Here is a 230,686-nt window from a genome sequence, read left to right as displayed (position 1 = left end):
ATAATCGCCCTTAAGCGGGCACGGTGCGGCCACAGGCCGTAACCGGAAACCAGCACGGGCGTCGAGGCAACTCTACGCCCGTGCACGCATGTTAAGGGTAAGAGAAATAATGGCGAAGAGAGATTATTACGAGGTGCTCGGCGTTGCCAAGACGGCAGACGAGCGCGAAATCAAAAAGGCGTATAAGCGCCTGGCGATGAAGTATCACCCTGATCGTAATCAGGAAAAAGACGCCGAAAGCCAGTTTAAAGAGGTCAAGGAAGCCTACGAGATCCTGACCGACGATCAAAAACGTGCTGCCTACGATCAATACGGCCATGCGGCCTTTGAGCAAGGTGGTATGGGCGGTGGTGGTGGCTTTGGTGGCGGCGGTGCCGACTTCAGCGATATCTTTGGCGACGTGTTTGGCGATATCTTTGGCGGCGGACGCCGTCAACGTGCCAGCCGTGGATCCGATTTGCGTTACAACATGGATCTGACGCTCGAAGAAGCCGTGCGTGGCGTGACCAAAGAGATCCGTATTCCAACGCTGGAAGAGTGTGATGTCTGCCATGGCAACGGTGCCAAGCCGGGCAGTTCGCCGGCAACCTGTCCGACCTGTCATGGTCAGGGCCAGGTGCAGATGCGCCAAGGGTTCTTCACCGTGCAGCAGGCTTGTCCGCACTGCCACGGGCGTGGTCAGATCATCAAGGATCCGTGCAACAAATGTCACGGCCACGGTCGCGTAGAGAAATCCAAAACCCTGTCGGTGAAAATTCCGGCGGGCGTAGATACTGGCGACCGCATCCGCCTGGCGGGTGAAGGTGAAGCCGGTGAACACGGCGCGCCGGCAGGCGATCTGTACGTTCAGGTTCAGGTGAGTGCTCACCCGATCTTCGAACGTGAAGGCAATAACCTCTACTGTGAAGTGCCGATCAACTTTGCTATGGCTGCCTTGGGTGGCGAGATTGAAGTGCCAACGCTGGATGGCCGCGTCAAGCTGAAAGTCCCGGCGGAAACTCAGACCGGTAAACTGTTCCGTATGCGTGGCAAAGGGGTGAAATCGGTACGGGGTGGCAGCCAGGGTGACCTGCTGTGCCGTGTGGTGGTAGAAACGCCGGTGAGTCTGAACGAGAAGCAGAAGCAGCTGCTCAAAGAGCTGGAAGAGAGCCTGGGTGGCCCTTCTGGGGATAAAAACAGCCCGCGTTCGAAAAGCTTCTTCGACGGCGTGAAAAAGTTTTTTGACGACCTGACTCGTTAATCAGCGTTTCCCCGCGCGTTCATCCTCAAACCCCGGTTTAAGCAAACCGGGGTTTTTCTTTGCTACAAAACTCAATATCGATATCCCTATAAAAAATGTGACATATGACCTTTATTGATCGGTTTTTTCGAGTTTTTTTGCATTTATAAACTGCTTTTTTCGATGTTACTCCTCGCCTATACTCTGCGAATTATCTGGAAACCTATTACCTGGAGTGACGTACTGTGACTACTATTATTCGTCAATTTCTGCGTCAAGAAGCCGCTGGTGGCATTATTCTGATCGCTGCCGCCGTGGTGGCTTTGATCATGGCTAATACCCCCGTACAGGGGCTGTATCAGGCCTTCCTTAACTTACCCGTGGCGGTCAGCATCGCCTCGCTGGAAATTGCCAAACCGCTGCTGCTGTGGATTAACGACGGTTTAATGGCCATCTTCTTCCTGGTGGTGGGGCTTGAGGTCAAACGTGAACTGCTGCAAGGTTCCCTGGCTGGGCGTGAGAAGGCCATCTTCCCGGCGATTGCCGCGTTAGGCGGCATGCTGGCCCCGGCACTGATCTATCTGCTGTTCAACGGTGCCGATGAAGTGACCCGCCAGGGTTGGGCGATCCCGGCAGCAACGGATATTGCCTTTGCCTTGGGCGTGATGGCCTTACTGGGCAACCGGGTGCCGACCAGCCTGAAAGTGTTCCTGCTGGCCCTGGCGATTATCGATGACCTTGGGGTCATCGTCATTATCGCGTTGTTCTACACCCATCAGGTCTCGATGGTGGCACTGGGCGTTGCAGCTGCCGCGATTGCGGTATTGGCAGTGATGAACTGGCGCGGAGTGGGTAAAACCTCGCTGTATATGATAGTCGGATTGGTGCTGTGGGTAGCGATCCTCAAATCAGGCGTTCACGCTACGCTAGCGGGGGTGATTGTCGGCTTTATGATCCCGCTGAACGCCAAGAGTGAGCCTTCGCCCTCTGAAACCCTGGAGCATGAGCTGCACCCTTGGGTCGCCTTCCTGATCCTGCCGCTGTTTGCCTTTGCCAACGCGGGTGTATCGTTGCAAGGGGTGTCCTTGAGCGGGTTGACTTCACTGCTGCCGCTGGGGATTGCAGCCGGGCTGTTTATCGGCAAGCCGCTGGGGATTTTCGTCTTCTGCTGGCTGGCGGTGAAGTTGGGGATTGCCCGTTTGCCGCAGGGTATCGGCTTTAAACAGGTGTTTGCCGTAGCCGTGCTCTGTGGTATTGGTTTCACCATGTCGATTTTTATTGCCTCATTGGCCTTCGCCGATGCGGATGTGGCTCTCAGTACCTATGCCAAATTAGGCATACTATTGGGATCGACCAGTGCTGCGGTAGTGGGTTACGGCCTGCTGCGTTTGAGTTTGCCCCGCAGCCGATGACCTTTGTGTTTACCCCTCGTTGCTGAAGGGCTATTACAATAGTAGCAGCAGCGTGGCTTCGTCAGCCGCGCTGCACTTGGGATTAAAGATAACTTTGCGTTGTCCGAAATTAACGATAGGGAGTTTGTCGCTCATCACGGCAGACCGTTTGCCGATGAGAAACCTAAGGAGAGAACGTTTTGAGAATGTCTCATATCAACTTTAACCATCTGTATTACTTCTGGCAGGTCTGCAAGGAGGGGTCGGTCGTGGGAGCGGCGGAAGCCCTGTTCCTCACGCCGCAGACCATCACCGGCCAAATCAAGGCACTGGAAGAACGGCTCAACGGTAAGCTGTTTAAACGCCAGGGGCGTGGGCTGGTCCCCTCCGAGCTAGGCCAACTGGTGTTCCGCTATGCCGACAAGATGTTTATGCTCAGCCAGGAAATGCTGGATATCGTCAACTACCGCAAGGAGTCCAACCTGCTGTTTGACGTGGGCGTAGCGGATGCGCTATCCAAACGTCTGGTCAGCCAGGTCTTGGAAACTGCGGTGGTAGTGGACAATGAGCAAATCCACCTGCGCTGCTTTGAATCAACCCATGAGATGCTGCTTGAGCAACTGAGCCAGCATAAGCTGGATATGATCCTGTCGGATTGCCCGGTCGACTCCAGCCAGCAGGAAGGCTTGTTTTCGCTCAAGCTGGGCGAGTGTGGGGTCAGTTTCTTCTGTCGTCAGCCGATACCCGATTTACCGTTTCCGGCCTGTCTGGAACAGCGCCGCTTGCTGATCCCGGGAAGGCGTTCAATGTTGGGACGCAAGCTGCTCAACTGGTTCAACACGCAAGGTATCAAGGTTGAGATACTGGGTGAGTTTGACGATGCGGCCCTGATGAAAGCTTTCGGCCTGTACCACAACGCGATCTTCGTGGCGCCAACGCTGTATGCGCTGGATACCTATAGCGATGATGACGTGGTGGAGATCGGGCGTGTCGATAGCGTGCAGGAAGAGTATTACATCATTTTTGCCGAGCGAATGATCCAGCATCCGGCGGTACAGCGGGTATGCAACAAGGACTTCTCGGCGCTGTTCGCGCTGTAGGCTTGAACGCCAGGCGTAAAAAAACCGGCCGAAGCCGGTTTTTTTAACAAGCACACAACGTAATGCTTATTGCATTGCGTTGATACGCGCCGTCAGGTTTGACTTATGACGCGCTGCTTTGTTTTTGTGGATCAGGCCTTTAGCAGCCTGGCGATCCACAAGTGGTTGCATTACGAGGAATGCTTTTTGTGCTGCGTCTTTGTCGCCAGCTGCGATAGCTGCGTCAACCTTCTTAATGAAGGTACGCACCATTGAGCGACGGCTAGCGTTATGCTTGCGACGTTTCTCAGACTGTATGGCGCGTTTCTTAGCTGATTTGATATTAGCCAAGGTCCAACTCCCAAATATATATATTGAGGACAATTCAAAGGCCGAGGAATATGCCCTTTTAGCCTTCGTTTGTCAATGGATTTGTGCAAATAAGCGCCGTTTGTACGGGCGGCACTTGCTACGTTGTGATGGCGCAGGATTTTACCAGCTTCAGCCATGGGAATACAGTGTTTCACGAGAAAAATCGCCATGTGATTTGCATCACAGTCTGCAAGCTGTTGGTCCTGGTGGGTTATCCCCCGTCTTTCAAGCGTCGGCCAGAAGCCACGCTCGCTATCAGCGCGCTAATATAGCACGCATTGGGCCAGATAAACGGTGGTTAAGGCGATTATCCTCCGGTATGGTATGACTATTACATCAAAGGAACCAATCGCGGGTTAACCTTGACCGCTGTACAAGGTATAATCCGCCGATTTCCACTGTGTTGGGCCAGCTATGCAGCTAATTCGCGGCATCCATAATATCCGGGCACGCCACCGTGGCTGTGTGCTCACCATCGGCAACTTTGACGGCGTCCATCGCGGTCACAAGGCGCTGTTGGGGCAGTTGAAGCAGGAAGGGCGGCGCCTGGGGTTACCGGTCATCGTCATGATCTTTGAGCCACAGCCGCTGGAACTGTTTGCCGCGGATAAGGCTCCGGCCCGCCTCACGCGTTTGCGTGACAAAGCCAAATACCTGGCGCAGGCCGGGGTTGATTACCTGTTGTGCGTCAAGTTTGATCCCCGTTTTGCCGCCCATACCGCTCAGTCATTCGTTGCCGAGCTGCTGGTTGAAAAGCTGGGGGTAAAATTCCTGATGGTGGGGGATGATTTCCGCTTTGGTGCTGGTCGCCAGGGGGACTTCCCGCTGTTAGAGCTTGCCGGGCAAGAATTCGGCTTTGAGGTGGTCAGCACGCCAAGCTTCCGTGAAGGCGACCTGCGCATCAGCAGCACCGCCATCCGCAATGCGCTGCGTGATGATGATTTGCCGCTGGCAGAAACCCTGCTGGGGCATCCTTACAGTATTTCCGGGCGCGTTGTGCATGGCGATGAACTGGGGCGAACCATTGGTTTCCCAACCGCCAACCTGCCGCTCAAACGCCTGGTTGCCCCGGTGAAAGGGGTATATGCCGTCGATGTTTATGGCCTGGGCCCCGAGCCTTTGCCGGGCGTGGCCAATATTGGCACTCGCCCAACGGTGGCAGGTGTACGTCAGCAGTTGGAAGTGCATCTGCTGGATGTAACCATGGATCTTTACGGGCGCCACCTTGATGTGGTGCTGCGCGCAAAATTGCGCAATGAACAGCGTTTTGCTTCGCTCGATGCGCTAAAGCAGCAAATCGCCAATGATGTGGTGACGGCCCGGACGTTCTTCGGGCTACAGACACCGGCTTAATCTACGAACCGAAACGAGATCGAGAATCTAATGAGTGACTACAAGAATACCCTGAACTTGCCGGAAACAGGGTTCCCGATGCGTGGCGATCTCGCCAAGCGTGAACCTGGCATGCTCGCACGTTGGTATGAACAGGATCTGTACGGGATCATTCGTGCCGCCAAAAAGGGCAAGAAATCCTTCATTCTGCATGACGGCCCTCCGTATGCGAATGGCAGCATTCACATTGGTCACTCGGTAAACAAGATCCTCAAAGACATTATTATCAAGTCAAAAGGGATGGCTGGCTTTGATTCGCCTTATGTTCCAGGCTGGGACTGCCACGGTCTGCCTATCGAACTGAAGGTTGAGCAACTGTATGGCAAACCGGGTGAGAAACTGACACCGGCAGAGTTCCGCCAGAAATGCCGTGAATATGCTGCCGAGCAGGTAGAAGGCCAGAAGAAAGACTTTATCCGTCTGGGGGTGCTGGGTGACTGGGATCATCCGTACCTGACCATGAATTTTAAAACCGAAGCCAACATCATCCGTGCGTTGGGCAAGATCATCAGCAATGGTCATCTGCTCAAAGGCGCCAAGCCGGTGCACTGGTGTACGGACTGCGGTTCTTCCCTGGCGGAAGCGGAAGTTGAATATTACGACAAAACCTCGCCATCCATCGACGTCGCGTTCCACGCGGTTGATGCGGCGGCGGTGGCCAGCAAGTTTGGCGTAACCAACGTGAATGGCCCGGTGTCACTGGTGATCTGGACGACCACTCCGTGGACGCTGCCTGCCAACCGTGCGATCTCACTGAATGCAGAGTTCAGCTACCATCTGGTACAGGTTGAAGGCCAATGCCTGATCCTGGCAGCGGACTTGGTAGAAAGCGTGATGAAGCGTGCAGGCATCACCCATTGGGAAGTGCTGGGCAGCTGCAAGGGCAGCGATCTGGAACTGATGCGCTTTACCCATCCGTTTATGGGCTTTGACGTGCCGGCGATCCTGGGCGATCACGTTACGCTGGATGCCGGTACCGGTGCCGTACATACCGCTCCTGGTCACGGCCCGGATGACTTCATCATCGGCCAGAAATACGGCCTGGAAGTCGCCAACCCGGTTGGCCCGAACGGCTGCTACCTGACCGGCACCTATCCAACGCTGGACGGTAAATTCGTGTTCAAGGCCAACGATCTGATCGTTGAGCTGCTGCGTGAGAAAGGCGCTCTGCTGCACGTAGAAAAACTGCAACACAGCTACCCGTGCTGCTGGCGCCACAAAACGCCGATCATTTTCCGTGCCACGCCGCAATGGTTTATCAGCATGGATCAAAAGGGTCTGCGCAAGCAGTCACTGGAAGAGATCAAAGGCGTGCAGTGGATCCCGGATTGGGGCCAGGCGCGTATCGAAACCATGGTGGCTAACCGTCCAGACTGGTGTATCTCACGTCAGCGTACCTGGGGCGTTCCAATGTCCCTGTTCGTGCATAAAGACACCGAGCAGCTTCACCCACGCAGCGTAGAGCTGATGGAAGAAGTGGCCAAGCGTGTTGAGCAAGACGGGATCCAGGCCTGGTGGGATCTGGACGCTGCCGATATCCTCGGTGCCGAAGCGGCCGATTATGTGAAAGTGCCAGATACGCTGGACGTTTGGTTTGACTCGGGTTCAACCCATTCTTCCGTGGTTGACGTGCGTCCAGAATTCAACGGCCACTCTGCCGACATGTATCTGGAAGGTTCCGACCAACATCGTGGCTGGTTCATGTCATCGCTGATGATTTCGACCGCCATGAAGGGTAAGGCGCCTTACAAAGAAGTGCTGACCCACGGCTTTACCGTCGATGGTCAGGGCCGCAAAATGTCCAAGTCAATCGGCAACACCGTCAGCCCACAGGACGTGATGAACAAACTGGGTGGCGACATTCTGCGCCTGTGGGTCGCTTCTACCGACTACACCGGCGAGATTGCGGTTTCCGACGAAATTCTCAAGCGTGCTGCCGATTCTTATCGCCGCATCCGTAACACCGCGCGTTTCCTGCTGGCCAACCTCAACGGGTTTGATCCAAGCACTGACTGCGTGGCACCGGAAGAGATGGTGGTACTGGATCGCTGGGCTGTAGGCCGTGCAATGGCCGCACAGCAGGATATCGAGCAGGCCTATGCCAACTACGATTTCCACGAAGTGGTGCAGCGCCTGATGCAGTTCTGCTCGGTAGAAATGGGGTCCTTCTATCTGGACATCATTAAAGACCGTCAGTACACCGCGAAAAGCGACAGCGTTGCCCGCCGCAGCTGCCAGACTGCTCTGTTCCACATTGCAGAAGCGCTGGTACGTTGGATGGCGCCGATCATGTCGTTTACCGCCGATGAAATTTGGGCCTTCCTGCCAGGTGAGCGCACGCAGTACGTGTTTACCGAAGAGTGGTACGACGGTCTGTTCGGGCTGGCGGCAGGCGAAGGCATGAACGATGCGTTCTGGGCCGATCTGCTGAAAGTGCGTGGTGAAGTAAACAAGGTGCTGGAACAGGCGCGTGCGGACAAGCACATTGGCGGTTCGTTGGAGGCGGCGGTTACGCTGTACGCCGATAGCGATCTGGCAGCGCGTCTGAACAGCCTGCAGGACGAACTGCGCTTTGTGTTGCTGACCTCATCGGCCAGCGTGGCGCCGCTTACGGATGCTCCGGCAGATGCGCAGCAAAGCGAACTGTTGAAAGGGCTGAAAATCGCGTTCAGCAAAGCGGATGGTGAGAAGTGCCCGCGCTGCTGGCATTACACCACCGATGTCGGCCAGGTGGCGGAGCACGCAGAACTCTGCGGCCGCTGTGTGACCAACGTAGCCGGTGACGGCGAAAAACGTAACTTTGCCTGAGATCAAGCGCCTGATGAGTAGACCGATAAGTTCGACCGGCTTGCGCTGGCTATGGCTGGTAGTGGTGGTGCTGGCGCTGGATTTTTTCAGCAAACAGTGGATCCTGAGTAACTTCGTGCTGGGCCAGACCCAGCCGTTGTTCCCGTCAATCAACCTGTACTATGCCCGTAACTACGGCGCGGCGTTCAGTTTCCTGGCGGATCACGGTGGCTGGCAGCGCTGGTTCTTTGCCGGTATTGCGGTCGCCATTGTGGCGGTGCTGCTGGTGATGATGTATCGCAGCAGTGCCCAGCAGAAGCTGAACAATATCGCCTATGCCTTTATTATCGGCGGTGCGCTCGGCAACCTGTTTGATCGTCTGTGGCATGGCTTTGTGGTCGATTTCATCGACTTTTATATCGGCAACTGGCATTACCCGACCTTCAATCTGGCGGACAGCTTTATCTGCGTCGGTGCCGCCATGATCGTGCTGGAAGGGTTCTTGCCAGCGAAGAAAAGCGTCAACAGCGAAGGTAAGTGATATGACGGCTCAGGTTAACGGCAACAGCGCAGTGCTGGTGCATTTCACGCTGAAACTGGCAGATGGAACGACCGCGGAATCCACCCAGGGCAACGGCAAACCAGCGCTGTTCCGCCTGGGCGATGGCAGCCTGTCTGCTCCGCTGGAACAGCAGCTGATCGGTCTACGGGCAGGGGACAAATGTGCGTTTACCCTGCAACCGGAAGCCGCGTTCGGTGCGGAGAACCCGGATCTGATCCAGTTCTTCTCACGCCGCGACTTCAACGAAACCGGCGTGCCGGATGTCGGTACCATCATGTTGTTTACCGCCATCGACGGCAGCGAAATGCCTGGTGTGGTGCGTGAAGTGGCGGAAGATTCGATCACCGTTGATTTCAACCATCCGTTGGCGGGGCATCCGGTGACCTTCGATATCGAAGTGCTGGAGATCGACCCGCAGCAGGAGGAAGCGCATGCAAATATTGCTGGCTAATCCGCGTGGCTTCTGCGCCGGAGTTGATCGTGCGATCAGCATCGTAGAACGTGCGCTGGAGATTTATGGCGCGCCGATTTACGTGCGTCACGAAGTGGTGCATAACCGCTACGTGGTCGAAAGCCTGCGCGAGCGCGGGGCGGTATTTATCGAAGAGATCGCGGAAGTGCCGGACGGCTCGATCCTGATCTTCTCTGCCCATGGCGTTTCACAGGCAGTTCGGGCCGAGGCCAAGGCCCGCGATCTGACCATGCTGTTTGATGCTACCTGTCCGTTGGTGACCAAGGTGCATATGGAAGTGGCTCGGGCCAGCCGTAAGGGCACCGAAGCAATCCTGATTGGCCACGCCGGGCATCCGGAAGTGGAAGGCACCATGGGCCAGTACAGCAACCCTGAGGGGGGCATGTACCTGGTTGAGTCGCCGGAAGATGTCTGGCAATTGCAGGTGAAGAACGAACATAACCTGTGCTTTATGACCCAGACCACCTTATCGGTGGACGATACTTCCGACGTGATCGATGCGTTGCGTAAGCGCTTCCCGGATATTATCGGGCCGCGCAAGGACGATATCTGCTATGCCACCACCAACCGTCAGGAAGCGGTGCGCAGCTTGGCAGGTGATGCCGACGTGGTGCTGGTGGTGGGGTCGAAGAACTCGTCCAACTCCAACCGCCTGGCGGAACTTGCCCAGCGGGTGGGTAAACCGGCCTATCTGATCGACTCGGCGGCGGACATTCAGGAATCCTGGTTGAAAGACGCCAGCAACATTGGTGTCACCGCCGGAGCCTCTGCGCCGGACGTGCTGGTTCAGGACGTCATCAGCCGCTTGAAAGCCTTGGGCGGCAAGGACGTGCATGAACTTAGCGGCCGTGAAGAGAACATCGTGTTTGAAGTGCCGAAAGAACTGCGCATGGACATCAAGCAGATCGACTAATGACCCCTCACCCTAACCCTCTCCCACAGGGAGAGGGGACTGCCCGTGCCACATCTTAGCTACAGCATTCGCCTCATTACAGACTAACTTCTGCACCTGAACACTGCTTCGGATCATCTCTGAATGAGGGGACGGGAAGTGCAAGAAGAGTGACATCTGTACCTAACCACGATGCCATACTGGCCCCCTCTCCCTGTGGGAGAGACTAATTCCCGCACCTATCCACCTTTGAACGAGGGGACGGGAAGTGCAAGAAGAATGACACCTGTACCTAACCACGATGCCATACTGGCCCCCTCTCCCTGTGGGAGAGACTAATTCCCGCACCTATCCACCTTTGAACGAGGGGACGGGAAGTGCAAGAAGAATGACACCTGTACCTAACCACGATGCCATACTGGCCCCCTCTCCCTGTGGGAGAGACTAATTCCCGCACCTATCCACCTTTGAACGAGGGGACGGGAAGTGCAAGAAGAATGACACCTGTACCTAACCACGATGCCATACTGGCTCCCTCTCCCTGTGGGAGAGGGTTGGGGTGAGGGGCAACAGCTCGCAGAAACAGAAAAAAACCACCTTTTCGCCATTCATCGTAATGCATAAATAGTGCATGATTATGTAGCACCAGAAGGTTGACGCTAATCGGGTAATTGTTAATCAATTGACAGCGTTACTGATAACATACCGGGCATATCATAATTTTCTAATCCGTAAGCAAATCCTCTGGTAGTGATAAGGTTGGGCAGTTACCCTGAATCCATAGCCGAGGAGTGGCTTTTGACCATAAAAGAGAGCGAAGTATGACTGATTCACAAATCCGCATCGCGATTGCGGGTTCCGGTGGCCGCATGGGGCGCCAATTAATCCAGGCAGTCCAGCAGGCACAGGGCGTGGTATTGGGGGCAGCACTGGAACGCCCGGGTTCTAGCCTGGTTGGCACAGATGCCGGTGAGCTGGCTGGCGTTGGCGCAGTGGGGGTCACCGTCAGCGATAACCTGGAAAAGGTGGTCAACGATTTCGATATCCTGATCGACTTCACCCGCCCGGAAGGCACCCTGGCCCATTTGGCGTTTTGCGTGGCCCACGGCAAAGCCATGGTGATCGGTACCACCGGTTTTGATGATGCGGGTAAAGCGGCGATCCAGGCTGCGGCACAACAGATTGGTATCGTGTTTGCCGCCAACTTCAGCGTGGGTGTCAACGTGGTGCTCAAGCTGTTGGAAAAAGCGGCCAAGGTGATGGGCGATTATACCGATATCGAAATTGTGGAAGCTCATCACCGCCACAAGGTAGATGCCCCTTCAGGAACGGCGTTAGCCATGGGCGAGGCGATTGCCGGTGCCTTGGGACGGGATCTGAAAGAGTGCGCGGTTTACGAGCGCGTAGGTTATACCGGCGAGCGCGATCCAAAGAGCATCGGCTTTGCCACCATTCGCGCCGGGGATATTGTGGGTGAACATACCGCCATGTTTGCCGATATTGGCGAGCGGGTAGAGATCACCCATAAAGCCTCAAGCCGGATGACGTTTGCCAATGGCGCGGTGCGTGCCGCTTCCTGGATCTCAAATCAGCATAATGGGCTGTTTGATATGCGAGACGTGCTTGGTTTAGACCAGTTATAATTTATTGAACACCATCGTGATGTGGTTGTGTTGATCATAATGATATGATAATCGGACAATAATTTTATTGTCCTTTTTTTTAACATTAAAAATTAAGCTTACGATTGATTTTAATGGTGTAAGTGTTTTTTTAATGACTTATCTAGTCTATTTCCCGTTTTTTACTTCATCTTTATTGCTCCCTACACCGATTTTAGCTGTTTTAAGCTATTTTTTCTGTCACTGTGTCTCGCAACCGTTTACTCGGCCTAGTTTGCTAGTGTTTTTGTGCCTGTGACCCCCTTTAAACCCTGAGGTCAGCAAAAATAATGGAAAAAATGGCGCTTTATCTAGACAAGCGGGACGCTCATCATTAAAATGCGCCCAATTTGCCAAAAATTGGCCTTGAGGGCGGTTTTTGCATTGATTTAGGGCGTGAAATCTGAATTAATATGCAAATATTGTGATTGATTATTCCTCGGAGGGTGTTTTGATTAAGTCAGCGCTATTGGTTCTGGAAGACGGAACCCAATTCCACGGTCGGGCCATCGGGGCAGAAGGTACGGCAGTGGGGGAAGTGGTCTTCAATACCTCGATGACCGGTTATCAAGAAATCCTCACTGATCCTTCCTACTCCCGCCAGATCGTTACTCTTACTTATCCTCATATCGGCAATGTCGGCACCAATGATTCCGACGCAGAATCCTCCGCTGTTCATGCTCAAGGCCTAGTCATCCGCGACCTGCCACTGATTGCCAGCAACTACCGCAACGAAATGGGCCTGGCCGATTACCTCAAGCGTCACAATATCGTGGCGATTGCCGATATCGATACCCGTAAGCTGACCCGCCTGCTGCGTGAGAAAGGCGCACAGAACGGCTGCATCATCGCGGGCGACCTCACCGATGCCGAACTGGCGCTGCAAAAAGCCAAGGCTTTCCCTGGCCTGAAAGGCATGGATCTGGCGAAAGAGGTCACCACCAAAGAAGCTTACGCCTGGCAGCAGGGGAGCTGGACGCTGGAAGGCGATTTGCCGGAGGCCAAACCTGCGGGCGAACTGCCTTATCATGTGGTGGCCTACGATTACGGTGCCAAGCGCAACATCCTGCGCATGTTGGTAGATCGCGGCTGCCGCCTCACCGTGGTGCCAGCGCAAACCCCTGCGGAAGAGGTGCTGAAAATGGCTCCGGACGGCATCTTCCTGTCCAACGGTCCTGGTGATCCAGAGCCCTGTGATTACGCCATCACCGCCATCAAACGCTTCCTGGAAACCGATATCCCGGTATTTGGTATCTGCCTGGGCCACCAACTGTTGGCGCTGGCCAGCGGTGCCAAAACCATGAAGATGAAGCTTGGCCACCACGGCGGTAACCATCCTGTGAAGGATCTGGATAACAACACCGTGATGATCACCGCGCAGAACCATGGCTTTGCCGTTGATGAAAATAATCTGCCGAGCACGCTGCGGGTCACGCATAAATCCCTGTTCGACCACACGGTGCAGGGCATCCATCGTACCGATAAAGCCGCGTTCAGCTTCCAGGGCCACCCAGAAGCCAGCCCAGGCCCGCACGATGCCGCGCCGCTGTTCGATCACTTTATCGAACTGATTGAGACTTACCGTACCAACGCCAAATAATCAGGAGCCAGAAAAGCCATGCCAAAACGTACAGATATAAAAAGCATCCTGATCCTCGGCGCTGGCCCGATCGTTATCGGCCAGGCGTGTGAATTTGACTACTCTGGTGCCCAGGCGTGTAAGGCGCTACGTGAAGAAGGTTACCGCGTCGTACTGGTCAACTCGAACCCGGCCACCATCATGACCGACCCGGAAATGGCCGATGCCACCTACATCGAGCCGATCCACTGGGAAGTGGTGCGTAAAATCATCGAGAAAGAGCGCCCGGATGCGGTGCTGCCAACCATGGGTGGGCAAACTGCGCTGAACTGTGCGTTGGAGCTGGAACGTCAGGGCGTACTGGCCGAGTTCGGCGTCACCATGATCGGCGCTACCGCCGATGCCATCGACAAAGCCGAAGACCGCCGCCGTTTCGATATCGCCATGAAGAAAATTGGCCTGGACACGGCGCGTTCCGGCATCGCCCATAATATGGAAGAAGCGTTGGCGGTGGCTGCCGATGTGGGCTTCCCATGCATTATCCGCCCGTCATTCACCATGGGCGGCACCGGTGGCGGTATCGCCTATAACCGCGAAGAGTTCGAAGAGATTTGCGAACGCGGTCTGGATCTGTCCCCGACCAAAGAGCTGCTGATTGACGAATCGCTGATCGGCTGGAAAGAGTACGAGATGGAGGTGGTGCGCGATAAGAATGACAACTGCATCATCGTCTGCTCGATCGAAAACATCGATGCCATGGGGATCCATACCGGTGACTCCATCACGGTGGCTCCAGCGCAAACGCTGACCGACAAAGAATACCAAATCATGCGTAACGCCTCGATGGCGGTACTGCGTGAGATCGGCGTGGAAACCGGCGGCTCCAACGTGCAGTTCTCGGTGAACCCGAAAACCGGCCGCCTGATCGTGATTGAAATGAACCCACGCGTATCCCGTTCTTCAGCGCTGGCCTCGAAAGCCACCGGCTTCCCGATTGCCAAGATCGCCGCCAAGCTGGCGGTGGGTTACACCCTCGATGAGCTGATGAATGACATCACCGGTGGCCGTACGCCAGCCTCCTTTGAGCCTTCCATCGACTACGTCGTCACCAAGATCCCGCGCTTCAACTTCGAGAAGTTTGCCGGAGCCAACGATCGCCTGACCACCCAGATGAAGTCGGTCGGCGAAGTGATGGCGATTGGCCGCACCCAGCAAGAGTCGTTGCAGAAAGCGCTGCGCGGCCTGGAAGTAGGCGCGACCGGATTTGATCCGAAAGTGAGCCTGGACGATCCGGAAGCCTTGACCAAGATCCGCCGTGAACTGAAAGATGCCGGTTCAGATCGCATCTGGTACATCGCCGATGCTTTCCGTGCCGGTCTGTCCGTCGATGGCGTGTTCAACCTGACCAACATCGACCGCTGGTTCCTGGTGCAGATTGAAGAGCTGGTGCGTCTGGAAGAGCAGGTTGCCGAAGCGGGCATCAACGGCCTGAACGCTGATTTCCTGCGTACGCTCAAGCGCAAAGGCTTTGCCGATGCGCGCCTGGCCAAGCTGGCTGGCGTAGCGGAAAGCGAAATCCGCAAGCTGCGCCACAGCTTCAACATGCACCCGGTCTACAAGCGTGTGGACACCTGTGCGGCAGAGTTTGCGACCGACACCGCCTACATGTATTCCACCTACGAAGACGAGTGTGAATCCAACCCGACCAACGATCGTCCGAAAATCATGATCCTGGGTGGTGGCCCGAACCGTATCGGCCAGGGCATCGAGTTCGACTATTGCTGCGTACACGCCTCGCTGGCGCTGCGCGAAGACGGCTACGAGACCATCATGGTCAACTGTAACCCGGAAACCGTCTCTACCGACTACGACACCTCGGATCGCTTGTACTTCGAACCGGTGACGCTGGAAGACGTGCTGGAAATCGTACGTATCGAGAAGCCAAAAGGTGTGATCGTGCAGTACGGCGGGCAAACCCCGTTGAAACTGGCGCGTGAGCTGGAAGCCGCAGGCGTGCCGATTATCGGCACCAGCCCGGATGCAATTGACCGTGCCGAAGACCGTGAACGCTTCCAGCAGGCGGTTAACCGCTTGGGCCTGAAGCAGCCGGCCAACGCCACCGTGGCAACCATTGAGCAGGCGGTTGAGAAAGCAGCCGGTATCGGTTATCCGCTGGTGGTGCGCCCATCCTACGTACTGGGTGGCCGTGCGATGGAAATCGTTTACGACGACATCGACCTGCGTCGCTACTTCCAGAACGCGGTCAGCGTGTCCAACGATGCACCAGTGCTGCTGGACCGCTTCCTGGATGATGCGGTAGAAGTGGATGTGGATGCCATCTGCGACGGTGAGCGCGTGCTGATCGGTGGCATCATGGAGCATATCGAACAGGCTGGCGTCCACTCCGGTGACTCCGCTTGTTCACTGCCAGCCTACACGCTGAGCAAAGAGATCCAGGACGTGATGCGCCAGCAGGTAGAAAAACTGGCGTTTGAACTGCAGGTTCGTGGTCTGATGAACGTGCAGTTTGCGGTGAAGAACAACGAAGTCTACCTGATCGAAGTGAACCCACGCGCCGCGCGTACCGTGCCGTTCGTTTCCAAGGCTACTGGCGTAGCACTGGCGAAAGTGGCGGCGCGCGTGATGGCTGGTAAATCACTGGCCGAACAGGGCGTGACCGAAGAGGTTATCCCGCCGTACTACTCGGTCAAGGAAGTGGTGCTGCCATTCAACAAGTTCCCAGGCGTTGACCCGATCCTCGGGCCAGAAATGCGCTCGACCGGTGAAGTGATGGGCGTTGGCCGCACCTTCGCCGAAGCCTTCTCCAAGGCGATGTTGGGCAGTAACTCCGGCATGAAGAAAGGCCGTGCGCTGCTGTCGGTACGCAGTGGGGACAAGGCTCGCGTAGTGGATTTGGCTGCCAGCCTGCTCAAGCAGGGCTTTGAACTGGATGCCACCCACGGCACCGCAGTGGTGCTGGGCGAAGCGGGAATTAACCCACGCCTGGTCAACAAGGTGCATGAGGGGCGTCCGCACATTCAGGATCGCATCAAGAACGGCGAGTATACCTACATCGTGAATACCACGGCGGGGCGTCAGGCGATTGAAGACTCCAAGCTGATCCGCCGCAGTGCGCTGCAGTATAAGGTGCACTACGACACCACGATGAACGGCGGTTTTGCCACCTCGATGGCGATGAAGGCCGATCCAACCGAGCAGGTGACTTCGGTGCAGGAACTGCACGCACGTATCACCAAGTAAGTTAATAACTTGGCTATCACTGAGGCGCTGCTTTTGCAGCGCCTTTTTTATTGCTGGAGCAACCCAATAGTGATGATTTGCGGCTTGTGCTGATTTTATGGGGGTAGGTCATATTTTTGGGATGACAAATTTGATATCCCATTATCTTTATCTATTTTTAATGGTGATTACTGTTATTTTCTGTTGTAAAACGGACCTGTTCAATAAGGTGTCATCATGCTAAACAAACACGAGAACATCCTGCAGATCACCCATCTTAGCCGGGAAGGGATTGCTCAACTGGCTCCTTCATTCAACACGCTTCCCCACACCCAGCATGCGGATGGCAAGTACCGCCTGCGGCGTTATTCCGTCATGCGTTTTCAGCATGGTTTGGTGGTAGAGACGGGCAAACATGAGTTTGTACAGTCTGAGGATATCAACCATTTTCAGGGCAATATCGTCCGCCAATTCGAACCGCTCTTGACCACAACCTGGCAAAATGAGGGGATGCGCGAAATGTGCGAGGTCTTTGTGAATAGCAATGATCTACCGGACAACCAGGAGATAGAGATCCACCAAATCCGCATTACCAGCACCTATGATGAAACTCAGGTGGCACCGGAAGGTATCCATCGCGATGGTTTTGACCATATCGCGATAGTCGGTATCGACAGGCATAACATTGTCGGGGGGGATATCCTGCTCTATAACAGCAATCGCGAAGCGCCATTTTTCCGTAAGGTGTTGGAAAATGGCGAAGTTGCCATGATTGCTGACAGTAAGCTGTGGCATAACGCCTGCCCAATCCGTGCCGTCGAGACAGATAAAGAAGGGCATATGGATGTTTTTGTTCTGACTGCGAGGGTGGCATGAAATTTACGCCTGAACAAAGCCGGGCGCAATTTAGCGCTCTGAATCAGCTGTATCAAGGGAAAAGCGTGGTGTTCTTTGATGGCCCCGGTGGCTCACAGGTCCCGCGCACGGTGTTAGACAAGATGGTCGATTATTTGGGCCACCATAATGCCAATCTGGGGGGACACTATTTTTCCAGCAAAGCCACTGAGCAAGTGATGTTACAAGCCAGAGAGTCTGTTCGGGCCTTCTTGAATGCCAGCTCGTCCGACAATATTGTCTTTGGCGCCAACATGACCTCACTGACTTTTCAGCTGAGCCGCGCTATCAGCCGGGATTGGCAAGCTGGGGACGAGGTGATCGTCACCGCTCTGGATCACTATGCGAACGTTTCGAGCTGGCAACAGGCCGCTGCCGATAAACAGGTCGTTGTTCATCAGGCTCCGGTTAATGAGCAGGATTGTACGTTAGACGTCAGTAAACTTTGTGCGCTCATTAACGCCAAAACCCGGTTGGTGGCCGTTACCTATGCGTCAAATACCACAGGTTCGATCGTGGATATAAAGCGTATCGTCGAGGCGGCGCACCAGGTTGGCGCTTTGGTGTATGTAGATGCCGTGCACTATGCCCCACACCGTCTGATTGATGTTCAGGCGCTGGGTTGCGACATACTCCTGTGTTCCGCGTATAAATATTTTGGCCCCCACGTCGGGATTGCCTATCTGGCAGCTCCATGGTTGCAAACGTTACGTCCATACAAGGTCGAGCCGGCCACCGATGTTGGCCCTGGGCGTTTCGAGACGGGAACTCAGAGTTTTGAAGGGCTTGCTGGAGTGACTGCTGCGATCGAATACCTGGCTCAGTGGGGAGAACCCGGTGCGCCTTTGCGCCAGCGCTTGCAAGACAGCTTTAGCCAACTCAGCCAGCATGAAGAAGCGCTCAGCGCTTATTTCCTGGAAAAACTTCGGCAAGTGAAGGGCGCGCGCTTGTACGGTATCGATCGGCCCGATGCCAACAGCCGGACCCCGACTTTCGCCGTGACGTTTGCGCATGGGCAGCCGGAATCGGTTGCCAGGGCGCTGGGAGAGCACAATATTTGTGTCGGCAACGGGCATTTTTATGCGCTGGGGTTGGTCCGCCAACTGGGTCTGGATCAACGTGGCGGTGTCATGCGGATCGGATTGATGCACTACAATACCCGCCAGGAAATTGACCGTTTGTTTGAGATCCTCAATACCTTGAATCAATAATTGCCGTAAGCCGGTAATGCCATATCGCCCCCATATTCCTGATGATCAGGGGATGGGGGCATCGTGGGCCAACAAGTTTACATGTCAGTCATGGCGGCACGGTGGCTGGTATATACTCGTTGTATGAAAAGCTGCAACGAGAAGCGCATGATCCTGATTATTTACGCCCATCCCTATCCCCGGCATTCCCATGCCAACCAAAGGTTGCTACAGGCAGTAAAAGACATTCCCGGCGTGGAGGTCCGTGCGCTGTACGAACTGTATCCGGATTTTAATATCGATATCAACGCCGAGCAGCGGGCGCTGGAACGGGCTGATATGGTGGTTTTACAGCATCCGATGCAGTGGTACAGCCTGCCACCGTTGCTGAAACTGTGGATCGACAAAGTGCTGGAGCATGGCTGGGCCTATGGTCATGAGGGCGACGCCCTGGTGGGGAAAGATTGCCTGTGGGCGGTCACCAGCGGCGGAGATGAGCAGCATTTCGCTTTGGGCGATTACCCCAACTTTGCCGCGCTGGGCCAGCCGCTACAGGCCACGGCGATCTACTGTGGTATGAAGTGGCAACCGTTTTTTGCCGTGCACAACACCTTTACCTGTAACGAACCGGCCTTGATCGCCGCCGGGGAAGCCTATCGCCAGCGGCTGGTGCAGTATCTGATGGAGCACGGTGAGCCAGCAGCAGAGCAGGAGCCCGTGCATGGATAACCACTCGATGATGATTGAAGGGCTGATCTATCTGGGATCGGCCGGGCTTTTGGTGCCGATTGCCGTACGCCTGGGATTGGGATCGGTACTTGGCTACCTGATTGCGGGCTGTGTCATTGGCCCTTGGGGGTTGAAACTGGTTTCCGATCCCGAGTCGATACTGACCTTTGCCGAAATCGGCGTGGTATTGATGCTGTTTATCATCGGGCTGGAGCTGGATCCCCGGCGGTTGTGGACGCTGCGAGCAGCGGTCTTTGGCGGTGGGAGCATCCAGATGGTGGGATGTGGTCTGGTGCTGAGCGCCTTCTGCTATTTCCTCGGCCTGAATTGGCAGGTCGCCTTGCTGATTGGCTTGACGTTGGCACTCTCCTCGACGGCGATTGCCATGCAGGCGATGAGTGAGCGTAACCTGACGCCTTCGCCCATTGGTCGTAGCTCGTTTGCGGTGCTGTTGTTCCAGGATATTGCTGCCATTCCCTTGGTGGCGATGATCCCACTGTTAGCCAGCAGCGGCGCGGCTACCACGCTGGGTGCCTTTGTATTTTCTGCCGCCAAGGTGGTAGGAGCGCTGGCGGTCGTGGTGTTACTGGGGCGCTATGTGACCCGGCCCTTGCTGCACTTTGTGGCGCGTTCCGGCATGCGTGAAGTCTTTAGCGCCGTGGCGCTGTTCCTGGTGTTTGGCTTTGGCATTCTGCTGGAGATGGCTGGGCTATCGATGGCGATGGGAGCCTTTCTGGCTGGCGTGTTGCTGGCCAGTTCCGAATACCGCCATGCGCTGGAAAGCGATATTCAACCTTTTAAAGGCCTGCTGCTTGGGCTGTTCTTTATCGGCGTGGGGATGTCGATCGACTTTGGCACGCTGTTCCATCACCCGTTGCTGATTGCCTCGCTGTTGCTGGGCTTTATGTTGCTGAAGGCGGCACTGCTGTGGCTGGTTGCGCCGATGCTTGGGGTACCCAAGCGTCAGCGCGGGCTGTTCGCCATTTTGCTGGGGCAGGGTAGTGAGTTTGCCTTTGTGATCTTTGCTGCGGCGCAGATGGCCGGAGTATTACCGCTCGAATGGGCTAAATCGCTGACGTTGGCCGTTGCTCTTTCGATGGCCGCCACGCCGCTGCTGCTGGTGGTTGCCGCTCGCCTGGCCAAGAATGCCCCGCAGGACGAACGCCCGGCAGACGTGATCGACGAAGAGAATGCCAGCGTGATCATCGCCGGCTTTGGCCGTTTTGGCCAGATCGCGGGCCGTATGCTGCTGGCTAACGGCGTGCATACCGTGGTATTGGATCACGATCCGGACCATATCGAAACGCTGCGCAAATTTGGCACCAAGGTGTTCTATGGTGATGCGACGCGAGCCGATCTGTTGGAAGCAGCGGGAGCGGAACATGCCAAAATCCTGATTAACGCCATCGACGATGTGGAAGCCAACCTGCAACTGACGGCGCTGGTCAAACGCCATTTTCCGCACCTGAAAGTGGTAGCGCGTGCCCGTGATGTAGATCACTGGTATCAACTGCGGCAGTTGGGGGTGGAGAAACCTGCACGGGAAACCTTTGAAAGCTCGTTACTGATCGGCAGAGAAACTCTCGAGCTGCTGGGGCTGGACGCCTACGAAGCCCGTGAAAAGGCGGATACCTTCCGGCGTTATAACCTGAAGATGCTGGAGGATACGCTAGAGAACTACGAAGATACCGAGTTCCGTGTCGCCAGCCTGCAGCGGGCCAAAGAAATGCTGTCGTCGGCCATCGAGCAAGATCAGACGCGCTTATCTCACGTGCAGCAAAACGGCTGGCGCGGCAGTATTGATGGTAAAGCGCCGGAGGAAGAGGTCGTAGAGGCGAAAGGGTAATAGCCTGGCGAGGGTTTTACCCTCGCCGGTTTTTCAGCTCAGCGCGACCTTGATGCCCAAGGCGATTAACATCCCACCCAGCAGCTTATCGACCACCTTCTGGGTTTTTTCCAGCCCACGGCGCACCGGACCGCTTTGGATCAAAAACACCAGCACCGGCCACCAAACGGCGGAAAGGCCGAAAATAATTCCGGCGTACCACAGCTTTTCACCCAGGCCGGAGTTGATTTGCAGTACCTGGGTAAACACCGCCAGGAAGAACAGCGTGGCTTTCGGGTTGAGCAGATTACACAGGTACCCTTGTACAAAGGCGCTTTTCAGGCTGACCTGTTGTTGAGGCAGGCTGCTGACGTTCATCTTGCTGCCCCCGCGAGACAACAGGGCTTGAATGCCGACCCAAATCAGGTACACCGCACCAGCGTATTTCAGCACGTTGAACAACCACGGCGTGGTGGTGATGACCACTGCCAGGCCTGCGACACAGTAAGACATATGAGTTGCCACGCCGCAGATCACGCCGAACGCGGTCATCATGGCCGCCAGGCGCGGATAGCGCGCCGCATTTTTAATCACCAGAAAAAAGTCTGGCCCGGGGGAAAGCATGCCGAGCGTGGCAATACCAGCGACAAACAATGAGGTTTCAAGCATGAGCGACTCTCTGAAAAAGGCCTAATTCTGCTGATAATAACGCCACTCCTCCTGACGTGCATCAACCTATTACACTAATCTCTGGTTATATGATGGGTCTTCATTAAGAGGAAGTGATTGAGCAACATGAAAAAGGAATTAACCGCAGAGATACCCGGTGTAAACCAACAGCAGCGTGAAATCACCCGTCTGTGTATTCAGTGTGCGTTGCTGCTGCTACAGCACGGGGCTGAAAGCATGGTGGTGGAACAACTCTCGACTCGCTTGGGCCTGGCGCTTGGCATGGATAGTGTAGAAAGCTCCATCTCGGCCAACGCCGTGGTGCTGACCACCATCAGCAATGATGCCTGCCTGACCACCACACGCAAGAACGTCGATCGCGGGATCAACATGCAAATGGTGACCGAGGTGCAGCACATTGTGATCCTGGCGGAACACCATTTGGCCGACGTCCATGACGTGGCTCGGCGCTTTGAAAAGATCCGTCCGCTGCGCTATCCGCGTTGGCTGGTGGTGCTGATGGTGGGATTGTCCTGTGGCTGTTTCAGCATGCTCAACGGCGGCGGGCCAGATGCTTTTGCGGTTACCTTTATGGCCAGCGGCCTGGCGATGTTTGTTCGCCAGATGCTGACCGCTCGCCATATGAATCCACTGATCAACTTTTGCCTGACGGCCTTTGTGGCCACGTCGGTCTCCGGCCTGCTGTTACGCGTGCCGTTTTTCCAGCAAACCTCCAGCGTGGCGATGGCGGCCAGCGTGCTGTTGCTGGTGCCCGGTTTCCCGCTGATCAACGCGGTAGCCGATATGTTTAAAGGCCACGTGAATACCGGCCTGGCCCGCTGGGCAATGGCCAGTTTGCTGACGTTGGCAACCTGCATCGGCGTGGTGATGGCGATGTCACTGTGGGATTTGCGGGGGTGGTCATGAGCCTGCTGTGGGCGTTGTTACAGGACATGCTGCTGGCGGCGGTACCCGCGCTCGGCTTTGCCATGGTGTTCAACGTGCCGGTACGAGCGCTGCGCTATTGTGCCTTGCTCGGGGCGCTGGGGCATGGATCGCGGATGTTGCTGATGCATTTCGGCATGAATATCGAGTGGGGCTCGTTCCTGGCCGCCATTCTGATCGGCATCATCGGCATTTACTGGTCACGCTGGCTGCTGGCGCATCCCAAGGTGTTTACCGTCGCGGCGGTGATCCCGATGTTCCCCGGCATTTCAGCCTATACCGCGATGATCAGCGTGGTGGAGATTTCGCATTTGGGCTACAGCGAAGCCCTGATGTCGGTGATGATCTCCAACTTCCTCAAAGCCTGTTTTATCGTGGGAGCCTTGTCGATCGGCCTGTCGGTACCGGGTCTGTGGCTGTATCGTAAACGTCCCGGCGTTTAAGGCTTTTGGCTAAGGATCTGGGATTATTGGAGTTTATCTTCAGAGCCGTCCGATATATGACTATCGCTCGATTCGTCTATCGACGGTTGACGGGGCTTTACGTATAGTGTGAACAATTTTGCTGCCTATACAGGGTTAAACAATGATTATCAGCCTGATTGCTGCTTTGGCGGCGGATCGCGTTATTGGTATGGAAAATGCCATGCCGTGGCACCTGCCGGAGGATTTGGCGTGGTTTAAACGTAACACGTTAAATAAACCGGTGATTATGGGCCGTAAGACCTTTGAGTCGATTGGCCGCCCCTTGCCGGGCCGCCATAATATCGTGTTAAGCAGCCAGCCGGGTAAAGAACCTGGCGTGACCTGGGTGACTTCGCTGGAGGAGGCCTTGGCTGCGGCTGGCGAGGTGGAAGAAGTGATGGTGATGGGCGGTGGCAGCATTTATAGCCAGTTCCTGCCACGGGCTTCCCGAATGTATCTGACGCATATCGATGCCGAAGTGGGCGGAGATACCTACTTCCCGGATTACGAGCCGGATGAATGGGAAACCTCATTCAGCGCCTTCCACGATGCGGACGCGCTGAACTCGCACGGCTACTGTTTTGAGATTTTGGAACGCCGCTAAGGCGGGTTAGCTATCAAATGGGCACCCTTGGGTGCCCATTGTCGTTTTAAGAAGCTGCCAGCGCATCCGCGCCGTCTATCGCATCACGGCGGTTGCTTGGCTGGGTAAAGTAGCGCTTGTCTTCCCAACGTAGCAGGGTCAAATCCCCACCCCAACAGCAGCCGGTATCCAGACCGATGATGCCTTCCGGCGTGCCTCTGCCCTCTAGTGAAGCCCAGTGACCGAAGATGATACTGTACTCGGGATCGACCAGACGCGGCAGATCAAACCAGGGTTTCAGCGGAGCGGGAGCGCTGCCCGGCGCGTCTTTGCAGATCATGTCCAACTGGCCGTTAGGGAAGCAATAGCGCATGCGGGTCAACGCATTGGTGCTAAAGCGCAGGCGTGCAAGCCCGCTCAGCTCTGGGCTCCAGTTGTTGGGCATATCGCCGTACATCGCATCCAGGAACAAGGGATAGCTGTCGCTGCTGAGCACCGCTTCCACTTCACGGGCACACATTTGTGCGGTCTCGATATCCCACTGTGGGGTAATGCCAGCGTGGCCCATGATCAGTTTGCGTTCATCGTCCACCTGCAGCACCGGTTGGCGACGCAGCCAGTTGATCAACTCGTCAGCATCAGGTGCTTCGAGCAAGGGGGTAATGCGGTCTTTGGGTTTGTTACGGCTGATACCGGCGTACACCGCCAGCAGGTGCAGGTCGTGGTTACCCAGAACCATGCGCAATGCCGGGCCGAGAGAGCGGGCGTAACGTAGCACTTCGAGCGAGCCGGGGCCACGGGCGACCAGGTCGCCGGTCAGCCACAGTTGGTCTTGCAGGGGATCGAAATCAACCTGAGCTAATAGCGACTGCAGTTCATCGAAACAGCCATGAACGTCGCCGATAAGATATGTCGACATATTAGTGGATCAGCGTAGGGATGGCTAAACGGAACACCGGAATAGCGGTACGGAATGGCTGACCCTGTTGATCAACCATTTCATAGTGGCCTTCCATGGTGCCCAGCGGCGTTTCGAGTATCGCACCACTGGTATATTGGAACTCGCTGCCGGGCTGGATAATAGGCTGTTCGCCGATCACTCCCTCGCCCTGAACCTCGGTTTGGCGACCGTTGCTGTTGGTGATCAGCCAGTAACGGCCCAGCAGTTGCACGTCAAAGCGCCCCAGATTACGGATGGTAACGGTATACGCGAAGACGTAACGTTCTTCCTCAGGTATCGATTGTGATTCTACATACACACTCTGTACCTGCACACATACACGGGGCGAATCAATCATGACAACTGCTCCTTTATTGCTGCTGCGCCTGCTGTTGTGAAAGCCAGTTTGCCAGCTTACAGTACTGCGCTACAGAAATATTCTCTGCTCTGAGCGTCGGATCGACGCCGAGTTCCGTCAACTGTTCCGGGGTGAAAAGATCGCCCAGGCTGTTGCGGATGGTTTTTCTGCGTTGGTTAAACGCCTGGGTAGTCACGCGGCTGAGCATGCGCACATCGCCGACAATATTTGGCATCACCAGATGCGGTACCAGACGAACCACGGCAGAATCGACTTTAGGCGGTGGCGCGAACGCAGTCGGCGGCACTTCCAACACCGGGATCACGTTGCAGTAATACTGCGCCATCACGGTCAAGCGCCCGTATGCCTTGCTGTTGGGGCCGGCAACCAGACGGTTGACCACCTCTTTTTGCAGCATAAAGTGCATGTCGCGGATAGCGGAAGTATAGCTGAAAAGGTGGAACATCAGCGGCGTCGAGATGTTATACGGCAGGTTGCCGAACACGCGCAACGATTGGCCTTCCGCGGCTGCCAGCTCGGCGAAGTTCACCGTCATGGCATCTTGCTGATGAATGGTCAGCTTGTCTTTCAGCTGTGGGTGATTGGCCAGGCGGGCCGCCAGATCGCGGTCAAGTTCAATCACCGTCATGCGATCCATACGCACGCCAACCGGCTCGGTCAAGGCTCCCAGGCCAGGGCCGATTTCGACCACCGCTTCGCCCGGCTGCGGGTGAATGGCTGAGACAATGCTATCGATGACAAACTGATCGGTTAAAAAGTTCTGTCCAAAACGTTTGCGGGCAAAGTGCCCTTGGTGGACTCTATTATTCATTGCTGTTAATTATCATTTTAATGGCGAGAGCCAAGGCCGTTTTGAAGCTGCCTGCATCGGCAGTGCCGCTGCCAGCCAGTTCCAACGCGGTACCATGGTCGACCGAGGTACGGATAAAAGGCAAACCGAGGGTAATATTCACCGCTCGACCAAACCCCTGGTATTTTAGTACAGGCAAGCCCTGATCGTGATACATCGCCAGCACCGCATCTGCATATTGCAGATATTTGGGTTGGAACAGGGTATCCGCCGGGAGCGGGCCAATCAGCTGGATGCCGCGGCTACGCAGCACGTCCAAAGCCGGAATAATCACATCCAGCTCTTCACGCCCCATATGGCCACCTTCCCCCGCGTGCGGGTTTAGCCCACAGACGTAAATCAGAGGCTGCGGGATGCCAAACTGATTTTTCAGATCCCGATCGAGAATGGTGATCACCTCGAACAGGCTCTGTTGGGTGATAGCGCCCGGGACTGCCAGTAACGGCAGATGGGTCGTTGCCAGAGCGACGCGAAGCTCCTCGGTAGCCAGCATCATCACCACGCGTTCACAATGGCTGCGATCGGCAAAGAACTCGGTGTGGCCGGTAAAGGCGACGCCAGCGTCGTTGATGATGCTTTTATTGACCGGGCCAGTGACCAATGCGGCGAATTCACCGTTCAGACAACCGTCACAGGCACGTGCCAGAGTCTCTACCACATAGGCACTGTTAGCGACGTTAAGTTCGCCAGCAACCACGGCCGCCGGGGCTGCAACGGGCAATACTGTTAATGTCCCGGCACGCTGTGGCTGTGCAGGCTGGCCTGGCTGGTAGTCGCGCAGCGTGAGCGGTAACGCCAACTGGCGGGCGCGCTCAAGCAACAAGGCCGGATCGGCGCACACCACCAGCTCAACAGGCCAATCCTGTTGTGCCAGTACGGTGACCAAATCCGGCCCAACCCCGGCAGGCTCGCCGGGGGTAATGACGATACGATTATTGCGGTGCATTGCTTCCATCGAGGATCTTCACGTAAGCAGCGGCACGTTGTTCCTGCATCCAGGTTTGCGCTTCTTCGGCAAACTTGCGGTTAAACAGCATGCGGTAGGCACGATCTTTCTGCGCCGCATCGGTTTTATCCACCTGGCGGGTATCCATCAACTGGATCAGATGCCAGCCAAAGGAAGAGTGTACCGGTTCGCTGAGCTGGCCTTTTTGCAGCTTCAGCAGCGCATCGCGGAAGGCAGGATCGTACATGTCTGGCGAAGCCCAACCCAGATCGCCGCCCTGCAGGGCAGAGCCTGGATCTTGTGACAGCTGCTTGGCCTCGTCTTCAAACTTCGCTTTGCCGCTCTTGATGGCCGCAGCCACTTCTTGCAGCTTGGCGCGTGCCTGATCGTCAGTCATCACTACTGAAGGTTTCAGCAGGATATGACGGGCATGTACTTCGGTCACGGAAATCGACTGGCTACCGCCACGGATATCGTTGACCTTCAGGATATGGAAGCCGACGCCGGAGCGGATCGGGCCAACCACGTCGCCTTTTTTGGCGCTGGACAGACGTTCTGCGAACAGCGTTGGCATTTCCTGCAGTTTACCCCAACCCATCTGGCCGCCTTTCAGCGCCTGTGAGTCGGCAGAGTAGGTGATCGCCAGCTTGCCGAAATCGGCACCGCCGGTCGCTTCACCCGCCAAGCGTTTCGCCAGCGCTTCGGCTTCATCAACCTGCTTCTGCGATGGGTTTTCTGGCAGCGGGATCAGGATGTGGCTGATGTTGACGTCGGTTTCACCGCCGTTTTGCGCGCCGACCTGCTTGGCTAACGCGTCAACTTCCTGTGGCAGGATGGTGACACGGCGACGCACTTCGTTGTTGCGCACTTCCGAGGTCAGCATTTCCTTGCGGATCTGCGCACGGTAAGTGTTGTAGTTCAGACCTTCATACGCCAAGCGGCTACGCAGTTGATCCAGACTCATCTTGTTCTGGGCGGCGATGTTGCCGATCGCCTTGTCCAGATCGGCATCGCTGACGGTGATCCCCATTTTTTGCGCCATCTGCAGCAGGATATTATCCATAATCAGACGTTCAATGATCTGGTGACGCAACGTATTGTCGTCTGGCAATTGCTGGCCAGCCTGTTGTGCGTTGAGTTTCACCGATTGCATCAGGCCGTTCACGTCGCTCTCGAGTACTACGCCGTTATCGACGACGGCGGCGACTTTATCCATTTGTTGCGGTGCTGCGAACGCGGTATTGGCACAAACCACCAATCCGAGAAGAAGCGTTCTCCAGTTCTTCATACATTTCCCGTTATCTGTTTCCGCAAATGCGGGTGAAAGTTGTTTTTTTTCAATTCGTTAATCAATATCAGAATGCGCGTTGGTAAGGCAGAATACCCGCGCGCAGCATCTCATTGGTGCCAAGGCTGTGATCGTTGCTCAAGCCGCGCAGCTCGACGTTGAATGAAACTTTGTTATCGTACTTGCTGACCTGATTGCCGTTGTCCCAATCGGTGATCTTGCGCTCATAACCCACGTTAACCGCCCAGCAGCAGGTGTTATAGCGCAGGCCGACCAACTGGTTAGCAGTTTGTTTCGCACGGGTATCGTAGTAATACGCCCCGACGACTGCCCAACGATCGGCAATCGGCCAACTGGCCACCATACCGACCTGTGAAATACCGTCCTGATAGCCTGGGTTGCTGATATCCGGCAGGGTTGCCGAAATATATTCCGGGCTGGCATAACGGTAGTTCAACTGCACCATACGATTCTGATCCTGACGATATTCCACTACCGCGTCGCCTAACGCGAAGCTGTCAAGACGGGTGTCGTATTGCACACCACCGCGCAGGCCCCAGCGATCGTCAACCTTCCAATAGGTGTCACCAGCCCAGACGACGCTGCCGGTATCATCGCTATTATCAAAGTTGCTACTTTGATCCCCGGTCCGCGAGCGGGTGAGGTAGTAGATTTGACCTACGGAAACGTTAAAACGTTCAACCAGCGCCTCATCATAAATACGCGAGGTGACACCGGCTGCCACACGGTTCTGCGAGGCGATACGATCCAGGCCGCTGTAGGAGCGGTCGCGGAACAGGCCCGAGTAGTCGGTTTGCAGCAGGGTTGAGTCATAAGTATAGATATTGCTTTGATCGCGATAAGGCACGTACAGGTACTGCATACGTGGCTCAATGGTTTGAGTAAAACCTTCTGACCAATCCATTGGGCGATCGAACACCACTTTGCCATCGGTCTTGAACTGCGGCAGTACGCGGTTGACCGAATCTTCCAGATCGGGAACCGGGCTCCCTGGGTTACGGCTGGCATAGTCGGTGGCAAAACCGTTAGGGATGGTCTGCTGGAAATGCGTCGCCATCAGTTTGGCTTCGGTATTCAGGCTACCCCAACTGTTGGCCAACGGCAGATTGATCGCCGGTGCTACATGCCAACGAGTGGCTTTCGGGTTATTCGGGTTGACGCTGGTAAAGTTGGCAAACTGGCCGTAGGTGTGGAAATCAAACGGACCGATATCCGATTTATAGTAGTTGAGATCCAACTGCGGCTGTGCACGGTAGGCGTTTTGGTTACCCGCACCGCTGAAGATCTGGAACTGCTTGGAGGCCAGCGTGGCATCCCAGTTCTCATCGGCATAACCGACGCTGAATTTCTGCGTGGCGTAGCCATCGGTGGTGGAACCGTATTTGGAATCCAGATCGGTGAAGTAATAAGGGTCGCTGACCTTGGTGTAGTCGACGTTGAAACGCCACACCTGATTCATTACGCCGTTATGACCCCAGTAGAACAGCCAACGCTTGCTGTCGTCGACATCCCCGTGGTCTTTTTCGAACTGCCTATCGCTTGGCAGCCAGTCGAAGGCCATGGTGCCCAGACCCGGTTGCAGCAGATAACGGAATTCGTTCTGCCACTGCAGGCCACGATTCGTCATGTAATGCGGCGTGATGGTGGCATCAAAGTTTGGCGCAATGTTCCAGTAATACGGCAACATGAACTCGAAGCCGTTATTACTGCCATATTTGGCGTTGGGGATCAGGAAGCCGGAGCGGCGTTTATTACCCACTGGCAATTGCAAATAGGGGCTGTAGAACACCGGCACCTTGCCAATCTTGAAGCGGGCGTTCCACACTTCGGCCACTTCTTCTTCGCGATCGAGGATCACTTCGGAGCCCACTACGCTCCAACTGTTATCACCAGGCAGGCACGAGGTGAAGGTACCGTTTTCCAGGATGGTGTAGCGGTTTTGGCCGCGCATCTTCATCTTGTCGGCGTCACCACGCCCTTGGCGGCCTACCATCTGATAGTCGCCCTGGTAGACGTCGGTATCTTTGGTATTCAGGTTTGACCAGGCTTTAGGGCCTTTCAGTTTGATCTGATTGTCCGCGTAGTTCACGTCACCGGTGGCGGTAACGGTACGGATCGGATCCGGCAGCCCATCTTTTTGCGTCTGCTTCAGCTCAACCTGCTTCGCCGTCAGGGTGCTGTTGCCCTGTTCGACGTTGACGTTGCCAGTGAACAGCGCGTTGTTCGGATAGTTGGCTTCTGAATCATCGGAAATGATGGTGACCGGCAGGCTGTTAGGGTCGCCGGTGATCAACGGTTTATCGTAAACAGGCACACCGAGCATACATTGCTCGGCCAGATCTGCCAGCGCGTGCTGACTATAAATTGCCGTCCAAATCAACGTGGCCAGCAGGGTTGGGAAACTTTTTTTCATACGCGGTTTTGGTGTTCCGTCATCAGAGGCGTCATGTCCGGCAAACGGTCAGAGACTATATCACTCATCAGCGTTGCGCTAGTGTTAAATCCTGCCGTTCTATTGCGTCGTCGTTAGGCGCAGAGATAAATGACAGGTATGATAATCGAATTCTTGGAAAAAATCGCCTTAACCCTTGCTCGTACCGATAGGGATACACGGCTTATTACGGTTTGATAGTTGGGGAGTATATGCAGTATTGGGGAAAACTGCTCGGAGTGATTGTCGCCATTTGGGCTGGCGGCGGATTCTGGGGTGTCGTGCTGGGGTTGATCGTTGGCCATATGATCGATACCGCACGCAATAACAAGCGCAGCCGGGGCTTCTTTACCGATCAGCAAACGCGGCAGACGTTATTTTTCCGCACGACCTTTCAGGTTATGGGTCATCTGACCAAATCGAAAGGGCGGGTGACCGAAGCCGATATCCAGATAGCCAGCCTGTTTATGGACCGTCTGCAACTGCATGGTGAGGCGCGTACCGCGGCGCAGCAGGCGTTTCGCGAAGGCAAGCACAGCCAGTTCCCGCTGCGTGAAACCTTGCAGCAGTTACGTAGCATCTGTTTTGGCCGCTTTGATCTGATTCGGATGTTTCTGGAAATTCAGATCCAGGCCGCGTTTGCCGACGGCTCGCTGCATCCGAACGAACGCCAGGTGCTGTATGTGATCGCCGAAGAGTTAGGGATCTCCCGCGCTCAATTCGATCAGTTTCTCAGCATGATTGAAGGCGGCCGTCAGTTCGGCGGCGGCAGTTGGCAGGGGCAGCAAGGGGGATACTCCCAGGGCGGCTACCAGCAGGCGCAACGTGGCCCGACGCTGGAAGATGCCTGCAAGGTGCTGGGCGTGAACAGCAGCGACGATGCTACCACCATCAAGCGTGCTTACCGTAAGCTGATGGGCGAGCATCACCCGGATAAGCTGGTTGCCAAGGGATTACCGCCGGAAATGATGGAGATGGCGAAACAGAAAGCGCAGGAGATCCAGGCAGCCTACGACCTGATCAAACGCGAGAAGGGCTTCAAGTAGTTGTCGTTAAGGGCGCCGCATGCGGCGCCCCAAACTCAGAAATCCGGTTCTACGCGAAAATGCATCGGGGTCTGGAACGCGGGATGGGTGATACGCAACTCTTGTGCGTGCAGTTGCAGGCGCGGTGCCATCGCCTTGGCCTCTGGCGGGGCGTAGAAGCCATCGCCGAGAATGGGGTGACCCAATGCCAGCATATGCACGCGCAATTGGTGTGAGCGCCCGGTGATGGGCAGCAGCTTGACCCTTGTGCTGCCATCCGCGTCCCGGGAAAGCACCACATATTCGGTCTGCGCAGCCTTGCCGGTTTCGAAACAGACTTTCTGCAAGGGCCGGTTCGGCCAGTCGCAAATCAGCGGTAAATCCACCAACCCTTCATCCTGTGCCATATGTCCCCATACGCGGGCGATATAGCATTTTTTCGGCTCGCGCTCGCGGAACTGGCGTTTTAGCTCACGCTCGGCGGCCTTGTTCAATGCCACCACGATCACCCCGCTGGTAGCCATATCCAGGCGATGCACGGACTCTGCCGCCGGAAAGTCTGCCTGGATACGCGTCATCAGGCTGTCCTTGTTCTCCGGAGCACGGCCAGGCACGGAAAGCAGTCCGCTAGGTTTGTTGACCACGATGATGTGCTCATCCTGATACAGCACGTGCATCGGATCTTGCGGGGGATTGTAAGGTTCCATGTTAGCTCCGCTGAGAAGGCAAACCGGGGAGCCATGGCTCCCCGTTGTGTGGATCACTGGTGCGTCACTACTACCAGGCGAATAGCATCCAGCCGCCATCCCGCTTCGTTGAGGTTAATCAGCACCTGCTTGCGGTTGAACTCCAGCGCTTCGACTTCGTCATCACGGATATTCGGGTTAACCGCTTTCAGGGCTTCCAGACGTGCCAGCTCGGTGCTCAGCTTGTCATCGGCCTCTTGCTTGGCCTGTTCGATCAGGGCGCGCGCCTGTTCTTCCACCAGGCTTTCTGCCTGTTGCAGCATCACGTGCACTTCTTGCTGCACCGCATTGACCAGCTTGCTGGACGTGTGGCGATTGACCGCGTTCAGTTGGCGGTTAAAGCTTTCAAACTCGACCTGTGCCGCCAGGTTGGTTCCCTTGCGATCCATCAACATGCGGATCGGCGTTGGCGGCAGGAAGCGGGTCAACTGGAGGTGTTTAGGGGCCTGGGCCTCAACCACATACACCAGTTCGACCAGCAGGGTGCCCACCGGCAGTGCCTTGTTTTTCAACAGGGAAACCGCACAGCTCCCGGTGTCGCCGGAGAGGATAAGATCCAGCCCGTTGCGGATAATCGGGTGTTCCCAACTGACAAACTGGGCATCTTCACGCGACAGCGCCTGCTCGCGATCAAACGTCACGGTGCAGCCATCCTGTGGGAGTCCAGGGAAATCCGGTACCAGCATATGGTCGGACGGGGTCAGGACGATCAGGTTGTCGCTGCGGTCTTCCTGGTTGATGCCGACGATATCGAACAGGTTGAGCGCAAAGCTCACCAGGTTAACGTCGTTGTCCTGCGCCGCAATGGCTTCCGCCAGCGCCTGCGCTTTGTCACCGCCGTTGGAGTGCATTTCCAGCAGACGGTCACGGCCCTGTTCCAGCTGCGTTTTCAACTGTTTGTGCTGCTGGTTACAGGCATGGATAAACTCGTCCAGACCTTCCTGCTCGGTAGGGGCGGCCAGGTAGCCAATCAGTTGCTCATAGCAGCTGTCATAAATCGGCCGGCCGGTTGGGCAGGTGTGCTCGAAGGCATCCAGCCCTTCATGGAACCAGCGGCCCAGCACGGCCTGAGCGGTGTTTTCCAGGTACGGCACCATGATCTGGATGTCGTGCATCTGGCCAATACGATCCAGACGGCCAATACGCTGTTCCAGCAGATCCGGGTTGAACGGCAGATCGAACATCACCATCTGGCTGGCAAACTGGAAGTTACGCCCTTCCGAACCGATTTCGGAGCACAGCAGTACCTGCGCGCCTTCTTCCTGTGAAGCGAAGTAGGCGGCGGCGCGATCGCGTTCGATAATGCTCAGCCCTTCGTGGAACACGGCGGCGCGGATCGCTTCGCGCTCGCGCAGCACCTGCTCCAGTTGCAGAGCGGTCGCGGCCTGGGCGCAAATCACCAGCACTTTCTCATGACGGTTGGCGACCAGATAATCCAGCAGCCACTCAACGCGCGGATCGAAGTTCCACCAGGTCGCATTCTCCCCTTCGAACTCCTGATAAATCTGTTCTGGGTAGAGCATGTCGCGGGCGCGGGCTTCGACGGTTTTCTTGGCGCTCATGATGCCGGACACCTTGATCGCCGTCTGATATTGCGTTGGCAATGGCAGTTTGATCTGGTGCAGGTGACGGCGTGGGAAACCTTTTACGCCGTTACGGGTATTACGGAACAGCACGCGGCTGGTGCCGTGGCGATCCATCAGCATGGTAACCAGTTCCTGGCGCGCCTGTTCGCTGTTGTCGCTATCACTGTTGGCCGCTTTCAGCAGTGGCTCAATGTCCTGCTCGTCGATCAGCTCACCCAGCAGGTTCAGCTTGTCATCTGCCAGACGCTCGCCGCTCAGCAGCAGCGTCACCGCATCGGCTACTGGACGGTATTTCTGCTGGTCGGTGACAAACTCCTGGTAGTCATGGAAACGGCTGGGATCCAGCAGGCGCAAGCGGGCAAAGTGGCTTTGCTGGCCAAGCTGCTCCGGAGTTGCCGTCAGCAGCAGTACGCCCGGGATGTGCTCCGCCAACTGTTCAATCACCTGATATTCACGGCTCGGCGCTTCTTCGCTCCAGGCCAGATGGTGAGCTTCGTCTACCACCAGCAGATCCCAGTGGGCATCAGCCAACTGCTCAAGGCGCTGCTTGTTGCGACGCACGAAATCCAGCGAGCAGATCACCAACTGTTCGGTTTCGAACGGGTTGCTGCTGTCGAGCATCGCTTCGGAATAGCGGCTATCGTCAAACAGTGAGAAATAGAGGTTGAAGCGACGCATCATTTCAACCAGCCACTGGTGTTGCAGGGTTTCCGGCACCACGATCAGCACGCGTTCGGCACGGCCAGCCAGCAGTTGCTGATGAATAATCATCCCGGCTTCGATGGTTTTACCCAGTCCCACCTCATCGGCCAACAGAACGCGCGGTGCATGGCGCTGGCCGACTTCGTAGGCGATATGCAATTGGTGCGGGATCAGGCTGGCGCGCATGCCGCGCAGGCCAGCGAACGGCAGGCGATACTGCTCGCTCTGGTATTTGCGGGCGCGGAAACGCAGCGCAAAGCGATCCATGCGGTCAATCTGACCGGCAAACAGGCGGTCTTGCGGTTTACTGAAGGTCAGCTTGCTGTCCAGCAGCACTTCACGCATAGCGACGCCGCTTTCCTGGGTATCCAGGCGCGTGCCGATATAGGTCAACAGGCCGTTATCCTCTTTGACTTCCTCCACCTGCAACTGCCAGCCTTCGTGGTTGCTGATGGTGTCGCCCGGGTTAAACATCACGCGGGTGATTGGCGAGTCGTTTCTGGCATAGAGGCGGTTTTCACCGGTTGCGGGGAAAAGCAGGGTGACCATGCGCACGTCCAGTGCTACCACGGTTCCCAGTCCCAATTCGCTTTCCGTATCGCTGATCCAGCGTTGACCAAGTGTAAAAGGCATAGTTTGTCGGCTCGATTCTTATTAAGTAAGTCTTGCTACCCGGCAGATAAGCCCTGGGTAACCTGTTTCAACTGCTTGCTATTCCCGGCATCTTGCCTGCCACCGCGTTGTTACCGGTTGGCGAGCTTTATTTTCATTTAGCGGGTAATAGCCTGTTACGCCAGACGTCTGGTGACGGCATGGCGACAACGATGTTGTGAATAGTGGTTCAGAATTTGGGAAGGGCGCTATGGTAATGGAAGGCGGCGCATTCGTCACCTGTAAAACCCGATGATTTTTTCTTCCCAAATGCCGACTAACACCAGTAAAAAGAATGGGTTTCCCCATGGGGTGGTATTACCCCCAGCTTTGACCGCTCAGAACAGGCCTATCTGCCTGGTTACCAACGCCGAAAAATCGTCGTACAGGAAGGGTAGTATAGCGTCTGCCACCGGTTGCAGCTGGCGTTCGAGATAATGATCGTAATCGATCGCGGATTGCCGGGTTTCCAGCGGCTCTGGCCCGGCTAGCGTCATTACATAGCTGATCCAGCCACCGTTCTGATATTGCAGCGGCCGCCCCTGTTGACGATTATAGTCATCGGCCAGCCGGGCTGCTCGGGCGTGAGGCGGGACATTGCGTTGATAGTCGTCCAGCTTGCGACGCAGGCGTTTGCGGTACACCAGCCGGTCGTCAAATTCGCCGTTCAGCGTTTTGGCTACATAATCGCGCACAAAGTCCTGATAGGGCTGGCGCTTGAAGATACGTTGATAGAGCTGCTGCTGAAACTGCTGCGCCAGCGGGGTCCAGTCTGTGCGTACCGTTTCCAACCCTTTATACACCATCTCTTCACTGCCGTCCGGTTTGCTGATCAACCCGGCGTAGCGTTTTTTGCTGCCCTGCTCGGCACCGCGGATGGTGGGCATTAAAAAGCGGGAATAGTGGGTTTCAAACTCCAGCTCCAGCGCATTTTCCAGCCCATATTGCTGTTGTAGATGCTGCTGCCACCATTGATTGACGTGATCGAGCAGCTCGCGGCCAATCTCGGCGGCCTGCTGTTCACTGTGGGCCTTTTTCAGCCAGACAAAGGTCGAGTCCGTATCGCCGTAGATCACCTGGTAACCTTTCGCTTCGATCAACTCTCGCGTCTGGCGCATGATCTCGTGGCCGCGCAGGGTGATCGAAGAAGCCAGCCGGGGATCGAAGAAGCGACAGCCGCTCGATCCCAGCACGCCGTAGAAGGCATTCATGATGATCTTGAGCGCCTGCGACAGCGGTTTGTTGTTGTGGCGTTTGGCCGCTTCGCGCCCCTGCCAGATCTGGCGAACAATCTCGGGAAGGCAGTGTTTGGTGCGGGAAAAGCGAGCCTGGCGAAAACCCGGCACCGAGTTTTCATCACCCGGGTGCTGCATGCCTTCTACCAGCCCGACGGGATCGATCAGGAAGGTGCGGATGATCGACGGATACAGGCTTTTGTAATCCAGTACCAGCACCGAATCATACAGGCCGGGCTGTGAATCCATCACAAAACCGCCGGGGCTGTGCTCTTCCGGCAACTCCCCAAGGTTGGGGGCCACATAGCCCTGACGATGCATGCGCGGGATATAAAGGTGGTTGAAGGCCGCCACCGAACCGCCGCTGCGATCGGCCGCCAGGCCGGTCACGGTGGCGCGCTCAAGCAGGAAGGTTAACAGTTCGGTTTTGGCGAAAATGCGCGTCACCAGCTCGCAGTCTTTCAGGTTATAGCGGGCCAGAGCGGGTTTATCTTCGGCAAAACGGCGGTCTATTTCCGCCATCCGCTGGTAAGGGTTGTCGATCGATTTCCCTTCCCCAAGCAGCGTTTGCGCCACATATTCCAGGCTGAAGGACGGGAAGTTCCAGGTGGCCGATTTCAGCGCCTCGATACCGTCGATAATCAATCGCCCGGAGGCCGAGGCGAAGAAGTGGTTTTGCTTAAAGCCGTGCTCGCGCCATTCCAACAGGTTACCGCCACGGCCAAAGCGCAGGGGGATCTGATAACGCTCGGCGTGTTTTTGCAGTACCCGCAGATCGAACTGCACCAGGTTCCAGCCGATAATGGCGTCGGGATCGTGTTGCTCCAGCCATTGGTTCAGGCGTTCCAGCAGCTGTGGGCGGCTGTTGCAGTATTCCAGCTCGAAATCCAGCGCCTCAGTGCCGCCGTTGGCAGGGCCGAGCATATACACTTGGCGCTGGCCACAGCCTTCCAACGCGATGGAGTAAAGCTCGCCATGGGCGGTGGTTTCGATATCCAGTGATACCAGCTTTAGAGTGGGGCGGTAGTCTGGGGCTGGCTTCATCTGGCCGTTGAGCCACAGGCCATGACCGTCGGGTTGGCCGTTGAACCACACCGGGGCGGTGATAAAGCGCTCCATCAGATAGCGTTCCGGCGGGCGGATATCGGCCTCAAACACGTTGACGCCGCCCTCCTTGAGCAGCTTTTCCAGCTTGATCAACTGACGGTGCTGGCGGCAATAAAGGCCCATCACCGGACGGGAATGGAAATCCTGCAGCGGCAAGGGTTTCAGCTCGACATGACGCTCTTCACGCAGCAGCAACTCGGCCCGCTGACGCTGTTCGGCGGGAATGAATGCCACGGAGGTCTGTGGGGCCAGCCGTAGCCGTTGTGGCCCGCTATCGGTTGCCAGCCAGAACTCAACTTCGGTACCGGCGGGCGTATCACGCCAATGGCGAGTGAGTAAGAAACCCTGCTGTAGAGATGTCATATGCCCTTGTCTTTCAAACCGAATTCTTGTTTGCTGACTGCGTGTGGTGAAAACCTGGGTAATAAAAATCATATACCCTATGGATTTCAAGTTGCAGCTAGGCGCCAAGCTAGCTCATCCCCAGGAGCTTACTTTTGTAAGTGACTGGGGGGAGATAGTGCAGGTAACAACGCTGCAGCTTGAAAGACGACGGGTATAGTATGGGTTTTTATACAGTAATTGTCTATTATTGGCCGGATTGGCTAAATCTACATACAATTCAACGATTGACTCCCCCTGGCCCGCGCCGGACAATCCTTCGCCCAAACGTTTAGCTTACCAACAGAGGTTTAATGGAAGCCTATTTACAGCAGTTGATCACCCAGTCATTGGCTTTCACCCTGGTGGTGGTCATGTTGGTGGCGTTCCTGGAGTCGCTGGCGTTGGTCGGTTTGCTATTGCCGGGCACGGTGATGATGGCCAGCATTGGCGCACTGATCGGCAGCGGGCAGGTGGACTTTTATATGGCCTGGGGGGCGGGTATTGTCGGTTGTCTGCTGGGGGATTGGATCTCCTACTTTATCGGCCGGGCCTTCAAGGGGCCGCTGCACCGCTGGTCGTTCCTGAAAAAGAACAAGGCGATGTTGGATAAAACCGAGCATGCGCTGCATCAGCACAGTATCGTTACCATTTTGATCGGCCGCTTTGTTGGCCCGACGCGCCCGCTGGTGCCGATGGTGGCCGGCATGCTCGATCTGCCTCCCTACAAATTTGCCCTGCCGAATATCATCGGTTGCCTGACCTGGCCGCCGGTCTATTTCTTCCCTGGTATTCTGGCGGGAGTCGCGATCGATATTCCTGCTAGCGCCAACAGCGCGTTGTTCAAATGGCTGTTGTTTGGCGTGGTGGTGCTGGTCTGGCTGGCGGCCTGGCTGAGTTGGCGCTGGTGGCGTGAAGGAAAGCGCAGTGCCGATAAGCTGACGCGCTGGCTAACGCCGAAGCGGCTGCGGTTGGCCTGTATTGCGAGCTGGGTAGGGGCGCTGGTGTGTTTCTATTATATGCATCAGCAGGCGTTGATGCCGGTATATCGACACCTGCTGTGGAAGGTGCTGGCGGGCTGATGTCAGGCGTAAAAAAACCGACTGGTGAGGTCGGTTTTTTTATTTTCCGGGCTGGAGTTGGTCACTCTGACCGGATGAGACAGCACCCATCTAACGTAGTTGATTTTATCGTCGAACGCCCTCAATGTCAAAAACGCAGAAATCGGAAATCTGTTATGTCGCGCCCTGAATTGGTTAAGATATAATCAGCGGGTTAGCTCTGCTGTTGTCTTTACTTCGGTATGCGCATGTACACATTCAAGTCCTGGTCGGGTGTACGGATGGTGCCGTTATCCGGCGCTCTGGCCGGAGTGAGACTGCACCCATCTAACAACTGAGTGCTGCGCTGTGACAGGCAATGTAAGGGTAAGCGGCGGTGGCTCACTCCATGTTATGGAGAAAACGGGTGATTGATATTGATAAGGCAATCATCGTTCTTGGGGCGCTGATCGCGTTACTGGAACTGATCCGTTATGTGCTTCAGTTACTGAACTGATAACGGAAACGTAGCTAAGGCCGGGGGCTAACCACTTCCCGGCCTTTAACATTCAGCCGCGAAAGCTTATTGGAAGAACGCCTCCAACTGCTCAAACACCCGCATATCTTCGTTATGGCGTTTCACCTGTAATACATCCTCCAGCTTTTCAACCTGGCTGATCATCTGCACCAGGCGCTGATCGTCGGCTACCAGTAGCCAAATGCGGCTCTGGGTCCCATCTTTCAGCGGCATACACAAAATACCTTCCACGTTAAAGGCACGGCGGGCAAACAGGCCGCAAACGTGGGTCATTACGCCCGGATGGTTCCGTACCGCCAACTCCAGGATCACCTGTGGATTCTTTTGTAGTGATTGCATGGCTTATTCTCCAATCATTTCGATGTTGGCGGCACCTGGTGGCACCATTGGGTAGACTTTTTCGTTGATATCGATCAGCGCGTGGATCAGGCAAGGGCCAGGGCGTTGGATTGCTGCCAGCAGCGCAGCCTGTGGATCTGCCTCGGCATTCAAATCGCAGGTGTCCAGGCCAAAACCGGCGGCAATTTTCAGGAAATCGGTACGTTTTGGATAGGTGGCGGCAAAGATATGCTGTTGATAGAACAGCGTCTGCTGCTGGTGTACCAATCCCAAGGCCTGGTTGTTCATCAGGATGATTTTCACGTCCAGATTATGCTCAACGGCGGTCGCCATCTCCTGAATATTCATCATCAGGCTGCCGTCACCGGAGAAACACAGCACCTTGCGCTGAGGCTCTGCCAGGGCTGCGCCAATCGCAGCAGGCAAACCAAAGCCCATGGTGCCCAAACCGCCGGAGGTCAGCCACTGGCGCGGGCGGCTCAGTGGATAAGCCTGGGCTACCCACATCTGGTGCTGGCCTACATCGGTGGTGATAATGGCGCTTTCGTCCACACAGCGTGCTGCGGCTTTAACCAGCCCGTAATGGCTCAATGGGTCTGCCACATTTGGCATGTTGATCGGGAATTCACGCTTCAGATCGTTAACGGTGTTCATCCATTCGGTACGCGGCTGTGCTTCGATCATCGGTAACAGTTGTTGCAGCACCTGGCCGACGTCGGCATGGATGGCAATATTGGCCTGTTTTACCTTGCCCAGTTCTGCACGGTCGATGTCCACGTGGATAATTTTGGCGTTCGGGCAGAATTGCTCGGTTTTACCTATTGCCCGGTCGTCGAAGCGGGCGCCCAACACGATCAGCAGATCGGCTTCTTGCAGGATAAAGTTGGTGCTGCGCGCGGCATGCATCCCCAACATGCCTAATGACAGCGGGTGTTCTACCGGCATTGCGCCCAATGCCATCAGCGTCATGGTGGTTGGCAGGTTGGAACGCTCAGCCATTTCCAGCGCCGGTTTATGGGCTTCTGCGCAGATAATGCCGCCGCCCAGATACAGAATAGGCCGCTTGGCCTGATTGATCATGGCTGCCGCCTGTTCAACCTGCTTGCTGTCAAAGGCCGGTGGGGCGTCTGGTACGGCCATTGGCGGTAATGAATCCCACTCAATTTCGGCGGTTTGCACGTCTTTCGGGATGTCGATCCACACTGGGCCTGGGCGGCCGGATTCGGCAATGCGGAACGCGTCACAGATCACCTGCGGCAGATCGCTGACATCGCGGACCAGGTGGTTGTATTTGGTGATAGGGATGGAAATGCCGTAAGTATCCACTTCCTGGAAGGCATCGGTGCCGATCATCGAGGAAGAGACCTGGCCGGTGATGCACACCAGCGGGATCGAATCTAGCTTGGCGTCGGCAATGGCGGTCACCAGATTGGTGGCTCCCGGGCCGCTGGAAGCGATACAGACCGCCGCCTTGCCGTTGGTACGTGCCATGCCCTGCGCCATAAAACCGGCCCCTTGCTCGTGGCGGGCCAGCACGTGCTGGATGACGGTGCTTTGGCTCAGAGCATCGTACAGCGGCAGCGCTGCGCCACCGGGAATGCCTGCAATAGTGGTGATACCCTGACGCTCCAGCAGATGCACGATCAGCTGTGCGCCGGTAATACGTTGGCCTTGGTGTGGCGTGCCCGAAGTTGCCATGTGCCTATCCTTTTCTCTGGGCCGGTTAGCTTTTCTGGGCAGGGGGACTAAAACAAGAAACCCCGCCCGGTTTGCGCCGGCGGGGTTTGGGAATCGATGCGTTGATTCGGACCCTACGGCGCGTTGCCGACGACCACCACCACACGCACGACGACCACCGCGGCTGGTAGCGCGGTTGTTAGTAGGGTCGAGGTCAGCGAGGATGCGATCACAGGGAGCCTTATCATCAGTAGTAAAAAACAGAATTTTATAAAACCACAGGTGCAAAATTCGCACAACAGGTTTATTGGTTCAGCATAAAAAACGCGTGGTAGATCACGGTTTAACCTGAATACCCAGCACCTTGGCCTCCGGTGCGCTGCCGCTTACCAATGCCTGCGTCGGGCCGTCGTAATAAATCCGCCCATCCACGACCAGCAAGGTACGCGGCGCGATGCGGGCAGCATCCTCAAGATTGTGTGAAACCATCAGCAGCGTGAGTTGGCGCTGGTCGCAGACGTTTTGCAGCAGTTGCAGCATCTCACTGCGCAGTGCCGGATCGAGTGCAGAGAAAGGCTCGTCGAGCAGCAGGATCGGCTGCTGGCGGATCAGGCAACGCGCCAAGGCTGCCCGCTGCCGCTGCCCGCCGGAAAGCTGTGACGGCAGGCGTTGCAGATGTTCTTCCAGCCCGACTTGCTGGGCAATCTGAGCCAACTGCTCCTGCTGTGCGGCGGTCAATCTCAGGCCAGGATCCAGGCCCAGGCCGATGTTTTGCCTGACCGTCAGGTGGGCAAACAGGTTGTTTTCCTGAAACAGCATCGACACCGGGCGTTTGGCAGGTGGCGAAGTGGTATGATCGCTCCCGTTGAGCCACAGCTTGCCGCTGGCCGCTGGCAGAAAACCGGCGATCAGGCTGAGCAAGGTACTTTTGCCTGCGCCGCTAGGGCCCAGTACCGCGACGTGTTCTCCCGGCTGAATGCGCAGGTCAAAACGCATCGGCAGGTGTTCGTACAGATAGGTCAGTTTTTCAAGCGTCAGCATGGCGGCCCGGTAAACGTTCAATCAGGGTAAACAGCAGGAAACAGAGCAACAGCAGCAGCAGGGCGGTCACGGCCCCATCGTTGCTGCGATATGCGCCAATCTGCTGATAGAGATAAAAAGGCAGGGTACGGAACTGCTCGTTGCCGAACAGTGCTACCACGCCGAAATCGCCAATCGACAGCACACAGGCAAAGGCCAAAGCCTGCGCTAGCGGGCGTTGCAACGCTTTCAGCTCGATCCAGCGCAGCCGCTGCCAGCCGTGGATATCCAGCGACAAGCATAGCGGATTATAACGCTCGGCCAGATCGCGCATCGGGTTTTCCAGCACTTTCAGCGCGTAGGGCACCGCCATCAACGCATTGGTGAGGATCACCAGCGCATACGGCGACTGCGGCAGCCCAGTGGTATCGCTCAGCAACAGGAAGAAACCGGTAGCCAGCACAATGCCTGGCATCGCCAGGATCACCATGCCGCTCAGTTCCAGCGTTTGGCCCCAGGCGGCCCGTTGCCGCAGTTTCAGTTCACGGCTGCTCCATAGCAGCATCATGGTCAATACTACACATAAAATACCCGCCCCAAGTGCGATACGCAGTGAGGTGAACAGGGCCTGCCAGAGAATTGGCTGTTGCAGCACGGTGATCAGCGTTTGGTTGGCACCGTCGATGATCACCGCCAGCAACGGAGGCAACAGCAACAATAGCGCTGCGGCAATCAATAGCGTATCGCTAATGCGCCGCCCCAGGCTGTCCTGCGGATCGCGCCAGCGCTGGGCGTGGGTATGGCCAACCGGCAGAGCCTGGCTCAAACGCTGGCTGAGCACCACCAGCCCCAGGCAGCAAGCCAGTTGGATCAGCGCCAGCAGCGCAGCGCGGCTGAGATCGTAGTCGTAACTCAAGGCCTGATAGATCGCCAGCTCTATGGTGGTGGCCTGCGGCCCGCCACCCAACGACAGCACGGTTGCAAAACTGGCAAAACACAGCATAAACACCAGTGCACCGCTGGGTAAGATCTGGCGGCGTAAAGCAGGCCATTCCACAAAGCGGAACTGCTGCCAGCCGTTCATCCCCAGCTGTGCGGCCAGTTGTCGCTGCTCGGTGGGAATGTTCTCCAGCGCCTGTAGCAGCAGGCGGGTGGCCAGTGGCATATTAAAGAACAGATGCGCCAGCAGAATACCTTGCAGGCCATAAGGCGAAAAACCGTAGTTCACGCCCAGCCAACCACACAGCGTTGCCAGCCAGCCTTGCCTGCCGTAGACGCTCAGCATGCCAAACACCGCCACCAGCACCGGCAGCACCAGCGTCATGGCGCACAGGCGCAGCAGCAGGTTGCGGCCAGGGAAGCGCCGCCGGTACAGCGCCCGGGCCAGCCAGATGGCAGGCACTACCGAGATCACGGCAGAGAGTAGCGCCTGCCAAAAGGTAAAGCGCACCACATGCCAGAGGTAGCTGTCTTGCCACAGGTTACGCCAATCGCTTTCTGGCGCATGACGCCACAGCGAGCCCATGGCCGCCAACGCGATCAGCAGGATCAGACCGGCGGCCATCAGCCCCGGCCATAACCAGTGGGGGATCAGTGGCTGACGGCGGTTTGCCATGCTCGGATCCAGTTACCACGCTGTTGTGCCACTTCCTCGGCGCTGAATTGTAATGCCGTTTGCGGCACGGTCATCTGTTCGAAACCGGCGGGCAGTTCCGTCTTGATCACCGGGTACATCCAGTTGCCGGTAGGAATGGTGTTCTGGAAGGCCGGGGAGACCATAAACTGCATGAAGCGCTCGGCCAGCTCTGGCTGTTTGCTGGCCTTTAGCTTGCCAGCGACTTCGATTTGCAGGTAGTGGCCTTCACTGAAGCTGGCCGCCGCATAGAGGTCTTTTTTCTCTTCGATCAGATGGTAGGCGGGGGAGGTGGTGTAGCTCAGTACCATGTCGCCTTCCCCTTTCAGGAACAGGCCGTAGGCTTCACTCCAGCCTTTGGTCACGGTGACGGTTTTCTTCGCCAACTGTTGCCAGGCGAGCGGTGCTTCGTCGCCATACACTTTCTGCATCCAGAGCAGCAGGCCAAGGCCAGGTGTGCTGGTGCGCGGATCCTGATAGATGATCTTGAGAGGACGATCGCTGCTCACCAACTCTTTCAGGCTGGTCGGCGGGTTCTTCAGCTTGTCTTTGTTGTAGACGAAAGCAAAGTAGCCATAGTCGTAGGGAACGAAGGTCTGGTTGTGCCAGCCACCGGGAACCGTGAGCTTGCTAGTATCGACTTGGCTGGCGGTGAACAGATCGGTTTGCTGCGCGGCTTGCAGCAGGTTGTTGTCCAGACCCAAAACCACGTCGGCGGCGCTGTTCTTGCCTTCCATTCTCAGGCGGTTGAGTAACGAAACGCCGTCTTCCAGCGCCACGAATTTCAATTCGCAGTCACATTCGGCCTCAAAGGCTTTTTTTACCGCCGGGCCTGGGCCCCAGTCGGCAGCGAAAGAGTCGTAGGTGTAGACCGTCAGCGTTGGCTTGGCCAGGACCGGCATCGCCGCTAGCAGTAATAAACAGGGCAGGTATTTTTTGACCACTTTGCACTCCTAATAATAAAGGGGCAAAGGTATCTGAGGGCGTTCCCCATCATCTTTCAAGCCGCAGCGTTGTTGACTGCACGCCCTTACCCCAGTCACTTATCAATATAAGCTCCTGGGGATAAGGGCGCTTGCCGCCTAGCTGCGACTTGAAATCTATTGGGGATAAGCAACAAAGCAGCGCCATGCTCAAATCCCTCCGCCGGTATTGACCGGATCAGGTTCGACGGGTGTGCTCTCAGCGGAAAACCGTTGGCCAAAATTGGCGGGTTCTCCGCACCCCGTTGAGTCGGCGCTATTGTAGAGGCTTAGCGGCGTGGGTGAAAGGCGATTATGCTTCCGGCGGCGCAAACCAGGCAGATTTAAAATCGAACCAGCCGAGGGTGTTCATCCGTACCCCACGCATGCTGCGTTGACCATGCAGTTGCAGCCAGTGGTGGAATAACGGATGCAACTGATGGCTGCTGACCAGGCGCTGGCAAAACTCGGCCATGGACAGGCGATTTTCCCGCCACTGGGCGGCATCCTGCGCGATATCCTCCGTCAGACAATGTTGGATCAACGGTAGTTCGTACAGCGTGGCAAACAGCGAAAACTCCAGCGGCAGGGTGAAGTTGGCGCTGCCTAACCACAGATCGCTTTGCGCCTTGCCCTTATGCCAGGCTTCATAATCCACGACCTGCACATTGAGCTTGATGCCCTGCTCGGCCAGCAGAGAGGCGATGGCCTGCTTGATGGCGTGGAACTCGGAGTGTTCGCTGTAGAAGGTCAGGGTCAATTCGGTTAAGCCCACAGGCTTGGGTTGCTGCCCTAGGACGCGGTTATGCAACCAGCGCGGGAGAATGCCATAGGCCGGAGCCCAGTAACGCTGGTAGAGCGGCCCGGCGTGGCTCAGCAGCGCGATTGGGTTGATCAGTTCGCTTAGCCAACTGCGGATTTCCGGATCGGCCGCCAGTGCCGAACGCTGGTCGAACAGCAGAAAATAACAGCCTTCTTCGAGGCGACTTTCCAGCTCGTTCCTTCCGGTATCATCCCCCTGCAACTGGACGCCGGAGTGTGCCAGCTCTTCGGTGATTTCGGGTAATACCCAAATGTTGACCTCATCGATCAGGGCACGATAGCCAAAGTAGTCGTCAAAGGCATGAATTTTCATCTGGCTTTGGTTGTTGTGTATCACGCGATAGGGGCCGGTGCCGATCGGGTGGCGGGCAAAATCCGGCAGGCTCTGCCATTCGCGCGGCAGGATCATGGCATGTACGCTGCTCAGCAGCCAGGGCAGCCAGTAGTCCGGCGTGTGCAGATGTACATCGATGACATAAGGCGTAGGCGAGTCGATCCTGTCGATATGTGAAAATAGCGGCTGTGGGATCAGGCGGTTGAGCGAATGGATCACGTCTTCCATTTCCAGCTCACGGCCATGGTGAAAATGGATCGCCGGGCGTAGATAAAAGCGCCAGTGCAAAGGGGTGATCGTTTGCCAATGATGTGAAAGATCGGGATCCAGTTCCCCGTTTTCCTCATTTACCCGCGTCAGGCCGTTGAAAATCTGTCTTGCCAGGTGGGTTTCTGAACGACGCAGCGCCGAACCGGGCAACAGGTTGTAAAGCTGACGATAGTAGAGCACGCGCAGGATATGTTTCCCCTGGCGGAAGCTGCGCCCCAGTTGGGAAAGCAGCATTTGGCGTACTACGTCTTTATCGCCCACCAGTTGGACCAGTTGGTCGATGCGATCCTGTTCCAGCAGTTCCTCGGCGCGTTGTTGTTGCAGTGCCAATCCGGTGTAGTGAAAGCTGAGTTGCGAACGTTTACCCCGGCCGGATTCGGCCTGCCAGGTCAGCCAGCCCTCGTGCTGCATGGCTCCCAGAAGCGAGCGAACATGGCGGCGGGAACAACTGAGTACCTCAGCCAGCTCTTGCAGCGTGGTTTCGGTGGTTTGGCCATGGCAGCGTTGCCACAGGCGGATGAACTGTTGTTGCAGGCGTGAGGTGGACATAAAAGAGGAACTCTCTGGCATCAAGTCGTCAATTTATCTTTCCCTATATTACTCCGATAATGAGGGCAGTTGAATCAGCGGAGGGATAACAAATGACGGTTCTGTTAACTAAACAGTTTTATCAGCGTTATTTCACCGCGATCCGCCGCCAGCAGGCCGATTGGCTGCAGGTGGTACCTGAACAGGCGCGGCTGGAGATGCTGGCCCACTTGACCCAGTGGGACATCGCCACGCTAAGCGACAAGCAATACCGTGAGCGTATCTGACGTTCACCGCAAAAGTGTTTCTGAGTAATGGTGCTTTTCACCAGCCAGTGGGGTAACCCACTGGCATTTTTATCTGCCGTCTTTACTTCCTTCGGCAATTTTCCTTCTGTAGCATAGCCTTCTTTATTTCTGGATAGGGATATCGCCATGAGTTTCAGACGCTGGTTGCCGCGCCGTTTTAATCCCGTTTTTGCCGCCTTCCTGCTGATAGCCTTCCTTACCGGCATTGCCGGAGCGCTGCAAGCCCCCACGCTAAGCCTGTTTCTGACCACCGAGGTAAAGGTGCGCCCGCTATGGGTAGGCATGTTCTATACCGTGAATGCCATCGCCGGGATCATCGTCAGCTTTCTGTTGGCCAAGCGTTCGGATACCCGTGGCGATCGGCGCAAGCTGATCCTGGTGTGCTGTGCCATGGCGCTGGCCAATAGCCTGTTGTTTGCGTTCAACCGTGATTATCTGACGTTGATCACCGTAGGCGTGCTGCTGGCCGCGATTGCCAATACCGCCATGCCGCAGATTTTTGCCCTGGCGCGTGAGTATGCGGACAGCTCGGCACGTGAAGTGGTGATGTTCAGTTCGGTGATGCGTGCTCAGCTTTCACTGGCTTGGGTGATCGGCCCGCCGCTGTCATTTATGTTGGCACTGAACTACGGTTTTACCTGGATGTTTATGATTGCGGCGCTGATTTTTGCCATCAGCGTGCTGCTGGTGTGGCTGATATTGCCTTCGGTGCCCCGTGCCAACGTTGAGATCAGCGTAGATTCTCCGCCTATTGCACCAATCAGCGCCTGGCGCGATCCCGATGTGCGCCTGCTGTTTGTGGCTTCGATGCTGATGTGGACCTGCAACACCATGTATATCATCGACATGCCGCTGTACATCACTGCCGATCTGGGCTTGCCAGAACGGCTGGCTGGTTGGCTGATGGGCACCGCCGCCGGGCTGGAAATCCCCGCTATGCTGCTGGCGGGTTATTACGTCAAACGCTTTGGCAAACGCAATATGATGCTATTTGCGGTGGCGGCAGGCGTGCTGTTTTATGCCGGGCTGGTGCTGTTCAAGTTCCAGTCGGCCCTGATGGTATTGCAGCTGTTCAACGCGGTGTTTATCGGCATTATTGCCGGGATCGGCATGTTGTATTTTCAGGATCTGATGCCGGGGCGGCCCGGTGCCGCGACCACCATGTTTACCAACAGCATTTCGACCGGGGTGATCCTGGCCGGTGTACTGCAAGGCGCGCTGGTGGAAAACTTTGGTCACTATGCGGTTTACTACCTGATTACTCTGCTGGCCATCCTGGCGCTGTGGATGTGTGCCAAAGTTCGTGAAGTGTGAACTGTAACATCCTGTAAGTTGATACATGTCATTGAGAAAACCGCTTCATTCTCACTAAGATAAACGGACTCAGAGCGTGAGCTTCGCGCTCTTATCCATCTTGCTGTCGAGATGCCGATCCCGTTGATAAAAGTGGGTATGTTATGGATAAACTAACACCGCTCAAACCTGTTCCCTCCCTCTGTGCCGTTATCGTTGCTCTACTGATCTGGTTTGTGGTCCCTGTTCCCGAAGGGGTGGCACCGAATGCCTGGCATTTGCTGGCGCTGTTTATCGGGACCATCATTGCCATTATCGGTAAGGCGATGCCTATCGGTGCCGTTTCTATCATCGCTATTGCACTGGTTGCCCTGACCGGCGTGACCAACCCAGGCAAGCCTGGAGCGGCATTGGACGATGCACTGAGTGGTTTCTCTAATCAGCTTATCTGGCTGATCGGCTTCTCGATCATGATCTCTCTGAGCCTGAATAAAACCGGCCTGGGATCGCGCATTGGCTACTACTTTATCTCGCTGTTTGGCAAAAAAACGCTGGGGATCGCCTATGCGTTAACCCTGGCGGAAACCGTGCTGGCCCCGGTTACGCCGAGTAATACCGCCCGTGGCGGCGGGATCATCCACCCGATAATGAAATCGATAGCGGACAGCTTTGGCTCCAAGCCCGAGCTGAATACCTCCGGCAAGATTGGCCGCTATCTCTCGCTGGTGAACTACAACATCAACCCGATCACCTCGGCGATGTTTATCACCGCTACTGCGCCTAACCCACTGATTGTCAATCTGATCGCCAAAGGCGCCGGTTCCGAGTTTGAACTGACCTGGGCCATGTGGGCGGTCGCGGCGCTGGTACCGGCGATCTGTTCGCTGATCGTCATGCCGCTGGTGGTTTATTGGCTGTATCCGCCGGAAATCAAAAGCACCCCGGATGCGCCACTGTTTGCACAGGATAAACTGCAAACTCTGGGGCGGATAACCCTGCCAGAGAAAATCACGCTGGGCGTGTTTGCCCTGTTGCTGGTGCTGTGGGCCGGGGTTCCGGCGATGATTTTTGGCCCCGCACTGGCGGTTAACCCAACGACGGCTGCGGTGATTGGCCTGGCGATCCTGCTGGCAACTGGCGTACTGAGCTGGGACGACGTGCTGAAGCACAAAGGGGCCTGGGATACCGTGGTCTGGTTTGCCGCTTTGGTGATGATGGCGACCTATCTCGGCAAACTGGGTCTGATTGGCTGGCTGTCACAAACGGTAGGTTCGGGTATCGATCATATGGGGATGAGCTGGGTCGGGGGGACCATTCTGTTAACGCTCGTCTATCTCTATTCGCATTACTTCTTTGCCAGCACCACCGCGCACGTGACCGCCATGTTCGCTGCGTTCTTTGCCGCAGGTATTGCCCTTGGCGCGCCACCGGCACTGCTTGGCCTGATCCTGGCCTTCTCGTCTTCACTGATGATGTCGTTAACCCATTATGGTACCGGCACCGCGCCAATTATCTTTGGATCGGGCTATGCCACCCTGGGGGAATGGTGGAAAACCGGTTTTATCATGAGCGTGGTCAACCTGCTGATCTGGGCACTGATCGGGGGAATATGGTGGAAGTGGCTGGGTTATTGGTGATTTTGATGAAAGCCTCACCCGCCGGGCGGCGGGTGAGGCTGAGGTTTAGTTCAGAAACGCCGGTTGCTGCGCCTCGTAGCGGGAAATCTCCGCTTCGTGCTGCAACGTCAGGCCAATGCTGTCCAAACCGTTAATCATGCAGTGGCGGCGGAAGCTGTCGATCTCAAACGGGTAGCTTTTGCCCCCGGCATTCACCGTCTGGTTTTCTAGATCGACCACGAACTCCGTGCCTTCGTGCTCTGCCACCAGCTTAAACAGCGTATCCACATCCTGCTCGCTCAGCGTGACCGGCAGCAGTTGGTTGTTGAACGAGTTGCCGTAGAAGATATCCGCAAAGCTTGGTGCAATCACCACCTTGAAGCCGTAATCGGTCAGTGCCCATGGCGCGTGCTCACGGGATGAGCCACAGCCAAAGTTTTCCCGGGCTAACAGGATGCTGGCTCCTTTATAGCGTGGAAGGTTCAGCACAAACTCAGGATTTGGCTGCTGACCCGCATCGTCCAGGAAGCGCCAGTCGTTGAACAGGTGCTGGCCGAAACCGGTGCGGGTGACTTTCTGCAGAAACTGCTTCGGGATAATGGCGTCGGTATCGACGTTGGCCGCGTCCAGAGGCACCACTAAGCCGGTATGTTGAGTAAATTTAGCCACGCTGGTGCTCCTTAGTGCAATTCACGGATGTCGGCAAAATGGCCGGTAACGGCGGCGGCGGCAGCCATCGCCGGGCTGACCAGATGGGTACGCCCACCGCGGCCCTGACGCCCTTCGAAGTTACGGTTGCTGGTTGAGGCACAGCGCTCGCCTGGGTTCAGACGATCGTTGTTCATCGCCAGACACATGGAGCAGCCAGGCAGGCGCCATTCGAAACCGGCTTCGATAAAGATCTTGTCCAGACCTTCCTCTTCCGCCTGCGCTTTGACCGGGCCGGAGCCAGGCACCACAATCGCCTGCACGCCTGCGGCTACTTTACGGCCTTTGGCAATGGCGGCTGCGGCACGCAGATCTTCGATACGTGAATTGGTGCAGGAACCGATAAACACTTTGTCGATTGCGACGTCGGTCAGCTTGATGCCGGGTTTCAGATCCATATAGGCCAACGCTTTTTCAGCCGAGGCACGTTCCACCGGATCGCTAAAGGAATCGGGGGTTGGGATCGCCTGATCGACCGCGATAACCTGCCCAGGGTTGGTACCCCAGGTTACCTGTGGTGCGATATCTTCTGCGCGCAGGGTGATGGTGGTATCGAATTTGGCTTCGGCGTCGGACTTCATGGTGCGCCAGTAGGCCACGGCCTGCTCCCAGTTTTCCCCGGTAGGAGCGAACTGGCGGCCTTTCAGGTAATTGAAGGTGGTGTCGTCTGGCGCCACCAGGCCCGCTTTGGCGCCCATCTCAATTGCCATGTTGCACAGCGTCATGCGGCCTTCCATGCTCAACGCTTCGATAGCTTTGCCACAGAATTCAACGACGTGGCCAGTACCGCCAGCGCTGCCGGTTTTGCCGATCACGGCCAGCACGATATCTTTGGCGGTGATACCTTCTGCGGCATCGCCAGTGACTTCAATCTTCATCGTCTTGGCGCGGCCCTGCTTCAGGGTTTGGGTTGCCAGCACGTGTTCCACTTCCGAAGTACCGATACCGAACGCCAGCGAGCCAAAGGCACCGTGCGTGGCGGTATGGGAGTCGCCACAGACGATGGTCATGCCCGGCAGCGTCATGCCTTGCTCAGGGCCGATAACGTGCACAATGCCCTGGAAGGGGTGGTTCAGGTCATACAGTGAGACGCCGAACTCTGCGCAGTTCTTGATCAGCTCCTGCATCTGAATGCGGGCCATCTCGCCGCTGGCGTTGATGTCTTTGGTCTGGGTCGAAACGTTGTGATCCATGGTGGCAAAGGTTTTGCCCGGCTGACGCACTTTGCGCCCCATGGCCCGCAGGCCGTCGAAGGCCTGTGGGGAGGTCACTTCATGCACCAGATGACGATCGATGTACAGCAGCGGCGTCTCGTTTGGCGCTTCATGCACTACGTGGGCATCATATAATTTCTGATATAAGGTCTTGGCCATGATTTATGCCCCCTCAGCCACGAAGCGGGCAATGATATCGCCCATTTCATTGGTGCCGATGGCTTTGCCAGCACCGGCCAGATCGGCGGTACGGTAGCCCTGTTCCAACGCCTGATTAATGGCGCGTTCGATCGCATCTGCGGCTTCATCGGCACCCAGGCTATAACGCAGCAGCAGGGTGGCAGACAGAATTTGCGCGATCGGGTTGGCAATGTTTTTGCCCGCGATGTCAGGTGCGGAACCACCGGCTGGTTCGTACAGGCCAAAGCCCTGTTCGTTCAGGCTGGCGGAAGGCAGCATGCCCATCGAGCCGGTGATCATGGCGCATTCGTCCGACAGGATATCGCCGAACAGGTTGGAGCACAGCAACACGTCGAACTGGGACGGGTCTTTGATTAACTGCATGGTGGCGTTGTCGATATACATGTGCGACAGCGACACATCTGGGTAATCCTTGGCGACCTGAGTCACCACTTCACGCCACAGGATGGAGCTTTGCAACACGTTGGCTTTATCAATCGAGGTGACGATATTACGGCGTTTGCGGGCGGACTCGAAGGCGATACGGGCGATGCGTTCGATCTCAAAGCGGTGGTAGACCTCGGTATCAAAGGCGCGCTCATGCATGCCCTGGCCTTCACGGCCTTTGGGTTGGCCGAAGTAGATGCCGCCGGTTAACTCACGTACGCACAGAATGTCGAAGCCACGCGCGGCAATATCGGCACGCAGCGGGCAGAAATCTTCCAGCCCTTGGTACAGGCGGGCAGGGCGCAGGTTGCTGAACAGTTTGAAGTGTTTACGCAGCGGCAGCAGCGCACCGCGCTCCGGCTGCTCTGCCGGTGGCAGGTGTTCCCATTTAGGGCCGCCCACCGAGCCGAACAGGATGGCATCGGCCTGCTCGCAGCCGGCAACGGTCGCTGCGGGTAATGGGGTGCTGTGGCGATCGATGGCAATACCACCGACGTCATATTCGCTGGTAGTGATGCGGATACCAAAGCGTTGGCGCACGGCATCTAACACTTTATGGGCCTGAGCCATTACTTCTGGGCCGATTCCGTCTCCGGGTAAGACGGCAATGTGGTAAGTCTTGGTCATGTTCACACCGTTTCCTGATTATTTTGATGTTTGGTTTGCTGCAAGCGCTGCTTTTCTTTTTCTACTTGCTGAGAGCGCCAGATATTATTCAATACGTGGATCATCGCCTTGGCAGAAGATTCCACAATATCGGTAGCCAGGCCCACGCCATGGAAGCGGCGGCCATTGTAAGACACTACGATATCAACCTGGCCCAGCGCGTCGCGGCCCTGGCCTTTGGCGGTCAGTTGATATTTCACCAGCTCAATCGGGTAGTCGGTAATACGGTTGATGGCTTGGTAAACCGCATCGACCGGACCGTTGCCCGTGGCGGCTTCGGACTTCTCTTCGTCGCCACATTTCAGTTTGACCGAGGCGGTAGCCATAATGCTGCTGCCAGACTGCACGCTGAAGTATTCCAGGCTGAAATGCTCAGGCTCTTCCTGCTGCTTGTTGATAAATGCCAGGGCTTCCAGATCGTAGTCAAACACCTGGCCTTTCTTGTCGGCCAGCTTCAGGAAAGCCGCATACAGCACGTCCAGATTGTAATCCTGCTCCTTGTAGCCCATCTCTTCCATGCGGTGTTTTACCGCCGCGCGGCCGGAACGGGAGGTCAGGTTCAACTGGACATCTTTCAGACCGATGGTCTGCGGGGTCATGATTTCGTAGTTCTCGCGGTTTTTCAGCACGCCGTCCTGGTGGATACCGGAGGAGTGGGCGAAGGCGTTGGAACCGACGATGGCCTTGTTGGCCGGGATGGGCATATTGCACAGCTGGCTGACCAACTGGCTGGTACGGTAGATTTCCTGATGATTGATATTGGTATGCACCTGCATAAAGTCCTGGCGCACCTTGATGGCCATGATCACTTCTTCCAGTGAACAGTTACCGGCACGTTCGCCGATGCCGTTCAAGGTGCCTTCTACCTGGCGGGCACCGGCCTGGACGGCAGCGATAGAGTTACCCACGGCCATGCCCAAATCGTCGTGACAGTGGACGGAGATAATCGCCTTATCAATATTAGGCACGCGGTCGTACAGCGTAGTGATGATGCCGCCGAACTGGTTTGGCGTGGTATAGCCAACGGTATCAGGGATATTAATGGTAGTGGCACCGGCGTTGATGGCGGCTTCTACCACGCGGCACAGGTTATCAATCGGGGTACGGCCAGCGTCTTCACAGGAGAACTCTACGTCATCGGTATAGTTACGGGCGCGTTTCACGGAGCGCACCGCCATTTCCAGCACCTGGTCGAAAGAGCGCTTCAGTTTGGATTCGATATGCAGGGTGGAGGTGGCCAGGAAGACGTGAATACGGAAGGCCTCGGCCACGCGTAATGCTTCGGCAGCGACGTCAATGTCGTTATCAACACAGCGTGCCAGACCACAAACGCGGCTGTTTTTGATCTGGCGGGCAATGGTTTGTACCGACTCGAAGTCCCCAGGGGAGGAGACTGGGAAGCCGACTTCCATTACATCGACACCCATTCTTTCCAGCGCCATGGCGATCTGGATTTTTTCTTTAACGCTCAGGCTCGCCTGCAGCGCCTGTTCACCATCACGCAATGTGGTATCGAAAATAATGACTTGTTGGCTCATCGTGTTGTTCCTTGTCGTGTTTGTTTCACGCTAAGCGGGTAAAAAAAAACCCGCGCAGTAGCGCGGGTTTTGCAGATGATGGGCTGAATCAGCTTTGAACCCCGTCCACCAGCGTACCGCGCACATAAGATGCGTTTAGTAGTAGGCCTAGTAGACGGTGGGTACGGATCATGGCGGTCAGCTTCTCTAAAATTGTTTCGTTGCCTAATTTGATACTTTATTGGCCGGGGCATGTCAACACCTGATTAAAACAGGGGTATTGAAAAGCCTGATGCCAGCGGGGATGGCGCCAGTTGGAAACTCGGTAAAACCTCCTAGGGCCAGCGCTAAATCCGCAGGTGATCGGGGGTTTATTAGCATAAATGGTTTGAAAGTGGCGCTGTCGCATTGATTAACAACACTACTCGGTTAAAATTTTTCGTTGGCGCAAAAAACCAGCAAGCGGGGTTTGATGGGCTGCTGATGTTGTGGGCTTGGCATTCATGTTGTCAATTTATCGTCTCGCATTCATTCGTAATTCGTATTCTTAGCGCTGAACTGAGCGGTTACAATCAATTAAGTGATGCTAAAGAGACCTATTTTGCTCTGGTATGATTGTCCATTAACGCATTTTATGGTCTGATCCAGAGGTTGACGGTACCAAACAGGTATCCCTAACTCAGGTGTTTTGCCTGCCAATTTTGTTTGTATGCCATCGGCGAGTTGCGAACCGATGTGCCAAGGCAACCTAACGACGAACAATGCCTAATATGCACCGCTGTGACATATTTTTATAGGATGATGCCCGATTGCTATCTGACAAGGGTAGTCAAAAAGGATAACTAATTTCGCTGTGTGGGAATAACGTAGCGTGCCTTTTCCCGTTATTCCCCTGCGCGCTAGCGGGATTATCTACATGGGACTTAGTGGAGTTTGGATATGTCCGAATATAATTCAGGAACTGTCTTGAGGAAAGAAAACGGTGATATTCATTTGCGCAGTGTGGATCTTAATTTACTCACTGTTTTTGATGCAGTTATGCAGATGCAGAATATTACCAAGGCGGCAAATTCCTTAGGGATGTCGCAGCCGGCGGTCAGCAATGCCGTGTCGCGTTTGAAGATCATGTTCAACGACGAGCTGTTTGTCCGCTTCGGCCGTGGCATTCAGCCTACCATGCGCGCCCGCCAACTTTTTGGCCCGGTACGCCAGGCACTGCAACTGGTACAAAATGAGCTGCCAGGCGCTGGCTTTGATGCCCTGAGCAGCGAACGCCTCTTTGTGCTTTCTATCTGCAGCCCGCTAGATATTCGTCTGACAGCCAAAATAATCAACAACGTCAAGAGCATGGCTCCCAACGTGCAGATACAGACCAAGTCTTACATGAGCACTAACATCGAGCATCAGTTACGCTATCAGGAGACCGAGTTTGTTATTGGCTATAGCCGCCTCGAACATCCCGAGTTTCAGGATATTGCCTTATTCGATGATGAATTGACCCTGGTTGCCGCGCAGTCTCACCCGCGCCTGGTGGGCACCATTAGCCAGAAACAGATGCTGGCGGAGCAGCATGCCGTTATCGCATTAGAGCGTTTTTGTTCCTTTAGCAAACCCTACTATGTTGACGAAACCCTACAACGCAGTGTCACCCAGCAATGTACCGACCTGTACAGCGTATTGAATCTGGTCGCCATGACCGAGATGGTGGCAATCGCACCTCGTTGGTTTGCCCAGCAGCACGCACAAGCCTTGCAGCTAAAATTAATTCCGCTGCCTTGGGAGAGAAAAACAACCACCTGTTATCTCTCCTGGCATGAGTCCGCCGAACGAGATGAAGGCCATCAGTGGATGAAGTCCGTACTTAGCCAAGCCGGTGTATTGCGTTAATTAGTGATTTATTGGCCCAGCGCGCTTTCGAGTGCGTCGGGTTGATAATGGATAGCGCGAAACAATAATAAGAATAGACTTAAGATAAACTAAGATTATTCCGTGTAATGACGCCGTGGGAAATATCATTTACCCCGAGGGTTAATTAATTTGAGTGACTGAAACGCTATTCTGCCCCAAACGATACTGCCGCTATTTTAACCTGCCACTTCTCCCTTCTTGTCGTCGATCCCACTTTGTCTGTTTGGCGTAAACCTTTTGCACTCCCTTTTGTCCAAGATCAAGAGAAATGAGCACAAGCGCGTTTTGGCTCACACTTCTACGCTGAAATCCCTTTTCCCACAGCCGGAGACTAGGTAGACTGCGCAAAAAAAGTAAACACGTGTAAGCTGAGATGTGAGAGCTTCCGCTCCAATCGCGGTTAACTGGTTGATTAATTTCAGGCATAGGGCGCTATGACCAATACCTTGCAGCATTACCATCAGGTTGAACGTATACAGCATCAAATTACTAACCGTGCAGAACATACGGCTTTCCGTCAGTGGTCCCCGCAGGGAGAAACACGGCTGACCTGGTCGCAGGTCGGGGCGCATATGCAACATATTGCCTGCGCCTTGTTGGCATTGGGCGTTGAGGTACAGGAACGTATCGCGATTTTTGCCAACAACAGCATGGCCTGGTCGTTGGCCGATTTGGCGATCCTCGAACTGCGGGCGGTCAGCGTGCCGCTTTATGCCACCAACACCCCGGCTCAGGCGGCATTTATCATTAACGATGCCGATATCCGCATTCTGTTTGTCGGCGAGCAAGAACAACTGGATGCCGCGATTGCGCTGTGTGGCGTATGCCCACAGCTGACCCACATTATTGTCTTTGATGCTTCAGCCGATTTGCGCGGCTGTGAGATTGCCCAACACCTGCATCATTTCGAACGTCTTGCGGATATCGAGCGCTTCGATGCCCTTCGTCAGCAAAGAATTGCCGAGCGCGATTTACAGGATTTGTTCACCCTTATCTACACCTCCGGCACCACCGGGGAGCCGAAAGGCGTAATGCTTGACTACCGCAATATGGCCGCACAGTTGCAACTGCATGACGATCGCCTGACGGTGACGGCGGATGACGTTTCCCTCAGTTTCCTGCCATTGTCACACGTGTTTGAACGTGCCTGGAGCTTCTTTATCATGCATTCGGGCGCGCAGAACGTTTATCTGCCCAATACCGACTGGGTGCGGGAAGCGATGGCCGATGTCAAACCGACCCTGATGTGCGCAGTGCCACGCTTTTATGAAAAAATCTTCAGTGCGGTGCATGAAAAGGTCGCACGTGCGCCTTGGTTGCGGCGTGCCTTGTTCCACTGGGCCATCGTCTGTGGTGAACGCAAGTTCCTTCAGGAAAGGGCAGGGAAACCGTTAGGCAAGCTGTTCGATCTCTCTCACCGCTGGGCTGACAAGCTGGTGTTAAGCAAGCTGCGGGGGATCCTGGGAGGGCGGGTGCGCTTCTTGCCAGCGGCGGGTGCCAAGCTTGATGACAACGTGATTCTGTTCTTCCAGGCGATGGGCATTAACATCAAATACGGCTACGGCATGACGGAAACCTGTGCCACGGTCTCCTGCTGGGAAGAGAATAACTTCCGCTTTGGTTCGATCGGCAAGCCGCTGCCCGGCGTGGAAGTGCGCATTGGCGATGAAAATGAAATCCAGGTGCGTGGGCCAATCGTGATGCGCGGCTATTACAATAAACCGCTGGAGACGGCCGATAGCTTTACCGCTGACGGCTGGCTGAAAACCGGCGATGCCGGCATGATCGACGATGGCGGCAACCTGTTTATTACCGAGCGGCTGAAGGATCTGATGAAGACCTCCGGCGGCAAATACATTGCGCCACAGATGCTGGAAGGTACCCTGGCGCAGGATCGCTTTATTGAACAGGTCGCGATCGTTGCCGATGCACGTAAATTTGTCTCGGCGTTGATCGTTCCGAGCTTCGAGTCGTTGGAAGAGTATGCCAAATCGGTCAATCTGAAATATCAGGATCGGCTCGAGCTGCTGCGCAACGGCCATATCATCGAAATGTTCGAAAAGCGTTTGCGGGAGATGCAAAAAGAGTTGGCCCTGTTTGAGCAGGTGAAGAAATTTACCCTGCTGCCAGCGGCTTTCTCGATGGAGTTGGGGGAGCTGACCCCGACGCTGAAGCTGCGTCGCAAGGTGATCCTACAGCGTTACCAGCATGAAATTGAGTCCATGTATCAGGAAAAATAATGATAGGGGCGGCAGGTGGACGAAAAATCCGCAGTCGCCCTTGCCTGATATAGTTCTGTAATTATCCCCACCCTCAAAATAATGCCTAGCTGAATAACCACTCAGCTAGTGCATAGTTTTGCCAAGCCGCGCATCTCCAGCCTGATGGCAATACCCTTGCCCACGATAAGCCATTTTGCCGTTTGCCTGCCCCATATTCTGACGCTATGTTAAGAGTCCAAAACGTCCATAAGATTTTTGGGGCCATGCCCCAGACAGGACAGGCGCTACGTTCCGGCGTCAGACAAGAACAAGCTATGTAAGCCTGGAGGCAAACCCATGGAAATATTGTCAGGAGCCGAGATGGTCGTCCGATCGCTGATCGATCAGGGCGTTAAGCATGTATTCGGCTATCCGGGCGGGGCGGTACTCGATATCTATGATGCCCTGCACACGGTGGGGGGCATCGATCATATTCTGGTGCGTCACGAGCAAGGGGCGGTGCATATGGCCGATGGCTATGCACGAGCGACCGGTGAAGTGGGCGTAGTGCTGGTCACTTCCGGCCCAGGGGCCACCAACGCCATTACCGGCATCGCCACCGCCTATATGGATTCCATCCCGATGGTGGTGCTATCTGGCCAGGTGCCGAGCTCGCTGATTGGTTACGATGCCTTCCAGGAGTGCGACATGGTGGGTATCTCCCGCCCGGTGGTAAAACACAGCTTCCTGGTCAAGCGTACCGAAGACATTCCTTCCGTGCTGAAAAAGGCGTTTTACCTGGCTTCTACCGGCCGCCCTGGCCCAGTGGTGGTCGATCTGCCGAAGGATATCGTCGGCCCGACGGTAAGAATGCCTTACGCGTATCCGCAGGACGTCAGCATGCGTTCCTACAACCCGACGGTGCAAGGCCACCGCGGGCAGATCAAACGTGCCCTACAGACCATTCTGGCGGCAAAAAAGCCGATCATGTACGTGGGCGGCGGTGCCATCAATTCGGAGTGCCATGAAGAGTTGCTGCAACTGGCGGAAAAGCTGAACCTGCCGGTCACCTGTACGTTGATGGGGCTGGGGGCGTTCCCAGGGACTCACCGCCAAAGCGTCGGTATGCTGGGCATGCACGGCACCTATGAAGCCAACAAGACCATGCATCATTCCGACGTGATTTTTGCCGTTGGGGTGCGCTTTGACGATCGCACCACCAACAACCTGGCCAAATACTGCCCGGATGCCACGGTGCTGCATATCGATATCGACCCAACCTCCATTTCCAAAACGGTGGATGCCGATATTCCTATCGTTGGCGATGCCAAACAGGTGCTGACGCAGATGCTGGAACTGCTGGCGCATGAGGACAAAGCGCAGGATTTCGATGCGCTGCGTGACTGGTGGCAATCCATTGAACAGTGGCGCGCGCGTGACTGCCTGGGTTACAGCAAAGACAGTGGCACCATCAAACCCCAGGCGGTGATCGAAACGCTGCACCGCCTGACCAAGGGCGATGCCTATGTCACCTCCGACGTTGGCCAGCACCAGATGTTTGCCGCGCTCTATTACCCGTTCGATAAGCCGCGTCGTTGGATCAACTCTGGTGGCTTGGGCACCATGGGCTTTGGCCTGCCAGCCGCCCTCGGGGTGAAACTGGCACTGCCAGACGAAACGGTGGTGTGCGTCACCGGTGATGGCAGCATCCAGATGAATATCCAGGAGCTGTCCACGGCTCTGCAATACAATCTGCCGGTGGTGGTGGTCAACCTCAATAACCGCTACCTGGGTATGGTGAAGCAGTGGCAGGACATGATCTATTCTGGCCGCCATTCGCAGTCCTATATGGATTCCTTACCGGACTTCGTCAAGCTGGCCGAAGCCTATGGCCATGTCGGCATCGCCATTCGTACCCCGGATGAGCTGGAAAGCAAGCTGGCGCAGGCGCTGGCGGAAAAAGAACGTCTGGTGTTTGTCGATGTGACCGTCGACGAGACAGAACATGTTTATCCAATGCAGATCCGCGGTGGAAGCATGGACGAAATGTGGCTAAGCAAAACGGAGAGAACCTGATGAAGCGCCGTATCTTATCGGTATTACTGGAAAACGAATCCGGTGCGTTGTCGCGCGTCGTAGGGCTGTTCTCTCAGCGTGGCTACAACATCGAAAGCCTGACGGTTGCTCCTACCGATGATCCAACCTTGTCGCGCATGACGATCCAGACGGTGGGTGATGAAAAGGTACTGGAGCAGATAGAGAAGCAACTGCATAAGCTGGTTGACGTTCTCCGCGTCAGTGAGCTGGTGCAGGGGGCTCACGTTGAGCGTGAAATCATGCTGGTGAAGCTGCAGGCCAGCGGCTACGGTCGTGAAGAGGTGAAACGCAGCACGGATATCTTCCGTGGCCAGATTGTGGATGTCACCTCGTCGCTTTACACCGTGCAGTTGGCGGGGACCAGCGACAAGCTGGACGCCTTCCTCAACGCCGTACGTGAAGTGGCGGAAATCGTCGAAGTGGCCCGCTCGGGGATTGTTGGCGTGTCGCGCGGCGACAAGATTATGCGCTGATAGCGGGTTTTCTGCACTGTATCGAGGGCGTGGCAGGTTTGCTGCGCCCTTTCTTTTTTATTTTTTGCCCTTTTGCTGGCACCTTTGGGCGAAAGCGGTTGCTCGGCCGTGTTTTCTGCGGTTAGATCGCCATTACGGGTTGAATAACCATAGTGACTATCATGGTTACTCATTACCCTTCCGCTTTCGGTTCGCTGCATACTTGGCCATACATTGAAAGCGTGGGGTAAACAACGCCACAGGATCCATTGTCATTTTGAGAGTCATTTAAAGGGGTTAACGTGAAACTGGATGAAATCGCGCGTCTCGCAGGCGTTTCGCGTACTACGGCCAGTTATGTCATCAACGGCAAGGCGAAGCAGTATCGTGTCAGCGATAAAACCGTCGAAAAAGTGATGGCCGTGGTCAGGGAGCACAATTATCACCCGAATGCCGTAGCGGCAGGGCTGCGTGCAGGCCGCACTCGTTCTATCGGCCTGGTGATCCCGGATCTGGAAAATACCAGCTATACCCGCATCGCCAACTACCTGGAACGCCAGGCGCGTCAGCGCGGTTATCAACTGTTGATCGCCTGCTCGGAAGATCAGCCGGATAATGAAATGCGCTGCATTGAGCACCTGCTGCAACGCCAGGTCGATGCGATCATCGTCTCCACGGCGTTACCGCCGGAGCATCCTTTCTATCAACGCTGGGCTAACGATCCTTTCCCGATTATTGCGTTGGATCGCGCTCTGGATCGTGAACACTTTATCAGCGTGGTGGGGGCCGATCAGGAAGACGCCTTTGCCCTGGCGCAGGAGTTACGCACTTTCCCCGCCAAGTCGGTGTTGTATCTGGGGGCTTTGCCTGAGCTTTCGGTCAGCTTCTTGCGTGAGCAGGGTTTCCGTCAGGCCTGGCAGGATGATGAGCGGCAGGTGGATTATCTGTATGCCAACAGTTATGAACGTGAAGCGGCCGGCGTGCTGTTTGCGGAATGGCTGAAAACCCATCCGATGCCACAGGCGCTGTTTACCACCTCATTCTCGCTGTTGCAGGGTGTGATGGACGTAACGCTGAAACAGTGTGGGCGTTTACCGGCGGATCTGGCGATTGCCACCTTTGGTGATCATGAGCTACTGGATTTCCTGGAGTGTCCGGTGCTTGCCGTGGCCCAGCGCCACCGTGATGTTGCCGAGCGGGTGCTGGAACTGGTGCTTGCCAGCCTGGATGAACCGCGCAAACCTAAACCAGGTATGACGCGCATTCGCCGTAACCTGTTCCGCCGCGGTAGCCTGAGCCGCAAATAATCTTCAAGGGGCCGTAATTCGGCCCCTAAACGTAACCCACCACGCGAAACAGCCTGCGGCAATACTCCAGAAAATAGCCGTACACCACGCCCATCGCCATTGAGATCACCGCATTACTGGTCACCGCGGCCAGGATCTGCTGGCCGTCTGCACCCACGCTCCACAGAATGGCAGCGTAAACCGGTGATTGAAAACTGACATAAGCCAACAGATCGGCCAGATTTCGCAGCAAGAATTGCCCGCGTGGGCTGCGGCGTGCGGTGGCGATAAAGAAATCACGGTAGCGGCCATAGGGCCAGGCGATCAGGATATTGACGGGGATCGACACCACCCGGGAGGAGAGCGATTGGCTAAAGCTCATGCCCGAAATCAGTATTTCAATCGCCATCCCGACGATAAAACAGTACACCACCAGCGCAAAAGTATCGGCGGCAGCGCTGCGCCATGGTGAAACGGCTCTAGACATGACACGATCCCTGAATTTATCGGTTAATATGTTGTTTGTTAATGTTAATTAGGTGTTATTAACTGACCTTTATGCTATTTAGTAGTCTACTTGACTGCGTTGGCTGTTATAAGTGGCTTAAAATTTTTATTTTTAACATTTGGATGATTTTTATCCTGACAACAGGAGGAAAAGCGCGTAAAGCAGGGATTTAACATGGTGAGTTTGAGAATTTTTATTATAAACAGTGTGTTATGATTATCTTGCCACGGTGAGATGACGGCTTTGCGGCTGATTTAGCGATAGGCTCACTAAATTTACGTATATTCCTAAAGTCGCTAAAAAATCCGAATGAATTGTAAATAGGTGTTTTGAGAATAATCTTACCATTTTGATTTGAATCATAATTAGCGGCTTGAGCCAGTGCTTCGCCATTTATTTTATCGTTGGGTTGTTCTTTGGCGGAATAATTGAAGTAAAATAGCGCGCCGCTGGCAGCGAAATACTCGCTGAGTGTTATTAAGTCAAGGGTTTATGGCATTTCCCTGCTGGCAGGCGGTTTGCGGCCAAGCCTTGACCGATGCGGGATGCGGTGGGGTTTCCCCCGCCGAGAGCGATGTTGAAAAGTGAGACCTGGATTGCAGAAGGACATAATGAGTTATTTAATCGTCAATTTGTGTTTATTTTAATCACACTCTTTCCGCTTAGAAAATTCTCCTCTTTAATCATGATGTTAATTTATATTCATGCAATAAATAGCGTTCCTTTCGTGAGCCAGCCTCCAGAATATGCCTATAAATATTGCCAAACCGCTCTTGCTCTGGCTTGACAAGGTTTTCATACCCTCCGTAAACTCCCTTATGTGGGAATTTGTGGTGTAAAGTGGTGAAAAGGGTCGCGAGGGGGTAGCTCAGGTATGTTTCGTGGGGCAACGATGGTCAACCTCGACAGTAAAGGACGGCTCGCCGTACCAACCCGTTATCGGGATTTACTGAATGAGGAATCGCAAGGCCAAATGGTTTGCACCATTGACCTCCATCAGCCCTGCCTGCTGCTTTATCCATTACCTCAATGGGAAATCATCGAGCAAAAGTTGTCCCGTCTGTCGAGCATGAATCCCGCCGAGCGCCGCGTCCAGCGCTTGCTGTTGGGCCATGCCAGCGAGTGTCAGATGGATAATGCCGGCCGGTTGCTGTTAGCCAATACGCTACGTCAACATGCCGGGCTTACTAAAGAAGTGATGCTGGTCGGGCAGTTCAACAAGTTTGAACTGTGGGATGAACAGACCTGGTATCAACAAGTCAAGGATGATATTGACGCGGAACAATCCACTCAGGAACCGTTGTCTGAGCGGCTACAGGATTTGTCACTATAAGCATGCTGGAAAATTATAAACATACGACCGTACTGCTGGATGAGGCCGTGAAGGGTCTCAATATTCGCAGTAACGGCATCTACATCGACGGTACTTTTGGTCGCGGCGGTCATTCTCGTCTGATCTTGTCCCAACTGGGGCCGGAAGGGCGCTTGTTGGCTATCGATCGCGATCCGCAGGCAATTGCCGCAGCTCAATCTATTGCAGACCCACGTTTTACTATCATCCACGGCCCGTTTTCTGATTTGGCTGACTATGTGCAGCAACGGGAACTGGTGGGCAAGATCGACGGCGTGTTGCTCGACTTGGGTGTTTCTTCCCCGCAGTTGGATGACGCAGAACGCGGATTTTCCTTTATGCGTGACGGCCCGCTGGATATGCGTATGGACCCTTCAAGCGGCCAATCCGCCGCCGAATGGTTGATAAAAGCGGAAGCCGACGATATTGCCTGGGTGCTGAAAACCTTCGGTGAAGAGCGCTTCGCCAAACGCATCGCCCGCGCCATCGTAGAAAGAAACCGCGTAGAGCCGATGACCCGTACCAAGGAACTGGCCGAGCTGATCGCCCATGCCAGCCCGTTCCGTGATAAGCATAAACACCCGGCAACCCGCAGCTTCCAGGCGATCCGTATCTACATCAACAGCGAGCTGGAAGAGATCGAGCGTGCGCTGGACGGTGCATTAGCCGTGTTGGCACCAGAAGGCCGCCTGTCGATCATCAGCTTCCATTCGTTGGAAGACCGTATCGTCAAAAGCTTTATGCGCCACCACAGCCGTGGTGCCCAGGTTCCGGCAGGAATTCCGCTAACCGAAGCGCAGTTGCGTGAAATGGGCGGCCGCACGCTGAAAGCCTTGGGCAAAATGAAGCCAGGTGATGTTGAAGTGGCGGAAAACCCACGGGCGCGCAGTTCGGTGCTGCGTATTGCCGAGAGGATGCCTGCGTGATTGGTAATGAACGCCACGGTTTAGTTGGCGTCATTGGTGGCGATCTGCTGCGTAACGCCAAGATCCCGCTGATTCTGATGATTGCCGCGCTGGTTTCCGCCGTGTTTGTGGTGACCACCGCGCACCGTACTCGCCTGCTGACCGCCGAGCGCGAACAGCTGGTGCTGGAGAGAGATGCGCTGGATATCGAATGGCGCAACCTGATCCTGGAAGAGAATGCCCTTGGCGATCACAGCCGCGTAGAGCGTATCGCCACCGAAAAATTGCAGATGCAACACGTTGATCCATCGCAGGAAATTATCATTGTCAAGCCATGAGTGGTTTAGCCGAAGTCACGATACGGAGCAAGTAGCTAACGCATGAAAGCAGTACGTCCCGGTAAGAAGTTGAAACGCCAGGAAGATCAGGCCAGCTTTGTGAGCTGGCGTTTTGCGTTGCTGTGCGGCTGTATTCTGTTGGCGCTGGTTGGGCTGATGCTGCGTGTGGCTTATTTGCAGGTGATCAATCCGGATCGGTTGGTGAAAGAAGGCGATATGCGTTCGCTACGCGTGCAGTCGGTTCCCACCGCTCGCGGCATGATCAGTGACCGCTCTGGCCGCCCGCTGGCGGTGAGCGTACCGGTAAACGCCGTGTGGGCCGATCCGAAAGAGTTGAACGAACGCGGGGGTATTACGCTGGATTCGCGCTGGAAAGCGCTGTCCGACGCGTTGCAAATTCCGCTCGATCAGCTCTCCAATCGTATTAATGCCAATCCAAAGGGGCGCTTTGTCTATCTGGCCCGGCAGGTTAACCCGGCGATTGGTGATTACATCCACAAGCTGAAATTGCCTGGCATCTACCTGCGTCAGGAATCGCGCCGCTACTACCCGTCTGGTCAGGTTACCTCTCACATCATCGGCGTGACCAACATAGACGGCGAAGGGATCGAAGGGGTCGAAAAGAGCTTTGATCGCTGGCTGACTGGCCAACCGGGCGAAAGAACCGTACGTAAAGACCGCTATGGCCGAGTGATCGAGGATATCTCCTCGGTAGACAGCCAGGCGGCGCACAATCTGGCGCTGAGCATCGATGAGCGCCTGCAGGCGCTGGTTTATCGTGAACTGAACAACGCCGTCGCCTTCAACAAGGCGGAGTCTGGTACCGCAGTGCTGGTGGATGTGAACACCGGCGAAGTGTTGGCGATGGCCAACAGCCCATCGTACAACCCGAACAATATGGCCGATACGCCGAAAGACACCATGCGTAACCGTGCCATCACCGATATTTTTGAACCTGGTTCTACCGTGAAACCGATGGTGGTAATGACGGCGTTGCAGCGCGGCGTAGTGAAAGAAAATAGCGTGCTCAATACCATTCCTTACCGCATTAACGGCCATGAAATCAAAGATGTGGCGCGTTATTCGGAACTGACCATGACCGGGATCTTGCAGAAGTCGAGTAACGTCGGTGTTTCAAAGCTGGCGTTAGCGATGCCGTCCTCAGCGTTAGTAGATACTTACTCACGTTTTGGGCTGGGAAAAGCGACCAATTTGGGGCTGGTCGGAGAAAGCAGTGGCTTATACCCAAAAAAACAACGGTGGTCTGACATAGAGAGGGCCACCTTCTCTTTCGGCTATGGGCTAATGGTAACCCCGTTACAGTTAGCGCGAGTCTATGCCACGATCGGCAGCCTGGGCGTTTATCGCCCGCTGTCGATCACCAGGGTTGACCCTCCGGTTGCCGGTGAACGTGTCTTCCCTGAGGCTACCGTGCGTACGGTAGTGCACATGATGGAAAGCGTTGCCTTGCCGGGCGGTGGTGGGGTGAAAGCCGCTATCAAGGGTTATCGTATCGCCATTAAAACCGGTACCGCCAAAAAGGTCGGGCCGGATGGTAAATACGTCAACCGATATATCGCTTATACCGCGGGGGTGGCACCAGCTAGCCAGCCTCGTTTTGCTCTGGTGGTGGTCATCAACGATCCACAGGGTGGGAAATACTACGGTGGTGCGATTTCCGCACCGGTGTTTGGTGCCATCATGGGGGGCGCGCTGCGGATAATGAACGTTCAGCCAGATGCGTTGCCCACCGGTGACAAAAGCGAATTAGTGATTAATAACAAAGAGGGTTAAGGTGGCCGATCGTAATTTGCGCGATTTACTCGCTCCGTGGGTGCCAACGGCACCCGAGCGCGCGCTGCGGGAAATGATATTAGACAGCCGTATTGCGGCTGCCGGGGATCTGTTTGTCGCCGTAGTTGGCCATCAAACGGATGGACGCCGCTATATTCCGCAAGCCATCGCCCAAGGGGTTGCCGCCGTTATCGCTGAAGCGGAAGGCGAAGCTGAAGACGGTAAAATTTGCGAAATGCACGGCGTGCCGGTGATTTACCTGAGCCAACTTGGCCAGCGCCTGTCCGCATTAGCCGGGCGTTTCTACCATCAGCCTGCCGAACGTCTTCGTCTGATTGGCGTGACCGGGACTAATGGCAAAACCACCACCACCCAACTGTTAGCCCAGTGGAGCCAACTGTTGGGTGAAACTGCCGCCGTGATGGGCACCGTGGGCAACGGTTTGTTAGACCAGGTTTGCCCAACGGAAAATACCACCGGTTCTGCCGTCGATGTGCAGCACGTGCTTAACGATCTGGCGCAGCAAGGGGCCACCTTGGCCGCGATGGAAGTCTCCTCTCACGGCCTGGTGCAACACCGCGTGGCGGCTTTACCCTTTGCCGCAGCCGTATTCACCAACCTGAGCCGCGATCACCTTGATTACCACGGTGATATGGCCAGTTACGAAGCGGCCAAATGGTCACTGTTTGCCAACCACGACGTTGGTCAGGCAATCATCAACGCCGACGATGAAGTCGGGCAGCGCTGGCTGGCAAAATTGCCGGATGCTGTGGCCGTCACCATGCAGAACAATTTACAGCCAGGCTGTCATGGCCGCTGGCTGAAAACCACCGCGGTGGATTATCACGATAACGGTGCCACCATCCACTTCAGCTCAAGCTGGGGCAACGGCGAGATCGAAAGCCGCCTGATGGGGGCCTTCAACGTCAGTAACCTGATCCTGGCATTGGCGACGCTGCTGTCACTCGGTTACCCGTTTGAGAAGCTGGTTAACACGGCCAATCAACTGCAGCCGGTCTGTGGCCGGATGGAAGTCTTCAATGCGCCAGGCAAGCCGACGGTGGTGGTGGATTATGCCCACACTCCGGATGCGCTGGAAAAAGCGCTGGAAGCCGCTCGCCTGCATTGCCAAGGGCAACTGTGGTGCGTGTTTGGCTGCGGTGGCGATCGTGATAGAGGTAAGCGCCCACTTATGGGTGGCATTGCCGAGCAGTTTGCCGACCGGGTGGTGGTCACGGATGATAATCCGCGCACCGAAGAACCGCAGACGATCATCAAGGATATTCTGGCCGGGCTGCTGGATGCCGGGCATGTGCAGGTGATCCACGGGCGCGCCGAAGCCGTGACCAGCGCCATCATGCAGGCTAAAGAGCAGGATGTGGTACTGGTGGCGGGTAAAGGCCACGAGGATTACCAACTGGTGGGCAACCGCCGTCTGGATTACTCCGATCGCACCACCGTCGCACGTTTGTTGGGGGTGTTGGCATGATCCCGGTCTCGCTTCAGACGCTGGCAGCGGTATTGAATGCCGAGCTGATCGGCACCGACTGCATCATTACCGAAGTGACGAGGGATACTCGTCAGGTCACTGCGGGTTGCCTGTTTGTGGCCCTGAAAGGCGAGCGTTTCGATGCTCACGACTTTGCCGCCGATGCTGTCGCCGCTGGCGCAGGTGCTTTGCTGGTAAGTAAGCGCTTATTGGTGGAGGCTCCGCAACTGGTGGTGAAAGATACCAGTCTGGCACTGGGGCAGTTTGCTGCCTGGGTACGTCAGCAGGTGCCAGCCAAAGTGGTGGCGCTGACCGGTTCATCGGGCAAGACCTCGGTGAAAGAGATGACCGCGGCCATTTTACGTGAATGTGGCGAAGTGCTGCATACCGCCGGGAATTACAATAACGAGATCGGCGTGCCGCTAACGCTGCTGCGTTTAGAGCCGCAGCATGATTTTGCGGTGGTGGAGCTGGGTGCCAACCATATCGGTGAGATTGCCTATACCACCGCCTTGGCGCAACCGCAGAGCGCGCTGGTGAATAATCTGGCCGCTGCCCATCTGGAAGGTTTTGGCTCACTGGCAGGCGTTGCGCAGGCCAAGGGCGAAATCTTTGCCGGTTTACCGGCGGATGGCGTTGCGATCCTCAACGCTGATAGCAACGACTGGCCGCATTGGCAGGCGCAGTTACAGGGCAAGACAGTCTGGCGTTTTTCTCCCCAGGCTGCGGAATCAGTGGATTTCTTTGCCAGCGATATCCAGGTGAAAGGGAGCGTGACTCACTTCACCCTGCACAGCCCGTTTGGCACGGTGGCGATTGAGTTGCCATTGCCGGGCCGCCATAACGTGGCCAATGCGTTGGCAGCAGCAGCACTGGCGATGTCGGTTGGCGCTACGCTGGCCGCCGTGAGTGCAGGCTTGCAACAGCTTCAGGCAGTGCCAGGGCGTTTGTTCCCGATCGCCTTGGCGCAAGGCAAGCTGTTGCTCGATGACAGCTATAACGCCAACGTCGGCTCCATGACGGCAGCAGCGCAGGTGCTGGCAGAAATGCCGGGTTATCGCGTGATGGTCGTTGGCGATATGGCCGAATTGGGCGCCGAGGCCGAAGAGTGTCATCGTCAGGTGGGTGAGGCTGCCCGTCTGGCCGGTATTGATAAAGTCATCAGCGTGGGTGGGCTGAGCCAGGTCTTGAGCTCCGCCGCCGGTAACGGTGAACATTATCAGGATAAAACAGCAGTGACCGCGCGCGTAGCGGAACTACTCTCAGCACATGCGGTAATTACCGTGTTAATCAAAGGGTCACGTAGTGCCGCAATGGAGCAGGTAGTACGCGCGTTACAGGAGAAAGCACCATGTTAGTTTGGCTGGCCGAACATTTGGTCAAATATTACTCAGGCTTCAACGTCTTTTCCTATCTGACGTTCCGGGCCATTGTCAGCCTGCTGACCGCGCTGTTCCTTTCCCTGTGGATGGGGCCGAAGGTGATCAAACGCCTGCAGGAAATGTCCTTTGGTCAGGTAGTGCGTAATGACGGGCCAGAATCGCACTTTAGCAAGCGCGGCACGCCGACCATGGGCGGCATCATGATCCTGACCTCCATCACCATTTCGGTGCTGATGTGGGCCTATCCGTCCAACCCTTACGTGTGGTGCGTGCTGTTTGTACTGGTGGGTTACGGCATCGTCGGCTTTGTCGATGACTATCGCAAAGTGGTGCGCAAAGATACTCGGGGGTTGATCGCACGCTGGAAATATTTCTGGCAATCGGTGATTGCTCTGGTTGTGGCCTTTGCCATGTATGCCGTAGGAAAAGACACGCCAGCCACCGAGCTGGTTGTGCCGTTCTTTAAGGACATCATGCCGCAGTTGGGCTTGCTGTACGTGGCGTTGGCATACTTCGTGATTGTTGGCACCAGCAACGCGGTCAACCTGACCGATGGGCTGGATGGCCTGGCAATCATGCCAACCGTGTTTGTGGCGGCGGGTTTCGCGCTGGTGGCCTGGGCGACTGGTAACATGAACTTCGCCAACTACCTGCATATTCCGTATCTGCGTCATGCCGGTGAGTTGGTCATCGTTTGCACCGCGATTGTCGGGGCCGGTTTAGGTTTCTTGTGGTTTAACACCTACCCGGCTCAGGTGTTTATGGGCGATGTGGGTTCACTGGCACTGGGCGGCGCGTTGGGCACCATCGCCGTGCTGCTGCGCCAGGAGTTCTTGTTGCTGATCATGGGCGGCGTGTTCGTGGTTGAAACGCTGTCGGTGATCCTGCAGGTGGGATCGTTCAAGCTGCGCGGGCAACGTATTTTCCGCATGGCGCCGATCCACCATCACTATGAATTGAAAGGCTGGCCAGAACCACGGGTGATCGTGCGCTTCTGGATTATTTCGCTGATGCTGGTGCTGATTGGCCTGGCGACGCTGAAGGTGCGCTGATTATGGTGGATTATCAGGGTAAAAAAGTGGTCATCATCGGGTTGGGCCTTACCGGCCTTTCCTGCGTTGATTTCTTTATGACCCGTGGCGTGACGCCGCGGGTTATGGATACCCGTATTTCGCCGCCGGGCCTGGATCAACTGCCCGAGAGCGTTGAACGTCATCTGGGTTCTCTGAACCAGGAATGGTTACTGTCTGCGGATTTGATTGTGGCTAGCCCAGGAATGGCATTAGCGACTCCGGCTTTGAGCGCTGCCGCCGATGCCGGGGTTGAGATCGTCGGTGACGTTGAGCTGTTCTGCCGTGAAGCCCAGGCGCCAATCGTGGCGATCACCGGTTCCAACGGCAAGAGCACCGTCACCACGCTGGTGGGCGAAATGGCCAAGGCCGCCGGTTGGGCCGTGGGCGTTGGGGGCAATATCGGCCTGCCAGCGCTGAGCCTGCTGCGCCAGGAGTGCCAGCTGTACGTGCTGGAGCTGTCGAGCTTCCAATTGGAAACCACTCACAGCCTGCATGCCGCCGCGGCCACCATTTTGAACGTGACCGAAGATCATATGGATCGCTATCCATTTGGCTTGCAGCAATACCGTGCCGCCAAATTGCGCGTCTATGAAAATGCCCAAGTCTGCGTAGTGAATGCGGACGACGCGCTGACCATGCCGGTGCGCGGTGCCGATGAGCGCTGCGTCAGCTTTGGTGCCGACGTGGGGGACTACCATCTCACCCGCCAGCAGGGTGAAATCTGGCTGCGGGTGAACGGTGAGAAAGTCCTCAACACCAGCGAGATGAAGCTCACCGGTCGCCATAACTTTACCAATGCGTTGGCCGCCCTGGCCCTGGCAGATGCAGTCAAGCTGCCGCGTGCGTCCAGCCTGAAAGCGCTGACGACTTTTACCGGCCTGGAGCACCGTTTCCAACTGGTGTGGGAACACAACGGCGTGCGCTGGATTAACGATTCCAAAGCCACCAACGTCGGCAGCACCGAGGCGGCGCTGAACGGCCTGCAGGTTAAGGGCACGCTGCATCTGCTGTTGGGCGGTGATGGCAAGTCTGCGGACTTCTCGCCGCTGGCGCGCTATCTGCAAGGTGACAACGTTCGCTTGTACTGCTTTGGCCGCGATGGCGCACAGCTGGCACAGCTGCGTCCGGAAGTCGCCACGCAGACAGAAACGATGGAGCAGGCGATGCAGGCCATTGCCCGCCAGGTGACATCAGGCGATATGGTGCTGTTGTCACCGGCCTGCGCCAGCCTGGATCAGTTCCGTAATTTTGAAGTGCGTGGCAACGAGTTTGCCCGTCTGGCACAGGAGTTGGGCGGATGAGACTCCGGGTGCCGACGTTCGGCCTGACCAACAAGCTGAAAGACTGGGTGATGGGATCGCGTGAAAGCGATACGAGCAGCATGGTGCTGTATGACCGTACCCTGCTGTGGCTGACCTTCGGTCTGGCGATTGTTGGTTTCGTGATGGTGACGTCGGCCTCGATGCCTATCGGCCAGCGCCTGGCAGAGGATCCGTTCCTGTTTGCCAAGCGTGATGCACTTTACCTTGGTCTGGCATTCGGCCTGTCGCTGGTGACACTGCGTATCCCGATGGCCGTTTGGCAGCGCTATAGCAACGTTATGCTGCTGTTATCGATAGTCTTGTTACTGGTGGTGCTGGTGGTTGGCAGCTCGGTAAACGGGGCTTCACGCTGGATTTCTCTGGGCCCGTTGCGTATCCAGCCCGCTGAGTTATCCAAGCTGTCGCTGTTTTGCTACCTGGCAAGCTATCTGGTGCGCAAGGTGGAGGAAGTCCGCAGCAACTTCTGGGGCTTCTGTAAGCCAATGGGCGTGATGGTGGTGCTGGCGGTGCTGCTGCTGGCCCAGCCGGATTTGGGGACGGTGGTGGTGCTGTTTATCACCACGCTGGCGATGCTGTTCCTGGCCGGGGCAAAGATGTGGCAGTTCCTGGCGATCATCGGATCGGGCGTGTTTGCCGTGGGGCTGCTTATCATCGCAGAACCTTACCGTATGCGCCGCGTGACTTCGTTCTGGAACCCATGGGCCGATCCGTTTGGCAGTGGTTACCAGCTAACCCAGTCGCTGATGGCGTTTGGCCGCGGCGAGTTCTGGGGGCAAGGGCTGGGCAACTCGGTACAGAAACTCGAGTATTTACCCGAGGCGCATACCGACTTTATCTTCTCCATTTTGGGCGAAGAACTGGGCTATATCGGTGTGGTTTTCGCCCTGTTAATGGTATTCTTCGTCGCTTTTCGCGCCATGTCGATCGGCCGCAGGGCGTTGGAGATAGACCAGCGATTTTCCGGTTTTCTGGCGTGTTCGATCGGTGTCTGGTTCAGTTTCCAGGCATTGGTGAACGTCGGTGCGGCAGCGGGGATGTTGCCAACCAAAGGCTTGACCTTGCCACTGATAAGTTACGGTGGCTCGAGCCTGATCATTATGTCGACGGCGATCGTGCTGTTGCTGCGAATTGATTATGAAACGCGCCTGACCAAAGCGCAGGCGTTTGTGAAGAGGTAGCGGATGAGCGGTAAAGCTAAGCGTTTAATGGTGATGGCAGGCGGTACCGGCGGGCACGTGTTTCCGGGGCTGGCGGTCGCGCATCATCTGATGGCGCAGGGCTGGCAGGTTCGCTGGCTCGGCACCGCAGACCGAATGGAAGCCGATCTGGTGCCAAAGCACGGGATCGAGATTGATTTTATCCGTATCTCCGGGCTGCGTGGCAAAGGCCTAAAAGCTCAGTTGACTGCACCGCTGCGTATCTGGCAGGCGGTGCGTCAGGCGAAAGCGATTATGCGCAGCTATCAGCCGGACGTGGTGCTGGGGATGGGCGGTTACGTTTCCGGCCCTGGCGGTTTGGCCGCCTGGCAGTGTGGTATCCCGGTGGTGCTGCATGAGCAGAACGGCATTGCGGGCCTGACCAACCGCTGGCTTTCCAGGATCGCCAAGAAAGTATTGCAGGCGTTTCCTGGTGCGTTTCCGAATGCGGACGTCGTGGGTAACCCGGTGCGTACCGATGTGTTGGCGCTGCCGTTACCTGCCGAGCGGCTGAATGGGCGTGAAGGGCCAATCCGCGTGCTGATTATCGGCGGTAGCCAAGGTGCACGCGTGCTGAATCAGACAGTTCCTGAAGTCGCCGCGCTGCTGGGCGATAGAATAGTCCTCTGGCATCAGGTAGGTAAGGGCGCATTGCCAACGGTACTGCAAGACTACGAGAGGGTAGGGCAGACCGGGCACAAGGTGACCGAATTTATTGATGATATGGCAGAGGCCTACGCTTGGGCGGACGTGGTGGTGTGCCGTTCTGGCGCGCTGACCGTCAGCGAAGTGGCGGCGGCGGGATTACCGGCCATTTTTGTGCCGTTCCAGCACAAAGATCGCCAGCAATACTGGAACGCGCGTCCTCTGGAAGAGGCCGGTGCGGCTAAGATTATCGAACAGCCGCAGTTTACTGCCGATGTCGTGGCGGAACTGCTGGCAAGCTGGGATCGCCCAACGCTGTTGACGATGGCCGAAAAGGCCCGCGCGGTAGCGATCCCGGATGCAACAGAACGCGTGGCGGCAGAAATTATTCGTGCAGCCCTGTAAGGCCGTAGGGGTTACCCCTGTTGAGCTAAATCGAACCTGATAGATAGAGAAGTGATGAATACACAACAATTGGCGAAACTACGTACTTTCGTGCCCGAGATGCGACGCGTCCGGCACATCCACTTTGTTGGCATCGGTGGTGCCGGCATGGGTGGTATCGCCGAGGTGTTGGCCAACGAGGGTTATCAGATCAGCGGTTCCGACCTGGCGCCGAACCCGGTCACCCTGCAGTTGAGCGAGCTTGGGGCAACGATTTACTTCCATCACCGCCCGGAAAACGTGCTGGATGCCAGCGTGGTAGTGGTTTCGACCGCTATCCCGGCAGACAACCCGGAGATCGTCGCAGCCCGTGAGGCGCGCATTCCGGTGATCCAGCGGGCAGAAATGCTGGCCGAGCTGATGCGCTATCGCCATGGCATTGCCATCGCCGGTACGCACGGCAAAACTACCACCACGGCAATGGTGTCCAGTATTTACGCCGAAGCCGGTCTTGACCCAACGTTTGTTAACGGTGGGCTGGTGAAGGCGGCGGGTACCCACGCGCGTTTGGGTTCTAGCCGTTACCTGATTGCGGAAGCGGATGAGAGCGATGCGTCGTTCCTGCATTTGCAACCGATGGTGGCGATTGTCACCAACATCGAAGCCGACCATATGGATACCTACCATGGCGACTTCGAGAATTTGAAGCAGACGTTTATCACCTTCCTGCACAACCTGCCGTTCTATGGTCGTGCGATAATGTGCATTGACGATCCGGTCGTGCGTGAGTTGTTGCCGCGCGTGGGTCGCCATATCACCACCTACGGCTTTAGCGAGGATGCGGATGTGCGCATCGAGAGCTATAGCCAGATCGGGCCGCAGGGGCACTTTACCCTGAGCCGTCAGGATAAGCCGTTGATGACGGTGACCCTGAATGCACCGGGCCGCCATAACGCCTTGAACGCGGCGGCGGCGGTTGCCGTGGCGACGGAAGAAGGCATTGCCGACGAAGCCATTCTGCGTGCGTTGGCCGGTTTCCAGGGAACGGGGCGTCGCTTCGATTTCCTGGGGGAATTCCCACTGGCAGCGGTGAACGAAAAACAGGGTAGCGCCATGTTGGTGGACGATTATGGCCACCACCCAACGGAAGTGGATGCGACCATCAAGGCCGCGCGTGCCGGTTGGCCAACCAAGCGGGTGGTGATGATCTTCCAGCCGCACCGCTACACCCGTACTCGCGATCTGTATGACGATTTCGCCAACGTGTTATCGCAGGTTGATGTGTTGCTGATGCTGGATGTCTATCCGGCGGGTGAAGCTCCGATCCCTGGTGCTGATAGCCGTAGCCTGTGCCGTACCATTCGCAATCGCGGCAAACTGGATCCGATCCTGGTGTCCGATGCGGATACCGTGCCAACGCTGTTGGCGCAGCTGTTGCAAGGAGACGACCTGGTGCTGGTGCAAGGGGCTGGCAATGTCGGTAAAATCGCGCGCCGGCTGGCTGAACTAAAACTGCAACCACAGATCAAAGAGGAGGATCATCATGGCTGATAAAGTCGCCGTATTGCTGGGTGGTACCTCCGCAGAACGTGAAGTTTCACTGCAATCTGGCGCGGCCGTGCTGGCCGGGTTGCGAGAAGCGGGTATTGATGCGCATGGTATCGACACCCGTGACTTCCCTGTCACCGAGTTGAAAGCGCAGGGGTTCACCAAAGTGTTCATCGCGCTGCACGGGCGTGGCGGTGAAGATGGTACATTGCAAGGCCTGCTGGAGTTTTTGCAGTTGCCTTATACCGGCAGCGGCGTGATGGCCTCGGCGCTGACCATGGATAAATGGCGCAGCAAAATGGTGTGGCAGTCGATGGGGCTGCCGGTGGCACCTTACGTGGCGCTGAGCCGCCGTCAGTATCTGGGCGACGATCGGCAAAGCCAACTGGCTGCCATTGAAGCTTTGGGATTGCCGCTGATTGTGAAGCCAAGCCGCGAAGGTTCCAGCGTGGGCATGAGCAAAGTGGCCGAACGCGCAGCCCTGGAAGGGGCGTTGGAAGAAGCTTTCCGTCATGATGAGGATGTGCTGGTAGAGAAATGGCTCAGCGGTCCGGAATACACCGTGGCGATCCTGGGCGATAAGGTGCTGCCTTCCATCCGTATTCAGCCCGCTGGCGTGTTTTACGATTACAAGGCCAAATATATTTCCGACGATACGCAGTATTTTTGCCCGAGCGGCCTGGATGCACAGCAGGAAGCCGCTATGGCTGCGCTGGCACTGCGCGCTTACCGTGGGCTGGATTGCAGCGGCTGGGGGCGTGTTGATGTCATGCAAGACAGCGATGGCAGCTTCTACCTGCTGGAGGCGAATACCTCGCCGGGCATGACCAGCCACAGCCTGGTCCCGATGGCGGCCCGGCAGTCCGGATTAACTTTCTCGCAGTTGGTTGCGGGAATTCTGGCGTTGGCTGACTGAGATGTCGCAAGCGGCTCTGAATGCACGCGATCGCGAGGCGGATAACGGCCCACGCCGCAGCAATGGCACCCAGCTGGCAGGGATAATTTTTCTGCTGATGGTGTTAGGCACCATCCTGTGGTGCGGCTGGGTAGTGGTAGGTTGGATGCAAGATGCCAGCCGTCTGCCGCTCTCAAGGCTGGTATTGACCGGTGAACGCCATTTCACCACTAACGACGATGTTCGCCAGGCGATCTTGGCTTTGGGAGCACCGGGCACCTTTATGACGCAGGATGTGGACATCATCCAGCAGCAGATCGAGCGTCTGCCGTGGGTCAAGCAGGCCAGCGTACGTAAACAGTGGCCGGATGAGCTGAAAATCCACCTGGTGGAGTATGTCCCGGTGGCGCATTGGAATGATTTGCACATGGTTGATGCCGAGGGCAAGTCGTTCAGCATTCCGGCGCAGCGTTTGGGCAATCAGAAATTACCGTTGCTCTATGGTCCGGAAGGCAGCGAACAGGATGTTCTGGAAGGTTACCGCGCGATGAACGGCGTGCTGGCAGCCAGCAAGTATCAGCTTAAGATGGCGTCCATGACGGCCCGCCATTCGTGGCAGTTGGCTTTGGATAACGATGTTCGGCTGGAACTGGGACGTGACGATCGCATGGGCCGCTTGCAACGCTTCATCGGGCTTTATCCGGTGCTGTTGCAGCAGGCGCAGGCGGAAAACAAGCGCGTCAGCTATGTCGATTTACGCTATGACTCCGGTGCCTCAGTCGGCTGGGCTCCGGCGTTTATCGACCCGCAGGCAGCCATGGGCGATCGACCAAACAGTAATCAGCAACAGAATCAGGCACAGGCAAAACAACAATGATCAAGTCGACGGACAGAAAACTGGTAGTTGGACTGGAGATCGGTACCGCAAAAGTCTCCGCATTGGTGGGGGAAGTTTTGCCCGATGGCATGGTCAACATTATCGGGGTGGGCAGTTGCCCGTCTCGCGGTATGGATAAGGGTGGCGTTAACGATCTGGAGTCGGTAGTCAAGTGCGTACAACGCGCTATCGACCAGGCCGAACTGATGGCGGATTGTCAGATTTCTTCGGTTTACCTGGCCTTGTCGGGTAAGCATATCAGCTGTCAGAACGAGATCGGGATGGTGCCGATCTCCGAAGAGGAAGTGACGCAGGAAGACGTGGAGAACGTGGTGCATACCGCCAAGTCGGTGCGTGTGCGCGACGAACACCGCATCCTGCACGTTATCCCTCAGGAATACGCCATCGACTATCAGGAAGGCATCAAAAACCCGGTTGGGTTATCCGGCGTGCGTATGCAGGCCAAGGTGCACCTGATCACCTGCCATAACGATATGGCCAAGAACATTGTCAAAGCAGTGGAACGTTGTGGTCTGAAAGTGGACCAACTGATTTTCGCCGGTCTGGCCGCCAGCTATGCGGTGCTGACCGAAGATGAGCGCGAGCTCGGCGTCTGTGTGGTAGATATCGGCGGGGGCACCATGGATATGGCGGTGTATACCGGCGGTGCTCTGCGCCACACCAAAGTGATCCCTTACGCCGGGAACGTGGTCACCAGCGATATCGCCTACGCCTTCGGCACACCGCCGACCGACGCGGAAGCGATTAAAGTTCGACACGGTTGTGCACTTGGGTCGATTGTTAGCAAGGATGAAAGTGTTGAGGTTCCTAGCGTGGGGGGAAGGCCTCCTCGGAGTCTGCAAAGACAGACATTGGCTGAAGTGATTGAGCCGCGCTATACCGAACTGTTGAATCTGGTTAACGATGAAATATTGCAATTGCAGGAGCAACTGCGTCAGCAAGGGGTGAAGCATCATCTGGCAGCGGGTATTGTGCTGACCGGCGGTGCCGCCCAGATTGATGGCCTGGCAGCCTGTGCGCAACGGGTATTCCATACCCAGGTACGCATCGGCCAACCCTTGAACATCACGGGTCTGACGGATTACGCGCAAGAGCCTTACTATTCTACAGCGGTCGGGCTACTGCACTATGGAAAAGAGTCTCACCTGAGCGGTGAGGCAGAAGTAGAAAAACGCGCCTCGGTGGGCAATTGGTTTAAACGCATCAATAGCTGGCTGAGAAAAGAGTTTTAATGTTTAGACAAAGAGATCATGCGGAAGTAATTTTATGATCTCGCAGCGACAGGCACAAAACGGAGAGAAACTATGTTTGAACCAATGGAACTAACCAATGACGCGGTGATTAAAGTCATCGGCGTCGGCGGTGGCGGTGGCAATGCCGTTGAACACATGGTGCGCGAGCGCATCGAAGGTGTTGAATTCTTCGCCGTTAATACAGACGCTCAGGCACTGCGTAAAACGGCAGTTGGCCAAACCATCCAGATTGGTAGCGGTATTACCAAAGGTCTGGGTGCAGGCGCGAACCCGGAAGTGGGTCGTAATTCAGCGGAAGAAGACCGTGAAGCCCTGCGCGCCGCCCTGGAAGGTGCAGACATGGTCTTCATCGCGGCCGGCATGGGTGGCGGTACCGGTACCGGTGCTGCGCCAGTGGTGGCAGAAGTCGCAAAAGATCTGGGTATTCTGACCGTGGCCGTGGTGACCAAGCCTTTCAACTTTGAAGGCAAGAAGCGCATGGCATTCGCGGAGCAGGGTATCGCCGAGCTGTCCAAGCACGTGGACTCGCTGATCACCATCCCGAACGACAAGTTGCTGAAAGTTCTGGGCCGTGGCATCTCTCTGCTGGACGCGTTCGGCGCGGCCAACGACGTGCTGAAAGGCGCGGTGCAGGGTATTGCCGAACTGATCACCCGTCCGGGCCTGATGAACGTCGACTTTGCTGACGTGCGCACCGTGATGTCCGAAATGGGCTACGCGATGATGGGCTCTGGCGTTGCCTGTGGCGAAGACCGTGCCGAAGAAGCGGCGGAAATGGCGATCTCCAGCCCACTGCTGGAAGATATCGACCTGTCCGGCGCCCGTGGCGTGCTGGTCAACATCACCGCTGGCTTCGACCTGCGTCTGGATGAGTTCGAAACCGTGGGTAACACCATCCGTGCTTTCGCTTCCGACAATGCGACCGTGGTAATTGGTACCTCGCTGGATCCGGAAATGAACGACGAACTGCGCGTGACCGTAGTTGCGACCGGTATCGGTATGGACAAACGTCCTGAAATCACTCTGGTAACCAATAAACAGGCCAGCCAGCCAGTGATGGATCACCGTTACCAGCAGCATGGTATGTCACCGCTGCAGCAGGAAGTGAAACCTGCCGCCAAGGTGGTGAACGATCAGAGCGCGCAACCAAACAAAGAGCCTGATTATCTGGATATTCCGGCCTTCCTGCGCAAGCAGGCAGATTAGGAATAAGCTGATAATTTGGAATCTCCGCTCTTTGTGCTAAACTGTCCCGCCGGCCTTGCTGTATGCTGGGCTGGTTGGATTGATAACATTGCGAGATAAAACGATGATCAAACAAAGGACATTAAAACGTATTGTTCAGGCGACTGGTGTCGGTTTACATACCGGCAAGAAAGTCACGCTGACAATGCGCCCAGCGTCGGCTAATACCGGGGTCATCTATCGTCGCACTGACTTGAATCCACCGGTTGATTTCCCGGCTGATGCAAAATCCGTGCGTGATACCATGCTCTGTACTTGCCTGGTGAATGAGTCAGACGTGCGTATTTCCACCGTTGAGCATCTTAATGCTGCGTTGGCGGGCTTGGGTATCGACAACATCATTATTGAAGTTGACGCTGCCGAAATCCCGATCATGGACGGTAGTGCCAGCCCGTTTGTCTATCTGTTGCTGGATGCCGGCATCGAAGAGCTGAACTCGGCGAAGAAATTCCTGCGTCTGAAAGACACCGTACGCGTTGAAGATGGCGACAAGTGGGCAGAGCTGTCCCCGCATAACGGGTTCCGCCTGGACTTCACCATCGACTTCAACCACCCGGCGATTGATGCCAGTACCCAACGCTATCGTCTGGATTTCTCAGCCGATTCGTTCGTACGCCAAATCAGCCGTGCGCGTACCTTCGGTTTCATGCGTGATATCGAGTATCTGCAGTCCCGTGGCCTGGCCCTGGGCGGCAGCTTCGATTGCGCGATTGTGGTGGATGACTATCGTGTCCTCAACGAAGACGGCCTGCGCTTCGAAGACGAATTCGTACGCCACAAAATGCTGGATGCCATCGGCGATCTGTTCATGTGCGGCCATAACATCATTGGCGCGTTCACCGCGTACAAATCAGGCCATGCGCTGAACAACAAGCTGCTGCAAGCCGTGCTGGCGAAACAGGAAGCTTGGGAATTCGTGACATTCCAGGATGAAGCCGAAATGCCGTTGGCATTCAAGGCTCCGTCAACCGTACTGGCCTAAGCTGCCAAGACGTCAATTACTTATCACGACCGGTCTCGTTGGCTCTCTCTCCTGCCAACGCGGCCAGTCGTTCTAATATCTTGCGTAATTTTTCTGGGCTCTGCGCCGCCAATCCCCGTAATGCATCCGCACTTTCCAGGCTCAAATGACGCATAGGCACCTCTGCTTGCTGGCCATTTTCCGTGCTTTTGCCGTGGTTTTGTACCTGGCTGCTGCCTTTTGCCATCAACGAGGGATTAATCCTGATGTCGATTGAAGACAAAGATGGTAGAATTTGCGCTCGTAGTGCGGATAGCAGGCTGGGTTGTTCATAGCGTAAGCGCATCATCCAACTGGCATTGGCGGTTTCCAGCACTAAAATACCCTGTCTGAAGTTGGCGACACGGCACCAAGGGTGCAATTGAGCGGGCAATAACCCCTTCACGGCACGATTGAGTTTCAGTAGCGCGGTAGCGCGTTGCTGAACGTTATGCAGCGGTCCTTTCTCTGTTGCAGACGCGTCGTCAAACAGGATATCTAATAATTGTGGACGGCTATCGCGCATAATGGGCTCCGGCGGATAATAAACACGTGATCGGTATTCTAAATCGTTGGCGACAATTTGGCAGACGTTATTTCTGGCCTCATCTCCTGTTGGGGATGGTAGCGGCTACGCTTGGCGTACCGCAAAATCTGTCCGGCACCGTCGATCAAAGCGCATTACCGAGCACCTCGTCCAGTCTTAACCGGCAAAATTCCGCCAGTCATGCCTTCAACAGCCTGGCGTTACTGCAAGAAGTGCATCGTCGCCCAACGTTTAACGTTGATTACTGGCACCAGCATGCGCTTCGAACCGTCATTCGTCACCTCTCTTTTGCTCTGGCACCTCAGGCCGTCTATGCCCGCGTGCAGGAAGCGGAGGCCGTTGCGGTTGAACCTCCATTACAGGTGGCTCAGCTTGCCCTGCTCTCCACGCTCAATGCGCTACTGACGCACGAGCCAAAACCACCCACTATCATTCGTGATACCCATCACCCCATCGTTCCTTCTTTGGCGCAGCATCAGGCCGGGCTGTGGCTCGCTCAGGTGCAAGGTATTCGCGCCGGGCCTGTAGCCCTCGGCTAATCTTTGCCCTCAGGGCAGCAAAAAACAAACAACACAACAGCTTGTTGACGGCCATTATGGTGTCGTCGCGTAAGAGATATAAAGAATCATGTTAATCAAACTATTGACCAAAGTTTTTGGTAGCAGCAACGATCGTACCCTGCGCCGTATGCGCAAAGCGGTTGAGATGATCAACCGTATGGAACCAGACATGGAAAAACTGTCTGATAGCGAACTGCAGGCCAAGACCGATGAGTTCCGCGCGCGTCTGAAAAAGGGCGAAGTGCTGGAAAGCCTGATCCCGGAAGCCTTCGCCGTAGTGCGTGAGGCCAGTAAACGAGTCTTCGGCATGCGTCACTTCGACGTGCAGCTGCTGGGCGGGATGGTGCTCAACGACCGCTGTATCGCCGAGATGCGTACCGGTGAAGGTAAAACCCTGACCGCAACCCTGCCTGCCTATCTGAACGCCCTGAGCGGCCGTGGCGTGCACGTGGTTACCGTCAACGACTACCTGGCCCAGCGTGACGCCGAAAACAACCGTCCGCTGTTCGAGTTCCTGGGGTTGAGCGTGGGTATCAACCTGCCTGGCATGCCTGCTCCGGCCAAGCGTGAAGCCTATGCCGCCGATATTACTTACGGTACCAACAACGAATACGGCTTTGACTACCTGCGTGACAACATGGCGTTCAGCCCGGAAGAGCGCGTACAGCGTAAGCTGCACTATGCGCTGGTGGATGAGGTTGACTCCATCCTGATCGACGAAGCGCGTACGCCGCTGATCATCTCCGGCCCGGCCGAAGACAGCTCAGAAATGTATAAGCGTGTTAACAAGCTGATCCCACAGCTGATCCGTCAGGAAAAAGAAGACTCCGATACCTTCCAGGGTGAAGGGCACTTCTCGGTCGATGAAAAAGCGCGCCAGGTTCACCTGACCGAACGCGGCCTGATCATGATCGAAGAGATGCTGATGGAAGCGGGCATCATGGATGAAGGCGAATCGCTGTATTCACCAACTAACATTATGCTGATGCACCACGTCACCGCCGCGCTGCGTGCCCACGTGCTGTTCACCCGTGACGTTGACTATATCGTTAAAGACGGTGAAGTCATTATCGTTGACGAACACACTGGCCGTACCATGCAGGGCCGCCGCTGGTCCGATGGTCTGCACCAGGCGGTAGAAGCCAAAGAAGGCGTAGAAATTCAGAACGAAAACCAGACGCTGGCTTCGATCACCTTCCAGAACTACTTCCGTCTCTATGAGAAGCTGGCCGGTATGACGGGTACAGCGGACACTGAAGCCTTCGAATTTAGCTCTATCTACAAGCTCGATACCATCGTGGTGCCGACCAACCGCCCAATGATCCGTAAAGATATGCCGGATCTGGTCTACATGACCGAAAAAGAGAAGATCGCGGCGATCATCGAAGATATCCGTGAGCGTACTGCCAACGGCCAGCCAGTGCTGGTGGGGACCATCTCGATCGAGAAATCCGAAGTGGTTTCCCGTGAGCTGACCAAAGCAGGGATCGAACACAAGGTTCTGAACGCCAAATTCCACGCCATGGAAGCGGATATTGTGGCCAATGCGGGTCAAACTGCTGCGGTAACCATCGCCACCAACATGGCCGGCCGTGGTACCGATATCGTGTTGGGCGGCAGCTGGCAGAGCGAACTCTCCCATCTGGAAGATCCGACTGAAGAGCAGATTGCTGAAATCAAAGCGGCCTGGAAAATTCGTCACGACGCCGTACTGGCCGCCGGTGGCTTGCACATTATCGGTACCGAACGTCACGAATCACGCCGTATCGACAACCAGCTGCGTGGCCGTTCCGGCCGTCAGGGTGATGCCGGTTCTTCCCGCTTCTACCTGTCAATGGAAGATGCGCTGATGCGTATTTTCGCCTCGGATCGCGTTTCTGGCATGATGCGTAAGCTGGGTATGAAGGATGGCGAAGCCATCGAGCACCCGTGGGTCACCAAAGCCATTGCCAACGCGCAACGCAAGGTGGAAAGCCGTAACTTCGATATTCGTAAGCAACTGCTGGAATATGATGATGTGGCTAACGACCAGCGCCGTGCGATCTACAGCCAGCGTAACGAATTGCTCGACGTGTCCGACGTGAGCGAAACCATCAACAGTATCCGTGAAGACGTGTTCAAAACCACCATCGACAGCTACATTCCGCCGCAGTCGCTGGAAGAGATGTGGGATGTGAAAGGGCTGGAAGAACGTCTGAAAAACGACTTCGATCTGGATATGCCAATCGCCGAGTGGCTGGATAAAGAGCCTGAACTGCACGAAGAAACGCTGCGTGAGCGCATCATGGCGAAGGCGAAGGAAGATTACCTGCGCAAAGAAGAGGTTGTTGGCGCCGAAATGATGCGCAACTTCGAAAAAGGCGTGATGCTGCAGACGCTGGATTCCCTGTGGAAAGAGCACCTGGCGGCAATGGATTACCTGCGTCAGGGTATCCACCTGCGTGGCTATGCGCAAAAAGATCCGAAGCAGGAATACAAGCGTGAGTCCTTCAACATGTTTGCCACCATGCTGGAATCGCTGAAATATGAAGTGATCAGCGTGTTGAGCAAGGTTCAGGTACGCATGCCGGAAGAGGTTGAAGCTCTGGAGCTGCAACGCCGTGAAGAAGCCGAGCGTCTGGCACGCCAGCAACAACTGAGCCACCAGGAAGAAAATGCCCTGGCGGTCACCGATCCGAACGCGCCAGCTGTTGCCGAACGTAAAGTAGGGCGTAACGATCCTTGCCCATGCGGTTCCGGTAAGAAATACAAGCAGTGCCACGGCCGCCTGCAAAAGTAAGCCGGGTGCAGTGAACGGTTAACGGTAAGGGCTCAGCATGCTGAGCCCTTTTTTTAAGTAGTAACTTCTGGAGGATGCGATGAAGCACCTGAACATCGCCGTAGGGATTATCCGTAACCCACAGCAGGAAATCTTCATCACACGCCGCGCTGCGGATTCGCACATGGCTGGTTTTTGGGAATTCCCTGGCGGCAAGATTGAGCAGGGCGAAACGCCGGAGCAGGCATTAGGCCGCGAATTGCTGGAAGAAACCGGGATCCGCGCCAATCAGGCACGGTTACTGGAGGTGCTGGAACACCGCTTCACCGATCGGATTGTAACGCTGAATTTCTATCTGGTGGAGGATTGGGCGGGTGAACCCTATGGCCGTGAAGGCCAGCCGATGCGCTGGGTGAAACAGGCCGACCTGCGCGAGGAAGAGTTCCCCGAAGCCAACGTCAGTATCATCAAGCTGTTGGTGGCGCAGGCCAGTATCGCGTAGAGAGTTTAGGCCTGGCGGTGCCAGGCCAATAACGCCGCTTTAATGGTTGTTGCTATCCCGATCTTCACTCCAATCCTCACTTTCGTTCAGATCTTCGTTGCTCGGAATACGCTTCTCTTCATCGGCCCATTCACCGAGATCGATCAACTGGCAGCGCTTGCAGCAGAACGGGCGATACGGGCTGACTTCACCCCAAACCACGCCTTTTCCACAGGTTGGGCATTTTACTACGGTCATATTCATTCCTTTTCCCTCTGATAGTTAAAGGGGTAATTCAGTGTGTTAGCAGCACGCCAGCTCAAAGGTAAGACGCTCTGGCACTGTGCCGTTTTCGCTGTCTAGCGGCAGGAAACGGATGGCATAGCGCGTCTTGTGGCCGGAAATCTGCGGGTAAAGCTGGTAAGCCAGATTAATACGCAAGCGTAACAGATCGGCCCCTTCGGCGTTATCCTGGAAGAAGCCGTTGAGGCTGATCTGATTGCGAAACGGCCCGGCCTGGCGCACCAGATCCAACACGATGGTCAGGGCCTGATTCAAGGGTTCGAGGGTTTGCAACCACTCTGCCACGTCGGCATCACGCTCATTTTGTGCCACATGCATCCACATATGCAGCGTAGGCAAATCAAAGCTGCAACAGCCGCCAGGAATGCTCAGACGTTGGCGAACCAGGCTAATCAGCCGGTCTTCACGCAGCGCCTGGCCCATACGCGGGGCAGACATCAGCGCAGATGCACAGCCTTTTAGCTGGCTGCGTAGCTGATTGACCACCGAAATATCGACACCGGGCAATTCTGCCCACTGCAGTAATTTTTGCTGCTGGCGTTCCAGCTCTTTGAGCAGTTCGGTGCGTACTTCGCCACGTTCCAATACGTCCAGCAGGTCCGCAACGGTACGGAAAAAGGTCAGGGCGATAGCGGTTTCGCTCAGTGCTCTTTGGCCATGCAGTTGTTGTAATAAAAACTCGATCCGCAGCCAGGTGCGCATTTTTTCATTTAACGGGTGTTCAAAGAGAACGGTCGGGGAAGCGTCACTCATTCGGTGTGATCCTGTCGGGTCGCTGAGGTTGCCAGCTCAAGATAGTGTTGATGCAATGCGGCGACATGGGATTCAATTCCTTGTGCGCTACCGCTATTGTCAATTACGTCATCCGCCACGGCCAGACGTTGTTCGCGCGTGGCCTGTGCAGACAGAATATTCAGCGCCTGCTGACGGCTGATGCCGTCGCGGGCCATGGTTCTGGCTAATTGTGTTTCGCTGTCGACATCCACCACTAAAACGCGGTCGGCACGATCCTGCAGGCCGTTTTCTACCAGCAAGGGGACAACCCATAGTACGTAACAACTCTGGGCGTTGGCTAGTTGGCGTTGCGTTTCTCGCTGTATCTGCGGGTGCAGCAACTGGTTTAGCCAGCGCTTTTCGTCGGGATCGCTGAAGATCCGCTGACGCAAAGCCGCACGGTTGAGGGATCCGTCCATCAGCAACATTTCATTACCAAAATGCGCCGTAATGGCGTCCAATGCCGGGGTTCCAGGCTCAACAACCTGGCGAGCAATGATATCCGCATCCACAATGGCCACGCCAAAACGTGCAAAGGCGTTGGCAACGGTAGACTTACCGCTGCCGATACCGCCGGTTAATGCAACAATGTAGGACATGGCCGAAGGGATCCTGATATTCACCAAAAATTATAAACGAATCATAAAGCGATCGTGCAGAAGTGCAAGCGGGTGCTTGTGACTTGCTCTGCGCCTGGTGTTTTGAGAGGGGGAATTTGAGCCGCAGGATTGGGAAAATGAGGCGGCAATCACATTGGGATGTCACAGGTAAATTTGTGGGATTGTACCGTAAATAAAGGCGAAATCGCAGTCTTGCCGAGCGATTATTAGTGCGTATGATAACACCACTGGAACTGGCAATAACTAGGTTCGAAATCCCCTTGCGATCCGTCGCCAAAAACCAGGAAATCATAAGTCATGCGTATTGAAGAAGATTTGAAGTTAGGCTTTAAAGATGTGTTGATCCGCCCAAAGCGTTCCACGCTGAAAAGCCGCTCGGAAGTTGAACTGGAGCGCCAGTTTACCTTCAAACATTCAGGTTACAACTGGTCCGGTGTGCCGATTATTGCCGCCAATATGGATACGGTTGGCACCTTCCGCATGGCCGAGGCCCTGGCAACCTTCGACGTTCTTACCGCCGTTCATAAACACTACACCGTTGAGCAATGGGCCGAGTTTGTTCAGCGCTCTTCCGACTCCGTGTTGCGTCATGTGATGGTGTCTACCGGCACTTCTGAAGCCGACTTCGTCAAGATGAAGCAGATCCTGGCACTTTCCCCGGCGTTGAAATTTATCTGCATCGACGTGGCCAACGGCTATTCCGAACACTTTGTTGCCTTCCTGAAAAAAGCTCGTGAAGCTTGCCCTAGCCATGTGATCTGCGCGGGTAACGTGGTTACCGGTGAAATGGTGGAAGAGCTGGTGCTGTCCGGTGCCGACATCGTCAAGGTCGGGATTGGTCCTGGTTCAGTCTGTACCACCCGTGTGAAAACCGGTGTGGGCTATCCGCAGCTTTCCGCGGTGATCGAATGTGCCGATGCCGCACACGGCCTGGGCGGGCAGATTGTCAGCGATGGCGGCTGTTCTGTACCGGGTGATGTGGCGAAAGCCTTCGGCGGCGGCGCAGACTTTGTCATGCTGGGCGGGATGTTGGCCGGGCACGACGAATGTGAAGGCACCGTGGTGGAAGAGAACGGTGAGAAATTCATGCTGTTCTACGGTATGAGCTCAGAGTCTGCCATGAAGCGCCATGTGGGCGGTGTAGCTGGCTACCGTGCTGCGGAAGGTAAAACCGTCAAGCTGCCGCTGCGTGGTGAAGTCGAGTTTACCGTGCGCGATATCCTCGGTGGCCTGCGTTCTGCCTGTACTTATGTGGGCGCAGAACGTCTGAAAGAGCTGACCAAACGCACCACCTTTATCCGCGTCGCGGAGCAGGAAAACCGCGTTTTCGGCAGCAAATAAGCAGTTAGCCTTTAGGGGCGCAGCCTGCTGCGTCCCTGTAAAATTATCCCAGCACGTTCCCCAACTGGAATATCGGCAAATACATCGCGATCACCAACGTACCCACAATCCCCCCAACTACAATCATCAGCAACGGCTCCAGCGTTTGTGCCAGCGTATCGGCAAGCTCATAAGTCTGTTGTTCGTGCCAAAGCGCCAGCTTGTCCAACAGGACATCGAGCGTGCCGGACTCTTCTCCCACCCGCACTAATTGCTGGCATAGCGAAGGAAACAGCGGCTGTTGAGCTAGCGCGCTGTGGAAGGGATACCCTTGAGAGAGCTGCTTTTCGATCGCCGTCAGCGCCCGGCAATAAAACACAATATTCACCGAAAGCTTCGCGGCGCTTAGCCCTGCTACCAGCGTCAATCCGGCCTGCTGTGTCATAGCCAGAATACGGAATACCTGGCTCAGGCAATTGCCCTTGACCAACGAGGCAATCAACGGGATGCGTAGCAACATTGCCTGCTCACGTTGTTGCCAATCGGCTAACGGATGCAACCTGCGCCAATAAAATCCTGCCAGCCCAGCTACCGTGAGCAACAGATAAGGCCCGGTAGCGATCAATGCGCCGGACAGTGCCAGCAGCCCTTGGGTAAACCAGGGTAACGGGGCATCGAAAGATTGATAAATCTTGGCAAACTCCGGCAGCACCATCACCAACATCAGAATGGTGACTGAAATGGCCACCAGGCAGATAAACAGCGGGTAGCGCAGCGCCTTCAGCACTTTTTTCTGTAGCCTTTGCTGGGCTTCTTGTTGCTGTGCCAACTGCAGGCAGCAGCGATCCAGATTCCCCGTCAATTCGCCGATGGCGATCAGTTGGCGGTAGATTAGGGGGAATACGCGATGTTGCTCGGCGATCGCTTCGGAAAAGGGTTGCCCCATCACCACGCTATTGCTGATTTCCAGCAACAGACAACGCCAGGCCGCCGACTGATGCTCCTGAGCCAGCAACTGTAGGCTATTGACCAGCGGTAACCCGGCTTGCAGCAGAGTTGCCAACTGGCGGGTGAATTGGATCATCGGCTCGCCATGCCATTGACGTGCAGAGACCCGTTTCCCCGCCCCCAACTGGTAAGGCTGCAATCCTTGCTCCAGCAAATGCTGATAGACCTGATTTTTCTCCTCCGCCAGCAGTTCGCCACTGCGAATTCCACCTTGGCTATCGATGGCTTGCCAAACAAACAGACGGCGAGTTTTCATGCTGTACTCTCACCTTGAGTGTTCACCCCGACTACGCGGTACAGTTCCTCCAGCGAGGTTATCCCCTGGGTAACCAGCTCCAGGCCCGCTTGCAGCAGCGTTGTTTGACCCTGCTGCTGCGCGATAGCGGCCAACTGGAGCACCGAGGCATTTTGCATCAGGGCATTTTGGATTTCGGGCGTGATCTTCAGCAACTCGTAGACGCCGATCCGGCCGTAATAACCGCCAAAGCAATGCTCACAGCCGGCCGCACGCCACGGGATCAGGGGTTCCGGCCAAATGGTGGCCGGGAAGTGCAGGATCTCAACTTGTGGATAGCGGCAATGGGGGCATAACCGCCGCACCAGGCGCTGGGCGATCACCAGTTTTAGGCAGGCCGCCAGCAGGTAACCGGGAATACCCATTTGGGTCAGGCGGGTCAACGTTTCGCAGGTGGAGTTGGTGTGCAGGGTCGATAGCACCAAATGCCCGGTTTGTGCCGCCTTGACGGCAATTTCTGCCGTTTCTTTATCGCGGATCTCGCCGATCATGATGACATCCGGATCCTGGCGCAGCAGGGCCCGTAACACGCGAGCGAAGTCCAGATCGGTTTTACTGTTGATTTGCGTCTGGTTAATACCGAACACCGGGATCTCGATGGGATCTTCAACGCTGCACAGGTTGCTCTGCGCATCGTTCAGCTGGCGTAACCCGCTGTACAGCGTCACGGTTTTACCGCTGCCGGTCGGGCCGGTCACCAGGATCATGCCTTGCGGGTTACAGAGGGCATTGGCATACCACCCTAGTGCTTCCTGGCTCATACCAAGCTGTTCGAGCGGCAATTCCTGGCGATCGGTTTGCAGGATCCTCAGTACCACCTTTTCGCCATGCAGCGTGGGTAGGGTGGAGATCCGCATTGAGAAACTGGCATTATCCAGCTGCACGCTGAGTTGGCCGTCCTGTGGCAGGCGGCGTTCGGCGATATCCAGTTGCCCCATGATCTTCAGCCTGGCAGTGATCCTGGCCGCCAGCGACAAGGGCGGTGAGGCGATCGCCTGTAGCACACCGTCGATCCTGAGTCTGACGCGGAATCGCTGCTGATAAGGTTCAAAATGTACGTCAGAGGCACGCCGTTGAATGGCGCTACGCAGCGTTTGGTTAATAAATTGCACCACCGGCGTGTCGCTGTCGTCGTTAAGCGAAGGGGGCTGCTCCTCGGTATTTTCCGGCGGTGGAACCAGGGCGAGGGATTGCCGCTGGCTCTGCGCCTGTTCCAGCCGGGCAATGGGCCATTGCTCAATCCCCACGCTTTTGCCGGTGGCGAAACGCAGAGCGCTCACCAGTGCCGCAGGGATTTCACCATGCAGGGCGATAGTCAGCCGCTGCTCGTCTTCGCTGAGTGCCAGTGCCTGATAGCGTTGACACAGTGCGTGGATTTCATCGCTGATTTCCATGCTGCCCCCCTTTACTGCGCTGCATCATCAAAACGGAAAACTTCCTGGCAGGTTTCCTGCAGGCTGGTGTTACTGCTGCTGCATTGGCGTGTCCAGCGCATCGGGCCGGTGGCGTCCATTGTAGGGGCCAGCGTCACCGTCAGGCCTTGCAGGCTCTGTGTGCCGACCAGGCTGATGGTTCCCCCGGTGACCTTGATACTGCTGACGTAACGTGTTGTCACCCCTGCAGGGATCCCTTTACTGCCCGCATCGCAGCCTGACGGGCCACCGCCTTCCAATGCGCACAATTCAACCGCCATTTTGTACGGCACCATGGCCTGCAACATATCGGTCATGGCGGCCTTCTGGATATAGCGCTGATAGGCGGGAATGCCAATGGCGCTGAGGATGGCGACGATGGCAATCACCACCATTAATTCGATCAGGGTAAAACCGCGTTGTGTTTCCATCTGTTGTTTCCTCCGTAGTCATCAGGAGGCAACGTTAAAATGGCCAACAGCGGGTGGCGAGGGAGGAATGCGGATTATGCGCAGCTGTTCCACCACAATACGTCCGTGTTACGCGGCGTTGAAAAATAATGCGTAGTGCTTCACAACCGGGAGGAAATGATGCCTGTTTACGTATTACCCCATCCGCCAGAGCCGTTGACTAAGCTGGAAAGCGTCCGTTTTTTATCTAAAATTTCCCACCCACAGGATGTGATTATTCTTATGAGGTAAGAATGATCCTGCATTTGGCTTTTTTTAATTAATGCGATAATGATAGGGTTTAACCCTGTTTTTTAGAGTGTGGCACCCGTTTTTTCTAGGAATACTCCTGTATCAATAATTCCGTAATATAATTCTTATATAATATTTATCAATAAAAATACCATTGATCTGTTTTAGAGATCACGGTATCTTTGCCCTCGCCGTAACAGAGAAGTTAATAAATATCATCTATTCTGCGCTTTAATAAAGGCATGGGTTATCGTGCCTTTATATTGAGCGTAGATTTGTTCTATCATTGATGATAGACATAACTAGGGCTATTTATTTCACTTTTATATAAGGATGATGTTGTGAAAAAATTAAACGTTTCTGAAGCTAGCACAATCGTTGGCGGCACTTGCAAAACCTGTAGCGTTGAGTATGTAAACCTTACTCCAACCACTTGTAATGCGGTTACCACTTGTGTAGACAAAGATGGCAAGGTTGTTAGCGTTGACAGCAAGCCAGTTCCACTGAGCAGCTGCCCTGCCCAGCCATAATGTAAACATTGGTTCCCTGTCTGACAGGGACTGATGCCAGTGCTGGTGCGGTGAGGTTTATCGCATCAGCCTGTTTGATTCTCGTGCATTTTTAATGGACAGGGATGTGACTGCTGCAAGGGTTATTGCAGCCTGCCTGACTAAAACAATCAATATCCCTCCGTTATTAAGTGCTAATCGATTTACCCTTATACATTAAGGTTTGTGATTATTCACACGCAACCTTGAAAGATTTTGGGTATATGTAATTTAGGACGTAGCGCTCATGTTCAAGAAGCCCTTTTATCTTTTCGCCTATACCCTTTTGGTTATTATTATATCTTCGCTGATCACCACGGCTTATTTCCACTATTTTGTGCTGAATCAGAATGCCGGTCCTGAACAACAGGCTCTGACTATGGTTAGCGAGAGCGACGTTAAAACCAGCCCGATAAACACGGATAATACCATTGTCGAGATCTTCTCTTACGGCTGCCACTATTGCGCCTTGAACGAAGAGAATGTTGCCAAGATGGAAGCGCGGATGCCCGCCGGGACTCAACTGGTCCGTGTGCATATCGCCAACCAAAACAATGATGGCCTGGCGAGCTTTGCCCCGTTGTTTGCCACCCTGACGGTGATGGGCATTGAACCACAGCACCGTGAGAGCGCTTATAACGCCATTATCAAAGGTAAAATTGATTTAAGTAACCCGGTCAATCGCGATAAATGGTTAACGAAAAACGGTATCGATCTTGATGCCTATAACAAGGCAAGCCAGACACCGCAGGTAGCAGAGCTACTGGACTATATGACCAAAGTATCCGGGCATTACAAAATCAGGGCGACCCCAACGTTTATCGTCAACAAAAAGTGGATGGCCGTGCAGGATCGTGATTTCCCTGAGTTTGCCGATCATCTGCTGTCATTGTTACAGCATGACAAACCGCTGGAGCAATAATGCGTTTATTTGCCGTGTGGGTGTATCTGGCGTGGAGAGAGGCGCTCACAACCCTAGCACGCGGTTCGTTGCCCTTGCGCAGAGCATACGGCAAGACGGTTTGTTGGCTGCTGCGCCACGGCAACTACCGTTGGTTCCTTTGGCTGGCGGCGCTGAGCCGCTGGCTGCGATTAAATGACCGGGGCGATCGTCGGCGTGCCTTTGTGGCTGAGGCGAATAAGCAATCCCTGCTCGGGGCTGACTACCAAGGGAATTTTGCCCGCACCAGTCAGCGCCGCCGTTTACTGGAGCTGGCCGCAACCTATGGTCAGAGCCCTCAGATCGCAGCCCAACTGGCTCGCTGCCAGGCAGAGCTTAATGCGGTCGTCGAGCCTTTGCATCAGGCAGGGCACCCGGTGGTGCTGGCACCGCTGCATATGCTCTCTGACGTGCTGGCCGGTATGGTCGGCGCCGGGGTATTTCCGGGACAGGCAACGGCGATTGTCTCCGTGAGCGTGGAGGTGTATCACGCCAGGGCGCGGGAATTAGGGGGTGTTAACCTGTCCTATTGCTCGATCCATGATGATAACCGGGAAATTGCCGGCAATCTGATGGGCGCGATTATGGAAGCGGCCGATCATCAACGCAATATCATGATTTTTCCGGATATCTCGCCGGATTACACCGTCAATACCAATAAGGCGCAAACGGCAAAGCTCAGTTGCCGTCTGTTTGATCGCCCGGCCAATTTGCACAGCGGCGTGATCCGCATTGCCCGAGCGCTGTCGGCTCAGGTGGTGTTTTATTACCTGTATTACGACAAAGAGATAAAAATCCACATTGACCCGCCGATGCCGGCGCGCAGTGTGAAAGCCAGGCTGCCGGAAATTGTCGAGAGTTCGATCGTCCGGCACCCCGAGGACTGGCTGTTATGGCACGCACATTCGTTATTTTTTATCAATGAATAAACCGGAAATTGAAGAAGTCAGATCATGGAAAAGATAATCCCGACGCTGGTCTTTCAAGGCGAAACTAACGAATGTGGGCTGGCCTGCATCGCCATGATGGCGGAAACCCAGGGGATTGATGTCTCGCTGGAAAGCCTGCGTGAACGCTATCCGGCCTCGCAGCATGGCACCTCGCTGGCCAGGCTGTGCGATATCATGGGCGAATTGGCGATGCCCGCTTATCCCGTGGCTTTTGAGCATGACGAACTGGCAGAACTGCCGCTGCCCGCCATTTTGCATTATGGCGCCAGCCATTACGTGGTGCTGGCCTACCGTAAAGGCAACCATGTCTGCGTAATGAATCCGGGCATCGGCCAACAACTGCTGCCTATCGATGCGTTAAAGCTGGACATCAGCGGTTATGCGCTGGTGCTGGACAATGAAACCCAGCCCGATCCGCAGGCACTGGCCAACGTGCAGCGCAGTAAACGCTTTCGCATGTTCGACACCATGAGTCTGAAAGAAACGGCACGTATCCCCGGCATTTACCGGTTGATGATACTGGCGTTTCTGATCTCGTTAACCCTGTTTATCATGCCGACGATGGTCAGCAGCGCCATCAACCAGGTCTTTTCCTCTGCGGGAAAAACAGATTTCCCCTATTTTTACTTCCTGCTGGCGTTTGTCGTTTCGACCACGTTGGCCTTCGGCGTGCGCTGGATCACCGAGCGATTTATTAAACGTTTCGTGGTGGTCAACAGCGTGGCCGGTTTCTCGCGCTTGCTCAGTAATTCACTGAATTTCTTTGATAAACGTGCACCAGGTGACGTCTTTAGCCGTTTTGCCAGTTGGCAGATGGCCTCGGGCATTAAAATCGAGCTGGATAACGGCCTGCGTACCGACTGGATCATCGGTGCCATCGCGCTAGCGGTGATGTGCTATATGAGCCCGCTGCTGGCCATGGTGTCTGGCATCAGTGTCACCCTGATGGGGCTGGTTAGCGTCTGGGCCATCTATCGTGACCGCTATTTTACCCAGCAAATGCAGGTCAAAACGGCCGATCAGAGCGACTTTATCCTGGAGAGCATTCAAGGGTTCGCCACCATCAAGTCCGCTGGGCTCGATAGTCAACGCAAGGGCCTGTTTGCCAAATATGCCCTGGCGCTGTTTACCTGCCGCCAGCAACAGAGAATGTACGAGCAGGTCAAAAGCAGCCTGTATCAGCTGATCGGCAGCCTGGAGATGGTGCTGTTTATGTTCCTGGCGCTGCCGTTGTTGAAAAACGAAACTATCACGCTCGGGGAGTTCTTTGCCTATAGCTTTGTGCGTGAAATTTTCACCTCTTACATCACCAAGATTTTCTATTCCATCCTGCAAAAGAATCAGTTGAACGTGATTGATACCCGCGCGCGGGATCTGTTTCCGTCACGTTCTGCACCGGAGCCAGGCAATGATGCGGTCCCTGCGCCCATCCCGTCGTTCACCTCGCAGCTGCGTTATCACCATATCGCCTTTGCCTATGACGCCCAGCAACCGGTGCTGCACGATCTTTCGCTATCGCTCACGCCGGGGCAAAGCATTGCCATTGTCGGTGAATCTGGCGCGGGTAAAAGCACCTTGCTGAAAGTGATGACCGGCCTGATGCCACCACAGCAAGGGGACGTCATGGTGGATGGCCAGCCGATCGATTATCAGCAGGTGCACGCACTGTTCTTCCTGCAAAGCCAGGAGGACATCTTGTTCAATGCCACGGTGTTGGAAAACATCACGCTGTTTGATGAGAACTTTAATGAGCAAAAGCATCGGCAGATTGAGCGTTCGCTGGAGGGGCTGAATCTTGCCCCGGTGATCGAGAAATTGCCGGGCGGCCTGAATGCCCTGATCCGTGAAAGCCATGCTGGGCTGTCTCAGGGGCAACGCCAACGTCTACTGTTGGCTCGGGCCATGTACAGCGATCGCCCGGTGCTGGTGCTTGATGAACCTACGGCCAATCTGGATGAAGAAACGGCGCATCAGGTGATGGCCACCTTGCTGGCGCATTGTCGCGAGCGGCATAAAACGTTGATCACCGTGACGCACAGCGAGAGCGTATTACCGATGTTTGATCGGGTGTTCCGCGTGAGCAATGGCCATGTGGCCAGCGTCGAAACATCACCGACACTGATTACGGCGGTGTGCTGATGAAGCTGAAACGGGTTGGCATAACCAAACGCTGGCTGGTGCCGATAGCCTTGCTGTGTTTGGTGGCGATTGGCGCGATCGTCTGGTACGTCACTGCACCCACGCAGGAAAATGCCTATGACACCGAAGAGATCACCCGTGGCGATATCGAAAAAACCGTGCTTGCCACCGGCATTCTTAAACCGGCACTGCAGGTCAGCGTTGGTGCCCAGGTTAACGGACAATTGCAAAAGCTGTATGTGAAGCAGGGCGATCGTGTCACCCGCGGGCAGTTGCTGGCGGAAATCGACCCGACCTTGCAACAGAACGCACTGCGTAAATCGCAAGCGGCCTTGCAAAGCGCCGAAGCGCAAAAGCAAGTCACCCAGGCAACGCTCAAGCAGTATCAACAGGAGCTGAAGCGTCAGCAAAAGCTGGATCGTGATGGTTCTGGGGTGAAAAGCGAATTGGAAAAGGCGCAGGCGCAGTTCCAAACCCAGGTTGCCCAGTTGAAGGTCAACGACGCGCAGATCGTCCAGGCGCAGATGGAGCTGGAAACGGCCAAGGCCAATCTGGGCTTTACCCGCATCGTTGCGCCGATCGACGGTGAAGTGCTGGGGATCGTCACCAAGGAAGGGCAGACCATCGTGTCGTCACAAACCGTCCCGACCATTCTGGTGCTGGCGGATGTGGATACCATGACGGTACACACCCGTATTTCGGAGACCGATATCCTGAAGGTGCGCGTGGGGCAACCGCTGTGGTTTTACGTGGTGGCCGATCCCAAACAGCGCTACGAAAGCGTGATGGGCTCTATCCAGGAAGCTCCCAATGAGGCTTTGCAGGAAGACAACGCATCAAGTTCCTCCAATCAGCAGGCTTCGGCGGTGTATTACAGCGGCGTATTTGCTATCGCCAACAGTAAGCGCCTGCTGCGTACCTCGATGACCGCCCAGGTATTTATCATTACCGATCAGGCGAAGAACGCCCTGCGTGTCCCGGTGGCCGCCTTTGGTGAACAACAGGGTAAAGATCGTTATCAGGTACAGGTGATGAACGGTACACAGCTTGAGTCACGCTGGGTGCGCATCGGCCTGAACGACCGCCAGTTTGCCGAAGTAAAAGAAGGGCTGAAAGAGGGTGACCGCGTGGTATTGGCGGGGAGCGCTAGCAATGGTTAAGCCATCTTCTGCGTTGATCTCACTGAGCGGTATCTCCCGGCATTTTGTTTCTGGGTTGCAGACCGTAGCGGTACTGAAAAACGTCTCCCTCTCCATCCAACCGGGCGAGATGGTGGCGATCGTTGGTGCGTCCGGCTCGGGGAAATCCACGCTGATGAATATCATCGGCTGCCTGGATAAACCCACCGAAGGTGAGATGCAGATCAAAGGTATCTCCACCCAACTCGCCAGCAGTGAGCAGTTGGCCCAGTTACGCAGCCAGTACATCGGGTTTATCTTTCAGCGTTATCACCTGATGCCTTATCTGAGCGCCAGCGAAAACGTCGCCATTCCCGCCCTGTATACCGCGATGCCTGCGGCGGAACGCCAGACGCGGGCCGAATACCTGCTGACCCGGCTTGGGTTGCAACAACGGATGAATTACAAACCCGCGCAGCTCTCCGGCGGGCAACAGCAGCGGGTAAGTATTGCCCGCGCGTTGATGAACGGGGCGGAAATCATTCTGGCCGATGAACCGACCGGTGCGCTTGATCGCGCCAGTGGGCAAGAGTTGATGGAAATCCTGCACTCCCTGCACCGCTCGGGGCACACCATCATTATCGTCACCCACGATCGGGATGTCGCCAACCAGGCGCAGCGTATTATTGAAATCAGCGACGGTGAAATTATTGCCGATAGGCGCAATGAAGCGGTCGCGCCGCAGAAAACCCGGCCGGTATTGCCGGTGGTCGCTGCCACAGGACGCACGCCGTTTTGGCAGAGCGTACAAGAGGCGATCAAGATGGCCTGGCGTGCGCTGATGGGGCATCGTGCCAGAGCCTTCCTGTCGATGTTGGGCATCATTATCGGTGTCTCTTCCGTGGTGTCGTCAATGGCGGTGGGTGAGGGCGCACGGCAAAATATTCTTAGGGAGATCGGTCAACTGGGCAATAGCACGTTGGAGATCCGCCCTGGTGAAGGGCGGGGCAAAGTACGGCCTGACTTTGCCCGTGCACTGAAGGTCTCTGATGTAGAACTGTTGGCCCGCCAGCAGTATGTTGACAGCGTGTCGCCAGTCGTCAGCAAAACAGTGGCTGCGGTGCGCGGTGGCAAAGAGGTGATGGTGGCGATTTCCGGCATCAGCAATGCCTTTTTCCGTGTGCAGGGCCTGCATTTTATCTCTGGTAACGGTTTTACCCAGCGCGATCTGGACGAGCGGGAACCGGTGGTGATTATTGACCCGGAATTACGCGATACGCTGTTTGATACGGATGAAACACCAGAAGGGGAAATCATCCAGCTTGGCGGTACACCTTACCGGGTGATCGGCATTGCCGAGCGTAAAGGCGGCAAATTCAGCGGCATGATGTTGGGTGCCTGGATGCCTTATACCGCGCTGCTGGAGCGCATGTCCGGCGATATGCCGATCGAGTCCATGACCTTGCGTGTACGTGACGGGCTTTCACCGCATGAGGTACAGGGACGCGTGGAAAAGCTATTAGAGCAGGCTCATGGCCAGCGTGACTTTTACACCCAGACCAACGATCAGATGACGCAGGCCATCCGCAAGGCGTCGGATTCGATGAATCTGCTGATCACCGCTATTGCCGGGATTTCGCTGCTGGTGGGCGGGGTTGGCGTGATGAACATCATGCTGGTGTCGGTCACCGAACGCACCCACGAGATTGGCATTCGTCTTTCGGTCGGCGCACGGCCAGCGGACATCATGCGCCAGTTCCTGATTGAAGCGATGGTGATCTGCTCGCTGGGCGGGCTGATCGGCATTATTGGCTCCGGGTTGGCCGGGGTTATTTTCTCCCAGGTGACGCAAGAGTTCTCGATGATCTTTACCTGGCCACCGTTGGTACTGGCCTGTGGGTTCTCTGCACTGATTGGGCTGGGCTTTGGCTTTTTCCCGGCACGCAATGCGGCACGTCTTCACCCCACGGAGGCGCTGGCGCGCGAATGATGATGAACAAATTCTCTCTATTATTTTTGCCCCTGCTGCTGAGCGGCTGTGGTTCCTTGACGAAAAGCGATTATCAGCGGCCAATGCTGTCGGTGCCTGCTGAGTGGCGAGTGCAGGATACCGGTTCTGGCTATCTGCAACACACTGACCACTGGTGGGATAACTTCGCGGATCCACAGCTCTCGATGCTGATCGGACGCGCGCTGACCAGCAACAACGATCTGGCCATCGCGGGCATCCAGCTCCAGCAGGCCCGATTGGCGGCCGGGTTAACCGATACCAATTTAACGCCAGATGTTTCAGTGACGGGTAACGCCAACAACAGCAAAAACCTGCGGAATAATACGACTCCGACGGAGTCTTACAGCACCACGTTGTCGCTGAGTTATGAGCTGGATCTGTGGGGTAAATTGGCGCGAGCCAGGGAGCAGGCGCAGTGGCAGGTTGAAGCCACGGAGCAGGATCGGCAAAACACCGCGCTAACGTTGATAGGTAACACGGCGCAGTATTATTGGCAGATCGCCAACCTCAACCAGAAGATCAAACAGCAGCAAGCGGGTCTGGAAATCAGTCAGCAGACGCTGGCGCTGGTGCAGTCTCGTTATGCTTCCGGTGCCGCCGGACAGATTGACCTGTTGCAGGCGCAACAGTCTTTGCTCAATCGTCAGAACACCTACCGTACGTTGCAGCAGCAACGGGAAGAGAACCGCAATGCGCTGGCGATCCTGTTTAACCGATCGCCCACCGATCGTCAGGCCGAGCGCAGCTCGCTGGACATCAATCAGGATGTGCCAATTGCCAACGTGCTGCCGGTTGAGGTCATTGCCCGCCGTCCAGACGTGAAGGCGGCGGAAGGGCGTCTGCGAGCAGCCCTGGCCGGTTCGGATGTGGAGCGTTTAAGCTTCTATCCATCGCTGTCACTGGCTGCGTCACTCGGCTCTGCCAGCAGCATTTTCTCTCAATGGTTCAGCAATCCGGTCAGGACGCTGGGAGCCAACGCTGCGCTGCCGTTTGTGCAGTGGAACACGGTGCAATTGACCATTGAGAAATCCAATCTGGACGTCAAACAGGCGGCGATCGTCTTTCGCAGCAAGGTTTATAGCGCGCTTTCCGACGTGGACAACGCCATGTCGCAGCGGCTCAGCTATCAACAGCAAAAAATTAATCAGCAACAGAATCTGCAGCTTAGCCAGCAGCGCCTGGTATTGGCCAGAAGCCAATATCAGGCGGGGGCAGTCTCTTTCCAGAGCTTGCTGGATGCCGAGGACGATCTGCTGACCATCGAAACCAATTTGTCAGATCTGCAGTACAACTATCTCAATGCCACCATGAAGCTGTGGCTGGCGTTGGGCGGCGGTGTGGAAAAAGACGGTGATATAACAGGATGAGATCATGAATAAAGACGCTTTGTCACGTCGCGTGGTGGTTACAGGCTTTGGTGCGGTCACGCCATTGGGGATGAATGCCGAGCAAAGCTGGGCGGCGATTATGGATTATCAGTTGGGCTATCGCTATTTCGATCGGTCCGCCGTGGGGATCCAGTCGCGTTTCTTCGGGGTGATCGACGATGAGCCCAGCCTGAAGGGCGTCCCTGCGGCGATCCGTCGCCGTCTGCCGCGTTTTGCCCGTCTGGCGCTGGGGGCGGCTCGGGAAGCGATGGAGATGGCTTTTCACGGGGAGAGCCCGGCGGCCTATTACGATCTGCTTGAGTGCGGCACCATCATCGGCAGCGGCTGGGCGGGTCAGGATGAAACCCACATTAATTACGAAGGCTATCTGCGTACCGGGTTGGGTTCACCCTTTGGCTGCTTCCTGTCCATGCCGAATGCCGCGACGGCCGCCTGTAGCCTGTTCTGGGGCCTGCGTGGTTATCAAAATAGTCCGATTGCGGCCTGTGCGACCGGGACGATCGCCATTGGCGATGCGTTTGAGGTGATCCGCAGTGGCCGTGCCTCGATGATGCTGGCCGGGGCAGGTGAGTCGCTGTGTACCGATGCCGCCGTGTGGAACATCGATATCCTGCGTGCCTTGGCAAGTGAGCAGGATGATGCCAGCAAGGCGTGTTGCCCATTCAGCCTTGATCGCAACGGCTTTGTCCTTTCCGAAGGTGCTGCCGTGTTGTGCCTGGAAGAGCGCGAAGCCGCACTGGCGCGTGGGGCAACCATCCTGGGGGAAATCAAGGGCTACGGCAATTACTCCGATGCCTTCGACTTTACCGCCCCTGCGGAAGACAAGATTGCCCGGGTGAAAACCATCCAGCATGCCTTGCGTCAGGCCGGGGTGACGGCGGAGGAGATCGACTATATCAATGCGCACGGCACCTCTACGCCTCTCAACGATTTGAATGAAACCCAGGCGATCAAGCTGGCCTTTGGCGATGCGGCCTACAGCACGCCGCTTTCCAGCACCAAGTCCTACTCCGGGCATCTGATTGCGGCGGCAGGCAGCTTTGAATCCATCATCTGCCTGCAAGCGTTGCAGCATCAGTTGATGCCCGCCACCTGTCACCTGAAAAATGCCGATCCGGAGTGCGATCTGGACTACATCAGCGAAGGGCATCGCCCGGCCCGGTTACAGAACATCTTGAATCTGAGCTTCGGCTTCGGCGGCGCTAACGCGGCGTTGGTTATCGGGCAGGCATGAGCATGATCCTCAACTACACCCTGCACGATGCCGAGGAGTGGGCCGCCTTTTCCGGTGACTACAACCCGATCCACTTTGATCTGCAGCACGTGCGCAAAATGGGGGCCGACCAGCTAAGCGTCCATGGGATGCGTGCGATGTTAGATATGAAACGTCATCTGAGTGCGGTGTTACTTGCGACTCCGCTGGAGCATGACTTTTATATGTTCAGTACCCGCATGCGCCGACCGGTGCTGTGCCAGACGCCGTATCACTTGCAGATAGCGGGCAACGGCAAGCAGATCACAGGCAAAATGCTGGACAGTGCCACGCAGGAAAGCTGTTTCAACAGCAAACTGGCTCCGGCTCAGTCGTTAGCGCTGGCAACTTCTGAACAGGAGCATGCACTGACCGTTAACGAGGTGATGGCACTCAGCCAGTCATTCCCGGGGCTGGCATCGGATGCCACTCAGGCGTGGAGTTTCTTTGACGCTCTGCTGTTCCAACTGCTGGTGAAATCCCCGGAAACCTTGGCGGCGCTGACGACGGCGCTGCCGGAACTGCAGGTCGCTACGCTGATTGAGGTGTTTGCTCAGATCCCAGTGGTACAGACGCACCATGAGACTCACTTCAGCGCCCTATTATTCAACCCCGAAACGCTATTTGAACCCGAAGATCGGCTGTACTACCGCATTCAGCCGATGCTGGTTATCGGGGATCGAAGCAGCGGATTTGTGTTACGCGCGGTGATCGAGGCCAGAACGCAGCGGCAGCCTCTGCTCGTCACCTCGGTGACCTTAAAAACATGGCCATTGGCCGACAATTAACCATAGGGATATAACCATGGAAAACTACCAACAGGTTTACGACACCGTCACTGAAATGATTTGTGATGCCAAAGATCTCGAGATGGCCGATCTGGCGCCAGAGATGCCTCTGCAGCAGTTGAAGCTGGACAGCCTGGACTATGTGGAGCTGATGGTATTGGCCAAACGCGAGTTTGGAGTCACGCTCAACGCCGAAATGTTCATCGATCAGCCGAATATGACGCTGGGTGAACTCTGTCAAAGCCTGGCCGACGCGCAAAAATAATCCTATGACTAATCAATGGGTATTGGTGACTGGCGGTAGCCGGGGGATTGGCCGAGCGTTGGTGGAAGAACTGGCCAAGCAGTGGAACGTGGTATTCACCTGTCGTAACGCTCAACCGGCCAGCACGGCGGTGATTGAAGCCTGCGCGGGGTTGCCTGGCTGGGTGGAAAGCTGCGTGTGTGACGGCAGTGACGAGCAGACGGTGGACCTTGTGGCCCCGCAGTTGCTGGCACGCCTCGGTGCGCCTTTTGCGGTGATCCATAACGCCGGGATCACGCTGGATGATTTGCATATCCAGCAAACCGGCGAGCGCTGGCGGCAGGTGATCGACACCAACCTCAACGCCATTTTCTACTGGAACCGTCACCTGCTGCCCGCCATGATGGCGCAGGGGGAAGGGGCGATGGTACTGATGTCTTCAGTAACGGGCATCAAGGGCAACACCGGGCAAACGGCCTACGGGGCCAGTAAGGCGGCGATGATCGGCATGGGGAAATCCCTGGCGCTGGAAGTGGCACGTTTTGGTATCCGGGTGAACTGCCTGCTGCCGGGGATTATCGAAAGCGAGATGACGCAGGCCATTCCGCCGGAAGCGCTGAGGGCGCTGCGCAAGCAAATTCCTCTGCGCCGCCTGGGGAAAGCCAGCGAAGTGGCGCGTACCACCGCGTTTCTTATCGGTGATGACAGCCGTTATATGACGGGCCAAAGCCTGATCCTTGACGGGGGGTTGACCGTCTAAGGCAAGCCTGGTTTACAATTCTATTGGGGTATCTCTGCATACCCCAAGTGCTTTCGATAACTCCCTATTGGCATCCACGATCTCCCCCTCCTTCTATCAAATGGTGAGTCTAGCTTACGATCTGTGCGGTTAAATAAAGCACCGTTGTTAAGATTGTCTGTTCAAAAAACAGACTCCTCTACGCGATGTTACCACGGGGAGAAATGAATGAATGGCACTAGAACCGCTGAAACCCGATTTATTCCACAAAGTTCTGATGGCATCGGGTTGAATGCTTGACCGGAATTTTCTTATGTCGTTAAATCCAATATCTGAATAAATGTGTATAGGGAAATACCGAATGTCGGCTAACACCAATCGTAAGTTTTTGAGCATGGATGAAGTACAGCGTTTACTCGATGCCATTCCTGATCATAAGAATGCCGTGCGCGATAAATGTATGTTGCTGGTTTGCTTCATTCATGGATTGCGCGTCTCCGAACTCTGTAATCTACGCCTGCAAGATTTGGATTTACTCAGCAAAAAATTGTACGTTAATCGCCTGAAAAACGGCTTTTCCGTCCAACATCCGATCCAGCCGCGAGAGCATTCCGCACTGGTCAGTTGGCTGGCCCAGCGCCCGCAATATCTTGAAGCAGACAGTGATTTTCTGTTTCTATCACGCCAGGGGGGGCGGCTTTCTCGCCAGCAGATGCATCGCCTGTTCCGTGAGTATGGTGAACTTGCTGGACTGAATGTCCCCGTGCATCCGCATATGTTACGCCACGCCTGTGGCTATGCACTGGCTGATGGCGGAATCGATACTCGTTTAATCCAGGATTATCTTGGCCATAAAAATATTCAGAATACGGTAATTTATACTGCCAGTAACGCGGGGCGTTTTCGCTCGATTAGAATATGATTTAAATCTGTTTTTAAAACAGTTTAATTAATTTATCTATAATGTTTAGACTCATCCATTTCTGGTTGAGTTTAACATTAGGTATATAATTACCTCTTTTTTAATATGCCGCCATGAGTTAAATCCTATAAAATAAATATGTAAATTTAATATTTTTTTTCTGCACTCATTATTAATGTGGTTATTTCATTGTTTTGTGATTGAGTTGTTTTAGGATTTATCTCTTACTTAAGAGAGAATAATCTTTTAAATCTTAGAGTGTTGGTTTTTCTAGGGCGCTTCTTTTTTTTCCGGATATCCTCAGCAATTCCATGGCTGTTGTCATTTTGTCTCTCCGCTATACTGATCTGGGATAGGTTGAAGCTGTTGCAATCCTTGCATCAGCGATCCTATGAATCTTGTAGGTATGTAAAAGGATGAATAGCCCTGCACATTTTTTAGTAAAGTCACAGTGAGGCACTATGAATAATCGCAAGCATCTGACTCCTTCCGAGGTTGCGCGTCTGCTAGGAGCTACTCAGCAGGGTAAACACGCTGAACGCGATTACTGTTTGATTTGGATGTGTTTTATCCACGGATGTCGCGTCAGTGAGATCAACCGCTGGCGCCTTTCCGATATCGATTTGGAGGGCAAAAGCATTTATATCCATCGCCTGAAAAACGGCTTTTCAACCATTCATCCTTTATATGCCCAAGAACATAAAGCGTTACGCGCTTGGTTAAAGGTCAGACGTACTTATCGAGGAGCCGACAGCGACTGGTTATTCCTTTCCGAGAAGGGAAACCATCTATCCCGCCAGCGTATCTACTGGTTAATGCGTAATTACAGCGAGTTGGCTGGTCTGGAGGTTAACGCTCATCCTCACATGCTGCGGCATGGTTGTGGATTCGCGCTGGCAGACCGCGGGATAGATACTCGATTGATTCAGGATTTTCTTGGGCATAAGAATATTCAGCACACCGTACTTTATACGGCCAGCAATGCGCGGAGATTTAAAGAAGTTTGGTAAACAAAATGTAATGATTTAATTCACCCGGTACACTTTGAACTAAACTGTCACGCACTCTAGGGATTATCTTTTCGCGAGTCAACAAATTTGTTATGGCAACATTCCTAATTTTAAAATAATGATTAATATCAACAATTTAAATTGATTTCTAGACGCTTATTTATCATTGAACTCTCCTCGTAAGTGGCTGTTCAAGCCCACTCCTGACAGGTCTAATAAATCCCCCCTCGGCACGATAGATAGTCTTAATGTTTCATGTTTGTTGGTTAATTAACCACTGATTGGAATTTAATGCTGGTGGGTGAAGATTTTTAGCATAAATAATTGGACGGTACACTTTAGTTCAAAATGACTCGTCGGTGAGAAAAGGCTTAACGGCTTGATGGGTTATTTAACGGGAGAGGTTATCGCCAGGAACTAAATAAACAGGGAACGACATAAGGCTATGTCAAATAATTTTGCTATGCACATGGGTGCATTACATTAAAGGAAAGTGTTGTATGAAAAAGAATCTGATTGCTGTTGCCGTATTGGCTTCTTCTGTGTTTGCCGTTACCGCTGCTGCTGCTGCTGATGGTCAAGTGGATTTCGTAGGTAAAATCACCGATGACGCTTGCGTTGTGACTAACAACCCAGCCAGCCCACTGCAAGTGAATCTGGGTGAAGTCGCTACCACTTCTTTCAACGTGGGTGGCGTTCCGACTGCGGGTGTTAAATCTTCTGCAACCAATTTCACCATCAAATTGACAGGTTGCCCGGCTGCGGCAACTCAAGCTGCAGTCAAATTTGACGGTATCGCTGTGTCTGGTGACAACACCGTTCTGGCACTGACTGCTGGTGGCGCAACAGGTGTTGGTATTCAGCTGAGCGATGACGCTAACGCTGTAGTTCCATTGTTCACCGCATCTAAATCATATCCACTGGTTGTGGGTAATAACGATCTGAACTTCGTTGCACGCTATATCTCTACCTCCGCCACCATTACTTCTGGTGTTGCGAACTCTACCGCTAGCTTCACCCTTAACTACAACTAAGACTTTACCGATTCGACGTAGAGATTAGTTGTTCTGATTTCAGGCCAGCGGCAGTTGAGCTGGCCTTTATGTCTCATTTCACGGGGTGTTTGTATGAAATTTATTCCTGCCACAGTGCTGACGAGCTTGCTGATGATGAGCTGTGCTGCTCAGGCCGGTGTGGTTGTGGGCGGTACGCGCCTGATTTATGAAGGCGGTAAAAAGGAGTCTTCACTGAGCGTCAGTAACCCGGACAAGGGGCCGTACCTCATCCAGACCTGGGTAGAGACCACCGCAGGTGGCGCTGAGAAAGCCCCCTTTGTGGTGACTCCGCCACTGTTCCGCCTGGATGGCGACCAGAAAAACGTCCTGCGCGTGGTGCGTGCCGGGGGCAATCTGCCCTCCGATAAAGAATCGTTGTATTGGATGAACATCAAGTCCATCCCCGCAGCCAGCAAAGCTGAAGTCCGCAATACGCTGCAAATTGCAGTGAAGACGCGCATCAAGCTGATTTACCGCCCGGAGGGCATCAAAGGCACGCCGGAGCAAGTCACAGAGAAACTGACCTGGCAACGCAGTGGTAATAACCTGCAGGTGAACAACCCGACGCCGTTTTATATGAACTTCTATGAGGTGAAGGTTGCAGGCAAGAAATTGAGTGATGTGACCTATGTGGCTCCGATGAGTACGGCAAGCTTTGCACTACCAACCGGAGTGAGCGGCGGCCCGCTCAGTTGGAAAATTATCAATGATTACGGGGCGGTAAGCAAAGAGCAACTCGCGTCGTTATAGCCTTCAGAGAGCAGGGATCCCCACAGGCCGTGGGGCACAGGACACAGGGGGAGTTTCACCCTGTAGGCAATGGAGTCAAACGGATGAATAATTATAAAAGCCAGGCCGGGCACTCGCCGCGCGTCAGTCGGTTGGCGTATTTGATCGCTACCCAGTTGGCATTGATGGGAACCCTATCCTTTAGCGTACAGGCGCGTGACTATTTTAACCCTGCACTGCTGCAAATGGATAACCCAAACCAGGGCGCGACAGATTTAACGGTTTTTGAAGAAGGCATAGGTCAGGCGCCAGGCACCTATCGCGTTGATATCTATCTTAATAACGAACAGCAGGACACACGGGATGTGACGTTCAGTATGCAAAAAGGGGCTGATGGCAAAGAGCATCTGCAACCTTGTCTGAGCGTAGAGCAACTTAATGTCTTGGGGGTGAAAACCGATTTATTCCCAGGGCTCGGTGATGCCAAGTCACAATGCGCCAACATCAGTGCCATTCCCCAGGCCAGCGCCAAGTTCCGCTTCAGCGAACAGCAATTACTGATCAGTATTCCTCAGGCAGCCCTCTCACAGAAAGCACGTGGTTATGTTCCTGAAAGCCAATGGGATCAAGGTATCCCTGCATTGCTGCTCAACTACAGCATGAGCGGAGCCAACACTTATGCACGTAATGGTAATAACCAAGACAGCAACAGCCAGTTCGTCAACCTGCGGCCAGGTGTCAACCTCGGGGCGTGGCGGTTGCGTAACTACACGACCTGGAGCCGAAGCAGTGACGGCCAGGATAAATGGGACACCATCTATACCTATGCCCAGCGTGACATTATCGCGCTGAAAAGTCAGATGACGCTGGGGGATAGCAGTTCGCCTTCGGACGTGTTCGACAGCGTACCGTTCCGTGGTGGGCAGTTGGCCTCGGACGACGAAATGATACCGGACAGCCTGAAGGGCTATGCGCCAATGGTACGGGGTATTGCACGAACCAATGCGCAGGTGACTATCCGCCAGAACGGTTACGTGATTTACCAGACCTACGTGGCGCCAGGTGCGTTTGAAATCAACGATATGTTCCCTACCGGGGGCAGCGGTGACCTGCTGGTGACCATTAAGGAAGCCGACGGTAGCCAACAGCAGATGGTGGTGCCGTTTGCCTCGCTGCCCGTGCTGCAGCGTCAAGGTCGTTTGAAGTACTCGCTCACCAGCGGGCAGTACCGTTCTTATGACAACAGCATAGACAAGACCCTGTTTAGCCAGGGTACAGCGATTTATGGTTTACCCAATGGCTTTACCGCCTACGGCGGTGGCCAGTTTGCCAGCAAGTACCAGTCTGTGGCCTTGGGGCTGGGCAAGAACATGGGTGACATCGGTGCCATATCGGCAGACGTGACCCAGGCATGGTCTACGATGCAAGACCAACCTAAAACCGATGGCCAATCATGGCGAGTTCGTTACAGCAAGAACCTGGTACAGACGGGTACCAACTTCTCGATTGCCGGATACCGTTACTCAACTGCGGGCTACTACAGTTTGCAGGAAGTATTGGACACCTACCGTGACGGTAGTAGTTACCGGCTCACCGACCGCAAGCGCAACCGCAGCGAGTTGACCATCAGCCAGAACCTGGGAGATGCGGCGGGAACCCTGTCATTAAACTGGGTCAGCGAAGATTATTGGAACAGCGATCGTACCTTACGCTCGATTGGCGTCGGCTATAACAACAGCTGGAACGGTATCAGCTACGGGTTGAGCTACAGCTATAACGAAAACTCGACGGCCAGTGGCAACAGCAGTGGCGCCATTTATGACCGCGATCAGATCTTTGCGCTTAACGTCAGCATGCCGCTGGATCGTTGGTTGAGCAGGACTTATGCCAGCTACAACCTGAACACCAGCCAGAAGGGTTCCACTAACAACGCCGTCGGCCTGAACGGCACGGCGTTAGCGGACAACAACCTGAGTTGGGGCGTACAGCAAAGCTATGGCAACAAGGGCATCGGCAACGGCGGCAACCTGAATGCCGACTATCGCGGTACCTATGGGGAAGTGTTGGCGGGCTATGCCTACGATCGCAACAGTCAACGACTCAACTACGGCCTGCAGGGCGGCATTATAGCGCATCAGGACGGGGTGACCTTCGGCCAGCCGTTGGGGGAAACCATTGCGCTGGTGAAAGCACCAGGAGCCGGTGGCACGGGGGTTAACAACCAGACCGGGGTTAAAACCGACTGGCGTGGTTATGCCATCGTGCCGTACGTCAGCCCTTATCGCAAGAATCAGGTGCAGTTGAATACCGAGACTTTGGCGGATGACGTTGAGGTGGAGTTGACCTCTCAGAACGTGGTGCCAACCCGTGGTGCTGTAGTTCGAGCCAACTTCCAGGCCAACGTGGGCCAGCGAATACTGATGACTCTGTTACGCCAGGGCGGCGCACCGGTACCGTTCGGTGCCACGGTGAGCGATCCGGCACAGAAAACAGCACAGGGCTTTATCGTCGGGGACGGTGGCCAGGTTTATCTGACCGGGATGGCAGACAGCGGCAGCCTGAATGTGAAGTGGGGCAGCGGTTCAGACCAACAGTGTCAGGTGAGTTACTCACTGACAAAACAGACAACGGAAAGTGCTGGCATTCAGATGCTGAATGCGCAGTGCCGGTAAGGAACGATGATGAAGTTAATCAGGTTAGTTAAATTAACATTGGGCGGCCTGCTGTGCCTGTTTTCCGTATCAAGCTTTGCTGCAACCGGGTGGTGTACCACGGTTGCCGGCACGAAGATATATAACTTCCCCTTTGTCAAACAGTACGACAATCCAGCGGACAACAAGGCTGGCATGTATTTTAATCGAACCTACCAGTGGAATTTAGCGGCGAATTACGCTGCCAACTGTGATTGTACCGCCTCGGCCAACACCTTCTATAAGGCAGTGGTACCGGGCAATCTGACAGCTACGCGGGACTTTGATGGATTACATTTTTATTCAATAAATCAATATCTGGAAGTGGCAACTGAATTATATGTTGGAGGGAACAAGAAGAAATGGATTCCCACCCCATTCTCTAACGAGGACAATGAATTTCCCAGTGCCTGTTCGGGTGTTACCAACTGGATATCCGGTGCTAATGGCTATGTATCTTTATACTTTACCCGGCCATTTGTGGGGCAGGTCGTCATCCCAAACACTAAGATCCTGGACCTTTATGGTACAAAAGTCACTGGATCCTATGGCGGGATGCCGATGTCGTCTGTCTATATGAGCGGATCGGTAACGGTACCACAATCTTGTGAAATTAATGCCGGGCAGGTCATTAATGTCAATTTCGATAATATCATGTCAAATGACATCAAAACCAAGGGTGACATTGCCAATGGGTTTACCCCCAAAGTCGTTAATATGACGCTGGCCTGTAACAATATTTCTAACGGTGTTGTCGTCAGCTTATCCTTTAGTGGAGAGCCCGCGAGTGGAGATCCAACCGCATTGAAGTCCTACGATAATACTGATATCGGGGTCCGGGTACGCGACGCAAACAATAATATCGTGTCGCCGGTCAATGGAAATCTGCCCGTCACCTTCGACTATTCTGCACAAACTGGTACCAGTTCTATGACGCTGGCACCAATGAACGTGACGGGTAATACCCCGGCGCTGGGACGGTTTAATGCCGTGGCCACCATTAATGCCGAAATTAACTAGGTTTTTTTAACTCAAGGAAATCAGGCAGGAATTCCCTGCCTGGAATATAGACGGGAACAGTAAGGAAACATCATGAAAAAACAAACTCAACGTACGCTGCTGGCCTTATTGGTTTTGGGGGCCGGTGTTCATCAGGTTGTGGCAGCTCCAACTCAAGTCAATATTACCGGTGTCGTAGTGGCTTCGCCCTGCACGGTAGATACCACCAACTCAGACTTGAATGTCAATCTGGGTACCAATATTCAGGCGAAGGACCTGGCGACGGCAGGAAACACCTCCACGGCGGTGCCATTCAAGCTGGTAGTGAAGGACTGTCCGACGACAACCAGCAAAGTTACCGCATCATTTAGCGGCACGGCGGACGCTGCGGCTGGCGGGCGCTACGCGACGACCAGCGGTACGGGGATGGCAGATAACGTGGCGGTAGAAGTTAAACAGGATGTGGCTCCGAATGCCCTGCAAAACCCAGGATCTACCATGGATATGACGGTGGTAGGAACCTCGGCAACATTTGCCTTGAGAGCCAGTGCTTATGCCAAAGGGGCGGTTACGCCGGGTAATATCGCTGCGGTAATGTCAGTCGATTTTACCTATAACTGATGAGCAAGGTCAGTTCGCGCGAGGGTAAAACACGGTCAAGTTTTGACGGCCGGCGTTGGTTTCCCTGGCCGCTGTGTGTATTGGCGTAGCAAGCTTTAACATCGGCACCCAAGTCTATTTTGGGTGCCAGCACCTATCAGGACAAGCTGAGTCATTAATAACGGAACTATTATCATGATGACATCAACCGTATGGAACAACACACCCCTACCGAAAATGCAGACGGCATGCCGCATCGACCGGGTATTGCTCATGGACGCTTGCCCGATAACGCGTGCCGGGATCTGCTCTGCATTCCAGCCACCACAGTTTCAGGTCATGGATTGTGTGCACGTAGAAAAGGTGTGCGATCTGCCAGTGGCGATGCAGCAGGGCAAGGTGGATGTGGTGATCACCGAACTGTGTGGCGAAGGTGAGTCGGTATTGGAGGGGCTGCGAATGATTAGCCATTTACGCCAGTACTGGGCACGGGTGCCGCTTATCGTCGCCACCTCTTTGCAGGAACCGCACCTGCTTGCACAGTTGAGAACGTTGAGGGTCAGCGGTATCTACCTTAAACAGGATCCCCTGTCATCACTGACACAAGGCGTCCTCTGCGCGATGGCGGGGTTGTCCAGTCTTAGCCCGTCAGCGGTGAACCTGATTGGCAATGGCGCGCCGTCATTATCGCTAACCGGACGTGAGATGGACGTACTGGAGTGCCTGTTTGCTGGCAGAACCGTGACCGACACGGCGCGGGTGCTAGCTCGGGATGTGCGCACCATCAGCACCCATAAACGCCGTGCCATGATTAAGCTCGGCTTCCATAGTGATAGCGATCTCTATACTCGTGGAGATTATCTGGCGCGTAATGGATTACTGATCTAGGAGTCGCTCATGAATACGCCTTTATCGGTTGTCAAACTGGCCGTTGTTGCCCCTATACCCTTGCTTCAGGCAGGGATGGCACATTTTATTCAGAACCTTGATCCCCCCATGCACCTGGTGGTGATGGTCTCTTCGCTTGAGCAATTGCTGGCGCAATGGGCGCCGCCACAAATTGACCTGTTGGCGGTGGTGCTCAGTGGCTCGCCGCAGGAGATTGCCTGCGACACGCAACAGTTGCTGATGCTCTCTGAACGTGCGCCCGCGCTGCGTATCGTGGTGTGCACCTATTGCCGGGACATTGCGTTGTTGACGCGTTTGAATCTCCGGCCGCACATCAGCCTGCTCGCCCGCCAGGAGTCGCAGGAGCAGACTCGCCGTGATATGGCACAGGCGTTGACCGGTGCCAAGGTTTGTAGCCCCAGTATGGCAATGTACCTGCTGCACAGTGCCACTCCTGCACAAGTGCAGGACAGCTTGGTGGTGTTGACGCAGGCGGAGCATAAGGTACTGGAGTACTTGCAGCAGGGAATGAGTGTTTCTGACGTGGCTGATTTACTGCATCGCAGCGTTAAAACCATCAGCGCGCATAAGTGCAATAGCATGCGCAAGTTGGGGGTTCGCAATGATGCGGAACTGTTCCAGCATTTACGCAGTCAGGTCACCGACACGCCCTACAACACGCCGAATTCCCCCTGGTATGTCGCGACATGATTAGCCAGAAGCGGTACCGGGTGGCAGTCGTTTCACCGTGCCGTTTCTTTCAGGCTGGGATCTGGGCGTTGCTCAACACCCACTCGCTATCGCGGGTCTGGCACTGCCAGAAAGCCGCTGAAGCACAATGGTATCTGGATGAACAGCCGGTGGATGTGCTGGTTATGTCATTGCATGTTGGGCAACAGGCAGACTTATTGTTAGCCTTGCGCTTTATTCAGCAGATGCGTATCTCTTTTCCCGGCGTCGCGCCGATGGTTATTCTGGATGACCCCATTCCTTATCTGGTGACTCGGTTGCGCCGTCTGGGCGTGAGACATATCGTGGATCTGGGACAACCGTTAGTCTTGTGGCATACGCAGTTACGTCAGATTCTGTTGGGAGAGGATAGCCGGGCTGGCTGCACTTTACCGGGGTGTGATGAGGAAACGTTGTCTATTGGGGAGCGGCAGGTGGTCGAGTACCTGATACAGGGGATGACTCCCGCCGAAATTGCCGCGCTGACGAGGCGCAGTATCAAAACCATCTCCACACAGAAGGGCATAGCCATGCACAAGCTGGGGATCCGCCACTATGCCCAACTGATCGCCGTACAAAGCGTCTTTACCGACAGTTGGCTGTCCCATGACGGAGTCCAGATGATCGGGGAGCTGACCCCAAGCCTTTGGTATTATTGCTGAATTTATCAACATGTTCGCTGAAATCCGCATTGGTAGATAGGGAGATGTTGTGTGAGTGGCTCTAACATAAGGAACAACGCCCCAGAAAGAGGCGTTGCCAATAACAGGCTCAGTTAAAACGCATTGACAGATCGAGCGCGGTAACGTGTTTGGTCAGCGCCCCGACAGAGATATAATCCACTCCGGTTTCGGCAAACTCGCGTAGGGTTTGATCGGTGACGTTGCCGGAAACTTCCAACTGCGTGCGTCCCTGGGCCAGGGCAACGGCATCACGCATCATCTCGACGCTGAAATTATCCAGCATCACAATATCGGCACCGGCATCCAGCGCCTGTTGCAGCTCATCCAGCGATTCTACTTCCACCTCTACCGGCACGTCGGCGTGCAGCCAGAAGGCTTTCTCTACCGCGTTTTTGATCGAGCCAGAAGCAATGATGTGGTTTTCCTTGATCAGGAAAGCATCCGAGAGGCCGAGACGGTGATTGCTGCCACCGCCGCACAGCACGGCATATTTCAGCGCGGTGCGTAGGCCAGGCAGTGTCTTGCGGGTGTCCAGCAGCCGGGTTTGTGTGCCTTGCAGCAACGCAACATAGCGGCTTACCGCCGTGGCTACGCCGGACAGCGTTTGCACAAAGTTCAGCGCGGTACGTTCGCCCGTCAGCAGTATACGCGCTGGGCCGCTCAGGCGGCATAGCGGCTGGTTGGGTACCAGTTTATCGCCATCTTCCACCAACCACTCGATCTTCACCTGTCCACCCAGTTGGATAAACACCTCTTCCAACCAGCGGCGGCCACAGAAAACGCCGGGTTCACGGGTGATCACCGTGGCATTGGCCTGCTTATCTGCGGGTAGCAGCTGTGCGGTGATATCGCGCTCGGCATCCACGGTGCCCCCCAGATCTTCGTTCAGCGCCTGGGCGACGGTGGCAGGGACATCATTGGCAATACGTTCGAGAAGCGCGGTACGGCGGCTGTCGGCACTGTAGCGACGGGTCGGCATGGCAAACTCCGGAAATGGGCTATAAGCGGTGAGTGCACATGCTACTCTGTTTTATATCCTCGCGCCAGCCGCTAGTTCTACATAATATCAATAGGTTAGTGATGCTGTAATCCCCTTCACCCTTACCTTCTGCTTTAGTGAGCGGGGACTGCATGTGCCACAATTTTACTCCCACATCTGACCTTAACACGGGCGCGGCATGCAGCGCCCCTACGCAGTGTGGTGCATTGCATGTGCAGGGAGAGTGAGGGGGTGTTAATAGGAAGGAACAACTGTAAGCGGGGTCTGAAACCCAACCGTAGCAGCGCCGCTCACGCCGCAGGCGTGATATGTTCAAAAATATACTCAACAATATGTTATTACTTAAATATTTCCTTTTAGATGACACCTTTTGAGAAAATGTACGCATATCCCCACGTTGTTTCAACTCTAGTACAACAGTGTTGAATAGCTATACCTTTTGCTATTTGGGATACTGTTTATCCAGACAATTGTTTGGTGAGTTTAAAGCTCAACAATAAATTTTTAATAATTAATAATCTACACTTCGTGTGTATTAAAAGGATGTAGTATGAAACAAATTCAAGCAAAAATTATTCATCAACTCTATAAAGCTGAGGAAGGTGATGTGGTTGATAATAATTATGTTCGTCTGGCTAGCGGTTGGGTAGTCCAAAGTCAGCCTAATGACCAAGAGTATTTGGTATTATCGCCTATCTATACGTTGTTGTTTAAAGATCTGTCTGATGGAAAATACTATTATACAAGTAGGGCGGCACCTCGTTACCCTACCGACGCTAATGACTCATCTCGAACAGCCCGATACTACGAGCCATTCTATAACATTAAAGATCCTTTCGAGGTATATGATTGTGAACGTTCAATGATTCAAGTGGGCGCAACAACTTGGGAGGAAGGTCTGGCTCCTTGATGATTTTTTGGTATTATTGGAGTTTAATAATGGAAAGTGTATTTTATAACACTTAGCCTGTTTAATTATTGAAATAACATGCCTATATTTATCACCGTCAAGATATCTGGATATAGGTCATTTACCTGAAAGTAGCATGCAACAAGCACGCTACTTTCATTCTATTAAAAATCCTCGGCATCATTGCCTAGATGCGGCTTTGTTAATGGGGGTTCTTCGCCGGAAACAAAATGGCTTAGCATAGGATATTTGGTAATGTTTCCAGTTAGTAGAATATGTATTTTTCGATAAAAGCTCCGATAACCTTTTCATGAAGTTCTACAGAACGTGAAAAGCAAATGGTTCTGCGGGCCAACCTTTTGATTCTGGTTCTCAGCGTCAGGTTATTGCGCTCAATGCGCTGGGTAAAGATTTTACCCGTCAAATGCTTATCCTTCGGCACTTCCCGGCAAGTTGCATCGGTTCGTGGACCAAAAGTGGAGGCCAGTACACCGCCTGTTTTAGTGTTATAGGCATACCAGAGCCAGTGCTGTCGCGCTTTACTACCTACGAAACTCCATTGTTCATCGAGTTCGCAGATAAGCGCCACATCAGCATGGGCGACAGGTGAAGACGTTTTTCGCTTCGGCGCGAGTTTTTTAAAGTGCGTATGACGGTGTTAATGCCAATTTTCAACGTTCTGGCTGTGTCGCGAATGCCAGCACCGTTAAATGCCATTTCGGTGATTTGCTCTTTAACGCCCGGCTTACGGGTTTTATAAGTGTATGTGAGCAGAAACACGCGGTGGCAGTTACGGCAGCGAAATCTGTCATGGACTTTAGGGTTCTGACCATAGCGGTAAACCTGAGCAGACTGACAACGTGGACAATGAACATTAACGCTAGCCATGAAAGAACCTTAAATTCCCACATTATACATCATATTCAACTAATTAGAGGCATAACCAACGTTTTCATCATGAGGCAATCAGGCCTATATTCAGTATTAATAAGATACTGGATATAGGCCATTCACCGCGTTATTTTAGGGCTAGCTTTGAGAAACGAAAAAGAGTGTACGTTAAGATAATTTTTTGTACTGACTGGCATCCACAGGCCGCGACTGCCGGGTACCGTGCTTGATGTGGCAGCGCAGGTAACAAATCCATTTATTATCAATGCATTAAATTCACTTCTCGGAAACATGCTACTCTGCTGCTGGAACTCGTACCACCGCAAGCATTATGCTGGGGAACAGACAGAAGGAGAGGATTAGCTAATGACGCTGTTTACGCTGTTACTGGTTTTGGCGTGGGAACGCCTGTTTAAACTGGGTGAGCATTGGCAGTTGGATCATCGTTTAGAAGTGGTGTTTCAGCGGCTGCATCGGTTTTCTTTGGCACAAACGTTGGCGATGACCCTGGTCTGGATGTTTATCGTCTGGGGCATTCTGTGGCTGGCCCAGGGCCTGTTCTTCGGCGTTGTGGCGCTACTGTTGTGGATTGTGATTGGTCTGCTGTGCGTTGGGGCCGGGATCACACGCAAACATTATCGGGCCTATTTGCAGGCCGCGCGGCAGGGCGATACCCACGCCAGCGATCAGATGGCGGAAGAGCTGGCGCTGATCCACGGTTTACCGGTGCAGTGCAGCGAGGCAGAGCGCTTGCGTGAACTGCAAAATGCCCTGTTGTGGATTAACTATCGCTACTATCTGGCACCGCTGTTCTGGTTTGCGGTGTGCGGGCCATATGGGCCGCTCGCTCTGGCAGGCTATGCTTTTCTACGGGCCTACCAAACCTGGCTTGCACGGCATCATTCACCGCTGCAACGCTCGCAAACGGGTATCGATTTCCTGCTGCATGTGTTGGACTGGGTCCCGGTTCGTCTGGCTGGGGTGGCGTATGCGCTGATTGGGCATGGTGAAAGGGCGCTGCCTGCGTGGTTTGCTTCGCTGGGGGATCGTCATACTCCGCAGTACCAGGTGTTGACGCGTTTGGCGCAGTTCTCTCTGGCCCGTGAACCGCATATGGACCCGGTTCAGACGCCGCGTGCCGCGGTAACGTTAGCGCGTAAAGTGACCCTGATTGTGGTGGTCGTCGTGGCGATATTGACGATTTACGGTACCTTGCTCTGAAGGTAACGGCGGGCGCAGAATGGCGCCCGCCAGAAGATTACAGCTTGGCGAAGCAGCGGCGCGCGGCATCGACGGTGCGCTGAATATCTTCGTCGCTGTGTGCGACAGACATAAAGCCAGCCTCGAACGCCGACGGGGCCAGATAAACCCCCTCATCCAACATTAGATGGAAGAAGCGCTTGAAGCGTTCGACATCGCAACCCATCACGTCCTGATAGCAGGTGACCGTTGGCGCATCGGTAAAGAACAGCCCGAACATGCCGCCTACATGGTTGACGACAAACGGTATGTTCTTTGCCTTGGCCGCCGCCAATAGGCCTTCTGCCAGCTTGTTGGTCAGTTCGGTCAAGGTCTGGTGAATGCCAACCTGCGAAACCTCGGTCAGACAGGCGAAACCGGCGGCCATGGCAATCGGGTTGCCAGACAGCGTGCCAGCCTGATATACCGGCCCGGTAGGTGCCAGAGCGGCCATCACTTCACGGCGGCCACCGAAGGCTCCCACCGGCATACCGCCACCAATAATTTTGCCCAGGCAGGTCAGGTCTGGCACCACATCGTAATAAGACTGAGCACCGGCCAGCGCGACGCGGAAACCGGTCATCACTTCGTCAATGATCAACAGCGCGCCATACTTGTCACACAGGGCGCGCAGGCCCGGCAGGAAGTCTGGCAGCGGTGGAATACAGTTCATGTTGCCCGCGACCGGCTCAACGATGATGCAGGCGATCTCTGAAGGGTACTGCTCGAATGCGGTACGCACGGAGTCGAGATCGTTATAGGTACAGGTCAGCGTGTGCTTGGCGAAGTCTGCCGGCACGCCCGGTGAGTTCGGCTGGCCCAGCGTCAGTGCGCCGGAACCGGCTTTCACCAGCAGGCAGTCGGCGTGGCCGTGGTAGCAGCCTTCAAACTTGATGATCTTGTCGCGGTTGGTGTAACCCCGCGCCAGACGAATGGCGCTCATGGTGGCTTCGGTACCGGAGTTCACCATACGTACCATATCCATAGTTGGGACCAGATTGGTCACCAACTCGGCCATTTTCACTTCCATCTCGGTAGGTGCGCCGAAGCTCAGGCCGCGCTGTGCCGCCTCGATCACCGCATTGCGGATCGCCGGATGGTTATGGCCCAGCACCATCGGGCCCCAGGAACCGACGTAATCGATATAGGCTTTACCATCGGCATCAAACAGATAGGCTCCGTCGGCACGTTCGATAAACAGCGGGGTACCGCCTACACCGGTGAATGCACGCACTGGGGAGTTGACTCCGCCTGGGATCAGCTGTTGCGCCTGGGCGTACAGACTTTCGGACTTACTGTGTAAGCTCATAAACCGGCTCCTGGGTTTTCTGTTGAATGTTTTGACCGCGCTATTCTAGTGGAGAGTACGGAGTTATGAAACGATCATAGACCGATACCTATTTTGAGGGGGCGGTAAGACAACGACTGAGCTAGAATAGTTTACATCGCTATTAGTCTGATTTTTCACTTCAATAATGAACCCACTATGACTGAATTACAGCAACAGCCTCCTGCGACCTCGGGTGTGCGCCTGACTCGCAATGAAAGAGTCCGTCAGTTTATTCGCCAGGATAAAACGCCGGTTGCCATCCTGATCATGGCGGCGGTGGTAGGGACGTTGGCGGGATTGTTGGGCGTCGCTTTTGATAAAGCGGTGGAGTGGGTGCAACAGCAGCGGCTGTCGGGCCTGGCCTCTGTCGCCAACTCCTGGATCCTGGTGTGGCCGCTGGCGTTTATTTTGTCTGCCGTGCTGGCCGCTTTTGGCTTTTATCTGGTCAAACGTTTTGCGCCAGAGGCGGGTGGCTCAGGGATCCCAGAGATCGAAGGGGCGCTGGAAGAGTTACGCCCGGTGCGCTGGTGGCGGGTCATCCCGGTGAAATTTATCGGCGGTATGGGGACGCTCGGCGCTGGTATGGTGCTGGGGCGCGAAGGGCCGACGGTACAGATGGGGGCCAATGCCGGGCGAATGGTGCTGGATATTTTCCGTATGCGCAGTGCGGAAGCGCGCCATTCCATGCTGGCCACCGGTGCCGCTGCTGGTCTCTCCGCCGCATTCAACGCCCCTCTGGCGGGGATCCTGTTTGTGATTGAAGAGATGCGCCCGCAGTTTCGTTACAACCTGATTTCCGTCAAGGCAGTGTTTATCGGCGTGGTTATGTCGAGCATTGTCTTTCGTATATTTAATGGTGACAGCCCGCTGATCGAAGTGGGCAAACTCGCTTCGGCACCGCTCAATACGCTGTGGTTGTACCTGGTGCTAGGGACGGTGTTTGGCGCGGTGGGGGTGATGTTTAACGCAATGGTGTTTCGTACGCAGGATATGTTTGCCCGTTTCCATGGTGGCAAGATGAGCAAGTTCCTGCTGATTGGTGCCCTGCTAGGGGGCGCTTGTGGCGTGCTTGGGCTGGTCGAGTCAGCAACTGTGGGTGGCGGTTCGGCCTTGATCCCGATCGCGGCGGCGGGCAACTACAGCGTCGGCATGCTGCTGTTTATCTTTATCGCCCGCGTGATCACCACGGTGCTCTGTTTCGGTTCAGGCGCACCGGGCGGTATTTTTGCACCGATGCTCGCCCTGGGGACGCTGCTAGGCACCGCTTTTGGCCTTTTTGGCGCTCACCTGTTCCCAGAGTATGGTCTTGAGGTTGGCACCTTTGCTATTGCGGGCATGGGGGCACTGTTTGCCGCTACCGTGCGTGCCCCCTTAACCGGTATTGTGCTGGTATTGGAAATGACCGATAACTATCAGCTGATTTTACCGATGATTATCACCTGCCTCGGCGCGACCCTGGTGGCGCAGTTTATGGGCGGTAAGCCATTGTATTCCGCCATTTTAGCCCGCACCTTACAAAGGCAGCAGCAGGAATTGGCCGAGAAAACAGGTAAAGAAAATACCACAAATGCGGTGAATACTTGAACGCAACACTCAGGTATTAGATAATCAGCACCATTAATCAGGTTACCGTCGTCGTCGCCTGATGTGAAACACTGTTGGGAGTAACGAGTATGAGTGATGAAACAGCACTGCCCCTGCAATTTACCGAGGCAGCAGCAAGCAAGGTGAAATTCCTGATTGCTGACGAAGAGAATCCAAACCTGAAGTTGCGGGTTTACATTACCGGTGGCGGCTGCAGTGGATTCCAGTACGGCTTCACGTTTGATGACAAGATCAACGACGGCGATATGACCATCGAGAAACAGGGCGTTGCGCTGGTGGTTGATCCGATGAGCCTGCAATATCTGGTGGGTGGTGCGGTGGATTACACCGAAGGGTTGGAAGGTTCACGCTTTATCGTGACGAACCCGAATGCCAAAACCACCTGTGGCTGCGGTTCTTCATTCAGTATCTGATCCGTCGTCGTTAAAAAACCCGCCAGCCTGCACGGTGCGCGGGTTTTTTTGTGCCTACCATTCCACGGTGATCAGTTCGCTTTCCCGATCGTCTACTACCCGTTTGCTGTGGCTCATCTTCGGCTGCAAGACTGTGCCATTGCCGCATTCCACCTGTGGCGTGTTGCCGGTTGTGGTTACGCTGCAGGTGGGCACAATCGTCAGACTGATACCAATCTTGCCGCTGGTGTGCTCGGCCAGCACGCTGCTGCTCAACAACAGTGTGCTGGCGATCAAAAGAATTTTCTTCATGCTTAAACTCAAAAAATACCTATCCGCAGGCCACAGCAATAGGACCTATCGGCAAAAGTTAACGGAACTTAACGGCGCGGGATAATTTTTAACGAAGAGTTAACTAGATGATTACATTATTCAAGCGCATTTTATTAGCGCAAAATAATAGCACATTGCTTATATAGTAGTCGAATATACTGTTTGACGGGAAAGCCTCCGCCGAAGCTGGCGGAGGCGAGAATTACTGTTCGAGGATAAAGGCCGGTAGTTTCAGATGCCAACGAATGGCGGCCAGGCGGATGCCTAGCGTGATAATCATCCCCAGCATCATGGCATGCTGCAACGGCATGCCAAAAGTGTAGAACGCCGTGACGTGCACCGTGCCACCGACGATGCAGGCGGTGGCGTAGACTTCGGTTCGCAGGATCATCGGGATCTCGCGGGCCAGCACGTCGCGGATAATCCCGCCGCCAACGCCGGTGATCACTCCCATGCAGACCGCCACCAGCGGTCCACTGCCAGCGGCGAACGCCTTATTGACACCGATCCCCACGAACACCGCCAGCCCAATGGCATCCAGCACTGGCAGGATCCATTTCGGTAACCGACGCGGCTGGCGCACCAGCAGCAAGGTCAGCACACAGGTGATCATCGCCACCACCAGATCGGTGGGATCCTTTACCCAGAATACCGGGCCGTTGGCGAGCGCCATATCACGGATCGTCCCACCGCCGACCGCGGTCACTACCCCCAGTACCAATACGCCAAAGGGATCCATCCGTAATTTGCCCGCCAGCAACACGCCGGAAATGGCAAACACCGCCGTACCAAGAATATCCAGCCAAAATACCATCAATGGATCTCCGCCAATTGACCGCATAGTGATTGTGCCGCCAGCATGATGCGTGGCCCGGCACGGTTAAACCAATCTTCCTCAAGGGCAATCACCGGCACGTCCAGCTGTGGGCCCCAGAAGGCTTTCACATTGGCGATCTGCTGGGCATTCCCGCTTATGACGATGGCCTGTGGTTTACGCACCAGCACCTGCTCACGGCTTACCTGCGGCCAAGGCACGGGGCTATCGGCAAAGATATTCTCTGCGCCGCACAAGGCCAGCACCTGGCTTTGCAACGTGGCCGCCGAACTGGTGAACAGCGGTTGGGTGCCAAACTGTAACAGCACTGGCCTTGGCGAATTGCTGGCATAGCGCGTTTTCAGCTCCTCTACCTGTTGGCGGAGGCTGGCTGCGGCCTGATGTGCCTGTTCCGGATGAGGGCTGTACTGCGCCAACGCATCCAGGGACTGGGCGATCTCGTCAATATTCTTGGCATCTGCATAAAAAATCGGAATGCCGAAGGAGGCGAGCTGATCCAATACCCGTTGGGGGTTACCGCCACGCCAGGCGAGAACCAGATCGGGTTTCAACGCCAGGATCCGTTCCAGGTTGATCCCTTGCCAGGAGGCGACCTGTTCCAGCTGCTTGGCGGCAGGGGGGTAATCGGAGTAAGCGCTTACGGCCAGCAGGGTATCCCCCATACCGGCCGCGTAGGCAAGCTCCGTAGTGCTCGGTGCCAGGCTGATCACCCGTTGGGCAGCGCTGGCAGGCAGCAGCATCCCCAGGATCAGCCAGCTCAGCAGGGCGCACAGACGCAGCTTCACATTAACCGCGCTTGGCCAGGGTTTGCAGCATGGCGTTAACCATCAGCGAGGACTGCTTGGCAGCCACCGCCAGGAACTCGTCGAAGCTCATATGGGATTCGCTATCGGCAACGTCGGAAATCGCCCGTACCACCACGAATGGTGTGCCGAACTGATGGCAAACGTGGCCAACGGCGGCGGCTTCCATCTCAACAGCGGCAACGGTTGGGAAGGTGTTGCGGATGCGGGCCAGAGGCTCGGCACCGTTAATAAAGGCGTCACCGCTGCAAATCAGGCCGCGTACTGCGTTCAGGTTAAGCTGTTTGATGCAGTTTTCCGCTAACTCGATCAACGCAGGATCGGCAACGAAAGCTGGCGGGCAACCGGCCATCTGGCCCGGTTCGTAGCCAAAGGCGGTCACGTCGGCGTCGTGGTAGCGCACTTCTTCAGACACGACGATATCGCCCACGTTCAGCGTAGCGGCCAGGCCACCGGCGGAACCGGTATTGATCACCACATCGGGTTGGCACTGTTCCAGCAGCAGGGTGGTACCCAGAGCCGCTGCCACTTTGCCGATGCCCGATTTGAGCAGGGCGACTTCCACGCCGTTGATTTGGCCGGTATAGATCTCACAACCCGCACGTTTCAGGGTCTGGCGGTTCGCAATTTGCTCGCGCAGCAGGGTAACTTCTTCTTCCATTGCGCCGATGATGCCTACTTTCATAAATAATACTCGCTGATAGGGTATGGAAATTGCGCCATAGTCTATCATGGCTCTGTGAGAGAGATAATCCGCAATACCGTTGCATCCGCCGCCGGGAATTGTTATCACGGAGGGAATGCGCAACGGGAGGAGAAACAGATGTCCGGGATCGACTTTAAGCAGAAGATCAGCTTTCAGCGGCCTTTTAGCAAGCCAATTGAAGCCGAAGAAGAGTACGACATCATTCGCCAGTTCGAGAGCGATCGCGGTCGCATCGTCAATTCTGCGGCGATACGTCGTTTGCAGCAGAAAACGCAGGTGTTTCCGCTGGAGCGTAACGCGGCGGTACGCAGCCGTCTGACCCACTCGATGGAAGTGCAGCAGGTGGGGCGGCATATTGCCAAAGAGATCCTCAACCGCTTCAAACAGGAAAAGCGTATTGATGCGCTCGGCCTGAGCAAGCTGCTCGATCCTTTCGAGAGCATTGTCGAAATGGCCTGCCTGATGCACGACATCGGCAATCCGCCGTTTGGCCATTTTGGCGAATCAGCCATCAACGACTGGTTCCGCCAGCGGCTCGATCCCGCCAGCTGTGGCAGTGAGCCGGGTAGCCACGATCGTTGCCAGGTAGAGGTGTTACGCCTGCATGAAGGGGAGAGCGACCTTAACCGGCTGCGCAGCCGTATTCGCCACGATCTCAGCCATTTTGAGGGCAATGCTCAGGCGATCCGCCTGGTTTACACATTGCTGAAGTTGAACCTGACCTATGCGCAGGTAGGCTGCATCCTGAAATATACCCGTCCGGCCTATTGGGCGAGCGATATTCCCGCCAGCCACAGCTATCTGATGAAGAAGCCGGGGTTTTATCTGGCGGAAGAAGCCTTTGTCGATCGCTTGCGGCGCGAATTACATATGGGAGAGTTCGATCGTTTCCCTCTCACCTATATTATGGAAGCCGCCGATGATATTTCTTATTGCGTGGCCGATCTGGAAGACGCGGTAGAAAAGAACATCTTTACCGTGGAGCAGTTGTATCAGCATTTAACCCAGGAATGGGGCGAGATTGCTCCAGGGGATCTGTTTGATAAGACCGTGGCCAGTGCGTTTCGCAAAATTGAGCGTAGCGGGGCGCGCCGCAGTTCAGAAGATCAGTTCTTTATGTACCTGCGGGTATTTACCGTTGCCAAATTGGTTCCCCATGCGGCCCAGCGGTTTATCGATAACCTGGACGCGGTGTATCACGGCCACTTCAACGGAGCCTTGTTGGAGGATGCCAGCCCGGCTTGCCGCCTGCTCGCTATCTTCAAGAACGTTGCGTTCAAACACGTGTTCAACCACCCGGAAGTGGAGCAGTTGGAACTCCAGGGTTACCGGGTGATCAACGGCCTGCTGGACATTTATAGCCCGCTACTGGCCATGTCGCTGGCCGATTTCAGCCAGTTGGTGCGGGAAGACAGCCACCGGGCGTTTCCGATTGAAACGCGGCTGTTTCACAAGCTCTCGACCAAACATCGCCTGGCCTATGTCGAGGCGGTGGAAGGTTTGCAGCATCTTTCTGCCGAGCAGCAGGCTATTAGGGAATATTATTTCCGGGCGCGGTTGTTACAGGATTATATCAGCGGCATGACCGACCTTTATGCCTATGATGAATATCGTCGTTTAATGGCGGCAGAATAAATTTATGAGATAATTCTCGCTTATTTTAGCGAGATCACTCTCAGGCTGGAACATTATTTCGAGTTTTGTAAAGACCGACAATATTTGTTTACTATTAGCCAGTCGCACCAGGGGAACTTCAGCTAATCAGCAGGCTCTTACTAAGCACCAAGACCCGGTATTCCTTTTTGAACGACTTTTAAGAGACACACAGATGAAGAAAACAGCACTGGTTTTAAGCGCCCTGGCTTTGAGTATTGGTTTGGCAATGGGTCCGGTAACTACCGCCAACGCCGCAGAAACGGCTTCTGCCTCCACTAGCGCCCAACCGATGCCAAGCCTGGCACCGATGTTGGAAAAAGTGATGCCTTCAGTGGTAAGCATTAACGTGGAAGGAAGTGCCGCGGTGAATGCGAAAACGGTACAGCAAATGTCGCCGTTCTGCCAGGATGGTTCACCCTTCCAGGGTTCCCCAATGTGCCAAGGTGGCGCACCGGGTGGGCCAACAACCCAGGAAGCCTTTAAAGCCCTGGGTTCAGGCGTCATCATCAATGCGGACAAAGGCTATGTGGTCACCAACAACCACGTGGTAGACAATGCCAGCAAGATCACGGTGCAATTGAGCGATGGCCGTCGCTTTGAAGCCAAGGTGATCGGCAAGGATCCGCGTTCTGATATCGCGTTGATCCAGCTGAAAGACGCCAAAAACCTGTCAGCGATCAAAATGGCCGATTCCGAGCAGCTGCGCGTGGGTGATTACACTGTGGCGATCGGTAACCCGTATGGCCTGGGTGAAACCGTGACCTCTGGGATCGTTTCTGCCTTGGGGCGTAGCGGTTTGAACATTGAAAACTACGAAAACTTTATCCAGACCGATGCGGCGATCAACCGGGGTAACTCCGGCGGTGCATTGGTTAACCTGAACGGTGAGCTGGTTGGCATTAACACCGCGATCCTGGCACCGGACGGCGGCAACATCGGTATCGGCTTCGCTATTCCAAGCAACATGGTGAAAAACCTGACCTCGCAAATGGTGGAATATGGCCAGGTGAAACGCGGTGAGCTGGGCATCATGGGTACCGAGCTGAACTCAGAGCTGGCGCAAGCGATGAAAGTGGACGCCCAGCGTGGCGCATTCGTCAGCCAGGTTGTGCCGAAATCCTCCGCTGCCAAGGCCGGTATCAAGGCCGGTGACGTGATTGTCACCCTGAACGGTAAAGCCATCTCCAGCTTTGCGTCGTTCCGTGCCGAGATCGGCAGCTTGCCGGTGGGCACCAAGATGGCGCTGGGTATTATCCGCGACGGCAAGCCGGTGACCATTGACGTAACGCTTGAGCAAAGCAGCCAGGAGCAGGTTGATTCCAGCAATATTTACACCGGTATTGAAGGTGCAGAACTGAGCAACAGCACCGACAAAGTGAAAGGTGTGAAGATTGAGAAGGTGAAACCTGGCAGTGCCGCTGCGCGCATCGGGCTGAAAAAAGGTGACGTGATCATGGGTGTGAACCAGCAGCCGATCAATAACCTGGGCGAACTGCGTAAGGTGCTCGACAGCAAGCCTGCGGTGTTGGCGTTGAACATCCAACGTGGCGACTCGACGCTGTATCTGCTGATGCAGTAATGTTGTCCCGTTGTCTAGAGAGGCACGCTACGGCGTGCCTTTTTTTATGGCTAAAAACTGTGAGTTTGAGCACAAACTCGTGCCCGGCCAAAACGCATTTGGGCATCTGCACAATGTGCCAGTAGAGGCGCGTCGGTATGCTGAACGTTGGTTAATCATCCGACGGGGATAAGACGCAATGGCGGAGTATCATCTTGATGCCAAGCTAGCCAGGGAAATTGTCGCTCGCACCATGAAAATTATTGATAGCAATATCAACGTGATGGATAACCGGGGCCGGATTATTGGCAGTGGCGATCCTGAGCGGCTGGGGGAACTGCATGAAGGGGCACTGCTGGTGCTGTCTCAGGCCAGGGTGGTCGCTATCGACGATGCCGTTGCCCGTCATTTGCACGGCGTTCGGCCCGGTATTAATCTGCCGTTGCACGTTGACGGGAATATCGTTGGGGTCATCGGCCTGACCGGCGATCCGGTGCAACTGCGGCAGTACGGTGAACTGGTCTGCATGACCGCTGAAATGATGCTGGAGCAGGCGCGTTTGTTGAGTTTGTTGGCGCAGGACAGCCGCTTTCGTGAAGAGTTTGTGTTGAACCTGATCCGTACGGAGGAGCTGTCACCGGCCTTGATGGAATGGGCGCACCGCCTGGGAATAGATCCCAATCAGCCCCGCGTCGCGGCGGTAGTGGAGGTGGATAGCGGCCAGTTGGGGGTTGACAGCGCCATGGCCGAGTTGCAGCAGTTACAGGAGCTGCTGACGCTGCCGGAACGTGACAACCTGATCGCCATTGTTTCTCTCAGCGAGATGGTGGTACTTAAACCGGCGCTGAATCACCATGGGCGTTGGGATGCCGAGGCCCACCGGCGGCGAGTGGAGAATCTGCTGGTGCGCATCAATGAAAGCAGCCGTTTGCGAGTGCGTATTGCGCTCGGCAACTATTTCATTGGCCCAGGCAGCCTGGTGCGTTCCTACCGCACTGCACGTACCACCATGGCCGTTGGCAAGCAGCGCATGCCTGAGCGGTGGGCCTATTATTATCAGGATCTGATGCTGCCGGTGTTGCTGGGCAGCCTGCGTAGCGGTTGGCAGGCGGATGAGCTGGCTCGGCCATTGGAGCGTTTGAAAGCCATGGACGGTAATGGTTTGTTATTGCGTACCTTAAATGCCTGGTTCCTGAATAATGTGCAACCCACCGCGACCGCCAAGGCACTCTATATTCACCGCAATACGCTGGAGTATCGTCTCAATCGCATATCCGAACTCACCGGGTTGAACCTGGCCAATTTCGATGCACGTCTGTTGCTGTATGTGGGGTTACAGCTGGATGAGGATTAAATCCTTTGCAGAGTTTTGTGATAACTAGCTGAAAGCCATAGTACAGCGGGTGGGGATCATGCAGAACGCCGACACGCCGTTAACCCGTCCGTGGGGGCTCGCAATCGCGCATCCGTGCGCTCAACGGTCGGCTAACCTGCATGATCCCCACCCACCTCAAGCTTTAGGTGTCGCGGTAATTAAACCACCAGGTAATATGGGATTGAGATCCCGCTAAGAAGTGAAACAGTGGCACATTCGGTTCCCTCTCCTTGGGGAGAGGGTTAGGGGCGCTGCACTCAAGTAACCGGTGCCGGGTTAAATACCGCCAACGCGTTGAACAAACCCCATTGATCTGACCAGGTTTGCTTGCGGCCGCTGGCGATATCCAGGATCAGTTCAAACAGCTGCCAGCCCACCTGCTCAATGGTCGCCTCCCCGGTGGCGATGGTTCCGGCGTTGATATCGATCAGATCGTGCCAGCGTTCAGCCAGCGCGCTGCGCGTTGCCATTTTGATCACCGGCACGGCAGTTAGGCCGTAAGGGGTTCCCCGGCCGGTAGTGAACACTTGCACCGTAATGCCGGAAGCCAACTGCTGCGTGCCGCAAACAAAGTCGCTGGCGGGAGTGGCAGCATAAATCAGCCCACGTTTGCTGGGGCGTTGACCGGGGGAGATCACTTCGACAATCGCGCTACTGCCAGATTTGGCAATCGAACCTAATGCCTTTTCCACCACGTTGGCCAAACCGCCTTTCTTGTTGCCGGGTGAAGGGTTGGCGCTGCGATCGGTTTGCCCTTGGTTGAGGTAATCGTCATACCAGGCCATCTCCTCCAGTAAGCGCTTGCCAACGTGTTGATCGGCGACCCGTGGGGTTAACAGGTGGATGGCATCACGCACTTCGGTGACTTCTGAGAACATCACGGTTGCCCCGCAGCGTACCAGCAGGTCGGAAGCAAAACCTACCGCCGGGTTAGCCGTCACCCCGGAAAAGGCATCGCTACCACCACATTGCATCCCCACCACCAGCTCTGAGGCCGGCACGGTTTCCCGCTGGCGACGGTTCAGGCGTTGCAGGTGCTGCTCTGCAACGGCCAGAATATCGGCCACCATGGCCTGAAACCCAACGTGTTTCTCATCCTGCAGGCGCACAATCCGGCTTTCATCCACGGAGATGGGGTGTACATCAGGGGTTCCCTGCAGCAAGCGTTCCGGCTGCAACTTCTCGCAGCCTAGCCCCACCACCATCACTTCGCCGCCAAAGTTCGGGTTGAGCGCCAGATTATGTAGGGTGCGGATAGGGACCACCGCTGCGGGAGCGTTGATGGCGACGCCGCAGCCATAGAGATGATTCAGACCCACTACGCCGTCGACGTTGGGGTATTTCGCCAGCAGGTCGCGCTCAATGATTTTCACCACATAATCCACCACACCGGCCACGCAGTGCACGCTGGTGGTGATAGCCAACAGGTTCTTGCTACCAACGCTGCCATCGGCATTACGGTAGCCTTCAAAGGTATAACCTTCCAGAGGCGGTAATACCTGGGGCACATTGTTGGCTAGTGGCAAGCTGGCCAACTCGGGGGCCGGGGGAAGCAGCACCAGCGATTCATCAATCCAACTGCCACGGCGAATATCCCGTGCGGCAAAGCCAATCACTTCGCCATAGCGCAAAATAGTGCTGTCTTGAGGAATATCTTGCAGCGCAACTTTATGCCCTTGGGGAATATGTTCCAATAATGTCAGACCGCAAGGGAAGCTTGCCCCTTTAGGCAGCCCATGGTCATTAACCACAATGGCGACGTTATCTTGCCGATGAACCTGAATATAGCGCGGTAATGCTTTAATACTGCCAACTGCATATTCGGACATAGTGAAACCTCATGCACTCTGATTTATGTACGCCGTGGGTAATAATCGAAAAACTGGCTCAGCAAAAAGCATAACATTCGCAATTGTGTCGGGCATTATGCAAATGACCTAGATTTGGCGTTTGCCGGGCGTCAATCTTTGGCATTGTGCTAATCCGCTGTGAGATAGCTCACGCAACAGGGGGATCCGTGAGCCAGCCCGCGCCCGATTGGGCATACGCCATAAACAAGCCGCCATATTAGCCCTGTTATTGGGTTATCTGCCCGATGAGTCCCGGCAGCCGGTTCCCTATACTTTTCTCCACCAAGCGTTAATGCGTTTAAAAATTGCCGATGCCGTATTAATCGAACTGCTCAAAAAAGGCTGCAATTTAATTTAAACCTTTCGTTCTGAGCTATTTTTGCGGTTTTTCAGGATGAATATAGTAATGCAGGAGAGCACCATGTCTACTATCAGCGCTGCCAACAGTGCCATCAAGCGAACCAATAAGCGTTACTGGATCGTGGTAATGCTGTTTATCGTCACCTCATTTAACTATGGCGATCGTGCCACGCTTTCTATTGCCGGTACCGCAATGGCTCAGGATATTGGCCTCGATCCGGTTGGAATGGGTTATATCTTTTCGGCGTTTTCCTGGGCCTATGTGATTGGCCAGATCCCCGGTGGCTGGTTACTGGATCGCTTCGGCTCCAAACGGGTCTACTTCTGGAGCATCTTCATCTGGTCGCTGTTTACCTTGCTGCAAGGCTTCGTGGATATCTTCAGCGGTTTTGGCATCGTGATAGCGCTGTTTGCGCTGCGCTTCCTGGTCGGCCTGGCAGAAGCACCGTCATTCCCCGGCAACAGCCGGATTGTCGCCGCCTGGTTCCCTGCCCATGAACGAGGCACGGCGGTATCGATCTTCAACTCGGCCCAATACTTTGCCACGGTGATCTTCGCACCGATCATGGGCTGGCTGACGCATGCCGTTGGCTGGTCGCACGTGTTCTTCTTTATGGGCGGGCTGGGCATCATCCTGAGCTTTGTCTGGCTTAAGGTGCTGCACAATCCCAAAGACCACCCCAGCATCAACCAGGCCGAACTGGACTATATCGAAGCCGGTGGTGCCTTGATCAATATGGATCAGAAACAGGCCACGCAGGTGAAGGTCAAAGGCGAGAAGTGGTTCCAGATCAAGCAGCTGCTGCAATCACGCATGATGATTGGCGTCTATATCGGCCAGTACTGCATCAACGCGCTGACCTATTTCTTTATCACCTGGTTCCCGGTGTATCTGGTGCAGGCACGGGGGATGTCGATCCTCAAGGCCGGCTTTGTTGCCTCGGTTCCTGCCATTTGTGGTTTTGTCGGTGGGGTGCTCGGCGGGGTGATTTCCGACTACCTGATGCGCCGTACCCAGTCGCTGACCTTCGCCCGTAAAACGCCGATCGTGCTGGGCATGCTGTTGTCGATGTCGATGATCTTCTGCAACTACGTTGAAACCGAATGGATGGTGGTGGGCATCATGGCCGCCGCGTTCTTCGGTAAGGGGCTGGGCGCGCTGGGGTGGGCAGTGATGGCAGATACCGCCCCCAAAGAGATCAGCGGCCTGAGTGGTGGTCTGTTCAATATGTTCGGCAATATCTCCGGCATCGTCACGCCGATCGCCATCGGCTACATCATTGGTACCACCGGATCGTTTAACGGCGCGTTGGTTTACGTCGGGATCCATGCGCTGTTGGCGGTGGCCAGCTACCTGTTCATCGTGGGGGATATCAAGCGTATCGAACTGAAATCGATGGCTAAGGCCAGCAGGCAATGACACGGCAGCGAGTTTGGCAACTGAACCCACAATTTTGAGGACATCTCTATGACTACAGCACCAAAAATTACTGCCATGCAGGTTGTACCGGTGGCCGGTTACGACAGTATGCTGCTCAATCTCAGCGGCGCTCACGCCCCATTCTTCACCCGTAATATCGTGATCTTGCAGGATAACGCCGGTAATACCGGGTTAGGGGAGATCCCTGGAGGGGAGAAAATTCGCCAAACCCTGGAAGAGGCTCAGTCCCTGGTGGTCGGTAAAACCCTGGGGGAATACAAGAACGTGATGAACCGGGTGCGCGAACGCTTTGCCGATCGGGACGCCAGCGGGCGTGGCCTACAGACTTTCGATTTGCGTACCACCATCCACGTGGTGACCGGCATTGAAGCGGCGATGCTGGATCTGCTGGGGCAGTTCCTTGATGTGCCGGTAGCGGCCCTGTTAGGGGATGGGCAGCAGCGTGACTCGGTGGAAATGCTCGGTTATCTGTTTTATGTCGGCGATCGCAACAAGACGCCGCTGCCTTACCAGAGCCAGCCGGATGAGGTCTGCGACTGGTATCGCCTGCGTCATGAACAAGCGCTGACGCCGCAAAGCATTGTGCGGCTGGCGGAAGCGGCTTTTGATAAGTACGGCTTCAACGATTTCAAGCTAAAGGGCGGCGTATTGGCGGGCAGTGAAGAGGCTGAGGCCGTCACGGCGTTGGCGCAGCGCTTCCCTCAGGCGCGCATCACGCTCGATCCCAACGGTGCCTGGTCGCTGAAAGAAGCGATAGCACTCGGTAAACAGCTGCGTAACGTGTTGGCCTATGCTGAAGATCCTTGCGGGGCAGAGCAGGGCTTCTCCGGGCGGGAAGTGATGGCGGAGTTCCGCCGTGCCACTGGCCTGCCTACCGCGACCAACATGATCGCCACGGACTGGCGGCAGATGGGGCATACGCTGCAGTTGCAGTCGGTGGATATTCCTTTGGCGGATCCTCATTTCTGGACCATGCAGGGATCGGTGCGCGTTGCGCAGATGTGCCATGAGTTCGGCCTGACCTGGGGCTCACACTCCAATAACCATTTCGATATCTCGTTGGCGATGTTCACCCATGTGGCTGCGGCGGCACCGGGCAACATTGCGGCGATCGACACCCATTGGATCTGGCAGGAGGGCAACCAGCGGCTGACGCGGGAACCGCTGCAGATTGTCGGTGGCCGCGTACAGGTTCCACAACGGCCAGGATTGGGGATCGAGCTGGATCGGGATCGTTTAATGCAGGGCCATGAGCTTTACCAGAAACACGGGCTTGGGGCACGCGACGATGCGCAGGGTATGCAGTACCTGATCCCTGGCTGGATCTTTGATAACAAACGCCCGTGCCTGGTGCGTTAATCCGTCTACAGAGGAAATTTCATGAAGAGCTGCCATAACCCTTTTCGCCAATCGTTGCTCGCGGGCGAAACCCTGATCGGCTGCTGGTCTGCGCTTGCCAACCCGATCTCCACCGAAGTCTTGGGACTGGCCGGTTTCGACTGGCTGGTGCTGGATGGCGAGCATGCGCCGAATGACATAGGCACTTTCGTGCCGCAACTGATGGCGCTCAAGGGCAGCCCTAGCGCCGCGGTGGTACGGCCGCCCTGCAACGAACCGGTGATTATCAAACGCCTGCTGGATATCGGTTTCTACAACTTTCTGATCCCGTTTGTGGAAAGTGCTGAGCAGGCAGAGTTGGCGGTAGCGTCGACGCGTTATCCCCCTGCGGGGATCCGTGGGGTCTCGGTGTCGCACCGTAGCAACGGTTACGGCACCGTGCCGGACTATTTCGCCCAGATTAACCAGCAGATAGCGGTGCTGGTACAGATCGAAAGCCAGCAGGGGGTCGATAACCTGGACGCGATAGCAGGCGTAGAGGGCGTGGACGGCATCTTTGTCGGGCCGGGGGATCTTTCTGCCGCTTTGGGGTATCTCGGCCAGCCAAATCACCCGGAGGTGCAGGCGGTGATCCGTCATATTTTTGAGCGTGCCAGCGCGCACGGTAAAGCCAGCGGCATCTTGGCGCCGGCTGAGGCTGATGCCCGCCGTTATCTGGAATGGGGAGCCAGGTTCGTGGCCGTTGGCAGCGATCTTGGCATATTCCGCACGGCCACGCAGGCCTTGTGCGATCGGTTTAAACAGGCTGTTGAATAAGGGGAACGGGATGAAAATTGGATTTATTGGCTTGGGGATTATGGGGAAACCCATGAGCAAAAACCTGCTGCAGGCGGGTTATTCGCTGGTGGTGATGGATCGCAATGCCGAAGCGGTGGCTGAACTGGCTGCGCTGGGTGCCGATGTTGCCGCCACGCCAAAGGCGGTGGCCGCATTGAGCGATATCGTGATCACCATGTTGCCTAACTCACCGCAGGTGCGGGAAGTGGCATTGGGAGAAAATGGCCTGATTGAGGGAGCCAAAGCGGGGACTGTGCTGATAGACATGAGTTCTATTGCTCCACTGGCAAGCCGTGAAATCAGCGAAGCTCTGGCTGCCAAACAGATTGCCATGCTCGATGCACCGGTAAGCGGTGGTGAGCCTAAAGCGATAGATGCCACATTGTCGGTGATGGTGGGCGGCGATAAAGAGGTGTTTGAACGCTGCTTTGACGTGATGAAAACCATGGCCGGTTCGGTGGTGCACACCGGTGATATTGGCGCTGGCAACGTCACCAAGCTGGCGAATCAGGTGATCGTGGCGCTGAATATTGCGGCCATGTCCGAGGCGCTGGTGTTGGCTACCAAGGCTGGGGTCAACCCAGATCTGGTATTCCAGGCGATCCGTGGTGGGCTGGCGGGCAGCACGGTGTTGGAAGCCAAGGCACCGATGGTGATGGATCGCAATTTCAAACCGGGTTTCCGCATTGACTTGCACATCAAGGATCTGGCCAACGCGCTGGATACCTCCCATGGCGTGGGGGCACAGCTACCACTGACCGCGGCGGTAATGGAAATGATGCAGGCACTGCGCGCCGATGGTCTGGGCAATGCCGATCACAGCGCACTGGCGTGTTATTACGAAAAGTTGGCCAAGGCAGAGGTTACCCGATAGGGGCAGCAGAGTACTGGGCCCCTCACCCCAACCCTCTCCCACAGGGAGAGGGAGCTGTTAGCCCCTGCTCTTTTGCAAATAAAGGGGTTATCTCAACAAACTCGATTGTCCCCTCATCCAAGGTACACCACCGAATTTTCAGGCTCACCCTAACCCTTATGTCTTGATCTGGAGCCGTCCGGAAAGGTAGTTGATTGAGGACCATGGTCAGGTAGGTTTCTGCAACGAATAACGAACTCGATCGGTCCCCTCTCCCTGTGGGAGAGGGTTAGGGTGAGGGGTCTGGTTTACCCCAACTGGAACTTCGCTTCCGTCTCCACCAGCCCAATCTCATCCAACAGCTCCAGCCATTCCGGTTCTAAATCACCGTTGCTCACACCCTGACGCAGTTGCTGCTCAAGATAGAAACACAGTTGCTTAAGGCGCGGAACGCCGCTGTAGCTGCAACTGCCGTGCAGCTTGTGGATCAAATCGAGAATGGTGTCGTCCTCTTCTCCTTCCAGCACGGCTTTTACCCGCTCGCTGACCTGCGGCAGGAACTCGATCAGCATCTGCAACAGATCGCGCGCCAGATCCTCTTTATTGGCGGCCTGGCGCAATGCCAACGGCCAATCCAGCGATAACGGTGGTTCAGCCGGGCTACGCGGCTGGGCTGCTTCTGGTTCAAGCTCGACGGTATGATAACGGGAGAGCACCCGTGTCAGCATGGCTTCGTCAATCGGCTTGGCCAGATAGTCATCCATACCGGCCTGCAACAGGTGTTCTCGCTCACCGCTCACCGCATGGGCGGTTACGGCGACGATCGGCGTGGAGTTGTGATGCGGCATCTGGCGGATCAGCTCACTGGCGCGGATGCCGTCAATGTTCGGCATCTGAATATCCATCAGGATCATATCCAGCACGTTATCACGTGCCAGCACGATGGCTTCCTCACCGCTTTCGCACAGCAGCGTTTTTTCTACCTGCTCGGCCAGCAAGGCACCAATCAGCTTCAGGTTGGCCGGGTTATCATCGACTGCCATCACGGTCAGCGGTAAGCGTCTATGTACCTTTGGCGCATTCTGACGCAGCGGGGCCTCCAGACGCAGTAACGGATACAGGCGATTACTGCTGATCGGTTTGGTCAGGCAGCCGATAGCGCCCAGCTTTTTCATTTCTTCGGCATCGATCTGCGACTGGCTAGGCACCGCCAGGATCACCCGATCGGCAAGGCTCAGTGACTCCAGCAGCTTGTCTCGATGCTGGCCGATACCGTCCCGATAAGGGATCGGTACGCCTGCCAACAGGAAGTCATAATGATTTTTCGGCAATTGCCCCAGGGTTGGCGAATGGGTCACCACCAGGTGGGTGGCGCTCAACATATTCAGCGTGGCCTGGGCCGCCGTTGGGTTGGCTTCGATATAGGCCAGGGTTTTACCGCGCAGATCCGGCAGGCTTGGTGGCAGCGACAACATGCCTTCGTTGAGATCGAGGGTGATGTGGAACCAGAAGGTTGAGCCGCGATTGAGCTGGCTGTGGAAGTTGATATCACCCCCCATCTCTTTCACCAGCTTCTGGGTGATCACCAGGCCCAGCCCAGTACCGCCGTGGCGGCGCGAGATGCTGGCATCTGCCTGGCGGAAGGCCTGGAACAGCTGCGATTGCTGGCGTTCAGAAATCCCGATGCCGGTATCGTGGATCTGCACCTCCAGCTCCACCTGGCGTTCCAACTGGTTACGTAGCTCGACGCGGATATCAATATTGCCGGTTTCGGTGAACTTCACCGCATTGCCGAGCAAATTGGTGATCACCTGCTGTAGCCGCAGTGAATCGCCAATTACCTGCTCTGGCACATCGTTTTGCACATCCAGAGTCAGCTCCAGCCCTTTGTCGTGTGCGCTAGGGGCCAGCAATACCAGCACCTCATCCAGCGTTTCACGCAGCGAGAAAGGAATGTGTTCCAGGATCAGCTTGCCAGCCTCCAGCTTGGAGAAGTCCAGCACGTCGTTGATGATGGTCAGCAGGTTGTTGGCCGAGCGTTCGATAGTTTGCAGATAGTCGGTCTGGGTGGCGCTCAGGTCGGTTTTCAGCGTCTGGCGGGTAAAGCCGATCACCCCGTTGAGCGGAGTACGCAGCTCATGGGACATATTGGCCAGGAATTCCGATTTGATACGGGCGGCTTCCTGCGCGCGCTTCTTCGCCAGATCCAGCTCAACGTTCTGGATCTCCATTTGCTCCAGCGTCTCACGTAGGTCTGAGGTGGCCTGGTCGATGTTCTGCTGCATCTCCTCGTGATAGGCGGTCAGCGACATCGCCATCGAGTTGATGCCGTTTTTCAGCATTTGCAGCTCGCCGAGCATAAAGCCTTCTACCCGGCTATCCAACTGGCCGCGGCGGATACGGTCGACGGTGTTGACCATATTGCGGATCGGGCCGGTGACGTCGCGCATCAGGCGGTAGGCAAACAGAATGGCAATACACATACACAGCAGCAGCAGCAGGGTGGAAACGAACACCTCTTTATATTGCTGTAGGCGTACCGATTGCAGATCCAGCTCGATCGCCACATAGCCGAGATTACTGTCGGGATGTGCCTCCTCGCTGTTGCCCTCATCCGGGAACTGTGACTCCGACAGGATTGGCGTGCGCAGGATCAGTGAATCGCCGCGCCGGGTCAGCATCATATCGGTGGGTACCGGCACACCTTTGGGCAACTGCAACTGGGTATAATTGTGATGATAGTTGGAGGTGACAAACAGGTTGTTCTGCGCATCAAACACGGTGATCGCCCGAACGATATCCGAATGGCGGCGATGCAGCAGGCTGACCAGTTGCCGCACCGACTCACGGCTGCGGAAGGTCATGCCATATTCGCTGGCGACGGCCAGAGGTTCGATGATGCTGGCACCGGCATCGACCAATTGCTCCTGCAGCTCGTTGTAGCGATGTACTACAAAGAAGGTGCTGAGCAGCAGACCGATCAATAAAGTCGGTGCCAGGATCAGGATCATCATGCGCGCGCGCAAGCTGTATTTGGTCATGGGATTCCAATGTGGGAGAATTGGAGGCTAATCTTAAGCTTAATTAACCAACACACAATCAATAATTATGGCGCAATTCTACTCTCCGAAACGCCGCGTGACGACCCGGCAAGCTTCACAAATATTCACGGTGACGGTAACGGACCTCGATCCATTTGGCCAGGGAGTGGCGCGCCATGAAGGCAAAGCGGTATTTGTTCCCGGAGTTTTACCGGGGGAACAGGCCGAAATCCAGTTGACGCAGGACAAACGACAGTTCGCCAAAGGTCAGCTCAGACAACTGTTAAATTGCAGCATACAACGTGTTGAGCCGCGCTGCCCACACTTTGGTGTGTGCGGAGGTTGCCAGCAGCAGCACGTCTCCGAGGCGCTGCAACAGCAAAGCAAGGCGGCGGCGCTGGGGCGCTTGATCTGCCGCGAAACCGGGGTGACGCCGCAACAGGAACCGGTGATTGCCGGGCCACAATATGGCTACCGTCGGCGGGCGCGGCTGGGGTTACAGTGGCAACCTCAGCAGCATCGTTTGCTGATGGGTTTTCACCAGGCCGCCTCATCCGATCTGGTGGCGGTGAAGCAGTGTCCGGTATTGGCACCGGAACTGGAACGGCTGCTGGTGCCGTTGTATCAATGCCTGAGCGGCTTGCAGGCCGTGCAGCGTCTGGGCCATGCGGAGCTGGTGTTGGCGGATAACGGACCGGTGCTGGTGTTGCGCCACCTGGATGCGCTCAAGCAGGGCGATCGTCAGGCTTTGCAGCAGTTTGCCCAGCAAAATGGCACCGCCGTTTATTTGGCACCGGATAGCGAACGGCTGGAAAAACTGTGCGGTGAAGCGCCGTATTATCAGGTTGACGGGCTACGCTTAGACTTCAATCCGCGCGATTTTATTCAGGTAAATGATGCGGTAAATCAGCAAATGGTGGCTCAGGCCCTTGAATGGCTCGAGATTGAGCCCAATGATCGCATATTGGATCTGTTTTGTGGCATGGGCAACTTTACTCTGCCGCTGGCCAAGCGGGCCAAGGCGGTGGTCGGGATTGAAGGTGTTGCCACGCTGGTAGCGAATGGGCAATATAATGCCGATAGGAATAGGCTCAGTAATGTCTCCTTTTTCCATGAAAATCTGGAAGATGACGTTGCGCGACAACCATGGGCAGCACAGGGATTTGATAAGGTGATGCTGGATCCGGCCCGCGCAGGCGCGGCTGGGGTGATGTCACACATTGTAAAACTGGCGCCAGAGCGCGTGGTGTATATATCCTGTAACCCCACGACGTTGGCACGCGACAGCAAAGTGTTGCTGGACGCCGGTTATCGTCTTGCGCGTGTGCGGATGTTGGATATGTTCCCGCACACGGGGCATCTTGAATCCATGGCGCTGTTTATCCACGGGTCGCGGAAAAAGTAGGGAGAAGTTATGGTCGCGGTAAGAACTGCACATCTGAATACGGCGGGTGAATTCGCGCTTGATGACTGGATAGCCAGCCTGGGGTTGCCCAACCCGCAGTCAGGTGAGCGATTAGCCGCAACCTGGCGTTACTGTGAACAGCAGACGAAAGACCATCCCGATGCGCCGTTGCTGCTATGGCGTGGCCTGGAGATGGTGGAGATCCTCTCGACCCTCAGCATGGATAACGACAGTATGCGCGCGGCGCTGCTGTTCCCGTTGGTAGACGCGGCGATCGTTCCTGAAGCGACCCTGACCGAAGAGTTCGGTTCCGGCATTACCTCCCTGGTGCACGGCGTACGGGATATGGACGCCATCCGCCAACTAAAAGCCACCCACAACGACTCGATGGGCTCCGAGCAGGTCGATAACGTGCGCCGCATGCTGCTGGCGATGGTGGAAGATTTCCGCTGCGTAGTGATCAAGCTGGCAGAGCGTATTGCCCACCTGCGTGAAGTGAAGGATGCGCCGGAAGACGAACGCGTGCTGGCGGCCAAAGAGTGTTCCAATATCTACGCCCCGCTGGCCAACCGCCTCGGCATTGGCCAGTTGAAATGGGAACTGGAAGATTTCTGCTTCCGCTATCTGCATCCCGATGAATACAAACGCATTGCCAAGCTGCTGCATGAACGCCGTATCGATCGCGAGCAGTTTATTGATGACTTCGTGGCTTCATTACATAACGCGATGGAGATCGAAGGCATCAAGGCGGAAATTTATGGCCGCCCGAAACACATCTACAGCATCTGGCGCAAGATGCAGAAGAAATCGCTGGCGTTTGACGAGCTGTTCGACGTGCGTGCGGTGCGGGTGGTAGTGGAGCGCCTGCAGGATTGCTATGCGGCATTGGGCATCGTCCATACCCATTTCCGCCATCTGCCGGATGAGTTTGACGACTACGTCGCCAACCCGAAACCGAACGGCTATCAGTCGATCCATACTGTGGTGCTCGGCCCGCGTGGCAAAACGCTGGAGATCCAGATCCGCACCCGCCAGATGCACGAAGATGCCGAGCTGGGCGTCGCTGCACACTGGAAATACAAAGAAGGCGCGGTGGTTACGGCGCGTTCCGGCTACGAAGAACGTATTGCCTGGCTGCGCAAGCTGATCGCCTGGCAGGAAGAGATGGCGGACTCGGGTGAAATGCTCGACGAAGTGCGCAGCCAGGTGTTCGACGATCGCGTCTACGTGTTTACGCCGAAGGGCGACGTGGTGGATCTGCCAGCCGGTTCCACGCCGCTGGACTTTGCCTACCATATCCACAGCGACGTCGGCCACCGCTGTATCGGTGCCAAGATCGGCGGCCGTATCGTGCCGTTTACCTACCAGTTGCAGATGGGCGATCAGATTGAGATCATCACCCAGAAGCAGCCGAACCCTAGCCGTGACTGGCTGAACCCGAACCTGGGCTATGTCACCACCAGCCGTGGGCGCTCCAAGATCCACAACTGGTTCCGCAAGCAGGATCGCGATAAAAACATCCTGGCCGGGCGGCAGATGCTGGACAACGAGCTGGAACACCTCGGTATCAGCCTGCGGGAAGCCGAAAAGCTGCTGATCCCACGTTATAACGTCAACTCGTTGGATGAAGTGTTGGCGGGCATTGGCGGCGGCGATATCCGTCTCAACCAGATGGTGAACTTCCTGCAGGGCAAGCTCAACAAGCCTAGCGCCGAAGAGCAGGATCGCGAAGCGTTACGCCAACTGACCCAGCAGAAAGCCCCGGCAACCTCGGCCCGCAGCAAAGATAATGGCCGCGTGGTGGTCGAAGGCGTCGGCAATCTGATGCACCACATTGCCCGCTGCTGCCAGCCGATCCCGGGGGATGACATTGTCGGCTTTATCACCCAGGGGCGCGGGATCTCGATCCACCGTGCGGATTGCGATCAACTGGCGGAGCTACAGTCTCACGCGCCGGAACGTATCGTGGATGCGGTCTGGGGGGAAAGCTACTCCAGCGGTTATTCGCTGGTGGTGCGCGTCGTGGCCAACGATCGCAGCGGTTTGCTGCGTGATATCACCACCATCCTGGCCAACGAGAAGGTCAACGTATTGGGCGTCGCCAGCCGCAGCGACACCAAAAAGCAGTTGGCCACCATTGATATGGATATAGAAATCTATAACCAGGTGGTGCTGGGCCGCGTGCTGGCCAAGCTCAATCAACTGCCCGACGTTATCGACGCCAAACGCCTGCACGGCGCTTGATTTTTTTTTTGCTTAAGGGCTCAGCATGCTGGGCCCTTAATTATTCAGAGAGTACAACATGACCCAACCAACACCACTGCAACGCCTGCTGACCATTATGAAAACCCTGCGCGATCCGCAGGCGGGTTGCCCGTGGGATCGTAAGCAGACCTTCGCCACCATCGCGCCTTACACCCTGGAAGAAACCTACGAAGTGCTGGATGCCATCGAGCGCCAGGACTATGCCGAGCTGCGTGATGAACTGGGCGATCTGCTGTTCCAGGTGGTGTTTTATGCCCAGATGGGGCAGGAGCAGGGGCTGTTTGATTTCGATCAGGTGTGCACCGCCATCAGCGACAAGCTGGAACGCCGTCACCCGCATATCTTCGGTGAGGCTGAGGCAGCAGACAGCGCGGCGGTTTCCGCCCGCTGGGAGCAGTTGAAGGCCGGTGAACGGGCAGAGAAAGCGCTGCACTCGGCGCTGGATGATATTCCCAACGCCTTACCGGCGCTGATGAAAGCGCATAAAATCCAGAAGCGCTGTGCCGCGGTCGGCTTCGACTGGAACACCTTGGGGCCGGTCGTAGGCAAAGTGTATGAAGAGCTGGATGAAGTGATGCACGAAGCCCAGCAAGCGGTGGTAGACGAGCAGAAGCTGGAAGAGGAAATTGGCGATCTGCTGTTTGCCACGGTCAATCTTTCCCGCCATCTGGGTCATAAGGCGGAAAAGGCGTTACAGGTGGCTAACCGCAAATTTGAACGCCGCTTCCGCCAGGTTGAAGAGATCGTGCAAAGCCGCGGTCTGACAATGCAGGAAGCCACGCTGGAGCAGATGGAAGAGGCCTGGCAACAGGTAAAACGCCTGGAAAACTAATTGCCAATGCCGTTGTCCTAACTGTGTCGCTTGTTTGATCGGCGACAATATTTACTCAAGCTGAAACGGTTAAGCTCGGAGTTGTGGATTGCTGAATCTGGTTTAACCGGCAGAAAAGCTCAACAAACTGAAATCTAAGATGTTTTATTGCATCCAAACTCGGTTTGTACGCAGTTTTTTGCGCTAACCCATTGTTTCTAAAAGGCTCTAAAACGGGGGCCGAACGATTAAACCGGGATGAACTCACGAGGGTGGTTGAGATGATGGCAGGTAAAACGATCGTTTGTAGGTCAAGAGAGGTTCGGGTATACTACTTTCCCGTCTTGGTTCTTCCATCGTCTTTAAACCTAAACTCTCAGGTTCAGCATGACAACTAACTATATTTTTGTAACCGGCGGGGTCGTATCCTCTCTGGGTAAAGGCATTGCCGCAGCCTCCTTGGCGGCTATTCTTGAAGCCCGTGGCCTCAACGTTACCATCATGAAACTGGACCCGTACATCAACGTGGATCCGGGCACCATGAGCCCGATTCAGCATGGGGAAGTTTTCGTCACCGAAGACGGGGCAGAAACCGATCTGGATCTGGGTCACTACGAGCGCTTCATCCGTACCAAAATGACGCGTCGTAACAACTTCACCACCGGGCGTATCTACTCTGATGTGCTGCGCAAAGAGCGCCGTGGCGACTATTTGGGTGCCACCGTACAGGTGATCCCACACATCACCAATGCCATTAAAGAACGCATCATCGAAGGCGGCGAAGGCCACGATGTGGTGCTGGTTGAGATCGGCGGCACCGTCGGCGATATCGAATCCCTGCCGTTCCTGGAAGCCATTCGTCAGATGGCCGTCGAAGTGGGCCGTGAGCACACTCTGTACATGCATTTGACGCTGGTGCCATACCTGGCAGCCGCGGGTGAAGTGAAAACCAAACCTACCCAGCATTCGGTAAAAGAGCTGCTTTCCATCGGTATTCAGCCAGATGTGCTGATCTGCCGTTCCGATCGCGCAGTTCCTGCTAATGAACGCGCTAAAATCGCTCTTTTCTGTAACGTACCGGAAAAAGCGGTTATCTCCCTGAAAGACGTTGATTCCATTTATAAAATCCCAGGCCTCTTGAAATCTCAGGGCCTGGATGATTATATTTGTAAACGATTCAGCCTGACACCGCCGGAAGCCAATCTGGGCGAGTGGGAGCAGGTGATCTACGAAGAAGCCAATCCAGGCGGCGAAGTGACCATCGGTATGGTCGGCAAATATGTCGAACTGCCGGATGCTTACAAGTCGGTGATCGAAGCGCTCAAGCACGGTGGCTTGAAAAACCGTCTGACCGTCAACATCAAGCTGATCGATTCGCAGGATGTTGAAACCCGCGGCGTTGAAGTGCTGAAAGATCTGGATGCAATCCTGATCCCTGGCGGCTTTGGCTATCGTGGCGTGGAAGGCAAGGTGATGACCGCACGCTACGCGCGTGAAAACAAAATTCCTTATCTGGGCATTTGCCTGGGTATGCAGGTGGCGTTGATGGAGTTTGCGCGCAACGTGGCGGGGATGGAAAATGCTAACTCCACCGAATTTGTGCCAGACTGTAAGTACCCGGTTGTCGCATTGATCACCGAGTGGCGTGACGAAGACGGCAACGTCGAAGTCCGTACCGAAGAAAGCGATCTGGGTGGCACGATGCGCGTTGGTGGCCAGCAATGCCACCTGACCGACAACAGCCTGGTGCGCAAGATGTACGGCGAGCCAACCATTGTGGAACGTCACCGTCACCGTTACGAAGTCAACAACATGCTGTTGAAGCCGATCGAAGCCGCGGGTATGCGTGTGGCAGGTCGTTCTGCGGACAACAAGCTGGTTGAGATTATTGAATTGCCTGATCATCCGTGGTTTGTGGCCTGTCAGTTCCATCCGGAATTTACGTCGACGCCGCGTGATGGACATCCGTTGTTCGCTGGCTTTGTCAAGGCGGCCGGTGAGCACCAGAAGCGTCAGGTGAAATAAGAGTTTTAGTAAGCAACGCGCGGCCAAAACCGCGCGTTGTTTGTCTGGAGTTTTAGTTTAACTTGTCTGAGGAAAACCTAATGTCCAAAATCATTAAAGTCATCGGTCGTGAAATCATCGACTCACGCGGCAACCCAACTGTTGAAGCCGAAGTTCATCTGGAAGGCGGTTTCGTCGGTCTGGCTGCAGCGCCGTCAGGTGCTTCTACCGGTTCCCGTGAAGCACTGGAACTGCGTGACGGTGACAAGTCTCGTTTCCTGGGTAAAGGCGTACTGAAAGCCGTTGCCGCAGTAAATGGCCCAATCGCTCAGGCGGTGGTGGGTAAAGATGCCAAAGACCAGGCTAACATCGACAAGATCATGATCGATCTGGACGGTACCGAGAACAAATCCCAGTTTGGTGCTAACGCCATCCTGGCTGTTTCTCTGGCTGCTGCCAAGGCCGCTGCTGCCTCTAAAGGTATGCCGCTGTATGAGCACATCGCTGAACTGAACGGCACCCCAGGCAAATTCTCTATGCCGTTGCCTATGATGAACATCATCAACGGTGGTGAGCACGCAGACAACAACGTTGATATTCAAGAGTTCATGATCCAGCCTGTTGGCGCTAAAACTCTGAAAGAAGCCGTACGTATGGGTTCTGAAGTGTTCCACACCCTGGCTAAAGTGCTGAAGTCTAAAGGCATGGGCACTTCTGTTGGTGACGAAGGTGGCTACGCGCCAAACCTGGGTTCTAACGCCGAAGCGCTGGCTGTTATCGCTGAAGCGGTAAAAGCGGCAGGCTATGAGCTGGGTAAAGACATTACTCTGGCGATGGACTGTGCAGCCTCTGAATTCTACAAAGACGGCAAATATGTTCTGGCCGGCGAAGGCAACAAAGCCTTCACTTCTGAAGAGTTCACTCACTTCCTGGAAGACCTGACCAAGCAATACCCAATCGTGTCTATCGAAGACGGTCTGGACGAATCTGACTGGGATGGTTTCGCATACCAGACCAAAGTACTGGGCGACAAAATCCAGCTGGTGGGCGACGACCTGTTCGTAACCAACACCAAGATCCTGAAAGAAGGCATCGAGAAAGGCATCGCTAACTCCATCCTGATCAAATTCAACCAGATCGGTTCTCTGACCGAAACTCTGGCTGCAATCAAGATGGCGAAAGACGCAGGCTACACCGCGGTGATCTCTCACCGTTCAGGTGAAACCGAAGATGCTACCATCGCTGACTTGGCGGTAGGTACTGCGGCTGGCCAGATCAAAACCGGTTCTATGAGCCGTTCTGACCGCGTTGCCAAATACAACCAACTGATCCGTATCGAGGAAGCGCTGGGCAACCGCGCACCGTTCAATGGCCTGAAAGAAGTTAAAGGTCAGTAATATAACGGTTTGATTCGTTACTGAATCAGTAAGCAAACGGAGAGTGCCCTAAAGGTACTCTCCGTTTTTTTATGCCTGCGTTAAATAGATCCACCAATCTACAACATAACGCAATAATTGATTTGAGATTTTACTTAGGCTGCGAAAAATTATTTCAGCGCTAATTGACCTGTTTGGTGGTGATATTTTCCTGCACGTTGAAGCAAGTTTTGATATCAGATTGGTTACTGAGTAATCAATGATGACCTAAACAAAGACCTTAAATTATTAAATGTGTTGGGATTAATCCTAACCATGGGGAATACCCCTAAAAAAACCTATATGTTTCCAATTATTTCAAATGATAACAGTTTAATTCAAATTGGTTTTTAACTTGTTGATATTTATTGATATAATTTGATCATAAAGCAAAATTAATAAGTGTAACAAAATGTAACTATAATCTATTGTCGGTTATCGCTAAGAAAAAATGGTTGTTAAGAAAAATCTGGGTTTGCTAGAATAATCTCACATGTCCACAAGGCGTCTGAGAAAGATAGTGTGACATGTATTTCTTAGTGAGTTTAAGCCAGTAATTAATTACTGCCAGGACTGCTTTATTGGAAAAAGTAAATTAAAAGGATTCTTATGAAAATCAAAATGATGGCTCTCGCTTTAATTGCATTCTCTAGCACCTCCATGGCTGACTCTGCCAACACAGTGCAATTCAAGGGTGAAGTTAGTACTCAAACCTGCTCGGTTAATATTAACGGCAATGAAGCCAACCCGGTGGTGTTACTGCAGACGGTTGCGGCCAGCTCGCTCGCTACCAAAGGTGCCACCGCAGGGGAAACGACCTTCACCGTTAACGTGACCGGTTGTACTACCGCGGCCAGCGACACCTCCATCAAAACGGTATTTGTGGGGAATAACGCGACCACCAATGGCAACCTGGGTAACACCGGTGATGCAACCAAGGTTTCTATTCAACTGTTGGATAGCGATGCCAGCACGCCATTGAGCTTTGCTACGGGTTCAACGGCTACCACCAGCGCAATGACGCTGGCAACCGGCGCGACATCAACCTCGCAAGAACTGGTTGCCCGTTATTATGCTGAAGAGGCTGGGGTGACTGCAGGTTCAGTGATCGCCACGGCACAATATGCGATTACGTATAAATAACACTCTGCCGCTCTAGGTTGTTTCCGCCAGCGGGCTCAAGCCCGATGGCGGGAAATAACCTGTTACCCATAATAACGTCAGCACGGCCTGAAACGCTAAGGAGTGCTGAGTTATTAGTCTTGTTGACTGGTCTCTCTTATGGCGTATACCACACGTACCTTTTCTTGTTGGGCGGCATTGCTGTTCAGCCTGACGTTGCTGATTGTCGATAGCGCTGCTGCCAGCGTTACCATGCTGGGCAACCGAGTGATCTACCCGGGTCAGGCACGCGAGAAAACGCTGCAGTTTACCAACGATGATGCTGCTCCGGCGCTGATCCAGGTCTGGCTCGATATCGATAATGACAAATCGACGCCGGAAACGGCCGATGCCCCCTTTATCGCATCGCCACAGATTTTCCGGATGAATGCCCATAGCGGGCAGATGGTAAGGCTAATGTACACCGGGAAAGGCTTACCGACCGACCGCGAATCCCTGTTTCACCTTAACTTCCTCCAGGTGCCAGCCGTCAAACAAAGCGAAACGGATAAAAACAAGCTGGTGCTGTTGGTCAGTAACCGGCTGAAGGTGTTCTATCGGCCCGAAGGCCTGCCGGGAGAGGGCAACCAGGCGGGCAAACAGTTGCGTCTCCAGCGTACTGGCAATGCATTACAGGTCAGTAATCCTACGCCTTATTACGTCAGCATCAGCCATGCCAAAAGCGGCAATAAAAACCTGCATATCGAACCGGCTGATATGGTCGCGCCTTTTTCGCAGGTGAGTTGGCCGTTAGGCTCGGCGTTCCCTAAAGGGAAGCTGAAAGTGGTGCTCGGCGTCATGAATGACTACGGAGTAGAGGTTCCCGTAACGCTAGAGACGCTGCACTAAAAAAGGACAGGGAGGTCCTGATGTCGCAAAAAAACTATCCCACATTTCCGCCTCTGCTATCAACGTGCTGCCGCTATGGCCTCTTTTTGCTCTCTCTGGGCGGGATCTCTCTGGCACAAGGCGCGACGGACGACTACGCCTTCGACGCCGATTTACTGCGTGGCAGCGTTTTCAGCACCACGCAACTCGAACAGTTCAACCAACAGGATCTGGTGACGCCGGGCACTTATGAGGTCGAGCTGTTTACCAACGGTGTATTTGTTGAACGCAGCAAAATCCGCTTTATCCTGGGCGACGATCGGCACGTATTGCCGTGTTTTGAGCCGCAACAGTTGGAGCAGCTTGGCTTAAAGGAAGTGCCGGCATTGCCTGGGGAAGGCTGCCTGCAACCTGGACGCGATCTTAAAGATATTCAGGTTCAGGCCGATATGTCACAACTAAGATTGGATCTCAGCATTCCACAGAGTTTGTTGAACCATAAACCTCGTGGCAGCGTTAGCCCTGGTAGCCTGAGCAGTGGTGAAACAATGGCGTTTTTCAACTACAACGTTAACCAATATCACGTCAACTACCGCCAGGGGCAGACCAAGGACCTCAACTCCACCTTCGCCAACCTGAACGGGGGTTTTAACCTGGGGCTATGGCGTTACCGTCAGCAATCCAGCTTCCGTTATGATAATGAATTTGGCAGCCATTGGGATACCAGCCGCCGCTATGTCCAGCGGGCGGTACTGCCGTTACGCAGTGAGGTGTTGTTGGGGGAAGGCTTTACCGACGGCCATTTCTTCGCCGGGCTGGGGTTTCGCGGCGTCCGGATGACGTCGGACGATCGTATGCTGCCGGACTCGCTGCGAGGCTATGCTCCCGTGGTGCGTGGTATTGCCAACAGTAACGCCAGGGTGACCGTGTTTCAGGGCAGAAGCCAACTGTATGAAACCACGGTGGCTCCCGGCCCATTTGCGATTGACGATCTGTTTGCCACCAACTTCTCCGGTGACCTGACGGTAGTGGTGACCGAGGCCGATGGTAGCGTCAGTACCTTCACCGTGCCCTTCTCTGCCGTTCCCCAATCCATGCGCCCCGGCTCCTCACGCTATTCGGCGACTCTTGGTCGATCGCGCTTTATCGGCGACAACGATCTGTTCAGTGAGCTGACCTGGCAGTATGGTTTGAGCAACTCGGTGACGTTTAACGCTGGCAACCAGTTAGCTGACGGTTATCAGGCCTTGATGCTGGGTGGGGTCTACAGTAACTCACTGGGGGCTTTTGGCCTGGATAGCACGTTTTCCCATGCCAGCCTGCCGGAAGGCACTACCTCGGGCTGGATGCTGCACCTGTCCTATAGCAAAAGCTTTACCCCAACGGATACCACGCTTTCCATTGCCGGGTATCGTTACTCCACCGAAGGGTTTCGTGATTTGAGCGATGTGCTTGGCGTACGTCAGGCAGAAAGCAGTGGACAAAGCTGGCAATCCGATTCCTATCGCCAGCAGTCGCGCTTTGAAGTGGCCGTCAATCAGGGGATCGGCTCATTGGGTAACCTGACGCTGTCAGGCTCTACGCAGGATTATCGCGATGGGCGCGGCAGGGATAATCAGCTACAGTTGGGGTGGGGCAAGGTATTTGGCAACGGCGTCGCGTTGAATCTTTCGGTGACGCGTACCCGTAGCCTGAACGGCAACAATAGCGCCTATTATGACGGCAGCCAGCCCTATGTGAATACCAATGACCCCAGGAGTACCAATACCTCGCAAACCGTTAGCTCGCTCTCGGTTTCCTTTCCTCTTGGCCGCTCTTCTTCTGCGCCAACGGCATCGTTGTTCTCTAATCATAGCCAAGGGCAGGGAGGGAGCTATCAGGCGGCGATCTCGGGCAACGTGGGGGAGACGCAGCCGGTCGGCTATGGGCTTAATTTCACCACCGACGATAATAACCGTAACAGCATCTGGGGGGGGAACCTGCAAACCCGCCTGCCTTATGCCAGTGCCACCGGCTCGGTTTCAGCATCCAGCCAATATTGGCAGGGATCGGCTGCGCTACAGGGGGCCGTGGTTGCCCATCGCGGTGGGGTCACCCTCGGGCCTTATGTTGGGGATACCTTTGCCCTGATCGATGCCCCTGGTGCGCGTGGTGCTCAAGTGATGGATGGGCAGGGAGCTCGTGTCGATCGTTTCGGTTATGCGCTGGTTCCTTCGCTGGTGCCCTATCATTTCAATTCTGTAGCTCTGGATCCGCAGGGGATGAGCAGCAAAGCAGAATTGGAAGATGGGCAACAGCGCGTGGCACCTTTCGCTGGAGCCACGGTGCGAGTGCACTTCAAGACGATACGGGGCCAGGCTGTGCTGATCAAAGTTCAGCGGCCGGATGGCAGTATAATCCCGATGGGGACCTCGGTCTTTGATGAAAACAATAACGATGTCGGCATGGTCGGCCAGGCTAATCAGGTCTATCTGCGCAGTGATAAACCGCAAGGGAAATTGACCTTACACTGGGGAGAAGGGGCGAGCGAACGATGCAGTCTGCCCTATAAATTACCCCCGCCAACCGATGAGCCGCTCCTGCTGCTGAAGGCGACATGCCGCTGATTCACCGATTATTCACCGGAGGTTATTCCATGAAGTTATTTTTACTGCTGCGGTTGGCGCTGTTGGGGAGCCTTTTTGCAGGGGTCTGCTTACCAGCGGCAGCCAGATGCACTCGCGTTTCGCCACTGATTGACTCCGGTTGCGATGCCTGTGGCGTCGGGATCGGCCTGGGGCGTATCAACCTGACCAGCACATACCTGCAACCCGTTGGCACACCGCTGGGCAGCAGTGTATTTGATTTCACCTCCGGCGTCCGTTACCCAGACCCGAACAAAGTCTTGTATGAGTGCGATGCCAGTGACGCCGGGCAGATTTTTGAAGTATTTGCCACCAACGGTGACGATCGGGTAGGGGGGTATTATGATTTAGGAGCTGCGGACGGCAATCCCAATTATTTTGCCACCTACTTTCCCTATGTCGGCATTCGGCTGACCCATCTGGATTCGGGCAAGGTCTTTACCCGTTACTGGCAGGCAACGCCAATCACCCGCTACGCCACCGTGGGTGACAAGATCCAGGTCCGTGTCAAGGATTTCAGCCCCATCCGGGCAGATCTGATCCGCATCAGCTCGCTCCCCGGCCGTGGTGCCAGTAACTACTGTGGTTACATTGCCTCTAATCCATTGAGTGGCATGGCTTCCACCACGGGTAATTCGAACTATACCTGCATCCAGCCTAATGGCTATGTGACCTTCCAAGGGCCGGGCATTGCGTCCGATCCAATCGGTAGCGATTCGGCCACCAACTTTGCGACCTGGGGAAGCGGGCGTTGGAATGCGATGGGGATGGGAACGTCACCGATTTCTTCCCTTTCTTACACCGCCACCTGTGTGGCACGCAACGTGACGCCACTGGTGATCCTGCCGACGCTTTCCGTCGGCCAATTAACCGCAGGGCGAACTTCTCAGGCCCAGTTCACCATCAATATCGAATGTGATAATGCAGCCGTTTCGGGGATTAGCACCAATCGCACCGCCCTGGGGCTGCAAGTCCCTTATGCCAGCTTTGCTCTGGCGCAACAGCTTGGCCTGGTCAACGCCAGCGGTGGCGTCAGCTATCTGCTCTCTGACGGTTATGGCACGGACAGCAGTGTAGCGACTGGCGTGGGAATTGCGCTCTCTAACAGTAGCAACGGTACGCCAATGAATTTTGTCGGCTGGGCCCGCTGTAGTGCTGGCCAGTGCCCGCAGGGTAATAATGCGGGTTGGTACCCTGTGCTTGATGGCGCAAGCAGCGGGGGCAGCACCGCGACGGGGTATACCCATTACACCACGCAGTTGACCGCCACGTTATCACGCTTGCCGGGCCAGACCGTTACGGCGGGCAAGGTTGACGCCAAGGCGTATGTTTGGGTCAAGGTACAGTAGAGAATATTATGAAGAAAATCGTCTGTATGCTACTGCTGCTCGGCGGCTTGTTACCTGCAATGCTGGCTCAGGCCGGCATTATTGCCTCCGCGACGCGAGTGATTTTTCGTGAGGGCGATAATGAAAAAAGCTTGATGCTCCTCAATACCAACGACTACCCGATCGTGGTACAAACCTGGGTAGACGATGGGGATGTCAATGCGGCCCCCGAGCAATCAACAGCGCCTTTTGTCAGCTTGCCTGCGGTATTTAGCATGCCGCCCAAGACCATGAAAGGGCTGAGGCTGATTTATAACCAGCAGTCATTGCCAACGGATAGGGAATCGGTCTTCTGGATTAATCTGTACGAAATCCCACCGACGCGCCCGGTGATCCCTCCTCTGCAGCCTAGCGTGACCATGGCGATGAACACCCAGATGAAGATTTTCTATCGTCCCAAGGCGGTGGTTGCGGCCGAGAAGGATGCGCCTAAGCCGGTGTTCACACTGAAAAAGGAAGATAATCATTACGTCTTGCTGTGCGATAACCCGTCGCCGGTTCATCTTTCTTTTTCCCGTCTTGCGCTGCGCATTGGCCAGCAGGATTATCCGGTGCAACAAGAGAGCGATATGATGACGCCGCCTTACGGCAGTAAAAAGTATCGGATTAATGATATTGTTCAATCAGGGGCTATCTCTTCAGCGATGGTCAACGCCGCCATAATCGACGATCAGGGTAATGCGGTCGATCAGCAATATGCCGTACGGAAATAACAGGCCGCACCTAGCGGCCAAATAGAGAATAAGATGATACCCACTAAACATCAGATCGAACTTGAATTGGAAGAACGGGCCGGCAAGATAAGAAGCTCGGGGCGGTTCCATCAGGCGATAATTAAACATGGCGTGATGATAGATGAAACCTATCGGAATCATCCTATGTTCTACAAAATCATCTTCCGTAACAGCCGCTTTATTATCTGCTCGACTCTGCTGGCTATTTATTACACCCAAAGTGGGGCAGCCCTGAAGGATGTTAAAGCCTTTTTTAAAGGCAAAGATATTATCAGCGAGAACGCGTTGGATTCGTTTCTGTTCTTCCTGCGCGTTGGGCGCTGGCTAGAGGTCAAGAAGGACGAGCAAGACCGGCGCACGCTATTGTTTAGGCCTACCCAGAATGCCCTGCGCCAAACCCATGAGTTGGTTTCCTCGATGGCGTTGCCCTATCAAACGTTGGCCCCCGAAATTCCGGTTGCCGACCTGCTGGAGCAGAGCTGGTTTTTACCTGCGTTCTTTAAGGTTTACGGCCAACTGATGATACAGGAGGTCTATCTGAACGATCTGGTACCACAGGCCGCATTATTTATTACTAAAGATGCGGGCCATATGGTGTTGCTGATGCTATTTATGGAAAGTATCCGCCACAATTCCCACATGCTGTTTTTGTCCTCGGCGGAGATCGCCAAGTTTAGCTCGGTGTCCCGTACGCATATCAATCGGATCCTGCTGGCGGCGGAAAAGTCGGGTCTGCTCACCACCAAAAATAACGTGTTGATTGAGTTAAATAGCTCGTTTATTGAGATGGCAGAGCGCTACTTTAGCCTGTATATGGCGATGGTGGGCTATAGCTTGGATGGAGCATGTCAGCAGCATAATAACTAGATCTGCCAGGAAAACCACCATAGTGATATAGCTGAGATATGCAATTTATAGTATTCAACTAATTACCATGGTATTTATTTTATTTTCAATATTTATAACGCCATGATTTTATTGGTGTAATAAAAATCCTATTTTTATATTCCTTTTGATTATGTCTTATGGCTGTTAGCTACTAGACTCTTAATTCTATCAGGGAAATATCTGTTTTTCCCACGATTAAATACCTTAAATAGAGCCAGTGGAATAATGCCATTGGCTATCGTACTTTGTTGCATACAGACTGAGAGGTTGGAATGCGAAGTAGGATAATTATTGTAGGTGGTGGTACGGGAGGTACCATACTGGCCAATCTTTTGGCCGCCAAGTTACATCGGGAGGTTATCAATAATCAGATAGAAATCATGATGATTTCCGACTCGCCGGTGCATTATTATAAGCCCGCGTTTATGTATGTCGCCTTTAATGCCTTTTTCAAACAGGAACTGACCAGGCCACAGCAAAGCCTATTACGGCCAGAGATACAGTTTATTGTTGATAAGGCTGAACAATTCGATTTATCCCAACGTTGTATTTATACCCGCAGTGGTAGTAAATATCACTACGACTTTTTAGTCTTTGCCACCGGCTGCGTACCCTGGCCTGAACAGATTGAAGGATTGGCCCAGGCGGGCGATCACTTTTACCAATATCAGGCGGCTCGCCAGTTGGCGCAAAAGTTGGCCACTATCGAGAAAGGGCGCATTTTTATCACGGTGTCGTTCCCACAAACGCCCAACGTACCGCACCAATGTGGTATTGCCCCGATAGAAACCACCCTGATGCTGGATGACTACCTGCGGCGGCGCGGTGTGCGTAACAACGTTGAAATTGTTTACACCTACCCGACCATTTCGCAGCTCCTGCGTAACTGCCTGTTCCTGCAACGCCCCACCGGCGAGGCTTTGCCCAGCATTTTTGCAGCCCGCGATATCAAGCATCAGCGTGGTTTTACCCTAAGCAAAGTGGATAGCGAACGGCGCATTGCCTATTCCGCTGAGGGCGATGAGCAACCCTTCGACATCCTGATGGCTACCCCGCCGATCCGTGCGGTGGAAGCGGTGCGCAACACCGGGCTGAGCGATATCGATAACGGCGAAGGCTGGCTCCCCACCGATCACCAGACGCTGCAGGTTTATGGGCAGCAGGGCGTTTATGTGATTGGCGATACCGTCGATCTGCCGGTCAGCAAGGCGGGCGGTTCCTGCCATAACCAGGCCCCGGTGATTGCCGACAATATCGTCGCGGAACTGCGCTTAGGCCAGCCCCACACCCATTACGACGGCAAGGTACAGGCCATCGCCCAAATGGGGCTACAGGCCGGTATGCCGTTGGTTTACGACTATCGCCATGACGTGATCCCCACCCCTGCCACCAAGCTGGGCGGCATGCTGCGCAACGGGTTTAACCGTGGCCTGTACTGGGCCACCGTACGCGGACTGATTTGAACGGAGGAACTATGGACTCATCTCAAGCACAGCCGTTAGATGCCTTGTTGGCCAAGCTCGAGCCGCTGCTGGCGACCGGCAGGCTGGATAACGTGGTCGATCTGCTGTCGTTGCTGTCCGACATAACGGATATTGCGGACAACGCGCTGGTGGAAAAACTGGCCGGGGTGTTCGAAGGCGTGGTCGCTGCGGGTTGGGAGGGCGGCATGGCGCTGAAGATGGCGCATAGCGAGCTGCAACTGAATTCCTCGCCTGCCAACTACCGTTCGATCTATGCGCTGCTGCGCCAGCCGGACACGCTATTGGGATTGATGCTGGTGTTGCGCACATTGCAAATCATCGGCCAGCGTTTGCGAACCTCATCGTTGCCAGCAGAAAGCTGACGGCAACTCTTCTCCCCCAACAGGACATCTTTATGTCAATCAATTCCAAACAGGCGTTTGCCACACGTGCCATTCATCACGGTTATGACCCGCAGCAATTTCTGGGTGCGCTTTGCCCACCGGTTTTTATGAGTTCGACCTTTACCTTTCCTTCGGCGGAATATGGCGGTGCCTGTTTCGCTGGCACCGAGCCTGGCTATTTTTACTCGCGTATTGCCAATCCGACGCTGAATTTACTGGAGCAGCGTATCGCCAACCTGGAGGGCGGAGAGGCTGCCGTGGCGTTCTCCTCCGGTATGGGAGCGATCACTGCCTGTTGTTGGACGCTGCTGGCACCGGGCGATGAACTGATCGTCGATGAAACGATTTATGGCTGCACCTTTAGCTACTTCCATCATGGTCTGGCGCGTTACGGCGTGAAAATCACTCACGTTGACCTGACACGCCCGGAGCAACTGGCGAAGACCATTGGGCCACGCACCCGGCTGGTATATTGCGAAACGCCAGCCAACCCGAATATGCGCCTGATCGATATTCCGGCCATCGCCGCAATCACTCACGGCCAACCACGAGCGTTGCTGTTGGTGGATAACACCTACTGCACACCTTATCTGCAACAGCCGCTGTCGTTGGGGGCGGATATGGTGGTGCATTCTGCCACCAAATATCTGGGTGGGCATGGCGATCTGCTGGCCGGCCTGGTGATCGCCAAGGCTGAACTGGCACAGGAGATCCGCCTGATTGGCTTGAAGGACATGACCGGTGCGGTGCTGTCGGCGCAGGATGCGTCTTTGTTGCTCCGCGGCCTGAAAACCCTGCCATTGCGCATGGAGCGCCATTGCGACAACGCTCAGCAGCTGGCAGAGCTATTGGAACAGCATCCGGCGGTGGAGCGCGTGTATTACCCTGGATTGGAGAGCTTCCCGCAGCATGGCTTGGCCAGCCAGCAGATGAGCCGACCTGGCGGGATGCTGGCCTTTGAGCTGAAAGGGGGAATGGAGGCCGGGATCCGCTTCCTCAACGGATTAAATCTGATCCTGCGGGCGGTGAGCCTGGGAGATTGCGAGTCCTTGGCGCAGCATCCGGCGAGTATGACGCACTCAGCCTACAGCGCCGAAGAACGCCGTCGGCACCATATCAGCGACGGGCTGATCCGGCTTTCTGCCGGGCTGGAGGATGTTACTGATTTGAAGGCGGATATCAATCAGGCGCTGGCGCGTTGCCAGTAAACCTGCCGCAGCGGGCACCAGCCTCATTAATCGAGGCTGGTGGGCTGGTTTTTAGCGGCTTTCTGTTGAGACTACGGCAGAGGTTTCCCCACCTTTTTTGCGTACCCACAAGGTATAAGCCAGCGTCAGGAAGGCTACCCAGACTAGCCCGACATACAGCGCGATACGGCTTTCCTCGAAGTAACCGAGCAGGCCAATCACGAACACCATAAATGCCGTTGCCAAAGCGGGAGCGACCGGCCACCAAGGCACTGGGAAGCTCAGCTTGGCCACTTCATCTTTAGTGAGCGTGCGGCGCATGGCGATCTGCGACAGCAGGATCATCAGCCATACCCACACCGTGGCAAAGGTGGCGATGGAGGCAATGATGATAAAGATCTGTTTGGGGATCAGATAGTTGAGCACTACGGCCAACAGCAGGGCAATGGACATCACCAACACCGTCATCCAAGGTACGCCGTTACCGGTCAGCTTGGTGAAGGCCTTGGGAGCCTGGCCATCCTGCGCCATGCCGTACATCATGCGGCCAGCGCCGAAGATGTCGCTGTTGATGGCGGAAATGGCGGCGGTGATCACCACCACGTTCAACACGTTAGCCGCCGAGCTGATGCCCATATGGCTGAAAATCTCGACAAACGGGCTACCGTTCTGGCCGATGCTGTTCCACGGATAGATAGACATCAATACCAGCAGGGTCAGCACGTAGAACAGCAGGATACGGACCGGCACGGCGTTTATCGCCTTGGGCAGCACTTTGGCGGGATCTTTGGCTTCGCTGGCGGTGATACCGATAATTTCAATTCCGCCGAAGGCGAACATCACCACGGCCAGGGAGGCAATAACGCCACCGATGCCGTTAGGCATAAAGCCACCGTGTTGCCACAGATTGCTGAAGCCGGTCGCTTCCTGCGTGACACCGAAGCCGAACAACATCACGGCGGCCCCACCAACGATCATCGCCACGATGGCGGCAACCTTGACCAGCGACAGCCAGAACTCCATCTCGCCAAACACTTTGACGCTGCACAGGTTAAGCGCGCCGATAAACAGAATGATGCTCAGCACCCAAACCCATTGCGCGACGTCCGGGAACCATAGGCCCATATAGATGCCGAAGGCCGTCACGTCGGCCAGGGCCACGATCACCATTTCGAAGGTATAGGTCCAACCGGTGAGGAAGCCCGCCAACGGGCCGAGGTAATGGCTGGCGTAGTGGCCGAAGGAGCCGGAGACGGGCTGATGCACCGCCATCTCCCCCAAGGCACGCATCACCATAAATACCGCCGCGCCACCCACCAGATAGGCAAGCAGTACGGCCGGGCCAGCCAGTTGAATAGCGCCAGCGGAACCATAGAACAGACCGGTACCGATGGCCGAACCCAGGGCCATAAAGCGGATATGTCGCGCGTTCAGGCCACGCCGGAGCTGGGGTTTCTCATTACGCATGTTGCTTCTCCGTTTTAATCATATTGTTGTCGGACAGGCAGCGCTATCCGCACAGGGGGAACGAACCCCGGCGGGATAGAGGACGAATTGTGCAGGGTAATAGGCCGTGCCCCAGACTGACGGGGCACGGCCTAAAGGCGTTACGCCTGGCTAGGTAACAAGGTGGCTGGGATCAGCGCGGTCAGATGGCCTGCTGCCAACAGTTGGCTGGCGGCTTCGATATCGGGGGCGAAGAACCGATCCTTATCGTAGTAGGCGACATGCTCGCGCAGCAGATGCCGAGCCTGCTCCAGCCCTGCGGTGGTTTGCAGACCTTTACGCAGATCCAGCCCCTGGCAGGCCGCTAACCATTCTACAGCCAGAATGCCGCGGACGTTATCCGCCATTTCCCACAGGCGGCGGCCCGCAGCCGGTGCCATCGAGACATGGTCTTCCTGGTTGGCCGAGGTTGGGATGCTGTCAACGCTGGCCGGGTGCGCCAGTGCCTTGTTCTCGCTGGTCAGCGCTGCTGCGGTGACCTGGGCAATCATAAAGCCGGAGTTCACCCCGCCGTTATCCACCAGGAACGGTGGCAGCTGCGACATGTGCTTATCCATCATCAGTGAAATACGGCGCTCGGAGAGTGAACCGATTTCGGCAAACGCCAGCGCCAGGTTATCGGCAGCCATGGCTACCGGTTCGGCGTGGAAGTTGCCACCGGATAGCACATCGCCCTGTTCGGCAAACACCAGCGGGTTATCGGAAACGGCGTTGGCCTCGATCTCCAGCACTTCGGCGGCCTGGCGGATCTGCGTCAGGCAGGCACCCATCACCTGCGGTTGGCAGCGCAGGGAGTAAGGATCCTGCACCTTCTCGCAGTTGGCGTGTGAATCAGACACTGCGCTACGCGCCCCCAGCAGGTGGCGATAAGCGGCGGCGGCGTCGATCTGGCCGCGCTGGCCACGAACCTCATGAATACGCGGGTCGAACGGGCTGCGAGATCCTAGTGCAGCTTCCACGGTCAGGCTGCCGGTTACGGTGGCGGCGGCAAACAGATCTTCGGCATCAAACAGGCCACGCAGCGCAAAGGCGGCGGAAACCTGGGTGCCATTCAGCAGTGCCAAGCCTTCTTTGGCTGCCAGCGTTAACGGTTTCAGACCCGCTTTGGCCAGCGCCTCGGTGGCCGGTAACCACTCACCCTGATAGCGGGCTTTACCTTCGCCCAACAGCACCAGACTCATGTGCGCCAGCGGGGCCAGATCGCCTGAAGCGCCGACGGAGCCTTTCAGCGGGATATGCGGATACACTTCGGCGTTCACCAGCGCCATCAGCGCCTGGATCACTTCCAGACGGATGCCGGAGAAACCACGCGACAGGCTGTTGATCTTCAGCACCATAATCAGGCGCACCAGGCTGTCATCGGTAGGGGCACCCACACCGGCCGCATGTGACAGCACGATGGAACGTTGCAGGTTCTCCAAATCTTCGCGGGCGATACGGGTGGAAGCCAGCAGGCCAAAGCCGGTATTGATACCGTAAGTGGTGCGGTTCTCTTCCACAATGCGTTCCACGCAGGAAACGCTCTGCTGGATCGCGCCGTAGGCGTTGTCGTCCAGCGTCAGGATGACCGGGTGCTGATAAACCTGGCGCAGTTCGGCAAGCGTCAGCTTACCTGGGCGGATAGTCAGAGCTTTCATGCTTTTTCTCCCTGAGTAGCGGCAACCATTGGCAGGTTCAGACCTTGCTCGCGGGCGCAGTCGATAGCGATCTCGTAACCCGCATCGGCATGGCGCATAACGCCGGTGGCCGGGTCGTTATGCAGCACGCGGGCGATACGCTCGGCGGCTTCATCGGTGCCGTCACAGACGATCACCATGCCGGAGTGTTGGGAGAAGCCCATGCCGACGCCGCCGCCGTGGTGCAGAGACACCCAGGTGGCACCGCTCGCGGTGTTGAGCAGGGCGTTGAGCAGCGGCCAGTCGGATACGGCATCAGAGCCGTCTTTCATTGATTCGGTTTCACGGTTCGGGCTGGCGACCGAGCCGGAATCCAGGTGGTCACGACCAATGACGATTGGAGCAGAGAGTTCGCCGCGGCGTACCATCTCGTTAAATGCCAGGCCCAACTTGGCGCGTTGGCCCAGGCCGACCCAGCAGATACGGGCTGGCAGACCCTGGAAGCTGATGCGCTCACGTGCCATATCCAACCAACGGTGCAGGTGCTCATCGTCTGGGATCAGCTCTTTGACCATGGCGTCGGTCTTGTAGATATCCTGCGGATCGCCAGACAGCGCAGCCCAACGGAACGGACCGACGCCACGGCAGAACAGCGGGCGAATATAGGCAGGTACAAAGCCTGGGAAGTCAAAGGCGTTATCAACGCCCATCTCTTTGGCCATCTGGCGAATGTTGTTGCCGTAGTCGAAGGTAGGCACACCCATTTTCTGGAACGCCAGCATGGCTTCTACGTGTTCGGCCATCGACTGTTTGGCAGCCTTCACCACCACTGCAGGTTCGGTTTGTGCACGGCGGCGATACTCTTCCCAGCTCCAGCCTTTTGGCAGGTAACCGTTGAGCGGATCGTGGGCGCTGGTCTGGTCGGTGACCATGTCCGGGCGCACGCCACGCTTGACCAGCTCCGGCAGGATTTCTGCCGCGTTGCCACACAGGGCAATCGAGATGGCTTTGCCTTCGGCGCAGTACTTTTTCAGGCGCGCCAGTGCGTCATCCAGATCGGTGGCCTGCTCATCGACATAGCGGGTTTTCAGGCGGAAATCGATACGGCTCTGTTGGCATTCAATGTTCAGCGAGCTGGCTCCGGCCAAGGTAGCGGCCAGTGGCTGTGCGCCACCCATACCACCCAGCCCGGCGGTCAGCACCCAGCGGCCTTTCAGGCTGCCGTCGTAATGCTGGCGGCCAGCTTCGACGAAGGTTTCGTAAGTACCCTGCACGATGCCCTGGCTACCGATGTAGATCCAGCTGCCAGCGGTCATCTGGCCATACATTGCCAGGCCCTTGGCATCCAGCTCGTTAAAGTGTTCCCAGGTGGCCCAGTGAGGCACCAGGTTGGAGTTGGCAATCAGTACGCGCGGGGCGTTACTGTGCGTTTTGAACACGCCGACCGGCTTGCCGGACTGCACCAGCAAGGTTTCGTCGTCTTCCAGCGTTTTGAGGGTGGCAACAATCTTGTCGTAACAGTCCCAGTCACGGGCTGCGCGGCCGATACCGCCATAAACGACCAGTTCGTGTGGATTTTCAGCCACTTCAGGATCGAGGTTGTTCATCAGCATGCGCAGCGGCGCTTCGGTCAGCCAGCTTTTGGCGTTTAATTGTGTGCCGCGGGGCGCGCGAATATCAACATGGCGAACTTTGTTATTTGCAGTCACAGCTAGTTCCTCAAACAGTATCGGTACAAATCTCATCTTATGACGGCAACTCACAGGCCATAACAATGAGCGGGGTTTATTAACATATACTTGTATGTACAAGCATATGCAACAGCGGCGACAATTTGAGGAAAATGGCATAAGAAAAGGTTATTTGTTTTTTAAATCATGTTGTTATGTTTTATTTTCGGATTAAGGCCATTAGCCGGACGTGGCAAAACAGTGAGCTGCTCTACAAAAATGAATTAAAATAGTGTCATTTTTGAGCGACAAATCACAATAATTTTACATATGGATTACAACTAAGCGGCAGCGATAAAAAAAACGTATTACCGGAGGATTGGGAGACAACGATACGTAGGGCGCTGCATACAGCGCCCATTAATATAATCAATAGGTTAGATCGCCGGTTGCAATGCGCTTGAACGCGTCATTTTAAATACCGTGGCCAGGCTGGCAAGCAGCGCCGGGATCGCCAGGAACAGCAAAATACTCTGCACCTGCCACTCCATCGCCAGTAGCTGAGCCGCCATCATGGTGCCAGCCACGCCGCCAAAGCGGCCAATACCCTGCATCCAGGCAATACCGGTAGCGCGGCTGTGCGTTGGGTAGTAGGTGGCAGCCAGGGTTTGCAGGCCGGATTGCGCGCCGTTCATGGTAATGCCCATCAGGAAAATAAAGGCGCCGAGCAGCACGATCTGGCTATCCTCGGTGGCCATCGCCACAATCAGCAGGGCGCTGATGGCAAAGCCGGTGGAAACCACCTTGTGGGCATTCCAGCGGTCCATTAACCAGCCAGCCATCAGGATCCCCAGCATACCGCCGAAGGTGAACAGCGACGTCAGGAGCGCCGATTGCTCAAGCTGATACCCCAGCCCTTGCATCAACAGCGGCATCCAGCTCAGCAATACGTAGTAGATCACCAACCCCATAAAGTAGGTGAGCCACAGCATCAGTGTCCCCACCAGGTAGGGGCGGCTGAACAGCAGGCCGACGCTGGTCTTCGACAGGGCCAGCTTGTCCTCATACAGGTAGAAACGGGAGATGTGGCTGATGTTATAGCTGATAAAACGTTGGGCAATCTGTTTGATTTTAGCGGCATCTTGCCCACGGTTAACCATGTATTTCACCGATTCCGGCAGCAGCAGGATCAACAGCACGGTGAGTACTAGCGGGGCAATGGCCCCCAGCAGCAACACGCTGTGCCAACCGTAAGCGGGGATCAGCCAGGAAGAGATGGCGCCACCGCCTGCCGCTCCCAGGGGAAAACCGCAGTACATGGTGTTGATGGCCAGCGATCGGCAACGCTGCGGAGCATATTCGGAGATCAGCGTGATGGCGTTTGGCATGGCGGCACCCAGCCCAAGCCCGGTAAGGAAGCGCCACAGCGTCAGGCTATTGAGTGAACCCGCGTAGGCGGTAGCCAGGCTGGAAAGGCCAAAGAACAGGCAGGAGAACACCAGCACCCGTTTGCGGCCAACGCGGTCAGAAATCGGCCCGGCAACCAGGGCTCCTAACGAAAGGCCAAGCAGCGCGGCGCTTAATACCGGCCCCAGATCCTGTTTCACGATCCCCCAGTCTTTGGCTACCGAAGGGGCGATATAGCCCATCGCCGCCGTATCGTAACCGTCAATTGCCAGGATCAGAAAACCCAGGATGATCAGGGTCCAGTGAAACAGCGAAAATTTGCTGTCGTCGATAGCCTGCTGAATATTCAACTCGGTGGAATGGGCCATAGTTTCCTTAAACGCAGATAGGATGTTGATGGATCGTCGGAACTGCGCCCGACTTGTGCCTGCCTGTCTATACATCTGCGTCACAGGCGCTTTTATGTCAAATATTTTTGTTTTAAATGTTAATTTTATGTTTGTTTTGAGCGGTGGATAACATCGGCGGTTGGCGTTTGGTCTTTAATAAACGCCACCCATGAACAGGTTAGCCGGAGAAAGCTGCTGGCCATCGCCGAACGGACAAAATTTAATACACTTTTCCAGGTTTGGTCGCCCGTTCGGGATCTGCGATAATGCGTCTTTACCTAGACAGATTGAGAAAGCGATGCAATACCCGATTAATGAGATGTTCCAGACTTTGCAGGGCGAAGGCTATTTCACCGGCGTGCCGGCCATTTTTATTCGCCTACAGGGTTGCCCGGTGGGATGCAGCTGGTGCGATACCAAACACACCTGGGAAAAGGACGCCGATCGGGAAGTGGATCTGCAACGCATCCTGGTGAAAACTGCCGAGAGTGATGCCTGGGGAAGCGCCAGTGCGGAACAGTTGCTGGAGGTGGTCGAACAGCAGGGCTATACCGCGCGCCATATCGTGATCACCGGCGGTGAGCCGTGCATCTACGATCTGATCCCGTTGACCAAGCTGTTTGAGAACGCGGGCTACGGCTGCCAAATTGAAACCAGTGGCACCCATGAAGTCCTCTGCTCCCCCAATACCTGGGTCACCGTTTCACCCAAAGTGAATATGCGCGGTGGTTTGAAGGTGGTAGAGCAGGCGCTGATGCGGGCCGATGAGATCAAGCATCCGGTGGGGCGTGAACGCGATATTGAGGCGTTGGATGAGCTGCTGGCAACGTTGCACGACGAAAAACACCGTATTATCGCTTTGCAGCCGATCAGCCAGAAAGAAGAGGCGACGCGGTTGTGTATTGAGACCTGCATTGCCCGCAACTGGCGGCTTTCAATGCAGACGCATAAGTATCTGAATATCGCTTAAGACCGGCCCCTCACCCCAACCCTCTCCCACGGGGAGAGGGAGCTGATAGCCCCTGCTCCGTTGCGAGAAGGGAGATAATCTCCGCAACCTTGATTGCCCCTTCAACTGGCGGTGCTCATAAATATCACTTAACTCGATCGGTTCCCTTCAACCGGCGGTGCTCATAAATATCACTTAACTCGATTGGTTCCCTTCAACCGGCGGTGCTCATAAATATCACTTAACTCGATCGGTTCCCTTCAACCACCGGAGCTTATGATAAATCGCTGTACTTTCAGCTTGGCTCGATCGGTTTCCTTCAACCGCCAGAGCTTATGATATATCGCTGTACTTTCGGTTTGGCTCGATCGGTTCCCTCTCCTTGGGGAGAGGGTTAGGGTGAGGGAGATCGCACCGCAGCCAATCGCCTCACCCTGAGCCTTGCCCTATTAACCTTTATATACGCAGCCTGCGGTACAGGTCTCTTTGACCATCACGGCCGACAATTCAGGCAGCTGCGGTTTCAACTGCTGCCAGATCCAGGCGGCGAGCACTTCGCTGGTCGGGTTCTCCAAGCCAGGAATATCGTTCAGGTTATAGTGATCCAGGCGCTGCCAAATCGGCTTGAAAGCGGCCTTCAGCTCGGCAAAATCCATCACCCAACCGGTATGCGCGTCTACTTCCCCGGTCACTTCAATGCGCACCATAAACGAATGCCCATGCAGGCGGCCGCATTTATGGCCCTCCGGCACGTTTGGCAGATGGTGTGCGGCTTCAAACTGAAAATCTTTAAATAGCGTGGTTGCCATTATTACGGCCTCATTGACTCAAAAACCGCCGAATACTAACGGAAAGCGGCCCTGGTTACTATCTTTTGGGCTGCTTCAGGGGAGATCCGGGGGGCAGCATGTAGCGCTGCTGGCATTTTTTATTTGGGCGGGATTGAGCCGATCGGAGGACGTTATCCGCCTCAAATGCGAGTCATTCAAAATTTTAAAAATTAACTCATTAAATAACAATGAATTAAAAATAAACATCTAACGATTTAGCCACTATCCCTTACCAGGAAAACTGCTTAGTCGTTTTGGTTATTAATTATTGCTATCCCTTATTTAATCGTTGCAATGACGCTCGGTAACCTTACAAACTCTCCTGGTCTTTTCAGGACATGACACAACAACAATTACAGCGACTGACACTGGCTAAGCATAGGATATCCGTACCGCGATGACGACTCAGGTTCCTCCAACATCTTTGCTCCCGCTGACCCCCGAACAGCTTTCGAGTTTGCAGGCCGTCATTGGCGGGTATTCCCCAACGCAGCTGGCGTGGCTCTCTGGTTATTTCTGGGGCATGGTTAACCAGCTGCCGGGAAGCGTGGCTTCAGCACCGGTTGCCGCGGCCCCTGCGGCCAGCATCACCCTGATTTCTGCTTCCCAGACCGGTAACGCACGCCGTCTGGCCGAACAGCTACGCGACGATCTGCTGGCGGCGAAGCTGAGCGTCACCCTAGTGAATGCCGGTGACTACAAGTTCAAGCAAATCGCCCAGGAGCGCCTGCTGGTGGTGGTCGCCTCCACCCAAGGGGAGGGGGAGCCAGCGGAAGAAGCGGTGGCGCTGCACAAATTCCTGCATTCGAAAAAAGCCCCCAAACTCAATGAAACCGCCTTTGCGGTGTTTGGCCTGGGGGATAGCTCTTATGAGAATTTCTGCCAGTCCGGCAAAGACTTTGATGGCAAGCTGGCCGAACTGGGGGCCGAGCGCCTGGTGGAGCGCATCGATGCGGATGTGGATTATCAGGAACTGGCTATCGCCTGGCGCAAGCAGGTGGTGGAAGTTCTGAAGGCCCGAGCACCAGCGGAAAACAGTGCTCCGGCAGCATTGGCCAGTGGTGCGGTCGATCAGTTGGACAGCAGCCCTTACAGCAAAGAACAGCCACTGACCGCGCAACTGGCGGCCAAGCAAAAGATCACTGGCCGCGCTTCCGATAAAGATGTGCGCCATATTGAAATCGATTTAGGCGATTCCGGCCTGCACTATCAGCCGGGCGATGCTTTGGGCGTATGGTTTGATAACGATCCGGCGCTGGTGGATGAGCTGGTACAGCTGCTGTGGCTGAAAGGCGACGAACCGGTCGAGGTTGAGGGGCAAACCCTGCAGTTGCGTGAAGCTTTGCGTAGCCACTTTGAACTGACGCAGAACACCACGCCGATCGTGGAAAAATATGCCGGGCTGTCGCGGGACGAAACGCTGATTGGCCTGCTGGCTGACAAGCCTAAACTGCAACACTACGCCCATAACACCCCGATTGTGGACATGGTACGCCAGGCTCCGGCCGACCTGAATGCAGAGCAGTTACTCAGCCTGCTGCGCCCGTTGACGCCGCGCCTGTACTCCATCGCCTCCTCTCAGGCAGAGAATGAAAACGAAGTGCACATCACCGTTGGCGTGGTGCGCTACGACATTGATGGCCGCAGCCGTGCCGGCGGGGCTTCCAGCTTCCTGGCCGATCGTCTGGAAGAAGAAGGCGAACTGCGGGTGTTTATCGAACATAACGACAACTTCCGTTTGCCCGCCAACCCGGAAACTCCGGTGATCATGATTGGCCCTGGCACCGGCATTGCCCCGTTCCGCGCCTTTATGCAGCAACGTGAAGCGGAAGGTGCCGGGGGCAAGAACTGGCTGTTCTTTGGCAACCCGCACTTTACCGAAGACTTCCTGTACCAGGTGGAATGGCAGCGCTATGTGAAGGAGGGTCTGTTGACCCGCATCGATCTGGCCTGGTCACGGGATCAACAGCATAAGGTTTACGTGCAGGACAAGCTGCGTGAGCAGGGCGCGGAAATCTGGAACTGGATCCAGCAGGGCGCGCACATCTATGTCTGTGGCGATGCCAACCGCATGGCGAAAGACGTTGAAAACACATTGTTAGCACTGGTGGCCGAGCACGGTGGTATGGATACCGAGCTGGCAGACGAATTCTTAAGCGAGCTGCGCCTTGAGCGCCGTTATCAGCGAGACGTTTACTAATGAGTGATAAACACCCTGGACCTCTGGTGGTAGAAGGCAAACTGACCGATGCTGAGCGTCTGAAGAAAGAGAGTAACTTCCTGCGCGGAACCATTGCCGAAGATTTACAAGACGGTTTGACCGGCGGCTTTACCGGCGATAACTTCTTGCTGATCCGTTTTCACGGCATGTACCAGCAGGACGATCGCGATATTCGCGCCGAACGTGCCGAACAAAAACTCGAACCGCGCCACGCCATGATGCTGCGCTGCCGCCTGCCGGGCGGGATTATTTCCCCGCAACAGTGGCTGGGGATCGACAAATTTGCCGCGGAAAGCACGCTGTACGGCAGTATCCGTATCACCAACCGGCAGACGTTCCAGTTCCATGGCATCGTCAAAGGCAACGTGAAACCGGTGCACCAGTTGCTGAATCGCCTGGGGCTGGATGCGCTGGCGACGGCTAACGACGTGAACCGTAACGTACTTTGCACCTCGAATCCGGTGGAGTCGGAGCTGCATCAGGAAGCGTACGAATGGGCGAAGAAAATCTCCGAGCACCTGCTGCCGCGTACCCGTGCCTATGCCGAAGTGTGGCTGGATAAAGAAAAAGTCGCGACTACGGACGAAGAGCCGATCCTGGGCGCGACTTACCTGCCGCGCAAGTTTAAAACCACGGTGGTGATCCCGCCGCAGAACGATGTAGATCTGCACGCCAACGACATGAACTTTGTGGCGATTGCCGAACACGGCAAGCTGGTGGGCTTTAACCTGCTGGTGGGTGGCGGCCTGTCTATCGAGCATGGCAACAAGAAAACCTATGCGCGTACGGCGAGTGAGTTTGGCTATATTCCGCTGGAACACACGCTGGCCGTTGCCGAAGCGGTAGTGACTACCCAGCGCGACTGGGGCAACCGCACCGACCGTAAGAACGCCAAAACCAAATATACGCTGGAGCGGGTGGGGGTGGATACCTTCCGCGCCGAGGTAGAAAAGCGGGCTGGCATCACCTTTGCACCGGTGCGTCCGTACGAGTTTACCGGCCGTGGCGATCGCATCGGCTGGGTCAAAGGGGTTGATAATCACTGGCACCTGACGCTGTTTATTGAAAACGGTCGCCTGCTGGATTATCCAGGCCGTCCGTTGAAAACCGGCGTGGCCGAGATCGCCAAGATCCATCAGGGTGATTTCCGTCTGACAGCCAACCAGAACCTGATCGTGGCCGGCGTGCCGGAAAGCGAAAAGGCGAAGATCGAAGCTCTGGCACGCGAGCATGGCCTGATCGACGATGGCATCAGCGAGCAGCGCAAGAACTCGATGGCCTGCGTGTCCTACCCAACCTGCCCACTGGCGATGGCGGAGGCCGAGCGCTTCCTGCCGGAGTTTGTGACCAAGGTGGAAGGCATCATGCATCGGCATGGCGTGGGTGATGAGCACGTGGTGCTGCGTATCACCGGCTGCCCGAACGGCTGTGGCCGAGCATTGCTGGCAGAGATTGGGCTGGTTGGTAAAGCGATCGGCCGGTACAACCTGCATCTGGGTGGTAACCGTGAAGGGACGCGCATTCCCCGCATGTATCGGGAAAATATTAACGAAGACGAAATCCTGCAGACCATCGACCAACTGGTAGGGCGTTGGGCAACAGAGCGCACCGCTGGCGAAGGTTTTGGCGATTTCACCGTGCGCACCGGGATTATCCGGCCGGTGGTGGATCCCGCGCAGGATTTCTGGGAATAACCTTGCACGGCTGCATTTATTACGCTGCAGCCATCCCCCTCACCCCGGCCCTCTCCCATAGGGAGAGGGTGAAGCCCGAGGCACGATGCGGCATTGGTGCGCTCGTCAACGTTGTAGAGCGATATGCTGTTCGCCGCTATGTGGGGCTAGATGCTGAATAAGGGCACAATCGGTCCCCTCTCCCTGTGGGAGAGGGTTAGGGTGAGGGGCCACATCTAACACTTTCAGGAGATCGCATCATGGCTGAATTGGATCTGGCGGCGCTGAACGCGTTACCGAAGTCCGGACAGGCGCTGGCACTGGCAGTCGTCAACGGCCAGTTGGAACAGCTTTCGGCACAGGAGAGGGTTGCCTGGGCGTTGGAACATCTGCCGGGGGAGTTTGTGCTTTCCTCCAGCTTTGGCATTCAGGCGGCGGTGTGTCTGCATCTGGTCACGCGCATCAAGCCGGATATCCCGGTGATCCTGACCGATACCGGCTACCTGTTCCCGGAAACCTACCAGTTTATCGACCAACTGGCCGACCAACTGAACCTGAACCTGCAGGTATTCCGCGCCGAGCATTCACCGGCCTGGCAAGAGGCGCGTTACGGCAAGCTGTGGGAGCAGGGCGTTGAGGGCATTGAGCGGTACAACCAAATCAACAAAGTTGAGCCGATGAACCGCGCGCTGGAAACGCTAGGTGCGCAAACCTGGTTTGCTGGCCTGCGCCGTGAGCAATCGGGCAGCCGTGCCAATCTGCCGGTGCTGGCGGTGCAGCGTGGGGTGTTCAAGATCCTGCCGATCATCGACTGGGATAACCGCCAGATTTATCAATATCTCACCGAGCATGGGCTGAGCTACCACCCGCTGTGGGATCAGGGCTATCTGTCGGTGGGCGATACCCACACCACCCGTAAATGGGAGGAAGGCATGAGCGAGGAAGAAACCCGCTTCTTCGGCCTGAAGCGCGAGTGTGGTCTGCACGAAGGTTGATGAGCGCATAGTTAACGAACCGGGTTCTGCGAGGGCCCGACTAATTAAGTTCTAGCTCAATAACATGTGACGTCTGAGTGCGCGGGTCAAATCTTGGCGGGTATGCAAAAACAGCAAGATGTCGACGGTATGACCGGTGATTTCATACAGCGTCCGGTATTCGTGTTTATCCAGACGTTCTCGTAGTGCTAAGCCATAATCAGCCAAAGTGGCGTTAAAACGATAGCGCTTGGGATCTTCTCGCAACGTGGCAGTAGCTTCCAAGAGCAATTGGTCTACAAAGTGCCCTGCATCCACTGAACCAATAGTGGCTGTTTTGAACGACTCTATATCGGCAAGGCACTGAAATGCGGTTTCGGTCAGACGCACTTCATACATGGTTGGTTACTCCTTAACCTCTTGCAGCCCTTAGCCTTTTTAATGCTTCATCAGGAGTCAGGACTTTCCCTTCGGCGACTTCTTGCTTGGATTTCAGCACCAGTTTTAGCAGTGCATGGGTTTGCTGCTCCTGTTCCCAGGCAGCCAATTCCTCTTGTCGTTCCAAGGCCGTTTGGACGAATAATTCTGCGGTTCCATTTTTAGTCACCCAAACACCTCCTTTGAAACTATCAGGTGAACCGAGACTCTCTCGTGTCGCTTGTTGCGATAAGGTTTTGTGCGTACTCATTGGTTTTTTCTCGAATACGGGTTTCTCTCAGTATACTTAACCGAGATGTCGAGTACAAAATTTGTACTCGATTTTACGTCCAATTATTTCTTCTTTTTCTTTTTCGGCTCAGGGACAGGATGCGCCTGCACCCATTCTTTTACCAACGGTAACAGGATCCGCACGCTGTCGCGGCTGCGCTTGTCGATCCGCCCTGGCAGGTGGGTTTCCAGATATTGCAGATTGTCGTATTGCGGGCGATGCCAGGTAATGCCTTGCGGGAAGCTAGGGCTGGTGGCGCGTTGTTGATAGCCGTCCTTATCCCCCAGCGACCAGTTGGTGGCTTCTACCGCCATCACCGGAATTTTGGCGTTATCGAAGACGATCTGATCGGAACAGCAACCGGTGCCGGTTGGAAAACCTTTGCTGCCTGGATTAATGGCCGCCTCAATACCATAACGGTGAGCGATGCTCAGTGCCCGATCGCGGGATCTGGCCACCACTTCCGGCTCGGTGTTACGCCCGGAGTGGAAATAGAGGCGATCGCCGGTGATCAGGCTGTCGAGGTTAATCACCAGCAGCGTGTTTTTGCGTTCCTCCGGCGTCATACGGCCAAGGTAGTTTTTAGCGCCTACTGACTTCAGCTCTTCGCCACTCATGGCCACAAAGCGCAGGGTATAGGTAGTGGGGATGTTTTTCAGCCTGTTGGCCAACTCCAGCATCACGCCCACGCCGGAGGCATTGTCATCGACCCCCTGCAGCGTCAGGCCACCGAGGTTATTGTCCACCTCATCGTCGCTCAGCGGGGTATAGGTATCGAAGTGCGCCATGATGATGACCTGCTGTGGCCGCTCACCCTTTTTGGTCGCAATCACCGAGGTGACGCCGATCTTGCGCCAGTTTTCACTGGTGTCTTTATTGGTGTAGAGATAACGGGCGTCAAAGGTGCGGGTATCCGCCGGGTAGCCCATCTCGGTAAACTGCTGTTTCAGGTAGTCTGCGGCCAGTAATTCTGCCGGGCTTCCCGCCATGCGGCCGGGGAAGTAGGTCGCGATATGGCGGATCTGGTGGGCGGCGAACTGGCCCATCGGGGCTTCTTTTACGGGTTTGGTAGCGGCCGAAACGCTTACAGCACTGCCGAGAGCGACTAACAACAGCCCAGCCCCCAGGCACAAGCGGGAAAACATACCGAAAAATCCTTCTTTGACAGCGGTGATGCCGATTATCTTTGCGGTAGTTAGTATGGGACGCCAGCGCCGATAAGACAATTTCTTCGCGTCCTATTTTTGTCTTAGGTGCGCGCCGTTAAACCGCTGCTATCCACGTTTGGGGGGGCCGTAGGGCAACATCAAGCAAGCCATGTTAGCCCACACCTGTAACTTCATTTCGTACAGCCAGTTAGGCGCACTACCAACAGCCTTATTCCATTTAAGAACATCTCATGCCTTTTCGTCATTTCAGGGGGCAAATCGCACGCCGTATAGTCACCCTATCAATCTGTTATATGAAAAGGCCGTTGTGGACTATCTACCAATATTTGCCGACCTGAAACACCGCCCAGTGCTGGTGGTTGGCGGCGGCGAAGTGGCTGCACGCAAAGTCGACCTCCTGCTACGCGCAGGGGCGCAAGTGCGGATCGTGGCGCAGGCGCTCTCAGAAGAGCTGGAGCACCAACACCTGCAAGGGCATGTTGAGTGGCTGGGTCATAGTTTTGTGCCGCAGCAGTTAGACGACGTCTTTCTGGTGATTGCCGCTACCGACGATAGCGCGCTGAACGCCGAGGTGTATGCCGAAGCGGATAAGCGCCGCGTGCTGGCCAACGTGGTGGATGACCAACCGCGCTGCTCCTTTATCTTCCCGTCGATTATCGATCGCTCACCGTTGGTGGTGGCCGTGTCATCTAGCGGCCAAGCTCCGGTATTGGCGCGGATGTTACGTGAGAAGCTGGAAGCGTTATTGCCCGCCAGCCTGGGGCAGATGGCGGAACTGGCCGGAGAGTTGCGTGGCAAGGTGAAGCAACGGCTGGCTTCCATCGGGGCCCGACGTCGTTTCTGGGAGAAAGCCTTCAACGGCCGTTTCGCGACTTTGGTGGCGAATGGCCAGACGGAGCAGGCGCAGCAGCAGTTGGAGCAGGATTTAACGGCTTTTGCGCAGGGGAATGAGGGGACGCAAGGTGAGATCGCACTGGTCGGGGCAGGCCCGGGCGATGTCGGTTTGTTGACCCTACGCGGGCTGCAGGTGATGCAGCAGGCCGACGTGGTGCTTTACGATCACCTGGTGAGCGAAGAAACGCTGGATTTGGTGCGTCGCGATGCCGAACGTATCTGCGTGGGCAAACGCGCCGGTGCGCACTCAGTGATCCAGGAAGAGACCAATCGGCTGCTGGTGGAACTGGCGCAGCAGGGGAAGCGGGTAGTGCGGTTAAAAGGCGGCGATCCCTTTATCTTTGGCCGGGGTGGCGAAGAGTTACAGGTGGCCGCCGCTGCCGGGATCCCTTTCCAGGTGGTGCCGGGCGTAACCGCCGCCGCAGGGGCTACGGCCTATGCCGGTATTCCGCTAACGCATCGCGATCACGCTCAAAGCGTGACCTTTATTACCGGCCATTGCCGTGACGATGACGACGGCTTGGATTGGCCCGCACTGGCGCGGGCGCGTCAGACGTTGGCGATCTACATGGGCACCATGAAGGCGGCGGATATCAGCCGCAACCTGATCGCCCATGGCCGTGATGTGAACACGCCAGTCGCCGTGATCAGCCGGGGTACGCGGGCCGATCAACAGGTGCAGACTGGCACCTTGCAACAGCTGGAACAATTAACTCGGCAGGCTCCGTTACCGGCGCTGCTGGTGATCGGTGAAGTGGTGGAATTGCACCATCAAATCGCCTGGTTTGGGCATCAATCGCAGACGGCAGTGGCAGCGCGCCCGGCCGTCGTGAATTTGGCTTAAAGGATCTGTTATGGACCAAAAACGACTCACTCATTTGCGGCAATTGGAGGCGGAGAGCATCCATATCATCCGTGAAGTGGCCGCCGAATTCGGCAATCCGGTGATGCTCTATTCCATCGGTAAAGACTCCTCGGTGATGCTGCATCTGGCACGCAAGGCGTTTTACCCCGGTACACTGCCTTTCCCACTGCTGCATGTGGATACCGGCTGGAAATTCAACGAAATGTACCAATTCCGCGATCGTACCGCCAAAGAGTACGGTTTCGAGCTGCTGATCCACAAAAACCCGGAAGGGGTGGCGATGGGGATAAACCCGTTTGTCCACGGCAGCGCCAAGCACACCGATATCATGAAAACCGAAGGCCTCAAGCAGGCGCTGAACAAGTACGGTTTTGATGCCGCCTTCGGTGGTGCACGCCGCGACGAGGAGAAATCCCGTGCCAAAGAGCGCATCTACTCCTTCCGCGATCGCTTCCACCGCTGGGATCCGAAAAACCAGCGCCCGGAGCTGTGGCACAACTATAACGGCCAGATCAACAAGGGCGAGAGTATCCGCGTGTTCCCGCTATCGAACTGGACCGAGCTGGATATCTGGCAATATATCTTCCTGGAGAAGATCGACATCGTGCCGCTCTACCTGGCCAAACCACGCCCGGTGGTGGAACGCGATGGCATGCTGATGATGGTGGATGACGATCGTATCGATCTGCAGCCGGGTGAGGTGATCAGCCAGCGTATGGTGCGGTTCCGTACCCTCGGCTGCTGGCCGTTGACCGGCGCGGTGGATTCTTCTGCGCAGACGCTGCCGGAGATCATCGAAGAAATGCTGGTCTCCACCACCAGCGAACGTCAGGGCCGCATGATCGACCGCGATCAGTCCGGTTCGATGGAGCTGAAAAAGCGCCAAGGGTATTTCTAAGGAGCCGCCGGAATGAACAACGTTATTGCACAACAAATCGCCGAACAGGGCGGGGTAGAAGCCTACCTGCACGCGCAGCAGCACAAGAGCCTGCTACGCTTCCTGACCTGCGGCAGCGTGGACGACGGCAAAAGCACCCTGATTGGCCGCTTGCTGCACGATACCCGCCAGATCTACGAAGATCAGCTCTCCACCTTGCATACCGACAGCAAACGCATCGGCACCCAAGGGGAAAAGCTCGATCTGGCCTTGCTGGTGGATGGCCTGCAGGCAGAGCGTGAGCAGGGCATTACCATCGACGTGGCCTACCGCTATTTCTCGACTGAAAAGCGCAAATTTATCATCGCCGATACGCCGGGGCATGAGCAGTACACCCGTAATATGGCCACCGGCGCGTCGACCTGCGACTTGGCGATCCTGCTGATCGATGCGCGCAAAGGCGTGCTGGATCAGACCCGTCGCCACAGCTTTATCGCCACGCTGCTAGGCATTCGCCATTTGGTGGTGGCGGTGAACAAAATGGACCTGGTGGATTACAGCCAGGCGGTGTTTGAACAGTTCAAACAGGACTACCTGACCTTCGCCGAGCAGTTGCCCCACGACCTGGAGATTAAATTCGTCCCGTTGTCGGCACTGGACGGGGATAACGTTGCTACCCAGAGCATACAGATGCCTTGGTACAGCGGCCCGACGCTGCTGGAAGTGTTGGAAAGCGTGGATGTGATCAGCGAGCGTGAACATCAGCCGCTGCGCTTCCCGGTACAATACGTCAACCGCCCGAATCTCGATTTCCGCGGTTATGCCGGGACTTTGTCTGCCGGTGTGGTTCGCGTGGGCCAGCGCATCAAGGTGCTGCCGTCTGGCGTTGAATCTACCGTGGCGCGTATCGTGACCTTTGATGGCGATCTGCAGGAGGCGGGGCCGGGTGAAGCGATCACGCTGGTGCTGAAAGACGAAGTCGATATCAGCCGGGGCGACCTGCTGGTGGATGCTAGCGAAACCCTACAGGCCACGCAAAGCGCCTTGGCGGACGTGGTATGGATGGCAGAACAGCCGCTGTTGCCGGGCCAAAGCTACGACATCAAGGTAGCCGGCAAGAAAACTCGCGCCCGCGTTGAGAGCATTCGCCATCAGGTGGAGATCAACTCGCTGGCGCAGCATCAGGCCGACGTGTTGCCCCTGAACGGCATAGGACTGGTGGAGCTGACCTTCGACGAACCGCTGGTGCTGGACAGCTATCAACAGAATCATGATACCGGCGGCCTGATCTTTATCGATCGTTTGACCAACGTCACGGTTGGCGCGGGGTTGATCCGCGAAGCCTTGCAGCAGGATCATCCGGCAGCGGCGGGCAATTTCAGCGCCTTTGAACTGGAGCTGAACGCCTTGGTACGCAAGCATTTCCCACACTGGGGTGCGCGTGACCTGCTGAAGGGGAATTAACGTGGCCGAGGCTGAGTTAGCGAAAGACGAAAACGTTGTATGGCACCCGCATGCGGTAACGCGTGCGGAGCGCGAAGCCGCGAACGGCCATCAGGGCGTGGTGCTGTGGTTTACCGGCCTGTCTGGTTCGGGGAAATCGACCGTGGCTGGCACGCTGGAGCAGGCGCTGCATCAGCTGGGGGTCAGCACCTATCTGCTGGATGGCGACAATGTGCGCCACGGCCTGTGCCGCGACTTGGGGTTCTCCGACGACGATCGGCGCGAGAATATACGCCGGGTGGGCGAAGTGGCCAAGCTGATGGTGGATGCCGGGCTAGTGGTGTTGACGGCGTTTATCTCACCGCACCGTGCCGAACGGCAGATGGTGCGGGAAATGTTGGGCGAGGGGCAGTTTATCGAAGTGTTTGTCGACACCCCGCTGGCGATTTGTGAGGCCCGCGATCCGAAAGGATTGTACAAAAAGGCCCGCGCCGGTGAGCTGCGTAATTTCACCGGTATTGACTCGGTTTATGAGGCTCCAGAGCTGCCAGATGTGCACCTCAATGGTGAACAATTGGTAACAAATTTGGCTGAGCAATTGTTAGACGTACTGCGTGGTAAAGCTATTATCAAAACCTGAATTCGATAAAAGGCGTGTGGCGCGGTCAGCCATGCGCTTTTTAGCCTTAGCCCGCCGCAGAGCGAGCCGCATGCCCATGTGGAACCATTGGGTATCAACCAGGTAATGCTATGCAAAACGCCACACCCTTATTGATTGATACGCAGCTTGAGCCCGAGGAGCCCTCTTATTCGTTTTTGGGGGGAACCACCGGGTTTGTTTTCTACTGGCTGGCGTTTACCGTGCCTTTTATGGTTTACGGTTCTAACACTCTGTTTTTCCTGCTTTATACCTGGCCTTTCTTCCTGGCTTTAATGCCCGCGTCTGTGTTGGTGGGCATCACCTTCAGCATGGTGCTACGTGGGCGACTGATCCTCACGCTGTTGCTGACCGGTGCCGCCGTCATCTGCCTGTTCTGGCTGGTGTTCAGCTTTCTGAGTGGTTGGTAATCTAGACGCCCTCACCCTAGCCCTCTCCCCCAGGAGAGGGAACCAGATCGAGTTCGTTGATATTTCTGTACTTCCCGAAGCGGCACAAATTAACCAAGTACTCCGCACTAGCTCTGTAATGGTCTAGTAATATCGAACACCGATTAAGGTTTTTTTACGCCGCATGCCTCTCTTTGGCATGCGGCGTCTGGCCATCATTAAAGCTATGTACTCTTCGATGGTTGTAGTAATGCGTTATGTAGCTCAGGACATCTGCTTTGGCTTCGGCCACTGTCTCGTAACCATACTCCGGGATCCATTCTGACTTCAGGCTTCTGAAGAACCGCTCCATTGGCGCGTTATCCCAACAGTTACCACGCCGACTCATGCTTTGTTTTATCTGATATTGCTCTAACTTGTGCCTGTACGCTCGACTACTGTAATGGCTGCCCTGGTCTGAGTGGAACATCACTCCCGTAGGACATCCTCTTGATTCATAAGCTATACGTAGCGCATCCCCAGTCAGTACGCTATCCGGTGATAACGATAAAGACCAACCCACTACCTTTCTGGCATAGAGATCCAACACCACCGCCAGGTAAAGCCAGCATCGACCCGCCCAGATATAAGTCACATCCCCACACCAGACTGTATTCGGTCGTTCAACATTGAAGGCGCGCGTCAGGTGATTGGGGGCATACCTCGCTTCATCTGTCGCTAACCGGTAACTGTGTTTGCGTTGTTGTGTACTTCTCAGCCCGGCTTCTTTCATCAACCGACGAGCTTTATACCGGCCTACCACATGACCTTCAGCAGTGAGTGACGCTGACAATGTCCGAGCTCCTGCAGAGCCACGACTTTCTTTATGAAGCGCACACACGCGCTCTCGTTGAACTTTTCTCACCGTCTTCTCTGGAAGCCGTCGGTAGTAATAGCGGCTACGTGCAACACCAAAGAGAACACACAGTTCAACAACAGGATAACGCTCGCTCAATATCTTAATCATTTCAAGCGAGTGAACGATTCCGACATTAAGAGAGCGGTAGCCTCCTTTAAGATATTTTTCTCGCGTTCAATCCTACGGATTTGAGCTTCAAGTTCCTGAATGCGTTTTTGCTCAGAAGTCAGGGCTTTTCCGGTAGTTGGTGTTACTCCACCTCGTTCACTGGCGAGCTGGTGTACCCAGCGCTGCATAGCCGTACTGCCCACTCCCATTGCCTCACAGGCTTGTACAATTGAGTACCCCCTGTCGAGAACAAGGCTTGCAGCCTCACATTTGAATTCTGGAGAAAAAGTACGTCTGCCTTTCATTGGACACCTCTTTTGTATCAGGGAAGTTTATCACCCTTATTCGGTGTCCAAGATCATTAAGCCACATCACTCCCTCTCCCTGTGGGAGAGGGTTGGGGTGAGGGGGACATGCGCCAACAGATGTCTAAACCGTGCCGAAGGTTACAAAACTTTGCTTAAAAATGCCTGGGTGCGCGGATTGGTCGGGTTACCGAAGATGTGCTCAGGTGTGCCTTCTTCCTGAATAATCCCCTGATCGATAAACAGCACCCGGTCAGCCACTTCGCGGGCGAAGCCCATTTCATGGGTTACCACCACCATCGTCATGCCTTCAAGGGCCAGCGCCTTCATCACCGCCAACACTTCACCGACCAACTCCGGATCCAGCGCCGAGGTAGGCTCATCGAACAGCATGATTTGCGGTTCCATCGCCAATGCGCGGGCGATGGCGACACGCTGTTGCTGCCCGCCGGACAGGCTGCTGGGATAGGCATCGATCTTGTCCAGCAGGCCCACTTTATTCAGTAGCACCTCGGCACGCTCAATGGCCTCGCTGCGAGGCAGTTTCTTCACGTCCATCGGCGCCATGATGATGTTTTCCAACACCGTCATGTGTGGGAACAGGTTAAAGCGTTGGAATACCATGCCCACGCTTTCGCGCATCTTGTTCAGATCGGTCTTCTGGTCATGAATGGCAAAACCATTGACGTCGATCTCACCGCCAGAAAGCGTCTCCAGCGCGTTGATACAGCGCAGAAAGGTACTTTTACCGGAGCCGGAGGGGCCGATAATACACACTACTTCTTTCGGCGCGATCTGGCAGGAGATCCCGCGCAGCACGTGGGCTTCGCCAAATTGTTTTTGCAGGTTATGTACGCGAATCACTTTTACCGAACCTTTTTTCCATGTGTTGCACCATCAGCGAGAGCAGGAAGGTGATGATCCAATAGATCACTGAAATAGTCAGATAGGGCTCCCAGTAGGTGGCGTACGCGCCGGAAACGGTACGCGCGGCGTAAGCCAGATCCGCCAGACCAATCGCGGAGGCCAGGGACGAATCCTTGACGATGGCGATGGCATTGTTGCCGAGCGGTGGCAGCATGCGGCGAAAGGCCTGCGGCAGGATCACCTTACGCATGGTTTTGCCGTAGCCCATCCCCAAAGAGCGTGAAGCTTCCATCTGGCCGCGGTCGATAGACTGGATCCCGGCACGGAAGATCTCCGAGACGTAGGCACCGGCGTTCAACGTGATGGCGACTACGCAAGACAGGAAGGCACCGTAATCGGAGCGTAATGCGCGCGCGAAGTCGACGCTCATCAAACCGTTGCTGACCAGCAGGCCGTCACGCGGGTTGATAAACAGCGGCACCAGCGCGAAGTGGACCACCATGATTTGCACAAACAGCGGCGTGCCCCGGAAGGCGCTGATGTAGATGCGCACCGGCCATTGCACGCCATAGTGCAGGATCGGTTTCCAGATGCCGTGCGGTGCCTGAGCCAGGCGACCTAAGCCGAGGAGCAGCCCCCAGGTGGTGCCCAGGATCACGCAGATGATGGTACATTTGATGGTCATCCAGGCACCCTCCATAAACAGCGGAGCGTATTCCTCAATGATCTCCCAACGGAATGCTGACAAAATATAATCCTTACGGTGGTAGTGCGAACTTGTGGGTCTAATGCGTAGGGGCACAGTCAATTGCGCCCCTGGTTACCGCCGGTTTATTCTGCTGGCAGCGTAGGGACGTTGCTGTCGAACCAGGTCTGGTAGATTTTGGCGTAGGTGCCATCGGCGATGATTTTCTTCAGGCCGCTGTTGATCTTGTTACGCAGCTCATCGTTGCCCTTGGCCACCGCAATGCCGAAATACTGGCGCTCAAACTTGGCGTCGGACACCAGCTTGAACTCTTTTTCCGGGTGGGTCTTGATGTAAAACTTGGCCACGCCAACGTCACCCACGGCCGCGCCAATGCCATCCTCATACAGCTCTTGCAGCAGCAGCGGGGTGTTATCAAAGCGCTTGATGGCGGTGTTGTTTTTACCCAACACGTCGGAAACCACGATATCGCCGGTGCTGGAGTTAACCACGCCTACCTTCAGGCTTTTCAGCGCGTCGATGGAGTCTACTGTAGACTCTTTCGGCACCACGATGGCCTGCTCTGCCGGGAAGTATGGCGTAGAGAAGTCGACCATCTGCTTGCGCTTGTCGGTAATGGTGATGCCGGAAATGATGATGTCGCGGTCGCCCGAGTTCAGGGTGGCAAAGATGCCTTCCCACGGCGTATTCACCAGCTTCACCTGGAAACCTTCCGCTTTGGCGACGGCCTTGATCACATCGATATCAAAACCTTCCAGCTCTTTTTTGCTGTTTTCGTATTCGAACGGGCGATAGGTACCGCCGGAGCCGACAACATACGTCGGTTCTGCGGCAAAGGAGGCCGCGGAAAAAGTGGCCGCCAGGCAGGCACTAATCAGCACTAAACGTTTTAACATCAGCATTCCCCGAATAAGTTGTGTAAAGGTTATACATTGGATTTATTTATGCACTTTAGATGCATAAAAATAAACTTACATGAATAAAAACACAACCCCTACCTGATGATGAAAATGTTAATAGTGTTAAATATGAATAAATATTTAAAATATGGCTTAAATGTCGGTAAAAATACCCTCGGCCCAGTTTTTCTTACTGCATACTGACTTGAGGGGGGAGGTACAGGATGGCGATGTGTGCATGATCTTACATTGTAGGGGTACCGCATGCTGCGCCCGTCGAACCTTATGCTGCCTGAGCTCATCGGGCTCTACGCCGCCTGGATTTAATGCCGCTTTCAGGCGACAATCAGGCGCTAAACTAAGGAAGTTCTGATTACGCTCGATGGCTGCAGGTGAAAAGCCGCCGCTGCTGTGGAGTCAAACGGCAAGTTGTGGGATGATTAAGCGCTTTTTTTAGGGGGCGGAGATGGGAAAACTGACGCTGCTATTGCTGGCGCTGCTTGGCTGGTTACAGTATTCGCTGTGGCTGGGGAAGAATGGTATTCACGATTATGTACGGGTCAATGAAGACGTTGCGGCTCAGCAGAGCAGCAATGCCAAATTGAAAGCGCGTAACGATCAGCTGTTTGCCGAGATCGACGACCTGAACGGTGGTCAGGAAGCGATAGAAGAACGCGCACGTAATGAACTGGGCATGATCAAGCCCGGCGAGACTTTCTATCGTCTGGTGCCTGAACCTTCCGGACGCAACGCGGCGTCTGCCACACAGAACAACCCACCGAAGTAACGCATGAATCCATCCATTGGCTCCTCCCCTCAGGTGATCGCCGTCCTGCCCGCTGCCGGTATTGGCAGCCGTATGCAGGCCGATTGCCCGAAGCAATATTTAACCATCGGCCATCAAACCATTCTTGAGCACGCCATCCACGCCTTGTTACGTCATCCGCGTATTACCCAGGTGATCGTGGCTATCAGCCCCGAAGACCAACAGTTTAAAACGCTACCGATCGCCAGCGATCCGCGGGTGTTGGTCACTGAGGGCGGGCAACAGCGTGCCGATTCGGTGCTGGCCGGGCTGCAATTGGCAGGCAACGCACACTGGGTTTTGGTACACGACGCTGCCCGCCCTTGTCTGCATCCCGACGATCTGGAGCGGTTGCTGGCGATCACGGCACACAGCAAGGTCGGCGGCATTCTTGCCGCACCGGTGCGTGATACCATGAAGCGTGCGCAGGTGGGCCAAAGCATCATCTCGCATACCGTCGAACGCCAGGATTTGTGGCATGCACTGACGCCGCAGCTATTCCCGCTGGAATTGCTTAAACTCTGCCTGCAACGCGCCCTGGATGAAGGGGCGACGGTAACCGATGAAGCCTCGGCGCTTGAGCATTGCGGCTATCATCCGCTGCTGGTGGCGGGGCGTGCGGACAATATTAAAGTGACGCGGCCAGAGGATTTGGCGCTGGCGGCGTTCTATTTGACTCAGTTGAACAACTAAAGGAGCGCATCATGCGTATCGGTCACGGTTTTGATGTCCATAAATTTGGCGGCGAAGGGCCGTTGGTGATCGGCGGTGTTCGCATTCCTTATGAAAAAGGACTGCTGGCTCACTCCGATGGTGACGTGGCGCTGCATGCGGCCACCGATGCTCTGCTGGGGGCGGCGGCGTTAGGGGATATCGGCAAGCTATTCCCGGATACCGATCCGGCCTTTAAAGGGGCGGACAGCCGCGAGCTGCTGCGCGAAGCCTGGAAACGCATTCGTGCCAAGGGCTATCGTCTGGGGAATCTGGATGTCACCATCATTGCGCAGGCACCGAAGATGGCACCGCACATTCCTCAGATGCGCATCTTCCTGGCGGAAGATCTGCAATGCCATATGGACGACGTTAACGTCAAAGCGACCACCACCGAACAGCTGGGCTTTACCGGCCGTGGCGAAGGCATTGCCTGCGAAGCGGTTGCCCTGTTGATCAAGGAATAACGTATGGACATGGCCAATCTGACCTGGTTGTACGGCAAGCCAGCGGCTACCGGCGTGCTGAAAGCCAACCCGGAAGACTTCGTGGTGGTTGAGGATCTGGGCTTTACCCCAGATGGTGAAGGTGAACACCTGCTGGTGAACATCCGCAAGAACGGCTGCAACACCCAGTTTGTGGCAGACTATCTGGCGAAATTTGCCGGCATTCATGCCCGTTCGGTCAGCTATGCCGGTTTGAAAGATCGTCATGCGGTCACCGAGCAGTGGTTTTGCCTGCATCTGCCGGGGAAAGAATCTCCCGATCTCAGCCAGTTTGCACTGGAAGGCTGCGAAGTGCTACAGGCCGCTCGCCACCTACGCAAGCTGCGTATTGGCACGTTGAAGGGTAACGAATTCACCCTGGTGCTGCGCCAGATCGGCGATCGCCAAGAGGTGGAGCAGCGTTTGCAGGCCATCGCGGCAGGCGGCGTGCCGAACTACTTTGGCAGCCAGCGCTTTGGCCGTGGCGGTAATAACCTGACGATGGCGCGCCGCTGGGCCAACGATGAGATCCTGGTTAAGGAGCGCAGCAAACGTAGCTTCTACCTGTCTGCCAGCCGCAGTGCGTTGTTCAACCTCATTGCCAGCCAGCGTTTGGCTAACCAACAGCAGCAAACGGTGCTGGAAGGGGATGCGTTGCAGCTGGCCGGGCGCGGGAGCTGGTTCGTGGCCAAAGCGGAAGAGTTAGCCACCCTGCAACAGCGTTTGGATGCGGGTGAGTTGATGATCACCGCTCCACTGCCTGGGGATGGTGAGCCGGGAACCGCTGGGGAAGCGTTGGAGTTTGAACAACGTTGTCTGGTGCAACAGCCGGAATTGCTGAGTCTGTTAAAGCGTGAGCGCGTAGAGCCTGCGCGTCGGGCCTTGCTGCTACAGCCGCAGAAAATGCAGTGGAACTGGTGGGATGATGTCACCGTGGAATTACGTTTCTGGTTACCGGCAGGCAGTTTCGCTACCAGCGTGGTGCGCGAAATCATGCAATTGGCTAGCGGTGAGGCGGATATTGCCGAGTAACCGTTAGCTTAATCCTTGCTTTCTCGTTCAGGCAGAGCGGAACTCGGCCTGAACGAAATGAGACAGCGAAAATGCTTTCACCGACCCGGCTTGCCAGGTTAATACCCCCCTTTATTACGCCGCTGATTAAAACCTCATCTTGTAATTCGCCTTAATTATTATAATTTGTTTATTTCTTTTTTTTACAATTAAAAATTATCTTGTTTTTTATCATGAACTTACCAATGCTGTAATTCTTATTGTTATTATTATAATTATTAAGTTGATCTGGGTGTTCATCGGTTTTTATACTTGCTGCGAATTTTACGAGACTAAGCGTGGCTGGGGTTGGCTGTGTTTTAAAGTTTGATATAAGAGACTCTCATTACGGATTAATCATGAAGCTCAATATTATTAAACGCCTGAGTGGTGTTGCTATTTTTTGTTTTTTACCAGGTTTTGTATTGGCCAATATGAGCGTTTATCCGATGGAGGTCGGGATCGGCGAAACCGGAGCCGCTCAAATCAGGGTTATGTCACAAAGCGACGGGGTACAGTTCGTCAAGGTAACGGAAAAACAGGTCGTCAATCCTGGCACCGATCAAGAACAAGAAGTGGGCGTTGAGCAATTTGGCCAAAGCTCGCTGGTGATAACGCCACAAAAACTGGCTATTTCGGCAGGCAGTCAACGTCTGGTACGGCTGGTTGCCCTGGAATTACCGGAAAAGGAAACCACCTGGCGAGTCTATTTTGAGGGCGTGCCGGAATTAGACGATAACGCCGCTGCTGCCAGCCCACAGGCGACCACGACCAAGGTGGGTATAAACCTGGTGTGGGGAGCATTAGTCCACGTTGCGCCTAAAAAGGCCATTGCCAGCCTGACGTTGGATGCTCAGCGTGGTCAGGTTATCAATGAGGGTACGTTGCGTATTCCGCTGCGAGAGGTGGGGGTTTGTGACCAGGCCGGTGTTTGTCACTGGAAAAAAGAAACCACCACGGTCTATCCCGGCACCGAACTTAAAATTGCCTCCCTAATGGTTAAACCTGGGAAGAAATATAAAGCACGTTATTTTAACTGGATTAAAAAACGCGTTGAAGAAATTGATTTGTCTGTAAAGCGTTAAATATGAAGTCAAATCATGTATAGCCCCGATTTTATGGGCTAAATAGAAGTGAATTTGGATGTTATTTATAAAATAAAATGGAGATTTTATGAAGAAGTTTATTAAACCACTGCTGATCGTTTCCACCATGGCTGCCGTATTTTCAACTCAGGCTGTACAGAAAGATATTACTGTGAATGCCAACGTGGATGCGACCATTGATATGACGCAGCCTGATAACACCGGTTTGCCAAGCAGCATCGATATGCAGTATTTGCCAGGCAAAGGCCTGACGCCTTTTAACCTGAACACCAAGGTCTGGTCTAACAACGCTACCGCTGGCGTCAATATTCGTCTGGTAAGAGCGGCGGTCCTGGCGGATATCAATGGGGCTAACAAGATCCCTTTGACCGTCAGCCTGGGTGATACGGTTCTGACCACCTCCAACCAACTGCTGGAAGCGGCGACCCTGTTCCCTGCGGGCATCGAAAATGGTTCAGACGTCCTGCCACTGCGTTTTGCCCAGACCACGCATGGCACTCTTGCCACTGGCACTTACAGCGGCATTGTCAGCCTGGTACTGACTCAGGCGACCAAGACACCTTAAGGTCGCTCAATACATAAGTTTGTTTTTATGTCTTGTGGGGCTTTTTAGCCCCATTTTTTATCAGGGATGAACCATGGTTTTTCGCACTAACCTATCCATAGGACTGTTGGTAGGTCTTATGATTATGCAACACGATGCGTCGGCAGGCCCCAAAACTCCACCAGGCTTTGAGGCTTTGGCACAAGGGCAGCTGGTTTGGGTCGATGTTTCCCTTTATGGCAAGTCTCTCGGGCTTTATGAAACCAAAATTAATCTGGAACAGGTTGTTTTCATAAAGCCAGCGGAACTGGTTGAGGCTGTGAAGCAGCAATTCAACGACGATCCCACGCTGGGTGCCCAACTGATATCGGCCTTGGAGCAACCGCTAGCACGAAACGGTAACCTTGCCTGCAGCGGCAACGCCAACGCCCCGAGCTGCGACTATCTGGAAACCCAGACGGTTGGCATCATCTACGACGAAAATAATTCCCGGGTCAATCTGTTCCTCGACCGTCAGTACCTCCCGAAGAAAGATGCCGGTAGCGGTTTCTATCAGGCGACGGCAGAAAGTGAAAATGCGCTGATCCATCAGCAAAACCTGAATTTTGTTGCTGATGAAAACTTTCAGTCATTGTCGCTACAGGGGAATGGCTCACTGGGCGTGACTGAACATGGCTATCTTAATGCCGACTGGCGCTATATGGGGCAGCGCTATCGCCATAGCAGCAAGCAGCAGATAGAGATGAACAATGCCTATTTTCGCCAGGACTTGTGGAAAAGCCTCTATCTGCAAGGCGGCATGATGGACTCCCGCGACATCTTCAGCAACGCCGGGGGCAACATCAACCTGAGCCAATTGCCGATTGGCAAGATCCGTGGGCTACGGGCTGGCTCGACCACGGCCTGGATCAACCAGACCCAGCTTTCCCGGGGGACCCCGGTCTCCGTCTTCCTCTCGCGCAACGCTCGCATCGACGCCTATCGTGACGAACAGTTACTGTCTTCCTTTTACCTGAACGCCGGGGCTCAAGAGCTGGATACGCGCAGCTTCCCCAGCGGTAGCTATACCGTCACGCTGCGGGTCTATGAGGATAACCATCTGGTCAGAACGGAAACCGTCCCTTATACCAATACCGGCGTGGCTCAGTTCAAGAGTCCTCAGTGGTTCCTGCAAACCGGGGTTGAGACCGATCGCGATGCGCATCCCACGGCGAACGATCGGCATGTGGTGCAAGGCGGGCTGCGTGTTCCGCTGACCGACACGCTATCGCTGACGGCGGGGGGCACGGTGTTGAGTGACATACACTACTGGGAGGGGGCGGCGGACTGGAGCCACGGTTTTAACAGCGGCCCGTTGGACGGCGTCATGACGGCTCGCGTCAGCTATCTGAACGGCAGCGATGGTGCCCGGGGCAATATTCAGCAAATTAACTATAACGACGGATTTTCATTGAGTTTCTACCGTTCTGCCCTCTCGGTGCCTGACTGCGATTCTCAACAGCGAAACTACGGCTTTAGCGGTTGCTACCAGAGTAGCAACCTGATGTTTTCGGTCCCGCTCGCGCAGTGGTACGCCAATATTGGCTATTCGATTAACCATAATGAGGGGCGTTTGCGCTATCGGAGCGAACTGCCTGACGATGATGCCGATTATCAAGGGATTGCGCCTTGGGAGCGGATATATGAGACCCGTTCACGCAGCCATACCTGGCAGATGGGGGTCAGCCGTTCCTTTGCATTCAGCGACATTAACATCAACAGCGGGATCAGCGTGTTTAGGCGAAACGACAGCGGCCAGCAGGGAACCGACCAAGGTGGCTACCTCAGAGCCAGCCTTTCGTTCTCCGGACGCAACGGCGGTGCGACTAACAGCAATACCTCTCTGGGGGCCAACTATCAGAACAGCAAGCGTGGGACAGGGCAACTCAGTTATAACGCCAGCTACAGCCGCTATCTGGACGAGAGCGGGCAAAATGAGCTGGGGGCTGCGCTTTATGGTGCCAATAGTCAGACTCTGACGGCGGCAACCTTCGCTCGTGCCAGTGGGCAGTACGGTAACGGTAGCTTAGCCATCACTGACGCCTATGATAAGGCGGAGAACCGGCACACCGTGAGCAGCAGCGGCAGCTATAGTTCCTCGTTGCTGGCCGATTGCAGCGGACTTTATTGGGGGCGCTGGGGAGATGGCCGCCCGGCCTCCGCTATTACGGTTGGGGTGGACGATGAGGAAGAGAGCCGTGCGGCGTTGATTAGCGTTGCGGTAGATGGCAGCGCTCAGACGGACGTGCGCAGCAACAGCCGGGCGCTGTTTACCGTACCGGGCTATCAGCCAACCACACTTGATATCAACGAATCACTTCACGCTCCAGCCGGTATCAGCAGCGAGATCCGCCGCGGGGCGGGAACGCGTACGACGTTTATGGTGCCGGGGAAAGTACTGCGCCGGAATATCGAGGTGACTTCGCGCTACACCTGGCTGGGCAGAATGCTGGATGAGCAGGGGAGATCGTTAGTTAACGGCATCCCGCTTAACGTGCTGTCATGGACGCCGCTGGGCGAAGGTGGCTTTAGCCTGGAAACCACCCGGCCGATGAAGCAGCTGTATCTGATGCGTGGTGCACAGTTCTACCAGTGTGCCATGAAAGTGCAGGCCATACGTGACGTGGTGCGTTATGTCGGTACTACCCGCTGTGCCGGAGTAACTATGGCCAGTATACCGTCAGCCGAGCAGAAGCAGGCGCAATTGATGACCGTGCGACAGGGCCGTGGCTCTGGGGCACCGGTGGTGATGAAAACGAACTAGGTAATGATTGATGTCATTGAAAATAAGCAGCGGTTTTACATTTATCATCGCGGGAGCGATTAAGCCCTTCATCCTGTATGTTCTGTTGTTCGCAGGGGTCATCGCGCAGGTGCACAGTGCCAGTATTGCCCCGCAGGCACAGAATACCACGATCAATACGACCTTCGATCGCACGAGCCTGCCGGAAAATATCTATATCTGGGATCAGGTATTCGGTGGGAGTACAGACAGTGGTGAATGTTCGACTGCTACGGATTGCAATGGGAAGGATACCATTAACTCCCTAATGTGTTACTCCACCACCGACCCAACCAATGGTGCCTGTCAGGTAAAATTGTGGTGGTGGGATAGTGCTAGCAATGATTTTTCGAAAAATCTGAGGTTGCGCTTTACCCATAGCAATGGGAAAACCAAAGATTTACTGGTCACCTCGGTTAAAGGTTCGGGTAAATATAGTTCCTGGGTCAGCGGCATCGCTTTGGGTTCCAAGGGATTCAGTACTTTTATTCCCGCCTCCGAGTTGAGCAAACTATCTGATACCGGGGTTTGGCGCGCTGAACTCAAGATGCAGGTTAGAGCTTGGGATGATTGCCGCGTAACTGCTCCCGGCTGCTCAGGCATTTTCCGCGCTGCCTGGAAGGCAAGTCTGACTCTTAACGTGACGGATGATAGTAACCAGCAGATTTACCTGCCCGCTTTCCCGACTTCGGCACCGTCTATTAACCTGAACCTGAATACCCGACCAGGAGCCGGTAGTGGCAAAAACGTCAGCGGTAGCACCAGCCTGGATATGTGCCTCTACGACGGTAATAACTCGGCCAGCAACCGCATCAGTCTGTTGTTGCAGGATGAAGGCGCTACCGCTCCAGAACGCATAGCGGGGCAATTTTCCCTTTATCGCCGTGGCGGTAATACAGCGAAGGCCAGTGACCGGCTCGATTATCAGGTCAGCGTGATCAATCCGACTACCGGGGCGCGGCAAGACATCTCCAACGGTACCGAGATCGTCTGGAGCGATACCAACCGGCGCAATATCCAGCGGCTGGTGGTGTTACCTGGCGGTGGTGCCCCAACACTGTGCGTGCCGGCCCCGCTGACCCTGACGACGCCGGCATTCGCAATGGCAGATAAAACGGCGGGGGATTACACCGGCAAGCTACGCATTATTTACACCCCGACCACCCAGACGGCCCCATAGCCCGGGAATTGTACGACCCACCTCAGGTAATCATCCCAGCCCCCTTTGCCGAGGGGGCTATCCTGCCCCGTTTGCCACTGATGACCGTTGAATTGTATAGTAGATCGCATAGCTGGCCGTTTTGGCCAATACTATCAGCAACAGCAGGCTTGCCTTGCTGTACCACGCAAGTCACCATGGGTAAAACGGCAGGTTGGGCTTACTATTGAAAATATTATTAAAAACAGATAGATGTAAAAAAATAGGGCAAAATCCTCGTTTTATCGCTTGCAGCAAGAAAGTTGTTTAACCGCAATATGAGAATACTACTGAGCAACGACGACGGCGTTAGCGCCCCGGGTATCCAGATACTGGCGGCGGCGTTGCGTGAATTCGCCGAAGTGCAGGTGGTGGCCCCCGATCGTAACCGCAGTGGTTCTTCCAACGCGCTGACGTTGGAGTCGCCGCTGCGTACGCTGACGTTGCCCAACGGCGATATTGCCGTGCAGCAGGGCACCCCGACGGACTGTGTCTACCTTGGCGTTAACCAACTGATGCTGCCGGCACCGGAGATCGTGGTGTCCGGTATCAACGCCGGGCCAAATCTGGGTGATGATGTTATCTATTCCGGCACGGTGGCGGCTGCGATGGAAGGCCGCCATCTGGGGCTGCCCGCGTTGGCGGTATCGCTCAATGGTCATCAGCATTATGAGACGGCAGCGGTAGTGACCTGCCGTATATTGCGCGCGCTGCAACAAGAACCGCTGCGCACCGGTAAAATCCTGAATATCAACGTCCCTGATTTACCGTTGGCGGAAATCAAAGGGATACGCGTGACCCGCTGTGGCAGCCGGCATCCCGCCGACAAGGTGTTTAGCCAACCGGATCCGCGTGGCCAGATGCTGTATTGGATCGGGCCGCCGGGGGATAAATGCGATGCGGGCCCAGACACGGATTTTGCCGCCGTGGAGCAGGGCTACGTGTCGGTCACGCCTTTGCAGGTAGATTTGACCGCCTATGGGGCGCAAGATGTGCTGACAACATGGTTAACCAAAGCAGAGGTTAGCGGGGAATGGTGAACAAACGCATACAAACGCTGTTGGCACAGCTGCGCCAGCAGGGGATCAGGGACGAACGGCTGCTCAAGGCAATCGAGAACGTACCGCGTGAGCGTTTTGTTGATGAAGCGTTAGCCCATAAAGCCTATGAGAACACGGCCCTGCCCATTGGTTCGGGGCAGACGATTTCTCAGCCTTATATGGTCGCGCGCATGACCGAGCTGCTGAACCTGCAGCCGAACTCACGCGTGCTGGAGATTGGCACCGGTTCCGGTTATCAGACCGCGATCCTGGCGCATATGGTGCAGCACGTCTGCTCCGTTGAACGCATCAAAGGGCTACAGTGGCAGGCCAAGCGCCGCCTCAAGCAGCTTGACTTGCACAATGTTTCGACCCGCCATGGCGACGGTTGGCAAGGCTGGGGGGCGCGTGGACCATTTGATGCGATCATCGTGACGGCTGCGCCGCCGGAGATCCCGCAGGCGTTGATGCAGCAGTTGGACGACGGAGGCATTTTGGTGTTGCCGGTGGGCGAACAGGCTCAGGTACTGCAATGTATTCAACGGCGGGGCGGTGAGTTTTCCATCGATACCGTTGAAGCGGTGCGATTCGTTCCCTTGGTGAAGGGCGAACTGGCTTAGCTGCACAGAGCAACATGACGGATAAATAAGTTGGATAATATTAATTTTCATTAGAATTGTTCCAGTATGTCGTTGTCTTATGGCGTGATCGTGCCAATGTGGCTAGCATTGGCACCACGGTTTTTTAGCTCCCTGGTGGGTGATCTTCTGGTTTTCAGAGATCGGCCGGGGAAACCTTATGCTGTAGCACGATAAAGCTCGGCTACGATGTATAAGGTATTTTTTGATATTGCTGTAATGGGGGAAGCATGAGCACGGGAAGCCCAATGAGTTCTTTACGCCGAGTTGCGGTGTGTACGATGTTAAGCGTGTGGTTAGTTGGCTGTTCGGATAAAAATTCTACCTCGGCACCTATCAGCAGTGTCGGTGGTGGTGGAGCCGCCGCATCGGCCAACGCCGGTGGTGGTAACGCATCACAGCAGGGGCGTATTGTTTACAACCGTAGCTATAACTCGATCCCCAAAGGGAGCTATAACGGTGGTAGCACCTATACCGTTAAACGTGGCGACACGCTGTTCTATATTGCCTGGATCACCGGCAACGATTTCCGCGATCTGGCCCAACGCAACAATATTCCACAGCCGTACAGCCTGGAAGTTGGCCAAACACTGCAACTGGGTGGCGGTTCTGCCAACGGTGGCGGTGGGATGTTAGCTGGCGGTAATGGTACGGTGTCAAAACCGCCTTCTTCCACTCAGATACAAACTGCAACGGTTGATTCTCAATCAACGAACGCGTATTCTGATAACTCGAGTAAACAGAATGTAGGTAAAATGTTACCTGCATCAGGAGCCGTAGTGGCAGGCTCAGCCGCAGCTCCTGTTACCGCACCAGCCGCTACGCCATTGGCGAGCAGCACCGCCAGCAACAGCGCCCCAGTTAGCACCTGGAAATGGCCAACTGACGGTAAGATCATCGATAACTTCTCCTCATCGGAAGGTGGGAACAAAGGCATCGATATCTCTGGTTCCCGTGGGCAGCCGATTGTCGCTACCGCCGATGGCCGTGTAGTGTACGCAGGCAACGCTTTACGGGGTTACGGTAATCTAATCATCATCAAACACAACGATGATTACTTGAGTGCCTACGCCCATAACGACAGCATGCTGGTCCGGGAACAACAAGAAGTTAAGGCGGGGCAGAAAATAGCAACGATGGGAAGCACCGGAACCAGTTCAGTACGTTTGCATTTCGAGATTCGTTACAAGGGGAAATCCGTAAACCCGCTGCGTTATCTTCCGCAGCGATAGATTGGGCAGAATGCGCTGTATTCTGCTCGCGGTATCACGGGTAGGAGCCGCTTTATGAGCCAAAATACGCTGAAAGTTAACGAGTTACATGACGATGCAGATTTCGATGAGAACGCCATGGAGGCTGAGTCATTCGATGAAAAAGCGCAGGTAGAAGAAGAGACCAGCGAGAATGACTTGGCGGAAGACGAGCTGTTGTCTCAAGGTGTTACCCAACGCGTATTGGATGCCACGCAGCTCTATCTGGGCGAAATCGGTTACTCCCCTCTGCTGACCGCAGAGGAAGAAGTATATTTTGCGCGGCGTGCACTGCGCGGAGACGTGCCGTCCCGCCGCCGCATGATAGAAAGTAACCTGAGGCTGGTAGTGAAAATTGCCCGTCGTTATAGCAATCGCGGCCTGGCGCTGCTGGATCTGATCGAAGAGGGTAACCTTGGTCTGATCCGTGCGGTGGAAAAGTTTGACCCAGAGCGCGGTTTCCGTTTTTCCACCTATGCGACCTGGTGGATCCGCCAGACGATTGAACGGGCGATCATGAATCAAACCCGGACTATCCGTTTGCCGATCCATATCGTCAAAGAACTGAATGTTTACTTGCGCACCGCGCGCGAGCTTTCTCACAAACTGGATCATGAACCTAGCGCTGAAGAGATTGCGGAGCAACTCGACAAACCGGTTGATGACGTCAGCCGTATGCTGCGCCTGAACGAACGTATCACCTCTGTCGATACGCCGTTGGGTGGGGATTCAGAGAAAGCCCTGTTGGACATTCTGACCGACGAGAAAGACAACGGGCCTGAAGACACCACGCAAGACGATGATATGAAACAGAGCATCGTCAAATGGCTGTTCGAATTGAACGCCAAGCAGCGTGAAGTGTTGGCTCGCCGTTTCGGCCTGTTAGGCTATGAAGCGGCTACGCTGGAAGATGTAGGCCGTGAGATTGGCCTGACACGTGAGCGTGTTCGTCAGATCCAGGTTGAAGGCTTACGCCGCCTGCGTGAAATTCTGCAAATGCAGGGCCTGAGTATTGAGGCACTGTTCCGCGAATAAACGCGTTATAGCTATAAAATAAAAGCGGTGAGCATTGATGTGCTCACCGCTTTTTTTATGTCTGCGATTTGCTGTGATTGACGGTGATTTACCGTTATTGAGGGCAGAACGTCGTCGATATTTGCCCCTCACCCCAACCCTCTCCCACAGGGAGAGGGGGCTGGTACGGTGTTGTGGTCAAGTATAGGAGGCGGTCTGTAACACCTACGATTATTGACCCCAACAGGCTCATCACAAGGGGGCGCTGCGTTTGGTTCATCAAGGAGAGGGGGCTGGCACGGTGTTGTGGTCAAGTATGGGAGGCGGTCTGTAACACCTACGATAATTGACCCCAACAGGCTCTGCGTTTGGATCATCAAGGAGAGGGAGGTCAGTTCAGCGTTGTGGTCGGGTAAGTTTTCTCAACTAATAGCGAGCTCGGATGGTCCCCTGTGGGGGAGGGAGCTGGTACGGTGTTGTCATCCGGTTCTTCCGTAAAAAGAGCTGATTCAATGCCGTGGTTAAGTAGATTTAGCAACTAATAGCGAGCTCGGACGGTCCCCTCTCCCTGTGGGAGAGGGTTAGGGTGAGGGGACACTGCCCAAGTTAATGAAACAGCCTTACACCAGGCTTTTTAGCCGGTAGATCCACTCCAACGCCTGGCGTGGCGAAAGAGAATCCGGATCCAGCGTTTCCAACGCTTCCACCGCCGGTGACACCTCTTCGTTCAACAGCGTCATCTGGGTCGCATCCACCGTACCCGCCGCCGTTTGGCTGGAGAGGCTCTCCAACTCACGCAGCTTCTGGCGCGCACGCTTGATCACATCACGCGGCACACCGGCCAACGCCGCCACCGCCAAGCCGTAGCTCTTACTGGCCGCGCCATCTTGCACGCTATGCATAAAGGCAATGGTATCGCCGTGCTCCAGCGCATCCAGATGCACGTTAACCACGCCCTCCATTTTCTCCGGCAAGGTAGTCAGCTCAAAGTAATGGGTGGCAAACAGCGTCATGGCCTTGATACGGCTGGCCAGGTTTTCGGCGCAGGCCCAGGCTAAGGAAAGCCCGTCGTAGGTGGAGGTGCCACGGCCAATCTCATCCATCAGCACCAGGCTATTTTCCGTGGCGTTATGCAGGATATTGGCGGTCTCGGTCATTTCCACCATAAAGGTAGAGCGGCCAGAGGCCAGATCGTCTGCCGCGCCCACGCGGGTAAAGATGCGATCCACCGGCCCGATGGTGGCTTTTGCCGCCGGTACATAGCTACCGATATGCGCCAGCAACACAATCAGGGCCGTTTGCCGCATATAGGTACTTTTACCGCCCATATTCGGGCCGGTAATGATCAGCATACGGCGCTGTGGCGAAAGGGATACCGGGTTGGCAATAAAGGGTTCTTTCAACACCTGTTCCACCACCGGGTGGCGGCCATCGGCTATGCGAATGCCGGGTTGCTCACTGAGGGTTGGGCAGGCGTAGTTCAGCGTTTCGGCACGTTCTGCCAGGTTGGCCAACACATCCAGCTCGGCCAAGGCTCCGGCGCTCTGTTGCAGTTGCTCCAGGTGCGGCAGCAGCAGATCGAACAGCTCGTCATACAGCCCTTTTTCGATCGCCAAGGCTTTGCCTTTTGAGGTCAGCACCTTGTCTTCATATTCCTTCAGCTCTGGAATGATGTAGCGTTCCGCATTCTTCAGCGTTTGGCGGCGCACATAGTGGATCGGCACCAGATGGCTCTGGCCACGGCTGACCTGAATGTAGTAACCATGCACGCCGTTGAAACCAACCTTCAGCGTATCCAGGCCCAGCTTCTCGCGCTCGCGGATCTCCAGGCGATCCAGATAGTCGGTAGCACCGTCGGCCAGCGCCCGCCACTCATCCAGCTCTTCGTTATAGCCGGGAGCAATCACGCCACCATCACGGACCAACACCGGCGGAGCTTCCACAATGGCGCGCTCCAGCAGTGCCTGTAGCTCGTCAAATTGACCAACCTGCGACAACAGCATTTGCATCTGAGGCGCTTCGGCGTTTTCCAACAGAGCGCGGATATCCGGCAACTGTTGGAAGGCGTGGCGCATACGTGCCAGATCCCGTGGGCGAGCCGTGCGCAGGGCCAAACGGGCAAGAATACGCTCCAGATCGCCAACCTGACGCAGGGGCTGCTGTAGATCGCTGCTTATTGGCTGCAATGCGGCGATGGCCTGTTGGCGGTTGTTCAGCACCTGAACGTCGCGGGTGGGCATATGTAGCCAACGCTTGAGCATGCGGCTACCCATAGGGGTAACGGTACGATCGAGGATCGCGGCCAGGGTATTTTCACTGCCGCCGGACAGGCTTTGGGTGATTTCCAGGTTACGGCGAGTGGCCGCATCCATAATGATGCCATCTTGCTGGCGCTCCATGGTGAGGCCACGGATATGTGGCAGCGAGGTACGCTGGGTATCTTTAACATATTGCAGCAGGCAACCCGCAGCGCGCAGCGCCTGATGGGCCTGCTCGACGCCAAAGCCGCTCAGATCGCGAGTACCGAACTGCAGGTTCAACTGCTGGCGTGCGGTGTCCAGCTCAAATTCCCACAGTGGGCGGCGGCGCAGGCCGTGGCGCTGTTCGATCAGCGCCATTTGCTCGAAGTTTTCCGGGTACAGCAGCTCTGCCGGATTGGTGCGTTGCAGTTCGGCGGCCATAGTTTCAAGATCTTCAGGCTGGGCAACGCGGAAGCGGCCGGAGCTGAGATCCAAGGTGGCATAGCCAAAGCCGCGGCCATCCTGCCAGATGGCGGCCAGCAGGTTGTCCTGGCGCTCTTGCAGCAGGGCTTCATCGGTGATGGTGCCAGGGGTAACGATGCGCACCACTTTGCGCTCGACCGGGCCTTTGCTGGTGGCCGGATCGCCAATCTGTTCACAGATCGCGGCCGATTCCCCAAGCTGTACCAGCTTGGCAAGATAGTTCTCTACCGCATGGTGGGGCACCCCAGCCATTGGGATAGGTTCACCCGCGGAGGCACCGCGTTTGGTCAGCGAGATATCCAGCAACTGAGAGGCGCGTTTGGCATCGTCATAGAACAGCTCGTAGAAATCCCCCATCCGATAGAACAGCAAGATCTCCGGATGCTGCGCCTTAAGGCGCAGATATTGCTGCATCATCGGGGTGTGCGAATCGAGTTTTTCGGTGCTAGTCATAACGTTACCGTTTCCAATCCATTGAATTTAAAGTTTATTGTGATATTCGTTGGCATCATTGGGTATCACGTCGCCTCATTAAAATAACCGCCAAAACGTTCAGGATGAGCAACAGCCAGCGCGGCTCAAATAAATCAATCGGTTGGTCAAGGGAACGAGCATATATGACCGGCAAACAGGCTGGCAAACCTTTGTCACTCAAAGCCTGCACAATGACCAAATCAACAGACAAATACCAGGCGGAACCCAGCAAGATCCGAAGGTTGCATGCCGTAGACCGCGGGATTGATTTTCAGCCGTTATACTAGCCCAGCGGGCAATAGGCTGTCACAGTCAAAAATTGGAAGCGCTACGCAAACTACGCTTGCAATGGCTCGTATGAGGTTGCAAGAACTAAAACAAATTGGCAATGAAGGGCGCTGCCCTGATACAGAGTTGAAAGAAGAAAAGCAGGGTCGCTTGGAGTTTCGAACAAGATAAGTGCTAATGGCAGCAGTTCTCTACGATCCTTGATATACTGTAACCAATGGATGAGTTAATCAGGAGTCGCTATGAGCACTAACAAAAAAGAGCAGGTGACATACGCTAAGCCGTCTCGCACGGACATTGTGCGTTCTGTGGCGACGTCAACGGCAATTGAAACAGGCCAGCCCTCAGCCAAGGTTGAAGCTTCGCTGGCAGTTGCGCGCAAAAAGTTTGCGCATCTTCGCCTTGCCTAATCCCTTCTTAAAGCCTCACTGACCCAGTGTTTCATCGGCTCGTAGTCTAATGACATACCCGCGTGAATAGCCGAGATATATTGGGTTTTGTTCTGTTCCCAGCTTTGATAATCCAGAGGCTTATAGTCCCCCTGAACCGCCATCACATCGGCTAATAGTCGCGACAAACGCCCATTTCCTTCTCTGAAGGGATGGATGAGGATTAGTTCCAAGTGGGTTATTGCGATAGCTTCAATCAGCTTTTGTTCGCTCATGCCTGTACAGGGTGTGTAACGAGCGAGGTATTTCATATCGAACTCGTTCAGCAGTTTGGGCAGTTGTGCGCAGGGAGCAAACATAAAGCCGCCTTTGCTGATATTGACGGTCCTTTCCTGTCCCGCCCACTCATAGATGTTGCCTAACCAGCGATGGTGCCAGTTTTTTAGCATCCCAACGGTGAGCTGTCCCAGCGGAAAGTGCTCTTCAAAAACAGACCGGTAGAGCTGCTCCAGTAGCACCAGCTCGGCATCATCGATCTCGTCAGGATCGGCAATCCCGAGTTTATTCGCTAAAACCTGTTCGTCAGAATCTTTCTCATACTGCCCTTCGCTGCCAGAAACGTGGTATCGGTTCATGAGTATGCTCGGGAGTGGTGACGGGGGGAGATGAAAGTATAGCGTTCAACCAGTTAAGTACAATACTCATAAAATCAGCCAGTTAATGGAGTGTAGGCGAAAGCATGGTTTGTCCTTATTTTTCTAAAATAATCGTTATTTATCAGTGCTAACCAATGACCAAATCAACAGAAAAAAGCCGGGCTGAACCCAGCAAGATCCGAAGGTTGCATGCCGTAGACAGCGGGATTGATTTTCAGCCGTTATACTAGCCCAGCGGGCAATAGGCTGTCACAGTCAAAAATTGGAAGCGCTACGCAAACTAGATATTTAATGGCGATTCAGGTTGCCATAGCGCAAGCCAATCAGAAGTGAAGGGAGCTGCTCTCAATTAAACGTCACCAGCATTTCGGCGGCGGCGCTAACGTCGCCAATGTAGAGATCTTTGCCCCCCGAACACAACCGCCAGGTTACCTGATTGTTGATAGTCAGGCTTTCCTGCTCCACGGTGATGTGGCCAATTTTTAGCTGGCTATTATCGAACGCTAGCCCGCTGGTGGTGGCGCAGTTGCCGCTGCCGGTCACGCCGTTATCAATCTCACCGGTGATATAACCCCCGCCTTCGCGCAGGGCCAAACGGGTCGGGGCTGATTGATACAGGCCGGTTAACGATTTGAACTGCAAATGGATATTGGCATCGATAAATTCAGAGGGTTGCCCACAGGTGGTTATCAGTGGATAGGATAGCGTACCCAGTTCAGCCCCGGCCTGCAGATCTCTTCCGACCTTGCCAAAGGAAATCGAGGTCGGAGTATTCACCGTACATTCGAGCGTGGAGACTCGTAGTGTTATGTCCGATGGCAGGATCTTGGCGGTAAGTATACCGCGATTACTATTTGAGAAACTGGCGGCATACATCGCCGGTAAGTTAATTTCTGCTGTCTTTTGGTTACCGTTAGCCACCAGTACCCAGGTGCCTGATAGGTTGACGGAACGGTTACCGCTTGCATTATAGTAAAAATTGTCCACATCGTTGTTTGTTGGTGATAGACACCAGGTAAACATGGATTGTGGTTTCAACGGGGTGCCATCGTTGCGCACCCCCGTGGTCTCTGGTAGCCCGAGGGTAGCGGATAGCTGAGCCGAGCTGCCGGAGTTCAATTCATATTTCGCTACACCAGAGGCTCTGGGGACTAATCCTACGCCTGGTGCTATTTGATACGCCTGATAACCCCCAATGTTTTTCAGTGCATCAACCCGCTGGCACTCCACACTGGAAGAAGAGATAGCTATTATCCCCTTGTGGTACCACGACGCAGCATTGTATAGCGGGGTACCGTTCCAGTTCTGGCTAAACGGCAGCCCTTCCCACAAAATGCCTTTACCTTTTTTAATGGTAATGGTTTCCGCCAGCGCGGCTGGCTGGCCCAGGCTGGCTAACAGCAGTATGCCCAGGGCGCAGTTGCGGTGATATGAGCGATGTTCTGGCGTACTGACGGTGTGCTTCACTTTCATTTGTCCTGTCTAGTCTAATTAAATGTCACCAGCATTTCAGCGGCGGCGCTAACGTTGCCGAGTGGCAGATCTTTGCCCCCCGAACACAGGCGCCAGGTCACCTGATTGGTGATACTCAGGCTGTTTTGTGCCTGGGTGATACTGCCGATTTTTAGCTGACTATTATCGAACGGCAGCCCGCTGGTGGCGCTGCAACTCCCGCTGCCGGTCACGCCGTTATCAATCTCACCGGTGATATAGCCGCCGCCCTCGCGCAGCGCCAAACGGGTCGCTGCCGATTGATACAGGCCGCTCAATGGCCGGAATTGTAGATTGATATTGGCATCGATAAAGTCGGAAGATTGTCCACAATTGGTGATGAGGGGGTAGGATTTCACTCCCAGCTCGGCCCCGGCCTGTGTGTTTTTCGTTACGCCGCCAAAGGCGATTGAGGTGGGGGTATTGACCGTACACTCGAGCGTGGATATGCGCAGCTTGAGCTTGGTCGGGAAGATCAGGGCCGATAGTTTCCCATACAGGTTTTTTGAGAAACTGCCGCCATATATCGCTATCGGTAAGGTTATTTCAGCTGCTTTCTGCTGACCATCGGCAACCAGTGCCCAGGTGCCTGAAATCGTGGCCGTACGCGAATGTCCAGAGGAATAGTAGTAGCCGGCGTAATTCATCGACGGCGACAGGCACCAGCTATAAAGATTAGCTGAGGTCACTTGAACTCCGGTGTCGCTCACCCCTTTGGTTTCTGGCAGCCCCAGCGTACCGGATAGCGAACCATCTGCGGAGCTATAGCGCTTAAAGCTTACGTTGACGGAGGCTTTGGGGATGAGCCCCACGCCTGGCGCTAGTTTTAATGCCTGATAACCCGCGATGGACGATAATTGATTAGTGGGTTGGCATATATCGGTGTACGTAGAGATAGCCACTAGCCCATACCGGGGTTCAAGCTCTGAGCTATACAGACGCTCGCTTAGGGTGACATTAAACGGCAGGCCTTCCCACAGAATGCCTTTACCTTTATTAATGGTAATGGTTTCCGCCAGAGCGGCTGGCTGGCCCAGGCTGGCTAACAGTAGTATGCCCAGGGCGCAGTTGCGGTGATATGAGCGATGTTCTGGCGTATTGACGGTGTGCTTTACTTTCATTTGTCCTGTCTAGTCTAATTAAATGTCACCAGCATTTCAGCGGCGGCGCTAACGTTGCCGAGTGGCAGATCTTTGCCCCCCGAACACAGGCGCCAGGTCACCTGATTGGTGATACTCAGGCTGTTTTGTGCCTGGGTGATACGGCCGATTTTTAGTTGACTATTATCGAACGGCAGCCCGCTGGTGGCGCTGCAACTTCCGCTGCCGGTCACGCCGTTATCAATCTCACCGGTGATATAGCCGCCGCCCTCGCGCAGCGCCAAACGGGTCGCTGCCGATTGATACAGGCCGCTCAATGGCCGGAATTGCAGATTGATATTGGCATCGATAAAGTCGGAAGATTGTCCACAATTGGTGATGAGGGGGTAGGATTTCACTCCCAGCTCGGCCCCGGCCTGTGTGTTTTTCGTTACGCCGCCAAAGGCGATTGAGGTGGGGGTATTGACCGTACACTCGAGCGTGGATATGCGCAGCTTGATATTGGACGGGAGGATTGAGGCTTTTCTATCCCCAGCCGCTACCTCTGAGAAACTGGCGGCAAACATCTCCGGTAAGGTTATTTCGGCAGCCTTCTGTTGACCATCGGCAACCAGCACCCAAGTACCCGATATAAAGGCAGCACGCTCCGTGGTAGGGGAATAGAAATTTTCCTGGGGGGTCATTGCTGGCGGTAGGCACCAGCTATAAGCCGCAGGTGAGGTTACTTGAGTTCCGTTGCTGTTTACCCCTTTGGTTTCTGGCAGTCCCAGCGTAGCGAATAGCGTAACGAAGCTGCCCATAAAGGTGTAATAGCCTACCTGACCGCTGGCTCTGGGGATGAGCCCCACGCCCGGTGCCAGCTCTAGGGCGGGATAACCCGCAATGGCCGTCAGAACTTCGGCCCCTTGGCAACTGCCCCTATAGGAAGTAATAACCAATAGCCCGTATTTGATATTAAGGCGTGGGTGGGCCATAGGGCCATTTAATTTCGCCGTAAACGGCAGGCCTTCCCACAAAATGCCTTTACCTTTGCCAATGGTAATGGTTTCCGCCAGCGCGGCTGGCTGGCTCAGGCTCAATAACAACGCCAGCAGGCCGAGTGCGCTGCGGTGGCAATTTAGAGTAGGTTCTGGTGTCCTGGCGCTGTTTTTCACTTTAGTGTGCTCTACCTGTGCTAATTAAACGTCGCCAGCATTTCAGCCGCTGCGCTGACGTTGCCAATGGGCAGATCTTTGCCCCCCGAACACAGGCGCCAGGTGACCTGATTGGTGATAGTCTGGTTGGTTTGCGCCTGGGTGATATGGCCGATTTTTAGCTGACTGTTATCGAACGTCAGCCCGCTGGCGGCGCTGCAACTCCCGCTGCCGGTCACGCCGTGATCAATCTCACCGGTGATATAGCCGCCGCCCTCGCGCAGGGCCAAACGGGCCGCTGCCGATTGATACAGGCCGCTCAACGGTCGGAACTGCAGGTTGATATTGGCATCGATCAGGTCTGAACTTTGCCCACAGCTGATGATCAGTGGGTAGGATTGCACGCCCAGTTCGGCCCCCGCCTGCAGGTTTTTCATCACTTTGCCAAAGGTGATTGCCGTGGGGGTATTGACCGTACACTCGAGCGTGGATACGCGCAGCGTGATATTGGATGGGAGGATTGAGGCCGATCTATCCCCAGACGAGACCTCGGAGAAACTGCCGGCATACATCACCGGGACGGTTATTTCACCCGTCTGCTGCTGGCCATCGGCGACCAGTACCCAGGTGCCTGATATCGTGGCTGTACGCATACCTCTAGTGGCATAGTAGTAATCTTCGAATATCAAGTCTGGCGGCAGGCACCAGCTATAAGAAGGAGGCGCGGTCACTTTAGCTCCATCGCTGGTCTCCCCTTTGGTTTCTGGTAGCCCCAGCGTACCGGATAGCGACGAAGGCGTTCCGGCATTAAACCTGTAATAGCTTGCATGACCGGTGGCTCTGGGGAGGAGCCCCACGTTTGACGTTAGCTTTACTGCCGGATAACCCGCAATGGTCGTCAGAGCTTTCGATTCTTGGCAGACTCCCTTATTTGAAGAGACCGCCACTAGCCCATACTCGGATCTAAGCCTTGCGTTATCCAAACTGCCACTTAAGGTGACATTAAACGGCAGGCCTTCCCACAAAATGCCTTTACCTTTGCCAATGGTAATGGTTTCCGCCAGCGCGGCTGGTTGGCCCAGGCAGGCTAACAGCAGTATGCAGGGGGCTTGGTGGCGGCGGTTTAGCCTATGTCTTGGCACGCTGGCGGTATCTTTCACTGTCACTTGTCCTTGTGGATTGGTTTGCGCATGGTTATCGGCCCGTTTCACAACGTGCCGTCAGTTGGCGGATCGGGTTGCTGGCCGACGGGGCGGCAATACCGCTCAGATTGAAGCTGGCACGGCACTGTTGATGGCTACCATGCCCCCATTTCGCCGTGAGTGTGCCCTGTTCCGGTAGCCCGCTCAGATACACCTGACCCGCATCACCCACGATGCCGGTATTGCTTTTGCCTGCTGGCGTGTCCGCCACCGTCACCACGGTGCCAAATGGCACGCTGGTTTCCCCCTGCTGCAGCGTCACCAGCGCCTGGTAACCCACACGGGTGTCAAACCTCGCCATGACGACGGCCCCTTTGGTGGGGGAGACGTTAAGGCTTGATTGCGCCATATCCACATCCTCCGGCAGGGTAGTGGGGTTCAGGCTGATGCTGTTGTTCTGGTAGTTCGCCAGATACGGCACCAACGCGTAACCGCGGCTGTCGGTGCGCACGTTACCGTTGAGCACCTCAACGCCGCCAGCGCCTGGCGCGCTGACCACCGCCACCGAATTGCCGAGCATGGGCCCCAGCGTCACGCCTTCCGGGTGCAGCAACAGGCCGCCATTGCCGCTGAAGTTGAGTGAGCGGAACCGGTTGCTGTAGCTGTAGCCCAGATTGGCCTGGCCTTTACTCCCCCGATAGCCCATATTCAAGTTGCTGTTATCATTGCCATTATCGTTCGACCAGCCCTGCATCAGATTGTAGGAGAGGCGATCATCCATGACGTTGCCACTGATCCCGGCCTGTTGTTGTACCTGGCCTTGATTGTTATGGGTTATCTGGTAACTGGCATAGCTTTGGCTATTGGCAGCCGCACTGCCAAACAGGCGGAGGGGGATCTGCACCGACATCGATAGCTGACGGTTCTCCGGCCAGCTGCCGTCGCCCTTGATGCGGTCAATCCCATAGGCAACGCCGTAGCTGACACCGCGATAACTGCCGTTGTAACCAACGGAAACGGTGTTGTTCACTCGGCTGTTCCCCCAGTAATCGTTGCGTGAGGCCGATAGGTACAGGGCCCCCCAAGCATCCAACTGCTGGCTGATACGCAGTTGGAAATTGGAGCGTTGGCGTGTCAACGCCCAGGGAACCTGCCCCGCGTTGAGCTCAAAGCCCAGGTTGTTAAAGTCGGCGAAGGTGTAATAGTTGCGGGTAGAGTAGCGGTAGGCCGCGAGATCTACCGAGGTCCCGGTGCTTAGCAGGCTTTTGGCATAACGCAACCGGTATGAAGCCCCTTGGTGGCGTTCGTTTTGCCCAGCTAACCGGGCATCCGAGGTGGTGACGTCTGCCGAGATGGCGCCGAAGTCACCCAATGACAGGCCAGAGCCTGCCACCAGAGAGTGATAATCGGTGGCAACCAGCGCACCGCCGTACAGAGTGACGTTATAGGGTAGGCCATACATTAAGGTGCCCAACCCGAAAGTCGCTTCTCGGGAGGCTTGGGTGATCCCTCCGTTATAGCGCCCGCTGGTGAGTTCATACTTCAGTGCGCCAGGGCGTCGCATCACCGGTAATGACGAGAAGGCCAGGGTTTGGCTACGTACTGAGCCGTCTGCCTCGGTGATGGTGACCGTCAGATCGCCACCTTGGCTGCTCTGGTACAGATCGTTGATACGAAACGGGCCAGGAGCGACATAAGTTTGATAGACAATGTTGCCGTTCTGGCTCACCGTTACCCGGGCGTTGCTTTGGGCAATGCCGGTGATCACCGGAGCAAAGCCGCGCAGGCTATTGGGCAGCATGTCTTCGCTGGAATTCAGTTTGACGCCCCGGAAGGGAATACTGTCGAACACGTCATTTCCGCTGCTGCTTTCACCCGCCAGGATCTCGGAGCGCCACGCACGGATATCGTGTTGTAAATAGGTATCGGAGAATTGGCTGTGCTGATAACGGCTTGAAGAACCTCCCCCACGGCTTTCATTTTGGGTATAGGTCATGGTGCTACGCAGGCGCCACCCTTGGTAGTTGATCCCGCCAAGCAGGTTGGCGAACAGATTGCTCTGCTCGCTTTTGCCCATGCCGGACTGTGCGCGTTGCCAGTTGCGGCTCCCGTTCAGGCTATAATTCATCAACAATGCAGGGACACCCTCGTCCCATTGTTCGGGATCGACGTAGTCCCGGGCATGTTGCTGCATGGCGACCTGCGGAATACTGATGTCCAGACGCAATTGGGCCAAATCGAAGCGTAGCTGCGATTCAGGAATGAGCTTTCCCAGGCTGGCGATGGGAGCCTCAGGCGGCAAGCCGCTAAAGCTGGGCAGTGCCTGAGTATTGACGCCAAGCTCGTGGAGGAATGCCGGAGTCAACTGCGGTAGCACCTGGCCCTGGGCATCTTTTTTGAAGACCAGACTGTATTGCCCCTGCTCCGACTGATTCATCCACAGCGTCACCAGATAGCGCCCTTCAGGGGTGTGGCCGGAGGATTCAAACGCGGTCAGATCGGTGGTGGCTAACGGGCTGCCACCCAGCGCCAATAGCCCGGGATCGAAGTAATCTCGACCCCAGGCGGGTACGGCACCGGCCAGCAGTAAGGCACCGGCCAGGGAAGGTGAAAGCCTTCGTGTGCCGGGCCTGTTTTTTATTGATGTTCTATCCATGATGTTAGTGCGTCCTTGAGCATTCAATGGGGCAAATCCTGCTGACAAACGGGAGTATTCCAGCCATCCTCATCAATAAGTTGCCATTCGACATGGCCGCGGCCCCCGCCAGGTACGGTATAGCGTTGTTGTCCTTTGGGCGGCACCATCAAACGTAACGCGGGTTTATCCAGCGCGACGTTATCCGTTTTCAGCCGTGAAAAGGTGAGCCAATAGGGGGTTGGGTTATCGGCAATCAACTCCTTGCCCACTCGGTGAAAACGCAGTTGGCAGGCCACGTCGGCCACGGCGCGTTTGGCTAATCCCGCTGGGCGGTAGAACAATTTCATATTGCTGACCACCGTCACCGCCATCTGGCCTACCGGTTGCGGTTGATCATTTTCCTGCTGCGCGGGGATAGCTTTCATGGAGATAAAGAACACCGACTCGCGATCGGCTGGCAAAGGTTCCCCATTACGGCGGATACGCAGTGTCAGTTCACTCTTGGCCTCTAAACGCGTCAGCGGTGGCGTGACAATAAACGGCATTTTCGCCTGCCCGTCTTCACTCAAATCGACATCGCCAGTCTGACTATCGACCGGGCGTATCCGGGACTGCATCAGATAGGCGGCTGCGCTTTTGTTGTCGACTTCCAGACTGACGCCTTGCCTGGCGCTTTCGGGATAAATCACCCGCAAAACATAAAAAGAGATCCCCGTGGGATCGGGGGCTGCTGCCTGGGAAGCGGTCAAAAACGACAGGCTGCACAGCAGCAATATCGCTTGGCCAAGGTGTTTCATGCGGGTGAGTCCTCTTGTGATGACAGGGCCTGCTGGCATGGCGCAGATAAGCCGCCAAAATCGGTAATGGTTTGCCAAACGGCCTGCCTGACCGACGGACTGACCGGATACGCTTGTGCGCTCATCGGGGCAATCATCGCCGGCTGGGTATTCAAATCGATAAGGCGGCCATCGAACTTCAGTGAAGCAAACGTGAGAAAATAGGGGGTCGGGTTGTCAATGCGCACCCCGGTTGCCGTAGGGGTCAGTTTCAGCTGGCAACTGGCGTCCTGCGCGGCGATCTTCAGGCCTTCAGGGCGGTAAAACAGTTTGATGGCAAACCGCAGCCCCATCGATAAGTGCGCTTCTGCCAGCGCCGTTTGTTTCTGTGCGGGGATCGCTAATACCGAAAGGTAAAACAGCGATTCCCGATCCGCGGGCAATGTCTGATCCTGCTTGAGGATCCGCAGTAATTGCTTGCGCTCCGGGCCGAGCTGAAACAGCGGCGGCGTGACGATAAACGGCGCCGGGGTCGGGTCGTCGAGCGTGCGTTGAATACGGCTTTGGATCAGATAATGTTGAGCGCCGCTATTCTTTACCGTCACGGTTTGTACCTTGCCCGCAGCGGAAAACACCACCCGGGTCTGGTTTAAGCTGATACCGTCGGCGGCTATCGCCATTGGCTCGATAAAGACCAATAGCAGCAGCGCGATAAATGAATGGCAGGCAGATGGCATGGCAACCTCAGCGGTAGGCAAATGTAAAGGTGATACGGGCGATAACCTTGCCCGGCTTCACCGTTGCACAGCCGGTACTGCCACCGCAGCTGATGCCAGCAAAAAAGGGCAGGTCTTTACCGACCGGTATCTGCCCTACGGCCGCCAAGGGGTAATAGTCGGTAGGTTTGACCTCGTTACTGTTGTAATTAGGCATGTTGGCGCTTTGTACTAACATCACCCCGCCCCCGCCTGCACTGGAATCGCTGCTGCGAAACAGCCATTTACCATCCTGGTTCACGCCCTCACCGCTGACCGTAATCACCGGTTGCAGGCCCGCAGTGGCGACACCGTCACAGTTGCCAGCCTTGAGGGTAAAAGGCTGTGAGTTGAGCAAGACACCGCTACGTAACCGCGCCTGCGACATCTCGTCCAGCGGCAGTACGCTTTTATCCAGGCTTAGCGAGCAGGTGCCCGGCATGATCGTTGCGGAAAAGTTCAGCGTCACGGCAAGGGCCGGGCTACCGAGGGATCCGGCAACCATCGCGAGTGTGACAAGCAGAGCCTTCCTATGGCAGAGCCTGTTTAAAAGCATCAACGCCTCCCTGATCGTTAATGGTCTGCCAGTCAATGGCCCCACTTTTCGCCGTGGTGGGATAGATATGGGAACCGAATGGCGCAATCATCAGCGCGCCCGGCGTATCCAACTTAAGCCGTTGCCCGGCAAAGGTCAGGCTGGCCAGGCTGACAAAATAGGGAGATGGGTTACTGACCCGCAGCCCGCTATTGACGCGGGTGAAGCGCAGGTTTTTTTGTGCTGAACCCGAATCTGAGGCTAGCTCGGCAGGGCGATAAAACAGCTTGATGATGTTGCCGACGCCAAATTGCGCGGTGGCACTCACGTTAGCGCTTTGTTGGCTGGCGGTCGGCTCGGCTGCGGCCGGGATCGCCATGGCCTGGAAATAGAATACCGACTCGCGATCTTTGGGCAATGATGCGTCATTACCGGTAATGCGGACCTGATTCTCGCTCTTGGCTTCCAGCCGAAATACCGGAGGTGTGACCGTAAATGGCGCGGCATCACGGCTATCAGGGGTCAGGCTTATCGCAGCCTGCACCAGATAAGGCAAGGCGGGCTGAGTATTACGCAGCGTGACGGCAATGCTACCTGCTCCCTGCGGGTAGATAAGCCGGGTGGCATTAATGCCAAATCCATCCGCCAAGACGGCAGGTGAATTGCACAGCAGCGCCATCAGGACGGGAAAAAATAGCGTTAGGCGCGTCATTTATTGCCCCTTGGTATGAAAAAAAGGCAGGCAGCCGAAGCCGCCTGCCCAGAGGTAAATCAGTTATAGGAGAAAGCAAACAGGATCGGTGCCTTGACGGCGCCAATGTTGGTTTTGTCCGCGCTGGTGGAGGCCAGGCCCACCTGCAGGCTCAGCGTTTTGGCATTAAAATCGCCAGCTGCTGGCGTTGCGCCTGCGGTTGCGACCAGGAGCTTGTCACCGGCCTTGATATAGACGTTTGGCTTGCTAACTTCGCTCAACATGATGCCGGTGTTGGTGCCGGTGGAGTTGAAGACGTTTGAGTTGGCAGCCAGCGTTTGGCCGGTGACGACCAGGTTAGCGGTATCGGCAGCGGCAACAGGGGCCTCACAGTTGTTCAGACCCACGGTGAACTGTTTCTGGCTGGACGCGATCGGGGTCAAAACGCCGGTAAACTGCTTGGGTGAAAAGTTACCCAGATCCAGGCTATTGGTAGACAGCGAAACGTCACAGGTGGCAGCAACCACGTTGGCTGTTACGGTTAATTGGGCGTTGGTTGCCGCTTGAGCGTTGCCCGCTACGGCCAGTAAAACCAATGCAGCCGGAGCCAGAGTAAAAATTGATTTACGCATGAGTGCTATTCCTTTAGATATGAGGTGGCTTATTAAAAACGAGTTGGTGCTTGATAGACTTACAGTTATCTCTGCTGTGAAATAACTGGATGTCTATCTATTAATGGGGGCGAATTCATTTACTATTGCGTTCAATAGACGCTATTTACTTCAGAAGGCGAGTCACCCTGACGTTCGTTTTCAATAATTTCAAAAGACGTCATGGTTGTCAAAGTGTGGGCCTGGTGCGTTGTTTAGGTTTAATATGTTGATTGCTATGGATAATTATTTTGTTTTATGATTTTTAGTGGATAAATATTAATTTTTAATTCTGATTATTTAGTGCTGTATGGTTTTTTGGTCTAATTTTAATGTTTATTTTGGTTTTTATGTCTGTTTTTTGCTATTTATTTATGGGGTGAGTAAGGGGGAGGCGTTGGTAGGCTGTAGATAATAAAAAATTATGAAAATTATCTAAATTAAGTGGAGTGTGCGCCGATTTAATTATGTTGCGGGTTGGTAGACTGAAGAATAATTCTGTCGCTATTACGCTCATAGAATAAAAAACAGTGTTTTTGCGTTAACGCGGACGCTACCTACTCACGGAGATCGCCGCGCTGGATGAGAAAACCGGGATTGTAACTCTCATGCAAACTTCAGCCGTTCAGGTCTAAGACTGGCATTCCAGATGAGATGCACCACCGAGTTCCATCCACCGGTGCAACTCCTGGGTACTCTTGACGCACAGTTTGCGCATGGCATTGCGCTTATGGCCATTAACCGTTTTGTCCTTGATGCCAAGACGCCCTGCGGTGTCATGTCCGCTCATCCCTATGGCCAGGTACTTCAGCACCTCAGTTTCCCTGAACGTCAGTAATGAGGAGCACCGGCATTTTCCTACCGTGGGGGGACGTTCTCCTTCATGTGGGAAGATGACTTTATCGAGCAAGGCATCAATTGCCTGTATTGGCTGATGGCGGTACAGCGTGCCTGCACCGCATTTGCTATTGGCAACAGGGTGATGGGCGATGGATCCACCGCGTTCCAGATCCCTGATGAAAAATACCTGGGGAGCGTAACCTTGCTGGTATAACGCATTAAGCCAAGGAGGGCAGGAGATGCTGTCGCCCAGAAAAATGATATCGACTTCGGTTGCCGGGATGGCACTGCTGTCAACCAGCCGTAGGGATACTCCCCGTAAATAGCAGTAAGCCTTTAGCCCGACGCAAAGTCCATGAGCAAAATAGCGATCGCGCTCGGCGAGCAAAATGGATATGGTGTGCTTTATCATAGCGCCTCCTTGCGGCATGAATGATCCTCCACCCCGCCCTATGTCCTGTAGGGCAGCTCGGCGGCGGTGTACTTTTGGGCCGCGCTTTTGGGATTGCAGGCTGACGGGATTTTATCTCAACTTGTCATGATAAACGGCCGTTTACCCACAACAGTATTTTATTTGTGAATAGCAAAATCAAAGCTATAAATTTAGCTTTGATTTTTCTTGGGCATCCCGATGAGTAATTTATTTGCTGGGGTTTTTGTGAATGCCTAGGCGTTATGATATGGCTGTTCACCAGTAGATTAAATGGGAGTTTTCTCTTTATTTCTTCCTATTGTCTTATATTTGGCTGAATTTTATTAAGATTTAAGCTATAAGCGATTATAAAATATGAGAAAGATCTCTATGTCATTTTTTGATTATTGCAAGAAATTAAATTTATTGACGATAATAATTTTATAAGAATATACTGATATGGCTGGGTGTTAAATGGCCTATTGTTTGTATGACTTTATCCAGGGTTAGACAATGAAATTGGTATGCTTTGAATGGAACGATTAAATGAAAGGTAAAGCGGCTATAGGGCAATGGTATCTGCCCTGATCTCCCTATAGTCGCAGCAGCAGATGCAGCTTCCACATAAATAGCACCAAGTTGAGTGAGAGGATGTTGCTCTTGCAAACCTGTGCTGGAGATTATTTCGGTTTGCTCTGCCCATTGTATTAGGACCTGGATATTTACTAAAGACGATGTTGGGTCGCCAGCGATTGGCACTCATGAAATCAGCACGTTCCAAAATGGATGGATTATTTTTACCAGGAGGTAAGTATTCCAATGACTCTAATAGACTCAAATTATTCCTGTGCCTTCAGCAAAATTACCTTTAAATCGCTTATGGAATCCTTAAAGTGTGAGCCAACCCCAGCCTTGCGTTATGGTGAGGGGTCAATCGCTTTTGTTGATGGGGATTCGGTTAATATCTACAGCGTAGTCAAGTCGGTGTACGAGTTACGCAAGAGCTGCAAGGTCGTTTATATGGTTACGTTGCTGTCAAAAGATAAAGACTGTTCCTCAGTGATTCGGCATTTATCTGATTACGTGGTGGATAAAAAAATCACCTATGGCGATCTGGAAAAGTTGATCAGACACATGGTGACGGCAAAACCCAAGGTTTTAGCGGATAATGTTTTTGGCGATGTCTGGGGGGACATCCTGAAGTCTTCTCAGAAGGAGTATCTGGTGTTGAAGTTGCTGTTGGATGGTCACAGCCAATACCAGATCGCCAAAATGTTAAATTTATCGATAAAAACCATCAGCGGCTATAAGGTTAAGGCGATAAAAAGGCACGGGGCAAGAAATTTCAACGAGCTCTACATGTTAAAGCTAAGCAATAATGCTTGATATCACAGCATCCATGGCGTTGACGTTAAGCTGTAGGATGACTTGTTGCTGAATGTCACCGTGATTAAGTGGTGTTAAGCTCTGAAGGAATCAATAATAAACTTAAAATTTAGCATTTAAACCTATAAATAACGCAATCGCAGTTATAAATAACTGCGTGGTAACTTTTCCTGTAACTTGAGGCTCAGATTGATGTGGGGCGCAATTTGCCGGGGGTACGGCCTGGCAGGCGCAACATCAATCTTGAGCAGTAACGATAAGTTCAGTACCAGGTAGACATCGACAAACCCTTAAGGGGTGAGGTCTCTGACGTCGATTAACCATGAAGAAGGCTATCCTGGATAGCCTTGGGCCTGGTACTTCACCAAATCCAAGTATTATTTTTGCAGGAAGTCACTCATGTATTTATTTGACACGAATTATCCTTGCCCTTTAAATAAGGTCGCCTTCGATTCAATTATCGACTCCTTAAATGCTGAGCCAAACTCAAGCTTACGTCATGATGAAAGTTACGTTGCTTTTGTTGACGGAGACTCAACCGATATATACAGCACCATAAAGCAGATTTACGGCCTGAAAAAGGAAAATAAAACGATTTATGTGATCACGCTGCTTTCCAAAGGTAAAGAGTGTTCTGCGATGGTTAAGCATTTATCCGACTTTATCGTCGATAAGAAAATTGCCTATGCCGATCTGAAAAACCTGGTCCGAGTTGTGGGCTCAGCGCAGCCCAAGACGGTAACGGACAATATCTTTGGTGATATTTGGGGGGAGGTCCTGAAGTCGTCGCAGAAGGAGCACCGAGTATTAAAGCTATTAGTGGAGGGATACTCACAATCACAGATAGCCAAGATGCTGCATCTGTCGATAAAAACGGTCAGTGGCTATAAGGTCAAGGCGGTAAAACGGCATGGGGCAAGAAACTTCAATGAGTTGTACATGCTTAAGTTCGGTAATAGTCATGTGCAATAAACCGCTAAACACCGGTGCGATGGCGTTGGATGCTATCCTTCAGCCACCGCACTCGCCGAACGGGTGGGGAGATCGCTTTACTGTTCAGTCATGAATTGGCCTGTTATTCACTATGGATGCACATCATCACTGGCGAAAAGTCATTCCACAATAAATAGCCATCGCCTACTTCGGTGATCCTCAGTTGCCTGGTTTTCACCGAAAAATCAATAATGGACTGGTTAAACAATTTATTCGGCATATTATCGCTGGCATTTTTATTGACAGCTACCATCTGCAAGGAGAGGTAGCCATCACCTACATAACGATATTCAAAGTTGACGTTACGCAGAAGATTATACTTTACCGCGCCAGCGCTATCCCTGACCGTAGCTGAGATATGCATTCTCCCATGGCTTACACCATCAATGTGCAAACTCATGACGCCCTGGGTTTGCAAGTCGCTCTGTACCAGGAAAAAGGCGGCACAGCTCACTTTTGGGCCTTTCTCGGTAACGAAAAATTTATGCATCAGGAAGTTGAATAACAAGGCTGTCGCGACCAAGGTGAGGGCAACCAACCCGATGAACTTGCCTGAGCGATTATTTTGCAAAAGCATAGACGGCCTTACAGTCAGAGAAATGAGACAGGGTATGATCACTATTGGTGCAGCGGGTTATGAATGCTCTGCCGGACTGTTGGTAGGTATAGTGTTCGCCTGAGTGAAAAATGAACACCTCATTGTTAACGCACGGAGCATGCGCAGCAGCCAACTCTTCGGCCAGTTTTTCCTTGCGTGCAGCGACGTCAGGCGAGCTAGCGCTAAGCGCATAGAGAGGGCAGGTCGCTATATTGCCAATTTTATACAACGTAGACTTCGGGAAACTGTAATCCAGGCGGCCAGTAGCGGAACGGAAAGGTTGTAGAACCACTAAGGTTGAGATGATCAAGCTGATGGCGAGCAACGAGGGCTTATACCATCTTTGTAGCCTGGATTGCTCTTTAGCTGGCGGCGTTTCGGTTCCCGCACTTGCTACGTTCTGCTGAGTCTCTTGACTGCGAGACACCATGTCCCCGGCGATAAAGAACCCGACTCGAGGAAGGGTTTTTATGATCTCTTCGTCACAGCCCAATTCGATCAATGACTTACGGATCAGCGAGATGTACTGATTAACCGAGTTATTCGACGGTTCCAGGCCATACTTATCCCAAATATTATTGAGCAGCTCTTCTCTACTGACCATCCTATCGGCGTTTTCCAGCAGGTAACTGAACAGCCGGGTAGGAATGGTGGTGAAGGTGAGCCTTCTGTCGGGCTGTGCGATGTTCCACATCGCCCCGTCTTCGCTTCTGAACGCAATCATATTGAAAATCGTAAAGACCATTACCCCCCCTTATAAGTTACGGCCTGATGGGTCATCGATCGGTCAATCTACTCTGCTACCAGGCCGCAGTACAGAGCCGCATCCTCTCTGCTGATTATAGTGCATCCCCGCGGCCAACGGTTTCGACCTTGAAACTTCATTTGTTATATATAAGTAACTACAGACAGAAAAAGTTGCAAAAATGTAAATGACGAAAGCGCGGGATGTCTATCGTGCGGGAAGAAATCTATAGCAGCAAATTTTAAAATGCATTTTTTTTGATTATTTTAACCACCCGTTCAGTTTATTTCAAACACAGTGAATTAGACATTTCCTAGTCCATACAGATGCTTGCGACTACGTCTGTAGGATGCTCTTATCTTTATAAGACAGTAAGAGAAAACATAGAGGAACGTCCTATATCTCTATTTTTGGCTGGCGGTATTATAGCGCCAATCCTAAGCAACGGCATTATTGTTGGGTAGTGATAAAAGGCGTGGCAGTGTATTTCACAGTCCGCCTAACATTTTAGTTAATATATTTAAATCATAGGAACGGATTTCATGAAAGTTAAAGCAATTGCAATGATCATTGGCGCATCCCTGATGGCTAGCACCGCTTACGCCGCTAACCAAGGCGAAGGCAAAATCACCTTCACTGGTTCAATCACTGATGCACCTTGCTCTATCGCTGCGGGTTCACTGGATCAGGTTATCCCATTGGGTGCTGTGTCTAACGTTGCTCTGGCTGCTAATGATAACACCGGTGTTTCTACACCAGAACCTTTCAGCATTGAACTGAAAGATTGTGTCATTGCTACTGCTGGCACCAAAGATAAAGTCACTGTGACCTTCACCGGTGCAGCTTCTTCATATGACTCTAGCAGCCTGGGCCTGATCGGTACTGCTGAAGGTGCTTACATCCTGATGTCTCAGGCTGACGGTGCCAAAGTGGCTCTGAACACCCCTACCGCAGCTCAGACTGTAGCTAACGGCACCAACAACACCCTGAGCTTCACTGCAGCTCTGAAAGGTGGCGGTGAAGACGCTGTGATCAAACCAGGTAGCTTCCAGGTTCCAACCAACTTCGTACTGACCTACCAGTAAGTTTGTTGCGTAATGCTGAACAACCTGCGGCGGTACTGCCGCAGGTTTTTTTTGCGACCCATGGAGTCGGTTAATGAAATGGACTTATGACGTTTCACCTTGTGTGGTGCCTTCCCTGCTGATGTGTTGTGCCCTGGCGTTTTCCGGGAGTGCATTTTCCGCTGATGTGCTGGGGCAGGGGCGCGTCAGCATGGAAGGCGCCATTGTAGAGACGCCTTGTGCAATTGAAGTTGGGGACCGTGACCAGAGTCTGGTGATGGACACTCTCCCGGTCAGCCAACTGATCCGGGATGGTCGCGGGCCAGAAAAAGAGTTTGTTATTCACCTGAGAGATTGTGTGCTGGCTCGTCTTGACCCGAAGGCCGCCAACTGGAAGCACTTTGTTGTGGCTTTCGATGGTGACAGCGACAAAGGTCACTTTGGCCTCTCGGGGGAGGCACGTGGTGTGGCTCTGATGATACGCGATCCGCATGGCACGGTGGCGGCACCGGGGAGTGCTTTGCGTGCTGGGGACATTTCTCCGGGAGAGATGCAACTGCATTACACCCTGAGCCTGGTGGGTAACCAACAGACGTTGCGGGCAGGGGCTTACAGTTCGGCGATACGGTTCAGAATGGATTATTACTAAAGGGACTCTCTACATGGTGCGTTATTTTTCCCGCTCCCTGCTTGCCATCTTGTGTCAGGCCAGCCTTGGCAGCAGCGTATTGCTCGGTGCGGTGAGCGTGGCCCAGGCAAAAGATATCCAGTTCAACACGGATGTCCTGGATCTCAAGGATCGTGACAACATTGATTTAGGCCAGTTTTCGCACCAGGGTTTTATTCTGCCGGGTACTTATGACCTGGCTCTGAGCCTGAATAACCAGGTGCAACCCGCACGCCCGATAACGTTCTTGCCGCCGGAAGACGATCCGAAAGGCAGCCAGGTGTGTCTGAGCAAAGAGATGGTGGACCAGTTGGGTCTGACCAAAGCCGCACTGGCCGGGCTGACCTGGTGGCATCAGGGCGAGTGTCTGGATCTGGCTAGCCTGGATGGGCTTCAGGCTCGTACCGATCTCGGTACCAATACGCTGTACCTGAGTATTCCGCAGGCTCATCTGGAATACAGCAGTGCGAACTGGGATCCGCCGTCGCGCTGGGAAGAGGGGATCCCTGGCATGTTGCTGGATTACAACCTGAATACTCAGGTTCAACGCCAAAACCAGAATGACACTCAGGATTACAACCTCAGCGGTAATGGGGTGGCAGGAGCCAACCTGGGGCCATGGCGATTGCGGGCCAGTTGGCAGACCAGGTTCGACCATCAGAGCGATTCGGCAAGAGAGAATACCCGCAGTTTTGACTGGACACAGTACACCGCCTACCGGGCGATTGCACCGTGGCGCGCCAAGCTGACGTTGGGGGAAGATTTCCTGAATTCCGACATCTTCGACAGCTTCCGTTTCACCGGGGGCAGTCTGGTCTCGGATGACAACATGTTGCCGCCGAACCTGCGGGGCTATGCGCCGGAAGTTACCGGTGTGGCACGCAGCAACGCCAAGGTAGTCATTAGCCAGCAGGGCCGTGTGATCAAGGAAGTGTTGGTCGCCTCCGGGCCATTCCGTATTCAGGATCTCGATAGTGCGGTCTCTGGTGCATTGGATGTGCGGGTTGAAGAAGCCGATGGCAGCGTGCAGAACTTCAAGGTCGATACTGCCACCATTCCGTATCTGACTCGGCCAGGGATGGTGCGTTTCAAGCTGGCGGCAGGTCGTCCATCCGACTTCCAGCATAAGGTCAATGGCCCTATGTTTGCCACGGGTGAGTTCTCCTGGGGCGTGAGTAACGGTTGGTCGCTGTACGGCGGCGGGCTGGGCGGGGATGAATACTCGGCCCTGTCACTGGGGATTGGGCGCGATTTGATGGCGTTGGGTGCCGTGTCTGCGGACGTGACGCAGTCTCGGGCTCGGTTACCGGGTCAAGATACTCAGCAGGGGGGCTCTTACCGCCTGAGCTACTCGAAGCGCTTTGATGATACAGGGAGCCAGGTGACCTTTGCCGGTTATCGGTTTTCAGACAGTGGCTTTCTATCCATGGCGGATTATCTGAGTGCCAGGGACACCCACGACGGAGTGGCGTCGGGACGCAGCAAGGAGATGTACACCGTGTCCTTCAGCCAGCAGTTTGAATCGCTGGCGATGAGCGGGTACCTGAATTACAACCACCAGACCTACTGGAATCAGGCCACCAGCGACCGTTATGACCTGACGGTGGCGCGTTACTTTGACATTGGCCGTTTCCGTAACGTCAACCTGTCGCTGACGGCGTACCGCAACAACTTCAGCAACACCAAGGATGACGGCATGTATCTGTCGCTGTCGTTGCCGTGGGGAAGCAGCGGGATGCTGGGCTATAACGGCTCTTATGCTGCGGGTGACAATACCAACTCGGTGACCTATTCCGATCGGGTCGGTGATACCGACAACTATACGGTCCGGGCTGGGATGGCGAATAGCGATGCTGATTTCAGCGGCTATTACTCACACCGTGGCACCCTGGCACAGGTGAATGGCATGGCCAGTTACCGCTCCGGGCAGTATAGCTCGGCAGGGATGTCGATGTCGGGCGGAGCTACCCTGACGGGTGAAGGCGGCGCTTTACATCGTACATCGATAATGGGCGGGACGCGGATGCTGGTTGATACCGATGGCGTAGCAGGAGTGCCGGTGGGCGGTTATGGCAACACGGTCAACTCCAATAGCTTCGGTAAAGCGGTGGTAACGGATGTGAACAGTTATTACCGCAACAGCGTACGTATCGACGTAGACAAACTGGCGGACAACGCCCAGGCCACCGGCTCAGTGCTGCAAGGCACGCTGACCGAAGGGGCCATTGGCTATCGTCACTTTGAAGTCGTGGCAGGTGAGAAGGCGATGGCGGTAATACGTCTGGCCGATGGTTCGGTGCCGCCGTTCGGTGCCACGGTGCTGAACGCCAAGCAACAGGAAACCGGCATGGTGAACGATGCGGGCAACGTCTACCTCAGCGGTATCAAGCCGGGTGAGACCATGACGGTACATTGGAACAATGCCGAACAGTGCCGCATTACGCTGCCGAAAGAAATACCGGCGGGCATGACCGCCAACCTGCTGTTGCCTTGTGTAAAGGGGTAACGGCAGCCAATTGAACCCATTGAACAGTAAGGGCGTCATCGCCTGCCGGCTTAAGAGCCCGCAGGGATGACGTCCGATAGGAAGAGTATAGGTAATGATGATGAAAAGATTTTTTGCGATGAGCCTGTTGGCTGGGGCCGCAGTGGCCACCCTGGTTCCGTCTGCACAGGCGGCTATTTCCCTGGATCGGACCCGCGTGGTGTTCCCAGGGAATGAAAAGTCGGTGAGCCTGACCGTGCGCAATCAGAACCCTGAATTGCCTTATCTGGCACAGGGCTGGCTGGAAGACGCACACGGCACCAAGCTGGAAGGGAACAGCGCGTTTACCGTGCTGCCACCGGTACAGCGTGTCGAACCCAAAGGGCAGACCCAGGTAAAAATCCAGGCAACGCCGGGAGCCAACATGTTGCCACAGGATCGCGAATCGCTGTTCTTCTTCAACCTGCGGGAAATCCCGCCGAAAAGCGACAAGTCGAACGTATTGCAGATAGCGCTGCAGACGCGCATCAAGATGTTCTATCGCCCGGCGGCACTGGCCGAAGAGGCGACCAAACAGCAGGCGACACCGTATCAGGAAAAACTGACGCTGAGCAAAAATGGTGACCAATACACCGTCAACAACCCAACGCCGTATTTTGTGACGTTGATTGGTGCCAGCGCCAAGAAAGAAGGCGACGTGGTGAAAGGTTTTGAACCGGTAATGGTACCACCAAAGGGTAGCGTCAAGCTGGGCGGCAGTGCGGCGGCGTTAGGAGCGACCCCGGTGCTGGTGTATGTCAACGACTACGGCGGTCAACCGGCGCTGACTTTCAAATGCAGTGGCAGCAGCTGCCAGGTGGATGAAAGCAAGCGCGACAAATAATCACCCGGCATCAGTGGTGGTGATGGGCGGTGCCCAGCGGGCATGAGCCGTGACGGAAGAACAAGGAAAACAATCATGGAAAAGAGAAGACTGCCCGGCAAGACGGCAAAGTACTCCGTCCTGAGCAGCATGGTATTGGCTGCCCTGCTTACCCCGATGGCACAGGCCGCAACGGGGTTGATTGACGGTGAACACGGCGTGCTGCGCGTGTCGGGGGCGCTGACCGAAAGCGCCTGCCGCCTGGAGATGAGCAGTGCCGATCAGTCGGTCGAGTTGGGGGATGTGGGAACGGGTCGCCTGCAACACGTGGGCGATCGCGGAACGGCGGTGGCGGTACAACTGCGTTTGCAAGATTGCATGCGCAGCGCGGCCCACAATCGTGACCAGCAGGGTAACCTGACCTGGAGCACCAACCAGCCTGCGGTGTCGTTGACCTTTACCGGCGTGCAGGATAACTACGAACCCAATCTTTTCCTGGCTCGCGGTGTGGGTGGTATGGGGCTGCGCCTGACGGATGCCTCTCGCCGTGACGTCGTGCCGGGGTTGGCAGGACAACCGCAGTTACTGACACCGGGCAGCAACGTGCTGACCTACTATATCGCGCCGGAGCGCACCGGGGCGCCGCTACAAGCGGGCGCGTATCTGGCCCATGTCAACTTCAGGCTGAGCTATGAATAGGTTTATTAATCGGCCCAAGGGCAGCTCCGCTCTCCAGAGTCTTTGGCGTACCGCTATCGGTACGGTAGGGGGCCTGGCGTTATGCCTGTCTGCGGTACAGGCCAGCAACCAGCTTGCGCTCACCATCAAGGGGATCGTGATGACGGGACCCGGTTGCCTGGTGAATGGCGACACCGCGATTGATGTGAAATTTGGCAATGCCTTACAGACCACCAGCATTGATGGCATTAACTATGCCACGCCGGTGCCGTTTTCCCTGAGCTGTACCGGCAATCCGGCGAGCCTGCGCCTGCGGTTCCAGGGAACGGTCAGCGGCTTTGATTCTGACGTGTTGGCAACCAACTTTGCGGATCTGGGGATCAAGCTGTTGAAACCGGACAGCAGTGCGTTAGCGCTGGGTGAATGGTTTACCTTCGGCTATTCGGCCACGCCGCCTGCAATCAGTGCCGTGCCGGTGAAACGGCCGGGGTCCACTCTGCCGGGTGGGGTGTTCAACAGTACGGCAACGCTGCTGGTGGAGGTGTTATGAAGCAGATAACCGCAGTATGGCCTGTCCTGGCCCTGGCGATCGCTCTGGGTAGCGCGTTACCTGCGCAGGCCGTAGACGTTAAGTTCAGCGGCACCCTGGTGGTGCCACCGCCTTGCGTGATTAACAGCAACAGCGATATTTCCGTGGATTTTGGCAACGATATGCTGGCCGGGCGGATAAATGGGGTGAATTACGAACAGCCCATCACTTATACGTTGGACTGCACTGAAGCGACCTCTGCCACGTTGAAACTGCAATTTCAGGGCGGTGGCGCAGGTTTTGATGCCAGCGTGCTCGCGACCAGTAAAGCCGATCTGGGCCTGGAACTGCGCAGTGACGGCGTCAAGCTGCCGATGAATACCTGGCTCAATTTTACCAACCCGGCTCGTCCGGTGCTGACGGCCGTTCCGGTCAAAGGTAGCAGCCTGAGTGGCGGGACCTTTACCGCAGCGTCGACGCTGGTCGTGGATTATCAGTAAGGGATGACAGATGAAAGCAAAATATGTCGCGCTTGCCGCAGGGCTAGCCATGATGGGCCTGATCGCTCAATCGGCGCATGCCGTGCAGGTAAATTTTAGGGGCGGTCTGGTGGAGGCGTTGCCTTGTACCATCAATAACGGTGAGCTGATCGAAGTAGATTTTGGCGACAATCTGGTTATCCGCAATCTTGATGGGGTGCGCTACAGCAAGCCTGTGCCTTTCCAGATCGACTGCAGTGACGCAGGGGCGGTTCGGATAGGTCTACATGGGGCAGTCTCCAGTTTTGATATTGCGGCTATTCAAACCAGCCTACCGGGATTGGGGATTCGCATGAAGATGGGAGATGGGACTCTGTTTTTGGTGAACAAGTATCTCACTGACGTTGACCAGCAATCTCTACCGCAGTTGTTCGCGGTACCGGTAGCAAATTCGGCGCAGCCACCGAGTCCGGGAGCATTTGCGGCGCGAGCCACGCTGCTGGCCGAATATCAATAGGAGCCGTTTGATGAAGCAATGGCAAGCATTACCACGGATCGGTCTGGCACTGCTGTTGACCTGCCCGTCTTTATTCTGCGCATCGGCGCAGGCGATCGAGAACGTGGAATTCAGAGGTGCTCTGGTGAATGCGCCCTGTACCCTGCGTCCAGGTGACGAGGCCATAGAACTGAACTTTGGCACGCTGGTAAACAAGTATCTGTACACCAATCCGCGTACGCCTAGCCAGCCGTTCGCGCTGCATCTGGATGATTGTGATACGGCGGTAGCAACGGGAGTGAAGCTGACGTTTATGGGCACCGAGAGCACGGCATTGCCAGGGCTGTTGGCGCTGGATGCTGCCAGCGTGGCCCGCGGAGTGGCGGTGGGGATGGAAACAAGCGCTGGCCAGGCATTGCCGCTCAATGTCCAAGGCTCCACCACGCCACTGACGCAGGGCAACATGACGATCGCGTTGCAGGCCTACGTGCAGGCAGAACCTGTGGCCAAGGCCAACCAAGGGATAGTTGAGGGGGCATTTACGGCCACGGCAACCTTTGCGCTGGAGTACCAGTAGCAAGCCGTGCCGCCGGATAGCGGCCCTTTCCTGAAACCGAGATTTGAGAAATATGTACAACACCGTGAAACGAATGAAATCGCTGATTGCTTTACTCTGCCTGACGGCCAGTCCGTCCAGCTATGCTGCGTTTACCATCACCAGTGCGCAATTCGACCCAACCACACTAGAGATGTTCTTCACCTATACCGACGGTGTTGAACAATACAATACGGCTAACATCCGCCCTGCCACAACCTCGTTCTTTGACGTGTGTGTGACCAGCAGGAATACCGGATGGAATCCCTATGCCACTGATACCTATTGCGCCTTTAGTTATTATACTTCCGCCTATGCCAAGAATTACTATTACTGGGCGGATTTCCAAAAGGAATTAATGAAGAGAACGGGGCTCGGATCGGGGGGAAGCTGGAAGGGCAAGGCTACCAGGGTCAATGCGAACACAGGAACTGCTCGTACCTGCGTTGTCTATGAAGGTCCCAACAGCAACAATGCAAGGCTGACAACGTCGTGCGTCAATACGGTTCTCAGACCCTTCACCACGGGGTGTGATATCACCGGGCCGACGGTTCTTGACCATGGTCTGGTGGACAGCACTGCTTTTGATGGGAATACCGCCAGCCTCACGGCGACGATATCTTGCCCGACGCCAGCCAAGGTTGTCATAACTTTACCCACGCTATATGACAACACCGTCAATTTCTACAATGGGATAAAATCGACTATCACCGTCAACGGTGCGAAATTCCCGCCGCCAATTACCATTAATGGTTCGGTAGATGTGCAGATTGAATCGACTCTCGCCCCCACGGGGAGTACCGTCAAGGCAGGCGCGTTCAGCGGGTCTGCGGTTGTTGTGGTGGATGTGCTGTAGATAAGCCGTACCACATCACGGCGATGTCATCACCGGAGGAAAGAGACTCTTTTCTCCGGTTTTTTGTTTTTGTCATTCGATCCCAGCGTTAAAGAGTGTCCTCCCCAAAGCGAAACTCGTTTACATCAAACAGCCCTTTGCTGGTCACCCATCCCCGTATCGCAGTATTTCACTTACGTGCACAGTAAAATGACGGCACCTGTCCGGTAGAAAAAACGTACCCTTCTTTGGTGGCAGGGTAAGCGGTGAAGTCGAACTTCAGCCCCGGTTCCAGGTAAAACAGAGGGAGGTAACGAGCGAGATCTTTGCTGTCACTGTTGTCGGCCGGTGTGGTCACCGCTGAAATTGACTTAAGATGATAAACTTGTTTCATCTGATTGAAATCAAAATAGCTTTTTCTGCTGACGCTAGTGGTCTTGTCGCCTTGCTTCAGGGTTCCCTTCAGACTGGCGATGCCATGACTACCTTGGAAGATAAAGTTGACCATGAGGGCCAGCTCCGCATCATCTTTATGAACCAGCAGCATGGCCTCGCAGTTAAAATGTGTTTGCTGATATTGGCTATAGAGGCGGTATGCCGCCAGCGCGAGCAACAGGAACAACAAAGCGACTAGTGTAAATACGCCGAGCCGTTGGGGCTTATTCATGATGCTGCCACTCCAGATAATATTCAGAAATACAGAGATTCTTGGTTCCTGCAGCAAATGGCCATTCGCAGCGAATGACTGAGGCTCGTGGAACCAATGGATTGGCGGTAAAGTAGACAACTTCCTGTTTTTTGCAGGTGAAGTTGTTCTGCGCAATAAATTGCATGTAGGACTGCAACGATGTCTGGCCGCTGTGGAGATAAACCGAACACTGCTCTATATTCCCTACGAAGTTAAAGTCAGAGAAAAAATTCTTGTGCCCTGAGCTATTCCACGCAGTGAACAGACCAATAGCGACACAAAAAGAGAGACCAAGCAATATTGCCCACGCATATCGAGGCCGAGAGGATGCAATTTTATCCACTTTGCTGGGTGTTAGCGGTGGGTTTTCCTCCACAATAGGGGGTTCTTCGGCAGAGGCTGTACGCGTGCCCGGTATTATTCTTGCTACCGGAACCATTGAGGGAACGGTAAGGCCCTGGCGGGGCACTGTTTTTATTACTGCTTGCTCATAGCCGGCAAGCTTTAACCCTTTACGTAACATAAGGATGTTTTGGTAAAAGGTATTGTTAGACACCTCTAAACCATTCTTTTGCCATCCGGCTTCAAACAGATCCCGCTGCGGAACCAGTTCACCTTGTTGGCTTAATAAAAGCTGAAGGCAGCGTGAGGCTGCGATAAATAGCGTGATTTTCTCACCGTTGACGCGAGAGTAAAGCAAGTTTTCCTCAGGCCAGAACTCAACGCTGTCACCGATGAGATAATAATAACCGTTACAGTTACTAGTCATTTCGTTTACTTCCTTGTTCAAAATCACGAGCGTTATTAAAGCAAAAAACAGTGGATGGCATACAATTTATTAAATGAGATTTTTCTTGTTGATTATTAAAGCATCGCCATTGAACCGCCTGGAGTCAGGCGGCTTCTGGTCTTGCGCTATAAAACCTAGCAAGATTTTTCTGATTAGTAAATTGATTAATGTCTATTAATGCTCAAATATAACGCTCTAGGCATCTTCTTAAGGTTGGTTGATCTTAAGTGAAATTTTTCACAATTCTTTGATTTAATTGATTTTTATGTATTACACAAATGAAATTTAACGGGTTGATATAAATTGATTATGGCATTTTTGCGTCGACCGCTAACATGCATCCAACTTTTCAGCGATAGTGGCGGGAAGCAGATGTACGATAGCCGATATGGATTTGGCGATAAGTTTTGTAGTGTTATGGATGACGGGCGAAATGTGAGCGAATATAATTTTGATTATCATGGTGAAGATATCACTGAGATTTCGTTCCATATATCCAGCAATAATAGCTACTTTTTACAAGGTATCAGATGTAGCTTGCTTAAGTTACAGCAACAGCATAGTCATATTGCCTTTGAGCATTCGATATCGGATGGTTCGGCACGTAGTGCATTGTTGATTAGCGAAATGATACGTGAAAAGAAAAGCCGAACGTTGATGGTGGTGATTGCCAGTACTGCGTTATTAAATATATTGTCGCTAAGCATTGAACAACGCAACAGAAACCGGGTTGTTTTTATTGCGGCCAATGAGTGCTCGCATGCACTGCTGAAACAGATTGCCGATTCACCAAATACAACATGGGCAAAACGCGACAAGTTTATCCCTAAGGGGACCTTGGCTGCATTAAGCAACAGAGAAAAGCGGATTTGCTATTATCTTTTTCGCGGTTACACGCCAAAAATGATCGGTGCGATTTTAGGAATTAATATTAAGACGGTCAGCAGTCATCGCGTGTCCGTTATGAAGAAAATTGGTTGCACCAATAAGATAGGCTTGTATAAGACCTTGCGGGTCTATTACGGTACCAGCGTAGAGGGCTGACCGTTATAACCTACTTTGCGTGCCCGAGGTATAAAAAATGAAGCACGTCCCCATTGGATAATGGGCGGGCGCTTCATGTTTTTTTGCAGTCCCCAGACCATGTTTGACATGGATGGTTATTAGTCGTTTATATCAATTTATTTAATAAAGGAATAGAAATATGAAACTGAACAAATTCATGGTTGCCGCAATCGCTTTGGGTTTTGTTTCTGCTGCCAATGCTGCACCAAAGGACGCGGGCCATGGCACAATCGAATTCTACGGTTCCATCATTGATGCACCTTGCTCTATTGCTCCAGGCGATGACAACCAGCGTATCCCAATGGGCCAGATCGCTAACGTGGCACTGAAAGACGGCGGTAAATCTACCCCTGAAAACTTCTACATCCACCTGGAAAACTGTGATGCATCTACCCTTAAAACGGTAACCACCACTTTCACAGGCCCAACTTCTGCGGGTAACGCCGATCTGCTGGGCATCACCGGTACTGCTCGTGGCGCTAGCCTGGCTATCACCGATGGTAGCGGCACGCTGATCAAACTGGGCCAGGCAACTGCTCCACAGGGCATCCAGGATCAAACCAACATCCTGAACTTCTCTGCTTACCTGCAGGGCGACATGGGTGCAGACGGTAAAACTGCTGCAGAAATCGTCCCGGGCGACTTCAGCACCACCACTACCTTTACCCTGGCTTATCAGTAAGTTTTAAGCGGTTAAACGGTCACACATGCGGGGAAACCCGCATGTTTATTCTTAAGGTCATGGTGTCGAAGGGAATTAACAGCGTGAACAAAATGGAATATATCGTGGCGAGTTGCCTGCTCAGCGCTCTGTTTAGCGTAACCGCAACGGCGGATACGTTTTTGGGACGGGGCCGTGTCGTCATGGAAGGCAGCATTATTGAAACTGCCTGCGCCATTGAGATGAGCAGCCGTGAGCAAGTGATTGAGATGATCACCGTTCCTGCGTCACAGATTGCTCATGATGGGCAAGGTATCGCTAAACCTTTTGTCATTCGCTTAATTAACTGCACCTTGCCACGCTTCGATCCCACGATGCCCGATTGGCAGGCATTCCGCGTGACCTTTGATGGTTTGAAGGATGGCGCCTTGCTGGGTATTGAAGGCGAGGCCCAAGGCGTTGGGCTACAGATCAAAGACCAATCCGGCAACATCGCTTTACCCGGCGTAGCTATGCCCCTGGCAGAGTTAAGTTCCGGAGATAAGCTGCTGCAATACACCGTAAACCTGTTGCCGAACCACCAGATACTGCGAGCCGGTGAGTACCGTTCCACCGTGCGTTTCAAAATGGATTATTACTGATAAACGGAATTTTTATCGATGGCCAAACCTGTTGCGAATTCTACTTTCCGACTGCGCGGATTGTGGGTCTGTATTGCTTTATCGCTGGGAAGCCCGGTTTATCTTACGCATGCCGCAGATGATATTCAGTTCAATACCGATGTGTTGGATATTAAAGATCGGGAAAATCTCGATCTCAGTCATTTCTCCCGTGGCGGTTATATTATGCCAGGGACTTACACCATGGCGGTGTTTCTCAACCGGCAGCAAATAGCGGAGCGTTCAATCACCTTCGCGCCCTCTAAAGCAGATCCTAAAAGCAGCGAACCTTGCCTGACGCCTGAACTGATCGAGTTGTTTGGCCTGAGAGACAGCGTGCTCAAGGACATTGTCTGGGAAGACGATGGGCAATGCCTCGATCTGCAAAGCATTTCAGGATTGACGGTACAGGGCGATTTGGCGACTTCATCCCTGCAGCTCAGCGTGCCGCAAGCCTATCTTGAATACAGTTCTGAGGATTGGGATCCGCCTTCCCGTTGGGATAATGGCATCACAGGTGCGTTGTTTGACTATAACCTGAATTTCCTGACCACACGCCAGCAGCACCAGGATCAGGCCTATAACCTGAGTGGTAATGGGACCACCGGCGCCAACTTTGGCCCTTGGCGTCTGCGCGCGGATTGGCAGTTGCAGATGAGGGATCAGTCTGGCACCAACGGCGAAAACAGCCTGGACTGGAGCCGTTATTACGTTTATCGCGCCTTACCCAAGCTGCTTGCTCGCCTGACGCTGGGGGAAAACTTTCTCAATTCCGATATTTTCGACAGCTTCCGTTTCACCGGCGTTACGCTCAATACCGATGACAACATGCTGCCACCTAACCTGCGCGGTTATGCCCCGGAAGTGAGTGGCGTCGCCAAAAGCAATGCCAAGGTGACCATTAGCCAGCAGGACCGTGTGTTGTATGAAACTCAGGTCGCCCCAGGCCCGTACCGTATTCAGGATTTGAACGATGCGGTTTCCGGCCAGCTGCAGGTTCGCGTTGAGGAGCAGGATGGCAGCGTGCAGGAGTTTACCGTGAACACCGCCAGCATCCCTTATCTGACGCGTCCAGGTTCGTTGCGCTATAAACTCGCGGCAGGCCGGCCAAGCGATTGGAAACACAACGTCAGCGGGCCACTGTTCTCCACCGGCGAATTCTCCTGGGGGGTTAGCAACGGCTGGTCACTGTACGGTGGCGGCGTGGGGAGCGACGACTATAACGCGTTGGCGCTGGGGGTTGGCCGCGATCTGATGATGCTGGGTGCACTGTCGTTCGATGTCACCCAATCCCGCGCTAATTTGCCGCAGGAAAGCTCGTTGTTTGGTAACTCTTATCGCCTCAGTTATTCCAAGCGTTTTGACGATTATGACAGCCAGGTGACGTTTGCCGGCTATCGCTTCTCCGAACGCAACTTCATGAACATGAGTGAATTTTTGGACGCACGGACTACCGGTTACCGCACCCAGAGCAGCAAGGAGATGTACACCGTTACGTTCAATAAGCAGTTTGTCGAGCTGGGCCTGAGCACGTTTATCAACTACAGCCACCAGACCTATTGGAACGACAGTGCCAACGATCATTACAACCTTTCGCTGGCGAGATACTTCGATCTGGGCAAGTTCAAGGATCTTAACCTCTCGTTGACCGCCTATCGCAACAAATTTAACGGCACCAACGACGACGGCATGTATCTGGCGATCAGCATTCCCTGGGGGCACTCCAGTTCCATCACCTACAGCGGGTCATGGGATCGCAATGAAAATACTCACCAGGTGGGTTATTTCGGCCGGGTGAATGACGCCGACTCCTATCAGATCAGTGCAGGCGCTGCTCGCCAAGGCGCGGTTGCCAGCGGTTACTACACCCATTTGGGCAACGACGCGCAAGTGAGTGCCAACGCGGGTTATCAAGCCGGGCGTTCCAGTTCTCTGGGCCTGATGCTGCAAGGTGGGGTGACGGCGACCGGGGAGGGCGTGGCTATGCATCGGATTGGCATGCCAGGCGGAACGCGCATTTTATTGGATACCGACGGAGTCGCAGGCGTTCCTGTGCGCGGCTATGGTGCCACCACCTTATCCAACCGCTTTGGTAAAGCCGTGGTGTCCGATCTCAACAGCTACTACCGCAACCAGGTCAGTATCGATCTGAACGCGCTGGACGATAAGACCGAGGCGCTCAGTTCGGTGCGGCAGGCGACATTGACCGAAGGGGCGATTGGTTTACGGCGTTTTGAAGTGGTGGCTGGTGAAAAAGCGATGGCGGTGGTTCGTCTGGCTGACGGGTCATCACCGCCTTTCGGTGCCACGGTACAAAATAGCAAGCAACGGGACGTTGGCATTATCAACGATGACGGCAGCGTTTACCTGAGTGGTATTCAGCCCGGT

201 protein-coding genes, 1 pseudogene and 1 riboswitch (2 of these 203 cut by a window edge) are annotated in these 230,686 nt (G+C 54.9%); of the genes and pseudogenes, 134 read left to right on the top strand and 68 right to left on the bottom strand.

Annotated features, from left to right (window positions below):
- The 4 genes from dnaK to nhaR form a co-directional block, all read left to right on the top strand.
- Positions 1–4, top strand: the end of a protein-coding gene (gene dnaK / locus ACX9GU_RS23170) for a molecular chaperone DnaK (protein ID WP_021179252.1). It extends 1,913 nt beyond the left edge of the window; 4 of the gene's 1,917 nt are visible here — the last part of the coding sequence; its start codon lies off the left edge, out of view; the stop codon is at positions 2–4.
- Between the two features lie 105 nt (positions 5–109).
- Positions 110–1,240: a molecular chaperone DnaJ gene (gene dnaJ, locus ACX9GU_RS23165; RefSeq protein WP_024527213.1), complete on the top strand. Its 1,131-nt coding sequence runs from the start codon at positions 110–112 to the stop codon at positions 1,238–1,240.
- A gap of 224 nt (positions 1,241–1,464) precedes the next feature.
- The gene (gene nhaA, locus ACX9GU_RS23160; protein WP_473193056.1) at positions 1,465–2,631 is read left to right on the top strand and encodes a Na+/H+ antiporter NhaA; all 1,167 of its coding nucleotides are present in this window, start codon (positions 1,465–1,467) and stop codon (positions 2,629–2,631) included.
- 179 nt (positions 2,632–2,810) lie between these two features.
- Positions 2,811–3,710: a transcriptional activator NhaR gene (gene nhaR, locus ACX9GU_RS23155; protein WP_021179255.1), complete on the top strand. Its 900-nt coding sequence runs from the start codon at positions 2,811–2,813 to the stop codon at positions 3,708–3,710.
- Positions 3,711–3,776: 66 nt separating this feature from the next.
- Here nhaR and rpsT read toward each other — a convergent pair whose 3' ends face one another.
- Positions 3,777–4,040, bottom strand: a complete 264-nt coding sequence (rpsT, locus tag ACX9GU_RS23150; RefSeq protein ID WP_024527210.1) for a 30S ribosomal protein S20 — start codon at positions 4,038–4,040, stop codon at positions 3,777–3,779.
- A 435-nt stretch (positions 4,041–4,475) separates the two neighbouring features.
- On the opposite strand from rpsT, the gene ribF reads away from it, so the two are divergent.
- From ribF to kefC, 12 genes are all read left to right on the top strand, one after another.
- Positions 4,476–5,414 (top strand): bifunctional riboflavin kinase/FAD synthetase, encoded by a 939-nt coding sequence (gene ribF / locus ACX9GU_RS23145; RefSeq protein ID WP_473193055.1) that lies wholly within the window; start codon positions 4,476–4,478, stop codon positions 5,412–5,414.
- Positions 5,415–5,444: 30 nt separating this feature from the next.
- Complete coding sequence (gene ileS, locus ACX9GU_RS23140) at positions 5,445–8,261, top strand: isoleucine--tRNA ligase (RefSeq protein WP_473193054.1); 2,817 nt, start codon at positions 5,445–5,447, stop codon at positions 8,259–8,261.
- Positions 8,262–8,274: 13 nt separating this feature from the next.
- The gene (gene lspA, locus ACX9GU_RS23135) at positions 8,275–8,781 is read left to right on the top strand and encodes a signal peptidase II (protein WP_059201948.1); all 507 of its coding nucleotides are present in this window, start codon (positions 8,275–8,277) and stop codon (positions 8,779–8,781) included.
- A gap of 1 nt (position 8,782) precedes the next feature.
- Positions 8,783–9,253 (top strand): FKBP-type peptidyl-prolyl cis-trans isomerase, encoded by a 471-nt coding sequence (gene fkpB, locus ACX9GU_RS23130; protein WP_024483572.1) that lies wholly within the window; start codon positions 8,783–8,785, stop codon positions 9,251–9,253.
- Positions 9,234–10,187, top strand: a complete 954-nt coding sequence (gene ispH, locus ACX9GU_RS23125; protein WP_021179261.1) for a 4-hydroxy-3-methylbut-2-enyl diphosphate reductase — start codon at positions 9,234–9,236, stop codon at positions 10,185–10,187. The genes fkpB and ispH overlap by 20 nt, the downstream gene beginning before the upstream one ends.
- Before the next feature lie 800 nt (positions 10,188–10,987).
- Positions 10,988–11,809, top strand: a complete 822-nt coding sequence (dapB, locus tag ACX9GU_RS23120) for a 4-hydroxy-tetrahydrodipicolinate reductase (protein WP_021179262.1) — start codon at positions 10,988–10,990, stop codon at positions 11,807–11,809.
- A gap of 469 nt (positions 11,810–12,278) precedes the next feature.
- A complete protein-coding gene (carA, locus tag ACX9GU_RS23115) occupies positions 12,279–13,427 on the top strand; it encodes a glutamine-hydrolyzing carbamoyl-phosphate synthase small subunit (RefSeq protein WP_473193053.1) in 1,149 nt (382 codons plus the stop codon).
- Between the two features lie 18 nt (positions 13,428–13,445).
- Positions 13,446–16,667 carry a carbamoyl-phosphate synthase large subunit gene (gene carB / locus ACX9GU_RS23110; protein ID WP_024527203.1) on the top strand — a complete coding sequence of 1,074 codons (3,222 nt, stop codon included), beginning with the start codon at positions 13,446–13,448 and terminating at the stop codon, positions 16,665–16,667.
- Positions 16,668–16,883: 216 nt separating this feature from the next.
- Positions 16,884–17,522 carry a 2OG-Fe dioxygenase family protein gene (locus ACX9GU_RS23105; RefSeq protein WP_473193052.1) on the top strand — a complete coding sequence of 213 codons (639 nt, stop codon included), beginning with the start codon at positions 16,884–16,886 and terminating at the stop codon, positions 17,520–17,522.
- Positions 17,519–18,751 carry a cysteine desulfurase-like protein gene (locus ACX9GU_RS23100; RefSeq protein ID WP_473193051.1) on the top strand — a complete coding sequence of 411 codons (1,233 nt, stop codon included), beginning with the start codon at positions 17,519–17,521 and terminating at the stop codon, positions 18,749–18,751. The genes ACX9GU_RS23105 and ACX9GU_RS23100 overlap by 4 nt, the downstream gene beginning before the upstream one ends.
- A 147-nt stretch (positions 18,752–18,898) precedes the next feature.
- On the top strand, positions 18,899–19,459 hold the full coding sequence (gene kefF, locus ACX9GU_RS23095) for a glutathione-regulated potassium-efflux system oxidoreductase KefF (RefSeq protein ID WP_473193050.1): 561 nt from the start codon (positions 18,899–18,901) through the stop codon (positions 19,457–19,459).
- Positions 19,452–21,305 (top strand): glutathione-regulated potassium-efflux system protein KefC, encoded by a 1,854-nt coding sequence (kefC, locus tag ACX9GU_RS23090; protein WP_473193049.1) that lies wholly within the window; start codon positions 19,452–19,454, stop codon positions 21,303–21,305. The genes kefF and kefC overlap by 8 nt, the downstream gene beginning before the upstream one ends.
- Before the next feature lie 33 nt (positions 21,306–21,338).
- On the opposite strand, the gene ACX9GU_RS23085 is transcribed toward kefC, so the two are convergent.
- Positions 21,339–21,953 (bottom strand): LysE family translocator, encoded by a 615-nt coding sequence (locus ACX9GU_RS23085; RefSeq protein WP_021179269.1) that lies wholly within the window; start codon positions 21,951–21,953, stop codon positions 21,339–21,341.
- A gap of 126 nt (positions 21,954–22,079) precedes the next feature.
- Here ACX9GU_RS23085 and ACX9GU_RS23080 point away from each other — a divergent pair, with 126 nt between their 5' ends.
- From ACX9GU_RS23080 to folA, 3 genes are all read left to right on the top strand, one after another.
- A complete protein-coding gene (locus tag ACX9GU_RS23080) occupies positions 22,080–22,880 on the top strand; it encodes a threonine/serine exporter family protein (RefSeq protein WP_253082107.1) in 801 nt (266 codons plus the stop codon).
- Positions 22,877–23,341 (top strand): threonine/serine exporter, encoded by a 465-nt coding sequence (locus ACX9GU_RS23075; RefSeq protein WP_021179271.1) that lies wholly within the window; start codon positions 22,877–22,879, stop codon positions 23,339–23,341. The genes ACX9GU_RS23080 and ACX9GU_RS23075 overlap by 4 nt, the downstream gene beginning before the upstream one ends.
- Before the next feature lie 142 nt (positions 23,342–23,483).
- Positions 23,484–23,966 (top strand): type 3 dihydrofolate reductase, encoded by a 483-nt coding sequence (gene folA / locus ACX9GU_RS23070; RefSeq protein ID WP_024483559.1) that lies wholly within the window; start codon positions 23,484–23,486, stop codon positions 23,964–23,966.
- 46 nt (positions 23,967–24,012) lie between these two features.
- On the opposite strand, the gene apaH is transcribed toward folA, so the two are convergent.
- The 6 genes from apaH to lptD all read right to left on the bottom strand — a co-directional run bounded on the left by apaH (position 24,013) and on the right by lptD (position 30,782).
- Positions 24,013–24,864, bottom strand: a complete 852-nt coding sequence (gene apaH / locus ACX9GU_RS23065; RefSeq protein WP_473193048.1) for a bis(5'-nucleosyl)-tetraphosphatase (symmetrical) ApaH — start codon at positions 24,862–24,864, stop codon at positions 24,013–24,015.
- A 1-nt stretch (position 24,865) separates the two neighbouring features.
- Positions 24,866–25,243 (bottom strand): Co2+/Mg2+ efflux protein ApaG, encoded by a 378-nt coding sequence (gene apaG, locus ACX9GU_RS23060; protein ID WP_024483557.1) that lies wholly within the window; start codon positions 25,241–25,243, stop codon positions 24,866–24,868.
- 13 nt (positions 25,244–25,256) lie between these two features.
- Positions 25,257–26,075, bottom strand: a complete 819-nt coding sequence (gene rsmA, locus ACX9GU_RS23055) for a 16S rRNA (adenine(1518)-N(6)/adenine(1519)-N(6))-dimethyltransferase RsmA (protein WP_473193047.1) — start codon at positions 26,073–26,075, stop codon at positions 25,257–25,259.
- Positions 26,068–27,060, bottom strand: a complete 993-nt coding sequence (pdxA, locus tag ACX9GU_RS23050) for a 4-hydroxythreonine-4-phosphate dehydrogenase PdxA (protein ID WP_081367045.1) — start codon at positions 27,058–27,060, stop codon at positions 26,068–26,070. Before pdxA ends, rsmA begins: the two co-directional genes overlap by 8 nt.
- Positions 27,047–28,348, bottom strand: a complete 1,302-nt coding sequence (gene surA, locus ACX9GU_RS23045; RefSeq protein WP_071682160.1) for a peptidylprolyl isomerase SurA — start codon at positions 28,346–28,348, stop codon at positions 27,047–27,049. The genes pdxA and surA overlap by 14 nt, the downstream gene beginning before the upstream one ends.
- Positions 28,349–28,415: 67 nt before the next feature.
- Positions 28,416–30,782, bottom strand: a complete 2,367-nt coding sequence (lptD, locus tag ACX9GU_RS23040) for an LPS assembly protein LptD (RefSeq protein ID WP_473193046.1) — start codon at positions 30,780–30,782, stop codon at positions 28,416–28,418.
- Between the two features lie 230 nt (positions 30,783–31,012).
- Here lptD and djlA point away from each other — a divergent pair, with 230 nt between their 5' ends.
- Positions 31,013–31,846, top strand: coding sequence for a co-chaperone DjlA (gene djlA, locus ACX9GU_RS23035; RefSeq protein ID WP_021179279.1), 834 nt, complete (start codon positions 31,013–31,015; stop codon positions 31,844–31,846).
- Positions 31,847–31,881: 35 nt separating this feature from the next.
- Here the strand turns inward: djlA and rluA are convergent, their stop codons facing one another.
- The 3 genes from rluA to ACX9GU_RS23020 form a co-directional block, all read right to left on the bottom strand.
- Positions 31,882–32,532, bottom strand: coding sequence for a bifunctional tRNA pseudouridine(32) synthase/23S rRNA pseudouridine(746) synthase RluA (gene rluA / locus ACX9GU_RS23030; RefSeq protein ID WP_024483552.1), 651 nt, complete (start codon positions 32,530–32,532; stop codon positions 31,882–31,884).
- Positions 32,533–32,585: 53 nt separating this feature from the next.
- Entirely contained in the window at positions 32,586–35,492 is a 2,907-nt protein-coding gene (gene rapA, locus ACX9GU_RS23025; RefSeq protein WP_473193045.1) for an RNA polymerase-associated protein RapA, read from the bottom strand.
- 356 nt (positions 35,493–35,848) lie between these two features.
- The gene (locus tag ACX9GU_RS23020; protein ID WP_473193044.1) at positions 35,849–38,215 is read right to left on the bottom strand and encodes a DNA polymerase II; all 2,367 of its coding nucleotides are present in this window, start codon (positions 38,213–38,215) and stop codon (positions 35,849–35,851) included.
- A gap of 332 nt (positions 38,216–38,547) precedes the next feature.
- Here ACX9GU_RS23020 and ACX9GU_RS23015 point away from each other — a divergent pair, with 332 nt between their 5' ends.
- Positions 38,548–39,315, top strand: a complete 768-nt coding sequence (locus ACX9GU_RS23015; RefSeq protein ID WP_166734075.1) for a DedA family protein — start codon at positions 38,548–38,550, stop codon at positions 39,313–39,315.
- Positions 39,316–39,709: 394 nt separating this feature from the next.
- Positions 39,710–39,790 (top strand): damage-inducible type I toxin DinQ, encoded by an 81-nt coding sequence (gene dinQ / locus ACX9GU_RS23010; protein ID WP_166735140.1) that lies wholly within the window; start codon positions 39,710–39,712, stop codon positions 39,788–39,790.
- Positions 39,791–39,856: 66 nt separating this feature from the next.
- On the opposite strand, the gene ilvN (ACX9GU_RS23005) is transcribed toward dinQ, so the two are convergent.
- The 7 genes from ilvN (ACX9GU_RS23005) to sgrR all read right to left on the bottom strand — a co-directional run bounded on the left by ilvN (ACX9GU_RS23005) (position 39,857) and on the right by sgrR (position 47,417).
- Positions 39,857–40,150 (bottom strand): acetolactate synthase small subunit, encoded by a 294-nt coding sequence (gene ilvN / locus ACX9GU_RS23005; protein ID WP_021179286.1) that lies wholly within the window; start codon positions 40,148–40,150, stop codon positions 39,857–39,859.
- A gap of 3 nt (positions 40,151–40,153) precedes the next feature.
- Entirely contained in the window at positions 40,154–41,848 is a 1,695-nt protein-coding gene (gene ilvB, locus ACX9GU_RS23000; RefSeq protein WP_071682165.1) for an acetolactate synthase large subunit, read from the bottom strand.
- Between the two features lie 113 nt (positions 41,849–41,961).
- Entirely contained in the window at positions 41,962–42,075 is a 114-nt protein-coding gene (gene ivbL / locus ACX9GU_RS22995; protein WP_193569011.1) for an ilvB operon leader peptide IvbL, read from the bottom strand.
- A gap of 88 nt (positions 42,076–42,163) precedes the next feature.
- The gene (thiQ, locus tag ACX9GU_RS22990) at positions 42,164–42,868 is read right to left on the bottom strand and encodes a thiamine ABC transporter ATP-binding protein ThiQ (RefSeq protein ID WP_473193043.1); all 705 of its coding nucleotides are present in this window, start codon (positions 42,866–42,868) and stop codon (positions 42,164–42,166) included.
- Positions 42,855–44,462 carry a thiamine/thiamine pyrophosphate ABC transporter permease ThiP gene (gene thiP, locus ACX9GU_RS22985; protein WP_473193042.1) on the bottom strand — a complete coding sequence of 536 codons (1,608 nt, stop codon included), beginning with the start codon at positions 44,460–44,462 and terminating at the stop codon, positions 42,855–42,857. The genes thiQ and thiP overlap by 14 nt, the downstream gene beginning before the upstream one ends.
- On the bottom strand, positions 44,438–45,424 hold the full coding sequence (gene thiB / locus ACX9GU_RS22980; protein WP_059199728.1) for a thiamine ABC transporter substrate binding subunit: 987 nt from the start codon (positions 45,422–45,424) through the stop codon (positions 44,438–44,440). Before thiB ends, thiP begins: the two co-directional genes overlap by 25 nt.
- A gap of 176 nt (positions 45,425–45,600) precedes the next feature.
- A riboswitch (TPP riboswitch) is annotated at positions 45,601–45,718 on the bottom strand.
- Positions 45,719–45,755: 37 nt separating this feature from the next.
- Positions 45,756–47,417, bottom strand: coding sequence for an HTH-type transcriptional regulator SgrR (gene sgrR / locus ACX9GU_RS22975; RefSeq protein ID WP_473193041.1), 1,662 nt, complete (start codon positions 47,415–47,417; stop codon positions 45,756–45,758).
- A 92-nt stretch (positions 47,418–47,509) separates the two neighbouring features.
- On the opposite strand from sgrR, the gene sgrT reads away from it, so the two are divergent.
- The 3 genes from sgrT to ACX9GU_RS22960 all read left to right on the top strand — a co-directional run bounded on the left by sgrT (position 47,510) and on the right by ACX9GU_RS22960 (position 50,634).
- Positions 47,510–47,683 (top strand): glucose uptake inhibitor SgrT, encoded by a 174-nt coding sequence (gene sgrT, locus ACX9GU_RS22970; RefSeq protein ID WP_071682170.1) that lies wholly within the window; start codon positions 47,510–47,512, stop codon positions 47,681–47,683.
- Positions 47,684–47,830: 147 nt separating this feature from the next.
- On the top strand, positions 47,831–49,018 hold the full coding sequence (locus ACX9GU_RS22965) for an MFS transporter (protein WP_473193040.1): 1,188 nt from the start codon (positions 47,831–47,833) through the stop codon (positions 49,016–49,018).
- Between the two features lie 143 nt (positions 49,019–49,161).
- Positions 49,162–50,634, top strand: coding sequence for a DASS family sodium-coupled anion symporter (locus tag ACX9GU_RS22960; protein WP_473193039.1), 1,473 nt, complete (start codon positions 49,162–49,164; stop codon positions 50,632–50,634).
- A gap of 45 nt (positions 50,635–50,679) precedes the next feature.
- On the opposite strand, the gene leuD is transcribed toward ACX9GU_RS22960, so the two are convergent.
- The 4 genes from leuD to leuA are packed head-to-tail and all read right to left on the bottom strand — an operon-like array spanning position 50,680 to position 55,366.
- The gene (gene leuD, locus ACX9GU_RS22955) at positions 50,680–51,282 is read right to left on the bottom strand and encodes a 3-isopropylmalate dehydratase small subunit (RefSeq protein WP_024483541.1); all 603 of its coding nucleotides are present in this window, start codon (positions 51,280–51,282) and stop codon (positions 50,680–50,682) included.
- Positions 51,283–51,293: 11 nt separating this feature from the next.
- Positions 51,294–52,694 carry a 3-isopropylmalate dehydratase large subunit gene (gene leuC / locus ACX9GU_RS22950; protein ID WP_024527182.1) on the bottom strand — a complete coding sequence of 467 codons (1,401 nt, stop codon included), beginning with the start codon at positions 52,692–52,694 and terminating at the stop codon, positions 51,294–51,296.
- Between the two features lie 3 nt (positions 52,695–52,697).
- Positions 52,698–53,789 (bottom strand): 3-isopropylmalate dehydrogenase, encoded by a 1,092-nt coding sequence (gene leuB / locus ACX9GU_RS22945; RefSeq protein WP_024483539.1) that lies wholly within the window; start codon positions 53,787–53,789, stop codon positions 52,698–52,700.
- A 2-nt stretch (positions 53,790–53,791) separates the two neighbouring features.
- Positions 53,792–55,366, bottom strand: coding sequence for a 2-isopropylmalate synthase (gene leuA, locus ACX9GU_RS22940; RefSeq protein ID WP_021179308.1), 1,575 nt, complete (start codon positions 55,364–55,366; stop codon positions 53,792–53,794).
- 918 nt (positions 55,367–56,284) lie between these two features.
- Between leuA and leuO the strand changes: the two genes are divergently transcribed.
- The 5 genes from leuO (at position 56,285) to cra (ending at position 63,310) form a co-directional block, all read left to right on the top strand.
- The gene (gene leuO / locus ACX9GU_RS22935) at positions 56,285–57,232 is read left to right on the top strand and encodes a transcriptional regulator LeuO (RefSeq protein ID WP_473193038.1); all 948 of its coding nucleotides are present in this window, start codon (positions 56,285–56,287) and stop codon (positions 57,230–57,232) included.
- Positions 57,233–57,687: 455 nt separating this feature from the next.
- On the top strand, positions 57,688–59,493 hold the full coding sequence (locus ACX9GU_RS22930) for an AMP-dependent synthetase/ligase (protein WP_473193037.1): 1,806 nt from the start codon (positions 57,688–57,690) through the stop codon (positions 59,491–59,493).
- Positions 59,494–59,811: 318 nt separating this feature from the next.
- The gene (ilvI, locus tag ACX9GU_RS22925) at positions 59,812–61,530 is read left to right on the top strand and encodes an acetolactate synthase 3 large subunit (protein WP_473193036.1); all 1,719 of its coding nucleotides are present in this window, start codon (positions 59,812–59,814) and stop codon (positions 61,528–61,530) included.
- Positions 61,530–62,024 carry an acetolactate synthase small subunit gene (ilvN, locus tag ACX9GU_RS22920; protein ID WP_021179312.1) on the top strand — a complete coding sequence of 165 codons (495 nt, stop codon included), beginning with the start codon at positions 61,530–61,532 and terminating at the stop codon, positions 62,022–62,024. Before ilvI ends, ilvN (ACX9GU_RS22920) begins: the two co-directional genes overlap by 1 nt.
- A 281-nt stretch (positions 62,025–62,305) precedes the next feature.
- Entirely contained in the window at positions 62,306–63,310 is a 1,005-nt protein-coding gene (gene cra / locus ACX9GU_RS22915) for a catabolite repressor/activator (protein ID WP_473193035.1), read from the top strand.
- A gap of 25 nt (positions 63,311–63,335) precedes the next feature.
- Here cra and ACX9GU_RS22910 read toward each other — a convergent pair whose 3' ends face one another.
- Positions 63,336–63,776 carry an L-alanine exporter AlaE gene (locus ACX9GU_RS22910; RefSeq protein ID WP_021179315.1) on the bottom strand — a complete coding sequence of 147 codons (441 nt, stop codon included), beginning with the start codon at positions 63,774–63,776 and terminating at the stop codon, positions 63,336–63,338.
- 895 nt (positions 63,777–64,671) lie between these two features.
- On the opposite strand from ACX9GU_RS22910, the gene mraZ reads away from it, so the two are divergent.
- The 16 genes from mraZ to lpxC all read left to right on the top strand — a co-directional run bounded on the left by mraZ (position 64,672) and on the right by lpxC (position 82,497).
- A complete protein-coding gene (gene mraZ, locus ACX9GU_RS22905) occupies positions 64,672–65,130 on the top strand; it encodes a division/cell wall cluster transcriptional repressor MraZ (protein WP_024483534.1) in 459 nt (152 codons plus the stop codon).
- A 2-nt stretch (positions 65,131–65,132) separates the two neighbouring features.
- Entirely contained in the window at positions 65,133–66,074 is a 942-nt protein-coding gene (gene rsmH / locus ACX9GU_RS22900; protein WP_473193034.1) for a 16S rRNA (cytosine(1402)-N(4))-methyltransferase RsmH, read from the top strand.
- Complete coding sequence (gene ftsL / locus ACX9GU_RS22895; protein ID WP_021179318.1) at positions 66,071–66,391, top strand: cell division protein FtsL; 321 nt, start codon at positions 66,071–66,073, stop codon at positions 66,389–66,391. Before rsmH ends, ftsL begins: the two co-directional genes overlap by 4 nt.
- A 42-nt stretch (positions 66,392–66,433) precedes the next feature.
- A complete protein-coding gene (locus ACX9GU_RS22890) occupies positions 66,434–68,185 on the top strand; it encodes a peptidoglycan glycosyltransferase FtsI (RefSeq protein ID WP_473193033.1) in 1,752 nt (583 codons plus the stop codon).
- 1 nt (position 68,186) lies between these two features.
- Positions 68,187–69,674 carry a UDP-N-acetylmuramoyl-L-alanyl-D-glutamate--2,6-diaminopimelate ligase gene (gene murE, locus ACX9GU_RS22885; protein ID WP_473193032.1) on the top strand — a complete coding sequence of 496 codons (1,488 nt, stop codon included), beginning with the start codon at positions 68,187–68,189 and terminating at the stop codon, positions 69,672–69,674.
- Positions 69,671–71,032, top strand: coding sequence for a UDP-N-acetylmuramoyl-tripeptide--D-alanyl-D-alanine ligase (gene murF, locus ACX9GU_RS22880; RefSeq protein ID WP_473193031.1), 1,362 nt, complete (start codon positions 69,671–69,673; stop codon positions 71,030–71,032). Before murE ends, murF begins: the two co-directional genes overlap by 4 nt.
- Positions 71,026–72,108, top strand: a complete 1,083-nt coding sequence (gene mraY / locus ACX9GU_RS22875; RefSeq protein ID WP_021179322.1) for a phospho-N-acetylmuramoyl-pentapeptide-transferase — start codon at positions 71,026–71,028, stop codon at positions 72,106–72,108. The genes murF and mraY overlap by 7 nt, the downstream gene beginning before the upstream one ends.
- Positions 72,109–72,110: 2 nt before the next feature.
- The gene (gene murD, locus ACX9GU_RS22870) at positions 72,111–73,430 is read left to right on the top strand and encodes a UDP-N-acetylmuramoyl-L-alanine--D-glutamate ligase (protein ID WP_473193030.1); all 1,320 of its coding nucleotides are present in this window, start codon (positions 72,111–72,113) and stop codon (positions 73,428–73,430) included.
- On the top strand, positions 73,427–74,629 hold the full coding sequence (gene ftsW, locus ACX9GU_RS22865; protein ID WP_024483527.1) for a cell division protein FtsW: 1,203 nt from the start codon (positions 73,427–73,429) through the stop codon (positions 74,627–74,629). Before murD ends, ftsW begins: the two co-directional genes overlap by 4 nt.
- Positions 74,630–74,632: 3 nt before the next feature.
- Positions 74,633–75,697: an undecaprenyldiphospho-muramoylpentapeptide beta-N-acetylglucosaminyltransferase gene (gene murG / locus ACX9GU_RS22860; RefSeq protein ID WP_473193029.1), complete on the top strand. Its 1,065-nt coding sequence runs from the start codon at positions 74,633–74,635 to the stop codon at positions 75,695–75,697.
- Positions 75,698–75,751: 54 nt separating this feature from the next.
- Positions 75,752–77,227 (top strand): UDP-N-acetylmuramate--L-alanine ligase, encoded by a 1,476-nt coding sequence (gene murC / locus ACX9GU_RS22855; protein ID WP_473193028.1) that lies wholly within the window; start codon positions 75,752–75,754, stop codon positions 77,225–77,227.
- Positions 77,220–78,140 carry a D-alanine--D-alanine ligase gene (locus ACX9GU_RS22850; protein ID WP_473193027.1) on the top strand — a complete coding sequence of 307 codons (921 nt, stop codon included), beginning with the start codon at positions 77,220–77,222 and terminating at the stop codon, positions 78,138–78,140. Before murC ends, ACX9GU_RS22850 begins: the two co-directional genes overlap by 8 nt.
- A gap of 1 nt (position 78,141) precedes the next feature.
- Positions 78,142–78,996: a cell division protein FtsQ gene (gene ftsQ / locus ACX9GU_RS22845; RefSeq protein WP_166734086.1), complete on the top strand. Its 855-nt coding sequence runs from the start codon at positions 78,142–78,144 to the stop codon at positions 78,994–78,996.
- Entirely contained in the window at positions 78,993–80,249 is a 1,257-nt protein-coding gene (ftsA, locus tag ACX9GU_RS22840; RefSeq protein ID WP_004950148.1) for a cell division protein FtsA, read from the top strand. Before ftsQ ends, ftsA begins: the two co-directional genes overlap by 4 nt.
- 72 nt (positions 80,250–80,321) lie before the next feature.
- On the top strand, positions 80,322–81,476 hold the full coding sequence (gene ftsZ, locus ACX9GU_RS22835; protein ID WP_024483522.1) for a cell division protein FtsZ: 1,155 nt from the start codon (positions 80,322–80,324) through the stop codon (positions 81,474–81,476).
- Positions 81,477–81,579: 103 nt separating this feature from the next.
- On the top strand, positions 81,580–82,497 hold the full coding sequence (gene lpxC / locus ACX9GU_RS22830) for a UDP-3-O-acyl-N-acetylglucosamine deacetylase (protein ID WP_021179330.1): 918 nt from the start codon (positions 81,580–81,582) through the stop codon (positions 82,495–82,497).
- Positions 82,498–82,513: 16 nt separating this feature from the next.
- On the opposite strand, the gene ACX9GU_RS22825 is transcribed toward lpxC, so the two are convergent.
- Complete coding sequence (locus ACX9GU_RS22825) at positions 82,514–83,041, bottom strand: DUF721 domain-containing protein (RefSeq protein ID WP_024483521.1); 528 nt, start codon at positions 83,039–83,041, stop codon at positions 82,514–82,516.
- Between the two features lie 26 nt (positions 83,042–83,067).
- Between ACX9GU_RS22825 and secM the strand changes: the two genes are divergently transcribed.
- From secM to mutT, 3 genes are all read left to right on the top strand, one after another.
- Positions 83,068–83,601 (top strand): secA translation cis-regulator SecM, encoded by a 534-nt coding sequence (gene secM, locus ACX9GU_RS22820; RefSeq protein WP_473193026.1) that lies wholly within the window; start codon positions 83,068–83,070, stop codon positions 83,599–83,601.
- 88 nt (positions 83,602–83,689) lie between these two features.
- Positions 83,690–86,401, top strand: a complete 2,712-nt coding sequence (secA, locus tag ACX9GU_RS22815) for a preprotein translocase subunit SecA (RefSeq protein ID WP_021179333.1) — start codon at positions 83,690–83,692, stop codon at positions 86,399–86,401.
- A gap of 79 nt (positions 86,402–86,480) precedes the next feature.
- Entirely contained in the window at positions 86,481–86,882 is a 402-nt protein-coding gene (gene mutT / locus ACX9GU_RS22810; protein WP_473193025.1) for an 8-oxo-dGTP diphosphatase MutT, read from the top strand.
- Positions 86,883–86,921: 39 nt separating this feature from the next.
- Here mutT and yacG read toward each other — a convergent pair whose 3' ends face one another.
- Genes yacG through coaE form a run of 3 tightly spaced genes read right to left on the bottom strand, consistent with a single transcriptional unit; the run spans position 86,922 to position 88,537 of the window.
- The gene (yacG, locus tag ACX9GU_RS22805; protein ID WP_021179335.1) at positions 86,922–87,119 is read right to left on the bottom strand and encodes a DNA gyrase inhibitor YacG; all 198 of its coding nucleotides are present in this window, start codon (positions 87,117–87,119) and stop codon (positions 86,922–86,924) included.
- Positions 87,120–87,164: 45 nt separating this feature from the next.
- Positions 87,165–87,917: a cell division protein ZapD gene (gene zapD / locus ACX9GU_RS22800; RefSeq protein WP_059199745.1), complete on the bottom strand. Its 753-nt coding sequence runs from the start codon at positions 87,915–87,917 to the stop codon at positions 87,165–87,167.
- The gene (gene coaE / locus ACX9GU_RS22795; protein WP_473193024.1) at positions 87,914–88,537 is read right to left on the bottom strand and encodes a dephospho-CoA kinase; all 624 of its coding nucleotides are present in this window, start codon (positions 88,535–88,537) and stop codon (positions 87,914–87,916) included. The genes zapD and coaE overlap by 4 nt, the downstream gene beginning before the upstream one ends.
- A gap of 318 nt (positions 88,538–88,855) precedes the next feature.
- On the opposite strand from coaE, the gene ACX9GU_RS22790 reads away from it, so the two are divergent.
- On the top strand, positions 88,856–89,899 hold the full coding sequence (locus ACX9GU_RS22790) for a GMP reductase (protein ID WP_021179338.1): 1,044 nt from the start codon (positions 88,856–88,858) through the stop codon (positions 89,897–89,899).
- A 43-nt stretch (positions 89,900–89,942) separates the two neighbouring features.
- Here the strand turns inward: ACX9GU_RS22790 and hofC are convergent, their stop codons facing one another.
- From hofC to ppdD, 3 genes are read right to left on the bottom strand one after another with little or no spacing between them, the layout of a single operon-like run.
- Positions 89,943–91,142, bottom strand: coding sequence for a protein transport protein HofC (hofC, locus tag ACX9GU_RS22785; protein WP_473193023.1), 1,200 nt, complete (start codon positions 91,140–91,142; stop codon positions 89,943–89,945).
- Positions 91,139–92,575: a type II secretion system protein GspE gene (gene gspE, locus ACX9GU_RS22780; protein WP_473193022.1), complete on the bottom strand. Its 1,437-nt coding sequence runs from the start codon at positions 92,573–92,575 to the stop codon at positions 91,139–91,141. Before gspE ends, hofC begins: the two co-directional genes overlap by 4 nt.
- 11 nt (positions 92,576–92,586) lie before the next feature.
- Positions 92,587–93,024 (bottom strand): prepilin peptidase-dependent pilin, encoded by a 438-nt coding sequence (gene ppdD / locus ACX9GU_RS22775; protein WP_473193021.1) that lies wholly within the window; start codon positions 93,022–93,024, stop codon positions 92,587–92,589.
- Between the two features lie 611 nt (positions 93,025–93,635).
- Here ppdD and ACX9GU_RS22770 point away from each other — a divergent pair.
- The 21 genes from ACX9GU_RS22770 (at position 93,636) to ACX9GU_RS22670 (ending at position 115,695) form a co-directional block, all read left to right on the top strand.
- Positions 93,636–93,824, top strand: coding sequence for a DUF4762 family protein (locus ACX9GU_RS22770; protein ID WP_179244952.1), 189 nt, complete (start codon positions 93,636–93,638; stop codon positions 93,822–93,824).
- Between the two features lie 265 nt (positions 93,825–94,089).
- Positions 94,090–94,764, top strand: coding sequence for a DsbA family protein (locus ACX9GU_RS22765; protein ID WP_473193020.1), 675 nt, complete (start codon positions 94,090–94,092; stop codon positions 94,762–94,764).
- Positions 94,764–95,711, top strand: coding sequence for an ABC transporter (locus tag ACX9GU_RS22760; RefSeq protein ID WP_473193019.1), 948 nt, complete (start codon positions 94,764–94,766; stop codon positions 95,709–95,711). The genes ACX9GU_RS22765 and ACX9GU_RS22760 overlap by 1 nt, the downstream gene beginning before the upstream one ends.
- A gap of 24 nt (positions 95,712–95,735) precedes the next feature.
- Positions 95,736–97,871, top strand: coding sequence for a peptidase domain-containing ABC transporter (locus ACX9GU_RS22755; protein WP_473193018.1), 2,136 nt, complete (start codon positions 95,736–95,738; stop codon positions 97,869–97,871).
- Complete coding sequence (locus ACX9GU_RS22750; RefSeq protein ID WP_473193017.1) at positions 97,871–99,031, top strand: efflux RND transporter periplasmic adaptor subunit; 1,161 nt, start codon at positions 97,871–97,873, stop codon at positions 99,029–99,031. The genes ACX9GU_RS22755 and ACX9GU_RS22750 overlap by 1 nt, the downstream gene beginning before the upstream one ends.
- Positions 99,024–100,979 carry an ABC transporter permease gene (locus ACX9GU_RS22745; RefSeq protein ID WP_473193016.1) on the top strand — a complete coding sequence of 652 codons (1,956 nt, stop codon included), beginning with the start codon at positions 99,024–99,026 and terminating at the stop codon, positions 100,977–100,979. The genes ACX9GU_RS22750 and ACX9GU_RS22745 overlap by 8 nt, the downstream gene beginning before the upstream one ends.
- On the top strand, positions 100,976–102,367 hold the full coding sequence (locus ACX9GU_RS22740; protein ID WP_473193015.1) for an efflux transporter outer membrane subunit: 1,392 nt from the start codon (positions 100,976–100,978) through the stop codon (positions 102,365–102,367). Before ACX9GU_RS22745 ends, ACX9GU_RS22740 begins: the two co-directional genes overlap by 4 nt.
- A 4-nt stretch (positions 102,368–102,371) precedes the next feature.
- Positions 102,372–103,622, top strand: coding sequence for a beta-ketoacyl-[acyl-carrier-protein] synthase family protein (locus ACX9GU_RS22735; protein ID WP_473193014.1), 1,251 nt, complete (start codon positions 102,372–102,374; stop codon positions 103,620–103,622).
- Positions 103,619–104,428: a hypothetical protein gene (locus tag ACX9GU_RS22730; RefSeq protein ID WP_473193013.1), complete on the top strand. Its 810-nt coding sequence runs from the start codon at positions 103,619–103,621 to the stop codon at positions 104,426–104,428. The genes ACX9GU_RS22735 and ACX9GU_RS22730 overlap by 4 nt, the downstream gene beginning before the upstream one ends.
- A 16-nt stretch (positions 104,429–104,444) precedes the next feature.
- Complete coding sequence (locus ACX9GU_RS22725; protein ID WP_473193012.1) at positions 104,445–104,693, top strand: acyl carrier protein; 249 nt, start codon at positions 104,445–104,447, stop codon at positions 104,691–104,693.
- A gap of 4 nt (positions 104,694–104,697) precedes the next feature.
- Entirely contained in the window at positions 104,698–105,432 is a 735-nt protein-coding gene (locus ACX9GU_RS22720) for an SDR family NAD(P)-dependent oxidoreductase (RefSeq protein ID WP_473193011.1), read from the top strand.
- Between the two features lie 340 nt (positions 105,433–105,772).
- Positions 105,773–106,333 carry a tyrosine-type DNA invertase gene (locus ACX9GU_RS22715; protein ID WP_473193010.1) on the top strand — a complete coding sequence of 187 codons (561 nt, stop codon included), beginning with the start codon at positions 105,773–105,775 and terminating at the stop codon, positions 106,331–106,333.
- A 461-nt stretch (positions 106,334–106,794) separates the two neighbouring features.
- A complete protein-coding gene (locus ACX9GU_RS22710; RefSeq protein ID WP_473193009.1) occupies positions 106,795–107,343 on the top strand; it encodes a tyrosine-type DNA invertase in 549 nt (182 codons plus the stop codon).
- Positions 107,344–107,843: 500 nt separating this feature from the next.
- The gene (locus ACX9GU_RS22705; RefSeq protein ID WP_071682198.1) at positions 107,844–108,377 is read left to right on the top strand and encodes a fimbrial protein; all 534 of its coding nucleotides are present in this window, start codon (positions 107,844–107,846) and stop codon (positions 108,375–108,377) included.
- Positions 108,378–108,470: 93 nt separating this feature from the next.
- Positions 108,471–109,148: a fimbrial biogenesis chaperone gene (locus ACX9GU_RS22700; RefSeq protein ID WP_071682199.1), complete on the top strand. Its 678-nt coding sequence runs from the start codon at positions 108,471–108,473 to the stop codon at positions 109,146–109,148.
- Between the two features lie 83 nt (positions 109,149–109,231).
- The gene (locus tag ACX9GU_RS22695) at positions 109,232–111,799 is read left to right on the top strand and encodes a fimbria/pilus outer membrane usher protein (protein ID WP_473193008.1); all 2,568 of its coding nucleotides are present in this window, start codon (positions 109,232–109,234) and stop codon (positions 111,797–111,799) included.
- 6 nt (positions 111,800–111,805) lie between these two features.
- Positions 111,806–112,837 carry a fimbrial protein gene (locus tag ACX9GU_RS22690; RefSeq protein WP_473193007.1) on the top strand — a complete coding sequence of 344 codons (1,032 nt, stop codon included), beginning with the start codon at positions 111,806–111,808 and terminating at the stop codon, positions 112,835–112,837.
- 72 nt (positions 112,838–112,909) lie between these two features.
- Entirely contained in the window at positions 112,910–113,437 is a 528-nt protein-coding gene (locus ACX9GU_RS22685) for a fimbrial protein (RefSeq protein WP_473193006.1), read from the top strand.
- A gap of 174 nt (positions 113,438–113,611) precedes the next feature.
- Positions 113,612–114,304, top strand: coding sequence for a LuxR C-terminal-related transcriptional regulator (locus tag ACX9GU_RS22680; protein WP_080660661.1), 693 nt, complete (start codon positions 113,612–113,614; stop codon positions 114,302–114,304).
- A gap of 9 nt (positions 114,305–114,313) precedes the next feature.
- Positions 114,314–115,015 carry a helix-turn-helix transcriptional regulator gene (locus ACX9GU_RS22675; RefSeq protein ID WP_473193005.1) on the top strand — a complete coding sequence of 234 codons (702 nt, stop codon included), beginning with the start codon at positions 114,314–114,316 and terminating at the stop codon, positions 115,013–115,015.
- 20 nt (positions 115,016–115,035) lie between these two features.
- Complete coding sequence (locus ACX9GU_RS22670) at positions 115,036–115,695, top strand: LuxR C-terminal-related transcriptional regulator (RefSeq protein ID WP_473193004.1); 660 nt, start codon at positions 115,036–115,038, stop codon at positions 115,693–115,695.
- Positions 115,696–115,804: 109 nt separating this feature from the next.
- Here the strand turns inward: ACX9GU_RS22670 and nadC are convergent, their stop codons facing one another.
- The gene (gene nadC, locus ACX9GU_RS22665) at positions 115,805–116,695 is read right to left on the bottom strand and encodes a carboxylating nicotinate-nucleotide diphosphorylase (protein WP_473193003.1); all 891 of its coding nucleotides are present in this window, start codon (positions 116,693–116,695) and stop codon (positions 115,805–115,807) included.
- A gap of 571 nt (positions 116,696–117,266) precedes the next feature.
- Between nadC and ACX9GU_RS22660 the strand changes: the two genes are divergently transcribed.
- On the top strand, positions 117,267–117,626 hold the full coding sequence (locus ACX9GU_RS22660; protein WP_473193002.1) for a hypothetical protein: 360 nt from the start codon (positions 117,267–117,269) through the stop codon (positions 117,624–117,626).
- Between the two features lie 265 nt (positions 117,627–117,891).
- Here the strand turns inward: ACX9GU_RS22660 and ACX9GU_RS22655 are convergent.
- A pseudogene (locus tag ACX9GU_RS22655) lies at positions 117,892–118,514 on the bottom strand (IS1 family transposase).
- A gap of 369 nt (positions 118,515–118,883) precedes the next feature.
- Here ACX9GU_RS22655 and ampE point away from each other — a divergent pair.
- Positions 118,884–119,738, top strand: coding sequence for a beta-lactamase regulator AmpE (gene ampE, locus ACX9GU_RS22650; RefSeq protein WP_473193001.1), 855 nt, complete (start codon positions 118,884–118,886; stop codon positions 119,736–119,738).
- A 37-nt stretch (positions 119,739–119,775) separates the two neighbouring features.
- Here the strand turns inward: ampE and hemL are convergent, their stop codons facing one another.
- Complete coding sequence (hemL, locus tag ACX9GU_RS22645) at positions 119,776–121,065, bottom strand: glutamate-1-semialdehyde 2,1-aminomutase (protein WP_473193000.1); 1,290 nt, start codon at positions 121,063–121,065, stop codon at positions 119,776–119,778.
- A 177-nt stretch (positions 121,066–121,242) separates the two neighbouring features.
- Between hemL and clcA the strand changes: the two genes are divergently transcribed.
- Together clcA and erpA are read left to right on the top strand one after the other, a co-directional pair.
- Positions 121,243–122,670: a H(+)/Cl(-) exchange transporter ClcA gene (gene clcA / locus ACX9GU_RS22640; RefSeq protein WP_473192999.1), complete on the top strand. Its 1,428-nt coding sequence runs from the start codon at positions 121,243–121,245 to the stop codon at positions 122,668–122,670.
- Positions 122,671–122,759: 89 nt separating this feature from the next.
- Positions 122,760–123,104, top strand: a complete 345-nt coding sequence (erpA, locus tag ACX9GU_RS22635; RefSeq protein WP_021179368.1) for an iron-sulfur cluster insertion protein ErpA — start codon at positions 122,760–122,762, stop codon at positions 123,102–123,104.
- A gap of 54 nt (positions 123,105–123,158) precedes the next feature.
- Here the strand turns inward: erpA and ACX9GU_RS22630 are convergent, their stop codons facing one another.
- From ACX9GU_RS22630 to mtnN, 4 genes are all read right to left on the bottom strand, one after another.
- On the bottom strand, positions 123,159–123,395 hold the full coding sequence (locus tag ACX9GU_RS22630) for a hypothetical protein (RefSeq protein WP_473192998.1): 237 nt from the start codon (positions 123,393–123,395) through the stop codon (positions 123,159–123,161).
- A gap of 223 nt (positions 123,396–123,618) precedes the next feature.
- A complete protein-coding gene (locus tag ACX9GU_RS22625; RefSeq protein ID WP_024483478.1) occupies positions 123,619–124,233 on the bottom strand; it encodes a TRIC cation channel family protein in 615 nt (204 codons plus the stop codon).
- Positions 124,230–124,991, bottom strand: coding sequence for a vitamin B12 ABC transporter substrate-binding protein BtuF (btuF, locus tag ACX9GU_RS22620; RefSeq protein ID WP_473195233.1), 762 nt, complete (start codon positions 124,989–124,991; stop codon positions 124,230–124,232). The genes ACX9GU_RS22625 and btuF overlap by 4 nt, the downstream gene beginning before the upstream one ends.
- Positions 124,992–125,037: 46 nt before the next feature.
- Positions 125,038–125,739: a 5'-methylthioadenosine/S-adenosylhomocysteine nucleosidase gene (gene mtnN, locus ACX9GU_RS22615; protein WP_473192997.1), complete on the bottom strand. Its 702-nt coding sequence runs from the start codon at positions 125,737–125,739 to the stop codon at positions 125,038–125,040.
- A gap of 138 nt (positions 125,740–125,877) precedes the next feature.
- Here mtnN and dgt point away from each other — a divergent pair, with 138 nt between their 5' ends.
- The 3 genes from dgt (at position 125,878) to ACX9GU_RS22600 (ending at position 130,328) form a co-directional block, all read left to right on the top strand.
- Positions 125,878–127,395, top strand: coding sequence for a dGTPase (gene dgt / locus ACX9GU_RS22610; RefSeq protein ID WP_211136165.1), 1,518 nt, complete (start codon positions 125,878–125,880; stop codon positions 127,393–127,395).
- A 193-nt stretch (positions 127,396–127,588) separates the two neighbouring features.
- A complete protein-coding gene (gene degP / locus ACX9GU_RS22605; RefSeq protein ID WP_166734106.1) occupies positions 127,589–128,995 on the top strand; it encodes a serine endoprotease DegP in 1,407 nt (468 codons plus the stop codon).
- A 178-nt stretch (positions 128,996–129,173) separates the two neighbouring features.
- Complete coding sequence (locus ACX9GU_RS22600) at positions 129,174–130,328, top strand: CdaR family transcriptional regulator (RefSeq protein WP_179244930.1); 1,155 nt, start codon at positions 129,174–129,176, stop codon at positions 130,326–130,328.
- Between the two features lie 278 nt (positions 130,329–130,606).
- Here ACX9GU_RS22600 and garD read toward each other — a convergent pair whose 3' ends face one another.
- Positions 130,607–132,178, bottom strand: a complete 1,572-nt coding sequence (gene garD, locus ACX9GU_RS22595; protein WP_473192996.1) for a galactarate dehydratase — start codon at positions 132,176–132,178, stop codon at positions 130,607–130,609.
- Between the two features lie 442 nt (positions 132,179–132,620).
- On the opposite strand from garD, the gene ACX9GU_RS22590 reads away from it, so the two are divergent.
- Genes ACX9GU_RS22590 through garR form a run of 4 tightly spaced genes read left to right on the top strand, consistent with a single transcriptional unit; the run spans position 132,621 to position 137,049 of the window.
- On the top strand, positions 132,621–133,979 hold the full coding sequence (locus ACX9GU_RS22590) for an MFS transporter (protein WP_473192995.1): 1,359 nt from the start codon (positions 132,621–132,623) through the stop codon (positions 133,977–133,979).
- Positions 133,980–134,027: 48 nt separating this feature from the next.
- On the top strand, positions 134,028–135,359 hold the full coding sequence (gene gudD / locus ACX9GU_RS22585; RefSeq protein ID WP_473192994.1) for a glucarate dehydratase: 1,332 nt from the start codon (positions 134,028–134,030) through the stop codon (positions 135,357–135,359).
- 21 nt (positions 135,360–135,380) lie between these two features.
- On the top strand, positions 135,381–136,154 hold the full coding sequence (gene garL / locus ACX9GU_RS22580) for a 2-dehydro-3-deoxyglucarate aldolase (RefSeq protein ID WP_473192993.1): 774 nt from the start codon (positions 135,381–135,383) through the stop codon (positions 136,152–136,154).
- 10 nt (positions 136,155–136,164) lie between these two features.
- Positions 136,165–137,049, top strand: a complete 885-nt coding sequence (garR, locus tag ACX9GU_RS22575; RefSeq protein WP_473192992.1) for a 2-hydroxy-3-oxopropionate reductase — start codon at positions 136,165–136,167, stop codon at positions 137,047–137,049.
- A gap of 287 nt (positions 137,050–137,336) precedes the next feature.
- Here the strand turns inward: garR and barA are convergent, their stop codons facing one another.
- The gene (gene barA / locus ACX9GU_RS22570) at positions 137,337–140,069 is read right to left on the bottom strand and encodes a two-component sensor histidine kinase BarA (protein WP_473192991.1); all 2,733 of its coding nucleotides are present in this window, start codon (positions 140,067–140,069) and stop codon (positions 137,337–137,339) included.
- Positions 140,070–140,136: 67 nt separating this feature from the next.
- Here barA and rlmD point away from each other — a divergent pair, with 67 nt between their 5' ends.
- From rlmD to ACX9GU_RS22500, 14 genes are all read left to right on the top strand, one after another.
- Positions 140,137–141,474, top strand: coding sequence for a 23S rRNA (uracil(1939)-C(5))-methyltransferase RlmD (gene rlmD, locus ACX9GU_RS22565; protein WP_179252291.1), 1,338 nt, complete (start codon positions 140,137–140,139; stop codon positions 141,472–141,474).
- 9 nt (positions 141,475–141,483) lie between these two features.
- A complete protein-coding gene (relA, locus tag ACX9GU_RS22560; protein ID WP_473192990.1) occupies positions 141,484–143,718 on the top strand; it encodes a GTP diphosphokinase in 2,235 nt (744 codons plus the stop codon).
- Positions 143,719–143,776: 58 nt separating this feature from the next.
- Entirely contained in the window at positions 143,777–144,571 is a 795-nt protein-coding gene (gene mazG / locus ACX9GU_RS22555; protein ID WP_473192989.1) for a nucleoside triphosphate pyrophosphohydrolase, read from the top strand.
- Between the two features lie 366 nt (positions 144,572–144,937).
- The gene (gene pyrG, locus ACX9GU_RS22550; protein WP_024483442.1) at positions 144,938–146,575 is read left to right on the top strand and encodes a glutamine hydrolyzing CTP synthase; all 1,638 of its coding nucleotides are present in this window, start codon (positions 144,938–144,940) and stop codon (positions 146,573–146,575) included.
- A gap of 80 nt (positions 146,576–146,655) precedes the next feature.
- Positions 146,656–147,951, top strand: a complete 1,296-nt coding sequence (gene eno, locus ACX9GU_RS22545; protein WP_024483441.1) for a phosphopyruvate hydratase — start codon at positions 146,656–146,658, stop codon at positions 147,949–147,951.
- 627 nt (positions 147,952–148,578) lie between these two features.
- Positions 148,579–149,112 carry a fimbrial protein gene (locus ACX9GU_RS22540; RefSeq protein ID WP_473192988.1) on the top strand — a complete coding sequence of 178 codons (534 nt, stop codon included), beginning with the start codon at positions 148,579–148,581 and terminating at the stop codon, positions 149,110–149,112.
- A gap of 138 nt (positions 149,113–149,250) precedes the next feature.
- Positions 149,251–149,979, top strand: coding sequence for a fimbrial biogenesis chaperone (locus tag ACX9GU_RS22535; protein WP_473192987.1), 729 nt, complete (start codon positions 149,251–149,253; stop codon positions 149,977–149,979).
- Between the two features lie 20 nt (positions 149,980–149,999).
- The gene (locus tag ACX9GU_RS22530) at positions 150,000–152,564 is read left to right on the top strand and encodes a fimbria/pilus outer membrane usher protein (RefSeq protein WP_473192986.1); all 2,565 of its coding nucleotides are present in this window, start codon (positions 150,000–150,002) and stop codon (positions 152,562–152,564) included.
- A gap of 29 nt (positions 152,565–152,593) precedes the next feature.
- On the top strand, positions 152,594–153,931 hold the full coding sequence (locus ACX9GU_RS22525; RefSeq protein ID WP_473192985.1) for a fimbrial protein: 1,338 nt from the start codon (positions 152,594–152,596) through the stop codon (positions 153,929–153,931).
- A gap of 8 nt (positions 153,932–153,939) precedes the next feature.
- Entirely contained in the window at positions 153,940–154,683 is a 744-nt protein-coding gene (locus tag ACX9GU_RS22520) for a fimbrial biogenesis chaperone (protein ID WP_473192984.1), read from the top strand.
- A 165-nt stretch (positions 154,684–154,848) separates the two neighbouring features.
- Positions 154,849–155,571, top strand: coding sequence for a cyclic nucleotide-binding domain-containing protein (locus ACX9GU_RS22515; RefSeq protein WP_473192983.1), 723 nt, complete (start codon positions 154,849–154,851; stop codon positions 155,569–155,571).
- Positions 155,572–155,864: 293 nt separating this feature from the next.
- Positions 155,865–157,055, top strand: a complete 1,191-nt coding sequence (locus ACX9GU_RS22510) for an NAD(P)/FAD-dependent oxidoreductase (protein WP_473192982.1) — start codon at positions 155,865–155,867, stop codon at positions 157,053–157,055.
- A gap of 11 nt (positions 157,056–157,066) precedes the next feature.
- Positions 157,067–157,438 (top strand): hypothetical protein, encoded by a 372-nt coding sequence (locus ACX9GU_RS22505; protein WP_473192981.1) that lies wholly within the window; start codon positions 157,067–157,069, stop codon positions 157,436–157,438.
- Positions 157,439–157,470: 32 nt separating this feature from the next.
- Positions 157,471–158,667, top strand: a complete 1,197-nt coding sequence (locus ACX9GU_RS22500; RefSeq protein WP_473192980.1) for a methionine gamma-lyase — start codon at positions 157,471–157,473, stop codon at positions 158,665–158,667.
- A gap of 51 nt (positions 158,668–158,718) precedes the next feature.
- Here ACX9GU_RS22500 and ACX9GU_RS22495 read toward each other — a convergent pair whose 3' ends face one another.
- The 4 genes from ACX9GU_RS22495 to ACX9GU_RS22480 form a co-directional block, all read right to left on the bottom strand.
- Positions 158,719–160,113 (bottom strand): amino acid permease, encoded by a 1,395-nt coding sequence (locus tag ACX9GU_RS22495; protein ID WP_059199787.1) that lies wholly within the window; start codon positions 160,111–160,113, stop codon positions 158,719–158,721.
- A 140-nt stretch (positions 160,114–160,253) separates the two neighbouring features.
- Positions 160,254–161,789 carry a histidine ammonia-lyase gene (gene hutH / locus ACX9GU_RS22490; protein WP_473192979.1) on the bottom strand — a complete coding sequence of 512 codons (1,536 nt, stop codon included), beginning with the start codon at positions 161,787–161,789 and terminating at the stop codon, positions 160,254–160,256.
- Positions 161,786–163,477 carry a urocanate hydratase gene (hutU, locus tag ACX9GU_RS22485; protein WP_024483429.1) on the bottom strand — a complete coding sequence of 564 codons (1,692 nt, stop codon included), beginning with the start codon at positions 163,475–163,477 and terminating at the stop codon, positions 161,786–161,788. Before hutU ends, hutH begins: the two co-directional genes overlap by 4 nt.
- A 398-nt stretch (positions 163,478–163,875) precedes the next feature.
- The gene (locus ACX9GU_RS22480) at positions 163,876–165,213 is read right to left on the bottom strand and encodes an MFS transporter (RefSeq protein WP_473192978.1); all 1,338 of its coding nucleotides are present in this window, start codon (positions 165,211–165,213) and stop codon (positions 163,876–163,878) included.
- Between the two features lie 319 nt (positions 165,214–165,532).
- On the opposite strand from ACX9GU_RS22480, the gene queE reads away from it, so the two are divergent.
- Entirely contained in the window at positions 165,533–166,204 is a 672-nt protein-coding gene (gene queE, locus ACX9GU_RS22475) for a 7-carboxy-7-deazaguanine synthase QueE (protein WP_473192977.1), read from the top strand.
- A 428-nt stretch (positions 166,205–166,632) separates the two neighbouring features.
- Here queE and queD read toward each other — a convergent pair whose 3' ends face one another.
- On the bottom strand, positions 166,633–166,992 hold the full coding sequence (gene queD / locus ACX9GU_RS22470; RefSeq protein ID WP_021179400.1) for a 6-carboxytetrahydropterin synthase QueD: 360 nt from the start codon (positions 166,990–166,992) through the stop codon (positions 166,633–166,635).
- Positions 166,993–167,410: 418 nt separating this feature from the next.
- Between queD and cysJ the strand changes: the two genes are divergently transcribed.
- The 3 genes from cysJ (at position 167,411) to cysH (ending at position 171,902) form a co-directional block, all read left to right on the top strand.
- Positions 167,411–169,213: an NADPH-dependent assimilatory sulfite reductase flavoprotein subunit gene (cysJ, locus tag ACX9GU_RS22465; RefSeq protein WP_473192976.1), complete on the top strand. Its 1,803-nt coding sequence runs from the start codon at positions 167,411–167,413 to the stop codon at positions 169,211–169,213.
- Positions 169,213–170,928 carry an assimilatory sulfite reductase (NADPH) hemoprotein subunit gene (gene cysI, locus ACX9GU_RS22460; protein ID WP_059199791.1) on the top strand — a complete coding sequence of 572 codons (1,716 nt, stop codon included), beginning with the start codon at positions 169,213–169,215 and terminating at the stop codon, positions 170,926–170,928. The genes cysJ and cysI overlap by 1 nt, the downstream gene beginning before the upstream one ends.
- Positions 170,929–171,167: 239 nt before the next feature.
- Positions 171,168–171,902 (top strand): phosphoadenosine phosphosulfate reductase, encoded by a 735-nt coding sequence (gene cysH, locus ACX9GU_RS22455; RefSeq protein ID WP_473192975.1) that lies wholly within the window; start codon positions 171,168–171,170, stop codon positions 171,900–171,902.
- Positions 171,903–171,953: 51 nt separating this feature from the next.
- On the opposite strand, the gene ACX9GU_RS22450 is transcribed toward cysH, so the two are convergent.
- The 3 genes from ACX9GU_RS22450 to ACX9GU_RS22440 form a co-directional block, all read right to left on the bottom strand.
- The gene (locus tag ACX9GU_RS22450) at positions 171,954–172,280 is read right to left on the bottom strand and encodes a type II toxin-antitoxin system RelE/ParE family toxin (RefSeq protein ID WP_037412844.1); all 327 of its coding nucleotides are present in this window, start codon (positions 172,278–172,280) and stop codon (positions 171,954–171,956) included.
- A 13-nt stretch (positions 172,281–172,293) separates the two neighbouring features.
- Complete coding sequence (locus ACX9GU_RS22445; RefSeq protein ID WP_024485708.1) at positions 172,294–172,569, bottom strand: hypothetical protein; 276 nt, start codon at positions 172,567–172,569, stop codon at positions 172,294–172,296.
- An 83-nt stretch (positions 172,570–172,652) separates the two neighbouring features.
- Positions 172,653–173,735 (bottom strand): aminopeptidase, encoded by a 1,083-nt coding sequence (locus ACX9GU_RS22440; RefSeq protein ID WP_473192974.1) that lies wholly within the window; start codon positions 173,733–173,735, stop codon positions 172,653–172,655.
- Positions 173,736–174,066: 331 nt separating this feature from the next.
- On the opposite strand from ACX9GU_RS22440, the gene cysG reads away from it, so the two are divergent.
- The 5 genes from cysG to ACX9GU_RS22415 all read left to right on the top strand — a co-directional run bounded on the left by cysG (position 174,067) and on the right by ACX9GU_RS22415 (position 178,906).
- Positions 174,067–175,497, top strand: a complete 1,431-nt coding sequence (gene cysG, locus ACX9GU_RS22435) for a siroheme synthase CysG (protein WP_473192973.1) — start codon at positions 174,067–174,069, stop codon at positions 175,495–175,497.
- Positions 175,498–175,507: 10 nt separating this feature from the next.
- Complete coding sequence (gene cysD, locus ACX9GU_RS22430) at positions 175,508–176,416, top strand: sulfate adenylyltransferase subunit CysD (protein ID WP_024485711.1); 909 nt, start codon at positions 175,508–175,510, stop codon at positions 176,414–176,416.
- 12 nt (positions 176,417–176,428) lie between these two features.
- A complete protein-coding gene (gene cysN, locus ACX9GU_RS22425; RefSeq protein WP_473192972.1) occupies positions 176,429–177,859 on the top strand; it encodes a sulfate adenylyltransferase subunit CysN in 1,431 nt (476 codons plus the stop codon).
- Between the two features lies 1 nt (position 177,860).
- Positions 177,861–178,478 carry an adenylyl-sulfate kinase gene (cysC, locus tag ACX9GU_RS22420; protein ID WP_473192971.1) on the top strand — a complete coding sequence of 206 codons (618 nt, stop codon included), beginning with the start codon at positions 177,861–177,863 and terminating at the stop codon, positions 178,476–178,478.
- A gap of 110 nt (positions 178,479–178,588) precedes the next feature.
- A complete protein-coding gene (locus tag ACX9GU_RS22415) occupies positions 178,589–178,906 on the top strand; it encodes a DUF3561 family protein (protein ID WP_473192970.1) in 318 nt (105 codons plus the stop codon).
- A gap of 154 nt (positions 178,907–179,060) precedes the next feature.
- On the opposite strand, the gene ACX9GU_RS22410 is transcribed toward ACX9GU_RS22415, so the two are convergent.
- The 4 genes from ACX9GU_RS22410 to ACX9GU_RS22395 all read right to left on the bottom strand — a co-directional run bounded on the left by ACX9GU_RS22410 (position 179,061) and on the right by ACX9GU_RS22395 (position 182,665).
- Positions 179,061–180,196, bottom strand: a protein-coding gene (locus ACX9GU_RS22410; protein WP_473192504.1) for an IS3 family transposase whose coding sequence is annotated in 2 segments (ribosomal slippage) — positions 179,061–179,935 and positions 179,935–180,196 — 1,137 coding nt in all. Because the reading frame shifts where the segments join, the coding sequence is not laid out codon by codon here.
- A gap of 141 nt (positions 180,197–180,337) precedes the next feature.
- Positions 180,338–181,060, bottom strand: coding sequence for an amino acid ABC transporter ATP-binding protein (locus ACX9GU_RS22405; RefSeq protein ID WP_059199799.1), 723 nt, complete (start codon positions 181,058–181,060; stop codon positions 180,338–180,340).
- Positions 181,044–181,811 carry an amino acid ABC transporter permease gene (locus ACX9GU_RS22400; protein ID WP_021179411.1) on the bottom strand — a complete coding sequence of 256 codons (768 nt, stop codon included), beginning with the start codon at positions 181,809–181,811 and terminating at the stop codon, positions 181,044–181,046. The genes ACX9GU_RS22405 and ACX9GU_RS22400 overlap by 17 nt, the downstream gene beginning before the upstream one ends.
- Positions 181,812–181,894: 83 nt before the next feature.
- The gene (locus tag ACX9GU_RS22395; protein ID WP_473192969.1) at positions 181,895–182,665 is read right to left on the bottom strand and encodes a basic amino acid ABC transporter substrate-binding protein; all 771 of its coding nucleotides are present in this window, start codon (positions 182,663–182,665) and stop codon (positions 181,895–181,897) included.
- Between the two features lie 469 nt (positions 182,666–183,134).
- Here ACX9GU_RS22395 and ftsB point away from each other — a divergent pair, with 469 nt between their 5' ends.
- The 12 genes from ftsB to rpoS all read left to right on the top strand — a co-directional run bounded on the left by ftsB (position 183,135) and on the right by rpoS (position 195,351).
- Positions 183,135–183,455, top strand: coding sequence for a cell division protein FtsB (ftsB, locus tag ACX9GU_RS22390; protein ID WP_473192968.1), 321 nt, complete (start codon positions 183,135–183,137; stop codon positions 183,453–183,455).
- Positions 183,456–183,458: 3 nt separating this feature from the next.
- Positions 183,459–184,166 carry a 2-C-methyl-D-erythritol 4-phosphate cytidylyltransferase gene (ispD, locus tag ACX9GU_RS22385; protein ID WP_094982113.1) on the top strand — a complete coding sequence of 236 codons (708 nt, stop codon included), beginning with the start codon at positions 183,459–183,461 and terminating at the stop codon, positions 184,164–184,166.
- Between the two features lie 11 nt (positions 184,167–184,177).
- A complete protein-coding gene (gene ispF, locus ACX9GU_RS22380; protein WP_021179414.1) occupies positions 184,178–184,651 on the top strand; it encodes a 2-C-methyl-D-erythritol 2,4-cyclodiphosphate synthase in 474 nt (157 codons plus the stop codon).
- A gap of 3 nt (positions 184,652–184,654) precedes the next feature.
- On the top strand, positions 184,655–185,701 hold the full coding sequence (gene truD, locus ACX9GU_RS22375) for a tRNA pseudouridine(13) synthase TruD (protein ID WP_473192967.1): 1,047 nt from the start codon (positions 184,655–184,657) through the stop codon (positions 185,699–185,701).
- A gap of 377 nt (positions 185,702–186,078) precedes the next feature.
- On the top strand, positions 186,079–186,804 hold the full coding sequence (locus ACX9GU_RS22370; protein ID WP_473192966.1) for a hypothetical protein: 726 nt from the start codon (positions 186,079–186,081) through the stop codon (positions 186,802–186,804).
- A gap of 88 nt (positions 186,805–186,892) precedes the next feature.
- Complete coding sequence (locus ACX9GU_RS22365) at positions 186,893–187,390, top strand: CS1 type fimbrial major subunit (RefSeq protein ID WP_473192965.1); 498 nt, start codon at positions 186,893–186,895, stop codon at positions 187,388–187,390.
- Positions 187,391–187,508: 118 nt separating this feature from the next.
- Positions 187,509–190,172 carry a TcfC E-set like domain-containing protein gene (locus ACX9GU_RS22360; RefSeq protein ID WP_473192964.1) on the top strand — a complete coding sequence of 888 codons (2,664 nt, stop codon included), beginning with the start codon at positions 187,509–187,511 and terminating at the stop codon, positions 190,170–190,172.
- Between the two features lie 10 nt (positions 190,173–190,182).
- Positions 190,183–191,370: a CfaE/CblD family pilus tip adhesin gene (locus ACX9GU_RS22355; RefSeq protein ID WP_473192963.1), complete on the top strand. Its 1,188-nt coding sequence runs from the start codon at positions 190,183–190,185 to the stop codon at positions 191,368–191,370.
- Between the two features lie 296 nt (positions 191,371–191,666).
- Positions 191,667–192,428, top strand: coding sequence for a 5'/3'-nucleotidase SurE (surE, locus tag ACX9GU_RS22350; protein WP_473192962.1), 762 nt, complete (start codon positions 191,667–191,669; stop codon positions 192,426–192,428).
- Positions 192,422–193,048, top strand: coding sequence for a protein-L-isoaspartate(D-aspartate) O-methyltransferase (locus ACX9GU_RS22345; protein WP_473192961.1), 627 nt, complete (start codon positions 192,422–192,424; stop codon positions 193,046–193,048). Before surE ends, ACX9GU_RS22345 begins: the two co-directional genes overlap by 7 nt.
- Positions 193,049–193,314: 266 nt before the next feature.
- Entirely contained in the window at positions 193,315–194,298 is a 984-nt protein-coding gene (gene nlpD / locus ACX9GU_RS22340; RefSeq protein WP_473192960.1) for a murein hydrolase activator NlpD, read from the top strand.
- A 54-nt stretch (positions 194,299–194,352) separates the two neighbouring features.
- Positions 194,353–195,351: an RNA polymerase sigma factor RpoS gene (gene rpoS / locus ACX9GU_RS22335; protein WP_024484093.1), complete on the top strand. Its 999-nt coding sequence runs from the start codon at positions 194,353–194,355 to the stop codon at positions 195,349–195,351.
- A gap of 599 nt (positions 195,352–195,950) precedes the next feature.
- On the opposite strand, the gene mutS is transcribed toward rpoS, so the two are convergent.
- The gene (gene mutS / locus ACX9GU_RS22330) at positions 195,951–198,506 is read right to left on the bottom strand and encodes a DNA mismatch repair protein MutS (protein WP_473192959.1); all 2,556 of its coding nucleotides are present in this window, start codon (positions 198,504–198,506) and stop codon (positions 195,951–195,953) included.
- Between the two features lie 551 nt (positions 198,507–199,057).
- Between mutS and ACX9GU_RS22325 the strand changes: the two genes are divergently transcribed.
- Entirely contained in the window at positions 199,058–199,225 is a 168-nt protein-coding gene (locus ACX9GU_RS22325; protein WP_172413946.1) for a hypothetical protein, read from the top strand.
- On the opposite strand, the gene ACX9GU_RS22320 is transcribed toward ACX9GU_RS22325, so the two are convergent.
- From ACX9GU_RS22320 to ACX9GU_RS22265, 12 genes are all read right to left on the bottom strand, one after another.
- Positions 199,222–199,839: a Fic/DOC family protein gene (locus ACX9GU_RS22320; RefSeq protein WP_094982104.1), complete on the bottom strand. Its 618-nt coding sequence runs from the start codon at positions 199,837–199,839 to the stop codon at positions 199,222–199,224. The genes ACX9GU_RS22325 and ACX9GU_RS22320 overlap by 4 nt on opposite strands.
- A gap of 366 nt (positions 199,840–200,205) precedes the next feature.
- Positions 200,206–201,333: a hypothetical protein gene (locus ACX9GU_RS22315; RefSeq protein ID WP_473192958.1), complete on the bottom strand. Its 1,128-nt coding sequence runs from the start codon at positions 201,331–201,333 to the stop codon at positions 200,206–200,208.
- A gap of 14 nt (positions 201,334–201,347) precedes the next feature.
- Positions 201,348–202,472: a hypothetical protein gene (locus ACX9GU_RS22310; RefSeq protein WP_473192957.1), complete on the bottom strand. Its 1,125-nt coding sequence runs from the start codon at positions 202,470–202,472 to the stop codon at positions 201,348–201,350.
- 14 nt (positions 202,473–202,486) lie between these two features.
- Positions 202,487–203,605: a hypothetical protein gene (locus ACX9GU_RS22305; RefSeq protein ID WP_473192956.1), complete on the bottom strand. Its 1,119-nt coding sequence runs from the start codon at positions 203,603–203,605 to the stop codon at positions 202,487–202,489.
- 20 nt (positions 203,606–203,625) lie between these two features.
- Complete coding sequence (locus tag ACX9GU_RS22300) at positions 203,626–204,744, bottom strand: hypothetical protein (protein WP_473192955.1); 1,119 nt, start codon at positions 204,742–204,744, stop codon at positions 203,626–203,628.
- 34 nt (positions 204,745–204,778) lie between these two features.
- The gene (locus ACX9GU_RS22295; RefSeq protein WP_473192954.1) at positions 204,779–207,382 is read right to left on the bottom strand and encodes a fimbria/pilus outer membrane usher protein; all 2,604 of its coding nucleotides are present in this window, start codon (positions 207,380–207,382) and stop codon (positions 204,779–204,781) included.
- 23 nt (positions 207,383–207,405) lie between these two features.
- Positions 207,406–208,161: a fimbrial biogenesis chaperone gene (locus ACX9GU_RS22290; protein WP_473192953.1), complete on the bottom strand. Its 756-nt coding sequence runs from the start codon at positions 208,159–208,161 to the stop codon at positions 207,406–207,408.
- A complete protein-coding gene (locus tag ACX9GU_RS22285) occupies positions 208,158–208,877 on the bottom strand; it encodes a fimbrial biogenesis chaperone (protein ID WP_473192952.1) in 720 nt (239 codons plus the stop codon). The genes ACX9GU_RS22290 and ACX9GU_RS22285 overlap by 4 nt, the downstream gene beginning before the upstream one ends.
- Positions 208,878–208,884: 7 nt before the next feature.
- The gene (locus ACX9GU_RS22280; protein ID WP_473192951.1) at positions 208,885–209,451 is read right to left on the bottom strand and encodes a fimbrial protein; all 567 of its coding nucleotides are present in this window, start codon (positions 209,449–209,451) and stop codon (positions 208,885–208,887) included.
- A complete protein-coding gene (locus ACX9GU_RS22275) occupies positions 209,426–210,142 on the bottom strand; it encodes a fimbrial biogenesis chaperone (RefSeq protein WP_473192950.1) in 717 nt (238 codons plus the stop codon). The genes ACX9GU_RS22280 and ACX9GU_RS22275 overlap by 26 nt, the downstream gene beginning before the upstream one ends.
- Before the next feature lie 59 nt (positions 210,143–210,201).
- Positions 210,202–210,753: a fimbrial protein gene (locus tag ACX9GU_RS22270; RefSeq protein WP_473192949.1), complete on the bottom strand. Its 552-nt coding sequence runs from the start codon at positions 210,751–210,753 to the stop codon at positions 210,202–210,204.
- A gap of 649 nt (positions 210,754–211,402) precedes the next feature.
- Complete coding sequence (locus tag ACX9GU_RS22265) at positions 211,403–212,023, bottom strand: helix-turn-helix transcriptional regulator (RefSeq protein WP_473192948.1); 621 nt, start codon at positions 212,021–212,023, stop codon at positions 211,403–211,405.
- Between the two features lie 819 nt (positions 212,024–212,842).
- On the opposite strand from ACX9GU_RS22265, the gene ACX9GU_RS22260 reads away from it, so the two are divergent.
- Together ACX9GU_RS22260 and ACX9GU_RS22255 are read left to right on the top strand one after the other, a co-directional pair.
- Positions 212,843–213,409, top strand: a complete 567-nt coding sequence (locus ACX9GU_RS22260) for a helix-turn-helix transcriptional regulator (protein WP_071682413.1) — start codon at positions 212,843–212,845, stop codon at positions 213,407–213,409.
- Positions 213,410–213,808: 399 nt separating this feature from the next.
- Positions 213,809–214,381 (top strand): helix-turn-helix domain-containing protein, encoded by a 573-nt coding sequence (locus ACX9GU_RS22255; protein WP_473192947.1) that lies wholly within the window; start codon positions 213,809–213,811, stop codon positions 214,379–214,381.
- Positions 214,382–214,484: 103 nt separating this feature from the next.
- Here ACX9GU_RS22255 and ACX9GU_RS22250 read toward each other — a convergent pair whose 3' ends face one another.
- Positions 214,485–214,979 carry a hypothetical protein gene (locus tag ACX9GU_RS22250; protein WP_473192946.1) on the bottom strand — a complete coding sequence of 165 codons (495 nt, stop codon included), beginning with the start codon at positions 214,977–214,979 and terminating at the stop codon, positions 214,485–214,487.
- Positions 214,963–215,745: a winged helix-turn-helix domain-containing protein gene (locus ACX9GU_RS22245; RefSeq protein ID WP_473192945.1), complete on the bottom strand. Its 783-nt coding sequence runs from the start codon at positions 215,743–215,745 to the stop codon at positions 214,963–214,965. Before ACX9GU_RS22245 ends, ACX9GU_RS22250 begins: the two co-directional genes overlap by 17 nt.
- Before the next feature lie 542 nt (positions 215,746–216,287).
- Here ACX9GU_RS22245 and ACX9GU_RS22240 point away from each other — a divergent pair.
- The 10 genes from ACX9GU_RS22240 (at position 216,288) to ACX9GU_RS22195 (ending at position 224,456) form a co-directional block, all read left to right on the top strand.
- Positions 216,288–216,830, top strand: a complete 543-nt coding sequence (locus tag ACX9GU_RS22240; protein WP_071682409.1) for a fimbrial protein — start codon at positions 216,288–216,290, stop codon at positions 216,828–216,830.
- Positions 216,831–216,903: 73 nt separating this feature from the next.
- On the top strand, positions 216,904–217,458 hold the full coding sequence (locus ACX9GU_RS22235) for a fimbrial protein (RefSeq protein WP_071682408.1): 555 nt from the start codon (positions 216,904–216,906) through the stop codon (positions 217,456–217,458).
- A 13-nt stretch (positions 217,459–217,471) separates the two neighbouring features.
- Complete coding sequence (locus tag ACX9GU_RS22230; RefSeq protein WP_473192944.1) at positions 217,472–219,982, top strand: outer membrane usher protein; 2,511 nt, start codon at positions 217,472–217,474, stop codon at positions 219,980–219,982.
- A 100-nt stretch (positions 219,983–220,082) separates the two neighbouring features.
- Complete coding sequence (locus tag ACX9GU_RS22225; protein ID WP_473195232.1) at positions 220,083–220,844, top strand: fimbria/pilus periplasmic chaperone; 762 nt, start codon at positions 220,083–220,085, stop codon at positions 220,842–220,844.
- Between the two features lie 75 nt (positions 220,845–220,919).
- Positions 220,920–221,522, top strand: a complete 603-nt coding sequence (locus tag ACX9GU_RS22220; protein ID WP_473192943.1) for a fimbrial protein — start codon at positions 220,920–220,922, stop codon at positions 221,520–221,522.
- Positions 221,515–222,051: a fimbrial protein gene (locus tag ACX9GU_RS22215; RefSeq protein WP_473192942.1), complete on the top strand. Its 537-nt coding sequence runs from the start codon at positions 221,515–221,517 to the stop codon at positions 222,049–222,051. Before ACX9GU_RS22220 ends, ACX9GU_RS22215 begins: the two co-directional genes overlap by 8 nt.
- Entirely contained in the window at positions 222,048–222,530 is a 483-nt protein-coding gene (locus tag ACX9GU_RS22210; RefSeq protein ID WP_071682403.1) for a fimbrial protein, read from the top strand. Before ACX9GU_RS22215 ends, ACX9GU_RS22210 begins: the two co-directional genes overlap by 4 nt.
- 10 nt (positions 222,531–222,540) lie before the next feature.
- The gene (locus ACX9GU_RS22205) at positions 222,541–223,026 is read left to right on the top strand and encodes a fimbrial protein (protein ID WP_473192941.1); all 486 of its coding nucleotides are present in this window, start codon (positions 222,541–222,543) and stop codon (positions 223,024–223,026) included.
- Positions 223,027–223,036: 10 nt separating this feature from the next.
- Complete coding sequence (locus ACX9GU_RS22200; protein ID WP_473192940.1) at positions 223,037–223,582, top strand: fimbrial protein; 546 nt, start codon at positions 223,037–223,039, stop codon at positions 223,580–223,582.
- A gap of 52 nt (positions 223,583–223,634) precedes the next feature.
- Entirely contained in the window at positions 223,635–224,456 is an 822-nt protein-coding gene (locus tag ACX9GU_RS22195; protein WP_473192939.1) for an MrpH family fimbial adhesin, read from the top strand.
- Positions 224,457–224,625: 169 nt separating this feature from the next.
- Here the strand turns inward: ACX9GU_RS22195 and ACX9GU_RS22190 are convergent, their stop codons facing one another.
- Positions 224,626–225,102 (bottom strand): hypothetical protein, encoded by a 477-nt coding sequence (locus ACX9GU_RS22190; RefSeq protein WP_473192938.1) that lies wholly within the window; start codon positions 225,100–225,102, stop codon positions 224,626–224,628.
- Complete coding sequence (locus ACX9GU_RS22185) at positions 225,095–225,892, bottom strand: winged helix-turn-helix domain-containing protein (RefSeq protein ID WP_473192937.1); 798 nt, start codon at positions 225,890–225,892, stop codon at positions 225,095–225,097. The genes ACX9GU_RS22190 and ACX9GU_RS22185 overlap by 8 nt, the downstream gene beginning before the upstream one ends.
- 393 nt (positions 225,893–226,285) lie before the next feature.
- On the opposite strand from ACX9GU_RS22185, the gene ACX9GU_RS22180 reads away from it, so the two are divergent.
- The 4 genes from ACX9GU_RS22180 to ACX9GU_RS22165 form a co-directional block, all read left to right on the top strand.
- Entirely contained in the window at positions 226,286–226,957 is a 672-nt protein-coding gene (locus ACX9GU_RS22180) for a helix-turn-helix transcriptional regulator (protein WP_473192936.1), read from the top strand.
- A gap of 160 nt (positions 226,958–227,117) precedes the next feature.
- On the top strand, positions 227,118–227,660 hold the full coding sequence (locus ACX9GU_RS22175) for a fimbrial protein (RefSeq protein WP_418348705.1): 543 nt from the start codon (positions 227,118–227,120) through the stop codon (positions 227,658–227,660).
- A 41-nt stretch (positions 227,661–227,701) separates the two neighbouring features.
- The gene (locus ACX9GU_RS22170) at positions 227,702–228,280 is read left to right on the top strand and encodes a fimbrial protein (protein WP_473192935.1); all 579 of its coding nucleotides are present in this window, start codon (positions 227,702–227,704) and stop codon (positions 228,278–228,280) included.
- Between the two features lie 18 nt (positions 228,281–228,298).
- Positions 228,299–230,686: the 5' portion of an outer membrane usher protein gene (locus ACX9GU_RS22165; protein WP_473192934.1), read on the top strand. Its footprint extends 147 nt past the window's final position; only the first 2,388 of its 2,535 coding nucleotides appear in the window; it begins with the start codon at positions 228,299–228,301; the stop codon falls past the right edge of the window.

Source organism: Serratia sp. K1WW1 (assembly GCF_055790865.1).
The sequence above is the reverse complement of the archived record's forward strand: the minus strand, read 5'-3'. Positions and strand labels throughout refer to the sequence as shown.

Coding starts and splice junctions, on each gene's coding strand:
- dnaJ (WP_024527213.1), top strand. CDS start 110: ATGGCGAAGAGAGATTATTACGAGGTGCTCGGCGTTGCCAAGACGGCA.
- ribF (WP_473193055.1), top strand. CDS start 4,476: ATGCAGCTAATTCGCGGCATCCATAATATCCGGGCACGCCACCGTGGC.
- ileS (WP_473193054.1), top strand. CDS start 5,445: ATGAGTGACTACAAGAATACCCTGAACTTGCCGGAAACAGGGTTCCCG.
- lspA (WP_059201948.1), top strand. CDS start 8,275: ATGAGTAGACCGATAAGTTCGACCGGCTTGCGCTGGCTATGGCTGGTA.
- fkpB (WP_024483572.1), top strand. CDS start 8,783: ATGACGGCTCAGGTTAACGGCAACAGCGCAGTGCTGGTGCATTTCACG.
- ispH (WP_021179261.1), top strand. CDS start 9,234: ATGCAAATATTGCTGGCTAATCCGCGTGGCTTCTGCGCCGGAGTTGAT.
- dapB (WP_021179262.1), top strand. CDS start 10,988: ATGACTGATTCACAAATCCGCATCGCGATTGCGGGTTCCGGTGGCCGC.
- carB (WP_024527203.1), top strand. CDS start 13,446: ATGCCAAAACGTACAGATATAAAAAGCATCCTGATCCTCGGCGCTGGC.
- ACX9GU_RS23105 (WP_473193052.1), top strand. CDS start 16,884: ATGCTAAACAAACACGAGAACATCCTGCAGATCACCCATCTTAGCCGG.
- ACX9GU_RS23100 (WP_473193051.1), top strand. CDS start 17,519: ATGAAATTTACGCCTGAACAAAGCCGGGCGCAATTTAGCGCTCTGAAT.
- kefF (WP_473193050.1), top strand. CDS start 18,899: ATGATCCTGATTATTTACGCCCATCCCTATCCCCGGCATTCCCATGCC.
- kefC (WP_473193049.1), top strand. CDS start 19,452: ATGGATAACCACTCGATGATGATTGAAGGGCTGATCTATCTGGGATCG.
- ACX9GU_RS23085 (WP_021179269.1), bottom strand. CDS start 21,953: ATGCTTGAAACCTCATTGTTTGTCGCTGGTATTGCCACGCTCGGCATG.
- ACX9GU_RS23080 (WP_253082107.1), top strand. CDS start 22,080: ATGAAAAAGGAATTAACCGCAGAGATACCCGGTGTAAACCAACAGCAG.
- ACX9GU_RS23075 (WP_021179271.1), top strand. CDS start 22,877: ATGAGCCTGCTGTGGGCGTTGTTACAGGACATGCTGCTGGCGGCGGTA.
- folA (WP_024483559.1), top strand. CDS start 23,484: ATGATTATCAGCCTGATTGCTGCTTTGGCGGCGGATCGCGTTATTGGT.
- apaH (WP_473193048.1), bottom strand. CDS start 24,864: ATGTCGACATATCTTATCGGCGACGTTCATGGCTGTTTCGATGAACTG.
- apaG (WP_024483557.1), bottom strand. CDS start 25,243: ATGATTGATTCGCCCCGTGTATGTGTGCAGGTACAGAGTGTGTATGTA.
- rsmA (WP_473193047.1), bottom strand. CDS start 26,075: ATGAATAATAGAGTCCACCAAGGGCACTTTGCCCGCAAACGTTTTGGA.
- pdxA (WP_081367045.1), bottom strand. CDS start 27,060: ATGCACCGCAATAATCGTATCGTCATTACCCCCGGCGAGCCTGCCGGG.
- surA (WP_071682160.1), bottom strand. CDS start 28,348: ATGAAGAACTGGAGAACGCTTCTTCTCGGATTGGTGGTTTGTGCCAAT.
- lptD (WP_473193046.1), bottom strand. CDS start 30,782: ATGAAAAAAAGTTTCCCAACCCTGCTGGCCACGTTGATTTGGACGGCA.
- djlA (WP_021179279.1), top strand. CDS start 31,013: ATGCAGTATTGGGGAAAACTGCTCGGAGTGATTGTCGCCATTTGGGCT.
- rluA (WP_024483552.1), bottom strand. CDS start 32,532: ATGGAACCTTACAATCCCCCGCAAGATCCGATGCACGTGCTGTATCAG.
- rapA (WP_473193045.1), bottom strand. CDS start 35,492: ATGCCTTTTACACTTGGTCAACGCTGGATCAGCGATACGGAAAGCGAA.
- ACX9GU_RS23020 (WP_473193044.1), bottom strand. CDS start 38,215: ATGACATCTCTACAGCAGGGTTTCTTACTCACTCGCCATTGGCGTGAT.
- ACX9GU_RS23015 (WP_166734075.1), top strand. CDS start 38,548: ATGGAAGCCTATTTACAGCAGTTGATCACCCAGTCATTGGCTTTCACC.
- ilvN (WP_021179286.1), bottom strand. CDS start 40,150: ATGCAATCACTACAAAAGAATCCACAGGTGATCCTGGAGTTGGCGGTA.
- ilvB (WP_071682165.1), bottom strand. CDS start 41,848: ATGGCAACTTCGGGCACGCCACACCAAGGCCAACGTATTACCGGCGCA.
- ivbL (WP_193569011.1), bottom strand. CDS start 42,075: ATGATAAGGCTCCCTGTGATCGCATCCTCGCTGACCTCGACCCTACTA.
- thiQ (WP_473193043.1), bottom strand. CDS start 42,868: ATGCTGACGCTTGAAAAACTGACCTATCTGTACGAACACCTGCCGATG.
- thiP (WP_473193042.1), bottom strand. CDS start 44,462: ATGGCAAACCGCCGTCAGCCACTGATCCCCCACTGGTTATGGCCGGGG.
- sgrR (WP_473193041.1), bottom strand. CDS start 47,417: ATGTCCACCTCACGCCTGCAACAACAGTTCATCCGCCTGTGGCAACGC.
- sgrT (WP_071682170.1), top strand. CDS start 47,510: ATGACGGTTCTGTTAACTAAACAGTTTTATCAGCGTTATTTCACCGCG.
- ACX9GU_RS22965 (WP_473193040.1), top strand. CDS start 47,831: ATGAGTTTCAGACGCTGGTTGCCGCGCCGTTTTAATCCCGTTTTTGCC.
- ACX9GU_RS22960 (WP_473193039.1), top strand. CDS start 49,162: ATGGATAAACTAACACCGCTCAAACCTGTTCCCTCCCTCTGTGCCGTT.
- leuC (WP_024527182.1), bottom strand. CDS start 52,694: ATGGCCAAGACCTTATATCAGAAATTATATGATGCCCACGTAGTGCAT.
- leuB (WP_024483539.1), bottom strand. CDS start 53,789: ATGACCAAGACTTACCACATTGCCGTCTTACCCGGAGACGGAATCGGC.
- leuA (WP_021179308.1), bottom strand. CDS start 55,366: ATGAGCCAACAAGTCATTATTTTCGATACCACATTGCGTGATGGTGAA.
- leuO (WP_473193038.1), top strand. CDS start 56,285: ATGTCCGAATATAATTCAGGAACTGTCTTGAGGAAAGAAAACGGTGAT.
- ACX9GU_RS22930 (WP_473193037.1), top strand. CDS start 57,688: ATGACCAATACCTTGCAGCATTACCATCAGGTTGAACGTATACAGCAT.
- ilvI (WP_473193036.1), top strand. CDS start 59,812: ATGGAAATATTGTCAGGAGCCGAGATGGTCGTCCGATCGCTGATCGAT.
- ilvN (WP_021179312.1), top strand. CDS start 61,530: ATGAAGCGCCGTATCTTATCGGTATTACTGGAAAACGAATCCGGTGCG.
- ACX9GU_RS22910 (WP_021179315.1), bottom strand. CDS start 63,776: ATGTCTAGAGCCGTTTCACCATGGCGCAGCGCTGCCGCCGATACTTTT.
- mraZ (WP_024483534.1), top strand. CDS start 64,672: ATGTTTCGTGGGGCAACGATGGTCAACCTCGACAGTAAAGGACGGCTC.
- rsmH (WP_473193034.1), top strand. CDS start 65,133: ATGCTGGAAAATTATAAACATACGACCGTACTGCTGGATGAGGCCGTG.
- ACX9GU_RS22890 (WP_473193033.1), top strand. CDS start 66,434: ATGAAAGCAGTACGTCCCGGTAAGAAGTTGAAACGCCAGGAAGATCAG.
- murF (WP_473193031.1), top strand. CDS start 69,671: ATGATCCCGGTCTCGCTTCAGACGCTGGCAGCGGTATTGAATGCCGAG.
- mraY (WP_021179322.1), top strand. CDS start 71,026: ATGTTAGTTTGGCTGGCCGAACATTTGGTCAAATATTACTCAGGCTTC.
- murD (WP_473193030.1), top strand. CDS start 72,111: ATGGTGGATTATCAGGGTAAAAAAGTGGTCATCATCGGGTTGGGCCTT.
- ftsW (WP_024483527.1), top strand. CDS start 73,427: ATGAGACTCCGGGTGCCGACGTTCGGCCTGACCAACAAGCTGAAAGAC.
- murG (WP_473193029.1), top strand. CDS start 74,633: ATGAGCGGTAAAGCTAAGCGTTTAATGGTGATGGCAGGCGGTACCGGC.
- murC (WP_473193028.1), top strand. CDS start 75,752: ATGAATACACAACAATTGGCGAAACTACGTACTTTCGTGCCCGAGATG.
- ACX9GU_RS22850 (WP_473193027.1), top strand. CDS start 77,220: ATGGCTGATAAAGTCGCCGTATTGCTGGGTGGTACCTCCGCAGAACGT.
- ftsQ (WP_166734086.1), top strand. CDS start 78,142: ATGTCGCAAGCGGCTCTGAATGCACGCGATCGCGAGGCGGATAACGGC.
- ftsA (WP_004950148.1), top strand. CDS start 78,993: ATGATCAAGTCGACGGACAGAAAACTGGTAGTTGGACTGGAGATCGGT.
- ftsZ (WP_024483522.1), top strand. CDS start 80,322: ATGTTTGAACCAATGGAACTAACCAATGACGCGGTGATTAAAGTCATC.
- lpxC (WP_021179330.1), top strand. CDS start 81,580: ATGATCAAACAAAGGACATTAAAACGTATTGTTCAGGCGACTGGTGTC.
- ACX9GU_RS22825 (WP_024483521.1), bottom strand. CDS start 83,041: ATGCGCGATAGCCGTCCACAATTATTAGATATCCTGTTTGACGACGCG.
- secA (WP_021179333.1), top strand. CDS start 83,690: ATGTTAATCAAACTATTGACCAAAGTTTTTGGTAGCAGCAACGATCGT.
- mutT (WP_473193025.1), top strand. CDS start 86,481: ATGAAGCACCTGAACATCGCCGTAGGGATTATCCGTAACCCACAGCAG.
- yacG (WP_021179335.1), bottom strand. CDS start 87,119: ATGACCGTAGTAAAATGCCCAACCTGTGGAAAAGGCGTGGTTTGGGGT.
- zapD (WP_059199745.1), bottom strand. CDS start 87,917: ATGAGTGACGCTTCCCCGACCGTTCTCTTTGAACACCCGTTAAATGAA.
- coaE (WP_473193024.1), bottom strand. CDS start 88,537: ATGTCCTACATTGTTGCATTAACCGGCGGTATCGGCAGCGGTAAGTCT.
- ACX9GU_RS22790 (WP_021179338.1), top strand. CDS start 88,856: ATGCGTATTGAAGAAGATTTGAAGTTAGGCTTTAAAGATGTGTTGATC.
- hofC (WP_473193023.1), bottom strand. CDS start 91,142: ATGAAAACTCGCCGTCTGTTTGTTTGGCAAGCCATCGATAGCCAAGGT.
- gspE (WP_473193022.1), bottom strand. CDS start 92,575: ATGGAAATCAGCGATGAAATCCACGCACTGTGTCAACGCTATCAGGCA.
- ppdD (WP_473193021.1), bottom strand. CDS start 93,024: ATGGAAACACAACGCGGTTTTACCCTGATCGAATTAATGGTGGTGATT.
- ACX9GU_RS22765 (WP_473193020.1), top strand. CDS start 94,090: ATGTTCAAGAAGCCCTTTTATCTTTTCGCCTATACCCTTTTGGTTATT.
- ACX9GU_RS22760 (WP_473193019.1), top strand. CDS start 94,764: ATGCGTTTATTTGCCGTGTGGGTGTATCTGGCGTGGAGAGAGGCGCTC.
- ACX9GU_RS22755 (WP_473193018.1), top strand. CDS start 95,736: ATGGAAAAGATAATCCCGACGCTGGTCTTTCAAGGCGAAACTAACGAA.
- ACX9GU_RS22750 (WP_473193017.1), top strand. CDS start 97,871: ATGAAGCTGAAACGGGTTGGCATAACCAAACGCTGGCTGGTGCCGATA.
- ACX9GU_RS22745 (WP_473193016.1), top strand. CDS start 99,024: ATGGTTAAGCCATCTTCTGCGTTGATCTCACTGAGCGGTATCTCCCGG.
- ACX9GU_RS22740 (WP_473193015.1), top strand. CDS start 100,976: ATGATGATGAACAAATTCTCTCTATTATTTTTGCCCCTGCTGCTGAGC.
- ACX9GU_RS22735 (WP_473193014.1), top strand. CDS start 102,372: ATGAATAAAGACGCTTTGTCACGTCGCGTGGTGGTTACAGGCTTTGGT.
- ACX9GU_RS22730 (WP_473193013.1), top strand. CDS start 103,619: ATGAGCATGATCCTCAACTACACCCTGCACGATGCCGAGGAGTGGGCC.
- ACX9GU_RS22725 (WP_473193012.1), top strand. CDS start 104,445: ATGGAAAACTACCAACAGGTTTACGACACCGTCACTGAAATGATTTGT.
- ACX9GU_RS22720 (WP_473193011.1), top strand. CDS start 104,698: ATGACTAATCAATGGGTATTGGTGACTGGCGGTAGCCGGGGGATTGGC.
- ACX9GU_RS22715 (WP_473193010.1), top strand. CDS start 105,773: ATGTCGGCTAACACCAATCGTAAGTTTTTGAGCATGGATGAAGTACAG.
- ACX9GU_RS22710 (WP_473193009.1), top strand. CDS start 106,795: ATGAATAATCGCAAGCATCTGACTCCTTCCGAGGTTGCGCGTCTGCTA.
- ACX9GU_RS22705 (WP_071682198.1), top strand. CDS start 107,844: ATGAAAAAGAATCTGATTGCTGTTGCCGTATTGGCTTCTTCTGTGTTT.
- ACX9GU_RS22700 (WP_071682199.1), top strand. CDS start 108,471: ATGAAATTTATTCCTGCCACAGTGCTGACGAGCTTGCTGATGATGAGC.
- ACX9GU_RS22695 (WP_473193008.1), top strand. CDS start 109,232: ATGAATAATTATAAAAGCCAGGCCGGGCACTCGCCGCGCGTCAGTCGG.
- ACX9GU_RS22690 (WP_473193007.1), top strand. CDS start 111,806: ATGATGAAGTTAATCAGGTTAGTTAAATTAACATTGGGCGGCCTGCTG.
- ACX9GU_RS22685 (WP_473193006.1), top strand. CDS start 112,910: ATGAAAAAACAAACTCAACGTACGCTGCTGGCCTTATTGGTTTTGGGG.
- ACX9GU_RS22680 (WP_080660661.1), top strand. CDS start 113,612: ATGATGACATCAACCGTATGGAACAACACACCCCTACCGAAAATGCAG.
- ACX9GU_RS22675 (WP_473193005.1), top strand. CDS start 114,314: ATGAATACGCCTTTATCGGTTGTCAAACTGGCCGTTGTTGCCCCTATA.
- nadC (WP_473193003.1), bottom strand. CDS start 116,695: ATGCCGACCCGTCGCTACAGTGCCGACAGCCGCCGTACCGCGCTTCTC.
- ACX9GU_RS22660 (WP_473193002.1), top strand. CDS start 117,267: ATGAAACAAATTCAAGCAAAAATTATTCATCAACTCTATAAAGCTGAG.
- ampE (WP_473193001.1), top strand. CDS start 118,884: ATGACGCTGTTTACGCTGTTACTGGTTTTGGCGTGGGAACGCCTGTTT.
- hemL (WP_473193000.1), bottom strand. CDS start 121,065: ATGAGCTTACACAGTAAGTCCGAAAGTCTGTACGCCCAGGCGCAACAG.
- clcA (WP_473192999.1), top strand. CDS start 121,243: ATGACTGAATTACAGCAACAGCCTCCTGCGACCTCGGGTGTGCGCCTG.
- erpA (WP_021179368.1), top strand. CDS start 122,760: ATGAGTGATGAAACAGCACTGCCCCTGCAATTTACCGAGGCAGCAGCA.
- ACX9GU_RS22630 (WP_473192998.1), bottom strand. CDS start 123,395: ATGAAGAAAATTCTTTTGATCGCCAGCACACTGTTGTTGAGCAGCAGC.
- btuF (WP_473195233.1), bottom strand. CDS start 124,991: ATGCTGCTGCCTGCCAGCGCTGCCCAACGGGTGATCAGCCTGGCACCG.
- mtnN (WP_473192997.1), bottom strand. CDS start 125,739: ATGAAAGTAGGCATCATCGGCGCAATGGAAGAAGAAGTTACCCTGCTG.
- dgt (WP_211136165.1), top strand. CDS start 125,878: ATGTCCGGGATCGACTTTAAGCAGAAGATCAGCTTTCAGCGGCCTTTT.
- degP (WP_166734106.1), top strand. CDS start 127,589: ATGAAGAAAACAGCACTGGTTTTAAGCGCCCTGGCTTTGAGTATTGGT.
- ACX9GU_RS22600 (WP_179244930.1), top strand. CDS start 129,174: ATGGCGGAGTATCATCTTGATGCCAAGCTAGCCAGGGAAATTGTCGCT.
- garD (WP_473192996.1), bottom strand. CDS start 132,178: ATGTCCGAATATGCAGTTGGCAGTATTAAAGCATTACCGCGCTATATT.
- ACX9GU_RS22590 (WP_473192995.1), top strand. CDS start 132,621: ATGTCTACTATCAGCGCTGCCAACAGTGCCATCAAGCGAACCAATAAG.
- gudD (WP_473192994.1), top strand. CDS start 134,028: ATGACTACAGCACCAAAAATTACTGCCATGCAGGTTGTACCGGTGGCC.
- garL (WP_473192993.1), top strand. CDS start 135,381: ATGAAGAGCTGCCATAACCCTTTTCGCCAATCGTTGCTCGCGGGCGAA.
- garR (WP_473192992.1), top strand. CDS start 136,165: ATGAAAATTGGATTTATTGGCTTGGGGATTATGGGGAAACCCATGAGC.
- barA (WP_473192991.1), bottom strand. CDS start 140,069: ATGACCAAATACAGCTTGCGCGCGCGCATGATGATCCTGATCCTGGCA.
- rlmD (WP_179252291.1), top strand. CDS start 140,137: ATGGCGCAATTCTACTCTCCGAAACGCCGCGTGACGACCCGGCAAGCT.
- relA (WP_473192990.1), top strand. CDS start 141,484: ATGGTCGCGGTAAGAACTGCACATCTGAATACGGCGGGTGAATTCGCG.
- mazG (WP_473192989.1), top strand. CDS start 143,777: ATGACCCAACCAACACCACTGCAACGCCTGCTGACCATTATGAAAACC.
- pyrG (WP_024483442.1), top strand. CDS start 144,938: ATGACAACTAACTATATTTTTGTAACCGGCGGGGTCGTATCCTCTCTG.
- eno (WP_024483441.1), top strand. CDS start 146,656: ATGTCCAAAATCATTAAAGTCATCGGTCGTGAAATCATCGACTCACGC.
- ACX9GU_RS22540 (WP_473192988.1), top strand. CDS start 148,579: ATGAAAATCAAAATGATGGCTCTCGCTTTAATTGCATTCTCTAGCACC.
- ACX9GU_RS22535 (WP_473192987.1), top strand. CDS start 149,251: ATGGCGTATACCACACGTACCTTTTCTTGTTGGGCGGCATTGCTGTTC.
- ACX9GU_RS22530 (WP_473192986.1), top strand. CDS start 150,000: ATGTCGCAAAAAAACTATCCCACATTTCCGCCTCTGCTATCAACGTGC.
- ACX9GU_RS22525 (WP_473192985.1), top strand. CDS start 152,594: ATGAAGTTATTTTTACTGCTGCGGTTGGCGCTGTTGGGGAGCCTTTTT.
- ACX9GU_RS22520 (WP_473192984.1), top strand. CDS start 153,940: ATGAAGAAAATCGTCTGTATGCTACTGCTGCTCGGCGGCTTGTTACCT.
- ACX9GU_RS22515 (WP_473192983.1), top strand. CDS start 154,849: ATGTTCTACAAAATCATCTTCCGTAACAGCCGCTTTATTATCTGCTCG.
- ACX9GU_RS22510 (WP_473192982.1), top strand. CDS start 155,865: ATGCGAAGTAGGATAATTATTGTAGGTGGTGGTACGGGAGGTACCATA.
- ACX9GU_RS22505 (WP_473192981.1), top strand. CDS start 157,067: ATGGACTCATCTCAAGCACAGCCGTTAGATGCCTTGTTGGCCAAGCTC.
- ACX9GU_RS22500 (WP_473192980.1), top strand. CDS start 157,471: ATGTCAATCAATTCCAAACAGGCGTTTGCCACACGTGCCATTCATCAC.
- ACX9GU_RS22495 (WP_059199787.1), bottom strand. CDS start 160,113: ATGCGTAATGAGAAACCCCAGCTCCGGCGTGGCCTGAACGCGCGACAT.
- hutH (WP_473192979.1), bottom strand. CDS start 161,789: ATGAAAGCTCTGACTATCCGCCCAGGTAAGCTGACGCTTGCCGAACTG.
- ACX9GU_RS22480 (WP_473192978.1), bottom strand. CDS start 165,213: ATGGCCCATTCCACCGAGTTGAATATTCAGCAGGCTATCGACGACAGC.
- queE (WP_473192977.1), top strand. CDS start 165,533: ATGCAATACCCGATTAATGAGATGTTCCAGACTTTGCAGGGCGAAGGC.
- queD (WP_021179400.1), bottom strand. CDS start 166,992: ATGGCAACCACGCTATTTAAAGATTTTCAGTTTGAAGCCGCACACCAT.
- cysJ (WP_473192976.1), top strand. CDS start 167,411: ATGACGACTCAGGTTCCTCCAACATCTTTGCTCCCGCTGACCCCCGAA.
- cysI (WP_059199791.1), top strand. CDS start 169,213: ATGAGTGATAAACACCCTGGACCTCTGGTGGTAGAAGGCAAACTGACC.
- cysH (WP_473192975.1), top strand. CDS start 171,168: ATGGCTGAATTGGATCTGGCGGCGCTGAACGCGTTACCGAAGTCCGGA.
- ACX9GU_RS22450 (WP_037412844.1), bottom strand. CDS start 172,280: ATGTATGAAGTGCGTCTGACCGAAACCGCATTTCAGTGCCTTGCCGAT.
- ACX9GU_RS22445 (WP_024485708.1), bottom strand. CDS start 172,569: ATGAGTACGCACAAAACCTTATCGCAACAAGCGACACGAGAGAGTCTC.
- ACX9GU_RS22440 (WP_473192974.1), bottom strand. CDS start 173,735: ATGTTTTCCCGCTTGTGCCTGGGGGCTGGGCTGTTGTTAGTCGCTCTC.
- cysD (WP_024485711.1), top strand. CDS start 175,508: ATGGACCAAAAACGACTCACTCATTTGCGGCAATTGGAGGCGGAGAGC.
- cysN (WP_473192972.1), top strand. CDS start 176,429: ATGAACAACGTTATTGCACAACAAATCGCCGAACAGGGCGGGGTAGAA.
- ACX9GU_RS22415 (WP_473192970.1), top strand. CDS start 178,589: ATGCAAAACGCCACACCCTTATTGATTGATACGCAGCTTGAGCCCGAG.
- ACX9GU_RS22395 (WP_473192969.1), bottom strand. CDS start 182,665: ATGTTAAAACGTTTAGTGCTGATTAGTGCCTGCCTGGCGGCCACTTTT.
- ftsB (WP_473192968.1), top strand. CDS start 183,135: ATGGGAAAACTGACGCTGCTATTGCTGGCGCTGCTTGGCTGGTTACAG.
- ispD (WP_094982113.1), top strand. CDS start 183,459: ATGAATCCATCCATTGGCTCCTCCCCTCAGGTGATCGCCGTCCTGCCC.
- ispF (WP_021179414.1), top strand. CDS start 184,178: ATGCGTATCGGTCACGGTTTTGATGTCCATAAATTTGGCGGCGAAGGG.
- truD (WP_473192967.1), top strand. CDS start 184,655: ATGGACATGGCCAATCTGACCTGGTTGTACGGCAAGCCAGCGGCTACC.
- ACX9GU_RS22370 (WP_473192966.1), top strand. CDS start 186,079: ATGAAGCTCAATATTATTAAACGCCTGAGTGGTGTTGCTATTTTTTGT.
- ACX9GU_RS22365 (WP_473192965.1), top strand. CDS start 186,893: ATGAAGAAGTTTATTAAACCACTGCTGATCGTTTCCACCATGGCTGCC.
- ACX9GU_RS22360 (WP_473192964.1), top strand. CDS start 187,509: ATGATTATGCAACACGATGCGTCGGCAGGCCCCAAAACTCCACCAGGC.
- ACX9GU_RS22355 (WP_473192963.1), top strand. CDS start 190,183: ATGTCATTGAAAATAAGCAGCGGTTTTACATTTATCATCGCGGGAGCG.
- surE (WP_473192962.1), top strand. CDS start 191,667: ATGAGAATACTACTGAGCAACGACGACGGCGTTAGCGCCCCGGGTATC.
- ACX9GU_RS22345 (WP_473192961.1), top strand. CDS start 192,422: ATGGTGAACAAACGCATACAAACGCTGTTGGCACAGCTGCGCCAGCAG.
- nlpD (WP_473192960.1), top strand. CDS start 193,315: ATGAGTTCTTTACGCCGAGTTGCGGTGTGTACGATGTTAAGCGTGTGG.
- rpoS (WP_024484093.1), top strand. CDS start 194,353: ATGAGCCAAAATACGCTGAAAGTTAACGAGTTACATGACGATGCAGAT.
- mutS (WP_473192959.1), bottom strand. CDS start 198,506: ATGACTAGCACCGAAAAACTCGATTCGCACACCCCGATGATGCAGCAA.
- ACX9GU_RS22325 (WP_172413946.1), top strand. CDS start 199,058: ATGAGCACTAACAAAAAAGAGCAGGTGACATACGCTAAGCCGTCTCGC.
- ACX9GU_RS22320 (WP_094982104.1), bottom strand. CDS start 199,839: ATGAACCGATACCACGTTTCTGGCAGCGAAGGGCAGTATGAGAAAGAT.
- ACX9GU_RS22315 (WP_473192958.1), bottom strand. CDS start 201,333: ATGAAAGTGAAGCACACCGTCAGTACGCCAGAACATCGCTCATATCAC.
- ACX9GU_RS22310 (WP_473192957.1), bottom strand. CDS start 202,472: ATGAAAGTAAAGCACACCGTCAATACGCCAGAACATCGCTCATATCAC.
- ACX9GU_RS22295 (WP_473192954.1), bottom strand. CDS start 207,382: ATGGATAGAACATCAATAAAAAACAGGCCCGGCACACGAAGGCTTTCA.
- ACX9GU_RS22290 (WP_473192953.1), bottom strand. CDS start 208,161: ATGAAACACCTTGGCCAAGCGATATTGCTGCTGTGCAGCCTGTCGTTT.
- ACX9GU_RS22285 (WP_473192952.1), bottom strand. CDS start 208,877: ATGCCATCTGCCTGCCATTCATTTATCGCGCTGCTGCTATTGGTCTTT.
- ACX9GU_RS22280 (WP_473192951.1), bottom strand. CDS start 209,451: ATGCTTTTAAACAGGCTCTGCCATAGGAAGGCTCTGCTTGTCACACTC.
- ACX9GU_RS22275 (WP_473192950.1), bottom strand. CDS start 210,142: ATGACGCGCCTAACGCTATTTTTTCCCGTCCTGATGGCGCTGCTGTGC.
- ACX9GU_RS22270 (WP_473192949.1), bottom strand. CDS start 210,753: ATGCGTAAATCAATTTTTACTCTGGCTCCGGCTGCATTGGTTTTACTG.
- ACX9GU_RS22265 (WP_473192948.1), bottom strand. CDS start 212,023: ATGATAAAGCACACCATATCCATTTTGCTCGCCGAGCGCGATCGCTAT.
- ACX9GU_RS22260 (WP_071682413.1), top strand. CDS start 212,843: ATGACTCTAATAGACTCAAATTATTCCTGTGCCTTCAGCAAAATTACC.
- ACX9GU_RS22255 (WP_473192947.1), top strand. CDS start 213,809: ATGTATTTATTTGACACGAATTATCCTTGCCCTTTAAATAAGGTCGCC.
- ACX9GU_RS22250 (WP_473192946.1), bottom strand. CDS start 214,979: ATGCTTTTGCAAAATAATCGCTCAGGCAAGTTCATCGGGTTGGTTGCC.
- ACX9GU_RS22245 (WP_473192945.1), bottom strand. CDS start 215,745: ATGGTCTTTACGATTTTCAATATGATTGCGTTCAGAAGCGAAGACGGG.
- ACX9GU_RS22240 (WP_071682409.1), top strand. CDS start 216,288: ATGAAAGTTAAAGCAATTGCAATGATCATTGGCGCATCCCTGATGGCT.
- ACX9GU_RS22235 (WP_071682408.1), top strand. CDS start 216,904: ATGAAATGGACTTATGACGTTTCACCTTGTGTGGTGCCTTCCCTGCTG.
- ACX9GU_RS22230 (WP_473192944.1), top strand. CDS start 217,472: ATGGTGCGTTATTTTTCCCGCTCCCTGCTTGCCATCTTGTGTCAGGCC.
- ACX9GU_RS22225 (WP_473195232.1), top strand. CDS start 220,083: ATGAAAAGATTTTTTGCGATGAGCCTGTTGGCTGGGGCCGCAGTGGCC.
- ACX9GU_RS22220 (WP_473192943.1), top strand. CDS start 220,920: ATGGAAAAGAGAAGACTGCCCGGCAAGACGGCAAAGTACTCCGTCCTG.
- ACX9GU_RS22215 (WP_473192942.1), top strand. CDS start 221,515: ATGAATAGGTTTATTAATCGGCCCAAGGGCAGCTCCGCTCTCCAGAGT.
- ACX9GU_RS22210 (WP_071682403.1), top strand. CDS start 222,048: ATGAAGCAGATAACCGCAGTATGGCCTGTCCTGGCCCTGGCGATCGCT.
- ACX9GU_RS22205 (WP_473192941.1), top strand. CDS start 222,541: ATGAAAGCAAAATATGTCGCGCTTGCCGCAGGGCTAGCCATGATGGGC.
- ACX9GU_RS22200 (WP_473192940.1), top strand. CDS start 223,037: ATGAAGCAATGGCAAGCATTACCACGGATCGGTCTGGCACTGCTGTTG.
- ACX9GU_RS22195 (WP_473192939.1), top strand. CDS start 223,635: ATGTACAACACCGTGAAACGAATGAAATCGCTGATTGCTTTACTCTGC.
- ACX9GU_RS22190 (WP_473192938.1), bottom strand. CDS start 225,102: ATGAATAAGCCCCAACGGCTCGGCGTATTTACACTAGTCGCTTTGTTG.
- ACX9GU_RS22185 (WP_473192937.1), bottom strand. CDS start 225,892: ATGACTAGTAACTGTAACGGTTATTATTATCTCATCGGTGACAGCGTT.
- ACX9GU_RS22180 (WP_473192936.1), top strand. CDS start 226,286: ATGTACGATAGCCGATATGGATTTGGCGATAAGTTTTGTAGTGTTATG.
- ACX9GU_RS22175 (WP_418348705.1), top strand. CDS start 227,118: ATGAAACTGAACAAATTCATGGTTGCCGCAATCGCTTTGGGTTTTGTT.
- ACX9GU_RS22170 (WP_473192935.1), top strand. CDS start 227,702: ATGTTTATTCTTAAGGTCATGGTGTCGAAGGGAATTAACAGCGTGAAC.